This is a genomic window from Streptomyces prunicolor NBRC 13075 (assembly GCF_000367365.1).
In the GTDB taxonomy this organism is placed as follows: domain Bacteria; phylum Actinomycetota; class Actinomycetes; order Streptomycetales; family Streptomycetaceae; genus Streptomyces; species Streptomyces prunicolor.
In genome coordinates, this window is the sequence record NZ_BARF01000031.1 from 56784 (window position 1) to 254845 (window position 198062).

General features: G+C 67.9%; 186 protein-coding genes and 1 pseudogene. 89 read left to right on the forward strand and 98 right to left on the reverse strand.

The features are described 5' to 3' along the window. Window positions 1-2: 2 nt before the first annotated feature. Window positions 3-677, reverse strand: a complete 675-nt coding sequence (locus tag SPR02S_RS14245) for a TetR/AcrR family transcriptional regulator (protein ID WP_019057645.1) — start codon at window positions 675-677, stop codon at window positions 3-5. Window positions 678-805: 128 nt separating this feature from the next. Here SPR02S_RS14245 and SPR02S_RS14250 point away from each other — a divergent pair, with 128 nt between their 5' ends. The 3 genes from SPR02S_RS14250 (at window position 806) to SPR02S_RS14255 (ending at window position 3634) form a co-directional block, all read left to right on the forward strand. Then, complete coding sequence (locus SPR02S_RS14250) at window positions 806-1852, forward strand: LacI family DNA-binding transcriptional regulator (RefSeq protein ID WP_373283317.1); 1047 nt, start codon at window positions 806-808, stop codon at window positions 1850-1852. Between the two features lie 27 nt (window positions 1853-1879). Further along, window positions 1880-2032 carry a hypothetical protein gene (locus tag SPR02S_RS63025; RefSeq protein WP_158697812.1) on the forward strand — a complete coding sequence of 51 codons (153 nt, stop codon included), beginning with the start codon at window positions 1880-1882 and terminating at the stop codon, window positions 2030-2032. 165 nt (window positions 2033-2197) lie between these two features. Further along, window positions 2198-3634, forward strand: a complete 1437-nt coding sequence (locus SPR02S_RS14255; protein ID WP_019057647.1) for a benzaldehyde dehydrogenase — start codon at window positions 2198-2200, stop codon at window positions 3632-3634. A 40-nt stretch (window positions 3635-3674) separates the two neighbouring features. Here SPR02S_RS14255 and trxA read toward each other — a convergent pair whose 3' ends face one another. Next, window positions 3675-4061, reverse strand: a complete 387-nt coding sequence (gene trxA / locus SPR02S_RS14260; protein WP_019057648.1) for a thioredoxin — start codon at window positions 4059-4061, stop codon at window positions 3675-3677. Between the two features lie 122 nt (window positions 4062-4183). Here trxA and SPR02S_RS14265 point away from each other — a divergent pair, with 122 nt between their 5' ends. After that, complete coding sequence (locus SPR02S_RS14265) at window positions 4184-5614, forward strand: dihydrolipoyl dehydrogenase family protein (protein ID WP_019057649.1); 1431 nt, start codon at window positions 4184-4186, stop codon at window positions 5612-5614. 38 nt (window positions 5615-5652) lie between these two features. Here the strand turns inward: SPR02S_RS14265 and SPR02S_RS14270 are convergent, their stop codons facing one another. After that, on the reverse strand, window positions 5653-6297 hold the full coding sequence (locus SPR02S_RS14270) for a peptide deformylase (protein ID WP_019057650.1): 645 nt from the start codon (window positions 6295-6297) through the stop codon (window positions 5653-5655). 174 nt (window positions 6298-6471) lie between these two features. On the opposite strand from SPR02S_RS14270, the gene SPR02S_RS14275 reads away from it, so the two are divergent. After that, window positions 6472-7863: a PepSY-associated TM helix domain-containing protein gene (locus SPR02S_RS14275; RefSeq protein ID WP_019057651.1), complete on the forward strand. Its 1392-nt coding sequence runs from the start codon at window positions 6472-6474 to the stop codon at window positions 7861-7863. A gap of 67 nt (window positions 7864-7930) precedes the next feature. Here the strand turns inward: SPR02S_RS14275 and SPR02S_RS14280 are convergent, their stop codons facing one another. Genes SPR02S_RS14280 through SPR02S_RS14290 form a run of 3 tightly spaced genes read right to left on the reverse strand, consistent with a single transcriptional unit; the run spans window position 7931 to window position 9256 of the window. Beyond that, window positions 7931-8278, reverse strand: a complete 348-nt coding sequence (locus tag SPR02S_RS14280) for a tetratricopeptide repeat protein (protein WP_019057652.1) — start codon at window positions 8276-8278, stop codon at window positions 7931-7933. Between the two features lie 49 nt (window positions 8279-8327). Next, window positions 8328-8771, reverse strand: a complete 444-nt coding sequence (locus SPR02S_RS14285; protein WP_019057653.1) for a MarR family winged helix-turn-helix transcriptional regulator — start codon at window positions 8769-8771, stop codon at window positions 8328-8330. Further along, window positions 8768-9256, reverse strand: coding sequence for a MarR family winged helix-turn-helix transcriptional regulator (locus SPR02S_RS14290; RefSeq protein ID WP_019057654.1), 489 nt, complete (start codon window positions 9254-9256; stop codon window positions 8768-8770). Before SPR02S_RS14290 ends, SPR02S_RS14285 begins: the two co-directional genes overlap by 4 nt. 179 nt (window positions 9257-9435) lie before the next feature. On the opposite strand from SPR02S_RS14290, the gene SPR02S_RS14295 reads away from it, so the two are divergent. Continuing rightward, window positions 9436-10401, forward strand: a complete 966-nt coding sequence (locus tag SPR02S_RS14295; protein ID WP_019057655.1) for a pirin family protein — start codon at window positions 9436-9438, stop codon at window positions 10399-10401. A gap of 107 nt (window positions 10402-10508) precedes the next feature. Here the strand turns inward: SPR02S_RS14295 and SPR02S_RS14300 are convergent, their stop codons facing one another. Together SPR02S_RS14300 and SPR02S_RS14305 are read right to left on the reverse strand one after the other, a co-directional pair. Then, window positions 10509-11627 carry a fatty acid desaturase family protein gene (locus tag SPR02S_RS14300; RefSeq protein ID WP_019057656.1) on the reverse strand — a complete coding sequence of 373 codons (1119 nt, stop codon included), beginning with the start codon at window positions 11625-11627 and terminating at the stop codon, window positions 10509-10511. A gap of 7 nt (window positions 11628-11634) precedes the next feature. Further along, the gene (locus SPR02S_RS14305; RefSeq protein ID WP_019057657.1) at window positions 11635-12690 is read right to left on the reverse strand and encodes a ferredoxin reductase; all 1056 of its coding nucleotides are present in this window, start codon (window positions 12688-12690) and stop codon (window positions 11635-11637) included. Between the two features lie 87 nt (window positions 12691-12777). On the opposite strand from SPR02S_RS14305, the gene SPR02S_RS14310 reads away from it, so the two are divergent. The 9 genes from SPR02S_RS14310 (at window position 12778) to SPR02S_RS14350 (ending at window position 22819) form a co-directional block, all read left to right on the forward strand. Then, window positions 12778-13917: a PucR family transcriptional regulator gene (locus SPR02S_RS14310; protein WP_026150525.1), complete on the forward strand. Its 1140-nt coding sequence runs from the start codon at window positions 12778-12780 to the stop codon at window positions 13915-13917. 206 nt (window positions 13918-14123) lie between these two features. Next, window positions 14124-14462 (forward strand): thioredoxin family protein, encoded by a 339-nt coding sequence (locus tag SPR02S_RS14315; RefSeq protein ID WP_019057659.1) that lies wholly within the window; start codon window positions 14124-14126, stop codon window positions 14460-14462. Between the two features lie 533 nt (window positions 14463-14995). Beyond that, window positions 14996-16285 carry an ROK family transcriptional regulator gene (locus tag SPR02S_RS55730; protein WP_019057660.1) on the forward strand — a complete coding sequence of 430 codons (1290 nt, stop codon included), beginning with the start codon at window positions 14996-14998 and terminating at the stop codon, window positions 16283-16285. Window positions 16286-16440: 155 nt separating this feature from the next. Then, on the forward strand, window positions 16441-17877 hold the full coding sequence (locus tag SPR02S_RS14325; protein WP_019057661.1) for an aldehyde dehydrogenase family protein: 1437 nt from the start codon (window positions 16441-16443) through the stop codon (window positions 17875-17877). Further along, complete coding sequence (locus SPR02S_RS14330; RefSeq protein ID WP_019057662.1) at window positions 17850-18539, forward strand: ThuA domain-containing protein; 690 nt, start codon at window positions 17850-17852, stop codon at window positions 18537-18539. Before SPR02S_RS14325 ends, SPR02S_RS14330 begins: the two co-directional genes overlap by 28 nt. 281 nt (window positions 18540-18820) lie before the next feature. Continuing rightward, window positions 18821-19270: a Rossmann-fold NAD(P)-binding domain-containing protein gene (locus SPR02S_RS55735; RefSeq protein WP_158697813.1), complete on the forward strand. Its 450-nt coding sequence runs from the start codon at window positions 18821-18823 to the stop codon at window positions 19268-19270. Window positions 19271-19594: 324 nt separating this feature from the next. After that, window positions 19595-20902 (forward strand): ABC transporter substrate-binding protein, encoded by a 1308-nt coding sequence (locus SPR02S_RS14340; protein WP_019057663.1) that lies wholly within the window; start codon window positions 19595-19597, stop codon window positions 20900-20902. A gap of 88 nt (window positions 20903-20990) precedes the next feature. Next, on the forward strand, window positions 20991-21920 hold the full coding sequence (locus SPR02S_RS14345; RefSeq protein ID WP_019057664.1) for a carbohydrate ABC transporter permease: 930 nt from the start codon (window positions 20991-20993) through the stop codon (window positions 21918-21920). Continuing rightward, window positions 21917-22819, forward strand: coding sequence for a carbohydrate ABC transporter permease (locus SPR02S_RS14350; protein ID WP_019057665.1), 903 nt, complete (start codon window positions 21917-21919; stop codon window positions 22817-22819). The genes SPR02S_RS14345 and SPR02S_RS14350 overlap by 4 nt, the downstream gene beginning before the upstream one ends. Window positions 22820-22890: 71 nt before the next feature. Here SPR02S_RS14350 and SPR02S_RS14355 read toward each other — a convergent pair whose 3' ends face one another. The 7 genes from SPR02S_RS14355 to SPR02S_RS14385 are packed head-to-tail and all read right to left on the reverse strand — an operon-like array spanning window position 22891 to window position 30648. Then, window positions 22891-23751: a DUF3592 domain-containing protein gene (locus SPR02S_RS14355; RefSeq protein WP_019057666.1), complete on the reverse strand. Its 861-nt coding sequence runs from the start codon at window positions 23749-23751 to the stop codon at window positions 22891-22893. A gap of 26 nt (window positions 23752-23777) precedes the next feature. Further along, on the reverse strand, window positions 23778-24884 hold the full coding sequence (locus tag SPR02S_RS14360) for a hypothetical protein (RefSeq protein ID WP_019057667.1): 1107 nt from the start codon (window positions 24882-24884) through the stop codon (window positions 23778-23780). Further along, a complete protein-coding gene (locus SPR02S_RS14365; RefSeq protein ID WP_019057668.1) occupies window positions 24881-25723 on the reverse strand; it encodes a carbohydrate ABC transporter permease in 843 nt (280 codons plus the stop codon). The genes SPR02S_RS14360 and SPR02S_RS14365 overlap by 4 nt, the downstream gene beginning before the upstream one ends. 10 nt (window positions 25724-25733) lie before the next feature. After that, the gene (locus SPR02S_RS14370) at window positions 25734-26711 is read right to left on the reverse strand and encodes a carbohydrate ABC transporter permease (protein WP_019057669.1); all 978 of its coding nucleotides are present in this window, start codon (window positions 26709-26711) and stop codon (window positions 25734-25736) included. Then, a complete protein-coding gene (locus SPR02S_RS14375) occupies window positions 26708-27970 on the reverse strand; it encodes an ABC transporter substrate-binding protein (protein ID WP_019057670.1) in 1263 nt (420 codons plus the stop codon). Before SPR02S_RS14375 ends, SPR02S_RS14370 begins: the two co-directional genes overlap by 4 nt. Window positions 27971-28006: 36 nt before the next feature. Next, the gene (locus tag SPR02S_RS14380) at window positions 28007-29593 is read right to left on the reverse strand and encodes an FAD-dependent oxidoreductase (RefSeq protein WP_043258284.1); all 1587 of its coding nucleotides are present in this window, start codon (window positions 29591-29593) and stop codon (window positions 28007-28009) included. A gap of 5 nt (window positions 29594-29598) precedes the next feature. Next, window positions 29599-30648, reverse strand: a complete 1050-nt coding sequence (locus SPR02S_RS14385; protein ID WP_019057672.1) for a LacI family DNA-binding transcriptional regulator — start codon at window positions 30646-30648, stop codon at window positions 29599-29601. Window positions 30649-30817: 169 nt separating this feature from the next. Between SPR02S_RS14385 and SPR02S_RS14390 the strand changes: the two genes are divergently transcribed. The 5 genes from SPR02S_RS14390 (at window position 30818) to SPR02S_RS14410 (ending at window position 37166) form a co-directional block, all read left to right on the forward strand. Next, window positions 30818-33151, forward strand: a complete 2334-nt coding sequence (locus SPR02S_RS14390) for a glycosyltransferase family protein (protein WP_019057673.1) — start codon at window positions 30818-30820, stop codon at window positions 33149-33151. A gap of 80 nt (window positions 33152-33231) precedes the next feature. Then, the gene (locus tag SPR02S_RS14395; RefSeq protein WP_019057674.1) at window positions 33232-34878 is read left to right on the forward strand and encodes a glycoside hydrolase family 13 protein; all 1647 of its coding nucleotides are present in this window, start codon (window positions 33232-33234) and stop codon (window positions 34876-34878) included. Between the two features lie 84 nt (window positions 34879-34962). Continuing rightward, window positions 34963-35667, forward strand: coding sequence for a helix-turn-helix transcriptional regulator (locus SPR02S_RS14400; RefSeq protein ID WP_019057675.1), 705 nt, complete (start codon window positions 34963-34965; stop codon window positions 35665-35667). Beyond that, window positions 35664-36638 (forward strand): pyridoxal-phosphate dependent enzyme, encoded by a 975-nt coding sequence (locus SPR02S_RS14405; protein ID WP_019057676.1) that lies wholly within the window; start codon window positions 35664-35666, stop codon window positions 36636-36638. Before SPR02S_RS14400 ends, SPR02S_RS14405 begins: the two co-directional genes overlap by 4 nt. 168 nt (window positions 36639-36806) lie before the next feature. Beyond that, entirely contained in the window at window positions 36807-37166 is a 360-nt protein-coding gene (locus SPR02S_RS14410; protein WP_026150531.1) for a cupin domain-containing protein, read from the forward strand. Window positions 37167-37216: 50 nt separating this feature from the next. On the opposite strand, the gene SPR02S_RS14415 is transcribed toward SPR02S_RS14410, so the two are convergent. Further along, window positions 37217-38203, reverse strand: a complete 987-nt coding sequence (locus SPR02S_RS14415; RefSeq protein ID WP_019057678.1) for a D-cysteine desulfhydrase family protein — start codon at window positions 38201-38203, stop codon at window positions 37217-37219. A gap of 121 nt (window positions 38204-38324) precedes the next feature. Here SPR02S_RS14415 and SPR02S_RS14420 point away from each other — a divergent pair, with 121 nt between their 5' ends. Then, window positions 38325-39026: an SDR family oxidoreductase gene (locus SPR02S_RS14420; protein WP_019057679.1), complete on the forward strand. Its 702-nt coding sequence runs from the start codon at window positions 38325-38327 to the stop codon at window positions 39024-39026. Window positions 39027-39063: 37 nt separating this feature from the next. Here SPR02S_RS14420 and SPR02S_RS14425 read toward each other — a convergent pair whose 3' ends face one another. Further along, entirely contained in the window at window positions 39064-40422 is a 1359-nt protein-coding gene (locus SPR02S_RS14425) for a vWA domain-containing protein (RefSeq protein WP_019057680.1), read from the reverse strand. Next, on the reverse strand, window positions 40419-41276 hold the full coding sequence (locus SPR02S_RS14430) for an AAA family ATPase (RefSeq protein ID WP_019057681.1): 858 nt from the start codon (window positions 41274-41276) through the stop codon (window positions 40419-40421). The genes SPR02S_RS14425 and SPR02S_RS14430 overlap by 4 nt, the downstream gene beginning before the upstream one ends. A gap of 162 nt (window positions 41277-41438) precedes the next feature. On the opposite strand from SPR02S_RS14430, the gene SPR02S_RS14435 reads away from it, so the two are divergent. Further along, window positions 41439-42008: a TetR/AcrR family transcriptional regulator gene (locus SPR02S_RS14435; protein WP_019057682.1), complete on the forward strand. Its 570-nt coding sequence runs from the start codon at window positions 41439-41441 to the stop codon at window positions 42006-42008. A 137-nt stretch (window positions 42009-42145) separates the two neighbouring features. Here the strand turns inward: SPR02S_RS14435 and SPR02S_RS14440 are convergent, their stop codons facing one another. Then, on the reverse strand, window positions 42146-43456 hold the full coding sequence (locus SPR02S_RS14440; RefSeq protein WP_019057683.1) for an FtsX-like permease family protein: 1311 nt from the start codon (window positions 43454-43456) through the stop codon (window positions 42146-42148). A gap of 3 nt (window positions 43457-43459) precedes the next feature. Further along, window positions 43460-44242, reverse strand: a complete 783-nt coding sequence (locus SPR02S_RS14445; protein ID WP_019057684.1) for an ABC transporter ATP-binding protein — start codon at window positions 44240-44242, stop codon at window positions 43460-43462. 234 nt (window positions 44243-44476) lie between these two features. On the opposite strand from SPR02S_RS14445, the gene SPR02S_RS55740 reads away from it, so the two are divergent. From SPR02S_RS55740 to SPR02S_RS14475, 6 genes are all read left to right on the forward strand, one after another. After that, entirely contained in the window at window positions 44477-45073 is a 597-nt protein-coding gene (locus tag SPR02S_RS55740; protein WP_019057685.1) for a DUF4232 domain-containing protein, read from the forward strand. Next, window positions 45070-45438 (forward strand): hypothetical protein, encoded by a 369-nt coding sequence (locus tag SPR02S_RS14455; RefSeq protein WP_019057686.1) that lies wholly within the window; start codon window positions 45070-45072, stop codon window positions 45436-45438. The genes SPR02S_RS55740 and SPR02S_RS14455 overlap by 4 nt, the downstream gene beginning before the upstream one ends. Window positions 45439-45500: 62 nt before the next feature. Further along, on the forward strand, window positions 45501-46181 hold the full coding sequence (locus tag SPR02S_RS14460) for an ABC transporter permease (protein WP_019057687.1): 681 nt from the start codon (window positions 45501-45503) through the stop codon (window positions 46179-46181). Next, complete coding sequence (locus tag SPR02S_RS14465; RefSeq protein ID WP_019057688.1) at window positions 46178-46849, forward strand: ABC transporter permease; 672 nt, start codon at window positions 46178-46180, stop codon at window positions 46847-46849. Before SPR02S_RS14460 ends, SPR02S_RS14465 begins: the two co-directional genes overlap by 4 nt. A gap of 56 nt (window positions 46850-46905) precedes the next feature. Beyond that, a complete protein-coding gene (locus SPR02S_RS14470; protein ID WP_019057689.1) occupies window positions 46906-47829 on the forward strand; it encodes an ABC transporter substrate-binding protein in 924 nt (307 codons plus the stop codon). 40 nt (window positions 47830-47869) lie between these two features. After that, complete coding sequence (locus tag SPR02S_RS14475) at window positions 47870-48448, forward strand: hypothetical protein (RefSeq protein WP_026150533.1); 579 nt, start codon at window positions 47870-47872, stop codon at window positions 48446-48448. 15 nt (window positions 48449-48463) lie between these two features. On the opposite strand, the gene SPR02S_RS14480 is transcribed toward SPR02S_RS14475, so the two are convergent. Continuing rightward, window positions 48464-49618, reverse strand: a complete 1155-nt coding sequence (locus SPR02S_RS14480) for a betaine/proline/choline family ABC transporter ATP-binding protein (protein WP_019057691.1) — start codon at window positions 49616-49618, stop codon at window positions 48464-48466. 129 nt (window positions 49619-49747) lie between these two features. On the opposite strand from SPR02S_RS14480, the gene SPR02S_RS14485 reads away from it, so the two are divergent. Then, window positions 49748-52876 (forward strand): family 78 glycoside hydrolase catalytic domain, encoded by a 3129-nt coding sequence (locus SPR02S_RS14485; RefSeq protein WP_019057692.1) that lies wholly within the window; start codon window positions 49748-49750, stop codon window positions 52874-52876. Here SPR02S_RS14485 and SPR02S_RS14490 read toward each other — a convergent pair. The 6 genes from SPR02S_RS14490 to rhaI form a co-directional block, all read right to left on the reverse strand. Beyond that, window positions 52849-53517 carry a LutC/YkgG family protein gene (locus SPR02S_RS14490; RefSeq protein ID WP_019057693.1) on the reverse strand — a complete coding sequence of 223 codons (669 nt, stop codon included), beginning with the start codon at window positions 53515-53517 and terminating at the stop codon, window positions 52849-52851. The genes SPR02S_RS14485 and SPR02S_RS14490 overlap by 28 nt on opposite strands. Further along, a complete protein-coding gene (locus tag SPR02S_RS14495) occupies window positions 53514-55016 on the reverse strand; it encodes a LutB/LldF family L-lactate oxidation iron-sulfur protein (RefSeq protein ID WP_019057694.1) in 1503 nt (500 codons plus the stop codon). The genes SPR02S_RS14490 and SPR02S_RS14495 overlap by 4 nt, the downstream gene beginning before the upstream one ends. Beyond that, a complete protein-coding gene (locus SPR02S_RS14500; protein ID WP_019057695.1) occupies window positions 55013-55804 on the reverse strand; it encodes a (Fe-S)-binding protein in 792 nt (263 codons plus the stop codon). Before SPR02S_RS14500 ends, SPR02S_RS14495 begins: the two co-directional genes overlap by 4 nt. 117 nt (window positions 55805-55921) lie before the next feature. Next, entirely contained in the window at window positions 55922-57388 is a 1467-nt protein-coding gene (locus tag SPR02S_RS14505; protein WP_019057696.1) for a rhamnulokinase, read from the reverse strand. Beyond that, the gene (locus SPR02S_RS14510; RefSeq protein WP_026150535.1) at window positions 57385-59424 is read right to left on the reverse strand and encodes a bifunctional rhamnulose-1-phosphate aldolase/short-chain dehydrogenase; all 2040 of its coding nucleotides are present in this window, start codon (window positions 59422-59424) and stop codon (window positions 57385-57387) included. The genes SPR02S_RS14505 and SPR02S_RS14510 overlap by 4 nt, the downstream gene beginning before the upstream one ends. Before the next feature lie 139 nt (window positions 59425-59563). Next, complete coding sequence (gene rhaI, locus SPR02S_RS14515; RefSeq protein ID WP_019057698.1) at window positions 59564-60724, reverse strand: L-rhamnose isomerase; 1161 nt, start codon at window positions 60722-60724, stop codon at window positions 59564-59566. 262 nt (window positions 60725-60986) lie between these two features. On the opposite strand from rhaI, the gene SPR02S_RS14520 reads away from it, so the two are divergent. From SPR02S_RS14520 to SPR02S_RS14560, 9 genes are all read left to right on the forward strand, one after another. Next, window positions 60987-62504, forward strand: a complete 1518-nt coding sequence (locus SPR02S_RS14520; RefSeq protein WP_019057699.1) for a sugar ABC transporter ATP-binding protein — start codon at window positions 60987-60989, stop codon at window positions 62502-62504. A 43-nt stretch (window positions 62505-62547) separates the two neighbouring features. After that, window positions 62548-63588, forward strand: a complete 1041-nt coding sequence (locus SPR02S_RS14525) for an ABC transporter permease (protein ID WP_019057700.1) — start codon at window positions 62548-62550, stop codon at window positions 63586-63588. After that, window positions 63581-64555, forward strand: coding sequence for an ABC transporter permease (locus SPR02S_RS14530; RefSeq protein ID WP_019057701.1), 975 nt, complete (start codon window positions 63581-63583; stop codon window positions 64553-64555). The genes SPR02S_RS14525 and SPR02S_RS14530 overlap by 8 nt, the downstream gene beginning before the upstream one ends. Before the next feature lie 102 nt (window positions 64556-64657). Next, window positions 64658-65740, forward strand: coding sequence for a rhamnose ABC transporter substrate-binding protein (gene rhaS, locus SPR02S_RS14535; protein WP_019057702.1), 1083 nt, complete (start codon window positions 64658-64660; stop codon window positions 65738-65740). Window positions 65741-65790: 50 nt separating this feature from the next. Then, window positions 65791-66111 carry an L-rhamnose mutarotase gene (locus SPR02S_RS14540; RefSeq protein WP_026150536.1) on the forward strand — a complete coding sequence of 107 codons (321 nt, stop codon included), beginning with the start codon at window positions 65791-65793 and terminating at the stop codon, window positions 66109-66111. A gap of 19 nt (window positions 66112-66130) precedes the next feature. Further along, window positions 66131-67543, forward strand: a complete 1413-nt coding sequence (locus tag SPR02S_RS14545) for a BNR repeat-containing protein (RefSeq protein ID WP_026150537.1) — start codon at window positions 66131-66133, stop codon at window positions 67541-67543. Between the two features lie 88 nt (window positions 67544-67631). Further along, complete coding sequence (locus tag SPR02S_RS14550) at window positions 67632-68657, forward strand: LacI family DNA-binding transcriptional regulator (protein WP_019057705.1); 1026 nt, start codon at window positions 67632-67634, stop codon at window positions 68655-68657. A gap of 111 nt (window positions 68658-68768) precedes the next feature. Next, a complete protein-coding gene (locus SPR02S_RS14555; protein ID WP_019057706.1) occupies window positions 68769-70073 on the forward strand; it encodes an alpha/beta fold hydrolase in 1305 nt (434 codons plus the stop codon). 88 nt (window positions 70074-70161) lie between these two features. Then, on the forward strand, window positions 70162-70791 hold the full coding sequence (locus SPR02S_RS14560) for an FxLYD domain-containing protein (RefSeq protein ID WP_019057707.1): 630 nt from the start codon (window positions 70162-70164) through the stop codon (window positions 70789-70791). Between the two features lie 102 nt (window positions 70792-70893). Here the strand turns inward: SPR02S_RS14560 and SPR02S_RS14565 are convergent, their stop codons facing one another. The 3 genes from SPR02S_RS14565 to SPR02S_RS14575 all read right to left on the reverse strand — a co-directional run bounded on the left by SPR02S_RS14565 (window position 70894) and on the right by SPR02S_RS14575 (window position 74845). Beyond that, a complete protein-coding gene (locus SPR02S_RS14565; protein WP_019057708.1) occupies window positions 70894-72996 on the reverse strand; it encodes a phosphoinositide-specific phospholipase C-related protein in 2103 nt (700 codons plus the stop codon). Between the two features lie 110 nt (window positions 72997-73106). Beyond that, window positions 73107-74258 carry a serine hydrolase domain-containing protein gene (locus SPR02S_RS14570; RefSeq protein ID WP_019057709.1) on the reverse strand — a complete coding sequence of 384 codons (1152 nt, stop codon included), beginning with the start codon at window positions 74256-74258 and terminating at the stop codon, window positions 73107-73109. Beyond that, on the reverse strand, window positions 74258-74845 hold the full coding sequence (locus SPR02S_RS14575) for a TetR/AcrR family transcriptional regulator (protein WP_019057710.1): 588 nt from the start codon (window positions 74843-74845) through the stop codon (window positions 74258-74260). The genes SPR02S_RS14570 and SPR02S_RS14575 overlap by 1 nt, the downstream gene beginning before the upstream one ends. A gap of 69 nt (window positions 74846-74914) precedes the next feature. On the opposite strand from SPR02S_RS14575, the gene SPR02S_RS14580 reads away from it, so the two are divergent. Continuing rightward, window positions 74915-75745, forward strand: a complete 831-nt coding sequence (locus tag SPR02S_RS14580) for a pentapeptide repeat-containing protein (protein ID WP_019057711.1) — start codon at window positions 74915-74917, stop codon at window positions 75743-75745. On the opposite strand, the gene SPR02S_RS14585 is transcribed toward SPR02S_RS14580, so the two are convergent. Next, complete coding sequence (locus SPR02S_RS14585; RefSeq protein WP_019057712.1) at window positions 75707-77239, reverse strand: cytochrome P450; 1533 nt, start codon at window positions 77237-77239, stop codon at window positions 75707-75709. The genes SPR02S_RS14580 and SPR02S_RS14585 overlap by 39 nt on opposite strands. 108 nt (window positions 77240-77347) lie before the next feature. Between SPR02S_RS14585 and SPR02S_RS14590 the strand changes: the two genes are divergently transcribed. Further along, window positions 77348-77956 carry a TetR/AcrR family transcriptional regulator gene (locus SPR02S_RS14590; RefSeq protein WP_019057713.1) on the forward strand — a complete coding sequence of 203 codons (609 nt, stop codon included), beginning with the start codon at window positions 77348-77350 and terminating at the stop codon, window positions 77954-77956. Between the two features lie 112 nt (window positions 77957-78068). Then, window positions 78069-78794: a DUF2470 domain-containing protein gene (locus SPR02S_RS14595; protein ID WP_019057714.1), complete on the forward strand. Its 726-nt coding sequence runs from the start codon at window positions 78069-78071 to the stop codon at window positions 78792-78794. On the opposite strand, the gene SPR02S_RS14600 is transcribed toward SPR02S_RS14595, so the two are convergent. The 3 genes from SPR02S_RS14600 to SPR02S_RS14610 form a co-directional block, all read right to left on the reverse strand. Next, complete coding sequence (locus tag SPR02S_RS14600) at window positions 78762-79988, reverse strand: lactonase family protein (protein WP_019057715.1); 1227 nt, start codon at window positions 79986-79988, stop codon at window positions 78762-78764. The two genes, SPR02S_RS14595 and SPR02S_RS14600, sit on opposite strands and share 33 nt — an antisense overlap. Window positions 79989-80136: 148 nt before the next feature. Then, the gene (locus SPR02S_RS14605; RefSeq protein ID WP_019057716.1) at window positions 80137-81180 is read right to left on the reverse strand and encodes a hypothetical protein; all 1044 of its coding nucleotides are present in this window, start codon (window positions 81178-81180) and stop codon (window positions 80137-80139) included. A 43-nt stretch (window positions 81181-81223) separates the two neighbouring features. Continuing rightward, window positions 81224-82477, reverse strand: coding sequence for an FUSC family protein (locus tag SPR02S_RS14610; RefSeq protein ID WP_019057717.1), 1254 nt, complete (start codon window positions 82475-82477; stop codon window positions 81224-81226). A 110-nt stretch (window positions 82478-82587) separates the two neighbouring features. On the opposite strand from SPR02S_RS14610, the gene SPR02S_RS14615 reads away from it, so the two are divergent. Beyond that, window positions 82588-83181 carry a TIGR03086 family metal-binding protein gene (locus tag SPR02S_RS14615; protein ID WP_019057718.1) on the forward strand — a complete coding sequence of 198 codons (594 nt, stop codon included), beginning with the start codon at window positions 82588-82590 and terminating at the stop codon, window positions 83179-83181. A gap of 69 nt (window positions 83182-83250) precedes the next feature. After that, window positions 83251-84591 (forward strand): erythromycin esterase family protein, encoded by a 1341-nt coding sequence (locus tag SPR02S_RS14620; protein ID WP_043258287.1) that lies wholly within the window; start codon window positions 83251-83253, stop codon window positions 84589-84591. On the opposite strand, the gene SPR02S_RS14625 is transcribed toward SPR02S_RS14620, so the two are convergent. Then, window positions 84555-85121, reverse strand: coding sequence for a CGNR zinc finger domain-containing protein (locus SPR02S_RS14625; protein WP_019057720.1), 567 nt, complete (start codon window positions 85119-85121; stop codon window positions 84555-84557). The two genes, SPR02S_RS14620 and SPR02S_RS14625, sit on opposite strands and share 37 nt — an antisense overlap. A 182-nt stretch (window positions 85122-85303) precedes the next feature. Here SPR02S_RS14625 and SPR02S_RS14630 point away from each other — a divergent pair, with 182 nt between their 5' ends. Continuing rightward, entirely contained in the window at window positions 85304-86305 is a 1002-nt protein-coding gene (locus SPR02S_RS14630) for a quinone oxidoreductase family protein (RefSeq protein WP_019057721.1), read from the forward strand. Window positions 86306-86307: 2 nt separating this feature from the next. Here the strand turns inward: SPR02S_RS14630 and SPR02S_RS14635 are convergent, their stop codons facing one another. Continuing rightward, window positions 86308-86802, reverse strand: a complete 495-nt coding sequence (locus SPR02S_RS14635) for an FBP domain-containing protein (RefSeq protein WP_019057722.1) — start codon at window positions 86800-86802, stop codon at window positions 86308-86310. 119 nt (window positions 86803-86921) lie between these two features. Here SPR02S_RS14635 and SPR02S_RS14640 point away from each other — a divergent pair, with 119 nt between their 5' ends. Beyond that, a complete protein-coding gene (locus tag SPR02S_RS14640; RefSeq protein ID WP_019057723.1) occupies window positions 86922-87872 on the forward strand; it encodes a DUF3626 domain-containing protein in 951 nt (316 codons plus the stop codon). On the opposite strand, the gene SPR02S_RS14645 is transcribed toward SPR02S_RS14640, so the two are convergent. Beyond that, window positions 87803-88414 carry a PAS domain S-box protein gene (locus SPR02S_RS14645; RefSeq protein WP_174447541.1) on the reverse strand — a complete coding sequence of 204 codons (612 nt, stop codon included), beginning with the start codon at window positions 88412-88414 and terminating at the stop codon, window positions 87803-87805. The two genes, SPR02S_RS14640 and SPR02S_RS14645, sit on opposite strands and share 70 nt — an antisense overlap. 92 nt (window positions 88415-88506) lie before the next feature. Next, a complete protein-coding gene (locus SPR02S_RS14650) occupies window positions 88507-88938 on the reverse strand; it encodes a DUF6234 family protein (RefSeq protein ID WP_019057725.1) in 432 nt (143 codons plus the stop codon). Between the two features lie 207 nt (window positions 88939-89145). Here SPR02S_RS14650 and SPR02S_RS14655 point away from each other — a divergent pair, with 207 nt between their 5' ends. From SPR02S_RS14655 to SPR02S_RS14670, 4 genes are all read left to right on the forward strand, one after another. Continuing rightward, window positions 89146-92325, forward strand: coding sequence for a cytochrome P450 (locus tag SPR02S_RS14655; protein ID WP_019057726.1), 3180 nt, complete (start codon window positions 89146-89148; stop codon window positions 92323-92325). 24 nt (window positions 92326-92349) lie between these two features. Further along, a complete protein-coding gene (locus SPR02S_RS14660; protein ID WP_019057727.1) occupies window positions 92350-93315 on the forward strand; it encodes a phosphotransferase family protein in 966 nt (321 codons plus the stop codon). 113 nt (window positions 93316-93428) lie between these two features. Continuing rightward, window positions 93429-94718 carry an ROK family transcriptional regulator gene (locus tag SPR02S_RS14665; protein WP_019057728.1) on the forward strand — a complete coding sequence of 430 codons (1290 nt, stop codon included), beginning with the start codon at window positions 93429-93431 and terminating at the stop codon, window positions 94716-94718. Between the two features lie 30 nt (window positions 94719-94748). Continuing rightward, window positions 94749-95408: a M15 family metallopeptidase gene (locus SPR02S_RS14670; RefSeq protein ID WP_019057729.1), complete on the forward strand. Its 660-nt coding sequence runs from the start codon at window positions 94749-94751 to the stop codon at window positions 95406-95408. A gap of 14 nt (window positions 95409-95422) precedes the next feature. Here SPR02S_RS14670 and SPR02S_RS14675 read toward each other — a convergent pair whose 3' ends face one another. Both SPR02S_RS14675 and SPR02S_RS14680 read right to left on the reverse strand, forming a co-directional pair. Continuing rightward, window positions 95423-96388, reverse strand: a complete 966-nt coding sequence (locus SPR02S_RS14675; RefSeq protein ID WP_019057730.1) for an SDR family NAD(P)-dependent oxidoreductase — start codon at window positions 96386-96388, stop codon at window positions 95423-95425. Window positions 96389-96685: 297 nt separating this feature from the next. Then, on the reverse strand, window positions 96686-97708 hold the full coding sequence (locus SPR02S_RS14680) for a PHP domain-containing protein (RefSeq protein ID WP_019057731.1): 1023 nt from the start codon (window positions 97706-97708) through the stop codon (window positions 96686-96688). 80 nt (window positions 97709-97788) lie between these two features. On the opposite strand from SPR02S_RS14680, the gene SPR02S_RS14685 reads away from it, so the two are divergent. Continuing rightward, complete coding sequence (locus SPR02S_RS14685) at window positions 97789-98025, forward strand: hypothetical protein (protein WP_026150538.1); 237 nt, start codon at window positions 97789-97791, stop codon at window positions 98023-98025. 11 nt (window positions 98026-98036) lie between these two features. Here SPR02S_RS14685 and SPR02S_RS14690 read toward each other — a convergent pair whose 3' ends face one another. From SPR02S_RS14690 to SPR02S_RS14700, 3 genes are all read right to left on the reverse strand, one after another. Next, window positions 98037-99278 (reverse strand): glycoside hydrolase family 16 protein, encoded by a 1242-nt coding sequence (locus SPR02S_RS14690; RefSeq protein ID WP_019057733.1) that lies wholly within the window; start codon window positions 99276-99278, stop codon window positions 98037-98039. Window positions 99279-99431: 153 nt separating this feature from the next. Next, entirely contained in the window at window positions 99432-100073 is a 642-nt protein-coding gene (locus SPR02S_RS14695) for a VanZ family protein (RefSeq protein WP_019057734.1), read from the reverse strand. 88 nt (window positions 100074-100161) lie between these two features. Beyond that, a complete protein-coding gene (locus tag SPR02S_RS14700; protein ID WP_019057735.1) occupies window positions 100162-100824 on the reverse strand; it encodes a DUF4230 domain-containing protein in 663 nt (220 codons plus the stop codon). A gap of 144 nt (window positions 100825-100968) precedes the next feature. On the opposite strand from SPR02S_RS14700, the gene SPR02S_RS14705 reads away from it, so the two are divergent. Beyond that, the gene (locus SPR02S_RS14705; protein WP_019057736.1) at window positions 100969-102159 is read left to right on the forward strand and encodes a cytochrome P450; all 1191 of its coding nucleotides are present in this window, start codon (window positions 100969-100971) and stop codon (window positions 102157-102159) included. A 7-nt stretch (window positions 102160-102166) separates the two neighbouring features. Here the strand turns inward: SPR02S_RS14705 and otr(A) are convergent, their stop codons facing one another. Then, window positions 102167-104026, reverse strand: a complete 1860-nt coding sequence (gene otr(A) / locus SPR02S_RS14710; RefSeq protein ID WP_019057737.1) for a tetracycline resistance ribosomal protection protein Otr(A) — start codon at window positions 104024-104026, stop codon at window positions 102167-102169. Between the two features lie 200 nt (window positions 104027-104226). On the opposite strand from otr(A), the gene SPR02S_RS14715 reads away from it, so the two are divergent. Together SPR02S_RS14715 and tuf are read left to right on the forward strand one after the other, a co-directional pair. Then, entirely contained in the window at window positions 104227-105180 is a 954-nt protein-coding gene (locus tag SPR02S_RS14715; RefSeq protein ID WP_019057738.1) for a ribose-phosphate diphosphokinase, read from the forward strand. 56 nt (window positions 105181-105236) lie between these two features. Next, entirely contained in the window at window positions 105237-106430 is a 1194-nt protein-coding gene (tuf, locus tag SPR02S_RS14720) for an elongation factor Tu (protein ID WP_019057739.1), read from the forward strand. 15 nt (window positions 106431-106445) lie between these two features. Here the strand turns inward: tuf and SPR02S_RS14725 are convergent, their stop codons facing one another. Then, complete coding sequence (locus SPR02S_RS14725) at window positions 106446-106826, reverse strand: anti-sigma factor antagonist (RefSeq protein ID WP_026150539.1); 381 nt, start codon at window positions 106824-106826, stop codon at window positions 106446-106448. A 178-nt stretch (window positions 106827-107004) separates the two neighbouring features. Next, window positions 107005-107478, reverse strand: coding sequence for a MarR family winged helix-turn-helix transcriptional regulator (locus tag SPR02S_RS14730; RefSeq protein WP_019057741.1), 474 nt, complete (start codon window positions 107476-107478; stop codon window positions 107005-107007). A 130-nt stretch (window positions 107479-107608) separates the two neighbouring features. On the opposite strand from SPR02S_RS14730, the gene SPR02S_RS14735 reads away from it, so the two are divergent. Next, a complete protein-coding gene (locus SPR02S_RS14735; protein ID WP_019057742.1) occupies window positions 107609-109063 on the forward strand; it encodes an aldehyde dehydrogenase family protein in 1455 nt (484 codons plus the stop codon). Window positions 109064-109088: 25 nt separating this feature from the next. Further along, entirely contained in the window at window positions 109089-110195 is a 1107-nt protein-coding gene (locus SPR02S_RS14740) for an NAD(P)-dependent alcohol dehydrogenase (RefSeq protein WP_019057743.1), read from the forward strand. Between the two features lie 13 nt (window positions 110196-110208). Here SPR02S_RS14740 and SPR02S_RS14745 read toward each other — a convergent pair whose 3' ends face one another. After that, window positions 110209-111159, reverse strand: coding sequence for an NADP-dependent oxidoreductase (locus SPR02S_RS14745; RefSeq protein WP_174447540.1), 951 nt, complete (start codon window positions 111157-111159; stop codon window positions 110209-110211). Between the two features lie 71 nt (window positions 111160-111230). Here SPR02S_RS14745 and SPR02S_RS14750 point away from each other — a divergent pair, with 71 nt between their 5' ends. Together SPR02S_RS14750 and SPR02S_RS14755 are read left to right on the forward strand one after the other, a co-directional pair. Further along, window positions 111231-112178 (forward strand): GlxA family transcriptional regulator, encoded by a 948-nt coding sequence (locus tag SPR02S_RS14750; protein ID WP_019057745.1) that lies wholly within the window; start codon window positions 111231-111233, stop codon window positions 112176-112178. A gap of 60 nt (window positions 112179-112238) precedes the next feature. Beyond that, entirely contained in the window at window positions 112239-113066 is an 828-nt protein-coding gene (locus SPR02S_RS14755) for a hypothetical protein (RefSeq protein ID WP_019057746.1), read from the forward strand. Window positions 113067-113073: 7 nt separating this feature from the next. On the opposite strand, the gene SPR02S_RS14760 is transcribed toward SPR02S_RS14755, so the two are convergent. Both SPR02S_RS14760 and SPR02S_RS14765 read right to left on the reverse strand, forming a co-directional pair. After that, window positions 113074-113637, reverse strand: a complete 564-nt coding sequence (locus SPR02S_RS14760; RefSeq protein WP_019057747.1) for a TetR/AcrR family transcriptional regulator — start codon at window positions 113635-113637, stop codon at window positions 113074-113076. After that, window positions 113634-113996 (reverse strand): DUF1304 domain-containing protein, encoded by a 363-nt coding sequence (locus SPR02S_RS14765; protein WP_019057748.1) that lies wholly within the window; start codon window positions 113994-113996, stop codon window positions 113634-113636. Before SPR02S_RS14765 ends, SPR02S_RS14760 begins: the two co-directional genes overlap by 4 nt. Before the next feature lie 259 nt (window positions 113997-114255). Between SPR02S_RS14765 and SPR02S_RS14770 the strand changes: the two genes are divergently transcribed. From SPR02S_RS14770 to SPR02S_RS14790, 5 genes are read left to right on the forward strand one after another with little or no spacing between them, the layout of a single operon-like run. Next, complete coding sequence (locus SPR02S_RS14770) at window positions 114256-116001, forward strand: ATP-binding protein (protein ID WP_043258277.1); 1746 nt, start codon at window positions 114256-114258, stop codon at window positions 115999-116001. After that, on the forward strand, window positions 115998-116408 hold the full coding sequence (locus tag SPR02S_RS14775) for a roadblock/LC7 domain-containing protein (protein WP_019057749.1): 411 nt from the start codon (window positions 115998-116000) through the stop codon (window positions 116406-116408). The genes SPR02S_RS14770 and SPR02S_RS14775 overlap by 4 nt, the downstream gene beginning before the upstream one ends. Next, entirely contained in the window at window positions 116405-116776 is a 372-nt protein-coding gene (locus tag SPR02S_RS14780) for a DUF742 domain-containing protein (RefSeq protein WP_019057750.1), read from the forward strand. Before SPR02S_RS14775 ends, SPR02S_RS14780 begins: the two co-directional genes overlap by 4 nt. Continuing rightward, on the forward strand, window positions 116757-117383 hold the full coding sequence (locus SPR02S_RS14785; protein WP_019057751.1) for a GTP-binding protein: 627 nt from the start codon (window positions 116757-116759) through the stop codon (window positions 117381-117383). The genes SPR02S_RS14780 and SPR02S_RS14785 overlap by 20 nt, the downstream gene beginning before the upstream one ends. Then, window positions 117380-118633: a cytochrome P450 gene (locus SPR02S_RS14790; protein WP_019057752.1), complete on the forward strand. Its 1254-nt coding sequence runs from the start codon at window positions 117380-117382 to the stop codon at window positions 118631-118633. The genes SPR02S_RS14785 and SPR02S_RS14790 overlap by 4 nt, the downstream gene beginning before the upstream one ends. A gap of 102 nt (window positions 118634-118735) precedes the next feature. Here SPR02S_RS14790 and SPR02S_RS14795 read toward each other — a convergent pair whose 3' ends face one another. From SPR02S_RS14795 to SPR02S_RS55745, 3 genes are all read right to left on the reverse strand, one after another. Continuing rightward, a complete protein-coding gene (locus tag SPR02S_RS14795) occupies window positions 118736-119749 on the reverse strand; it encodes a 7-epi-alpha-eudesmol synthase (RefSeq protein ID WP_019057753.1) in 1014 nt (337 codons plus the stop codon). A 177-nt stretch (window positions 119750-119926) separates the two neighbouring features. Continuing rightward, the gene (locus SPR02S_RS14800) at window positions 119927-121558 is read right to left on the reverse strand and encodes an amidohydrolase (protein WP_019057754.1); all 1632 of its coding nucleotides are present in this window, start codon (window positions 121556-121558) and stop codon (window positions 119927-119929) included. Window positions 121559-121580: 22 nt separating this feature from the next. After that, window positions 121581-122999 carry an APC family permease gene (locus SPR02S_RS55745; RefSeq protein WP_506409600.1) on the reverse strand — a complete coding sequence of 473 codons (1419 nt, stop codon included), beginning with the start codon at window positions 122997-122999 and terminating at the stop codon, window positions 121581-121583. A gap of 85 nt (window positions 123000-123084) precedes the next feature. On the opposite strand from SPR02S_RS55745, the gene SPR02S_RS66130 reads away from it, so the two are divergent. The 5 genes from SPR02S_RS66130 to SPR02S_RS63035 all read left to right on the forward strand — a co-directional run bounded on the left by SPR02S_RS66130 (window position 123085) and on the right by SPR02S_RS63035 (window position 125014). Next, on the forward strand, window positions 123085-123219 hold the full coding sequence (locus SPR02S_RS66130; RefSeq protein ID WP_373283318.1) for a ribbon-helix-helix protein, CopG family: 135 nt from the start codon (window positions 123085-123087) through the stop codon (window positions 123217-123219). A gap of 135 nt (window positions 123220-123354) precedes the next feature. Next, a complete protein-coding gene (locus tag SPR02S_RS66440; RefSeq protein ID WP_444545437.1) occupies window positions 123355-124002 on the forward strand; it encodes a Mom family adenine methylcarbamoylation protein in 648 nt (215 codons plus the stop codon). An 11-nt stretch (window positions 124003-124013) separates the two neighbouring features. Then, on the forward strand, window positions 124014-124325 hold the full coding sequence (locus SPR02S_RS63030) for a hypothetical protein (RefSeq protein WP_158697814.1): 312 nt from the start codon (window positions 124014-124016) through the stop codon (window positions 124323-124325). Window positions 124326-124574: 249 nt separating this feature from the next. Beyond that, a complete protein-coding gene (locus tag SPR02S_RS66135; protein WP_373283319.1) occupies window positions 124575-124832 on the forward strand; it encodes a DUF732 domain-containing protein in 258 nt (85 codons plus the stop codon). A gap of 14 nt (window positions 124833-124846) precedes the next feature. Beyond that, on the forward strand, window positions 124847-125014 hold the full coding sequence (locus SPR02S_RS63035) for a hypothetical protein (RefSeq protein WP_158697816.1): 168 nt from the start codon (window positions 124847-124849) through the stop codon (window positions 125012-125014). Between the two features lie 30 nt (window positions 125015-125044). On the opposite strand, the gene SPR02S_RS63040 is transcribed toward SPR02S_RS63035, so the two are convergent. The 19 genes from SPR02S_RS63040 to SPR02S_RS58945 form a co-directional block, all read right to left on the reverse strand. Continuing rightward, window positions 125045-126526 carry a hypothetical protein gene (locus SPR02S_RS63040; RefSeq protein WP_158697817.1) on the reverse strand — a complete coding sequence of 494 codons (1482 nt, stop codon included), beginning with the start codon at window positions 126524-126526 and terminating at the stop codon, window positions 125045-125047. 11 nt (window positions 126527-126537) lie between these two features. Further along, window positions 126538-127371, reverse strand: a complete 834-nt coding sequence (locus SPR02S_RS63045) for a hypothetical protein (RefSeq protein WP_158697818.1) — start codon at window positions 127369-127371, stop codon at window positions 126538-126540. A 24-nt stretch (window positions 127372-127395) separates the two neighbouring features. Further along, a complete protein-coding gene (locus SPR02S_RS63050) occupies window positions 127396-127755 on the reverse strand; it encodes a hypothetical protein (protein WP_158697819.1) in 360 nt (119 codons plus the stop codon). Between the two features lie 11 nt (window positions 127756-127766). Beyond that, window positions 127767-130628, reverse strand: coding sequence for a phage tail protein (locus SPR02S_RS63055; RefSeq protein ID WP_158697821.1), 2862 nt, complete (start codon window positions 130626-130628; stop codon window positions 127767-127769). Between the two features lie 15 nt (window positions 130629-130643). Further along, on the reverse strand, window positions 130644-131858 hold the full coding sequence (locus SPR02S_RS14815; RefSeq protein WP_019057757.1) for a hypothetical protein: 1215 nt from the start codon (window positions 131856-131858) through the stop codon (window positions 130644-130646). A 3-nt stretch (window positions 131859-131861) separates the two neighbouring features. Then, on the reverse strand, window positions 131862-136637 hold the full coding sequence (locus tag SPR02S_RS63060; protein WP_158697822.1) for a hypothetical protein: 4776 nt from the start codon (window positions 136635-136637) through the stop codon (window positions 131862-131864). 314 nt (window positions 136638-136951) lie between these two features. Continuing rightward, window positions 136952-137272 (reverse strand): hypothetical protein, encoded by a 321-nt coding sequence (locus tag SPR02S_RS14820; RefSeq protein WP_019057758.1) that lies wholly within the window; start codon window positions 137270-137272, stop codon window positions 136952-136954. A gap of 23 nt (window positions 137273-137295) precedes the next feature. Next, complete coding sequence (locus SPR02S_RS60140) at window positions 137296-137856, reverse strand: phage tail tube protein (RefSeq protein ID WP_078622893.1); 561 nt, start codon at window positions 137854-137856, stop codon at window positions 137296-137298. 144 nt (window positions 137857-138000) lie between these two features. Further along, the gene (locus tag SPR02S_RS63065; protein WP_158697823.1) at window positions 138001-138462 is read right to left on the reverse strand and encodes a hypothetical protein; all 462 of its coding nucleotides are present in this window, start codon (window positions 138460-138462) and stop codon (window positions 138001-138003) included. 5 nt (window positions 138463-138467) lie between these two features. Further along, entirely contained in the window at window positions 138468-138821 is a 354-nt protein-coding gene (locus tag SPR02S_RS63070) for a hypothetical protein (RefSeq protein ID WP_158697824.1), read from the reverse strand. Window positions 138822-138970: 149 nt separating this feature from the next. Continuing rightward, a complete protein-coding gene (locus tag SPR02S_RS63075; RefSeq protein ID WP_158697825.1) occupies window positions 138971-139318 on the reverse strand; it encodes a hypothetical protein in 348 nt (115 codons plus the stop codon). Between the two features lie 13 nt (window positions 139319-139331). After that, the gene (locus SPR02S_RS63080; RefSeq protein WP_158697826.1) at window positions 139332-139757 is read right to left on the reverse strand and encodes a hypothetical protein; all 426 of its coding nucleotides are present in this window, start codon (window positions 139755-139757) and stop codon (window positions 139332-139334) included. Between the two features lie 132 nt (window positions 139758-139889). Next, window positions 139890-140807 (reverse strand): phage major capsid protein, encoded by a 918-nt coding sequence (locus SPR02S_RS60145; RefSeq protein ID WP_078622894.1) that lies wholly within the window; start codon window positions 140805-140807, stop codon window positions 139890-139892. A 99-nt stretch (window positions 140808-140906) separates the two neighbouring features. Beyond that, window positions 140907-141509 (reverse strand): phage scaffolding protein, encoded by a 603-nt coding sequence (locus SPR02S_RS63085; protein ID WP_158697827.1) that lies wholly within the window; start codon window positions 141507-141509, stop codon window positions 140907-140909. Continuing rightward, the gene (locus tag SPR02S_RS14835) at window positions 141493-142932 is read right to left on the reverse strand and encodes a phage portal protein (RefSeq protein ID WP_078622895.1); all 1440 of its coding nucleotides are present in this window, start codon (window positions 142930-142932) and stop codon (window positions 141493-141495) included. The genes SPR02S_RS63085 and SPR02S_RS14835 overlap by 17 nt, the downstream gene beginning before the upstream one ends. Window positions 142933-143334: 402 nt before the next feature. Next, window positions 143335-144753 (reverse strand): phage terminase large subunit family protein, encoded by a 1419-nt coding sequence (locus tag SPR02S_RS14840; RefSeq protein ID WP_019057761.1) that lies wholly within the window; start codon window positions 144751-144753, stop codon window positions 143335-143337. A 632-nt stretch (window positions 144754-145385) separates the two neighbouring features. Continuing rightward, window positions 145386-145895, reverse strand: a complete 510-nt coding sequence (locus SPR02S_RS63090; protein ID WP_158697828.1) for a hypothetical protein — start codon at window positions 145893-145895, stop codon at window positions 145386-145388. A 903-nt stretch (window positions 145896-146798) separates the two neighbouring features. After that, window positions 146799-146948 carry a hypothetical protein gene (locus tag SPR02S_RS63095; RefSeq protein WP_019057763.1) on the reverse strand — a complete coding sequence of 50 codons (150 nt, stop codon included), beginning with the start codon at window positions 146946-146948 and terminating at the stop codon, window positions 146799-146801. A gap of 87 nt (window positions 146949-147035) precedes the next feature. Beyond that, window positions 147036-147626 (reverse strand): Lsr2 family protein, encoded by a 591-nt coding sequence (locus SPR02S_RS58945; RefSeq protein ID WP_019057764.1) that lies wholly within the window; start codon window positions 147624-147626, stop codon window positions 147036-147038. 796 nt (window positions 147627-148422) lie between these two features. Between SPR02S_RS58945 and SPR02S_RS14865 the strand changes: the two genes are divergently transcribed. From SPR02S_RS14865 to SPR02S_RS66140, 4 genes are all read left to right on the forward strand, one after another. Then, window positions 148423-148602 (forward strand): hypothetical protein, encoded by a 180-nt coding sequence (locus SPR02S_RS14865; protein WP_019057765.1) that lies wholly within the window; start codon window positions 148423-148425, stop codon window positions 148600-148602. 46 nt (window positions 148603-148648) lie between these two features. Further along, window positions 148649-150970 (forward strand): bifunctional DNA primase/polymerase, encoded by a 2322-nt coding sequence (locus tag SPR02S_RS63100; RefSeq protein ID WP_158697829.1) that lies wholly within the window; start codon window positions 148649-148651, stop codon window positions 150968-150970. A gap of 16 nt (window positions 150971-150986) precedes the next feature. After that, window positions 150987-151280, forward strand: a complete 294-nt coding sequence (locus tag SPR02S_RS63105; protein WP_158697830.1) for a hypothetical protein — start codon at window positions 150987-150989, stop codon at window positions 151278-151280. A 62-nt stretch (window positions 151281-151342) separates the two neighbouring features. Next, a complete protein-coding gene (locus SPR02S_RS66140) occupies window positions 151343-151603 on the forward strand; it encodes a WhiB family transcriptional regulator (protein ID WP_218006579.1) in 261 nt (86 codons plus the stop codon). A 324-nt stretch (window positions 151604-151927) separates the two neighbouring features. Here the strand turns inward: SPR02S_RS66140 and SPR02S_RS60155 are convergent, their stop codons facing one another. Then, entirely contained in the window at window positions 151928-152119 is a 192-nt protein-coding gene (locus SPR02S_RS60155; RefSeq protein ID WP_078622896.1) for a DUF397 domain-containing protein, read from the reverse strand. A gap of 2 nt (window positions 152120-152121) precedes the next feature. After that, on the reverse strand, window positions 152122-152982 hold the full coding sequence (locus tag SPR02S_RS14880) for a helix-turn-helix domain-containing protein (protein ID WP_026150542.1): 861 nt from the start codon (window positions 152980-152982) through the stop codon (window positions 152122-152124). 201 nt (window positions 152983-153183) lie between these two features. Between SPR02S_RS14880 and SPR02S_RS55760 the strand changes: the two genes are divergently transcribed. Continuing rightward, on the forward strand, window positions 153184-153618 hold the full coding sequence (locus SPR02S_RS55760; protein WP_063746255.1) for an ATP-binding protein: 435 nt from the start codon (window positions 153184-153186) through the stop codon (window positions 153616-153618). Between the two features lie 446 nt (window positions 153619-154064). On the opposite strand, the gene SPR02S_RS14890 is transcribed toward SPR02S_RS55760, so the two are convergent. The 3 genes and pseudogenes from SPR02S_RS14890 to SPR02S_RS14900 form a co-directional block, all read right to left on the reverse strand. After that, a complete protein-coding gene (locus SPR02S_RS14890; protein ID WP_019057771.1) occupies window positions 154065-154406 on the reverse strand; it encodes a hypothetical protein in 342 nt (113 codons plus the stop codon). Window positions 154407-154469: 63 nt separating this feature from the next. Beyond that, window positions 154470-156041, reverse strand: a complete 1572-nt coding sequence (locus SPR02S_RS14895; protein WP_026150543.1) for a recombinase family protein — start codon at window positions 156039-156041, stop codon at window positions 154470-154472. A 127-nt stretch (window positions 156042-156168) separates the two neighbouring features. Beyond that, window positions 156169-156486 (reverse strand): annotated as a pseudogene (locus SPR02S_RS14900) (APC family permease); the annotation flags it as partial. A 129-nt stretch (window positions 156487-156615) separates the two neighbouring features. Between SPR02S_RS14900 and SPR02S_RS14905 the strand changes: the two are divergent. Next, entirely contained in the window at window positions 156616-157335 is a 720-nt protein-coding gene (locus SPR02S_RS14905; RefSeq protein WP_019057774.1) for a TetR/AcrR family transcriptional regulator, read from the forward strand. Window positions 157336-157389: 54 nt separating this feature from the next. Here SPR02S_RS14905 and SPR02S_RS14910 read toward each other — a convergent pair whose 3' ends face one another. Then, window positions 157390-158823 (reverse strand): FG-GAP repeat domain-containing protein, encoded by a 1434-nt coding sequence (locus tag SPR02S_RS14910; RefSeq protein WP_026150544.1) that lies wholly within the window; start codon window positions 158821-158823, stop codon window positions 157390-157392. 168 nt (window positions 158824-158991) lie between these two features. Between SPR02S_RS14910 and SPR02S_RS14915 the strand changes: the two genes are divergently transcribed. Beyond that, on the forward strand, window positions 158992-159384 hold the full coding sequence (locus SPR02S_RS14915; RefSeq protein ID WP_019057776.1) for a VOC family protein: 393 nt from the start codon (window positions 158992-158994) through the stop codon (window positions 159382-159384). Between the two features lie 34 nt (window positions 159385-159418). On the opposite strand, the gene SPR02S_RS14920 is transcribed toward SPR02S_RS14915, so the two are convergent. Continuing rightward, a complete protein-coding gene (locus SPR02S_RS14920; RefSeq protein ID WP_019057777.1) occupies window positions 159419-159721 on the reverse strand; it encodes a DUF4235 domain-containing protein in 303 nt (100 codons plus the stop codon). Between the two features lie 154 nt (window positions 159722-159875). On the opposite strand from SPR02S_RS14920, the gene SPR02S_RS14925 reads away from it, so the two are divergent. Then, window positions 159876-160916 carry a cation diffusion facilitator family transporter gene (locus tag SPR02S_RS14925; protein ID WP_019057778.1) on the forward strand — a complete coding sequence of 347 codons (1041 nt, stop codon included), beginning with the start codon at window positions 159876-159878 and terminating at the stop codon, window positions 160914-160916. A gap of 78 nt (window positions 160917-160994) precedes the next feature. Here the strand turns inward: SPR02S_RS14925 and SPR02S_RS14930 are convergent, their stop codons facing one another. After that, a complete protein-coding gene (locus SPR02S_RS14930; RefSeq protein WP_019057779.1) occupies window positions 160995-161444 on the reverse strand; it encodes a nitroreductase family deazaflavin-dependent oxidoreductase in 450 nt (149 codons plus the stop codon). Window positions 161445-161642: 198 nt separating this feature from the next. Here SPR02S_RS14930 and SPR02S_RS14935 point away from each other — a divergent pair, with 198 nt between their 5' ends. The 3 genes from SPR02S_RS14935 to SPR02S_RS14945 all read left to right on the forward strand — a co-directional run bounded on the left by SPR02S_RS14935 (window position 161643) and on the right by SPR02S_RS14945 (window position 163708). Then, window positions 161643-162101: a nuclear transport factor 2 family protein gene (locus SPR02S_RS14935; protein WP_019057780.1), complete on the forward strand. Its 459-nt coding sequence runs from the start codon at window positions 161643-161645 to the stop codon at window positions 162099-162101. A 163-nt stretch (window positions 162102-162264) separates the two neighbouring features. After that, window positions 162265-163488 (forward strand): cytochrome P450, encoded by a 1224-nt coding sequence (locus SPR02S_RS14940; RefSeq protein WP_019057781.1) that lies wholly within the window; start codon window positions 162265-162267, stop codon window positions 163486-163488. A gap of 13 nt (window positions 163489-163501) precedes the next feature. Next, window positions 163502-163708: a ferredoxin gene (locus tag SPR02S_RS14945; protein WP_019057782.1), complete on the forward strand. Its 207-nt coding sequence runs from the start codon at window positions 163502-163504 to the stop codon at window positions 163706-163708. Window positions 163709-163864: 156 nt separating this feature from the next. Here the strand turns inward: SPR02S_RS14945 and SPR02S_RS14950 are convergent, their stop codons facing one another. Next, complete coding sequence (locus SPR02S_RS14950; RefSeq protein WP_019057783.1) at window positions 163865-164743, reverse strand: sigma-70 family RNA polymerase sigma factor; 879 nt, start codon at window positions 164741-164743, stop codon at window positions 163865-163867. Between the two features lie 80 nt (window positions 164744-164823). Between SPR02S_RS14950 and SPR02S_RS14955 the strand changes: the two genes are divergently transcribed. After that, the gene (locus SPR02S_RS14955) at window positions 164824-165501 is read left to right on the forward strand and encodes an FMN-dependent NADH-azoreductase (protein ID WP_019057784.1); all 678 of its coding nucleotides are present in this window, start codon (window positions 164824-164826) and stop codon (window positions 165499-165501) included. 2 nt (window positions 165502-165503) lie between these two features. Here SPR02S_RS14955 and SPR02S_RS14960 read toward each other — a convergent pair whose 3' ends face one another. Next, entirely contained in the window at window positions 165504-166055 is a 552-nt protein-coding gene (locus tag SPR02S_RS14960; protein WP_019057785.1) for a TetR/AcrR family transcriptional regulator, read from the reverse strand. 128 nt (window positions 166056-166183) lie between these two features. On the opposite strand from SPR02S_RS14960, the gene SPR02S_RS14965 reads away from it, so the two are divergent. Then, a complete protein-coding gene (locus SPR02S_RS14965) occupies window positions 166184-166642 on the forward strand; it encodes a nuclear transport factor 2 family protein (RefSeq protein ID WP_019057786.1) in 459 nt (152 codons plus the stop codon). 30 nt (window positions 166643-166672) lie between these two features. After that, the gene (locus tag SPR02S_RS14970) at window positions 166673-167197 is read left to right on the forward strand and encodes a flavoprotein (RefSeq protein ID WP_019057787.1); all 525 of its coding nucleotides are present in this window, start codon (window positions 166673-166675) and stop codon (window positions 167195-167197) included. Here SPR02S_RS14970 and SPR02S_RS14975 read toward each other — a convergent pair. The 6 genes from SPR02S_RS14975 to SPR02S_RS15000 form a co-directional block, all read right to left on the reverse strand. After that, window positions 167194-168015, reverse strand: a complete 822-nt coding sequence (locus SPR02S_RS14975; RefSeq protein WP_019057788.1) for a hypothetical protein — start codon at window positions 168013-168015, stop codon at window positions 167194-167196. The two genes, SPR02S_RS14970 and SPR02S_RS14975, sit on opposite strands and share 4 nt — an antisense overlap. Before the next feature lie 163 nt (window positions 168016-168178). Beyond that, complete coding sequence (locus SPR02S_RS14980) at window positions 168179-169498, reverse strand: alpha-glucosidase/alpha-galactosidase (protein ID WP_019057789.1); 1320 nt, start codon at window positions 169496-169498, stop codon at window positions 168179-168181. A 38-nt stretch (window positions 169499-169536) separates the two neighbouring features. After that, window positions 169537-170340, reverse strand: coding sequence for a carbohydrate ABC transporter permease (locus SPR02S_RS14985; RefSeq protein WP_019057790.1), 804 nt, complete (start codon window positions 170338-170340; stop codon window positions 169537-169539). Between the two features lie 20 nt (window positions 170341-170360). Then, window positions 170361-171320, reverse strand: a complete 960-nt coding sequence (locus tag SPR02S_RS14990; RefSeq protein WP_019057791.1) for a carbohydrate ABC transporter permease — start codon at window positions 171318-171320, stop codon at window positions 170361-170363. 23 nt (window positions 171321-171343) lie between these two features. Continuing rightward, complete coding sequence (locus tag SPR02S_RS14995) at window positions 171344-172627, reverse strand: ABC transporter substrate-binding protein (RefSeq protein ID WP_019057792.1); 1284 nt, start codon at window positions 172625-172627, stop codon at window positions 171344-171346. A gap of 22 nt (window positions 172628-172649) precedes the next feature. Further along, window positions 172650-173594: an endo alpha-1,4 polygalactosaminidase gene (locus SPR02S_RS15000; RefSeq protein ID WP_019057793.1), complete on the reverse strand. Its 945-nt coding sequence runs from the start codon at window positions 173592-173594 to the stop codon at window positions 172650-172652. Window positions 173595-173852: 258 nt separating this feature from the next. On the opposite strand from SPR02S_RS15000, the gene SPR02S_RS15005 reads away from it, so the two are divergent. Next, window positions 173853-174824, forward strand: a complete 972-nt coding sequence (locus SPR02S_RS15005; protein ID WP_019057794.1) for an aldo/keto reductase — start codon at window positions 173853-173855, stop codon at window positions 174822-174824. A 77-nt stretch (window positions 174825-174901) separates the two neighbouring features. Here SPR02S_RS15005 and SPR02S_RS15010 read toward each other — a convergent pair whose 3' ends face one another. Further along, a complete protein-coding gene (locus SPR02S_RS15010; protein ID WP_019057795.1) occupies window positions 174902-175681 on the reverse strand; it encodes a phytanoyl-CoA dioxygenase family protein in 780 nt (259 codons plus the stop codon). A gap of 577 nt (window positions 175682-176258) precedes the next feature. Here SPR02S_RS15010 and SPR02S_RS15015 point away from each other — a divergent pair. Beyond that, a complete protein-coding gene (locus tag SPR02S_RS15015) occupies window positions 176259-178052 on the forward strand; it encodes a ricin-type beta-trefoil lectin domain protein (protein WP_019057796.1) in 1794 nt (597 codons plus the stop codon). A 3-nt stretch (window positions 178053-178055) separates the two neighbouring features. Here the strand turns inward: SPR02S_RS15015 and SPR02S_RS15020 are convergent, their stop codons facing one another. From SPR02S_RS15020 to SPR02S_RS15035, 4 genes are all read right to left on the reverse strand, one after another. Continuing rightward, window positions 178056-178547, reverse strand: coding sequence for a universal stress protein (locus SPR02S_RS15020; RefSeq protein WP_019057797.1), 492 nt, complete (start codon window positions 178545-178547; stop codon window positions 178056-178058). 16 nt (window positions 178548-178563) lie between these two features. Continuing rightward, complete coding sequence (locus SPR02S_RS15025; RefSeq protein ID WP_019057798.1) at window positions 178564-179877, reverse strand: arsenic transporter; 1314 nt, start codon at window positions 179875-179877, stop codon at window positions 178564-178566. 7 nt (window positions 179878-179884) lie between these two features. Beyond that, the gene (locus SPR02S_RS15030) at window positions 179885-180595 is read right to left on the reverse strand and encodes a DUF4232 domain-containing protein (RefSeq protein ID WP_019057799.1); all 711 of its coding nucleotides are present in this window, start codon (window positions 180593-180595) and stop codon (window positions 179885-179887) included. Between the two features lie 144 nt (window positions 180596-180739). Then, window positions 180740-182131 carry a serine/threonine-protein kinase gene (locus SPR02S_RS15035; protein ID WP_019057800.1) on the reverse strand — a complete coding sequence of 464 codons (1392 nt, stop codon included), beginning with the start codon at window positions 182129-182131 and terminating at the stop codon, window positions 180740-180742. Between the two features lie 46 nt (window positions 182132-182177). On the opposite strand from SPR02S_RS15035, the gene SPR02S_RS15040 reads away from it, so the two are divergent. Next, window positions 182178-182729: an RNA polymerase sigma factor gene (locus SPR02S_RS15040; protein ID WP_019057801.1), complete on the forward strand. Its 552-nt coding sequence runs from the start codon at window positions 182178-182180 to the stop codon at window positions 182727-182729. A 25-nt stretch (window positions 182730-182754) separates the two neighbouring features. Here SPR02S_RS15040 and SPR02S_RS15045 read toward each other — a convergent pair whose 3' ends face one another. Further along, a complete protein-coding gene (locus SPR02S_RS15045) occupies window positions 182755-185130 on the reverse strand; it encodes a SpoIIE family protein phosphatase (RefSeq protein WP_019057802.1) in 2376 nt (791 codons plus the stop codon). Between the two features lie 257 nt (window positions 185131-185387). On the opposite strand from SPR02S_RS15045, the gene SPR02S_RS15050 reads away from it, so the two are divergent. Both SPR02S_RS15050 and SPR02S_RS15055 read left to right on the forward strand, forming a co-directional pair. Continuing rightward, complete coding sequence (locus tag SPR02S_RS15050) at window positions 185388-188480, forward strand: glycoside hydrolase family 2 TIM barrel-domain containing protein (protein WP_026150548.1); 3093 nt, start codon at window positions 185388-185390, stop codon at window positions 188478-188480. Between the two features lie 129 nt (window positions 188481-188609). Beyond that, window positions 188610-190853 carry a glycoside hydrolase family 9 protein gene (locus SPR02S_RS15055; protein WP_019057804.1) on the forward strand — a complete coding sequence of 748 codons (2244 nt, stop codon included), beginning with the start codon at window positions 188610-188612 and terminating at the stop codon, window positions 190851-190853. Window positions 190854-190886: 33 nt separating this feature from the next. Here the strand turns inward: SPR02S_RS15055 and SPR02S_RS15060 are convergent, their stop codons facing one another. The 3 genes from SPR02S_RS15060 to sigJ form a co-directional block, all read right to left on the reverse strand. After that, window positions 190887-191402 (reverse strand): hypothetical protein, encoded by a 516-nt coding sequence (locus tag SPR02S_RS15060; RefSeq protein ID WP_019057805.1) that lies wholly within the window; start codon window positions 191400-191402, stop codon window positions 190887-190889. 94 nt (window positions 191403-191496) lie between these two features. Then, window positions 191497-192966, reverse strand: a complete 1470-nt coding sequence (qcrB, locus tag SPR02S_RS15065) for a cytochrome bc1 complex cytochrome b subunit (RefSeq protein ID WP_019057806.1) — start codon at window positions 192964-192966, stop codon at window positions 191497-191499. Continuing rightward, a complete protein-coding gene (gene sigJ, locus SPR02S_RS15070; protein ID WP_019057807.1) occupies window positions 192963-193919 on the reverse strand; it encodes an RNA polymerase sigma factor SigJ in 957 nt (318 codons plus the stop codon). Before sigJ ends, qcrB begins: the two co-directional genes overlap by 4 nt. Before the next feature lie 178 nt (window positions 193920-194097). On the opposite strand from sigJ, the gene SPR02S_RS15075 reads away from it, so the two are divergent. Further along, entirely contained in the window at window positions 194098-195711 is a 1614-nt protein-coding gene (locus SPR02S_RS15075) for a DHA2 family efflux MFS transporter permease subunit (protein ID WP_019057808.1), read from the forward strand. Between the two features lie 162 nt (window positions 195712-195873). Here the strand turns inward: SPR02S_RS15075 and SPR02S_RS15080 are convergent, their stop codons facing one another. Next, window positions 195874-196563, reverse strand: coding sequence for a 2OG-Fe(II) oxygenase (locus tag SPR02S_RS15080; protein WP_019057809.1), 690 nt, complete (start codon window positions 196561-196563; stop codon window positions 195874-195876). Between the two features lie 17 nt (window positions 196564-196580). Continuing rightward, window positions 196581-197078 (reverse strand): methylated-DNA--[protein]-cysteine S-methyltransferase, encoded by a 498-nt coding sequence (locus SPR02S_RS15085; protein WP_019057810.1) that lies wholly within the window; start codon window positions 197076-197078, stop codon window positions 196581-196583. A 137-nt stretch (window positions 197079-197215) separates the two neighbouring features. On the opposite strand from SPR02S_RS15085, the gene SPR02S_RS15090 reads away from it, so the two are divergent. Both SPR02S_RS15090 and SPR02S_RS15095 read left to right on the forward strand, forming a co-directional pair. Continuing rightward, window positions 197216-197461: a hypothetical protein gene (locus SPR02S_RS15090; RefSeq protein ID WP_019057811.1), complete on the forward strand. Its 246-nt coding sequence runs from the start codon at window positions 197216-197218 to the stop codon at window positions 197459-197461. A 3-nt stretch (window positions 197462-197464) separates the two neighbouring features. Then, complete coding sequence (locus tag SPR02S_RS15095; protein WP_019057812.1) at window positions 197465-197848, forward strand: hypothetical protein; 384 nt, start codon at window positions 197465-197467, stop codon at window positions 197846-197848. Window positions 197849-198062 lie beyond the last annotated feature (214 nt).

The window sequence follows — 198062 nt, forward strand, 5'->3', positions numbered from 1 at the left end:
GGTCAGTTGGGAACGTCCGTCCGCTCGATCCCGTTGATCAGGGCCTGGAACCGCCAGGACAGGCGGGCCTCGGGCGCCCCGGCGAGCAGGTCGCCGGAGCGGGCCGCGATGTGCGGGTGGGTCCGGTCGGACACATTGCGGAGGGCGTCGGTCAGGGTGTCCCAGTCGTCCTGGGTGGTGTCGTCGCCCGAGTGCTCGGCGGCCGTCGCGGTGGCCTGCTGGAGCAGCAGGTCCACGCCCCACGCGGCCTGCGCCGGTGGGACGCCGCCCTCGTCGAGCAGGGCCAGCAGGGTCTCGATCAGGTTCATGTAGTGCGGACCGCTGGGCCAGGCCGTGAGCGCCGAACGGGCGAGGCTCGGGTGCTCGAAGAGCACCGCGGTGTACGCCGTGAGCACCTGCTCGACCCGCTCGCGCCAGGAACCCTCGGTGGGTGCCGTCTCGATCGTGCCGAGCAGCTCGTCGAGCACTGCCGCGTGCAGCTCCGCGGTGTTGCGGACGTACACGTACAACGAGGCCGGGCCGGTGTCGAGCTCCTGGGCCAGGCGCCGCATGGTGACCTTCTTCAGGCCCTCGGCGCGAAGGATCGTCACGGCGGCGGCGACGATGCCCTCCCTGCTCAGGGCGGGTTTCGCCGGCCGGTCACGGCGGCTGCGCGGGGTGTCGAGGCGAGCTGTCATGTCTCCACGGTAACGAACATGTTCGCTCCGAACAAGTTCGTGACGAACATGTTCGTAAAATACCGGACCATACTGCTCTCGTGACGGCCGTTCCCCCGCCGCACTCTCCGGCCCCGGCTTCTGCCAAGATGCCGTACGTCATGGTGCAGATACCGAAAACGCCCGCAGCCCCGTCGCCCGCACCGCGCTCCGTGCCCACGAGCGCCGATGTGGCCCGCCTGGCCGGCGTCTCACGCGCGACCGTCTCCTACGTCCTCAACAACACCAGTGCCGTACGGATCAGCGAACCCACCCGCCGTCGCGTCCACGAGGCCGCGAAGGAACTCGGGTACGTCCCGCACGCGGCGGCCCGCAGTCTGCGCGCCGGACACAGCCGCATGGTGCTGATGCCGGCGCCGACCATGCCGGTGGGACTCCTCTACAGCCAGTTCATCAACGAACTCCAGTGGGCGCTCAGCCGCCTCGACTACACGGTCGTGCAGCACGGGTCCGTCGGTCTGCGCGGCGACGAGGCCGCCCGCGCCTGGGCCGAACTGCGCCCGGTCGCCGTCCTGGTGCCCGGCGCGGGGCTCGGCCCGGAGGGCGTCGAGGTCCTCAAGCGCTCCGGTGCGCGGGCCGTCCTCACCCTCGGCCCCGAGAAGGTCGAGGGCGCGCACGCCCTGCTCCTCGACCACGAAGGTGTCGGCCACTGCGCCGGAGCGCACCTGTACGGCCGCGGCCGGCGCCGGATCGGCGTGGTCGTGCCCGAGGAACCCGGCATGGGGGTCTTCTCCCGGCCCCGCCTCGAAGGCGTGCGCCGCGCCCTGCTCGGCACGGACGCCACGGTGACCGAACTCCCGCTCGCCTACTGCGAGGAGAGCGCTGCCGGGATCGCCGCCCGCTGGCGCGCTCTCGGTCTCGACGCGGTGTTCACGTACAACGACGAGTACGCGATGCTGCTGATGCGCGCCCTCCAGGACGAAGGCATCCGCATCCCCGAGGACACGGCCGTGATCGGCGCCGACGACCTGATGATCGGCCGACTGCTGCGCCCGCGCCTGAGCACCGTCCACATCCAACTACCCTCCGGCCACGAGCTGGCCGAACTGGTCGACAGCGCGGTACGCGAACCGGGCAGGGTACCGGGCACGCACGAACTGCTCGGCGCGTCGGTGGTACACCGCGACTCCAGCTGACCGGGGTGTGGTGGTGCGTGCGGCCGCATGGCGGAGGAGGGCGTCGACGCGATGGGGGTCCGTGGCTCGGGCGAAGCCGAGAGCGGGGGAGTCGGCGACCGTGCCCACTCCGCGCCCGGCGACCGCGCTCACCCCAGGCCCGGCGACCGCGCCCGGGGCGAATCGGCCGTACGCGACTAGGATGTTGCTTGCTCAACCAGACGGGGATGCGTTCGGACACCGGACGTGGCTCGCGAGGCTGCGTCGGATCACCGCATCCCGTCACGCGACCGCTCAACGGGCCGCGAAGACACGGGACTTGCGCCGCCCGGGTGGGTCCCGCCGGTGACGGATCGGAGAACCACCATGCCGCTGCTCGACCCGAAGACCTGGCAGTCCCGCCCCTTGTCGGGCCCCGAGTACCCGGTCACCGAGCCCGCCACCGGCGACACGCTCGGCACCGTCACGCTCGCCGCCGCCGAGGACATACGGCCGGCCGTCTCGGCTGCCCTCGCCGCGCAGGCCGAGTGGGCGCGCGTCCCGCACTTCGTCCGCGCCGGTGTGCTGCGCAAGGCCGGTGACCTGTTCGCCGCGCACGCCGAGGAGTTGCGCGAGTGGCTCGTGCGGGAGTCCGGCTCGATCCCCGGCAAGGCGGACTTCGAACTGCACGTCGCCGCCCAGGAGTGCTACGAGGCCGCCGCCCTCGCCTCCCGCCCCGCCGGGCAGGTCCTCCCCTCGGAGGCGCCCCGGCTGTCGTACACCCGGCGCATCCCGGTCGGCGTCGTCGGCGTGATCGCGCCCTTCAACGCCCCGCTGATCCTCTCCATCCGCTCGGTCGCCCCGGCGCTCGCGCTCGGCAACGGGGTCGTCCTGAAGCCGGATCCGCGCACGGCGGTCTGCGGGGGACTGTCGCTCGCGGCGGTCTTCGCGGAGGCGGGCCTGCCCGAGGAGCTGTTGCAAGTACTGCCCGGCGGCGCCGACGTGGGGGCCGCGCTCGTCGCCGATCCGCAGGTGCCCGTCATCTCCTTCACCGGCTCAACTGCCGCCGGGCGCGCGGTCGGTGAGGCTGCGGGGCGTCATCTCAAGCGCGCACACCTGGAGTTGGGCGGGAACTCGGCCCTGATCGTGCTGGCGGACGCGGACCTGGACGCGGTGATCTCGACGGCGGCCTGGGGTTCGTTCTTCCACCAGGGCCAGATCTGCATGACGACCGGCCGTCATCTCGTCCACGAGTCGCTCTACGAGGAGTACGTCGAACGCCTCGCAGCCAAGGCCGACTTGCTCGCGGTCGGCGACCCGCACCGCGCGCAGGTGCACCTCGGCCCGATCATCGACGCGGCCCAACTCGCCAAGATTCACGGCCTGGTGGAGGCCAGCACGGCAACTGGCGCCAGGCTGGCGGCCGGTGGAACCCACGAGGACCTCTTCTACCGGCCGACCGTCCTCGCCGGCGTCGACGACGACACCCCCGCCTACGCGGAGGAGGTCTTCGGCCCGGTCGCTCCGGTACGGTCCTTCGCCACCCCCGACGAAGCGGCGGCGCTGGCCGCGTCGGGACCGTACGGCCTGTCGCTCGGCATCGTCACGCGCGACAGCGCCCGCGGCCTGGACCTGGCGGAACGCATCCCCACCGGGATCGTCCACATCAACGACCAGACCGTGAACGACGAGGCCGTCGCGCCCTTCGGCGGGGTCGCCGCGTCCGGCACCGGCGCCCGCTTCGGCGGCGAGGCCAACCTGGAGGCCTTCACCGACGTGCGCTGGACGACGGTGCGCGGGGACGTGGCGTCGTACCCGTTCTGAAAAACGAGGGTCCGGAAACCCGGGAAAAAAATCCCTGGGCTTACTGACCGTTCTGCTCGGCCTGCGCCTGCTGCTCGGCGACCGACTTGCGGACCTCGTCCATGTCGAGCTTGCGGGCCTGGCCGATGACGTCCGTCAGGGCGGCCTCCGGCAGCGCGCCGGGCTGGGCGAACACGGCGACACGGTCGCGGACGATCATCAGCGTCGGGATCGACTGGATGCCGAAGGCCTGCGCCAGCTCGGGCTGGGCCTCGGTGTCGATCTTGCCGAAGACGAGGTCCGGGTTCTCGTCGGCCGCCTTCTCGTAGACCGGGGCGAACTGACGGCACGGCCCGCACCAGGACGCCCAGAAGTCGATCAGGACGAAATCGTTGTCCGTGACCGTCTGGTCGAAGTTCTCCTTGGTGAGCTCCACGGTGGTGGTCATGACGTAAATCCCTCTTCCTCGATGTGGGGGCGAAGCCGTCCCGGACAACACGGTCGTCCGGTGTCGTATTCCGCGCCCCTACCCGTGTGGCTTCGGCGCACACCACCCAGCAGACTGGCCCCATGACGGAAACGGAATCCATCGCGTACGACGTCGTGGTGCTCGGGGCCGGGCCCGTGGGGGAGAACGTCGCCGACCGCACCCGTGCGGCCGGTCTCTCCACCGCGATCGTGGAGAGCGAACTGGTCGGCGGCGAGTGCTCGTACTGGGCGTGCATGCCCAGCAAGGCCCTGCTGCGCCCGGTCATAGCCCGCGCCGACGCCCGCCGCGTACCCGGCCTCGGCCACCTCGTCCAAGGCCCACTCGACACCGCCGCGGTGCTCGCCCACCGCGACTACGAGGCCTCCGGCTGGAAGGACGACGGCCAGGTCCAATGGCTCGACGGCATCGCCGCCGACCTCTACCGCGGCCAGGGCCGCCTCGACGGCCCCCGCAAGGTGACGGTGACGGGCCCCGACGGCGTCCGGCACGTCCTCACCGCCCGGCACGCCGTCGCGGTCTGCACCGGCACCCGCGCCCTTCTGCCGGACATGCCCGGACTCGACGAGATCAAGCCGTGGACCAGCCGCGAGGCCACCAGCGCCAAGGCCGCGCCCGGCCGGCTCATCGTGGTCGGCGGCGGGGTCGTCGCCGTCGAGATGGCCACCGCCTGGCAGGCCCTCGGCTCCCGCGTCACCCTCCTCGTCCGCGGCAAGGGCCTGCTGCCCCGCATGGAGCCCTTCGCCGGCGAACTGGTCGCCGACGCGCTCACCGAGGTCGGCGTCGACCTGCGCACCGGCACGTCCGTCGCGGCGGTGACCCGCGAGAACGGCACCGTCGCGGCCCTCCTCGAAGGCGGCGACCGCATCGAGGCCGACGAGATCCTCTTCGCCACCGGACGCGCCCCGCAGACCGATGACATCGGCCTCGACACGATCGGCCTGGAACCGGGCTCCTGGCTGACGGTGGACGACACCCTGCGCGTCCCCGACAGCGAGTGGCTGTACGCGGTCGGCGACGTCAACCACCGCGCCCTCCTCACCCATCAGGGCAAGTACCAGGCCCGCATCGCGGGCGCCGCGATCGCCGCCCGCGCGTCCGGCGTCCCCCTGCTGGAGACCGACCCGTGGGGCGCCCACGCGGCCACCGCCGACCACGACGCCGTACCCCAGGTCGTCTTCACCGACCCGGAGGCCGCGTCCGTCGGCCTCTCCCTCGCCGAGGCGGAAGCGGCCGGCCACCGCGTCCGCGCGGTCGACGTCGAGTTCTCCTCGGTCGCCGGCGCCGGCCTCTACGCCGACGGCTACCGAGGCCGCGCCCGCATGATTGTCGACCTCGACGACGAGATCCTGCGCGGCGTCACCTTCGTGGGCCCCGGCGTCGGCGAACTGATCCACTCGGCCACCATCGCGGTAGCCGGCCAGGTCCCGATCAACCGCCTGTGGCACGCGGTCCCGTCGTACCCGACGATCAGCGAGGTATGGCTGCGCCTGCTGGAGGCCTACCGGGGCTGAACACGCCTGATTATCTCGGGTAGTTGACAGCCGATTCCCTACGGCAACTCGAAGCCCAGCGCAGCCGACGCCGCATCCGGTGTCGGCTGCGCCCAGCGCTCCGCCATCGCCTCGTTCGAGGACAGGGAGCGCAGTTCCGCGCGGTCGAGATAGAGCAGGCCGTCGAGGTGGTCCGTCTCGTGCTGGACGATCCGCGCGGGCCACCCGGTGAACACCTCGTCCACCGCCCTCCCGTGCTCGTCCTGCCCGGTCAGCCGCACCGAAGTGTGCCGTGCGACCACCGCCTGCCAGCCCGGCACGCTCAGGCACCCCTCGAAGAACGCGGCCCGGGCGTCGCCGACCGGCTCGTACGACGGATTGACCAGTACCCGGAACGGCTGCGGCACCCGCCCGCGCGCCACCCGCACCTCGTCCGGCACCGGCGCCGGATCCTCGATCACCGCGATCCGCAGCCCCACCCCGACCTGCGGGGCCGCGACACCCACCCCAGGCGCCGCGTGCATGGTCTCGCGCAGCGCCTCCACGAACCGGGCCAGCAGCGCGGGTTCCAACTGGCCGTCGAACGGCTCGATACCGCGCCGCAGCACCGGGTCGCCGGCCGCGACGATGGGCAACGGGCCGCCGGCGGCGAGGAGTTCCTCGACCCGCTCGGCCAGGGGCGCGTGATCACTGGGAAGTGCCATCGCGCCAGGATGCCATGGCCCCCGGCGCCACCCGATGTGACCCACGCCATACGCATCCACGGGAACTCGCGGCCTTCACGCCCCGACTACTGGACCACTACGGCAACGACACACCATCACCCGCCCGATTCCATGCCCCGTCCCCCTCCTCCTCGCCCCCGGAGAAGCCCGCCCATGTCCACCGCTCCCTCGACCACCACGGCCGAGGTCCCGCAAGAGCCCGCCCCGGCACCGTCCCCCAGCCGCTGGGCCCCGCTCCGCCCCCTGGTCCTGCGTCTGCACTTCTACGCCGGAGTGTTCGTCGCCCCGTTCCTGCTCGTCGCCGCGACCACCGGCTTCCTGTACGCCGGTGCCTTCCAGGCCGAACGGATCGTGTACGCCCATGAGTTGACCGTCTCCGTCGGCGACCGTGAACTGCCGATATCGCAGCAGGTGACCGCCGCCCGCAAGGCACACCCCGAGGGCACGGTCTCGGCGGTCCGCCCCTCCCCGGAGGCCGGCGCCACCACCCGCGTCATGCTCTCCGGCGTGAAGGGCATCGCCGCCGACCACACCCTCGCGGTCTTCGTCGACCCGTACACCGGGAAGGTCCGCGGCGCGCTCGAACAGTACGGCTCGACCGGTGCGCTTCCGCTGCGCACCTGGATCGACGAGCTCCACCGCGATCTCCAACTCGGCGAAACCGGCCGCCTGTACAGCGAGTTCGCCGCGAGCTGGCTGTGGGTCATCTCGGGCGGTGGCCTGGTGCTGTGGTTCTCCCGGCGCCGCGCCCTGCGCAAGGTGCGCGGCACGAGCGGCCGGCGCCGCACCCTCGGCCTGCACGGCACGGTGGGTGTCTGGACCGCCGTGGGCTTCATCTTCCTCTCGGCGACCGGACTGACCTGGTCGACCTACGCCGGCGCCAACATCGACGAACTCCGCACCTCCCTCGGCCAGTCCACCCCCTCGGTGTCGGCCGCGGCGAGCGGCGAGCACGCGGGCCACGGCGGCGCCACCGCGACCGGCGACGCCCAACACGGCGTAGGACTCGACAAGATCCTCGCCGCCGCCCGAGCCGAAGGGCTCGGCAACCCCGTCGAGATCGTGCCGCCCGCCGACGCGAACTCCGCGTACGTCGTCCGGCAGGTCCAACGCAGCTGGCCCGAGAAACAGGACGCCGTCGCCGTCGACCCCGCCACCGGCAAGGTCACCGACGAACTCCGGTTCGCGGACTACCCGTTGCTCGCCAAACTGACCCGCTGGGGCATCGACCTGCACACCGGCGTCCTCTTCGGTCTGGTCAACCAGATAGCCCTGATGCTGCTCGCGGGCTCGCTGATCCTGCTGATCGTGTGGGGCTACCGCATGTGGTGGCAGCGCGGCCGGGGTTCCTCCTTCGGCCGCCCGATACCGCGCGGCGCGTGGGCCCAGGTGCCCCCGCTGCTCCTCGTCCCGTGCCTGACGGTGATCGCCGTACTCGGTTACTTCGTACCGCTGTTGGGCATCCCGCTGGCCGCGTTCATCGCCGTGGACGTGGTGCTGGGCGAGGTCGCGCACAGGCGAGGGCAGCGGACGTACGCGAAGTAGCGACGCACGGGAAGGGGCCCGGTTCCGCACCGGAACCGGGCCCCTTCTGTGCTTGAACTGCCGTGTCTCAGACCCGCTCGAAGTCACCCGCGAGCGCCGAGGCGATCCGCAGATGCGAACCCGCCTCCTCGTGCCGACCCTGGCGCTCCAGCGTGCGGCCCAGCATCAGCCGCGCGTAGTGCTCCACCGGGTCACGCTCCACGAGGACACGCAACTCGCTCTCGGCGCGCCGCAGTTGGGCCGAGTGGTAGTAGGAGCGCGCCAGCAACAGGCGCGGCCCGGTCTGCTCGGGCACCTCCTCGACCAGCCCGCCCAACACCCGCGCCGCCGCGGCGTAGTCCTTGGCGTCGAAGAACATCTGCGCGCGCTCCCAGCGCTCCGCCGGTGTTCCGTGGTCGTAGTACGTCATGTCCACTTGACCTCCTTCGACATGCCACAACGGCCGGTGTTGGTTGAATATTCCACTACCTTCCGGTGGTGGCCAGCTCCGCGTTCGCCCGCTCGGCGACCAGGGTCAGCACGCGGCCGGTGGCCAGCAGGTCCTCCTCCGGGATGCCGCCCCAGATCCTGGCGCTCGCCGCGCTCGTCTCCTGCACGATCCGTTCGTACAGGGCGCGGCCCGCGTCCGTGATCCGCACGTCGGAGGCGTCCGTCGCGACGAGTCCGGCCGCGATCAGTTCGTCGATGCTGCCCTGTACGGAGTCCTCGTCGGTCTTCAGGGCCGCGACGGTGTCCGCGGCGAGCTGCCCGCGGTCGACGGGCCCGGCGGCGAGAGTGAGCGGTCGCAGGACGATCTGCTGCTGGAAGACGAGGCCGTGGCGGGTGAGGACGCGCTCCAGGACGGCGCGGGCGGCGTAGTGGGCCAGGCTGAGCGTGCGGGCGTCCGCGGGGGATGTGGTGGTGGTCATGTCTGCTCCTTCTCGTGCTCACGCGCAGGGACGGGTGCAAGGGGTGTGTCGAGCAGGGTCGCCAGGTCCCGGCTGAACTCCTGGGCCCGTGCGCTGTCGAGACCGCCGAGCGGCTCCAGCAACTGCTCCAGAAGTCCGTGTACGACCTTGATCGCCCGGCGGGTCACGTCACGACCCTCGTCCGTGAGGGCCAGTTGGACGGCGCGCGGGTCGCGGGGGTCCCGGGTGCGCTCGACGAGGCCGGCGGACTCCAGGGCGCGGGCCAGCTTCGAGACGTAGAGCGCTTCGAGGCCGGTGTGGTCGGCGAGGTGTCGCTGGCTGGGGCGCAGCCCGGAGCGATGCATGCCGTACAGCGAAGCCACCAGGGAGTACTGCGCATGGGTCAGTCCCAGGGGTGCCACCGCGCGGTCGACCGCCACGCGCCACTTCATCGACAGTCGCCAGACCAGGAAACCGGGCGTCGCGCCCGTGGATGCCGTGCTCATGGCCGATACAGTACATGGCTACTATATCCATGGCTACTATTTTTGAACGGGAGACCGGCGAGACGGCGGCAAGGGGACGGCGGGGGAGAGGCGGCATCGGCGCGAGGCTGAGGGGTGAGGGGTGAGGGGCGGCGGGTGACGGACTGACGGAACCGCCTCGGCGGGACTAGGTTGTCGCCATGAGCAATCTTGATCGCGAAGCGGTTCCGGCCCTGTGCGGCGGCCGCGGTTTCGTGGTGGCGGAGCCCGTCCGTGAACTCCTCAGCCCGCGCCGGGTCCAGCTCGGCGAGTCCACCGAAGTCCGCCGACTGCTGCCCAACCTGGGCCGCCGTATGGTCGGCGCCTGGTGCTTCGTAGATCACTACGGCCCCGACGACATCGCCGACGAGCCCGGGATGCAGGTGCCCCCGCACCCCCACATGGGCCTGCAGACGGTGAGCTGGCTGCACGAGGGCGAGGTGCTGCACCGCGACTCGACCGGCAGCGTCGCGACGATCCGCCCGCGCGAACTGGGCCTCATGACCTCCGGCCGCGCGATCAGCCACGCCGAACAGAGCCCCAAGACACACGCCCGCTTCCTGCACGGCGCGCAGCTCTGGGTCGCCCTCCCCGACGGTGACCGGCACGTCGAGCCGCACTTCGAACACCACGCCGAACTGCCGGTCGTCACGGCTCCGGGCCTGCGGGCCACGATCGTCCTCGGCGACGTCGACGGCGCGGCCTCGCCCGGCACGACGTACACCCCGATCGTCGGCGCGGACCTGGCCCTCGCGGCCGGCGCGGACGTACGCCTGCCGCTGGAACCGGACTTCGAGTACGCCGTCCTCGCCATGTCCGGCGAGGCCCACGTCGACGGCGTCCCGGTCCTCCCGGGCTCGATGCTCTACCTCGGCTGCGGCCGCACCGAACTCCCGCTGCGCGCCGTGTCGGACGCGGGCCTGATGCTGCTGGGGGGCGAGCCGTTCGACGAGGAGCTGATCATGTTCTGGAACTGGATCGGCCGCACCCAGGAGGAGATCCAGCAGGCCCGCACGGACTGGATGACCGGGTCACGCTTCGGTGAGGTGAAGGGGTACGACGGCGATCCGTTGCCGGCTCCTGAACTGCCTCCGGTGGCGTTGAAGCCGCGAGGGAGAGTGCGCTGACCTGCTGGGACATGCCACAGGGTTGCCTGACACGGGCGTGCCAGGGGTGGCGAGCATCGGTTGCGGCAGTGTCCACGTCACAGCCCATGCCCTCCACCCACCGGGAATCAGGCCGCGACGAGCTCCTGCTCGCGGTCCGGCGTCTTGATCTTGGGCTTCTTGTTCGGCAGTGAGAGCCGGAAGACCTTGTGCCACGCGGAGAACACCTGCTTGGGCAGCGGCCCGGTGACGTACTCCAGCTCGTACTTCTCGAACAGCGCGCGCACCTTCACCGCGACCTCGGCGTACCGGTTGCTCGGCAGGTCCGGGAACAGGTGGTGCTCGATCTGGTGCGACAGGTTGCCGGTCATGAAGTGCATGGCCTTGCTGCCGCTGATGTTCGCCGAGCCCATCATCTGGCGCAGGTACCACTGGCCGCGGGTCTCGCCCTTGATCGACCGGCGCTCGAAGACCTGCACGCCCTCGGGGAAGTGCCCGCACATGATCACCGAGTGGGTCCAGATGTTGCGGACCAGGTTCGCGGTGAACGTGGCGGCGAGCGTGGGGAGGAACGACGGGCCCGACAGCAGCGGGTGGATCACGTAGTCCTTGAGCACCTGCTTGCGGATCTTGCGGCCCACGGCCTTGGCCCGCGCGCGGAACTCCGGGTTCTTGCGGCGGCGCTTGTTCAGGTTCTTGCCGAGTTCCAGGTCGTACGCCGCGATGCCGTACTCGAAGAAGCAGGCGTTGAGGAAGTTCCACAGCGGCTGGCCGAGGTGGAACGGGTGCCACCGCTGGTCCTCGTCGACGCGCATGATGCCGTAGCCGAGGTCGTTGTCCTTGCCGATCACGTTGGTGTACGTGTGGTGCAGCTCGTTGTGCGAGTGCTTCCACTGCTCGGACGGTGAGACGTGGTCCCACTCCCAGGTGGTGGAGTGGATCTTCGGGTCCCGCATCCAGTCCCACTGGCCGTGCAGGATGTTGTGGCCGATCTCCATGTTGTCCATGATCTTCGCCACGGAAAGACCGGCGGTGCCGAGCAGCCACGCGGGCGGGAAGAGCGAGAACAACAGCACGCCCCTGCTGGCCAGTTCGAGCTTGCGCTGCGCCGAGATGACCTTGCGGATGTAGGCGGCGTCCTTCTCGCCGCGGCCGGCGATCACCTCGTCGCGGATCGCGTCCAGCTCGCGGCCGAGCTCCTCGATCTGCTCCGCGGTCAGGTGGGCGGTGGGGTCGGTGGCGGTCAAGGTGCTCCTACCGTTCGATGTCGCAGGGGCCCGCGGCGGCGGACACGCAGGTCTGGATGAGGACGCCCGGTTCGGCCTCGGTGATCTCGCCGGTGCGCAGGTCGCGGACGGCGCCCGCCTTGAGCGGCGTGACACAGCCGAAGCAGATGCCCATGCGGCACCCGGAGGGCATGAGCACGCCGGCCTCCTCGCCGACGTCCAGCAACGGCGTGGCGCCGTCCGCGCCGACGGTCTTGCCGGTGGCGCTGAACGTGACCTCGCCGCCGTCGCCGGTGACGACGATGTTGGGGCGGAAGCGTTCGGTGTGCAGGCGCTCTTGTACGCCGTGCTCGCTCCAGTGCGCTTCGGCGGCGTCGAGCAGGCCTGTGGGCCCGCAGGCCCAGGTCTCGCGCTCGGCCCAGTCGGGCACGAGTTCGTCGAGACGGGCGATGTCGAGCTTGCCGTCAGTGTCGGTGTGCACCTCGGTGAGCCGCAGCTTCTTCTCCGCGGCCAGGCCGTGCAGTTCGTCGCGGAAGATCACGTCCTGCGGCCGCGGCGCGCAGTGGACCATGACGACGTCGTCGAACTCGGTGTCGCGCAGCATGCCCATCACGGGCGTGATGCCGCTGCCGGCCGTCAGGTAGAGCACCTTGGCGGGCTTGGCCCGCGGCAGCACGAAGTCACCGGTCGCCTGGTCGAGCTGGATCAGCGTGCCCGGTTTCGCGCTGCGGACCAGGTGGTTGCTGACCTTGCCGTCCGGGATCGCCTTCACGGTGATCGTGACGCGGCCGTCCTGGCGGTTCGTCGGCGAGGTGACCGAGTAGGCACGCCACAGGCGCACTCCGTCGACGTCGACCCCGATCCGTACGTACTGACCGGCCGTGTGGCCGCGCCAGCCCCGTCCCGGTCTGATCACGATGGTCGCGGCGTCACCCGTCTCGGGGTGCACGGCCTCGATGCGCCCACGCAGGTCGGCGCCCGCACGGAGCGGGCTGACCAGGTCGAGGTAGTCCGACGGCAGCAGCGGCGTCGTGACCATCTCCAGCAGTTTCCACGCCCTGGTGCGGAGGGCTGTACTCGTCATGACTCCAGCCTGCTGCGCCTCAAGGCGTAAAGTCCTGACCGCAGGACGTAAATCTGGTCGGCTGAATTGTTCGCAGGGAATAGAAACGTGAGCCATGCAGTTCGGAGGGCCAGCGAACTGGCCCTGGATGAGACGACGGTCACGGCAATGCGGGCCGCGCTGAAGGCCACCGCCGACGAGGTCGTCGAGGCGATCATCGACGAGGTCCCGCCCTACGCCAATGCCCTTTCGGGCCGCATGGGCGCCACCATGCGCCGAGCCGTCCGCACCGCCCTGGGGCACTACCTGGACCTCGCGAGCGGGAACGCCACGGGCGGCGACGCCGGTGACGCGGCCTACGAGCTGGGCCGCGGCGAGGTGCGCGACGGCCGTTCGATGGACGCCCTGCTCAGCGCCTACCGCGTCGGCGCCCGCGTGGCCTGGCGATGCCTGGCGGCGGGTGCCGTACCCGCAGGTCTGCCCGCCGCCGAGGTCGCCAAGTTCGCCGAGCTGACCTTCGCCTACATCGACGAGCTCTCCGCCGCGAGCGCCGCGGGCCACGCCGACGAACTGACCGCCCGGGGCCGGGACCACGAGCGCCACCTGGAACACCTGGCCCGTGACCTCCTCGCCGGCGCGAGCCCGGACGTGCTGCTGGCCTCTGCTCAACGGGCCGGGTGGCAGCCTCCGGTTTCGCTGACCGCGGTCCTGCTGCCCGCCGCCCAGGCCCGGCCCGCCTACCGCGCGCTCGACCCGAGCACCCTCGTCCTCGACGATCTGCCGGACGCCTCCGGTGTGCTGCTCGTCCCCGATGCCGACCGGTCACATCTCCTGCGGCAGCTGACCGACCGCACCGCCGTGGTCGGCCCGGCCCGGCCATGGACCCGTGCGTCCGCCTCGTACGCGCGAGCCGTACGCGCGCGCTCCCTCTCCTCCGATATCCGCGACACCGAGGACCACCTGCCCGAGCTGGTGCTGAGCGCCGACGTGGACGCGTTCGCGGACCTGCGTGCCCGAGCCCTGGCACCGTTGCGGACCTTGCCTGTCGCGACCGCGCGGCGGCTGGAGGAGACGTTGCGGGAGTGGCTGCTGCACCAGGGCAGGCGGGACGAGGTGGCGGCGGCGTTGTTCGTCCATCCGCAGACGGTCCGGTACCGGATGTCGCAGCTGCGGGAGTTGTTTCCGGATCTCGCATCGCCACACCGGGTCCTTGAACTGACGCTGGCGGTCGGTCTTCGGGCCGGCTGACGCGTACGTCGACCGTCCACGACCGCGCCCGCGAGCGGTCCAGGAATCGAGCCGGCCTCGGGAAGCCCGTCGGGGACCACCGTGGTTCTACGACGGCCCCGCGCCTCCCTGCCCACAGGCCAACGGGACGACCGACCGGGCCGGCCCGGCACACCCCGCGAGGGATGATGGGGGCGGAATGACGGAACGTGAGGTCAGGAGCTTGCATGGCGAAGCGGGTTCACCGACCCCGTGAGGACGCGGAGTTCAATTTCATCCTCGGGATGAGCGGAGTCCCGGTCCTCGCCTACTTCACCGGGACATGGCCCAAGGCAGTCGAGCCCTGCCGGTTGATGGACCTCGTCGTGGGTGGCATCGCCGACGACTACGCGGGCCGCCTGACGGTCGTCCGCGCCGACATCACCCGCTGTCCGGCCGCAACCGAGCGATACGGGATCACCGGAGCCCCGTCCTACGTCCTGCTGAAGGAGGGAGAGGCGGTGGCGCACGGCACCGGGCCGATGACCACCGCCGAGGTGCGGGAGTTCCTGGACGGCCACCTCTGAGCGGCCGCTGCGGCACGAGGCCGCGACGCCCGTCACGTCTCGTCCATGGGAGCTGCGCTGCCTGAGACACCCCCAAAGGTCACATGACGCAGGTGCTCGGCGGTGTTCTCCAGCCGGCGCCCTGTGGCCAGGACATGCGTGGAATCGGTGTGTCGGCCACCGGGCCGCACCTGCGGCATCGACACGATCGCCAACTGGTGTCGTGGTCATGTGGGTTGACCACGCGACGGGAAAAGATCCACGAGGCCCTTGTCGGTGAAGAGCGGCCCGACCACTTCCTGGATCCGCATGCACAGACACCCCTTCGAGAACGCAGGCCGGGCCACCTCGGCGGTCTGGGCCGGAGCCCCACTCGGCAGACGCGGACGCAGCGGCACCTCGATCACCTCACGCTCGCGCCTCCGCACGGTTCCGGCCGGAACCGTGCGTTAATCGGGCCGGTCGCGAGGGGGTCGGTGCGCGGGCGGGGGTGGCCAGGTGGACGTGGCGGGACCGAGGAGCCGTGGGCTGGCAGACTTCGTTCTGTGAAATCCGTGGTGAAGCGAACGACGAGCGACTTGCGGCGGCACAACCGGTCCATCCTCCTCTCCGCTCTGTATGTGCAGGGACCCACCAGCCGGAACAAGCTGACCCGGGTCTCCGGCCTCAGCTCCGCGACGGTGAGCAACGTCGTCTCCCAACTCCTCGCCGAGGGCCTGATCGCGGAGGGCGGTTCGGAGGACTCCGACGGGGGCAGGCCGCGCTCGGTGCTGGAGATCCGCCCGGACTACGGCTCCGTGATCGGCGTGGACATCGGTGAGACGCACGTCCGGATCGGGCTGTTCGACTGGACCCTGTCGGTGATCACCTCCGAGGTCTACCCGATCGCCAGTACCCGGCTCGACGCCGAATCGGTGGCCGCACTGGTGCTCCAGGGCATCTCCGACGTGACCCGCGCCGCGGGCGTCGACCCCGCGGAGCTGCTCGGCGTCGGCGTCGGTGTGCCCGGCGCGGTCCAGCCCGACCCGCGGATTCCCGGACGCATGCTGGTGCACGCACCGACGCTCGGCTGGTCCGGTGTCGCACTCGGCGAGATGCTCGCCCCCGGCGTCGCCGCACCGCTCATGCTCGACAACTGCGCGCGGACCCTGGGCCAGGCGGAGATATGGCGCGGCGTGGGCCAGGGCGCCGACCGGGTGGTCACCGCGCTCATCGGGGTCGGGGTGGGCGCGGCCCTCGGGTCGGGCACGGAGGGCGGCACCACGGGCCTGGCCCCGGCCACGATCGAGTGGGGGCACACGGTGATCTACGCCGGCGGGCTGCCCTGTCGCTGCGGTTCACGGGGCTGCCTGGAGGCGTACGTCGGAGCCGATGCCATCCTCCACCGGTACCAGGCCACCCTGGGCAGTCAGCCGTTCCACGCCGCCGGGACCGAGGGCCGGCTCGCGGAACTGACGGCGCGGGCGGCCACCGACCCGGTGGCCATGGAGACCCTGGAGAAGATCGGGGAGTACATCGGCATCGGGATCGGCAACCTGATCAACCTGCTCCACCCGGACCTCGTGGTGCTCTCCGGATGGGCGGGCTCGGTGATGGGCGGGGTAGTGCTGCCCACCGTGCGGGAGACGGCCGAGCGGCACGCCCTGTCGTATCTGCGGGGGCGTACCCGGATCGAGGTCGGGCGGCTGGGCCAGGAGGCGGTCGCGATGGGAGCGGCCACCCTGCCGGTGGCGCACCTGCTGTCCTGGGGCGGCCGCCGCCCGGAGATCGCGCCCGGGGCCGGGGCGGGGTCCGTCTCCGGGACCGTGCCCGGGGCGGGGGCTGGCGCCGGTGCTTGGGCGTAGACCTGCCCGCCCGTAGACCCGCCCCCATAGACCCGCCCCCGTAGACCCGCCCGTAAATCTGCCGTTCGGTGGTGCGGTGGGACTGTTGACGTCCATGACGTTCGCCTCTTAGTTTAAGTCAAAGCCAAAGTCTCCCTGACCTCCGTGGAGTCTTCATGACGTCTCAGTTCCCCGTGGCACAGCTCTACATCGACGGAACGTTTCGCCCGGCATCGTCAGGGCGTACCGCCGACGTCGTGGAGAAGGCCACGGGTGCCGTGATCGGTACGTACGCCCTCGGCGGGGCCGTGGATGTCGGGCGGGCGGTGGCCGCGGCCCGGGCCGCGCAGCCGGGCTGGGCGGCACTCGGCGCTCCCGAGCGTGCGGCGGGCCTGCGGCGGATGGCCGAGTTCTTCGAGGCGCACCACGCGGAGCTGGTCGAACAGAGCATGCGCGAGACCGGCGGGGTGCGGGCCAAGGCCGAGGACGAGGTGTCCACCGGCATCCGGCAGTTGCAGATCTCCATGATCCAGGCGAGCGAGAACTCCGGCGACCTGCTCCCGCCGTACAAGGCGGGCAAGCTCTCGATGTCGCGGGCGGTACCGCTCGGGGTGATCGGTGTGATCACCCCCTGGAACTACCCGGTCAACCTGGCCATGCGAGCGGTGGCGCCGGCGCTGGCCTTCGGCAACACCGTCGTGCTCAAGCCTGCCGAGCTCACCCCGATCATCGGCGGCCAGGTACTCGCCGAGGCAGCCCGGGCCGCCGGACTGCCGCCGGGTGTGTTCAACGTGGTGACCGGCGACGGCCTCGACGCGGGGCACGCGCTCGCCGAGCACACCGGCCTGAACCTGCTGGACTTCACCGGCTCCCGTGAGGTCGGCCTCGCCATCGCGGCCTCCGCGGCTGCCACGCTGCGGCCGGTCCGGCTCGAACTCGGGGGCAGCAACGCCTTCGTGGTCCTCGACGACGCCGACATCGACCTCGCGGCCTCGTGCGCGATGGTCGCCTCCCTGGAGTTTCAGGGGCAGACCTGCATCAGCGCCGGCCGCCACATCGTCACCCGCGCGGTGGCGGACCAGTATCTGGACGCCCTCACCCGCCGCGCCGCCGCCCTGCGCGTCGGCGACCCGATGAGCGGTACGGCGGATCTGGGCCCCCTGATCAGCACCCGCCAGCGCGACCGGGTGCACGCCCTCGTGACGGCATCGGTGGAGATGGGCGCGGAGGTGCTCACCGGCGGCACGTTCGACGGTCCCGAGGGCCTGTTCTACCGGCCAACCGTGCTGGCCAAGGTCACGCCCGACATGCCCGCCTTCACCGAGGAGATCTTCGGCCCGGCCCTCCCGGTCACCGTGGTGGACGACGAAGAGGAGGCGGTGGCCGTGACCAATGGGCTCCCGATGCTGATGAACTCGGTGTTCTCCGCCGACCTCATACGGGGCCTGTCGGTGGCCGAGCGGCTCGACGCCGGCGAGGTGCACGTCAACGACGCCCACGCGCGGCACGGCGCGGACGACCAGATGGCGGGCTTCACGAAACGGCAGTGGATCGGTCTCCAACGCACACCGCTCGCCCTGCCGTCGTGGACCGCCGACCCCGCGACCCGTTGATGGCCGCAGAGCGTACGGCGTTGGTGGTCCGCGGCGGCTGGGAGGGCCACTCCCCACGGGAGTGCACCGAGCTGTTCCTGCCCGCACTGGCCGACGCCGGTTTCGCGGTCACGGTCCGGGAGGACCTGGACGCCTACGCCGACGCGGACCTCATGGCACGGACCGATCTCGTCGTGCAGTGCTGGACCGAGGGCCGGCTGACCGAGGAGCAGAGCGCGGGGCTCGTCTCGGCCGTCGAGGCGGGCACCGGCTTCGCGGGCTGGCACGGCGGTGTCGTAGCGACGTTCCAGGACTCTCCCGCGTACCTGCGCATGGTCGGCGGCCTGTTCCTGCACCACCCGGCGGAGTTCCTGGAGTACCGGGTCCGGATCGAGCCGGAACACCGGGAGCATCCGATCGTCGCCGGGCTGCCCGACACGACGGTGATGACCGAGCAGTACTGGATGCTGACCGACGCGTTCAGCACCGTACTGGCGTCCACCACCGTCGCTCCGGGCGCCGCCGGGCAGGGCGAGCGGCCGGTCGACATGCCCGTCGTATGGACCAGACAGTGGGGGCGGGGGCGCATCTTCTTCTCCGCCCTGGGCCACCGGCCGGACGACCTGCGCGAGCCCACCGTAAGAGCGCTCACCACGCGCGGACTGCTCTGGGCGGCGCGGTGAACCGGCCGGTGGGGTGAATCGGCCGGCGGGGGACGAGCGGCCGGCTGTGGTGCCCGCCATGGCGGGCACCTGCCCGACCGGTTCTTCCTTCGCTCCGTCCGCGCCCGCCTGGACGCGCGTTGCGAGGGCGAGCCGGGGCCGCCCCTGAGGGAGTTCCGCCGCGGCACGCGCGTGCCGCGCTCGCCAGGGCCGACATCCCGCTGACCAGCTGGAGCTGTCCACGGGGGGACGCCCACGACGTACGGGCCTTGGCGCCGTGACCGCGTGCCGTGGTGCATGCGGTGGGCCCGGTTGAAGAGCAGTTGGACGGTGCCGCCTTCGAGCGGGGCATCCAGGTCGGTTCGGCGGCCCGGGCCGCCGCGATCCCGGTCGCGGAGTGCACGCCGGCGATGATCCTGCCGGCCACCAAGGGCGTGCCTACGGCGGCCCGCGAGGACCAGCAGTGGCGCCGCGCCGCGCCGATCCGGACCCGGTCCGCCGGTACCCGGCCATCGGCGACCACCGTCGGCCCGGTCGGCCCGGTCGGCGTGTCGAGGACCGGGCGCCGGGTGCAGGACCCGCCGCGGCCGCTCGGCCTTGAGGTGCTGCTCGGCGATCCGTTCGTCACTGCCGACGAAACGACGGCGCCCGGCCGGCCGGTCTCGCGGAGCCGTGCACCGTCGGCGACCTGGTCTCGCCGTACGCCCGTCGCCGACCCGGTGGACTACGACGCGCTGTCCGCATCGGCCTGAGCTGCGATCTGCGGGGGCTCCCGGCCACGCGCCCCAGCGCGTACGGTGCAGGTGGTCAGGCGACGCTGCTGCGCGAGCCGGCCCCTGCGTCCGCCGCCCCACGCGGACTTCTTCTCATAGAGAAATCGATACGTTGTAAATCGGTACGTCGGTCATATTGACCCCACCTCAGCCGCGACTTAGCTTAAGTCGAAGTCAAAGTCGGAGCAGGTCGACTGCCGGTCGGCCATGGGTTCAGGTCCCCGGAGGGACCACCGGGCGACGGCCTCACAGGCGGGACGACCGCGGCAGGCCCTCTTCTGACACGAAAGTGAGCACTGGCCAATGAAGACCAGATTCGCCGCAGTCGCAGGCGCCACCCTGGCCGCAACACTGGTTCTCGCCGCCTGCGGGGGAGGCGGCGGGGGCTCCGGCAGCGGATCGGCGCCGTCCGGCGGCAAGGTCCGCCTGACCATGTGGGCCTGGGACCCGGGCATGGACAAGGTCGTCGCTCTGTGGAACTCGACGCACCCGAACATCCAGGTCGCCCTCAGCAACCCGGCCGGCGGTGATCAGCTCGTCAGCAAGATGATCACCGCGCACCAGGCGAAGACCGCCCCCGACATCGCGAAGGTCGAGTACCAGTCGCTGCCCGGCCTGGTGGCGAACGGCGTGGTCCGCGACATCACCGCCGAGACGAAGAAGGCGGTCACGGACTTCGACGCGGTGACGCTCGCCCAGACCCGCTTCCAGGGCAAGGTCTACGGCATACCCCAGGACTTCGCCCCGCTGATGATGTTCTACCGGGCCGACCTGTTCAAGAAGTACGGCCTGAAGGTGCCCACCACCTGGCAGGAGTACGAGCAGGTGGCCACGCAGCTCCATGCCAAGGCTCCCAGCGCCTCGATGACCAACTTCGACGCCGCCGACCCGGGCTGGTTCACCGGCCTCGCCCAGCAGGCGGGAGCGGACTGGTGGACCACGAAGGGCGACTCCTGGCACGTGGACATCAACGGCACGGCCAGTGACAAGGTCGCCGACTACTGGCAGGGCCTGGTCGACAAGGGGCTGGTGAAGAAGAACCCCTCCTTCTCCCCGCAGTGGAACAAGGAGATGAACAACGGCGCCCTCCTCACCTGGATCTCCGGAGCCTGGGCCCCGGCGCAGATCGGCGGCATCGCCCCGTCGACCAAGGGGAAGTGGACCGCCGCGCCGCTCCCGGCCTGGACGGCGGGCGACACCACCACCGGCATCTGGGGCGGCTCGGCCATCACGGTCACCACCGACTCCAAGCACCCCGCCGAGGCGGCGGAGTTCGCGAGCTGGCTCAACACCGACGACAAGGCGGTCACGGCCCAGGTCAAGAACATCAACATCTACCCGGCCTCGACCTCGGGGCGCGCCCTGCAGATCCTCGACCAGCCGCCGGCCTTCTTCCCGAACCAGCCGGACTTCTACGCCGAGGTGAAGAAGGTCGCCCCCGGCGCCCGCAGCTTCTCGATGTGGGGCCCGAATGTCACAGTGACCTTCTCCGCGTACCGGGACAGTTTCGGCGCGGCGCTGCAGTCCGGGAGCTCGTTCACCGGGGCGCTGGACACCATGCAGAACAACACCACCGCCGGCATGAAGAAGCTCGGGTTCACCCTGAACTAGGTCCTCCAGGCAGGGCCTGGCCGGTTCCACCGGCATCAACCACCGAAACAACCAGTCACTGGCACCAGCCATTCATCCGATGAGGACGATGTCGATGGCGACAAGCATTTCGCGGCGGGGCCGCCGGGCGGGCCACAGCCGGCTGCCCTATCTGCTGGTCCTGCCCGCGATCCTGCTCCTCCTGCTGTTCGTGGTCGCCCCCGGGGGCTACGCGCTGTTCCTCAGCTTCCAGCAGCGCAAGGTCGGCGGGGGCCTGCTGGGATCGGGCAGCAGAACGGTCTTCGCGGGTCTGGACAACTACTCCACCGTGATCCACGACACCGAGCTGTGGCACAGCCTGCTCCGGATGCTCCTGGTCGGCGCGATCACCGTACCGGCGACCGTGCTCCTCGCCCTGCTGTTCGCGCTCCTCCTGGACACGGCGCGAGCCCGGCTCACCCGGTTCGCACGGCTGGCCATCTTCCTGCCGTACGCGGTGCCCGGCGTCATCGCCACCCTCCTGTGGGGCTTCCTCTACCTGCCCGCGACCAGCCCCATCGGCGGACAGCACCTCGACTACTTCGGCAGCTCGATGGTCTACGTCTCGGTCGCCAACATCGCGGTGTGGGGCGCGGTGGGCTTCAACATGGTGGTGATGTACACGTCCCTGCGCGCGCTGCCGCCGGAGATCTACGAGGCAGCCAGGATCGACGGAGCCTCGGAGCTCCAGATAGCGCTGCGGGTGAAGGTGGCCCTGATCCGTCCCGCCATCGCCATGTGCACCCTGTTCACCGTCCTCGCCGCCCTGCAACTGTTCAACGAGCCCAACACACTGCAGCCGTTGTCGAACGCCATCTCCCTGACCTGGGTTCCCCTGATGAAGATCTACACCGACGCTTTCGTCGACTCCGACATCCATCTCGCGGCTGCCACCTCGGTCGTCTTCGCGGCGGGAATCCTCGCCGTCTCGGTGGTCGTCGGACGCCTCGCGCAGACCTGGTGGGGCGCCGCCGGAGCCGCCGGCAAGGAGGGACGATGACCATCGACACGCCCGCCCGTCCCATCGCATCCCCGGTGACCGTCGCCCGGACCGGACGCCCCCGCCGCAGCCGGACCGCCCTGCTGCCCACCGCGGTGCTGCTGCTCGGAGCCGTCTACTGCCTGGTGCCGACGCTGTGGATCCTGATCGCTTCCACCAAGTCGCGCAGCGAGCTGTTCTCCACCGCGACCTATCTCCCGTCGTTCGGCTCGGGGCTGGTGGACAACATCGCCGACCTCTCCTCGTACGACTCGGGCGTCTTCTGGCACTGGATGCTCAACAGCTTCCTGTACGCGGGGGTCGGCGGTTTCGTGGCCACCGCCGTCTCCGCCGCGACCGGCTACGCCATCGCCAAGTACCGCTTCCGGGGCCGGAGTCTGCTGTTCAACACCATCCTGGCGGGCGTCCTGCTGCCGCAGGTCGTGCTGGCCGTTCCGCAGTACCTGCTGCTGGCCCGGGTCGGCAGCACCGACAGCTACGCGGCGGTGATCCTGCCCCAGCTGTTCAACCCCTACGGCATCTACCTGTGCCGGATCTACGCGGCCGCCTCCGTACCCGACTCGCTGCTCGACGCCGGGCGGATGGACGGGGCGAGCGAGTGGCGGATGTTCTCCGCGATCGGGCTGCGGCTGATGGCACCCGGACTGATCACCGTCTTCCTGCTCCAGTTCATCGTCATCTGGAACAACTTCCTGCTGCCCTTCGTCATGGTGACGAGCGACGACAAGTTCCCGCTGACGGTCGGCCTGTACAGCCTGCTGCGCCACGGCGCCAACCAGGCGTCCCTGTACTCGCTGGTGATCACCGGCACCCTGCTGTCCGTCATCCCCGTCATCGCGCTCTTCCTGTCCTTGCAGCGGTACTGGCGCATCGACCTCGTGACCGGTGGCCTCAAGTAGGCCGAGGTACCGGCGTCGTGACGACGACCCGCGCTCCCGGAGGACACGGTCACCAGCACCTCTCCCGGGCCTCACAGCAGTGCCGCTCCCGTCACCGCCGTCGCGACGAGCACGACGCACATCAGGACGTGGAACGTCACGTCCCGTTTCTGTGAGCGGTGTTCGGCCGCGGGGTCCAGTGTGAAATCGGCCGGGTCGGTGGGCGTGTGGTGCACCGTGACGTCGCGGCCGTACGCGCCGGCGGGGTCAGGGAGGTTCGACGTGCAGTGGGCCGTGACGGCCGTGCCCTCGCGGGTGGTGAACGACACGACCGGAGTGATGGTGGTCCAGGTGTCGCCGTCCTCGTCGACGCCGACGTCCTTCAGGACCGCGACGACGTGTCCCGGCACGGTGTCCATCGCGGCCAGTCGCTCGATGCGGCGGTTCTTGGCGCGTACCGCCTCGGGCAGATGAACGGCCCCCATCAGCGCCCACGGTCCGCCGAACCCGATCAGTGCGCACGGCCAGCCCCAGTCCAACGCGGCGAGGACCACCAGGCCGACGTAGACCAGGAAGAGGGCGAAACTCGGCCGGCCAAGGCCGCGGCCGGGCTCCTGCGGGGTGTTGGAGAACCGGTAGGAGTGCGGTCTGCCCGGCGGGTGGCTGAGTCCGACTTCGCGGCCCTCCCAGGCGACGGTGATCATCTCGCCCCGTTCGCCGTCGTTCGTCACGGTGACCTGCTGACCCGAGGCCGGGTCGCGGTAGGTGACGACCACCGATATGCCGCCCGTCCGGGACCCGCCGTGCCGGGGCGGCCGTACCCGCTCGATCCGTCCGGTGAGCCGGACCGTCCGCTGCGCCTTGGTCACCCCGGCCAGCGACATGCCGTACCCGATCAGCGCCACAACGCCCCACCCCGCGCACCACAGCACCAGAAACCGGTCCCACCCCATGCGCCCCCACCTTCTGTTCTGTCCGGTCAACTGCCGCTACGGCGCAGCACGTTGCCTTGGCCGTCCGTCTGAACCGTGCCCGTGCCCCCGCCGCCGGTGACCACGATCGTGAGCCTGAGCGAGCCGGAGACACCGTCGGCGGTCAGCTGCCAGCTGCGCGGGGACCCGACGCCGAGGGTGGTGCCGGCCTCCTCGACCAGCTCGGGAACGCGATCGTAGGGCAGGGACCGCGGGTCGAACCCGGGGGTCCGCAGGTCGGTCGGGGAGAAGACGACCGTCAGCAGGCGGTTCTGTACGACGACGGTGAGCGCCCGGCGCCTGTCCGCGCCCTGCGTCAACGACTCGACGGCCTCGCGCAGTTCGCCCTTGTCGAGCATCGACCGGCCGGGACCGAGGGCGACCGTACCCGTCGCAGACGTCACGGTGATCGTTGATGAGGAAGAGGACGGCGAGGAGGTGACGGATGGCCTTGGGGCGCTGCCCTCGGCGTCGTGGGAGTCGAACAGGTCGGCGCGGAACAGCAGGAGCACGGCCGCCACGCCGAGCAGCAGCCCGAGGAGAGTGAGGAGCCCGCTGAGACAGCCTTCTGGGGTCTCGTCCTTCATGGCCGGACCGGGCACCGAGTCGATCTGGGCCAGGGCCGCCCGATCCTCCCACTCCGGGGTGGGCCGCTTCAGGATCCGCGTCTTCCACGGCCGGTCCGGCGGGTACTCGACCACCACGATGCCGCGCCGCCGGTAGTCGGGAAGCTCGACGAGGTTGACGTCCTGCCGTATCTCGACACGGAACGCGGGTGTGTCGTCCGGCGCGACGGACAGTTCGAAGCGCACCGGTACATCGCTGGCCTCGCCCCCGAAGGCCTCCAGACTCTCGATCGCCGCGAGCGCTGTGCGCGGTACGACGGCCGCCTCCCGGGCGCGGTGCGGCAGCGTGGCGAGGAGGAAGAGGAAGAGGAGGCCGTAGGCGGCGGGCAGGGCCAGGCCCGTGGCGATCAGGGGTGTTCTCTCGACCACGCAGCCACCGATGAAGGCGGTCAGTGATGCCCCGATCACGGCGCCCGTCAGGAATCCCAGGGAGAGGTTGGTGGCGGTCCGGGTTTCCGGGCGGTAGGCGGTCGGTGTGCTGCTGTTCATTTGAGGCCGGAGTGGGAGAGTCCTTCGATGAAGTGGCGCTGGGCCAGGACGAAGACGATCAGCATCGGCAGGACGGTCATCGTGGCGGCGGCGAGCTGGGTGTTCCACATCGGGCCGCCGTAGGAGTCGGCGAAGCGGGTCAGGGCCTGCGGCAGGGTGAACAGGTCCGGTGACGTGAGGTACACCGTGGGTTCCAGGTAGAGGTTCCAGGAGGCGAGGAAGGTCAGGATCGCCACCGCCGACAGGGCCGGTCGGGCCAGCGGGAGGCAGATCCGCCACCAGATCGCCGGGCGGCCGAGGCCGTCGAGGCGGCCGGCCTCCTCCAGTTCGACGGGGAGGGCGATGAAGAACTGCCGCATGATGAACGTGGCCAGCGCACACGGTCCGGCCAGGGCGGTCACCAGGATCAGCGGCCAGTGCGTGTTGATCAGGCCGGCCGATTTGAACAGCTGGAACAGCGGCACGATCGTCACTTCGCTCGGTACCAGCATCCCGGTCAGCACCACCAGGAACAGCGCGTTCGCGCCGGGGAACCGGATCCGGGCGAAGGCGTACCCGGCCAGGCTGGACACCAGCAGCGTGATCAGGGTGACCAGTACGGCGATGTAGACACTGTTGAAGTACTGCCGGGCGAAGGGCTGGAAGGTGAACGCCTCGCGGTACGCGGACAGGGTCGGTGAGTCGGTCCACAGCGACGGCGGGGCCTCGAAGATCTCCGCCAGCGGTTTGACCGACGCGGCGACCATCCAGACCGTCGGCACCACGAAGGGGATCGCCAGCACGCCGAGCGCGATCACCAGCAGTGCCGGCCGGAGTCTGCCGGTCCGCACTCCGCCCATCGTGTCTCGGTCAGTCCTCATAGAACACCCACTTACGGCGCAGCTGCCATTGCAGCAAGGTGAGCAGCATGACGAAGGACAGCAGCATCAGGGCCAGCGTCGAGCCGTAGCCGATGTCGTTGAACTTGAAGGCCTGTTGGAACACGTAGTAGACGAGGACCGTGGTGGACAGTCCTGGTCCGCCGCCGGTCAGGACGGCGATCTGGGCGAAGGACTGCAGCGCCCCGGCGACCGTGACGATCGCGGTCAGCAGCACCGTCGGGGAGATCATCGGCAAGGTGATCCGGGCGAAGACCGTGCGGCTGTTCGCGCCGTCGATGCGGGCCGCCTCGTACAGCTCCCGGGGCACGCCCTGGAGGGCCGCCAGGAACAGCACCATGTTGATGCCGACGCTGCGCACCACCTGGGTGAGGATCACCGACACCATCGCGGTGTCGCCCTGCTTGAGCCAGTTCGGTCCGTCGATGCCGACGCTGGCCAGCAGGCCGTTGATGCCGCCGTTGTCCTGGAGCAGGAAGCCCCAGACCAGGGTCCAGGCGACCACGGAGACCACCACGGGGGAGAAGAACAGCGTCCGGAACACCGTGACACCGCGGAACTTCCGGTTGAGCAGGACGGCGATCAGCAGCCCGAGCGAGATATTGACGATCACCACTCCGCCGGAGAAGAGCAGCGTCGCCAGCAGCACCTTCGGCAGCTGCGGATCGTCGGCCAGGGCCGCGTAGTGCTCGCCGCCGACGAAGGTCTGTTTGCCGGTGAAGACGTTCCAGTCGTGGAGGCTGTACCAGATCGCCATGCCGACCGGCAGCAGGACGAACACCGCCACCCCGACCAGCTGCGGCAGGACGAACAGGTAGCCGGTCAGTACGTCCCGGCGGCGGGAGGTCCAGAAGGCCGGACCGGCCGGCCCCGATGCGCGCCCGGTCCTGGCGGTGGACCGGGCCGGCGCCCGCTCGACGGCCGGTTCGGCGGCCCGTGTCCCGCTCACTTGGAAAGAAGGGGCTTGATCGCGGTGCAGACCGACTTCAGGACTGCCGGGACGTCGGCGTCGGCGCGCCACATCGCGTCGAGCGCCGTCTTGCCCTTCTGGGCGATCTCTGCCGGGCTGGTGTGGTTGGGCAGCGTGACCGCGTCCGGGAGCTGGTCGACCACCGCGTCCTGGAGCTGGGACGCGCTCAGCACCTTGTTGTTCGCGGCGAGTTCGGCCCCGGTCAGCAGCGACTTCCGGGGCGGCGGGAAGTACTGGGCCAGCTTGGCGGCGTTCTCCGGATCGGTCAGATAGGCGAGGAAGTCCGCCGCCTGCTTCGGGTGCTTGCTGGAGGCCAGCACGCCCATCCCGGCCTGGCCCAGCACGGAGTACGTGCCCTTGGGACCCGCCGGCAGCGGGTACAGCCCGAACTTGAACTTGCCGGTCAGCAGCGAGGCACGGGAGACCTGCGCGACGGTGAAGGCGGCGTCGCCGGCGAAGAAGTCGGCGGTGGTGCCGGGGCCGGGCATCGCCTTGGTCTTGAACGCCGCGTCGTGCAGGAAGGTGAAGGCCTGCTGCATCTCGGGGCTGTCGAAGGTGCAGGTCTTGCCGTCCGCGCTCCACGCCGAGGCTCCCCAGCCGGTCCACACGGTGGCCAGCGTGTTCCACGCCGTGTAGTCGAAGTCGCGGACGACGAAGCCGGCCTTGCCGGTCTTGGCGTGCACGGCCGCTCCGGCCGCCGCGACCTGGTCCCAGGTCAGGGAGGCCGGGTCGATCTTCTGTCCGGCCTTGGCCAACAGGTCGGTGTTCACGTAGAGCGCGTACGGCGAGTTGGAGAACGGATAGGCGTACAGCGTGCCGTCGCGGCTGAACTCCGCCGTCACGCTGCCGAGCAGGTCGTCGTACTTCCAGCCGGGGGTCGCCTTGAGCGTGTCCGTCAGCCCGAGCAGCGCGTCGGACGCGATCAGGTCCCGCGACAGGTCGCCCATCCAGGCGAGGTCGGGGGCGTTGCCGCCGGCGATCTGTGTGGTGAGCGTCGTGTTGTAGTCGGCGAACGGGAGGCTCTCGAAGGTGATCCTCGCGACGTCGGGATGGTCGGCCCGGTAGGCGGCGGCGATGCTGTCGAACAGCTTCAACTGGTCCTTGTCCGAGGTCCAGACCGTCATCCGCAGCTCAACTGCCCTGTCGGAGGTGCCGGTTGACGAACCGCCACAGGCCGCGGTCAGCGCGAGGACCGTCGTCAGGGCGACAGCGCTCAGCACCTTTCTGGTTCTGATCATGGGTGGGTTCCTTTCACGTGCGGGTGCCGGTCCGGCTCAGTAGCCGACGACCTCGGGCCAGTGGAGTTCGACGCCGGCCTCTACCAGGCGGCGCTGGAACTGCTCGACGAGTGCGGGTTCGGCGGCGACCTGCTGGGGGCTCAGTCCGCGGTCGAGGCAGAAGGCGGTGAGTTCCCCCGCGGACTCGCCGACGTTCCATTCGACCGGGTGGAGCCGGTAGGCGCCGTTGGTGATGTGGGTGGTGCCGATGTTCTTGGCGGCGGGGATCAGGTTCCGGGTCCTGACCGGGACCAGGGCGCCCAGCGGGATCTCGAACGGCGCGGACTCGACGTCGATGTAGTTGTCGCCGCCGGTCGAGGGGTGCAGATCGATCCGGTACATCCCGACCCCGACGGACGCGTCGAACCGGGCCGGCCCGTCGGACCCGCGGGCCTTGACGGAGATGTCCTGCTCGCGGACGGTGGTCAGCGCCTTGATCCGGCGGGACTCCCGGATGTACGGGGCCTGCGCGAAACCGTCGTCGGTGCCCACCAGGTCCCCGCGCAGCCTGAGCCCCGGCCAGCCCCGGCCGCCGTCGGGGCGGGGAGCCTCGGTCTGCAGCCAGTGGACGTAGGCCCGGGACTGCGCCTTCGCCGCGGCCAGGTGCCGCTCCCGTTCGTCGGTGTCGATGATCGAGCCGCCGACGTAGTCCAGTTGGGGCCAGTTGGCGAGCACGATGTCGCTGTCGTACAGGCCGTCGGTGAAGGTCTGGCGGGCGGCGATCCGCCGGAACTGCCACAGGTCCCGGTCCCCGGCGTCGAAGCGCGGATCGCCGGAGACGTCCTGCTCCGGGTTGACGATCATGGTGCGCTGCTCCGGCGCCAGAGTGCGCGGGTTGGGCGCGGTGAACGACAGCATCGGCGCGCCCCAGTAGGGCAGTTCGAAGGAGCGCCACTCGTCGTAGTCGTCGGGCCGGGCGATCGTGTGGTCCCCGGAGGCGTGGTCGAAGACGAAGCACCACGCGATCGACTGCACGTTTGCCGGGTCGGCGACGTCCGGAGCGCTCGGCTCGCCGGTGTCGGACCGCGCCTCGGCGCCGACGACGTACTCGGTGCCGGTCAGCGGCAGCAGGTCACCGGTCTCGGTGCCGTCCAGCACGAACTCCGCGGTGATCACGCTGTGTTGCCCGGTCCGCGGATCCTCGACCGTGACCGTGCGGACCACCCCGTCCACGGTGTCGGCCGCGACCGGGACCGCGGGCTGCAGGACGGTCAGCCGGCCGCTCGACCGGTACGGCGCGAGGAGGGCCTCGATCACCGCGAGTGCCACCCGCGGCTCGTGGCACAGCCGGCTCACCCGGCCGCGCCCCGGGTTGAGTTCACGGTCCGCGCGGGCCTTGTCCGAGAGCGGGTAGTGGTCCCGGTAGTAGCGGCGGATGTTCTCCCGCAGCGTCCGGTAGCGGGCGGTCACGCCGAACTGCTCCACCCAGATGTGCTCGTCCGGCGGCACCGCCTGCGAGGTCAACTGGCCGCCCAGCCAAGGGTGTTCCTCGGTCAGCACGACCCGGTGTCCGCGCTGGAGCAGCGCGAGAGCGGCTGCCACCGACCCGAGTCCGCCGCCTATGACCGCCACCTCTGTGTCGATCCTGTTCACGACTGCCCCGCCGGCCGGGCGGCGATGGTGTCGCCCGCTTCGACCTCGGCCACCAGGAGCCGCTGGATGTCCAGTTCGGCCCACTCCTGCGGGTCGGTGGTGATCAGCTGCTGGAGCAGGGCGAGTGCCTCGGCGGCGACCTGTTTGCGCGGCACGCGAAAGCCCGTCAGCGCCCGTCCGTCGGTGCGATGACCGCGGACCTCACCGAAGGCGGCGACCGAGATCTCGCCGGGCACGTCCACCCCCGCACCGACCAGCGAGAGGATGACGTCCTCGGTGAGGAAGGCGTCCTCGGCGATGATCAGCGTGGCCTCCGTGGCCCGGGCCAGCCGGGGCAGTTCGGCGACGCGTTCCTCGCCCACCAGCATGAACGCCATCCGGCCCGCCGCCGAAGCGGCCTCGACCGCGCCGCGGCGGTCCCGCGCGGTGGCGGTGTCCCGGCCGCGGTGCACATACAGGGCCTGGCGGTGTCCGCCGGCCGCCGCCAGGTCGATCACGGCGTTCGCCGGAGTGACGTAGTCGACGCCGACGTACGGCACGGCCGCGGCCGTCTCGTCCCGGCGGCCGACCGCGACGAACGGGAACTGCTCGGCGACCAGGCGTTCCAGCTCGGAGCCGACCATCTGCTGGCCGAGCAGGACACAGCCGTCGGTGAGCCGCAGCCGGGTCTTGCGGTGGAACAGGCTACGGGTGCCGTTCTCGACCGGCGAGGACGTGAAGAGCAGCAGGTCCCAGCCGATCTCCTCGGCCGCTCGCTCGATCCCGTTCAGCAGCGGGCCGTAGAAGTCGAGGCTCTCCGGCGACAGGGCCTCCTCGTAGGTGAAGACGCCGATGATCTGGTTGTCCAGACCGGCCAGTCGGCGGGCCGCCGGATCGGCGACGTACGTCGCCTGCTCGATCGCCGCCTTGACGCGCGCCCGGGTCTCCTCCGGGATGCGCACGTTCGTGCCGTCACGGTCGTTCAGCACCACCGAGACGGTGGTCTGACTGACCCCCGCGATCTCGGCGATCTCGCGCTGAGTGACCCGGCGCGGCTTCGTTGGCATCGATCCTCCGTTGATAATGCGTAACTTCAGCGGACGTCGGTGACGTTAAACCGCCCGAAACAAAAGCGCAATACCCCTTGACCGACGGCCTGTGTGGTTGAGACCGTCCGTGTCACGCCGGTGAAGATAGGCATTATCACAACAGTGCGTGGCCAGACAGGAGCAGACGATGACCACTCCCCATGCCGAAGGCGCCCACCTCAGCCGCCGCCGCCTTCTCGGCGCGGCGCTCGCGGCCGGTGTCGTACTGATCGCCGAGCCCACCGCCGTGACGGCCCACGCCGCGACCGGCGATGTAACCCTGACCGCGGGCGGGATCAGCCTGCTGGCGAGCATCGGCGGCCGGCTCGCCATCCGCGACGCCGCCGGTGTCACCCGCAGCGCCGGGTCGAAGTTCCAGATCAAGGACCAGGAAACCGGCATTCACCTGTCGACCGGCGGCACCCCCGTACTGGCCGCCCTGCCGGACGGGACACCGGCGATCCGGATGGATTACGCCTTCGACGCCGCCGTCGGGGCGACCACCGTCACCGGCTGGTTCAGCGTGAGCACTGGTCACGCCCGGCTGGAGTGGCGGATCACCGGCGCGGACACCCTGCTGCCGGACGGCTTCCTGTTCAGCCGGGCGATCCAGGCGCCGACCGCGCCCGACGACTACATCGCGATCACCGAATGGGTCCGCGACACCGGCGGCGGCATCCCCTACGAGGAGACCGCAGGCGTCGCCCACACCTCGACCTGGGGCAGCCTGCACGGGCTGTTCCTGCTGGACCGCTCACGCCAGGCCTGGACGAACGCGACCTGGATCCACGCCCCGGGAACGGCCGACCCGGCCGGCGGCTGGACCAGCGAGGCCGACTTCTTCTTCTCCGAGACCAGACCGTCGGCCACGGCCACCATCGGTCGGGGCGTCGAACTCGGCCTGGAACTGACCACCGACAGCGACTTCAACCTCTACGACACCCCCGGCGAGCCGATGCGGCTCACCGCCCTGGTGGCCAACGGCGGCGCCGCCCGCACAGCCGAACTGGAGCTGTCCGTAAGGGACTTCGACGGCACGCAGCTCGCCGCCACAACGGTGACCGGCAGCATCACCGCGGCGGGCACCTGGCAGCACACCTTCACCGTGCCCGCGCCGGCCGCCGGCGTCGTGTTCGCCAAGGTCGTCGTACGGTCCGGGACCGACGAGGCGTTCGCCCGGACCAACCTCGCGACCCTGCCGCCGTTCAGTTACCAGGCCGGCGCGGACAGCATGTTCGGGGTCGCCAACTACCCCTGGCTGCAACGGCCGAGCGCCGACGCCGTACTCGACCTCTGGCAGCGGGCCGGCATCTCGCTGGTCCGTATCGCCTACGAAGGCGGCCCGGGTCTGCCGCCCGCGGCGTTCGACGCGCGGGGCATGCGCCACAACGTCGAGCTGCAGCCGGAGCTCGACGTGAGCGACACCGCGGCGGAGGCCTGGGCGGCCGACAAACTCGCCGTCGCGCAAGGGGCCGGAGCCGGCTACTTCGAGGTCGGCAACGAACTGAACCGGCCGTTCAACGAGGGAACGGCCGCCGTGGCCTACCTGAACAAGGCGCTGCGCCCGGTCTTCGACCGGCGGGCCGTGACCGGCGACGCCGTCAAGCTGATGAACAACGGACTCGCCGGGATGGACAAGCCCTGGGTGGAGAACTTCATCGCCGCCGGCGGCTGGGACCTGATCGACGCGTTCGCCTACCACCCAGGCCGCGGCAACTTCACCCCGGACTACATACCGCCGGGCGACGACTGGAGCACCGGCTCCGCGGGCACGTACTGGAACTTCTACGGCGGACTGAAGCAGCTCAAGGCGCTGATGGCGCAGCACGGCGAGAAGGAGATCTGGCTGACCGAGGCCTACGCGCCGACCAAGCCGAACAGCTGGTGGCACGACACCTACCGGCACGCCGCCGAGAACGTCCTGCTCACCCTGGCACTGGCGAAGGCCGAGGGCGTCACCTGCGTGTGCTGGTACCAGTTCCACGACAGCGTGCTGGGCATGCCGCAGGTCGCCGATCCGGACAACGTCGAGTACCACTACGGCCTGATGAACCGCGACCTCAGCCCGAAGCCCTCGCTCCTGGCGTACGCGACCGCGGCCCGCGCACTCGACCAGGCCACGTTCCAGGGCCACTTGACCTTCCCCGACCCGCAGACCTTCGGCCTCTGGTTTGACACCCCCGACGGTCCGGCGGTCGTCCTGTGGAACCGGGCCGACGGCTACCTGCTGAACACCGCAGGCGAGCGCGCCGACTGGCACTTCCCCGCCCCCGAGGTCTGGGCCGACCCCTGGCCGACCAAGACCCACCTCACGGTCACCGCCGGAGGCGCCGTACGCGAGCTGGACGCCATCGGCCGCAGCCGCCAACTCCCCACGGCCCAGGGCAAGGTGACCCTCACGCTCGACGGCGCGCCCCGCGTCTTCTACGGCCTGACCCCGGTGGCCGGGCCGGATGGCGACACGCTGGCGGGCTGCTGCTGACGACAGTCCGCCGAGCCACCCCGCGCCCCCCGTCTTTTCCCGAACTCCCGCACTCCCGCGTCGAAGGAGCAATCAGCCGCATGTCCGTTCCCGGTACCTCGCCGTGGTGGCGCAGCGCCGTCATCTACCAGGTCTACATCCGCAGTTTCGCCGACGGTGACGGTGACGGCGTCGGTGACATCACCGGCCTCCGCTCGCGGCTGCCGTATCTGAAGGCGCTCGGGGTGGACGCCATCTGGATCAACCCCTGGTACAAGTCCCCGATGGCGGACGGCGGTTACGACGTCACCGACTTCCGCGCGATCGACGGGCTGTTCGGCACGGTGGCCGATGCCGAGCAGCTCATCGCGGAGGCACACGAGCACGGAATCCGTGTCGTCCCCGACCTCGTCCCGAACCACACCTCGGACCAACACGCCTGGTTCCAGGCGGCTTTGGCCGCAGGCCCCGGCAGCCCGGAACGGGAGCGATACGTCTTCCGGCCCGGCCGCGGCCCCGACGGCACGGCGCCGCCCAACAACTGGATCTCCCAATTCGGCGGCCCGGCCTGGACCCGGCTGCCCGACGGCGACTGGTATCTGCATCTCTTCGCCCCCGGGCAACCCGACCTCAACTGGCAACACCCCGACGTCCACGCCGAGTTCGAGGACATTCTGCGGTTCTGGTTCGCCCGGGGCGTGGACGGCTTCCGCATCGACGTCGCCCACGGCCTCGTCAAGCACCCCGAACTGCCCGATGTACCGGCCCGGTTGGACGCGGCGGAGCAGGAGCCCCGGCAGCACGTCGACCACCCGCACTGGGACCGCGACGAGGTGCACGACATCTACCGCGCCTGGCGCAAGGTCGCCGACGAGTTCGACGGCGACCGCTGCTTCGTCGCCGAAGCCTGGGCGGACACCCCCGAACGCCTCGCCGCCTACGTCCGCGAGGACACCCTGCACACCGCCTTCAACTTCGACTTCCTCATGGCCGACTGGGACCCGGAGGAGCTGCGCGGCGTCATCGACGACTCCCTCACCATGCTCGGCGCCGTCGGCGCACCCGCCACCTGGGTGCTCTCCAACCACGACGTCACGCGCCACCCCAGCCGCTACGGCCGAAGCGCCGCCAGGCGCTGGGTCGCCGGCGAACGCTACGCACCCGGCGGCCCCCTCGACCTGACCCTGGGCACCCGCCGCGCCCGCGCCGCCGCCCTCCTCACCCTCGCCCTGCCCGGCGGCACCTACATCTACCAGGGCGAGGAACTCGGCCTCCCCGAAGTCGAGGACCTGCCCGACGACCTCCGGCAGGACCCCATCTGGGAGCGCTCCGGACACACCGACCCCGGCCGCGACGGCTGCCGGGTGCCCCTCCCGTGGTCCGGGCAGCACCCGCCGTTCGGCTTCAGCCCCGACGACGCCACCGCCCCACCCTGGCTGCCCCAACCCGCCGGCTGGAACGGGCTCACCGCCGAGGCGCAGACCGGCGACCCGGCCTCCATGCTGGAGCTGTACCGCACCGCCCTGCGGCTGCGCCGAGCCCACCCCGCCCTCGGTGACGGCGCCCTGACCTGGCTGGACGTGCCCCCTGGCGTCCTCGCCTTCCGCCGAGACCCCGGCTTCGTCTGCGTGGTCAACCTCTCCGCCACGCCCTACCCGCTCCCCGACCACTCCTCCGTCCTTCTCGCCAGCGCCCCTGTCGAGGACGGTGTGCTGGCGACGGATCACGCGGTCTGGCTCGACGTCTAGCGGGCGCTCGACCGCCGAGAGCTTCGGAGCGTTTTGGACTGTTGGTATAGTTCCTGGACGTACAGTCTGAAGCGAGGGGTGGGAATGGCGGACGGCAATCCGGCCCTGGACGCCGAACGGGACGCGATCGTGGGCGCGTTGGTGCCCCTCGTCGGCGGGATCGCGGCGACGTTCGGGCCGGTGTGCGAGGTGGTGCTGCACGACTATCGGGACCCGGAGAAGTCGGTGGTCGCCGTCGCCGGAGCCCTGACCGGGCGGTCGGCGGGCGGGGCGATGAGCGAGATCGGGCTACGGATGCTCGCGCGCGGGGACGAGGCCGCCGACGAGCTGAACTACCTCACCCGCACCAAGGGCGGCCAACAGCTCAAGTCCTCCACGATGGTCCTCCGGGACTCCACGGGCGCGGTGTTCGGCGCGCTCTGCGTCAACGTCGACGTCACCGCCGTACAGCAGGCGCAGGCCCTGCTGGCCGGGATCGGCGGCGCGGGCGCGGCCGAGACACCGACCACCACCTTCGGCAACGACATCGACTCCGTCGTCGAGGCCATCGTCGACGCCCATCAGCTGCGGCGGGGCCGGACCTGGGTCCAACTCGACCGCGCGCAGCGGCTGGAGCTGTTCCGCGGCCTCGACGAGCACGGAGTGTTCGCCGTGCGCCGGGCCATCGAACAGGTCGCCGTCCGGCTGGGCATCTCCCGCGCCTCCGCCTACAGCTACCTCTCGCAGGCGCGGGCCGCGACCGGCACCCCCGCCACTTCCGAACCCGCTTCCGATGGAGGAGCCGCGTGACCACCACCCCGCCCATCACCCTCGACGACGTCCTCAGCGCCGCCGCGCAGATCAAGGGCGTCGCGCACCGCACCCCGGTACTGCGCTCGCGCACCCTCGATCAACTCGTCGGCGCCGAGGTGTACTTGAAGTGCGAGAACTTCCAGCGGATCGGCGCCTTCAAGTTCCGCGGCGCCTACAACGCGGCCTCCCGGCTGACGCCGGAAGAACTCGCGCGGGGCATCGCCGCCTACTCGTCCGGCAACCACGCCCAGGCCGTCGCCCTCGCCGCCCGCGAACTCGGCACCACCGCCGTGATCCTCATGCCCGAGGACGTCCCGGCCTCGAAGCGCGCCGCCACCGAGGGATACGGCGCCGAGGTCGTCACCTACGACCGCTACACCGGCGACCGGGTGGCCATCGGTGAGGCCCTCGCCGCCGAGCGCGGGCTCTCCCTCATCCCGCCCTACGAGCATCCGCACATCATGGCGGGACAGGGCACCGCGGCACTCGAACTCGTCGAGGAAGTGGGGGAGTTGGACGCCGTGCTGACACCCGTCGGTGGTGGCGGCCTGATCGCCGGGACGGCCACCGCCGTCAAGGGGCTGCACCCTCGCACCCGGGTGATCGGCGTCGAACCGGAGGCCGGCGACGACACCAAGCGGTCCCTGGAGGCGGGCCGGCGCGTCTCCATCCCGGTGCCGCGCACCATCGCCGACGGCCAAGCGGCCGACATTCCCGGTGAGTTGACCTTCTCGGTGAACCGGCGACTGGTCGACGAGATCGCGCTGGTCAGTGACGAGGAGATCAAGGACGCGATGCGGTTCGCCTTCGAGCGGCTGAAGATCGTCGTCGAGCCGAGCGGTGCCACCCCGCTGGCCGCGCTCCTCGCCGGGCGCGCGGGCCAGCTCTCGGGCCGGGTGGGGATGATCGTTTCCGGCGGAAACATCGACAGCGAGCGGTTCGCGTTGTTGTGCGCGAAGGGTTCGTGACGCCGGTGCCCACGTCGGTGTTCCCCCGAATGGCGCTCCCGGGTGGACAGGAAGACGATGGAGTGGTGGGGCACGGCCCCCGCCGGAGCGCCGGTGCCGTTCGAGGATGCCGGGAGACGGAGACCGGCCCCGGCCGCGCTGTGCGCGGCCGGAATGGAGGCAGCCGTCATGCTGGAAGTGAAGACGGTCGACAAGCCGGACGAGCGACGTGACTTCCCCCGCGGCCACCTCGAAGCCGTCCACCTCAGCGGACTCGACTTCGCCATCGGCACCTTCGAGCCGGGTTGGCGCTGGTCCGAGTCCGTGGCACCGATCGCGGGAACCGAGAGCTGCGAGGTCCACCACAACGGTTACGTGGTCCAGGGACGGATGCACCTTCTGATGGACGACGGCGGCGAGGGCGAAGTGGGTCCCGGCGACGTCTTCGTGTGCCCGCCCGGACACGACGCGTGGGTCGTCGGCGACGAACAGGTCATCGTGTACGACTTCGCGGGCGGCATGGCCACGGACTACGCGAAGGCTCCGTAGCCCCTCCGGATGTACGCGCCCCGCGGCACCGCACCCGCCGGGCGCGTATGTCATGCCCGATACTCGGCGACCTGCCCCTCGGCGTACGCGATGGCCTCCGCGTGCCCGAACAGGCCGGGCAGCCCGCCCGTGTGCACGAACACCGTCCGCTCACCCGGTCTGATGTCGCCGTCCCGGACGGCCGCGATCAGGCCGGCCATCGCGCGTCCCGTGTACGTCGGGTCGAGGACGAGCCCGGCGGTGCGCGCGGCGAGGGTGAGGGCGTCGGCGGTGGGTGCGGTGAGCGTGGCGTAGCCGCCGCCGATCTGGTCGCGCCGAAATCGTAGTCCCTCCGGTGCGGGCAGCCCCGCGAACTCGCTTACGGCGGCGGCCGGTTCAGGCAGTGCGCCCACGTCGACGCCGAGCACCGCGTCCGCGCCGAGCGAGATCACCAGCCCCGCCATCGTGCCGCCCGAGCCGAGCGCGACGACGGCGGTACGCAGATCGGGGAGCTGTTCGCGCAGCTCCTCGCCGCAGCGCACATAGCCGCGTGCGCCGAGCGCGCTGGAACCGCCGAACGGGATCAGCGCGGGCTTGGCGCCCGACGTGCGGAGCTGTTCGCACACCTCGGCCGCCGCCCGGTCCAGTCCCGCCCGGTCCACGTCGCCCGCCCAGGCGATCCGTGCGCCGAAGAGTCCGTCGAGGGCGAGGTTCCCGGAGCGCGACACACCCGGTGATCCGCGCAGGACCAGCACCACGTCCAGGCCCAGCCGCGCTCCGGCGGCGGCCGTCAGACGGGCGTGGTTGCTCTGCGGGGCGCCGGTGGTGACCAGGGTGTCCGCGCCCTCGGCGAGCGCCGCGCCCACAGTCCACTCCAGCTTGCGGATCTTGTTGCCGCCGCCTCCGAGGCCGGTCAGATCGTCGCGCTTGATCCACAGGTCGTCCGGGCCGAGCCCGATCGCGGTGGCCAGTCTCGGGGCCGGTTCGACGGGGGTGGGGAAGGCGGCCAGTTCCACGTGCGGTGCGCTGTGCGGGTCGTCGGTCATGGCGTACATCATCGCGTGTTTCGGCGGTCGATCCGCTGATGGGCTTGCCCATGGAAACCGATCGGTTTACTGTGGCTCGCATGAGGAAACCGATCGGTTTCCCTCTCTTTCGTCCCAGCTCAGGAGATCCCCCATGACGAACATCGAAGGCTCCGTCGTCCTCGTCACCGGCGGCAGCCGCGGCATCGGCCGGGCGCTGGTCGAGGCGCTGTACGAGCGCGGCGCCAAGAAGGTGTACGCCACCGCCCGCGACCCGAAGACCGTTACGCACCCGGACGCCGTCCCGCTGGCGCTGGAGGTCAGCGACCCCGCGTCCGTCGCGGCGGCGGCCGAGCAGGCGCAGGACGTCACGATCGTGATCAACAACGCGGGCGCGGCCGTGAACGCGAACTTCCTGGACTCGCCCGTGGAGGACGTCCGGCGCGAGTTCGAGACCAACTTCTACGGCCCGCTGCTCGTCACGCGCGCCTTCGTGCCGATCATCGAGCGCAACGGTGGTGGCCACATCCTGAACTTCCACTCGGTGCTGTCCTGGATCGGTCTCGCCGGCTCCTACAGCGCCTCCAAGGCCGCGTTCTGGTCGCAGACCAACTCCCTGCGCCTGGACCTGAAGCCGCGCGGGATCGACGTCACCGGCCTGCATGTCGGCTACGTCGACACGGACATGGCCGCGCATGTCGACGGGCCCAAGTCCACTCCCGAGAGCGTCGCGGCCCAGGCCCTCGACGGCATCGAGTCCGGCGCCTTCGAGGTACTGGCCGACGACCTGACCCGCCAGGTCAAGGCCGGGCTGTCCGCCGAAGGCGGCGCCCTGTACCCGCAGTTGGCCGCCTAGCCGGACCGGCGGCCATCGGCCATCACATTGTCAGTCATCAGATCGGCAGCAATCGGCCGACCAGCGCGCTGAGTTGCTGCGCGTTGCGGCACTCGTGCATCTCGACCAGCTCCGCGTAGTCGGGTGCGGCCGAGTCGCCGGTGCCCCACTGGGAGCGCTGCTCGGGGTTCAACCAGTAGACACGGCGGGCCCGTTGGGCGATCTGCCGGACGGCCGGGAGATTCGGGTCGCTCATGTTGGTGCGGGCGTCACCGAGCACGAACACGGTCGTACGCGGGCCGACCGCGTCGCCGTACCGCTCCGCGAACTCGCCCAGGGCGACGCCGTAGTCGCTGCTTCCGTGCCAACCGGTGAGGGTGGCCTCGTCGCGGATGCGGGTGCCGAGGCCCTCGGGGTCGGCCGTGCCGTGGACGAGCAGCGGGGTCACCTCGTCGAGGCGGTTGACGAAGGCGAACACGCGCACCTTGCTGAACTGGTCGTGCAGCGCCTGCACCAGCAGCATCGTGAAGTCGGAGAAGCCCGACACCGAGCCCGACACATCGCACAGCAGCACCAGTTCGGGCCGGACCGGCCGGCGCCGGCGCAGTACCGGCCGCATCGGCACCCCGCCCGTCGAGAGTGAGCCGCGCAGGGTGCGGCGGAGGTCGATCGTGCCCCGGGAGGCGCGGCGCCGGCGGGCGGCGAGGCGGGTGGCCAGCTTCCGGGCCAACGGCTGAACTGCCCTGCGCAGTTCGGCCAGTTGGGCCCGTCCGGCGAACAGGAAGTCGACGCGGTCGGCCGTCGGCGCGATGGCCCGCCGGGCGAGCTCGTCCCGGCCGCGCCGCTCGGCGACCCGGCGCCGCGCCTCCAGGGCGACCTGCCGCCGGAACCCCTCGATACGCTGCCGGATCTCGTCGTCGATCAGCCGGTCGGTGAACCCGGACCGGCCCCCGCCCTCCGCCCGGACGCTCGTCCGCACCCGGGCCAGCAGCGTCTGCGGACGCAGCCACTCCAGGGTCTGGTGCGACGACCAGCCGTCCGACGTCGGGGAGTTGCCGTAGCCGCCGAAACCGTCGACGGCCTCCGCCGCCAACTGACCCATCAGCGCTCGGTCGTTGGCGGCGAGCGCCGCCGCGAGCCGGTCGCGGAGATCCTCGCGGTTGGTGGGCTCGCCCTGCGGTGCTCCGACACCGCGCGGGAAGTAGAGGTCGAACACCGGGTCGAACACCGGGCGTTGGCCCGTGCCGTGCAGCAGCGTCGCGGCCAGTCCCTCGCGGAGCAGCTCACGGTCCGCGAACCCGAGTGCCTCCATGGCCTGCGCCGCGTCCACGGTCTCGCCGGTGCCGATGCGCAGACCGTGTGCGCGCAGCGCTCCGACGAGGCCGGTCAGTCGCTCGGTGACACCGGCGGCGGTCACACGGCGTCCAGGTCGAGCTTGGCCGCTGCCCTGAGGATGTCGTCCTGGTGCTTGAGGAGCACGCCGAGGGTGTCCCGTACGACCGTCTCGTCGAGGGTGTCGGCGCCGAGTGCCAGGAGAGTGCGGGCCCAGTCGATGGTCTCGGCCACCGACGGGACCTTGCGCAGTTCCATCTCGCGCAGCGCCCCGACCACCCGGACCACGGACTCGGCCAGCGCCTCGCCGAGCCCCGGCACCTTGAGTCGTACGATCCGACGCTCCAACTCCTCGTCGGGGAAGCCGATATGGAGGAACAGGCAGCGGCGGCGCAGGGCCTCGGAGAGTTCGCGGCTCGCGTTCGAGGTGAGGACCACGAAGGGGCGGCGGGTCGCGGTGATCGTGCCCAACTCCGGGACGGTGACCTGGAAGTCGCTGAGGATCTCCAGCAGCAGGCCCTCCACCTCGACGTCCGCCTTGTCGGTTTCGTCGATCAGCAGGACCTTCGGGTCGTCGCCGCGGATCGCCGTGAGCAGCGGGCGGGGGAGCAGGAACTCCTCGCTGAAGATGTCGGTGCGGGCCTCGTCCCAGCTCTCGTCGCGGCCCGCGCTGATGCGCAGCAGCTGCTTGGCGTGGTTCCACTCGTACAGCGCCCGGGACTCGTCGACGCCCTCGTAGCACTGGAGCCGGACCAGCCGCGCCCCCGCGACCTCGGCGACGGCCTTGGCCAGCTCCGTCTTGCCGACGCCGGCCGGGCCCTCGACGAGAAGCGGCTTGCCGAGGCGGTCGGCGAGGAAGACGGTCGTGGCGACCGCGGGCGAGGCCAGATAGCCGGTCTCGGCGAGGCGAGCGGCGACTTCGTCGACGGAACGGAACACGGGGCCTCCGGCGGATCGCGGGTGGTGCGTCGGGTGGTGTGTCGGTGTGCGGCAACATATCTAAGCGCTTGTTCACCTTCACTGTCACCCGGGATCAGGTGCCCGCGCAAGCTTGTACACCGATCGGTTTCCTCTTGGGCTCCGGCGCGGTAACCTCGGGGTATGGCCACGACAGACAAGGCGTCACCCCGGGACCGGCTGCTCGATGCGGCGGCCGAACTGTTCTATCGCGACGGTGTTTCCCTCGGGGTGGAGGCGTTGTGCAAGTCGGCCGGGGTTTCGAAGCGGTCGATGTATCAGCTCTTCGACAGCAAGGACGAGGTGCTCGCCGCGAGTCTGGAGCGGCGTGCTCCCGGGTACGCGGCGCGGCTCACGGCCGGTCCGGATGACGCCGATACGCCGCGCGAGCGCATCCTGTTTGTCTTCGAGCAGGTGGAGAAGTCGTCGACCGAGGACGGCTATCTGGGCTGTCCCTTCCTTGCCACGATGGTCGAACTGAAGGATCCCGAGCATCCGGCGAGCGTGGTGGCCCGGGCGGCCAAGGAGAAGCTGAAGGACGCGTTTCGGGAGCAGGCCGAGTTGGGGGGCGCGCGTGATCCGGGGTTGCTGGCACGGCAGTTGATGCTGGTCTTTGATGGGGCGAGTGCCCGCGCGGGTGCGAAGCTGGAGTCGCTGGACGGGTTGACTGTGGAGACTGTGAGGGTGTTGCTGGATGCGGCGGGGGTTGCCTGAGCGTTGGGGAGTGTCGTTCGTCGGCTGCGGGTCCGTTGTGGCTGGTCGCGCAGTTCCCCGCGCCCCTTAGGGGGTGGCCGAACCGTGAGTCGAGGGGCAGCCGGTGTAGCGGCTGCCCCTTTGCCGTCAGGCCGTGCTCATGCGGCCAGCGCCACCGCCTCCACCGCCGGTGTGCGCAGCACGCGCCGGGCCGTCAGCAGGCTCGTGCCCAGGGTTACCGTTGTCGCCACCGTGACGACCGTGAGCCAGATTCCCAGTCCCTGGTGCGGGAGGATCGAGTCCGTGCGGACCATGGTGAACGGGATGATCCCCGCCAATGCTGCGGCCGTGCCGGAGAGGATGCCGGTGATCGTGAGGATCGCCGTCTCGGTGGCGACCGTGCGGAGTACCTGACCCGGGGTCGCGCCTGCCAGGCGTTGGCCGCCGAACTCGCGGGCGCGGTAAGTCGTCGCCGCGTACAGGGAGTTGACCAGCATCACGCAGACGAAGACCACGATGATGCCGACGACCGTGAAGTTCAGGGTCTCCAGGTTCTTGGCGTCCACCGACTTCTTCAGGCCCGAAGCCTTCACCGCGTCGCTCTCCACCGCCTGCATGTACAGGGTCGCCGTGGACACTGCCGTGAACAGGATCAGCGACATCAGGATCCCGGCGAGCTGGTCGGCCCGCTCGCGGAGGTTGCGGACCGCCAACCAGCCGCTCGCGCCGGTCAGTTGGAGGCGGTCGAGCAGGCCCTTCAGCAGGCGTGGTGCGAGCAGGGCGAGTCCTACCGAGAGCAGGATCGCGCCGTACGCCGGTGCCGCCATCAGCGCCGCGTCCGTGGCGGAGAAGGCGAAGGTCGCCGTCACCGACACCATGCCGGCGACCAGCGCGGCGTACGTGAAGAACGTCCGTGCCCGGCCCTGTCGGCGCCGACCGTGCGTGGCCCGTCGTACGGCCAGGAACGCGGCGCCCGCCGACGCCAACAGCGTGATGCCCAGGCCCGATTGGAGGGCGAAGGGGCCGAAGGAGTAGTTGACGGAACGGGCGACCTGGCCGCTGTCCTTGAACGCCCCGAGCAGGGCGCGTCCGCCGAGTATCGCGGGACCGACGGCGAGGATCGCGCCCAGCAGGGCGACGGCCACCGCTTCACCGACGACCATCCGCTTGAGCTGTGCCGGGGTCGCACCCGAGCAGCGCAGGGTCTCCAACTCCCTCGACCGCTGACGGACGTTGACGGTCAGTGTCGACGTTACGGCGAAGAACACCAGCAGAGTTCCGTAGCCTCCGACGACACTCGCCGACGTCGAGAGCGTGTCGGTGCTGACCGAGTCGATGCCGTGCTGACTCGCCGTGTCCTGAAGGGAGTTGAACGTCATGATGATCGCCGCGCCCAGGAACGCGGCCAGCAGAGTTGCCAGGAAGCGGCCCGGCCGTTGCCGGATCGAACGTATCGCCAGTACGAACATCGCTCACACCCCCACCGTCACGTCGTCGCCCAGGTGCGCCAGCCGCTCGGCGACCGCGTCGACGGTCGGCGCGTGCATCCGGCCGGCGAGCCTGCCGTCCGCGAGGAACACCACCGAGTCGGCGTACGAGGCCGCGACCGGGTCGTGCGTCACCATCACCACGGTCCGGCCGTGCACCCGCACCGCCTCCCGCAACAGCAGCAGCACACCCCGCGCGCTCCGCGTGTCGAGGGCGCCCGTCGGCTCGTCCGCGAAGATCACCCGGGGTTCGGTGACCAGCGCGCGGGCGATCGCGACCCGCTGCCGCTGACCGCCGGACAGCTGGTCGGGGCGGTGCCCGAGCCGGTCGCCGAGGCCGACCGAGACCAGCACCTCCTGGGCCCGCCGCCGGTCGACGCGCCGCCCCGCGAGCTTCAGCGGCAGCACGGTGTTCTGCGCGACGGTGAGCGTGTCCAGGAGGTTGTACTGCTGGAACACGAACCCGATCCGACCGCGCCGGAACCGTGTCAGCTCCGCCTCGCTCCCACCCGTCATCTCCACGCCGTCGACCATCACGATCCCGCTGTCCGGCCGGTCGAGCCCCGCCGCGCACTGCAACAGCGTCGACTTGCCGGAACCCGAAGGCCCCATCACCGCGGTGAACGTTCCGCGCTCCAGGCTCAGCGTGACCCCGTCCAGAGCGGTCACGGCGCTGTCGTCACGGCCGTAGGTCCTGCTCACCTTGACCAGCCGCAGTGCCTCGGCGGCGGGTCCCTTGTCGTGCGTCCGTCGTACGGTGCGAAACATCGCCCTCACCCTCCGTGCGGCACGCCCTGTGCCTCGCCAACGACGTTACGGAGAGCGCCGGTTGCGCACATTGGGCGCAGGACCCGTATCCCGGGGTGTACTCAGCGACACCCTCGCGGTCGGGCCCCCAGGGGATGCTGTGACAGGGCTGTGGCCGGAGGTATGGCTTCCGCCACAGCGGTCCCGGGCCGTTCTTGATCGACTCTGCGGATGCCGCGAAGGATGCCGAGAAGCGTGTACGACACCGTGCTGGTCACGGTGGTGGGGCTCCTCGTCGGGGCCGCCATCTGGACGGTCGCGGACGTGGCGTACGACGATCCCGCCGCCGGACTGTCGAAGCCTGCGGGGCCGGTCTGTCCGCGCGAGGGCATCCGCGTCACGGCCGGACCGGTGAACCCCGCGATGGGCCTGCGCGCCATGACCCTCACCCTGGAGAACTGCGGTACCCGTGCCTACCGCGTCGAGGGCTACCCCGAGGTCCGGCTGCTCGACCGCGACCAGCAGCACGTGACCGGTGTGTCGGTGATCCACGGCAGCGGCGGTATCGCCACGGTGACCGGATTCGACGACCCGCCGGATGCGGTGACGCTGGCCCCCGGCGAGCGGGCCTTCGCCGGCCTGCTGTGGCGCAACACCGCCACCGGCTTCGGCGCCGCGGACTACATGCCGTATCTGACGGTCGCGGTCCGGACCGGGACGCTGCCCGTCCTCCTGTCACCGGACGGCGGCCTCGACCTCGGGACGACGGGACGACTCGGCGTCGGACCGTGGCGAGCCAGCGCCAGCAGTACCAGTACCAACACCACGGGCCCCGGCGGAGGCACCCGATGACCGACCAGGGCACCCCCGCAGCCGGCTTCCCGCAGCGCGTCCTGCACCGTTCGCGCCCACACCGACGGGTCGACGCCATCGCGCGCGGGCTGCTCGTCGGCGTGGACGCCCTCCTCGTCGCGCTGATCCTCGTGCTCGGCAGCGAAGGCGTCTTCACCGCGGACTGGATGGGCGACAGTGGAATGATGGACGCCACGGCCGCCTCCTACCAGCACGACTGTGTCGTCTTCCTCTGCCGGGTCGAGGCCGTGACCGTCGCCCTGGCGATCGCCTGCCGCCTCTGGACCACGGCCGTCACGCAACTCGTGGTCCTCACGTCCGCCGCGGTCTTCATCGCCTCCCTCTCCACCTACTGGAACCCCTGACCGACCGCCCGTACGGGTCACCAGAACGCGCCGCCACTGGGCCCGCCCGATGCAATGGACCTGTGACCGCGCCCCCGGACGACTGCCTCGCCCGTAACGAGTGGATCTGCGGCGAGTACCTGAGCACCCGCCGCCACATCCTCCTCGACGCGGTCGTCCAGCATCTGCAACTGACCGCGATCTCGGTGCTCATCGGCCTGGCCATCGCCCTCCCGCTCGCGGTGGTGGCCCGCCGCTGGGGCTGGGCGGCGGGACCGGTTCTCGCGGTGACGACGATCCTCTACACGATCCCGTCCCTGGCGATGTTCTCGCTGCTCCTGCCCGTCTACGGCCTCTCGGCCACCCTCGTCGTCGCCGGACTCGTCCTCTACTCACTCACCCTGCTCGTCCGGAACATCCTGGCCGGCTTGCGCGCCGTACCCGAGGAGACCCGACAGGCCGCACGCGGCATGGGTTACGGCCCGATCCGCCTCCTGCTCACCGTGGAACTGCCCCTTGCCCTGCCCGCCGCGATGGCCGGCCTGCGCATCGCCACCGTCTCGGCGGTCTCGCTGGTCACGGTCGGTGCGATCGTCGGCTTCGGGGGACTCGGCAACCTCATCTACGCGGGCATGAACACCTACTTCAAGGCCCAGGTGCTCACCGCGTCCGTGCTCTGCGTGGTGATCGCGATCCTGGCCGACCTGCTCCTCCTGCTCGTACAACGGCTCATCACCCCCTGGACCAGGGCGGTGCGCGGATGAACACCCTGACCGACGCCTGGCACTGGCTCACCGACTCCGCCCACTGGTCGGGCGACGACGGGATTTGGCACCGGCTCGCCCAGCACCTCGTGCTCACGGTCGTCTGCCTGGTCATCAGTTGCCTGATCGCGCTGCCGATCGCCCTCGTCCTGGGCCACCTCGGCAAGGGTGGCGCGCTCGCCGTCAACATCTCCAACATCGGCCGCGCGGTGCCCACTTTCGCCGTGCTGGTCCTGCTGCTCCTGACCCCGATCGGCAAGTGGGGCGAGGGGCCCACGGTCGTCGCCCTCGTCCTGTTCGCCGTACCGCCGCTGCTCACCAACGCGTACGTCGGCATGCGCGAGGTCGACCGCGATGTGGTGCGGGCCGCGCGCGGTATGGGGATGACGGGCCGTCAAATGTTGTTCCGCGTCGAACTGCCGCTCTCCCTCCCGCTGTTGATGAACGGCGTCCGGATCGCGGCCGTCCAACTCGTCGCGACCGCCACGATCGCCGCACTCGCGGGCGGCGGCGGACTCGGCCGCATCATCACCGCCGGCTTCAACCTCGCCAACACCGCACAGGTGGTGGCCGGGGCAGTGCTCGTCGCCGTGTTCGCACTGCTCGTCGAGGGCGTCTTCGAGGTCGCCGAACGGCTGGCACCCCGGTGGGCGGGGAGAGCACGATGATGCGACTGCGACTGCGACTGCGACTGCGACTGCGACTGCGACTACGACTTCGACGCATGGCGGTGGCCGCGCTGCTTCTGGTCACCGGCTGTTCGACCGGGCCGTCCCTGGAGAACCAGAGCGCCGTCACCGCATCGCCCGGCGACAGCCACCACCTGACCATCGGCTCGGCCGGATTCACCGAGAGCGACCTGCTCGCCCAGATGTACTCGCTCCTGCTGAAGCAGGCCGGCTACCAGACCTCCCTGCTCACCGTCGCCAACCGCGAACTCTACGAACCCGCCCTGGAAGCAGGGCAGATCGACGTCGTACCCGAGTACGCGGCCACCTTCGCCGACTGGCTCAACGCCAAGACCAACGGCGCCGACGCACCGGCCGTCGGCTCGCCCGACCTCGCCACCACGATGAAGGCACTGCGCGAACTGGCCACACCCCGGGGCCTCACGGTCCTCGACCCCGGCAAGGCCGTCGACCAGAACGCCTTCGCCGTGGCCCGCTCGTACGCCAACGAGCATCACCTCAAGACCCTCAGCGACCTGGGAGCCTCGGGACTGAAGGTGCGGCTCGCCGCGGGCGACGAGTGTGTGCAACGGCCGTACTGCGAACCGGGGTTGAAGAAGACCTACGGCATCGACATCACCGCCGTCGACCCGAAGGGCGTCGGCACGACACAGGCGAAGAGCGCGGTGCAGAACGGCCAGGACCAGATGGTGCTGACCACGACCACCGACGCCACGCTCGACCAGTTCGGCCTGGTCCTCCTCGCCGACGACAAGCACCTCCAGAACGCCGACTACGTCGTCCCGGTCGTCAACCGTTCCCGGGCGGGGAGTACGGGGGTGACCAAGGCGCTGGGGGAACTCAATGGCGTCCTTACTACGGCCGACCTCGCCTCCATGAACCAACAGGTCGACAGCTGGCGGAGGTTGGCGCAGGACGTGGCGCGGACGTATCTGAAGGAGAAGGGCCTGCTGAAGTGAGGCCAGGGGGATTGTCAGTGGCGGCTTGTACCGTTCGGGCATGGGTGTCTATCTGGTCGATGTCGGTGCGGGGGAGTGGCTGAGTGAGGACACGGGGGAAGGGGGAATGGGTGCGATCGCCAAGGGCCTCGACGCGGAGCTGGCCCGGCGCGGACTGCCGTCGTACGCGTCCGTGCCCGAGCGGGACTTCGGGTCGGCGTTCGAGGAGAAGCTGAGCCCGTCCATGCAGGGGTTCGACGCGTTGTGCCGTGCCGAACTGACGCCTGCCGAGCGGGAGTTGATCGGCGATTGGTCGGTGCTGGTGCCGATCTCGCTCGACGAGGAGATACGGCTGCCCATCGGCTCCGCCTACACGGACGAGACGGTGATCGCGGGCGCACCCCAGGTGCTCGCCGTGGCCGAGCGGCTGGCCGCGGCACTCGAACTGCCCGCCGGGATACCGGAGGTGTCCGGGAACCTCGCCCTGACGTTCTGGTTCCTGGAGGGCGAGGCGGAGGAGCTGGCCGCTGCCGAGCCCGGCCGCTGGAGCGAGGACCTGGACACGGCCTTCTACGTGGCCCTGTACCTGCGCGCCGCCCAGCACGCGCTCCGACAGGGCTGCCCCCTCACCTACTCCTGAGCCGCCGAGCGATCCTCACGCGTCCGCCACCGAGTCGAAGTCCACCTGCCCCCGGGGCACCCCGAGCGCGTCCGCGTCCACTGACCGCCGCAACGCCTCGTGCAGTTTCGCCGGAGTCAGCACACCGAGGAAGCGCGCCCCGTCCAGTACGGCGACCCACCCGGCGTCGTGCTGGAGCATCACGCCGAACGCCTGCTTCAAGGGGACGCCCACCGGTACCCACGCGTTCATCCGGTGGGCGAGTTCGCCGACCGTGCCGCCCGCGGTGAGTTCGTCGGCCTTGACCCAGCCCTGCAACTCACCCTGCTCGTCGAGGACCACGGCCCACCTCGCGCCCTCCACCCGCAGCCGGTCGGCAGCCCGCTGGGCCGACTCGTCCGCGCGGGCGACCGGCGGCTGTTCCAGGTCGTCGGGCTCGATCTCCGTCACCGACAACCGCTTCAGCCCCCGGTCCGCGCCCACGAACTCGGCGACATACGGCGTCGCCGGCGTGCCGAGCACCGCGCCGGGTGTGTCGTACTGCTCGATCCGCCCCTGTCCGTACACGGCGATCCGGTCGCCGAGCCGTACCGCCTCCTCGATGTCGTGCGTGACCAGGAGCACCGTCTTGCGCACGGCGGCCTGCATCCGCAGGAACTCGTCCTGCAACTGCTCCCGCACCACCGGGTCGACCGCGCCGAACGGTTCGTCCATCAGCAGCACCGGCGGATCGGCGGCCAGCGCCCGCGCCACACCGACGCGCTGCCGCTGTCCGCCCGAGAGCTGCTCCGGGTAGCGCGGTCCGTACGTCTTCGGGTCGAGGCCCACCAGATCGAGCAGCTCGGCGGCCCGGGCCCGCGCCTTCGCCCGCTTCCAGCCGACCAGGGACGGCACGGTCGCTGTGTTGTCGAGGATCGTGCGGTGCGGGAAGAGGCCCACCTGCTGGATGACGTATCCGATACGGCGGCGCAGTCGCACCGGGTCGACGGTGGCGATGTCCTCGCCGTTCACGAAGATCCGGCCGGAGGTGGGTTCGATGAGCCGGTTGACCATCATCATGGTCGTCGTCTTGCCGCAGCCGGACGGGCCCACCAGCGTGACGAGTTCGCCCTCGTTCACCTCGAAGGACAGGCCGTCCACGGCCGTCGTACCGTCCGGGTACCGCTTGCTGACCTGCTCGAACCGGATCATGTCCTCACGCTAACGGCGCCGGTCCGACGCCGCCCTTCAACAGCGTCCCACCGGCTGGTGACGCGGCCGTGCGGACCCTGGAATGATCCGAGGCACCCACATCTCCCGGCGGGCCGAAGGGACAGCGGCATGAATGACGGAGTCGATGCGACGGCCCGCAACGGAAGGCTGCGCCGCCGCACGTTGCTCACCACGGCGGCCCTGAGCGTCGTCCCCGCGGCGATGGCGGGAGGGAACGGCGCCGGGGGCAGCGCATCGGCCACCACCACTGTGTCGGGCCTGACCGTGGAACACCGCACCGACCCGCTCGGCATGGACGCGGCACACCCGAGGTTCGGTTGGCGCATGGCGTCCACCGCGCGGGGCCGGCACCAGACGGCGTACCGGATCAAGGTCGCCACCTCGCCCCGGCACTTGACCCACGGCAGCCCCGACGTCTGGGACAGCGGTCGCGTCGACGCGTCGGACTCGGTCGCCGTGCGCTACTCCGGCCCCGAACTGCGCGCCTCGACCCGCTACCACTGGACGGTGACGGTGTGGGACGAACACGGCCGCGCCGTCCACGCCGCCCCGACCGCCTCCTTCGAGACCGGCCTGCTGAGCACCGACGGAGTCACCGGGTGGGACGGCGCCCAGTGGATCGGCATGGCGGGCAAATGCCCGAACACCGCCGGCGCACCCCTCCTGCGCCGCCAGGCGGAACTGACCGGCGGGCGGGTGAGCGGGGCCCGGCTGTACGTGTCCGCGCTTGGTGTGTACGACGCCTACGTCAACGGCCGACGCGTCCCGGTGCCGCAGGGCGACGGCACGACCTACGAGTTGCTGACCCCCGGCTGGACCAACTACGACACCACCGTCAACTACTTCACCTACGACGTCACTGACCTGCTCGCGGACCCGTCACAGGTCACCCTCGCGGCCGTGCTCGGCAACGGCTGGTACAACGGCCGCATCTCCGAGAACAGCGTCTACTGGTCGGCCGACGGTAACTCCCTCGCCCTCAAGGCGAAACTCCTCATCCGGTACGCCGACGGCTCCACCCAGACGATCGTCACCGCCCCCGGCGACGACTGGCGAGCCACCGACACCGGCCCCTACCGCACCGACGACCTCTACGACGGCCAGCTCTACGACGCCCGCGAGGAACTCCCCGGCTGGACGGCGAACGGCTTCGACGCCTCGGTCTGGTCCGCCGTCGAGGCCCAAGGCCCTTTCTCGGACGCTCAGTTGGTCGCCTATCCCGGCGAGAGCGCGCGCCTGATGCCCGAGTGGGACCGCAAGCCGTATTCCGTCACCGTCTACACGGGAGTCACCGGCGTCACGGGAATGGCGGGCGAGGCGGGCAGCGCGAACGGCAAGGGCCGCATCGTCGTCGACCCCGCCCGCACGGTCACCGACCCCGTGCGGGCGTCGACCGTCTCCGTCACCCTGCACCCCGGCGACACCGCCGTCATCGACCTCGGCCAGAACCTCGTCGGCGTGCCCCGCTACACCCTGCGCGGCCCGGCGGGCGCCCAAGTCGCCTTCAAACCGGGGGAGATGCTCAACGACGACAGCGCGGGCGCCGACGGACCGGCCGGCTCGGTCTACCGCGCGAACCTGCGCACCGCGGAAGCCACCAGCACCTACATCCTCAAGGGCGACCCGGCCGGAGAGACCCACCAGGACTCGCTGACGTTCTACGGCTTCCGGTATGTCTCCGTCACCACGACCGAGACCGTGACTCTCGTCGAGCTCACCGGCAAGGTCGCCACCTCCGCCCTCCGCGACCTCGGCACCGTCACCACCGACGACATGGACGTCAACCAGCTGATCAGCAACGTCCGTTGGGGTCAGCGCGGCAACTACCTCTGGGTCCCCACCGACTGCCCGCAACGCGACGAGCGCCTCGGCTGGACCGGCGACACCCAACTCTTCGCCAACACGGGCCTGTTCAACACCGACGCCGTCCCCTTCCTCAGCCACTTCCAGGACACACTGATCGACTCACAGCACAACTACGGCGCGGGGAAAGGCCAGTTCCCCTGGGTCGCCCCCGGCCACCGCTACGGCCAGCCGCTGCCGGCGAGCGGTTGGGCGGACTGCGGGGTGGTCGTGCCGTGGACGGTGTGGCAGATGTCCGGCGACACCACGATCATCGACCGCAGCTGGACGGCGATGACCAAGTACCTCGACTGGATCCACCACCGCACCGGCGACACCCACGCCGGCCAGGGCGCGGTCTTCGGCGACTGGCTCGCCTTCCAGATCACCAGCACCCAGCTCATCAGCGACGTCTACTACGGCTACAGCGCCCGCCTCATGGCGGACATGGCCCGCGCCACCGGCCGCACCGCCGAAACGGCCACCTACGAGCGGCTGTTCACCCACATCAAACGAGCCTTCATCACCAAGTACCTCGCCACCGACGCCCTCACCGGACAGCTCACCGTCCGGTCGAGCCTCGGCGACCCACCGCCCCACACCCCCGGCAACAGCGCCGGCAAGACCGAGGACGACACCCAGACCGCCCTGCTCTGGATCCTCAAACTCGGCTTCTACGACTCCGAGTTGCAGCACCGCCAACTGGTCACCCTGCTCGCCGACAACATCGGCAACAGCCCGGCCTACAAGGCCGCCCACCCCGACAGCACCCGCGTGGAGTACCCGGAGAACACCCTCGCCGTGGGCTTCCTCGGCGTGAACGTCATCGCCCCCGTCCTCACCGCCGAGGGCCGCGTCGACCTGGCATACAGCCTCCTCCACCAGAACGCGATGCCGTCCTGGCTCTACTCGGTGACCAACGGCGCCACCACGGTCTGGGAGCGCTGGAACTCGTACTCGAAGCAGGACGGCTTCGGACCGGTCGACATGAACTCGTTCAACCACTATGCCTACGGCGCGATCATGGAGTGGATGTACGAGAGCATGGCCGGCATCGCCAAGGACCCCGAACACCCCGGCTTCAAGCACTTCCTCCTCCGACCACACCCCGACCCGACCGGCAGGATCACCCGGGTGAGCGGCTCATACGTCTCTCCCTACGGCGAGATCGTCAGCGAATGGACCGTACGGGAAGGGAAGTTGACGTACCGCGCGGTCGTCCCCGCGAACAGCACGGCGACCCTGCGCATCCCCACCACCGACCCGTCGACTGTCCACGAGAACAACAGGCCCCTGGCCGAGGCACTCGGCGTGGAGTTCCTCGGCTTCACGGACGGCACCGCCTCCTACCAACTGCCGTCCGGCACCTACGAGTTGACCTCGGCGCTCGCCTGACCGCTCACCAGCACCACCTCCAGGGTGCGCGGACCGTGCACCCCCTCGACCCGGTCCAGCTCGATGTCACTGGTCGCGGAGGGACCCGAGATCCAGGTCAACGGGCGTGTCGGGTCGAGGCGTTGGAGCGCCTGAGGGACCGAGGAGACCACCTGGTCCGGCACCCGTACGACACAGATGTGGTGGTCGGGGACGAGCGTGATCCGGCGGCGGCCCTGGTCCGGGCCGCCGTCCAGGACGATGGTGCCGGTCTCGGCGATGGCGATCGCGCAGCCCGTGACCACACTCTCGACCTTGTCGAGTTCGTGCGGCGTGCTCACAGCGCGGTCGTGGACGCGGGTGGGATCGGCGGCCGACATCCACTCCGGCGGCAGCCCCGGGGGCACCAGGACATATTGCGGTCCCCGTTGGGCGAGCAGCCGCATGATGAGGTAGGGCAGTTCCTCTGGGTCCGTACGGTGCACGATCGCCCGGTAGTCGGCCAGGTTCTCGGCGAGCAACTCCACCGTCTGCTCGACACTCCGGTCCCCGTGCTCGCGCAGATACCCACGCGCGAAGGCCTGGTCGTAGGGCGTGTCGTCCCGCGGCACGTCCGCGAGCGCGCGTTCCACGCGGCCCAAGATCCGTTCCCTGCTGCTCACTTGGCCTCGTCCTTTCCACCGTTCGTGCGCTGCCACCAGTCGCGGAACGGCTCCGCGGGCACGGCCGGCAGATCCCGGGTGCCGCTCCACGCCTTGCCGGGGCCGGGCAGGGTCCGTGGATGGAAGCGGCGGGTGCGGGACGCGAGCCGTTGCCCGGTGCGCAGGGCGCCCGGGTGGGTGAACGTCCAGCGGGCCGCCCGCATCGCCGCGCGCTCGGCGGCATGGCCCTTGGCGGGTTGCAGGACGACCTTGTTGCCCTCGCGGGTCACCGGCCCGCCCTCCACGACCCGCTCCCGCAGATGCACCAGCACCTCGGGAATGTCGATGGCGACCGGGCACACCTCGTAGCAGGCACCGCACAGCGACGAGGCGTACGGCAGCGAGGCGTCGATCTCGCTTGCCGTGCCCCGGAGTTGGGGGCTGAGGATCGCGCCGATCGGGCCCGGGTAGACAGAGCCGTAGGCGTGACCGCCGGCCCGCTCGTACACAGGGCAGACGTTCAGGCAGGCCGAGCAGCGGATGCAGCGCAGAGCCTGGCGGCCGACCTCGTCGGCGAGGGTGTCGGTGCGGCCGTTGTCGAGCAGCACCAGGTGGAAGGTGCGCGGCCCGTCCCCGTCCGTCGTACCCGTCCACGTGCTGGTGTACGGGTTCATGCGCTCGGCCGTCGAGGAGCGGGGGAGGGTCTGCAGGAACACCTCCAGGTCCTGCCAGGTGGGCACGATCTTCTCGATGCCGACGACCGAGATCAGCGTCTCGGGGAGGGTGAGGCACATCCGGCCGTTGCCCTCCGATTCGACGACGACGAGCGTGCCGGTGTCCGCGACCATGAAGTTGGCGCCGGAGATGCCGACTTTGGCCCGCAGGAACTTCTCGCGGAGGTGGAGGCGGGCGGCCTCGGCGAGTTCGGCGGGTGAGTCGGTCAGTCCTTCCGGTGCCGGGCGGCCCCACTCGCTCATCTCACGGACGAAGATCTCCCGGATCTCACCGCGGTTGCGGTGGATCGCGGGCACCAGGATGTGCGAGGGGCGGTCCTTGCCCAACTGCACGATGAGTTCGGCGAGATCGGTCTCGTAGGCGCGGATCCCCGCCGCCTCCAGAGCTTCATTCAGCCCGATCTCCTGCGTGGCCATCGACTTGACCTTGACGACCTCCGACTCGCCCGTCTCCTGGACGAGTTGAGTGACGATCCGGTTGGCCTCGTCCGCGTCGGCGGCCCAGTGCACGATGCCGCCCGCCGCTGTCACCGACTCCTCCAACTGGAGCAGATACCGGTCGAGATGACGGAGGGTGTGGTCCTTGATCTGCTTGCCGGCCTCGCGCAACGCGGCCCAGTCGGACAGCTCCGCCACGGCCTTGGCCCGTTTGGCGCGGATCGTGTGGGTGGCGTGGCGCAGATTCCCGCGCAGGGTCTGGTTGTTGACGGCCTCGTGGGCGGCGACAGGGAAGGCCGGATAGACGGGCGGGGGAAACGCGGGCATTCCGACGAACGTGCCGCTCATGCGCGAGGCTCCTCTTCCGTGACGGCTCGGGTGCCGACTTCCGTGGCGCCTTCGGTCGCGGCCAGAATCTCCGCGATGTGCACCGGCCGCATCTCGGTGTGAAGCCGCGCCATCGTGCCCCCGATGTGCATGAGGCAGGAGTTGTCCGCCGCGCACAGCACCCCGGCGCCCGTCGACTCGGCGTTGCGCACCTTGTCGGCGCCCATCGCCGCCGAGACATCGGCGTTCTTCACGGCGAACGTCCCGCCGAACCCGCAGCACTCGTCCGCACCGGGCAGCTCTACCAACTCCAGCCCCTTGACGGCCCGCAGGAGCTTCAGCGGCCGGTCACCGAGCCCGAGACTGCGCAGCCCGTGGCAGGTGGGGTGATAGGTCACCTTGTGCGGGTAGTAGGCCCCGACGTCCGTCACCCCGAGCACATCCACGAGGAACTCGGTCAGCTCGTACGTCTTCGGCACCACCGGCGCCAACGTGGCCGCGAGAGTGTCCCCGCGCCCCTCGGCCCGCGCCCTTTCCCCCATCCGCGGATACAGCTCCCGCACCATCGCCCCGCACGACCCGGACGGCGTGACGATCGCCTCGTACTCCCCGAATACATCGGAGAAATGCCGGGCGAGGGGCTCGGCCTCATGGCGGTAGCCGGTGTTGTAGTGCGCCTGCCCGCAGCAGGTCTGGGCCATCGGGAAGTCGACCTCGACGCCCAGCCTGGTCAGCAGTTTCACCACGGCGCGCCCGGTGTCGGGATAGAGCGTGTCGTTGACGCAAGTCAGGAACAGGGCGACACGCATCGCGGCTCCTTAGTGGTCGATCATCGGATGAGTGCAGCGTAGTCGGAGGTCACCGTCTCGGGGAGCCCCCGGTTCACCGCGCGGCGAGCCGGAGGTCATGGTGTTGGGGCGCCCGGCTCACCGCCCGCCGGCGAGCCGGGCCTCCGCCGCCCGCCACCGGGCGGTATCGCCCCGAGGTTCGTAACGGGTCGACGGCTGGGTACGGGCGAGCAGCCTCCGCATCCCGGCCAGGTCACCGACGAGCCCGTGGGCCCGGGCCTGGACGAGCACGTTACCCAGAGCGGCGGCCTCCGTGGGACCCGCCACCACCGGCAACCCACAGGCGTCGGCGGTCAGTTGGCACAACAGCGCGTTACGGGTACCGCCCCCGACGATGTGCACCACATCGACTCCGTGGCCGGCGAGTTCCTGGGCATCGCAGACCGCCCGCCGATGCGCGAGCGCCAGGGAGTCGAGAATGCACCGGGTGATCTCCGCCCGGGACTCCGGCACCGGCTGCCCGGAGCCGCGACAGGCGTCGGCGATCCGCTCGGGCATCCGCCCCGGCGCCAGAAACGCCGCGTCCCCCGCGTCCACGACCGACCGCAGCGCCGGAACCCGGGCGGCCCCGCGCAGCAACTCGCCCAACTCCGGTTCGCCCCAGGCCCGTACACACTCCTGAAGCAGCCACAGCCCCATGATGTTGCGCAGATAGCGCACCGTGCCGTCGAGCCCCAACTCATTGGTGAAGTTGGCGGCACGACTGGCATCGCTGAGCACCGGCGCGTCGAGCTCCAGCCCGGCCAACGACCAGGTACCGGTGCAGATATAGGCGAACCGCTCCTCAACTGCCGGAACAGCGGCCACGGCTGACGCGGTGTCATGCGACCCGACCACTGTCACCGGCACAGGCCCACTCAGCCCCGCCTCCTCCAGTGCCTCGGCCCGCAACACCCCCGCGGGATCCCCCGGTTGCCGCAGAGGCGCGAACAGCCCGAGGGCGACACCGAGGCGCGAGGCGATGTCGTACGCCCAGTCGCGCGTCCGGGGATCGATGAGTTGAGTGGTGGAGGCGTTGGTCAGCTCGGTGCCCTGCTCGCCGGTGAGCCAGTACGACAGCAGGTCGGGGATGAGCAACAGCCGCTCGGCGTGCGCCAGTTGGACGGAGTCGCGAGCGGCAGTCAGCTGATACAACGTGTTGAACGGCGCGTACTGCAACCCGGTCGACGCGTACAACTCACTCGCGGGCACGGTGGCCCACACCTTCTCGGCGACCCCCTCCGTGCGGGCGTCCCGATAGTGCACGGGATTGCCCAGCAACGCCCCGTCCGCGTCCAGCAGCCCGTAGTCCACGGCCCAACTGTCGATACCGACCGAGTCGAGCCGCCCACTGGTGACCGCACCCGCTGCCTGGAGCCCGTCGAGGACGCCGGCGTACAGCGAGAGGATGTCCCAGCGCAGCCCTTCAGAGGTACGAACAGGCCGGTTCGGAAACCGATGGGCCTCCGCCAACTCCAGGGAGTCGGGCCCGACACGGCCGACCATGACCCGTCCACTGGACGCGCCCAGGTCGACCGCGGCATACGCCTTCACGTCGTCGCTCACCGAAGGAAGGCGGCCGCAACGCCGGCGTCGACCGGGACGTGCAGCCCGGTGGTGTGCGTCAAGTCCCCACCGGTGAGGGCGAAGACGGCGTTGGCCACATGCTCCGGCAGCACCTCACGCTTGAGGATGGTCCGCTGGGCGTAGAACTCGCCGAGCTTCTCCTCCTCGATCCCATAGGTCGCCGCCCGCTGCGCACCCCAACCACCCGCGAAGATGCCCGAGCCACGCACGACACCGTCCGGGTTGATCCCGTTGACCCGGATACCGTGCTCACCCAACTCGGCGGCGAGCAGCCGTACTTGATGGGCCTGGTCGGCTTTGGTGGCCGAGTAGGCGATGTTGTTGGGCCCGGCGAACACGGCGTTCTTGGAAGCGATGTACAGAATGTCGCCCCCGAGCCCCTGCGCGATCATCGCCCGGGCGGCCTCACGCGAGACGAGGAACGATCCACGGGCCATGATGTCGTGCTGCAGATCCCAGTCCCGGGCCGAAGTTTCCAACAGGGGCTTGGAGATGGAGATCCCCGCATTGTTGACGACGAGATCGACCCCGCCGAAGGCAAGCAGGGCAGCCTTGAAGGCATCGGCGATCTGCCCCTCGTCCGTCACATCAACGGTGACGGCAACGGCCTTGTCGGGCCCACCCAGTTCCTCCGAAACGGCCTGCGCGCTATCGGAGTTGAGATCCGCAACGACAACACAGGCCCCTTCATCAACCAGCCGCCGGGCAATGGCTTTCCCGATCCCACTCCCCGCACCGGTGACGAGCGCGACCCGAGTGGCAAGCGGCTTGGGCTTGGGCATCCGCTGAAGCTTGGCCTCCTCCAACGCCCAGTACTCGATACGGAACTTCTCCGACTCCTCGATCGGCGCGTACGTAGAAACGGCCTCGGCCCCGCGCATCACATTGATGGCGTTGACGTAGAACTCACCGGCCACCCGCGCCGTCTGCTTGTCCTTGCCGAAGGAGAACATCCCCACACCCGGAATCAACACGATCGCCGGATCGGCACCACGCATCGCGGGGGAGTCGGGCAGAGCGTGCCGCTGGTAATAGGCGGCGTACTCCTCCCGATAGGCGGCATGCAGCTCCTTCAGCCGCGAGATCGCCTCGTCCAGCGGAGCGGTGGGCGGCAGATCGAGAACGAGCGGCCGAACCTTGGTCCGCAAGAAGTGGTCCGGGCACGAGGTACCGAGCGCGGCAAGCCGAGGATGCTCGGCCCGCGCGAGAAAATCAAGCACGACATCGGAATCGGTGAAGTGCCCAATCTGCGCCCGGTCTTGAGAGGCGACAGCACGAACATACGGCGCAAGCGCGGCGGCCCGTTCCCGCCGCTCACCGTCGCCGAGCGGACCGTACCCCTCAACAACGGGCCCGAAGGGCTCAGACCTCCCCCGCTCGACGAGGAACGCCTCGGCGGTACGAATGATGTGCAGCGAATTCCGCTCGCACTCCTCGGAGGTGTCACCCCAAGCGGTGATCCCATGCCCCCCAAGCACACACCCAACGGCCTGCGGATTGGCCGCCTTCACGGCAGCGATGTCCAGCCCCAACTGAAACCCGGGCCGCCGCCAGGGCACCCACACCACGCTGTCCCCGAAACACTCACCGGTCAGCTTCTCCCCATCGGCGGCACAGGCGAGCGCGATCCCGGAATCGGGGTGCAGATGATCGACATGAGCGGCGTCAACGAGCCCATGCATAGCGGTGTCGATCGAGGGCGCCGCACCCCCCTTCCCATGCAGGCAGTAGTCGAACGCGGCAACCATCTCGTCCTCGCGCTCAACTCCCGGATACACGTCGATCAACGCCCGCATCCGATCCAACCGCAACACGGCCAGCCCACCTTCGGTGAGCGTCCCGAGATCCCCTCCGGACCCCTTCACCCACATCAACTCGACGTCCCCGCCGGTGACGGGATCGGTGTCGGTGCCCTTCGCGGACGTATTACCGCCGGCGTAGTTGGTATTACGAGGATCGGCGCCGAGCCGATGAGAACGGGCGACGAGCGCGTCAGCTTCGCGGTGCGGTGCCATGAACTTCCAGTCCTTTTCGAGAGAGGGCGAGCGCATTACCTTCAGGGGCGCGGGGCTGTATCGATATGCGGCTCCGCCGCGTGGGACCGACCAGCCACATACGGCCCGCACCCCGCAACAAACAGAACCTGGCAGACGCTTACGCCCCCCACCCCGCCTGCCGCCCCCCAACCCGCTCAGCAACAATCCGCTCCTGCCACCCACTCGCCCGATACGCAGCAATCGGGTCAGGGGCAAGCCCCTGCTCCTCCCGCAACTCCCGCAGCAACGGCCGCACATCCGTGTTGTACGCGTCCATGAGCACGGCATTGGCCTCCAGCACATCCCCGGCACGCTGCGCAGCAGCCAACGCCACGGGGTCCACCAGCAACGCCTTAGCCGTAGCCTCCTGCACATTCATCACCGACCGAATGATCGCCGGAATCTTCGCCTCGATGTTGTGACACTGATCGAGCATGAAGGCGACATCAGCGGTGAACCCCCCACCCCGAATCACCTCATACATGATCCGGAACAGCTGAAACGGATCAGCCGCCCCCACCATCAGGTCATCGTCCGCATAGAACCGAGAGTTGAAGTCGAACGCTCCGAGCTTCCCCTCCCGCAACAACGTGGCGACGATGAACTCGATATTGGTACCGGGCGCATGATGCCCCGTGTCGACCACAACCTGAGCCTTGGGCCCGAGCTTCAAGCAATGCGCATACGCAGTACCCCAGTCCGGCACATCGGTCGCATAAAACGCCGGCTCGAAGAACTTGTACTCCAGCAACATCCGCTGCCCGTCCCCAAGCCGCTCGTACACCGCAGCGAGCGCCTCGCCCAACCGATCCTGCCGCGCGGAAAGATCATCCTGCCCCGGATAATTCGTCCCGTCGGCGAACCAGAGCTTCAGATCGGCGGAGCCCGTCGCGTCCATGATGTCGACGCACTCCAGCAGATGATCAAGGGCCTTGCGCCGCACCTCCGCATCGGGATGACACACACTCCCGAGCCGATAGTCGTCGTCCTGGAACGTGTTCGAGTTGATCGCCCCGAGCTTCAGCCCGTGCTCCTCCGCGAACTTCCCCAGCGCCCCGAAGTCGTCGACCCGGTCCCACGGGATGTGCAGGGCCACGGTCGGCGCCACGCCGGTGAACTCGTGGACCTTGGCCGCGTCCTCCAGCTTCTCCTGCGGAGTGCGAGGGACGCCCTCCTGGGCGAAGACCTTGAACCGGGTCCCCGAGTTCCCGTACGCCCACGACGGCGTCTCCACTGCCTGGGTCCTGAGAGCGGCCTTCACCGCGGCGAGATCGGTCACTTGACGGCTCCTGTGACGTGCGACGGAACGGCGTATGTATGAAACGATTCAGAGAGCGAAGTTATGAGCCTCCCGAAGGGGTGTCAAGCCCTACGGTGAACCCTGTGTGCCGTGACTCCAATGTGACCTTTGGCTATCGAAAGTTTTTCGACGCGGACCCATTGACGTGACAAGGCTGGCGCGCCTAACGTCCCGGCAACCAAGTTGAAACCTTTCACGACGCTGTGAGGGCCTACCCGCCGGCGTCGTCGAGGAGCCCCTCATGACCCACCCGTCAGAAGCGGGTCCGGCCCCGGTGCTCGCGCTCAAGGGCATCTCCAAGTCCTTCGGCGCGGTGCGCGCCCTGCGGGACGTGTCCCTCGATCTCTTCCCCGGTGAGGTGCACGCACTCGCCGGTGAGAACGGCGCGGGCAAGTCCACTCTCATCAAGACCCTCGCCGGTGTGCACCGGCCCGACGCCGGTCAGGTGCTGCTCGACGGCGCGCCCGTCCTCTTCCACGGCCCCGGTGACGCCCGCGACGCGGGTATCGCCGTGATCTACCAGGAACCGACCCTCTTCCCCGACCTGTCGATCGCCGAGAACATCTTCATGGGCCGCCAGCCCCGCCGCGCTCTTGGCCGTATCGACCACAAGGCCACGTACACGGCGACCGCCGAACTGATGAAGCGGCTCGGGGTCGAGCTCGACCCCGACCGCCCGGCGCGCGGACTGTCCATCGCCGATCAGCAGATCGTCGAAATCGCCAAGGCGCTCTCCTTCGACGCCCGCGTGCTGATCATGGACGAGCCGACGGCCGCCCTCACCGGCAGCGAGGTGGCCCGCCTCTTCGGCGTCGTCCGCACCCTGCGCGAACAGGGCGCCGCCGTCCTGTTCATCTCGCACCGCCTGGAGGAGATCTTCCAGATCTGCCAACGCGTCACCACCCTGCGCGACGGCGCCCTGATCTCCAGCGAGCCCATCGACGGGATGACCGAGGACGATCTCGTACGCCGCATGGTCGGCCGCGACCTTGACGAGCTGTACCCCAAGCAGGACGTCGAACCCGGTGAAGTCGCCCTGAGCGTCAAGCGGTTGACCCGCGAGGGCGTCTTCACCGACGTGTCCTTCGACGTACGGCGCGGAGAGATCGTCGGTCTCGCCGGGCTCGTCGGCGCGGGTCGTACCGAAGTCGCGCGGGCCGTCTTCGGCATCGACCGCTGGGACGCCGGCGGGGTCGAGGTCGACGGCAGGTCGCTGACGAACGGCGCCCCTTCGACCGCGATGGCCGCGGGCCTCGCCCTGGTCCCCGAGGACCGGCGCGCCCAGGGCCTGGTGATGGACATGTCCATCGAGCGGAACATCGGCCTGACCGGCCTGCGTACGACCGTGAAGGCCGGCCTCGTCGACCGGGGCGCCGAGCGCAGCCGTTCCCTCGACTGGGCGGTGAAGCTGCACGTCAAGTACGCGCGGATCGCCGACACCGTCAACACCCTGTCCGGCGGCAACCAGCAGAAGGTCGTCCTCGCCAAGTGGCTCGCCACCGGCCCGAAGGTGCTGATCGTCGACGAGCCGACCCGTGGCATCGATGTCGGGACCAAGGCCGAAGTGCACCGGCTGCTCAGCGAGTTGGCCGCCGACGGGGTCGCCGTCCTGATGATCTCCTCCGATCTGCCCGAGATCCTCGGCATGGCCGACCGCGTGCTGGTGATGCACGAGGGCCGCCTCACCGCCGAGATCCCCCGCTCCGAAGCCACCGAGGAAACCGTGATGGCCGCAGCCACCGGGAGGGCCGCCGCATGAACAGGTCCTTCATGTCGACCGCAGCTTCCGGGAGGGCCGCCGCATGACGGTTACGGCTCCCAATCCCGCGCCCGCCGCCGAAGTGCCCGAGTCGAGCAGCACGCGGCTGGTCGACCGGGTCTTCAAGATGCGTGAACTCGCCATCCTAGTCGTCTTCTTGGTGATGATCGGCATCACTCAGGCGGGCAACAGCGAGTTCCTGTCTGAGCAGGGCATCAAGGACCTGCTCCTCAACGCGACCATCCTGGTGCTGGTCGCCACCGGGCAGTCGCTGGTCGTCATCACCCGCAACGTCGACCTGTCCGTCGGCTCCACGCTCGGCATCACCGCGTTCGCCACCGGCAACTACCTCCAGGGCGGTGGCAACGCTGTCATCGCGATTCTGCTGGCGGTGCTGCTCGGCATCGGACTCGGCCTCGTCAACGGGCTGTTGGTCAGTCTGGGGCAGGTGCCCGCGCTGGTCGTCACCCTCGGCACGCTCTACATCATCCGGGGCGTCGACTCTATCTGGGTCGGCTCACGGCAGATCACCGCCGCCGATCTCCCGGGCGGATTCGTGGACTTCGGCTCCGGTGGCCTGTCGGCCGTGCCCTGGTTGGCGATGATCGCGCTCGCCGTACTGATCGCCACCGCCTACTACCTCAAACACTTCGGCAGCGGCCGGGAGTTGTACGCGCTCGGCTCGAACCCCGAGGCCGCCCGGCTCGCCGGTATCCCCGTCCGCAAGCGGATCCTCGCCGCGTACACCTTCTGCGGCGGCCTCGCCGGCCTCGCCGGCGCGATGTACCTCGCCCGCTTCGGCAACGTCGACTCCGGCACCGGCACCGGCTATGAACTCACCGTCGTCAGCGCGGTAGTTGTCGGTGGTGTGGTCTTCACCGGGGGCTCCGGCAGCGTCTACGGCGCGGCTCTCGGCGCACTCCTGCTGACCTCCATCAACAGTGTGCTGCCCGCCCTCGGCGTCAGTTCCGTCTGGGTGCTCGCCATCAACGGCATCCTGCTCATCCTCGCCATCGCCGTCGACCGGATCGTCGCCCTGCGTGTGGCCACCGCACTGAAGAAGAGGAACGCCCGCCATGCCTGAGTCGTTGACGCGTGCGATCCGCTGGGACACGGTCGTCGGCGCCCTGCTCATCGTCCTGCTGCTGTTCTCCTTCTCCTTCGTGGACGGCTTCGGCAACTCGCTGAACCTGTCGTTCCTGATCGGCAACACCCTTCCCATCGCGCTGATCGCCCTGCCGATGACCCTCCTTGTCGTCGCCGGCGAGATCGATCTGTCGGTCGCGTCCACGGCGGGGCTGTCGGGCGCGGTGATGGGCAAGCTGTGGAACGACGGCATGACCATCGAGACGATCATCCCGATCTGCCTGCTGCTGGGCGTGGTCTGCGGGTTGATCAATGGGCTGTTGGTGACCCGGCTGGGGCTGCCGTCGCTCGCCGTCACGATCGGCACGCTCGCCGCGTATCGGGGGATCGCGCAGATCGTGCTCGGCTCCGACGCGGTGACCGATTTCCCCACGCAGTACCTGGACTTCGCGTCCGGGCGGCTCGGGGGGACGTTCCTGCCGCAGGCTTTCCTGCCCTTCCTCGTGTTGCTTGCGATTGCTGTCGTCCTGCTGCACGCCACGCCGTTCGGGCGGTCGTTGTTCGCGATCGGGGCGAATGTGGAGGCTGCGCGGTTCGCCGGTATTCGGGTGCGGCGGCAGAAGCTGATCCTGTTCACGGTGACGGGGTTGATGGCCTCGCTGACCGGGGTCTTCTGGGCGCTGCACTACGCCAGTGCGCGCTATGACAATGCCACGGGGCTTGAACTGTCCGTCGTAGCTGCGGTGTTGCTCGGCGGTATCGACTTCGACGGCGGGAAGGGGACGTTGGGAGGTGCGGTCGCCGGTGTCTTTCTGCTCGGGGCTTTGCAGAACGTGATGAGCCTGGTGAATGTTTCCGCGCAGTCTCAGATCGTTGTCACCGGTGTTCTGCTCGTGGTCTCGGTACTTGGGCCTCGGGTTGCTCGGCAAGTCGCTGTCTCTCGGGCCGCGGCACGATCCACCTAATTGGTCGGTTGGCGGCTGCGGGCCTGATGTGGCTGGTCGCGCCGTTCCCCGCGCCCCTCTGGGGCGCGCTTCACTCAACCTCGTATCTAAGGAACCCCTGCCATGCGCAAAACATCCCTCCGTCGTGCCTGCGCGGCCCTCGTTGCCGTCACCTCTCTCACGCTCGTCGCTACCGCTTGCGGTGGTACCACCAAGAAGGACGTGAAGGACGAGAACACCGGGTCGGCCGTCACCGGAGGCAAGGCGGACCCGAATGCCGCCCTGAAGAAGGGGCTCACCGTCGCCTTCCTGCCCAAGGCGGTCAACAACCCGTACTTCACCACGTCCGACAAGGGCGGCGAGAAGGCGCTCACCGAACTGGGCGAGAAGTACAAGGAAGTTGGCACGACCAACGCCACCGACACCTCCGGTCAGGTGAGTTACGTCAACACGCTCACCCAGCAGCAGGTGAACGCGATCGCCGTGTCCGCGCAGGACCCGGGCGCCCTGTGCACCGCGCTCAAGCAGGCGATGAGCAACAAGATCAAGGTCGTCACCTACGACTCCGACACCAACCCCGACTGCCGCAACGCCTTCGTCTCGCAGGCCAGCGCCGAGGACCTCGGCCGTACCCAGGTGCAGTTGCTCGCCCAACAGATCGGCTACAAGGGCGAGATCGCGATCCTGTCCGCCGCGCAGACCGCGACGAACCAGAACACCTGGATCGGCTTCATGAAGGACGAGCTGAAGGACCCCAAGTACAAGAACATCAAGCTGGTCAAGGTCGCCTACGGCAACGACGACGCCCAGCAGTCCTTCCAGCAGACCCAGGGTCTCCTCCAGGAGCACCCGAACCTGAAGGGGATCATCTCCCCGACCACCGTCGGCATCAAGGCCGCCGCCCAGTACCTGTCCGGCTCCAAGTACAAGGGCAAGGTCAAGCTGACCGGCCTCGGCACCCCGAACGACATGCGCAAGTACGTCAAGAACGGCACCGTCGACGGCTTCGAGCTGTGGGACCCGGCGAAGCTCGGCGCCCTCGCCGCGCAGACGGCGGTGGCGCTCGTGTCGGGGCAGATCACCGGCAAGGAGGGCGAGACCTTCAAGGCCGGCGGGACGTCGTACACCATCGGCAAGGACGGCGTGATCAGCCTGGGCAAGCCGACCGTGTTCAACCTGAAGAACATCGACCAGTTCAACTTCTAGTCCCCGAAATTCAAGAAGGTCCCGAAGTCCCTTTTCCCTAAGGGGTGTTGATGCAACGCGTGTGTTTCCTGCTCAAGGTCCGGGCGGACCGCCTCGACGAGTACCGCGAGCGGCACGCCGCCGTGTGGCCCGAGATGCTCGACGCCCTCTCGGCCACCGGCTGGCAGAACTACTCGCTCTTCCTGCGTGAAGACGGCCTGCTGGTCGGCTACTTGGAGACCGAGGACTTCGCCGCCGCCCAGGCCGGCATGGAAGCCACCGACATCAACTCCCGCTGGCAGGCGGAGATGGCGCCGTTCTTCGAGTCCCTGGACGGCGCCCGTCCCGACGAAGCGATGAAACCCCTCACCGAGGTCTTCCACCTCGCGTGATCCCCCACAGGAGCCGCTCATGAGAAGACGCGCCGTGCTCACGACCGCCATACTTGCGGCCGTGGCAACGCCGGGCATCGCACGGGCGGCCGACCCCGGCCCGTCCGTCACCAAGAAGAGCACCACCCAACTCGACGCCCAGGCCGTCTACTTCGTCTCGTACGACGGCCTGGTCAACAACAACTCGTTCCAGAAGAACGGCCTGTTGACCTACAAGGGCTACCAGTACGCGGTCTGGTACACGTCCACCAAGCGCGCCGTCGTCGCCCGCCGCGTCCTGGGTGCGACCACCTGGTCCACGATCACCCTCTCCCACACCCTGAAGAGCGACGACTCCCACAACGTCATCTCCATGGGCGTTTCCCGTGTCGACGGCCGCCTTCACCTCAACATGGACTCCCACAGCGACGGCTTCTTCTACGTCAAGTCCGTCGCCGGCCTCCTCGACAACCCGGCGTCCACCGCCTGGACTTCGGCGGTCTTCGGCGCCGTACAGACCTCGCTGGACGGCGTCGCCCTCACCACCCAGTTCACCTACCCCCAGTTCCTCGCCACCCCCGAGGGCAAGCTCCAGCTCAGCTACCGCGTCGGGATCTCCGGCAACGGCCGCAACGCCCTTGCCGAGTACGACGGTTCGAGCTGGACCGCGCTGGGGGAGTGGAGCGCCTCGACCGGCACCTACACCAGCGCGCACGGCTCCAGCACCGCCCGCAACATGTACCTGCACGGCATCGACTACGACGTCAACGGCCGCCTGCATGCCTTCTTCACCTGGCGCGAGCAGTCCGCCGCCGTGATGTGCAACAGCGGCGGCATCACCAACCACGACACCGGATACGTCTACTCGACCGACCGGGGCCGCAGTTGGCGCAACGACGCGGGAACCGCCGTAGGAACAACGGGTAGTTCGAACACCGTGGCCGTCACGGACGCCGGACTGGTCGTCGACCCGCTCGACCCCGACCACTCTCTGATGAACCAGGAGAGCCAGTCCACCGACTCCACCGGCCTCCCGCACGCGATCATCAGCTACGTCCCCGGCCGCTTCGGCCAGTGCACCACCAACTACGTCACCGACCGCACCGCCAACGGCCGCGCCTTCCACGTCCGCAAGAACGCTGCCGGGACCTGGCAGAAGACCGAGATCCCGATCGCCCTCAACTCCAGCCAGCGCACCAAGCTGGTCCTGGACAAGTACGACAACGCCTACGCGGTGCTGCCCTACGGCCGTATCGCGGGCGCGTCGAAGGCCTCCGGGTACACCGACTGGGCGCTGCTGTACGACGGGAGCGACCTGAACGCGTTCGGCGAGGTCGTCATCGACGAGCTGCGGGTCAAGGCGGACAACGTGCTGTCGGTCATGTACCAGGAGAAGTCGAGCGGTACGACCCCCTCGGCACTCCACGTCGTCGACTTCGCCCTGCCCGCGTGAGCGGCACCGCCGCAGGAGTCGGCACAGGTCATGGCGGTAATGTGAAGACCTGCCCGCCGTCCCACGTCACCCTGGAGGTCTCCGCCTGATGGCCCAGCCGGTGGGTATCAAGGACGTCGCCCGCGCCGCCGGAGTCTCCGTCGGCACGGTCTCGAACGTCATCAACCGCCCGGACACCGTCGCCACGGAGACCCGGGCCCGGGTGCAGTCCGCGATCGACCGGCTCGGCTATGTCCGCAGCGAGTCGGCGCGTCAGCTGCGCGCCGGGCGCAGCCGGATCATGGGGCTGCTCGTCCTCGACATGGGCAACCCGTTCTTCGTGGACGTGGCCCGCGGCGCCGAGCGGGCCGCGCGGGAATCCGGGCTCGGCGTGATGGTCTGCAACAGCGCGCAGAGCCCCGTCGAGGAGGCCGACTACCTCTCGCTCTTCGCCGAACAGCGGGTGCGGGGCGTGCTGTTGACCCCGGCGGACGCGACCGGACGCAACATCGAGTCGTTCCGCCGGCACGGCATCCCCTTCGTGCTCGTCGACCGGGTCGCCGAGGGCACCACCGAGTGCTCGGTCTCCGTCGACGACGTCGCAGGCGGCGCGCTCGCCGTGCGGCACCTGATCGACGCCGGGCACCGCTCGATCGCGTACGTCAGTGGCCCGCCCGGCTTCAACCAGGTGCGGGACCGCCGTACCGGCGCGAAGAACGCGCTCGCGGAGGCCGGTCTCGACCCGGACGCGCTGCGCGAGCTGCCCACCGACCGGCTCGACGTGGCGTCGGGGCGTGATGCCGGCGCCCGGCTGCTCGGCCTCGCCGACCGTCCCACGGCGGTCTTCTGCGCGAACGACCTCCTCGCGCTTGGCGTCCTCCAGGCCATGTACGCGGCCGGGGTCGGTGTCCCCGACGACCTCGCGATCGTCGGCTACGACGACATCGAGTTCGCCGCGGCGGCGGCCGTCCCGCTCACCTCGGTCCGCCAACCGGCCGTCACCATGGGCGCGTTGGCCGCCGAGCTGCTCCTGGAGGAGACGGAGGCGGAGACCGCGGCCCGACCGCACGAGCACCGGCGGGTCGTGCTCCAGCCGGAACTGGTGGTGCGCCGCTCCAGCCTGGCCGCCCGCTGACCCGTCGGTCAGTAGCGATCGGCAGGATTTCATGATCCAGGGGGTCGGATATCGGACGCGCATGTGCTGAGATGTGACGCGGCCCGTAAATCGTCCGTCCCAGGAGCCCCGTTGTCCGACAGCTATCGCCAGCCCGGCGTCGTCCTCACCGACCGCCACTTCACCGTGCCCCTCGACCACGAGGACCCCACGGGCGAGACCATCGAGCTCTACGCCCGTGAGGCCGTCGCGAGCGACAAGGCGCACCGCGAGGACCTGCCGTGGCTGCTCTACCTCCAGGGCGGACCCGGATTCGGGGCGAATCGTTTCGTCGGAAGACAGGCCTGGCTCGGCCGCGCCCTCGACGAGTACCGCGTCCTCCTCCTGGACCAGCGCGGCACCGGCCACTCCACCCCGCTCACCCGGCAGACGCTCCCGCTGCGCGGCGGCCCCGCCGAGCAGGCCGAGCACCTCACGCACTTCCGCGCCGACTCGATCGTCCGGGACTGCGAGACGATCCGCCCGGCCCTCACCGGCGGCGCCCCCTGGACCGTCCTGGGCCAGAGCTTCGGCGGTTTCTGCACGGTGAACTACCTGTCCACCGCCCCCGAAGGCCTGCGCGCCGCCGTCCTCACCGGCGGCCTCCCGGCCCTCGACGCGCACGCCGACGACGTCTACCGCGCCGCCTACCCGCGCATCGAACGCAAGGTCGCCGCCCACTACGACCGCTACCCGCAGGACGTGGAACGCGCCCGCCGCATCGCCGAACACCTGATGCGGCACGAGCCGGTCCTCCCCAACGGCTACCGGCTCACCGTCGAGGCCTTCCAGTCCCTCGGCATCATGCTCGGCGGCAGCGACGGCAGCCACCGCCTCCACTTCCTCCTGGAGAACGCCTTCGTCCGCACCCCGAGCGGCCACGAACTCTCCGACGCGTTCCAGGAAGAGGTCCAGAACTCCCTGTCCTACGCCGGGCACCCCCTCTACGCCCTCGTCCACGAGGCGTGCTACGCCCAGGACACCCGCCCCACCGCCTGGTCGGCGGAGCGCGTCCGCGGCGAGTTCCCGCAGTTCGACGCCGCCAAGACCCTCGCGGGCGACAGCCCCCTCCTCTTCACCGGCGAGACCATCCACCCCTGGATGTTCGACTGCGACCCCGCCCTGCGCCCGCTCCGTGACACGGCCGAACTCCTCGCCGCCCACGCCGACTGGCAGCCCCTCTACGACCCCGCGCGCCTCGCCGCCAACGAGGTCCCGGTCGCCGCGGCCGTCTACCACGACGACATGTACGTCGACGCGACCCACTCCCTCCAGACCGCCCGCGCCATCCGCGGCCTGCGCACCTGGGTCACCGACGAGTTCGAGCACGACGGGGTACGGGCCGGCGGCCCACGCGTCCTGGACCGGCTGCTCGCTCTGACGCGGGACGAGGCGTAAGGCAGGGGCTCTGCGGCTGGGTGCGGGCTCCACCGGGTGGCCGTCGAGGACATGCACTGTCGAAATGTCCGGCATAAGGTTCATTTCGATGAATACCAAGCCACTGAACAGCAAGTCGCTCCGCCGGGGGCGCCCGGCGGCCCTGGTCCTCGCCGTCGTCGCGGCGAGCACGGTCGCGCTGGTGTCCTGCGGCGACGACAACGACAGCGGCGGCAGCAGCAACTCGCAGGCTGCGACGCCGCCCACCGCCTCTTTCTCGGGCATGACACCGTCGGCCCTGAAGTCGGCCGCGTCCTCGGCGGTCGAGTCGGCCCGCGCCGCAGCCTCGGCCGCCGCGTCCTCCGCATCGGCCGCGGCGTCCTCCTTCGAGGCATCGGTGTCGGCCGAGGTGGCCCGCGCGAGCAAGGACGCCCAGAACGAGCTCAAGGACGTCAAGGGCCAGGGCAACGCGATGTCGGACGTCGCCATGACCGGCAAACCGCGCGCCCAGACCAGCGGCCTGCTCGCCGTCCTCGTCACCATCACCAACAAGACCGACAAGAAGGCGTCCTACGCCGTCCAGGTCGACTTCCTCGACTCCGCGGGGAAGGTGGTGGAGACCCGCTACGTCGGCGCCGAGGACCTCGCCCCCGGCGCGAAGGCCCAGCCGGTCGCCATCAGCACCAAGCCACCGGAGCCGGTACTGACCCCGAAGCTGGCGAAGGCGCAACGCTATTGAGAAACTGCCGACCTGAGCGTTGCGCCCTTTAGGGGCGCGGGGAACTGCGCGGCGAGCCCCCCACCGGCCCGCGGATTCACGACTGAGCTTCCAGCGGAGCGTCTAGCGCTGGGAGTTGAGCTCGTCCACGGCTGCCCCCGCGTCTCCGATCGTCGTGTAGTCGGCGGCGACGAAGTTCACCGGCCGACCGCGTTCCCGCTCGCAGCGGTGGACGCGGTCGAGCACGTACTGGCGGGCGTTGACCTTGCCCGCGTCCAGGCGGCTGCCGCCGTCGATGGTGATGAAGTGGTTGAGCAGGAACAGGCGTTTGTCGCTGCCACCACGATGCGGTACGCAGCTCATCGCGTCCGGGGTGCGGAACGCGAACGGGGTCTCCATCCCGTAGTCGTAGAAGTTCCGGTACCAGGGCGCCGGGCCGTCGGCCCGCTCGGCGAAGACGACGAGTCGACGCCCGCTGTCGACCATGTCCCCCAGGGTCGGCCACGGCTTCGCGGGATCGGGGTCGGGGGTGTGGACCAGGTCGGTCAACCCGGCCTGCGCGAAGGCCTGTTCGGTGTCCTCGCCGCTGATCGCGTCCTGCACGATCAGGGTGACGACCTCGGTCGGATGGGCACGCATCCAGTCACCGATCTCGCGCAGCGCGGGCACCAGCGCGATCGCCCCCGCCCGGCACACGGAGTGGCACAACCACAGCCCCGCACGCGGCGGGTTGAACCTGTCCACGGCCGCGGCGATGAACTTCCGCTGTTCCGGGGTGAAGTCGGACTCGGCGAGCCGCTGGGTGATCTCGTCCGGCCGTTCCCACCGGTAGGTGTCGATCTGAAGGGCACGTACCCCGTCGTCCAACTGGGCCGAGATACCCGGGTCCTGGAGCGGGCCGATGAACCGGTCGACAGACGTCGACATCGCGTTGTGCGAGGTGAGGTAGGCGACCTCGTCGTAGGACCGGTCGCACAGTTCCGCACCGCCCTCGCAGGTGCGGGACGCGGCGGGTGCGACGGCGTACGGCACCAGCAGGATGCCGGTGACGGCGGCGCCGCCCGTGGCCAGGGCCAGCCACCGGAGGCGCGGGAGCGCGGGGACGCGCGGTCGAGCTTGGAGGGCCCAGCCCACGCCGGTCAGGAGGGCGCCGGCCAGCACGGGCACCAGGGCCGTCGTCAGGGCGGTGGCCGTGAGCCGGTCCAGGGCCGTGCGCTGCACATCGTCGACCAGCCGGGCCAGGCTCGGCGGCCAGGAACCCGGCGGATCGATCACTCGTCCGCCGCTGACCAGCCGGAACAGGAGGGCGACGAGCGCGGCCAGTACCCCACCGGCCGCGAGCGACCAGCCCAGGGGGAGAAGCCGGCGACCTGGAGGCGTCGAGCCTCCGCCGACCCACAGCACCACCAGCGCGACCACGAGAAGCGCCGAGGCGAGGGCCTCCGCGAGCCCGAGCCCGACGGCGGTGTAGGCGCGGGCACGGTGGAGGGGTGTCAGGTCGTTGCCGGACGCGGCGAGGGTGTCCGTGAGATTCCAGGTGCCGCCGCCGACGGTCGCCCGCAGCTGAGCGGCGGCCGTACGGGTCCGGTCCGACGCGAGTGCGGGGGCGACGGTCGCGAGCGCGGTCGCGACGTCCCCGTCCCGCAGCGCCGTCTCGACCGCCGGACGCAGGGCGTCCCGTTCCGCCACGGGCAGCCCGCCGGGTGCATGCCCCGCGACGACGGCACCCAGGGCGGCGGACAGGTCGGCCGAGAAGCGCTCGAAGTCGGGCTCGGGCCGGTCCTGGACGGAGGCGACGAGATCGCCGAAGTAGATCTGGGCCAGGTCGTCGAGGTGGGCCAGCACCGGCCGCAGATCGACCGTGAGGTCCAACGAGTCGCGCTTGCCGCCCAGGTAACCCACCACGGCGTCGATCTGCTGCTGGGTGAGATCCCGGACCGTCTCCGGCGGCAGCACCAGCTTGAGGTTGGAGGTGACCTGCGCCTCCGGCACGGGCAGCCGGGCCAGCAGCCCCCGGGTGACCGGTGCTGCCTTCGGATCGACCAGCACCTGGTTGTACAGCCGGTCGTAGGCCTTCTGCTCGTCCAGTACGGACCGGTAGAAACCCGGTGAGACCACGGTCGAGCGGGCCGTGGCCGCGAGGGTGAGCACCGCCGCGGCGAGGACAACCAGCACCAGGGCCGCGACATGCGGCAGCCTGCGGGACGGGACGCCGAGCGGGTCCATGACTCACCATCGTCGTCCCACCCCACCCGCCCCGCAAACGGACACGCGAGGCCCGCGTAGGGACCCGGACTCCGCAACGGGGACGGTACGAACGAGGAGCGTCTGGCGGATCACCTCGGGAAAGCGAGCGTGGCTTCGTGCAACGAGGCCAGCAGGTCCAACGGCCGTCGGTCCGGGAACTCCGCCCGGGTCAGGTTCATCGTGTACGAGAATCCGACCCGCTCGCCGGGCCAGGCACCGTGCCGTGAGCCTCCCGCGCCGGCATGGCCGAAGGCGTCGGGTGGCGGGCCGAACAGGCCCAGCTCCGTACGGAGTTCGAAACCGGCGCCGTACGCCATCGGGGTGCCCCACAACGGCGAGACACCCCGCCGCAGCTCCCGCCGCCCGAGCCGTACGGTCGCCTCGTCGAGCACCCGGACACCGTCCAACTCGCCGCCCCGGGCGAGGCAGGTGTAGAAGCGGGCCATCGAACGGGCCGTCACATGTGCGCCCACGGCGGGGAGTTGGGCGCGGCGGAAGGTGGCAGAGTTCCACAAGGCGGGTGCGTCGGGAGTCAGCAGGGGATTGCGGGTCAGGACCTGCAAGGCGTCCCTCTCCTCGTCCTCGTCCTTCGGCCGCAGCACACCCGGCCCCGCGATCGTCGTCGCGACCCGGTGGTGCTCCGTGTCCGGCAGCCCCAGCCAGATGTCCAGGCCGAGCGGGCCCGCGAACTCGTCGGCGAACAGGGCGCCCACGGTCCGTCCGTCCACCCGGCGTACCAGTTCCCCGGTCAGCCAGCCCCACGTCAGCGCGTGGTACACGAACGCGGCCCGCGGATCGGTCGTCGGGGCCTGTGCCGCGAGGAGTGCCGCCATGTGCTCCGGGTTCAGCAACTCCTCTGTGTCGACGGGCTGTTGCACGCCCGGCAGCCGCGCCTGATGGGACAGGATCTCGGCGACCGTGATCCGCTCCTTGCCGGCCGCGGCGAACTCCGGCCAGTAGCGGGCGGCCGGGGCATCCAGTTCCAGCAGGCCACGCTCGACCAGCAGCAACACGCACGCGCTCGTCAGGCCCTTGGCTCCGGAGAAGACGAGTTGGAGCGTGTCCGCCTGCCACGGTCGCCCTGTTCCGGGGTCGGTCACCCCGGCCCACAGGTCCACGACGGGTTCGCCGTCCCGGTACGCGGCGAAGGCGGCGCCAACTTCCCCGTACCGCGCGAAGTTTGCGGCGAAGACCTCCGCGACCTTCTCGAAGCCGGGCGCCGTGCGGCCCTGGACGTCCATCACGCCCCCTGCGCCGACAACAGGGCGAGAGCCGCCTGCTTGGCGTCCTCGGCGGCCCGGCCGTGCGGGTCGTGGTGGTCGGCCACGACGGTGGCGCCCTCCAACAGGATCAGCAACTGCCGTCCCAGGAGGGCCGGTTCGCGGGCGCCGGCGCGTTCGGCGATGCCGGTGAGCAGTTCGCCGTAGCGGGCCAGATGACGGTCCGCCAGTGTGCGGGCGGGCGGCGCGTGCCGCTGCGTCGCCGCGTTGACGATCGCGCAGCCCCGGAAACCGGGCTGTCGGTACCAGTCGCCCAACACATCGAAGAGTGCGGTGAGTTGGGCGTGCGGGTCGGGGCCCGCCGCCTCCACCGCCTCCGTCAGCCAGTGCACCACCCGGTCGCTTCTGGCCTCCAGGACCGCCTCGACCAGGCCGTCCTTCGAGCCGAAGTGGCGGTACAGCGTCTCCTTGGAGGCGCCGACCGCCCGGCACAGCTCGGCCACGCCGACGCCGTCCAGCCCCCGTTCGTAGAGGATCCCGGTCGCGGAGGCGAGGAGGGTGGCGCGGGTGCGGTCGGGGTCCAGGGCCGTTCCTTTGGGTACAGGCATGGAGGAGATGGTACCGATCGGTTCGATGTGAGTCCATGGTGGTGCGGGCAGGTCAGTAAGCTGATCACCATGGAAGATCACATAGCGACCCGCTCCGACCTCCGCGGCGACTGCGCGCGCTGCTTCGGGCTGTGCTGTGTGGCGTTGCCCTTCGCCGTCTCGGCCGACTTCGCGAGCGACAAGGCCGCCGGGACACCGTGCCCGAACCTCCAGGGCGATCACCGCTGCGGAATCCACGCGAAGCTCCGGCCGAAGGGCTTCGCCGGCTGCACCGTCTACGACTGTTTCGGCGCCGGGCAGCAGGTCTCGCAGGTCACCTTCGCCGGACAGGACTGGCGTACGGCTCCCCGGGAGCAGGCGCGCCGGATGTTCGAGGTCTTCCCCGTCGTACGGCAGCTCCACGAACTGCTCCGCCACCTGACCGAGGCGCTCACCCTGCCCGCCGCCGGGCCGATTCACCCCGACCTGCGCCGCGCCCTCGCCCGCACCGAGGACCTCACGCACGGCACGCCCGCGGAGCTCGGCGCGCTCGACGTGGGCGCGCACCGGCAGGAGGTCGACGACCTGCTGCTGCGGGCCAGCGAGTTGGTGCGGGCCGGAGTGCGCGGCAAGAAGAAGGAGCGACGCGGTGCCGACCTCATGGGTGCCCGGCTGAAGGGCGCCGATCTGAGCCGGGCCAACCTGCGCGGCGCCTGCCTCATCGCCGCCGATCTCACCGGCGCCGACCTGCGCGGTGCGGATCTGATCGGTGCCGACCTGCGGGACGCCGATCTCACGGACGCGGACCTCACCGGCGCGTTCTTCCTCACCCAGCCGCAGGTCAACGCGGCCCGGGGGAGCGCCGGGGCCAGGTTGCCGGAGTCAGTCGTCCGTCCTGTGCACTGGACAGCGGGGCTCTGACCTCACCTCGTCGGGGACCGTGACCGGTGCGGGGGTCGCTGTTGCCGTGCGGCGGTCGAGGTGCAGGCGCAGGCCCTCCGGCATCAGCGTCAGGCGTTCGGTCACGCGCAGCCGGTACGCCGGGTCGGGGCGCAACTCGTAGCGTCGCAGTAGCAGACCCAGGACCAACGTCGCCTCGTGCAGGGCGAATTGGCGGCCGATGCAGGCCCGCGCCCCGGTCCCGAACGGCTTGAAGGTGTGCGGGGCGCGGGAACGTACGGCCTTGGCCTCGAAGCGGTCCGGGTCGAACTCCTCGGCGTCCGCGCCCCACACCTCGGGGTCGCGGTGCAGCATCGGCGTCAGGATCAGCGCCCAGGCGCCCCGCCGCATCGGGTGGACCCCGGTCAGCTCGGTGTCCCGGGTGGCCTCGCGGGCGTACGCCGGGGCCGTCGGCCACAGCCGTAGCGACTCGTCGAGCACCCGGCGGACGTAGCGCAGCTTGGCGACCTGGTCGTAGCCGGGGGTCTCGGTGTCGCCCCAGACCTGGTCCACCTCGGCGCGGGCGCGGGCCGCGATCTCCGGGTGACGGGCGAGGTAGTGCAGGGCGAAGGAGAGGGAGCCCGAGGTCGTCTCGTGGCCGGCGACCAGGAAGGTGATGACCTGGCGGCGGACGTTCTCGGGGGAGAGGCGCTCGCCGGTCTCCGCGTGGGTGGTGTCGAGCATCCGGTCGAGCAGGTCGCCGTCGCCGCTCCCGCTCGCCTCGCGGCGGGTCCGCACCATCTCGTCGACCGTGCGGTTGAGATAGGCGATGTCCGCTTCGTTGCGGCGAGTTGCGGTGCGCAGCAGGAGCGGGGCCAGCGGCGACGGTACGGAGTTGAGGCGCTGTGCGTAGCTGAGCGTGCCCACCATCGCCGTCACGAAGGGGTGCGGGCGGTCGCGTTCGAAGGAGCCGAAGTCATGGCCGAAGCCGGTGCGCGAGATCGTCTCCAGGGTCAGCTTGGTCATGTCGCCGGGGACGTCCACCGACCGTCCGGCCGCCAGCTCGCGGTCCCAGCGGTCCGTGAGGCGCCCGGCCACGGACAGCATCATCGGGTGGTAGCCCGCCATCGCCTCGCGGCTGAAGCCGGGGGCCAGGACGTCGTGCGCCAACTGCCAGTTGGGCTCGTGGTTGTACGCCGTGAACAGTCCGTCCCCGGCGACCGGCCGCAGGTTCGCCACCCCCAGACCGACATGCTTGGCGAACCGTGACTCGTCCGCCATGTCGGCGACCAGATCGGTGCCCCACACGAACACGAACTCCTTGCCGAAGGCCCGCCGACGGAAGATCGGGCCCAGTTGGCGGGCGTAGCGGAGCGTGTCCTGGAGGGGAGTGCGGCGGTCGGCGCCCAGGACGTCACCGAGCAGCGGGACCCGGCGCGGGGGATGCGGGATGCGGTCGAGGTGGGGCCAGCCCTGCTCGGCGCCCCGGAATCCCTTCGGCAGCGCGGTCGGCGTCACCGTCGTCGTCTCCGCCATGACGCGATCTCCCTTGAGTCTGCGGCAGGTTGAGCCTGTTGTACGTGGGTTCAATAACGGGTTTCAGTGTGATCCCGCTGTTGAACCGACGTCAAGTAAAGTGCGGGAATGGCCGCGAACCAGGGTGAGCGCACGCGCCGCCGGCTCAGCACCGAGGAGCGCCGGGAGCAACTCCTCACGGTGGGCGCGCGGTTGTTCTCGGAGGATCCCTACGACGACGTGTGGATCGAGCAGGTCGCCGAGATCGCCGGAGTCTCCCGCGGGCTGCTCTACCACTACTTCCCGACCAAACGGGACTTCTTCGCGGCCGTCGTCGAGCGCGAGAGCGAGCGGATGCTGCAGCTGACGGCGGCCGTACCGGGTGTACCGGCCCGCGAGCAACTCGCCGTCGCCCTCGACACCTATCTGGAATACGTGCACACCCACGCGCACGGCTACCGCGCCTTCCACCGTGCCGACGCGGCGGGCGATCAGACCGTACGGCGGGTCTATCAGCGGGCGTTGGCGGCACAGGAGCGGCAGATCCTGGCCGCGCTCGCGGCGGATCCCGAGTTCGGGCCGGCCGTGGGGGAGCGGCCCGACACGAAGCTCGCGGTGCGCGGCTGGCTGGCCTTCACCACCGCCGTCTGTCTGGAGTGGCTGCGGGGGCCGGAGTTGAGCCGGGAACAGGTGCGCGATCTGTGCGCGCGGGCGCTGTTGGGCGTCTTGGCGCCCTGAACGACTCCCGTAGCGCTCGCCCCGAACGACTTCTGTAGAGATTGCGTGGCGTGGTTGGCGTGCGCCCCGATCTTCGATAGGTTAGGCAAGGCTTACCTAAGGAGGTTCAGGGATGGGTGACAGCCAGACGTGGACGGCCGTGCCTGCCGCGGCCGAGCGAGCCCGCTCGGTGCTCGCCGCCGCATGGTCCTGCGCGGTGACCGCGGAGGGCGGTCGCGAGGAGTTCGTCGGTGCGCACAGCGTGGACGACGACGGTCGGGTGCTCCTTCAAGTGCCCGAGGACAGCGCCCTGTTGGCGGCCGCGATCTGCGCGCCCCGCGGAGAGCCGTCCGCCGTCCTGGAGTTCGCGGACGTCGCACCCGTCCCCGTGCGCAACCGTATCCGGGCCCGGCTGTGGATGGCCGGCTGGTTCGTCCCCGAGGACGACCAACTCGCCTTCCGGGCAACGCGCGTGGTGCTGCGCCCGGCGACCGGCGCGGTCGTCATCGACCTCGACGAGTTCGCCGCCGCCGAACCCGACCCGCTGGCCCTGGCCGAGGCCCAACTGCTGACCCACCTCGCCGACTGCCACTCCGACGCGATCGAGCGGCTCACCCGGCTCGTCGAACCCGACAGCCTGCACGGCGCGGTCCGCGTCCAGCCCCTCGCCGTCGACCGGCACGGACTGACGCTGCGCATCGAGCGCGCCCGCGCCCACGGCGACGTACGACTGCCGTTTCACGCGCCCGCCGATTCGGTCACCCACCTCACCGAGCGCATGCATGTGCTGCTCACCCAGGCCAGCGCCGCGTCCTGCCCGCGCCCCCTACAGCGGCAGCGCACAGACGGCGACCGGTGACGCGAACGGCTCGCCCGCGAGCGTGAGTTGACCTGTGTTGTCGTCCACGTGGAACACGCTGACCGTGCTCGACTTCTGGTTCGCGGTGAACAGCAGCGTCCCGTCCGGCGAGAGCGCGATCTGCCGCGGGAAGTCACCGCTCACCGGCACCGTGCCGAGCAGCCTGAGCCGGGCGCCGTCCGCCTCGACGGCGTACCGGGCAAGGGAGTTGTCACCGCGGTTGGCGAGATAGGCGTACGCACCGTTCGACGTCACCAGGATCTGCGCCGGGTAGTTGGTGGTACTGCCCGTGCTGCCGCTGGACTGCGGGGCGCCGATCGAGAGGGCGCCCGTGGCCGGGTCGTAGGCGCAGACCGCGATCGTGTCGTCGACCTCGTTGGCCAGGTAGGCGTACCGGCCGCCGGGGTGGAACGTGAGGCTGCGCGGGCCCGCACCCGCGCGGGTGTGCGCCTGGGAGACCTCGGTGAGCGTGCCCTTCGTGGTGTCCAGGCGGTAGGTGTAGACCGTGTCGCTGCCCAGGTCGACGGCGAGGACATGGCCGCCGTCGGGACTGGTCACGAACTGGTGCGCGTGCGGGCCGTCCTGGCCGGGGCCCGGCTGCGGACTGGAGTGCTTGGCCAGCGCGGTGCGTGCGCCGAGCGCGCCCGAGGCGTCGATGGGGTGCACGGCCACGCTGCCCAACGTGTAGTTCGCGCTGAGCAGCCAGCGTCCGGTGGGGTGCACGGACAGATGGCAGGGGCCCGCGCCGCCGGTGCTCCGCGAACCGAGGATCTTGCGGTCCGCCAGGCGTACGGCGGTCACCGCGCCCGCCGTCTGCTCGTCGACCGCGTACAGCGTGCGGCCGTCGGGGTGCACGGCGAGGTACGACGGGTCGGCGACCCCGGTGAGGGTGCCCGCGCCGGTGATCTGCCCGGTCGACGCGTCGTAGGTGGCCAGGCCGATGCCCGTGCCGCCGCCGTCGACCGAGGTGTAGGTGCCGAGGTAGAGGGGGCGGGGGCCGGTGGCCTTTCCCTTGCCGTGTGCGCTGGGGGCCGGTGCCTTCGCGGGCGCCGAGTCCGCCGTAGGAGTGGATTCGGGGTCGGCCGGTGCTGAAGCCGGTGCCGGGACCGCGATCACCGCCGCGGTTCCTCCCAGGGCGCCGATGAAACGGCGCCTGCTCCAGCCCTCGCGTGACGCCTCCGCACCACTCGTCATGCCCACACCCTCAGGTCGTCGCTCGCCACGGTCGTCACGGCAACCTTGGCGTGCGGGGCCCGTTGAGCGCAAGACCGGCAACGTGCGTTGCGGAGGGTGCAATGGGTGGCGGGCGAGTGACGTACCGGTCGGCTGTCCGGTGAGCGGTCTACCAGTCGCCGTCCTCCACCGGCTTGCCCTTCGCGTCCTTGAGGGGTTGCACCTGGTCGGCGGTGGGCTCCTGCCAGGGTTCGTGGTCGTCGCCGAGCCAGTCGCCGACCGGCTGCACCGCGCCCAGGGTGTCGGTGGGGGCGAGATCCTCGGCGTCCTGGTCGTAGTAGTCGAACCAGGGGAGCCCCGCCCGGGTGTACGCGGCGCGGTCCACCGGCGACGGCGGCGGGGCCTCGCCGGTGATGCGGCGCCACTCCGGGGGTGTCACCAGGTGCACGAAGACCCGCCCGGCGGGCTCCTCGGCCCATGACTTCAGCGGGCGGTCGTCCTCGTAGACCTCCTGGTGCATCGAACCGCCGACGCCGAGCCCCATGGCGGTGGCGGCCCGGGGGCTCGGTGCCGGGGGAGCGCCGGGCGCGGACATCATCGGCATGGCGGGCATGCCGTAGCCGCCGGTCGGCAGGGCCGTCGTACGCGCGCGTGACTGCTGCGACCGGCGTCGCTCCGCCTCGCGCCACGTGGCCAACTCCCGTTCGCCGAGCGGGAAGGACTGCAGTTGTACGCCGCCCCACACCTCCTCGCCCGTGACCTGCCCCTCGACCGTGGCACCGAGGCCGAGCGGGACCGCCACGAACTGACGGACCGTCCCCCTGCCGGAGTTGATGCCGTCGAGCCACGGCTGGCGGGGCAGCACCACGTAGTTCTGCGGGCTCCGGGACAGCCGGTCGCTCCACGGCTTCCCCGAGACCGCGCACACCTTGCCCACCCCGATCTGAAGGGCGGCCGGTTCCCGCGTGCCCCCGAACCTCAGCCACATCGCCTCGCGCAGATACACCGGCAGCATCACCCCGCCCCGCGCCCGCCACGCCTCCGGCACCGTGTCCGGGAAGTCCGCGACCCGCCGGACCGGGAAGTCGCCGAGCCCCGGCGGCAACGGATGCGTACCCGTCTCGGGCAGGCGCAGGGTGCGGACGAACCGCACCGCCACCCCACCGGGCAGCCGCAAGGTGTTCCCGTCGATCCGTACGGTGCTGTCGGTCATGCGCCCGCCCCTTGTTCGGTCGCCGAGGGTCCCGGTGACTTCGTCACCTAGAACGATCGGTGCCCCCGCCCCGGTTCCTGCGCAGCCGTTCCGGCACGCCCACCCGCTCCCGCAGCCAGGCCAGCCACGGCAGGCGTTTGCGCTGTTCGCTGGTACACCGGTCCAGTTCCTCCAGCAGTCGGCGCGAGCGGTGCTCGGTGTCCAGCTCGTCCAGCATGCGGTTGACCTCGGTCAGCATGGCACCCAGCAGCTGCCACTGGGCGGCGTCGCGCTGCACCTCCTCCAGGAGTAGCTGGGCCAGCTTGTCGCGGGTCGCGGCGGCCGTGTGCAGTTCGGCGGTGAGCCGGGACTCCGCGGACTCGGCGCTTACCGTCACGTCGGTGGTCACCAGCACCGCGAAACTGACCACGGCGTCCCCGATCTCGGACAGCAGTTGTTCTACGGCCGCGCCGGTGGGCGGCGCGAACAACGGCTCGGGGTCGCGCTGTTTCGCCAGGTCGGTGAAGGTGCGCGCGAGAACGCGGAGCACGACCGTGCAGATCTCCAGCGTGTCCAGGCCGGTCCGCAGCACGATCCGGTGCAGCAGCCCCTCGCGCACGCGTGGATTGAGCCGCAGGCTGTCCTCGGCCTGCCGGAGGGCCGCGTCCACTTCGATGATGTCGTGGTCGAGCCGCCGTGCCTCGTGCAGCCGCGCGGTGGCGTGGTCGACGGGTGTGCGGCCCGCCGCCTCCTCGCCCATGCGCCGCATCAGCCGCCGCAGCCGACGGGCCAGGCCCTCGATCGACTCGCCGGCCTCGTCCACCCATACCGGGGGAGCGAGCAGCAGATTGCAGCCGAGTCCGACGACCGCGCCGATCAGTGTCTCCACCACCCGCGCCCAGGCGGTGTTCCCGACCGTGGTGACCCCGAGGACCAGCATCGCGCTGATGGCCACCTCGGGCACGTACTCATCAACTTTGACCAGCCGCCCGACGACGAGCGCGGCCACGATCAGCAGGGCCAGGCTCCACCAGGTCAGGCCGACCAGCAGGCTGAAGGCGATGGCGACGAGGACGCCGGCGACCACGGCGTTCACCCGGCGGATTCCGTTGGTGAGGGTGGCGTAGAGGGTGACCTGGACGACGAGGAGCGCGGTCAGGGGGGCGGTCAGCGGCGCGGGCTCGGGGCTCAGCCGCAGGGCGACGACGTACGCGACCGTCGCCGCGGTCGCCGACCGCAGCGTCTGGACGACCACCGGGTCCCGGTGCCGTCCCACGAACCGCACCAGTGGCGCGGCCCACTCACGGACATCTCGCATCCCTGGCCTATTCCCCCCTCACGGGTGCGCCGAACGTTGTCGTTGAGGACCGTAGCTGTCCGCAAGGCCTCCTAGATTGGCATCACCGTACGGAGCGAAGGGGAACATTCATGACGAACATCCAGGGCATCGAGGTACTGACCCGCTCGCACGACTATCTGCGTGAGGTGGTCGCCGCCGTGCCCGAGACGGCCTGGGCGGCGCCGACGCCGTGCACCGAGTGGACGGTACGGCAGGTCCTCAACCACGCGCGCATCGACCAGCAGGCCTACGGCCTCGTCCTCACCGGCGACCGGCCCGGCTCCGACCCCTTCCACCCCGCGGACACCCTGGACGGGGACCCGGTCGCCGAGCTCGACAAGGTGCTCCGCGCGGTGGCGGACGGCTACGCCCACCTGCCCGCCGACGCCGACCAGGTGCCGACACCGCTGGGCCCGCTGCCCCTCCCGATCGCCGCGGCCACGGCCGCCATGGACGCGGCCGTGCACGCCTGGGACATCGCGGCGGCCACCGGCCAGAACCGGCCGCTGGGAGTGGACCTGGCCGAGGGGATCTGGCCGGCCGCGGACCGGCTCGTCGATCAACTCCGGGACTCCTACCGGGTGTTCGCGCCCGCGCTGGAGGTGACGGACGAGTACGACCGGGCCGAGGCACTCCTCGCCTTCCTCGGCCGCGACCCGCACTGGACACCCGCCGACTCCTGAGGGAAACCCCACCCCGATACGGAGGACCACCGCATGGCCCCCGCCCCCGGGGCGCGCGACCCTCGCACCATGAAACGGCATCGGACCGGACTGATCCTGACCCTGCTCATCAGCCTCGGCACCGTCGCGGCCGGCACCCCGGCCGCGACGGCGGCACCAACTCTCGCGCCCTCGGCCGTGGTTGCGGCCCTAGGCCGCTCCGCCCACCCCCTGCGAACCGTCGAACCGGGCGGCCCCACCGACGACTTACTCCCCCTCGACCGCATGATCGGCGGCGCCCAGGTCGTCGGCCTCGGCGAGGCCACCCACAGCTCCCACGACTTCCTCGCCCTCAAGGACCGCGTCTTCCGCCACCTCGTCGAGAAGAAGGGCTTCCGCACCTTCGCCCTGGAGGGCGCCTGGAGCACCGGGCTGCGCCTCAACGACTATGTCCTGTACGGCAAAGGGGACCCGCGGCGCATCTTCCGCGAGGAGTTCCAGCGCGACTACCTGTGGTGGAACAACACCGACTATCTGAAGCTCGTCGAGTGGATGCGCGCGTACAACGTCCGGCATCCCGGCGACCCCGTGCGCTTCATGGGCGAAGACATCGGCTGGGCCGGACCGGAGCTGTACGACTCGGTCACGGCCTATGTGGCCGACCACTACCCCGAGTTGAGCTCCCGGCTCGCCGAGCTGTACCGAGGGCTGTGGCCCACCGTGCCGACCGGGACGTACATCGAGCAGTACCTGGACAAGCCGTACGCCGAACGGCAGGAGATGGCCGAACGCACCGGCCGCGCACTGGAGTTGCTCAAGGAGCAGTCGCCGGGGAAGGATCGCGAGGCGTATGACCGGGCCGTGCAGAACGCGGCCGTCGTCGACCAGGTGGCCCGGCAGTACGACTTCGACTTCGCCGACCCCGCGCAGGTTCCCGCGGCGATGCGCTACCGGGACGAGACGATGGCGGCCAACGTCGTCTGGTGGCAACGGCACACCGGCACCAAGGTGTTGCTGTCCGCGCACGATGCCCACATCGGCTATGTGCCGTCCGACCCGGCCAACTACCCCAAGATGCAAGGGGCGTTCCTGCGCGACAGCCTCGGCTCCCGGTATCGCAGCGTGGGCCTGACCTTCGACCGGGGCTCGTTCAACGCCACCGGTCCCGACGACGCGATCCACCGCTGGACGCTGGGACCGGCAGGCCCGGGCAGCAATGAACAGATCCTGGACCAGGTGCGGTTCGCCGACTACCTGGTCGATCTCCGCTCGGTCGGATCACCGGCCCGCGCATGGCTGGCGGAAGGGCGACCGACCCGCAGCATCGGCACCGACTACCCGGAGGACCTGCGGACCATCGCACTGGCCCGCAGCTACGACGTGCTGTTCCACCTTCACTCGGTCACGGCGGCCCGGCTGCGCGACCGATAGCCCGCGATCTTCGCGAGGTTGCCGCAGCGGTCCATCGAGCACCAACGGCGGCGGCGGGCCTGGGAGTCGTCGAGGAACAGCAGCGAACACTCCGGGTTCTCGCACTCCTTGACCCGCTCCAGCAGCGGACTGCCCACCAGCAGCACGCCGTCCCGGGCCACCGTCGCCAGCGCCGCGCGCGCCGGATGCGCCGACTTCCAGCGCTGTTCGCCCAGTTGGGGCGCGAGATCCGGCCGCGCCGCGGCCTCGTTGACCCGCTCGACATCGGCCGCCGCCGGTTCCCGGCCGGCCATCGCGTCCCGTACGACACGGTAGAGCGCCTCGCGCAGGGTGCGCGCGTCCGTCAGCTCCCGGGCCGTGACCCGCACCGGCTCGGTGCCCACCGCCAGCTCCGCCTCCGTGATCCAGCCGGCCAGGGCCGCCGGATCGGGGAGCCGCTCGACGGCAGTGCCGTGGCGTTTGCCGAGGGTCGCCACGAAGTTCAGGCACGGGCGTCCGCCGATGAACGGGAAGACGGGCGGGATGGTCATGGCAGCGAGCTTACCTCGCGTACACCGGTTCATGCGGTGTACGGCATGGCGGCCGACGATGGCTGACGGCGACCGATGGCACCCGGCGAGCCTTGACACCGGTTCGTCCGGTGTCGCATGGTGACACCAGTTCAACAGGTGTTGGCCGGATGGTGTGGCCTAACAGGGAGTGGGTGGGCGGTATGCGTGCGGTACGGATCGACGAGTTCGGCGGGCCCGAGGTGTTGGTGCCGGTCGAGGTGCCCGACCCGGTCGCGGGTCCCGGGCAGGTCCTGGTGCGGGTCGCGGCGGCGGGCGTGAACCGCGCGGACGCCCTGATCAGGTCCGGGAACTACCACCGGGCCGGGAAGCCGCCGCTGATCCCGGGAGTGGAGGGCGCCGGTACCGTCGCCGCGCTGGGGGAGGGCGTCACCGGATTCACGGTCGGGCAGCGGGTGGTGGCCCTCGACGGCGTGAACTCACCAGGTTTCTACGCCGAGTTGGCGGTGGTGCCCGCCACCCAGGTCACCGCCCTGCCCGACGGCATCGACCTCACGCACGCCGCCGCACTGCCCGTCGCCTGGCTGTCGGCCTGGTACTGCCTGCGGCACCTCGCCCGGGTCGCCAAGGAGGACACCGTCCTCGTGAAGGCCGCCGCGAGCGGGGTCGGCAGCGCGGCCGTCCAGATCGCCGCCGAGACCGGCGCCCGGGTCATCGCCCTCGCCGGTTCCCCCGAAAAGGCCGCCTGGGCAGGGGAGTTCGGCGCTCACGCCATCCTCGACACCTCGGCCCACCCGGACGACGCGGAGGTCGACGAGGTGCTACGACTCACCGAGGGACGGGGTGCGGACGTCGTCCTCGACACCGTCGGCGGCCGGGCCTTCGGGCGCAGCCTGCGCGAGATCGGACACGGCGGCCGGGTCGTCGCCCTCGCCAATGTCGCCCTGGAGCCCAGCACTGTCGACACCCGCGACTTCTACCCGAAGAACGCGTCGATCCTCGGCTTCCAGCTCACCAACCTCCAGATCCACGGCGGCTACGACCCCCGCCCGGACCTGCGCGAACTCGCCGAGCGGGTCGCCGCCGGCACGTACCGCGTACCGATCGAGACCGTCGTACCGCTCGCTGATGCCCGTGCCGCCCACGAGCGGCTGGAGCGACGCGACAACCGGGGCAAGATCGTGATCGCGGTGCCGGGGGACTGACCTCAGACGTACAGCTTGTCGAGGAAGGAGGTCAGATTGCCCACCGTCCGGTCGATCTGCTGCTCCATGGTCAGGCTCTCCTCGATGCGGATGCCCGACTCGGGGATCTTCCTGCCGCGCACATAGAGGGAGCAGGCGAGGTCGGTGCACATGTACAGGCCGACCGAGTTGCCCTCGCGGCCCGCCGGGCCCGCCTTGCGTGCGGTCATCAGAGAGACGCCACCGCCCGGGTGGGTCGTCACGCACAGCGAACACATGCTCCGGTGCAGGAAGCCGCGCTGCGAGGACGGGAAGCGGAGCGTGACGCCGATCAGACCGTCCGCCCGCTCGGTGACGAGGTAGCTGCGGTCCGGTGCCCCGGGATCTCGCCAGCCCAGGAAGTCCAGGTCGCCCCAGGGGCGGGTGTCGAGATCGCGGGGGACGGCCAGCCGCTTGGCCTCGCCCTTCGAGCAGTTGACGAACGAGTTGCGGATGTCCTGCTCGGTGAGTGATCTCATGGGGGAGTCTCCTGGGGCGGTGTTCGTGGGGGGCGATGTCTGTTGGGGTGGTGCCTGTTTCCGAAACCTAGGGGGTCTAGGTTTCGGGTCAGAGTAGTAAGCGAGCGGTGGAGGAGCCAATGGATTTCGGGGGCGTCGAGGGTGTTGGTGGCGTCGGGGCACGCCAGGCGCGGGCGCTGCGGCACGTGGCCGAGGGCTCTTCGGGCCCGGTTGTCGACCCGCGCCTGCGCATCACCCTCAACTTCCATCCCGACCGTACGGCGACGGCGACCGGCCGGCCGATCCTCGACGCGCTGGCCCAAGACGGCACGTACCACTCGCAGTTCGTCACCGGCATCAGCAACGGCGGCCTCACCGCCCGCCCCGGCGGCGACCGTTGGCGCTGGGAGAGCCGGATCTTCGCGGGTGCCTACGACGACGCGCCCGCACCCGAGCGACCGGTGTACGGCGCGTTGGACTTCCGGCGCCAAGTGGTGGGCGCGGCACCGCGGTTCGGCTCCTCGCACTTCCGGCTGACCGGCGCGGCCCTCGCCCGCGCGACCTTCTGCTACCCGGACAGCGCGGCCGAACCGACCGACTTCGGCGTCGCCACCGGCATGAACCTGATCGCGCTCGCCGAAGCCGACCAAGACGAACAGGACGCCCTCAACGACTACATCGAGGCGCAGGTGCACGGCGGTGTCGTTCTCGCCCGGGACATGGAGGCCCTCGTCCTGGACGTGAGCTACCGAGGCACCCCCGTCGAGACCGCCGCCCGCCGCCTGCCCTGCCCTGTCGAATGGCACCCCGGATACCGGCTCACCGTGCGGGAGTTGCAGCAGCACGCGGACTACCGGGGTCAGGAGTACGCCGACCTCGGCGCCCGTATCGCCGAGCGCGGTGTCGTCGACCCACGCGTCATCGGCGACGCGGCCCGCACCGGCCGTTACGAACTCCAGGACCTGAAGATGGTGTGGCACACCCTCGCCCGCTTCGGGGCACCGGAGGGGGCGGGTACGGCCTACCGCTCGTCGGCGTCCGTGACAGGGACCGGCGGCCACACTCCCGGCGTCAGCACCCCAAGTGCATAGGCGCGGGCGACCAGTTCGGTACGGTTCGCCGCGTCCCACCGGGCCGACAGTCGCCGTAGGTGATAGGTCACGCCGTCCGTCGTGAGGCCGGTCTCGCGGGCCGCGCGGGCGGTGGTGGCGCCGCCGGCGAGCAGGGCCAGGATGCGGGCCTCGATCGGGGTGACCTGCGCGGGGGAGTCCTCGCCCGGCCTGTCGTCACCGGGGTCGCCCTCGCCCCGCACGCGGAGCATGACCAGCAGCGCCGGTGTCTCCTCGACCGTGTCGCTGACCGGGTCGGCCGTCAACTCCCCATAGCGTTCGGTGCCGTTGGGGGCCCGCCACCGTACCGACACCTGGTAGCGCGACCGGTGCCGCAGCCGCAGCGCCTGCGCGATCCGCTCGACCTGTCCGGACTCCTGCGGCTGGAACAGGTCGAGTACGTCCCGGCCGCGCAGCCGCCCCGGCGTCGTACCGCACTCCGCCGCCATCGCGGGATTGGCGACCTGCACCGAGCCGTACACGTCACACACCGCGACCGGCACGGCCACCCGGTCGAAGAGCATCAGGGCACGGTTGCGCCACACCACGCCCTCCCTGCGGGTCCAGTCCACCGGCACCTCCTGTCACGGCCTGCCGCACTACACAATCATGCGGCTCACGAACATGTCCCGCTGCCGCTGTAGCAGGGCGAGTAGCCGGCGCTCGGTGTGGGCGCGGGGGCCGGATGAGCGCGGTTCCACTCGTGCTGCGCGCCCGTGAGCAGCGTGAACACGAGACAGGCGGTGAGGAGGTGCGACACCGCCGTCCAGGGTGCGCGGGAGAGCGCCGCGAGGCCCGCCAGGACGAGGACGACGTAGAGGAAGTGTTCCATCCAGGCGATGTTCGTGAGCGTCGCCGCGTCGATCCTGTCCTGGTCGTCCTGTGCGGCCCAGCTCTCCATGCCGTAGCCGAAAGTCGTCCAGGCGAAGTCGGCGGCCTCGCCGATGAGCAGGACGATGGCGGCGAGGATGTCCGGAGCGTGGGGCGTCCTGTTGGACCACGGCCATCGGCCGTGCCGAGGCGGATGTTCGGGCAGTACCTGCGTCATGCGCCCACCCTGCCGGGCCGGTCGCGGGACATGCATGAGTACGCGCACTCAGTTCGCGCGCCCGTCTAGCCGCCCCGTGCCGTCCGCGCAAGACGCCATCGGTGCTTTTCGCTACACGATCATGTAGTCGCGCGGCGCGGGTCGCCGAGGCGGGGCGAGCACGCTGGAACGCAGTACTTCCGTACCGCGAAAGGCAGTTGTCGCGCCATGCCCCCCACCGCGCCGCACCCCCAGCCCGTCGACACGCTCCCCGGCGTGCCCGTCGTCGACATCACCGCGACCGGCCCCGGTCGCACCCCGATGCAGCAGATCATGGAGCTGATGCGCCGTCACGGACCCGTGTTCGTACGGCGGTTGCACGGGCGGGACACGCTGTTCGTCAGCGATCTGGACCTGGTGACCGAGCTCGCCGACGAGCGGCGGTTCGCCAAGCACATCGGGCCCGCCCTGGAGAACGTCCGGGCCTTCGCCGCCGACGGACTCTTCACCGCGTACAACGACGAGCCCAACTGGGCCAGGGCGCACGACATCCTGATGCCCGCGTTCGCGCTCGGCTCGATGCGCACCTACCACCCCGTGATGCTGAAGGTGGCCCGCAGGCTCGTCGAGGCCTGGGACCGCGGCGCCCGGGACGGGCAGCCCGTCAACGTGCCCGACGACATGACCCGGATGACCCTCGACACCATCGGACTCGCCGGATTCGACTACGACTTCGGGTCGTTCGAGCGCGACGAGCCGCACCCCTTCGTCGAGTCCATGGTCCGCTGCCTGGAGTGGAGCATGACCCGGCTGGCGCGGGTCCCGGGCGAGGACCACTCGGCGGCCGACGCGGCGTTCCAGGCCGACGCCGACTACCTCGCGCAGGTCGTCGACGAGGTCATCGCCGCCCGCACCGGCACCGACCAGGGTGACGCCCAGGACCTCCTCGGGCTCATGCTCAGCGCCGAGCACCCGGTCGACGGCACGACCCTCGACACCGCCAACATCCGCAACCAGGTGATCACTTTCCTGATCGCGGGCCACGAGACGACGTCCGGCGCGATGTCTTTCGCGCTGTACTACCTGGCCAAGCACCCGGCCGTGCTCCAACTCGTGCAGCGCGAGGTGGACGCGCTGTGGGGCGACACGGCGGACCCGGAACCGACGTACGACGAGGTCGGCCGACTCACCTACACGCGCCAAGTCCTCAACGAGGCACTGCGGTTGTGGCCCACGGCCGCCGCGTTCAGCCGGCACGCGCTGGAGGACACCGTGCTCGGCGGGCGCATCCCGCTCGGCGCCGGGCAGGCCGTCACCGTGATCGCGCCGATGCTGCACCGGCAGCCCGGCTGGGGCGACAACCCCGAGCTGTTCGACCCCGCGCGCTTCACGCCCGAGGCGGAGGCGACCCGTTCCGTGCACGCCTTCAAGCCGTTCGGCACCGGTGAACGGGCCTGTATCGGGCGGCAGTTCGCGCTGCACGAGGCGACCATGCTGCTCGCGATGCTCGTCCACCGCTACCGGCTGCACGACCACGCGGACTACGACCTCACGGTGAAGGAAACCCTCACCCTCAAGCCCGACGGCTTCACCCTCACCCTCACCCCGCGCACCCCCGCCGACCGTGTACACACTCCGCTGCCGGGTGCCGTCGAGGCCTCCGAGGGCCCTTCGGTCGTCGACACGGCCACCCTGCCCGCCCGCGTCCGCCCCGGCACCGCGGCCCTCTTCCTGCACGGCAGCAACTACGGCACGTGCCGCGAGTTCGCCGCCCAACTCGCTGACGAGGCGGCCCTGTTGGGATGCTCCGTGGAAGTGGCACCGCTGGACGCGTACGCCGACGGACTGCCCACCGACCGGCCCGTCATCATCACCTCCGCCTCCTACAACGGCCGCCCCACCGACGACGCCTTCGCCTTCGCCGCCTGGCTGGAGGAGACCCACGACCTCACCGGCGTGACCTACGCAGTCCTCGGCGTCGGCGACCGCAACTGGGCCGCCACCTACCAGCACATGCCCACCCGCATCGACGCCCGCCTCGCCGAACTCGGCGCCACCCGCCTGACCGACCGCACCGCCGCCGACGCCTCCGGCGATCTCACCGGCGCTGTAAGGGAGTTCACGGCCCGGCTGCGCACCGCACTCCTGGAGACGTACGGCGATCCCGACGCCACGGACGTCCAACCCATGGAGGAGATCTCCGCCTATGAGGTCCGGACCCTCACCGGCGGCCACCTGGACGCCCTCGCCGCACGGCACGACCTCGTCCCGATGACCGTCACCGAGGCCCACGACCTCACCGCCCCCGGCCACCCGCGCCGCAAGCGCTTCGTCCGCGTGGCCCTGCCGGACGGGACCGCCTACCGCACCGCCGACCACCTCACCGTCCTGCCCGTGAACGCCCCGGCTCTCGTCGAACGCGCCGCCGCAGCCCTCGGCGTCGACCTCGACACCGTGCTCGACATCCGCCCGGCCCGCCCGCGCCGCGACGGCCTCGCGGTCGACCGACCCGTGACCGTACGCCAACTCCTCACCCACCACGTCGAGTTGCAGGACCGCCCGACCGCCGACCAACTGGTCGCGCTGGCCGCCGCCAACCCCTGCCCGCCCGAGCGGACTGCCCTGGCCGCGCTCACCGACGATCCGCGCACCTTCGTCGAACTCGTCGAGGACCACCCGGCGTTGGGCGGCACCCTGGACTGGCCCACACTCCTCGAACTCCTCACCCCGCTGCGCCCCCGGCACTACTCGATCTCGTCCTCACCCGCCGTCGACCCCGGCCACGCGGACCTGATGGTCTCCCTGCTGGAGGCACCGGCCCGCTCCGGCAAGGGCGTCTATCGGGGCACGGGCTCCGGCCACCTCAACACCGTCGCGCCGGGCGACACGATCTACGCCCGCGTCCAGCCGTGCCGCGAGGCCTTCCGGATCGACGACTCCACCCCGGTGGTGATGATCGCGGCGGGCACCGGCCTCGCCCCCTTCCGTGGAACCGTCGCCGACCGTACGGCCGCCCTCGCCGCCGGCGCCGAACTCGCCCCGGCCCTCTGCTACTTCGGCTGCGACGCCCCCGACGCCGACTACCTCCACGCCGACGAACTCCGTGCCGCCGAGCGCGCCGGAGCCGTCTCGCTCCGCCCCGCCTTCAGCGCGGCCCCGGAGGACGGAGCGACCTTCGTCCAGCACCGCGTCGCCGCCGAGGCCGACGAGGTGTGGGCCCTGCTGGACGCGGGCGCCCGGGTGTTCGTCTGTGGCGACGGCTCGCGCATGGCACCGGGCGTGCGGGAGGCGTTCCGTACCCTGTACCGGGACCGCACGCCCGGCGCCGACGACGCGGCGGCCGAGCGGTGGCTCAACGCACTGATGGCGGACGGGCGTTACGTCGAGGACGTGTACGCCGCCGACTGACCGAGAGGGAGAGGTGGGCGCACGGTGACGGACTCCTCGGAGCGAGCCCGAGAGGTACTGCGCGCGGCGGGCATCCCGCCCGGCGACCTCGCCCACCTCCGCCCCCTCGGCGGCGGCACCTACAACACCGTCGAGGAACTCACCCTCACCGACGGCACCCGCTACGTCCTCAAGACCGCACCGACCGCCCCTGGCCTCGCGCACGAGCGCCAACTCCTGATCTCCGAGGCCGACTTCTACGGCGCCGCCGCCAAGGCCGGGGTGGCGGCGCCGCGCGTCGTGGTCCTCGACGGCGACACCCTCCTGATGACGCTCTGCCCGGGCGAACCCTGGGGCGACCCCCTCACGGACGCCGAAGTGGCCGTACTTCGCACGGAGTTGGGCCGACAGCTTGCCCGTCTGCACGAGATCACCGGCCCCGGCTTCGGCTACCCCTCCCGCGCCCTCGGCCCGCTCGCCCCCGACTGGCGGACCGCGTTCACCACGATGTACGACGCGGTCCTCGACGACGCCCGCCGCTATGGGGCCTGGCTGCCGCTCCCCGCCGACGACATCGCCCGCACTGCCCGGTCGGCGTACGACGCCCTGGACGAGATCACCGTCCCCTGTGCCGTGCACTTCGACCTGTGGCAGGGCAACATCCTGGTCGACCGCACGACCGGAACGCCCCGTATCGGCGGCCTCATCGACGGCGAGCGCATGTTCTGGGGCGACCCGCTGGCCGACTTCGTCTCCCTGGCGCTGCTCGACGACATCCGGAAGGACGAGGCGTTCCTGGCGGGCTACTGGGAGGCGGGCGGGCGGGCCGGGTTCGACCGGTCGGCCCGCCTCCGCTACGCCCTCTACCGCAGCTATCTCTACCTGATCATGCTCGCCGAGGCGGTCCCCAGGGAGTTCGGCGCGGAAGAGAACCGCTGGCGCCGGGAGAAGGCCGGCCCCGAGCTGCTCGCCGCCCTGCGAGAGATCGACGAGACGGCTTCCACCCCGTAGTGTGCATTCCGCCGCCCCTTAGTTCAGGGCGTGAATTAAGAGGGCGGGGAAAGTCGCGCCCGGCGGGACCGCAGGAGTATCTTGCAGGTCGGGCAGGGTTCGGAGGGAGCCACATGGCGGGGCGGAACGGGCGCACGGTACGCGACCTCAGGCGGGCCAACCGCACGGCCGTACTGCAACGGCTGTACTTCGACGGACCCCTCAGCCGCTTCGAACTGGGCCCGGCGACCGGGCTCAGCTCCGGCTCGGTGAGCAACGTCGTCGCGGACCTCGTCGCCGACGGCCTGGTCGAGGAGGCCGGCAGCGTCGACTCCGACGGCGGCCGCCCCCGCACCCTGCTCCAAGTCGCCCCGCACAGCGGCCACATGATCGGCGTCGACGTCGGCGAGACCCGCGTCCGCGTCGAGCTCTTCGACCTCACCCTCACCGAACTCGCCCGCGCCGAACGCCCGTTGGAGCAGCAGCGCTACGAGGTCGAGGTCATCGTCGGCCACATCCGCGACGGCATAGCCGAGGTCCTCGCCACCGCCGACATCGCACCCGAGCAGCTCCTCGGCGTCGGCATCGGAGTCCCCGGCATAGTCGAGCACACCCCGGACCACGGCGCCGTCGTGCACGGCCAGACGATCGGCTGGGACGCGGTCCCGCTCGAAGAACTGCTCCGCTCCACCTCCCAACTCCCCGACGCCGTCCCGTACTTCATCGACAACGGCGCCAAGACCCTCGGCCAGGCCGAGATGTGGTTCGGCGGCGGGCGCGGCGCGCGCAACGCGATCGTCGTCCTCTTCGGCTCCGGCGTCGGCGCCTGCCTGGTCACCCCGGAAGTGGAGAACGGGCGGGCTGTCGAGTGGGGGCATCTGACCGTACGGGTCCGCGGCCGCCGTTGCCGCTGCGGCGCCCTCGGCTGCCTGGAGGCGTACGCGGGCGCCGAGTCGCTGCTCGACCGCTGGCGCGAGCAGGGCGGACGCCCGCCCGAGGGCACCGACGAGGAGACCGCGATGACCGCGCTGCTGGTCGCCGCCTACCCGCCCGAGGGCGTCGAGGCCGACCCCGTCGCGCTCGCCGTCCTGGAGGAGACCGCCGAGTACCTCGGCGCCGGCCTGTCCGACCTGATCAACCTCTTCCAGCCCGAGCGCATCCTCATCGGCGGTTGGGCCGGACTTCAGCTCGGCTCCCGCTTCCTGCCCGCCGTACGCCACCACGCCACCGCCTACGCGCTGCGTCACCCCGCCGGACGCGTGACCATCGAGCTGGGCCGCCTCGGCCCCGACGCGGTCACCGTCGGCGCCGCGATCCTCCCCCTCGCCGACTTCTTCGCCCGTGGCGGCCGCCGCGCCGAACCCGAACCCGAGGGCCCGCCGCCCGCCTGGCGCACGGCACTTGAGGAACGCGCCCCGCACTGAGCGGACGGGCGGCTGGGGGATGATCACTCCATGACCGAGATCATCCTGATGTCCGACGCCCGGGTCGCCGCCATCCCCGTCGAGGAGTGCGGAGAGCCCCTCGTCGACGTGAGCGACGTCCTGCTGGTCGACGACCGCAAGAACAAGGAGTCCGACAGCGGCGCGGAACTCCTGCTGCGCCGGGGCGTGTTGGACCGACTCCTCGAAGCGCAGGCCCTGCTGCCCGACGGCCTGCGCCTGCTGTTCGTCGAGGGCTACCGGCCGCCGGCCCTCCAGCGCCGCTACTTCGAGCGCTACGGCGACGAGTTGCGCGCCGCCCACCCGGACTGGCCCGCCGATCGCCTCCGGACCGCCGCCAGCCGCTATGTGTCGCCGCCCGAGATCGCCCCGCACTCCGCCGGCGCGGCCGTCGACCTGACCCTCGCCGACGCCCACGGCCGCGAACTCGACATGGGCACCCCGATGAACGCCAACCCTGAGCAGAGCGACGGGGCTTGCTACACCGGCGCCGAGAACATCACCGAGGAGGCCAGGGCCAACCGCGCCGTGCTGGGCAAGGCGTTCGGTGCGGTCGGCCTGGTCAACTACCCGACGGAGTGGTGGCATTGGTCGTACGGAGACCGCTACTGGGCGCTGATGAGCGGCGCGCCCGCCGCCCTCTACGGGCCGAAGGACCTCGACCCCTCGTGAGGCTGTGCCCGGAACTATCCGGCGAACGCGTCCACACCGGTTAGATCGGCGGACAGCTTCCACAGACGGGCCGCCTGCTCGGGGTCGGTCGCCCAGGACTTGACGCGGGTGCGGTCGTCGTCGCCGTCGGCGGCGGGCTCGGCGATGTCGCAGTCCACCAGATAGACACCGCCCATGCCGTCCAGCTGGGGCGAGGTCGCCGCCCACACCTCGGTGGCCGCGCCCTGCTCCGGGGTCTTGAAGCCCTCGGGGTTGAGCGCGTTGCCCTGCTCGTCCACCCAGCCGCGCTCGACCATCTCCGCCCGGGGGAGGTGGCGTTGCAGCGGCGTCAGGATCCCGCCCGGGTGGAGCCCGAAGGCGCGGACGCCCCGGTCGGCGGCGAGTTTGTCGAGGTGGACGGCGAACAGGACATTCGCGGTCTTGGCCTGGCCGTACGCCTCCCACTTGTCGTAGCCCCGGCTCCACTGGACGTCGTCCCAGCGCATCCCGGAGTTGTGGTGGGCGCTCGACGACACCGAGACCACCCGGGCGCCGCCCGACTCGATCGCGGGCCAGAGCCGGTTGACGAGGGCGAAGTGGCCGAGGTGGTTGGTGGCGAACTGCGCCTCCCAGCCGGGCCCGACCCGGGTCTCCGGGCAGGCCATGATCCCGGCGTTGTCGATCATGTGGTCGACGGTGCGGCCGGAGGCGAGGAACCGCTCGGCGAAGCCGCGCACGCTCTCCAGGTCGCCGAGGTCCAGCTCGTCCACCTCGACACCGGGCAGTCCGGCCACGGCCTCCCGGGCGACGTCGGGGCGGCGGGCCGGGACGATCACCTGGGCGCCCGCCTTGGTGAGCGCGCGGGTGGCCTCCAGGCCGAGGCCGGAGTAGCCACCGGTGACGATCGCGAGCTTTCCGCCGAGGTCGAGGCCCGCCAGGACGTCGTCGGCGGTGCTCTTCGCGTCGAATCCCGAACCGATCTTGTGCTGTGCAGTGGTCATGAAGGGAACGCTACGAATTGAAGTGCGCTCGAAGTCAAGCCGAGGAAAGCGGGCGCGCGAACCCGGACATGGGGAAGCCCCGACCGCGACGGGGGAATCACGGCCGGGGCGGCCAAGTGGTGGGCACGGAAGGCGGTCGCCTCGCGGCGAAAGGCTCCACAGGGCTTCAGCCGAACGATCTTCCCTGTGGGCGGAGGTTGAGGCCCGGGGACACTGTTCCCTCCGCACCCACGGTCTGTTCAACGGGGAACTACCGGCCCGTGTTCCTGTGTACGCCGCCGCGACCGGTGATGTGCATCACGCGCCATTGGTCCAGTCCAGTAGCGCGTCCGCCGACCAGGTCGTGATCACCCGTTCGGCGGCCACCCCGCACTCCTCCGCCCGCGCACAGCCGTTGAGCTGCCAGTCGAGCTGCCCGGGCGCGTGCGCGTCGGTGTCGATCGAGAACAGCACCCCGGCGTCGACGGCCTTCCGCAGCAGCCGCCTCGGCGGGTCGAGACGTTCCGGACGGCTGTTGATCTCCACGGCCGTGCCCGACTCGGCACACGCGGCGAACACCTCGTCCGCGTCGAACTCCGACTCCGGCCGCGCGGCACCCCCGTCCCGCCCGATCAGCAGCCGCCCGGTGCAGTGCCCGAGGACATCCGCGTGCGGATTCCGTACGGCGGCCACCATGCGGCGGGTCATGGCGCGGGCGTCCATGCGCAGCTTGGAGTGCACGGAGACCACGACCACGTCGAGCCGTTCCAGCAGCTCCGGTTCCTGGTCCAGCGAGCCGTCGTCGAGGATGTCGCACTCGATGCCGGTGAGCAGCCGGAACGGCGCCCAGGTCTCGTTCAGCGCGGCCACCACGTCCAGCTGCTCGCGCAGCCGCTCCGGGGACAGTCCGCGCGCCACGGTCAGCCGGGGCGAGTGGTCGGTCAGCACCGCCCACTCATGGCCCAGCCGCGCCGCCGTACGGCCCATCTCCTCGATCGGGCTGCCGCCGTCGGACCAGTCGGAGTGGAGGTGGCAGTCGCCGCGCAGCAGGGCGCGCAGTTTTTCGCCGCCGGGGCCGGCCGGGGCGGGGGCCTCGGCCTCCAGCTGCTCCAGATAGGCGGGAACCTGCCCGGACAGGGCCTCGCGGGCCACCTGCGCCGTCTTCGGGCCGATGCCCTTGAGGGACTCCAGCGTCCCGGCCGCCGCGCGTTCGGCGATCTCACCCTCGGGGAGCGCCGTCAGGACCCTGGCCGCCGTACGGAAGGCGCGTACGCGGTAGGTCGGGGCCAGGGAGCGTTCCAGCAGGAAGGCGATCCGGTCCAGTGCCTGCACGGGATCCATCGAGCCTCCTCCCGCGAGCGGTCCCCGGCCGGGAACCGTGGACCACTCGCGTCCGCGTGATGCGTTCTAGGCTCTATTGCATGACCGAAATGTCCAGCCCGCACATCTCCAGCCCGCGGATCATGGTGCTCAAGGTGCAGCCCGGTACCCCGCCGTTCCGCATCGTGGAGATCGACGGGGAGATGGTCGCCGAGGCCACGGGGATCACGGACGTGCTCCAGGTCGCGGCCGTGTGCGGCATCACGGTCCGCGACCTGGACGACCCGGACGTGGTCCGCTGGGTCGGTGGGGACAAGTTCACCTGGTTGCCGCACTAGGCCTTACGGAGTCAGCCGACCGTCCACTTCTGGTTGGCGCCGCCCGAGCAGGTCCAGATCTGGAGCGGGGTGCCGTTGGCGGAGGTGTTGCCGGTGACGTCCAGGCACTTGTTGGCCTGTGGGTTGACGATGTCGTTCGCCGAGCTGACGGCCCACTGCTGGGCCGCGGAACCGTTGCAGTCGTAGAGCTGCACCTTGGTGCCGTCCGCGGTGCCGCCGGCGTTCACGTCCAGGCACTTGCCGAGGGCGCGGATCGTGCCGTCGGAGCCCACCGTCCACTGCTGGGCGGCCGAGCCGTTGCAGTCGTAGAGCTGTACGGCGGTCCCGTTGGCGGAGCTCGCCCCGTTGACGTCGACGCACTTGCCGGCGAGGCCCTTGATGGCCACGCCGGTGGCCGTGTCACTCGTGGTCACCGAGACCGAGTCCACCAGCAGTTGGGCCGGGAAGGCCGTGGCACTGTTCGGGTCGCCGGGCCAGTCGCCGCCGACCGCGAGGTTGAGGATGAGGAAGAACGGCTTGTTGAACGCCCAGGTGTTGCCGCCGACGTCGGCGGGTGTGCGGGTCTGGTAGACGACCCCGTCGACCGACCACTTGATCGAGTTGGGCGCCCAGTCGACGGCGAAGGTGTGGTAGGCGTCGGCGAAGGCCGCGCCGTTCGCCAGCGTGTAGCCGGCGCCTATCCCGTTGGCGCCGGAGTAGCCGGGGCCGTGGATGGTGCCGTGGATCGTGGAGGGTTCGAAGCCGACGTTCTCCATGACGTCGATCTCACCCGAGTTGGGCCAGCCGACCGAGCCGATGTCGGTGCCGAGCATCCAGAACGCGGGCCACATGCCCTGCCCGCGCGGGATCTTCATCCGGGCCTCGACGTGCCCGTACTGCGCGCTGAACTTCCCGGAGGTGTTCATCCGGGCCGAGGTGTACTGACAAGTGCCGTACCAGCACTGGTAGTTGGCCGGGTTCTCCTTCTTGGCGGTGATCACCAGATGGCCCTGGCCGTCCAGGGACGCGTTGTTGGTGCCGGACGTGTAGTACTCACGCTCGTGGTTGTTGACGTTGTCGCCGGTCTCCTGGGTCCACTTCGAGGAGTTGACGGCACTGCCGGCGGCCCCGTCGAAGGTGTCGGAGAACGTGACGGCGTCGGCCTGGACGTCCGACGTGGAAGCCGCCTGCGCCGGACCGATCGCGGCGGACGCGACCAGTGCGGCGGACAGGGCGGCGAAGAGGCATCTGCGGAGTACGCGTGGGGAGGCCACGGCATTCCCTTCTGTACGGCGGACGTGGGGACCGACACGCCGACTGAGGTGGGGGGTGAAAGCGTCGCCTCTTGATTTAAGGGATGAGATAAGGGGAGCGTCAATACCTTGGTACGGACCAGTAGTTGAATGTTACGGACCGGTAGTCGAAGGTCATGAAGTGGCCTTCGGCGCTTTGGACGCCTTCGATGCCTTTGTTGTCCTTGCTGCCTTCACGGTCTTCGCCGGCTGCTCGGTCTTCGCCGGCTTCTCGGGCTTCGGGGTCTTCGCCGCGGGCTTCCGCGCGTGTACGGCCTTGCCGAGCCGCCGTCCCATCAGGACCCAACCGATCAGCGCGCCCGTGGTGTTGAGGATGACATCGTCGATGTCGAAGGCCCGCCCGGTGATCAACGCGCCCTGCGCGAACTCCACCAGCAGCATCACCGTCGCCGTCAGCAGCAGCACCCGCAGGATGCCGCGCGCCCGGGGCGCGAACACCGGGACCAGCACACCGAACGGGATGCCGAGCACCACGTTCCCGCCGATCTGCTTGATGGCGTCCCGCATGGCCGGCTGGTCGAGATAGGCCTTCAGGGAGCGGCCCGGGTGCAGATTGGTGTGCACCAGCGCCTTGGACGCGGGGGACGGCTCCAGGGTGAGCTTGGCCAGTACGACGGCGAACCCCACCATGAAGGCGAAGGCGAGCAGCATCGAGAACAGGCGCAGCACGAGCGGGAGTTGATGCCGCTCGGGGCGGGCGGGCTTCGGTTCGGGATCCGTCTTCCTGGTGCGCAGGCGTGCGGTGGTACGGGCCATGCGGTGGTCCTCCAGTTGTCAACGTTCCTGCGTCGTGAGGCGGATACCCGGGAACCGGCCGGCGATGCCCTCGCCGGCCGGCGTCCGGTCAGGCGCTGTACGAGATGTTCACGTTCTTGAAGCCGAGCGAGCCGAGCAGACCCTTGAGCATGTTGGTGGTGTTGGTCTCGGCACGGGTGGTCAGGCCGCTGGTCTTGGCCGCCTCGGCTATGTGCTTGGAGGCGAGTTTCTGCACCGCCTGCTCGCTGTTGGGGTTGTCGGAGAAGATGTCGCCCAGGCGGTCCAGCAGACCGCGCTGCTTGGAGACCGTGTAGGAGTGGTCCGGGTCGAGCGCCGGCTTGCCGAGCGTCGCCTTCGGCAGCTTGATACTGGCCGACGTGCGGTCGCTGTTGACCGTCACGTCCTGCTTGCCGAGCTTGCCCAGGTCGACATAGCCCTCCACGGTGCCCGCGCCGACGTACAGCGTGCGGGTGCCGCGGATCGCCTGGGGCAGGAACTTGGCGTCCTTCTCCAGGTCCACGACGACCTGGAAGTTGCCGGAGGCCGCGTCGTAACGGCTCATGTCCTGAATGGACTTGAGCAGAGCGGGACCCGAACGGTCATGGGTCTCGGTGCCGAAGATGTCCCGCAGTCCCGGGAGCACGGCCAGTCGGAGCCCCGCGAACAGCACGGCGATCACAACGACGACGGCGGTGAGCACCTTCGCCCAGCCCGGCATGCGCCGGGTAGTACGGCTGATGGAAGTCGTCATGGGGACGGCCCTCCCTTCCTCTGTATCCGCATGCCCCTCAAATCGCTTGTCAGACCGACCTGTTGGCCGAACGGACACCCTGACGGGAGCGTGGAGGGCGCACTAACGTGAAAAGTCACTGTTCCGGCCCGCCAGGAGTCCCGGATGACCGCAGACAGCATTTCCCCGCAGCTTCGCCCCATGCATCTCGTGACCTACCCGGAGCCCGCTCCGCCCCGTCTTGTGACACTGGCCACCGGTACCCCGGTATGGCTGGTCACCCGGTACGCCGATGTGCGCCGGGTGCTCATGGACCCACGCTTCGACCGGAGTTCGCTGCACGCGAAGGACGCGCCGCCGCTGCTCGTCGTACCGAACATCCTCGACAACCCGGACGGGCTGCTGAACCAGGACGGCGCCGGGCACCAACAGCTGCGCGGCACGGTGCAACGGGCGTTCACACCCCGCGCGATCGCCCGCTGGCGGCCCTGGGTGGCGGCGGTGGTCGACGCGCTCCTCGACGACCTCGCCCGGCAGCCCCAACCCGCCGACATCGTCGGGGAGTTCACCTGTCCGCTGCCCGTCGCGGTGATCTGCCGGCTCATGGGACTCGACCACCTGGAGCGGGCCCGCATCCGCGACTGGGCCGACCACGCCCTGTCCGGCGGCGCGCACACGGCGGACCAAGTCATCGCCGCCATGGCGGAGTTCGGCGCCTTCGCCGGCCGACTGATCGGCGAACGGCGCCGCGAGCCCGGCGACGACCTGGTGAGCGCGCTGGTGACGGCCGGCGACAGCCTCGGCATCGAGGACCGGCACCTGGTGGCGCTGGTCTGCGGATTGGTCGTCGCCGGACACGAGACCACCATGACCGCGCTCGGCAACATCGTCGTCTACCTCCTCACCGACGGGAACGCGGCCCGGACCGCCCTCGCCGAGAGCGAGGAGTCGGCCGCGACCGCCGCCGAGCAACTGCTGCGCCACGTACCGCTCAGCGAGGGGCGCGTGCTGCCCGGGCTGCTCCGCCGGGCCGCCGAGGACGCCGAGATCGGCGGGGTGACAATCCCGGCGGGCAGCGTGGTAGCCGTCCAGACCAACTCCGCCAGCCGGGACCCCGACGTCTATCCCGCGGGCCCGCCCGACGTGACCGCCCCGCTCCCGGTACCCGGCGTGATCTTCGGGGCGGGACCCCACCACTGTCTGGGCGCCTGGCTGGCCCGCCTGGAACTCGAACTGGGCCTGCACCGCCTGATGGTCCGCTTCCCGCTGCTGCGCGCCGAGTTCACCCCGGACACCATCGAGTGGCGGGAGGGACAGCTGACCCGCGGCCCGCTACGGCTGCCGGTGTCCTGGTGAACACCTCCTAGTGCGGCCGCAGTTCACGGTCACCGGACGGACGCGACCACCACACCCCCTCCCCGTGCGTGAGCCCGGGCAGGCTCAGCTCCACCTCGCGCACCCGCCGCGCCGGCAGCTCGCCGGTGATCAGCCAACCGCCGACACCGCCCGTCGTCCCCGCGAACTCGGCGCGACAGGACGCGAGTTGCGCGGTCACCGGCGCCAGCGCGTCCAACGGGACCTCCGTCTCGAACGTGACGTACGGCTCGTACAGCCGCGTCCGCGCCAGCCGCAGCGCCCGGCGCAGCACGATCGGGGTCAGACCGCGGAAGTGCGCCGCCGTGCTGAGCGGGGCCGAATACCCGGAGCGGGTCAGGGTGACCCGGTAGTCCGTCACGGGCGCGCCCTCCAGCCCCCTGAGCAGGGTCACGTGGACCGTGTCCTCGATGGCCTGGTGGAACGCCCTCGGGAGCGCGCCGAGTTCGGTCTCGTAGCCGAAGATCCCGCCGGAGCCGCGCTCCGCCGGTTCGACGCGCAGCCCGATCGTGGCCCAGTAACGGGTGCCGTCGTGCCACGGCCGTTCTTCGCAGGCCTCACCGGTCCCGGCCGGGCGTTCCAGGAACCGCACCCGGCTCGGCTCGAAGGCGGCCGCAATTCCGAAGTCCTGGAGGAGAGTTGCCGCGACGACCTCCTTCTGGACCTCTCCGTACAGGAGCAGCACGGTCGCCCCGGACGCGGTCGGCCGCGCGTGCAGCAACGGGTCCTGGTCGGCCAGCGACAGGAGTGCCGAGCGCAGCGCGGCCCCCTGCTCGGGGTGCCGTGCCTGTACGACGGTCTCCAGGGTCGGCGGCGCGAACTGCGGTGCCCGCGCGGTGAGTTCACCGAGCCGGTCGCCGACCCGGATGTCCTTCGGGCCGGTCAGCGCCCCGATGTTCCCGGCGGTGAGCGGGCCGGGGCGGCCGATGACATCGAGCCGCGTGACGCGTCCGGAGACCTCGACGGTCCGCCCGTCCGCCCCGTGGCGGCGGAACGTGAGCCGCTGCTGCGGGGCCACCTCACCGTCGTAGAGCCGCAGATACGCCGTCCGTTCGCGGCCCGGGCCGGGGCGTACCGCGAAGATCGTGCCCCTCGGGGTGTCTGAGCCGGTGGTCGCGGGTGGGATCAAGCGGATCAGGTGGTCTACCAGGTCGGTGACGCCCTGGCCGCCGAGGGCCGAGCCGTGGAGGAGGGGGTGGATCGAGCCGTCGGCGGTGTGGGTGGCCAGGGACTTGCGCAGGTCGTCCGGGGTGGGCGCCGGGCCGTCGACGACGGCCGCGAGGATCGCCGGGTCGACCTCGGCCAGTGCCTCGGCAAGGTCCGGGTCGGTGGGCGGGCGGGGCCGTACGCGTGCCGCGGGTGTGCCGAGGGCCGTCACGTCCGTGAGGGGTGCGACGTGCGGGGTCAGGCGGCGGCGGATGTCCGTGAGGAGGTCCTCGGCGCGGGCGCCCGCTCGGTCGATCTTGTTGACGAAGACGAGCGTCGGAAGCCGTAGGCGGCGCAGGGTCCGCAGCAGGACGCGGGTCTGTGCCTGGACGCCCTCCACGGCGGACAGGAGCAGGACCGCGCCGTCGAGCACCTCCAGGGCGCGCTCCACCTCCGCGATGAAGTCCGAGTGGCCCGGAGTGTCGATCAGGTTGATCTGGGTGTCACCGACCGTGAACGCGGCGACGGCCGAGCGGATGGTGATCCCGCGCTGCCGCTCGATCGCGCCGTCGTCCGTACGGGTGTCACCCGCGTCGACGCTGCCGAGCCGGTCGATCGCGCCGTGGTCGAACAGCAGCCGCTCGGTGAGGCTGGTCTTACCGGCGTCGACGTGGGCCAGAATTCCGATGTTCAGGGTGTGCATGCGTGATCGAGTCCTCGAGAACCGTCGTCCAGTGGGGAAGCTGGTGGATTCCGAGGAGTCGGCGCATCTGGGGCTCCTGACATGCGGGGGAGTACGGACGCGGCCATCATGGCGTGCGGGAGTGGGCGGCTCGCAACCCGTTTTCGCGGGTCAGTAGCATGAACCACGGCCGGGAATGATCATGCGAGGAGCAGCAGATCGTGCGAGACATCGCCGTGTTCAGCGGGAACGCCCATCCCGAGTTGGCCAGGGAGGTCTGCGCGCATCTCGGTGTTCCGCTCAGCCCCACCCGGGTCAGCCGGTTCGCCAACGACTGCCTGGAGGTACAGCTCCAGGCCAACTGCCGGGAACGGGACGTCTTTCTGATCCAGCCGCTCGTCAAGCCGGTTCAAGAGAACCTGGTGGAGCTGCTGTTGATGTGCGACGCGGCGCGCGGCGCCTCCGCCGGGCGGATCACCGTCGTCATGCCGCACTACTCGTACGCCCGCTCCGACAAGAAGGACGCCCCGCGCATCTCGCTCGGCGGGCGGCTCGTCGCAGACCTGATGGTGGCGGCGGGCGCGAGCCGCGTGCTGGCCATGACCCTGCACTCGCCCCAGGTGCACGGCTTCTTCTCGGTGCCGGTCGACCATCTGCACGCGCTGCGTGAACTCGCCGCGCATTTCCGGCAGTACGACCTCTCCCGCACCACCGTCGTCTCCCCGGACCTCGGCAACGCCAAGGAGGCCGCCGCGTTCGCCCGGCTGATCGGCGCCCAGGTGGCCGCCGGCGCCAAGCAGCGGTACGCGGACGACCGGGTCGTCATCAGCTCCGTCATCGGTGACATCGCCGACCGGGACGTCATCGTGCTGGACGACGAGATCGCCAAGGGCAGTACCGTGCTCGAACTCCTGGACCGGCTGCGGGAGTTGGGCCCGCGCTCGATCCGAGTGGCCTGTACGCACGGCCTGTTCGCGGCGGGCGCGCTCAAGCGGATCGGCGAGCAGCCCGACGTACTGGAGATCGTCTGCACCAACACGGTGCCGGTGCCCGAGGAGGAGCGCACCGAGAAGCTGCGCATCCTGTCCATCGCCCCCGCGCTCGCCGAGGCCGTACGCCGCATTCACAACGGCGAGTCCGTCAGCGCCCTGTTCGACGCGCCGCCGAACGAATAGACATGAGGGGACGGAGCAACGCTCGGCATCAACCGAGGTGATCAGGAGGACTCGCCGTGGCGAAGGCGAAGTTCGAGCGGACCAAACCCCATGTGAACGTCGGCACCATCGGTCACATCGACCACGGCAAGACCACCCTCACAGCGGCCATCACGAAGGTGCTGCACGACCGGTTCCCCGACCTCAACCCCTTCACGCCGTTCGACCAGATCGACAAGGCGCCCGAGGAACGGCAGCGCGGCATCACGATCTCGATCGCCCACGTCGAGTACCAGACCGAACACCGGCACTACGCGCACGTCGACTGCCCCGGGCACGCCGACTACATCAAGAACATGATCACCGGCGCCGCCCAGATGGACGGCGCGATCCTCGTCGTCGCGGCCACCGACGGACCCATGCCGCAGACCAAGGAACACGTCCTGCTGGCCCGGCAGGTCGGCGTGCCGTACATCGTCGTCGCCCTCAACAAGACGGACATGGTCGACGACGAGGAGATCCTGGAACTCGTCGAGCTGGAGGTGCGCGAACTGCTCACCGAGTACGAGTTCCCCGGCGACGACCTCCCGGTGGTCAAGGTGTCCGCGCTCAAGGCCCTCGAAGGGGACCCCGAGTGGACCGCCTCGGTGCTCGAACTCCTCGCCGCCGTCGACGAGTTCGTGCCCCAGCCGGTACGGGACGTGGACCGGCCGTTCCTGCTGCCGATCGAGGACGTCTTCACCATCACCGGGCGCGGCACGGTCGTCACCGGCCGGATCGAGCGCGGTGTGCTGAAGGTCAACCACGAGGTGGAGATCATCGGCATCCACCCGCAGAAGACCCGGACGACCGTCACCGGCATCGAGATGTTCCGCAAACTCCTCGACGAGGGCCGGGCCGGCGAGAACGTCGGACTGCTGCTGCGCGGGGTCAAGCGCGAGGACGTGGAGCGCGGCCAGGTCGTCATCAAGCCCGGATCGGTCACCCCGCACACGGAGTTCGAGGCCCGCGCGTACATCCTGTCCAAGGACGAGGGCGGCCGGCACACGCCCTTCTTCCACAACTACCGCCCGCAGTTCTACTTCCGCACGACGGACGTGACCGGAGTGGTGACCCTGCCGAAGGGCACCGAGATGGTCATGCCGGGCGACAACACGACCATGCACGTCGAGCTGATCCAACCCATCGCCATGGAGGAGGGGTTGAAGTTCGCGATCCGTGAGGGCGGCCGGACGGTCGGGGCCGGTCAGGTCACCAAAATCCTCAAGTAGCGGTCCCTGCAAGGCTCATAACGTGCCGGACGTGGCCTCGGGCTGCCCCAGGGCCGCGTCCAGCGTCGGCTGCGGCGGCAGCAGCCGACTGAGGCCGGTGACCCGCAGGATGCGCAGCGTCAGCGGATGGGCGCAGACGAGGCGCAGCCTGCCGTCGCGCTCCAACACCCGCTGCCGTGCCCGGTACAGCAGGCGCAGCCCCGAGCAGTCGAAGAACTCGACCTGGCTGAGGTCGATCACGATCCGCGCGCGGGGCCGCGCCGTCACCCGGTCCAGATACGGCAGGATCTCCGTCGCCGAGGCGATGTCGATCTCGCCGCGGAACTCCAGGACCGTGAACCCGCGGTCCCGGTGGATCCGCAGATGCCGGGTCAGCGGCGCGGGTTCCTGCTGCACGTCCACTTCGCCTCCAACCGGCCCTCGGTGAAGCGGGGTTGAGCGTAGAAGCGCTCCCCGCCCTGCAAGTTACCCTCGATGGAGTGAATTTGAGCATGTTCGATTGACATATGTCTTCGAATCTAGCCAGAGCTTTCTGAGATGTTCGGCGCAGTCACGCGCCGGCGCACGCCCGGGCCTACGACAGTGCGTGCCAGGCCTTGGAAAGTGCCTGTCGGAACTGCTCGCTCTGATGTGCCGTGAGCTGGGCGACCATCCGTTCCTCCAGCTCCCGCGCCGGCTCGGCGCAGCCCGTCAGCAGCTCCCGCCCCTCCTCGGTCAGCAGGATCAGCAGCTCGCGACGATTCCGTGGATTGCGCTCCCGGCGGATCAGCCCGCGCCCCTCCAGGGAGCGCACGAGATCGGCGATGGACTGCGCGGTGACGAAGGAGTCCCGGGCGAGCTGCGCCGCGGACAGGCCGTCGTGTCGCTGCAGGACCGTGAGCGCGGTGTACTGGAGTGCGGTGATCCCGTACGGCCTGACCAGCTCGTCCAGGTGGGAGCGGACGACCAGCTCCACCTGCTTGACCATGTACAGCAGGGAGGGGGGTGCCTTCGTCACGTGGGTGCCGACAAGGGGTTCGGTCAGGGGGCCAGCCAAGGGTTCAGCCATGGATTCACCCTAGAGCATTGACAGGAAACCTGTCTGTAACGAGACTGCGGACCAGACGAGAAACCAACAGGAATCCTGTTGGTTGAAATCTTGGCAACGATAGTCCTGGCAACGATGCTGAGGAGTGGCGATGACCGCCTTCGAGATCGAACCCGGCCGCCTGTTCGTCGGGGGCCGCTGGTGCGAGGCCGCCGACGGAGCGTGCACCGAGGTGGTCGACCCGTCCCGGGGCCGGGTCGTCACCACGGTCGCGGAGGCGGGCCCCGCCGATGTGGACGCCGCCGTCCGCGCCGCCCGCGAGGCCTTTGACAACGGCCACTGGTCCGGGCTCAGCGGCCGGGAACGCGGCCGGATCCTGCACCGCGTCGCCGAGCTGATCCGCGAGAACGCCGACGAACTCGCCCAGTTGGAGAGCCTCGACGTGGGCAAACCCATCACCCTCTGCCACGCCGTCGACGTGACCAACGCGGCCAACGACTACGAGCACTACGCGGCACTCGCCCACTCCCTGGACGGCGCCGTCCGCGACACCCCGCTCAACGCCCTCGCCTACACCAAGCGCGAGCCGCTCGGCGTGGTCGCCGCGATCACCCCCTTCAACTTCCCGCTGATTCTGGCCGGTTCGAAACTCGCCCCCGCCCTCGCGGCCGGCAACACCGTGGTCCACAAGCCCGCAGACGAGACCCCGCTCAGCGCCCTCTACATGGCCGGACTGCTCCAGCGGGCCGGCGTCCCGGACGGCGTCGTCAACGTCGTCACCGGTGCGGGCCCGGTCGCCGGCGAGGCCCTCCTGCGGCACACCGGCATCGACAAGATCGCCTTCACCGGCTCCACGGCCGTCGGCCGGCACGCCGCGAGCATCGCCGGCGAGAACCTCAAGTCCGTGACCATGGAACTCGGCGGCAACGCGGCCCACCTCGTCTTCGAGGACGCCGACCTGGAGAAGGCCGTCGGCGCGGTCATCAAGGGCTTCGTCTTCAACACCGGCCAGTTCTGCATGGGCGGCCCCCGTCTGCTGGTGGCCCGCCCCGTCTACAGCACCCTCCTCAACATCCTCGCCGACGCCGTCCCCGGCGTACCGCTCGGCGACCCCCGGCTGCCCGAGACCGTCGTCGGCCCGATGGCGGGGGAGAAGCACCTGCGGAAGGTCGAGGAGTACGTCGACCTCGCCCGCAAGGAGGGCGCCCGCATCGTCTGCGGCGGCGAACGCCTCGACCTGGACGGCGGCTACTACTACAAGCCCACGGTCATCGCCGACCTCGCCAACGACTCCCGGGTGATCCAGGAGGAGATCTTCGGCCCGGTCCTCACCGTGCAGCCCTTCGACACCGAGGGCGAGGCCGTCCAACTCGCCAACTCCACGCCCTACGGCCTGGCTTCGGGCATCCAGACCGGCAACCTCGCCCGCGCCCACCGCATCGCCGACCGGCTCCAGGCGGGCATCGTCTGGATCAACGACTGGGCGATGCTCGACCCCAACGTCCCCTTCGGCGGCGTCAAGGACTCCGGCTTCGGCCGCGAGTACGGCCCCGAGGGCCTCGCCGCCTACACCCGGACCAAGTCCGTCGTCGTCTCCCTCGACTGACCACGCCCACCTAGGAGTTCGTACGATGTCCACCACCACGCGCGCGGCCGTCGTCGAGTCGGGTGGCGCACCCTTCACCCTCACCGCCGTCGAACTGGCCGAGCCGGGTCCGCACGAGGCGCTGGTCCGGGTCGTCGCAACCGGCCTGTGCCACACCGACCTTGGAGCAGCCAGCGGCGGACTGCCGTTCCCGCTCCCCGGAGTTCTCGGTCACGAGGGCGCCGGTGTCGTCGAGGCGGTCGGCTCGGCCGTCACCGGTGTCGTACCCGGCGACCATGTCGTGCTGTCCTTCACGTCCTGCGGGGAGTGCCGCAACTGCCAGGGCGGACACCCCGCTTACTGCGCGACCTGGCTGCCGCTGAACCTCATCGGCGGTCGCCGTGCCGACGGCAGCAGCACCATCAGCCGCGACGGCGAACCGCTCGGCGGGCACTTCTTCGGTCAATCCTCGTTCGCCGAACGGGCGTTGGTCGACGAGCGCAGCCTGGTGAAGGTCGACCCGGACGTGCCACTGGAGTCGATCGCCCCGCTGGGCTGCGGAGTTCAGACCGGTGTCGGCGCCGTCTGGAACGTCCTCAAGCCCCGGCTCGGTGACACGATCGTGGTGCTCGGTGCCGGAGCGGTGGGTCTCTCCGCGGTGATGGCAGCCGCGCTCACCCCGGCCACCCGGATCATCGCCGTCGACCGCGTCGGTGAACGCCTGTCCCTGGCAAAGGAGTTGGGAGCCACCCACACCGTCAACGCGGGCGAGGCCGACCTCCGCGAGACCCTCGCGGTACTGACCGACGGCCAGGGAGCCGACGGCATCGTCGAGACGACCGGCAATGTCGGCGTCCTCCGCCAGGGCGCCGACGCGCTCGCCGCTCGGGGCACGCTGGTCGTCGTAGGGGCACCGCCGTTCGGCAGTGAAGTCGCCCTGGACGTCAACGGGTTGCTGCCCGGGAAGCGGATCGTGGGCCTCACGCTCGGCGACAGCGAGACGCAGAGTTTCATCCCCGCGCTCGTCCAACTGGTCAAGGAGGGGCGGCTGCCGCTGCACCGCCTGATCACCACATATCCGTTCGCGGACATCGACCAGGCGGTGCGGGACATGAGCGCGGGCAAGGCGATCAAGCCCGTGCTCACCTTCTGACCCGTTCGGTCGGTCAGTCGACCGTCAGCACCAGCTTGCCCGCGGTGCGGCCGGTGGCGCCGAGCGCGTGTGCCTCGGCGGCATCGGCCAGCGGGAATGTCGCGGCGATCGTCGCGCGCAGCTTGCCCGCCTCGACGAGTTCCGCGATCGACTCCATGTCGGCGCGGTCGGCGTCGACGAGCATCCGTACCGCCCGTACACCGAGCCGCTCGGCCTCCTCGTAGAAGTCCGGCTTGCCCATCGGCACGATGGAGACCACGATCCCGCCCGGACGCAGCACCCGCAGCGACTTGAGCGCGGTCTCGCCGCCGAGCATGTCCAGGACGACATCCACGTCCTTCACGGCCTCGCTGAAGTCGGTCTCCCGGTAGTCGATCGCCTCGTCGACACCGAGCTCGCGCAGGAAGTCGTGCTTGGCCGCGCTCGCCGTACCGATCACATACGCGCCGCGCGCCTTCGCGATCTGCACGGCCACATGCCCGACCCCGCCGGCCGCCGCGTGGATCAACACCCGCTGCCCGGGCTGGACTTGGGCGTTCTCCACCAGCGCCTGCCACGCGGTCAGCGAGACCAGGGGGAGCGCGCCCGCCTGGACGTGGTCGATACCGGCCGGCTTGTGGACGAAGGCGCGGGCGGGGGCGGCGACGTACTCGGCGTGCGAGCCGTGGCCCCACGGGTAGGACAGCATCCCGAAGACCTCGTCGCCGGGTGCGAGACGGGCGACACCGACACCGACGGCCTCGACGACGCCGGAGACGTCCCAGCCGAGGGTGAACGGCGGCTCGCCGAGGAAGCCGCCGGTGGCCCGGTGCTTCCAGTCGGTGGGGTTGAGCCCGGCGGCGTGGACCCGGATCAGGATCTCGTTGGCACGCGGCGCGGGCCGCTCGACCTCGGCGACTTCGAGAACCTCGGGACCGCCGAGGGCGTTCTGCGTGATGACTCGCATGGTGTTCACAGTGCTCATGGTCAGTCAGCCTGCCGGGTCCCGCACGACAAGGAAATGGCACGATGGCCAACCTTCGATAGAATCGTGCCATGCAGCATGTGGAACGGGTCGTGGTCCTGGCGCTCGACGGCGTCTACCCCTTCGAGCTGGGTATCCCCAGCCGTATCTTCGGCGCGGCCGACGGCCACTACGAGGTGCTGACCTGCACGGTCGACGGCCGTCCGGTGCGCACCAACGCCGACTTCTCGGTCGCGGTGGAGCACGGCCCGGAGATCCTCGAAACGGCGGACACGGTCGTGGTCGCCTCCATGGCGACCCCGCGCATCCCCGAGGGGCTGCCCGCCGAGATCGCCGCCGCCCTCGCCCGGATCCGCCCGGACGCGCGGATCGTCTCGATCTGTACGGCCGCCTTCGTGCTCGCCGCCGCCGGTCTCCTCGACGGCCGCCGGGCCACCACCCACTGGCAGGTCGTCGACCGTTTCCGGGCCCTGTATCCGCAGGTCGACCTGGACCCGGACGTGCTCTTCGTCCACGACGGCCGGATCCTCACCTCCGCGGGCGCGGCCTCCGGAGTCGACATCTGCCTGCACATCGTGCGCACGGACCACGGCAGCGAACTCGCCAACGCGGTCGCCCGCAGCTGTGTCGTTCCGCCGTTCCGCGACGGAGGCCAGGCCCAGTACATCCAGCAGCCGGTGCCGGACTGCGGGGTCACCAGCACGGCCGCCACCCGCGACTGGGCCCTCACCCGCCTCGACGAGCCCCTCGCCCTGACCGATCTCGCCCGGCACGCCGGCATGAGCCTGCGCACCTTCGCCCGCCGCTTCAACGACGAGGTGGGCCTCAGCCCCGGCCGCTGGCTGATCCAGCAGCGGGTCGCCCGCGCCCGCGACCTCCTGGAGGCCAGCGACTTGTCGGTCGACCAGATCGCCGGCCGCGTCGGCTTCGCCACGGGCGCGTCCCTGCGGCAGCACCTGCACGCGGCGATCGGGGTCTCCCCGCAGGCGTACCGGCGGACGTTCCAGGAAACCCGCTGAACAACCCCAACGTTTCGGCCCGCCCACGCGTCGTAGGAACGAGACGCGAGGGGGTAAGGCATGCGCAGAGGGCTCGCAGGGGTCGTAGTGCTGGTGGCCGTGACGGCGGTGGGATGCGGCACCGAGGACGGGATAGACGTCGTGGTCGCGGGCACACCGCCGGCCAAGCCCTACGCCGGACCGCTGTACGTACCGGCCACCGACTCCGACGAGTCGGGTGCCGCCGGCCGGGCGCTGGAGTGCGACGGCAAGATGTACGCGGGCGGCGACGCCGAGACCTGGAGCAAAGGCGACGGAGGCAAGAACCCCGAGGGCGGCCTGCGGGCGTACTTCGACATCGAGCAGCCGGACGTGCCGAGTACGGGCTACCGCGTCGAGCGCAGGGCGGACGGGCGCGTCCTGTTCTCCTACGACGTCGGCGGCCGTACGAAGGTCGCCGTCGTCGTCGCCAAGGACGGGAAGAACAGGCCGGGTTGGGGCCCCGAGACCAGCGCCTCCTGCAACCCTGCCGAATTCCCGGCGAGCTTCACCAAGGCGCACGGATACGAGATCTGGACGGACAGGGACGGACACCGCCTGCCGACCACGGTGGTGAGCAGTTCGCCCGGTGCCGCGCACTGCGACTGGCAGAAGGCGCACTTCCTGGAGACCGGCGACGGCAAGAACGGCAGACTGTACGCGCGCGATCCGGACGGGGTGCTCGAACCCGGCATGCTCACCGCCTCCTACGACGGTGACGTCCGCATGCCCGTGAGCGCCCGCGGCACCGGATACCGGTACCAGGACTGGCAGTTGTGGCTCACGTCCGACGCGTCGAAGGCCTACGTCCGCACGCCCGACGGCGTGGAGGCGTGGCCCTTGGTCAAGGACGGGATGCGCTGTATGTGAGCGTCCCTCACCGGCTCATGTGCAGCGCGACCAGCAACTGCCATACCTGGTCGGCGATTTCCTCCGCCGTGCCCTCCAACAGCCCGTGCAGCCAGTCGGCGAGAACCCCGCCGAAGGTCCCGGCGACGGCCGAGGCGACCAGCGGGGCGTCCGGCGCGCCCGCGAGTTCGCGCTCGCGGAGGCTGTAGGCGCGCAGGTCCCGGTGCAGCACCCGGCCGAGCGGGCCGCCGCCGCCCGGGCTCAACAGGGCGCGGTACAGGGCCGCGTGGGGGAGCAGCCCGGCGAAGAACTCCGGCAGCGCGGGCGGCGCGTGCACCGGATCGGGCCGCCCGCGCCACGCGTGGAGTGCCTCCACGGCCTCCCGTACGACGTCCGCGCAGGCGTCGACCGCAAGCGCTTCCAGCCCGTCGTAGTGGACGTAGAAGGTGGCCCGGCCGACCCCCGCGCGGCGCGCCAGGGCGGCGACGCCGACCTCCTCCAGGGGGTGTTCGGCGCACTCGTCGAGGAGGGCCTGGCGCAGCCGTGCCCGGGTGCGGGCGGCCCGCCGGTCCTCGGGCTCGGCGCGGCTCACCGGGCGATCAGGACGGCGGCCAGGGCCACCGCGCCGGGCAGCGCCTGGGCGAACAGGATGCGCCGGTTCGCCGTCACCGTGCCGTAGACGCCCGCGATCACGACGCAGCTCAGGAAGAACACCTGGGCGCGGAAGCCGGTCGGGTCGGCGGCGATCAGGCCCCAGATCAGACCCGCGGCGAGGAAGCCGTTGTACAGCCCCTGGTTCGCGGCCAACGGCGCGGTGGCTCTTGCCATGTCGGGGTCGAAGCCGTGCAGTCCGCGCCCGGGCTTCTTCTCCCACAGGAACATCTCCAGCACCAGGATGTACAGATGCAGCGCGGCCACCAGCCCCACCAGCACGTTCGCGAGCGTTTCCATGATCGATCGACTCCTCGTCAACTTGGACAGGTGTCTACTATAACTGGACACATGTCCATGTTCAGACTTTCCGGAGAGTGACGGAACCCTCACTTCCGCACCGCCTCGAGGTTGATCTTTTACGGTTCAAACCCGATAAGCTCCCGTGCGGCGCAGCGAGTTGACGTGGTCGAAACGGGTCGGCTCCTGGTGCGTCCTCCTGAGTGCGGTCTGTCCTCGCACACCCCCATGTTCGTTCGTGTCGCTTCGAAGGATGCAGATGGAACTCGCCACTCCGCCACCGGCGGCGCGGGCCCCTGTCGCCTGGTACAGCTGGTGGCTGATGCCGCTGGCCTTGGGGGGCGGGACGGTCGCCGCCACATTCATGAGCCCGGAGCGAATAACCGCGACCGTGGCCGGAGCGGCGGCCACGGCGGCCAGTGCCGTGTGTGTACGACTGCTCGTCCGCACCCGGGGTCAACTGCGGCGCGCCGAAAGCGGTTTCCGCACCTCGCAGGCCGAGCACTCCCAGCAGTGGCAGCAGCATGTGGCGGGCCTGGAGCGGAAGTTCAGCGCCGAGCGCGCCACACTGGAGGCGCAGCTGACCGAGCACTCCGGCGCCTACGAGACCCGGCTCGCCGATCGGTCCCATGCCTATGAAGGTCAACTCGCCGAGCAGGCGCGGGCGTTCGAGGAGCGGCTGACCCAGCAGGCCGCGTCCTACGAGGCGCAGCTCGCCGACCAGGCCGAGGTGTGGCAGGAACAGCTCGCCCACCAGCTCGGCGCCGTGGCCAGGCTCGCCGACGAACAACTCCCGGACGCGCTCCAGCAGTTGCGCGCGGGTGACGCCATCGACGACCTGCTGCCGGCCGCCAACCAGTGCGCGAAGGTCAGCGCCGAGCTCCAGGCCGAACTGCGCAAGGTGCTGCGGATCTCGCTCATCGGTGTCGAGGAGGAGTTCAACCGCTCCACCGCCGCCGAGCAGGCCGTCATCAGCATCGGCAACCGCATCCACGTACTGACCAGTAAGCTCCGCGGCCGACTCCACGAACTCCAGGGCGAGCACGGGCGGTTGCCCGCCGTCGCCAGCGGTCTGATGGAGCTGGACCAGGAGATCGGCCCCGCCGACTGTCTCGCCGCGAGCGTCGGTGTGCTCGGCGGCTCGGACCGGCCCGGCCGGCAGTGGCAGGAACCGCAGCGACTGCTCAGCGTGGTGCGCGGCGGCATCGGCCGGATCAAGGACTTCCACCGCGTCGACGTACGCCAGCTGCCCGAACTCGGCGTCGACGGCGGCCTGGTGGACCACCTCACGCTGATCTTCGCCCACCTCCTGGACAATGCGGCCCGCTACTCGCCGCCCACCGAGCCGGTCATCGTCTCCGGCAAGGAGGTGCCGAACGGCGTCGGCATCGAGATCCAGGACTCCGGCAAGGGCCTGAGCGAGGAGTCCAAGCGCGAGGCCGAACACGCCCTCGCCGGCACCGGTGCGGGCCCCGGACTCGGCGGTGTCTCCGAGGACGCCAGCATCGGCCTGCGGGTCGTCGGCACCCTCGCCCGCCGCTACGGCATCCGCGTCACCTTCGCGGACTCGCCCTGGCTCGGCACCTCGGTCGTCGTCGTGGTCCCGCACAAGTACTTCAGCCGGCTGCCCGCGGCGGCCGTCACCGGCACCCCCTCGTTCCAGGCCGCCGCGACGGCCGCGACCGACGAAGCGAGCCCTGGCACCGCCGTCGCGCGGAGCCCGGCCGAGACCGCCGAGGCGGCGGACACCACACCCGGCGGGCTGCCCAGGCGCCGTAGCAAACGCGGCGAGACGGCGCGGCCCCAAGCGGCCGAACGTGCCGAGCGCGCCGAACGTGCCGAGCGGACCGGGGAGATGGCCGTCTCCGTGGTTCCGCCCGACGCCTCCTTCACCGGCCTGGCGGCTTTCGCCAACGCCGGACGGGAGATTCCGGGGGAGGAACCGGCGTCCGCAGGCCGCGAGTTCACCGAGCACAGCACGGAAGAGAGCGACGAGTCCACATGACGCAACAGGGAACCGACGTGAGCTGGGCGCTCCGCGATCTGGTGGAGAGCATCCCGGAGATCCGCTTCGCCCTCGTGGCCTCCAGCGACGGCAAGGCGATCACCTCCTTCGGCGCGGAGGACCCCGACGACGTGGACCGCTTCGCCGCCGTGGTGGCCGGACTCCAGGCGCTGGCCCAGCCGGTCGCCGAGCAATTCCCCAAGTACGCGGGGCAGTTGCGGCTGGCGATGATCGAGGTCGACGGCGGCCATCTCTTCGTCGTCCGCGCTGGTGTGGAGACGTATCTCGGCGTGCTGGCCCGGGAGGGCCTCGACCAGGGCCTCCTCGGACACCAGATGCGGGACCTGGCCCGCAGGATGGGTGAACTCCTCGGCACCACCGCGCGCCTGGAGGAGCACTCTGGATGAGTGCTCCCCGCCGGCCAGTCGACCCCTCCGGTCTGGAGCGTTACTACGTCCTCACCGGAGGGCGCAGCGGACCGGGCGGTTCGGCGTCGAGCCTCGACGTGGCGACCCTCATCGTCTCCCGCGCCGCGCCCGTACCGGGCATGCAGCACGAGCACGAGGAGATCCTCCGGCTGTGCCGCGAGCCGCTGTCGGTGGCCGAGCTCGGCGCCTACCTCGGACTGCCCTTCAACATTCTCGCGGTGCTGCTGGCGGATCTGCTGGAGGCAGACCGCGTCGAAGCCCGTGACCCCATCCCGGCGCACGATGCCGGTCGCGGGCCCGACCTCGCGCTCCTTGAGGAGGTACTCAGTGGACTTGAAAGGCTTTGACCAGCCCGGCTTCGGCACCCTGGAGGCAAGCGTCGACAAGGGTGTCACCCGCTCGGTGAAGGTGATGATCGCCGGCGGTTTCGGCACCGGGAAGACCACGATGGTCCGCTCGGTCAGTGACATCAAGCCGCTCACCACCGAGGAGACCCTCACCCAGGCGAGCGCCGGCGTCGACCACCTCATCGGAGTCGCCGACAAGACGCAGACCACCGTCAGCCTCGACTTCGGCAAGATCCGCCTCAACGACGAGCTGGTCCTCTACCTGTTCGGGACGCCGGGCCAGGAGCGGTTCTGGTTCCTGTGGAACGGTCTGTTCAAGGGCGCGCTCGGCGCGGTGGTCCTCGTCGACACCCGCCGCCTCTCCTCCAGCTTCCGCGCGATCGAGGAGATGGAACGGCAGGACGTCCCGTTCGTCATCGCGCTGAACGTCTTCCCCGACTCACCGGAGCATCCGGTCGACGAGATCCGGGACGCCCTGGACCTCTCCCCGGACATCCCGGTCGTGGCCTTCGACGCCCGCGACCGCTCCTCCAGCCGTGACGTACTGGTCGCGCTGATACGGCACTTGAAGGAACGCTCGGCCGTCGTCGCACTGGAGTCCCGATGACCGACCAGACCTTAAACGGTCCCGATGCCCCGCGCGGCTGCCCCGTCGCCCACGGGTCGGCCGACGACCTCACGCGACTGTACGGGCCGGATGCGGCGACCGACCCACGCGGCATCTACGAGCGGCTGCGCGAGCAACACGGCTCTGTGGCACCGGTGTTGCTCGAAGGCGACGTGCCTGCCTGGCTGGTTCTCGGGTACCGCGACAACCGGCGGGTGCTGGACAGCCCCCGGCAGTTCACCCGGGACGCGCGGATCTGGCGGGACTGGCGCGAGGGGCGGGTGCCGGACACCTCGCCGATCATGCCGATGGTCGGGTGGCGGCCGGACTGCGTCTCCCAGGACGGCGAACCTCACCGTCGGCTGCGGGGCGCGGTGACCGACGGGTTGTTGGCGGCGGCCGGGCGGGGGGTTCGGCGGCACGCAACCTACTTCGCCAACAAGCAGATTGACGCGTTCGCGGGTGCCGGGCGCGCGGATCTGGTGGCTGACTATGCCGAGTATCTGCCGATGCTTGTGCTGACCCGGATCCTGGGGCTTCCCGCGGGGGACGGGAGTCGGCTTGTCGAGTCCAGTGCGCAGGTTCTCAAGGGTGGGGAGGACGCCCTGCTGCACAACGACCGCATCATCGAGATCCTCGGTGAACTCGCCGAGCGCAAGCGGGCCGAGCCGGGCTCTGACTTCACCACCGCGTTGATCGAACATCCGGCTGGGCTCGATGCGGAAGAGGTCGTCATGCATCTGCGGCTTGTGTTGATCGCCGCGCACACCACTACCAGCAATTTGTTGGCTCGGGTGTTGCAGCGGATCCTTACCGACACCTCGCGGCTTTCCGGGCTGGTCAGTGGGCAGTTGACTGTTTCGGCTGTTGTCGAGGAAGTCATGTGGGACACACCGCCGTTGGCCGTCATGCCGGGGCGGTTCGCTACGGCGGATCTTGAGCTCGGGGGGCATCGGATCGCGGAGGGGGATCTGCTCGTTCTGGGGCTCACCGCGGGGAATGTCGATCCGGAGGTTCGGCCTGATGCGGGGGTGTCCGTGCAGGGTAACCAGTCGCATCTGGCGTTCAGTTCGGGGCCGCACGAGTGCCCTGGGCAGAGTATTGGGCAGGCGATTCTTGAGGTCGGGGTGGATGTGTTGCTGCATCGGCTGCCGGGGTTGCGGTTGGGGGTGGCTGCGGAGGAGCTGACCTCTACGGCGTCTACGTGGGAGTCTCGATTGGATCGGCTGCCGGTTGAGTTCGCTGTGTGAGTCGGTTGTTTCTTTGTCTGCGGGCGCGTTGGGGCTGGTCGCGCAGTTCCCCGCGCCCCTAAGTGAGCTGCCCGGCCCCTTGGCCGGGCAGCTCACCCCATCTCACACTGCCAGCAGGTCGTCCACCGAACCCTTCACCGCTGGGCCCTCCTTCGCCGCCGTGTAGCGGCCCGATACCAGCGCCCATTCGTAGTTGCCGTTGATCCAGTGCTGGATGGCCTCTACGCCCTGCTGCACCCGGTGGCGTTCGTCCTCGTTGAGGGTCAACTCGTCGCACATCTGGGGGACTTGGGACTCCAGGTCGAGGTACTCGGTGAGGCAGGCGTTCGTCATGCGGTAGGCCTCTTCGGCTGCCGCTTCCCAGGACAGGGCACGGTCTCGGTGGAGTACGGCTATGAGGTTGTGGCCGTCGCCTCGGCGGCGTTCGCGTTCGAAGGAGTGGATGTCGTTCATGAAGCCGATGGTGTCGGCGGCCAGGTCACGCATGCGTTCCATCAGCGGGTGGGCCTGCACCTGAGCCGGAACCTCGAAGCCCCGGCTGCGTTCGCCGGCGTCGATGCTGTGGTGGATGCCGACCGTACGGCGCCGGAACTCCGTGTACTCGTCGAGGTCCAGCGTGCCCGCGATGCCCCGCGCCGCCAGGTCGACCTCCTCGCAGTGCGCCACCAGGAACCGGCCCCAGGATGCCGCGAACCGGGTCCGCCAGGTCAGTGACATGCCATCCGAGAGGTGGTCCCACACCTGCGCCCAGGCCACGGTGATCGGGCAGACCACCCGGGGCCTGCTGCCCGCCGGACGCAACGGCGTGACGATCAACTCCCGTGCCACGTCCAGTATTCGGTCGGCGCGGTCGGGCCGGCTCGCGTCGAACTGGTCGTCGAAGAGGAACGCCAGCGAGAACCAGTTCATCAGGACGACCATGTCCGCGGCCGACGCGTGCGGATAGGTGCGGGCCGCGGCCTGCGGGAGATCCCACGACCGGTACTCCTCGAACCCGGCCTGGCTGCGCACCAGGCCCATGTCCCAGATCCAGCGCAGATGGCGGGCCCGTGCGTACTCCAGATGGTCGCTGACGGGGGTGTCGAAGGGGAGGTCGAAGGTGACGTCCTGAGGCATGCGCTTCCTTTCGGGAGACGGAACACTGGTCCCCCCACTGCGAGCGGGCGGTCCGTTCGACCGCCCGCACCCTCGAACTGCGCTTCGTGGTACGAAAGTTGGTCCCACAAGCGCTTACGAAGCTGCCCAGAGCCTAGATGATCTACACCGCGCCCCGATCGTGATCCCCGTTACTGTTCACGCCTCCTGAGCTGCGTACACTCCCGTTCCTCCCACATAGGTAAGCGCTACCTGCGTCTCCGCGATCTCCTCCGGCGGAGCGGCGAACGGATCGCGGTCCAGGACCACCAGATCCGCCAACGCCCCCGCCGCGATGCGGCCCGTTTCGTCCAGGTGGTTCGCGTACGCCGAACCCGCGGTGTACGCCGTGATCGCCGCCGCGAGGTCGAGGCGCTCGCCCGGCAGGAACACTGGTCCCGCACCCCCGGGTTCGACCCGGTTGACCGCGACATGGATGCCCTGGATCGGGTCGGGACTGCTCACCGGCCAGTCGCTGCCCGCCGCGAGCGTGGCCCCGGACCGCAGCAGCGCCCCGAACGGGTACTGCCACAAGGCCCGTTGGGGTCCGAGGAACGGAATCGTCAGCTCGTCCATCTGCGGTTCGTGTGCGGCCCAGAGCGGTTGGATGTTCGCCACCGCGCCGAGGCGTGCGAAGCGCGCCACGTCGTCCGGGTGCACCACCTGAAGGTGCGCCAGGTGTGGTCGGGTGTCGCTCGTCCCGTTCGCGGCCCTTGCCGCCTCTACGGCGTCCAGCGCATCCCGCACCGCCCGGTCGCCCAGCGCGTGGAAGTGGCACTGGAAGCCGAGGGCGTCCAACTCGGTCACGTAGGCGGGGAGTTGCTTCGGGTCGATGAAGCTGGTGCCCCGATTGGCCGTGGCGCAGCCGCACTTGTCGAGGTAGGGGTCGAGCAGGGCGGCCGTGCCGGTCTCTGCGACTCCGTCCAGCATCAGTTTCACGCTGCTGGCGCGGAAGCGGCCGTGGCTCAACTCGGCCCGCCGCTTGACCAGTTCGGGGATCTGCTCGGCTCCTCGCTCCCGGTCCCACCACAGGGCGCCGACGACCCGCGCGGTGAGCGAGCCGTCCCGGGCGGCGGCGAGGTACGCGTCCGACGGGTTGTCCATCCCGAGGAACTCCCCGACCAGCGCGTCCTGCCAGGCCGTGATGCCGAGCGCGTGCAGATGCCGTTGGGCGTGCAGCAGTGCGGCGAGGCGGTCGGCCTGGGTGGCCGGTGGCGTGAGTCGGCCGACCAGTTGCATCGCTCCTTCCTGGAGCGTCCCGGCCGGTTCTCCCTTCGCGTCCCGCTCGATCCGCCCGTCCACCGGATCGGGCATGTCCCTTGTGATGCCCGCGAGTTGGAGGGCTCGACTGTTGACCCAGGCGCCGTGATGGTCGCGGTTGGGCAGATACACCGGCCGGTCCGGTACGACCGAGTCCAGCAGCTCCTTCGTCGGCGTACCCCCCTCGAACGCCTCCATCGACCACCCGCCCCCGGTGATCCACTCCCGCTCCGGATGCGCGTCGGCGTAGGCCCGTACAGCGGCGATGGTGTCCTCCGCCGTCTTGGCCCGCGTCAGATCGCACTGGGTCAGTTCCAGCCCCGCCGGCACCGGATGCACATGCGCGTCCTGGAACCCGGGCAAGAGCAACCGCCCTGCCAGATCGACGACTTGGGTGCGCGGCCCGGCGAGCTCGTGCACCTCGGCATGGCCCACGGCGGTGATCCGGTCGCCGGTGACGGCCACGGCGGTCGCGGTGCGGCCCTCGGGGGTGAGGACGGGGCCGTTGGTGAAGAGGAGGTCTGCGTGCATGGTTCGTATCCTTGCGGGGTTGTCAGGAGGTGGCGAGCAGCTGCGGGGCGTCGGCGTCCGTGCCTTCGCCCGAGTGGAAGTACGGCGATCTGCGCACCCACTTCGCCCACGCGGCGGCCAGGAAGCCGGACGCGATCATCGCCAGCGGGGTGAGCAGCAGGAACCAGCCGTTGTCCGCGCTGACTTCGAGGTGATCGGTGGACGTGTAGAAGGACCAGCAGAGGTAACCGCCCAGTGCCAGAAGGGAGATGGCGCTCAGTGTGGGCAGGACGACCGCGCGTACGCCCTGCCGCCAGTCCTCTCGGAGGAGCGAACGGAAACGGACGGCTGCGGCCAGGGCGGTCAGGGCGTAGGAGAGCGCTACGACGATTCCAACGGCGTTCACCGTGGCCATGATCATGTCGGCGAGGCGGGGTATCACCAGCGCGAGTGCCGCAACTGCCGTTGCCAGCGCGCCGATCAGCAGGGTGCCGAGGGCCGGAGTGCCGTAGCGGGCGCTGACCTTTCCCCAGACCGGGCCGAGGGTGCGGTCGCGGCTCATCGCGAACATGCCTCGGGCGGTGGGGATGACGCCGGCCTGGAGCGAGGCGACCGCCGAGAACATCAGGGCGACCAGGGGGAGCGCGGCCAGGGGCTGGGAGGCGAGGCGGTCGCCGAAGTACGCCAGGCCCTGGGCGCCGTGGCCCGCCAACTCGCCCTCGGACAGCACCCGTTGGAAGGCGATCGAGCCGAGCAGGAACAGGCCCAGCATGGTCACCAGGGTGATGAGCCCGGCCCGGGACGCGTCGCGTGGGTCGCGTACCTCCTCGTTCACGGTGAACGCGGCCTCGAAGCCCCAATAGCAGAACACCGACAGCAGCAGGCCCTGCGCGAGCGCCGACGCCGAGGGGATCGCGAACGGGTCGAACCAGCTCAGGCTGAAGGCGTGCGGGCCGGTGACGATGCCGTAGCCGCAGAAGCCGAGCAGGACGACGTACTCGAAGATCAGCAGTCCGGTCTGGAGGCGGGCGGCGGTGCGGACGCCGGTGATCGCGGTGAGCGTGACGGCGACCAGGATCACGATGCCCACGGCGGTTGTCTGTGCCGTCGAGCCCGGGTCGAGGGTGAGGCCGCCCGCCTCGTGCACTCCGGCCTCTCCGGCGAGCTGGATCATGGCCGAGCCGGTGACCGCCGTGGTGTACGCGAGGAACGCGATCGTCGCCACGGTTTTGAACTTTCCTGCGGATGATACCCCGCCAGTTGGCGCCATGAACCCCTCATAGCTCAACTCATACGGCAGGGGGTCTAACCCCAGCTCAGCACCCCTATCAAGAGCCTCATCAGAGTCCGGTACTCCGATGGGGCTCTCGCTATGTCTAGATCCTTTAGAACCTTGTTTGGCATCGAGACGGTTAGTTGTGCTAGCCCTTAAGAAGCGACTTGCGGAAAGCGGTACAGGCATTAGCCGATATAATATCTATTAGCGAATATAGATAGGAGGCGACATGCCTAAATCACGGGCCAAAGTGCCCAAGTTAAAGAGCTTCATGTTAGCCGAGGAAGATGTGAACAACCTCGACGAGTTAGCCCAGAAGCGAGACACATCACAAAGTGAAGTCATCCGGACTGCACTACGACAGCACTTCGTAAACAGCGGCCTAACCGTAACTGTCAGGGAGTAATCCCATGGGACTGATCTTCTTAGCCTTACTGATCCCGGGCATCATTCACGGACTAATCAAGGCATTCATCACGGTAGACAAGCTCAACGACTATGTGACAGCCGTAGGGAAACTAGATATGAAGCGGGAGTAATCATGGACGATGGCCCCTTACTGCCAAGCCTCGTCGACCGATTGGAGGTACGACCGATGCACTCCAAGGAAGCAAGAGAGTTAGCCGAGAAGCGACACTATATGCATCGCAAGCCGCAAGTCTCTTATGCGTTCGGCCTCTATCAAGACGGCTCGGTAGTTGGGGTCGTCGTCTACGGAACCCCGGCTAGCCGACACCTACAGATAGGCGCCTGCCCGTCCGACCCCTCACTAGTGACCGAACTGAACCGCGTATGGGTGGCCGACCACATGCCAGCCAATACAGAGTCCTGGTTCATCTCTCGCACACTCAAGTTGATACCGCCCCGGATCGTTGTCTCATACGCAGATACCGTTCAGGGGCACATGGGCTACATGTACCGAGCCCTCAACTTCAGGTATGCGGGATGGACCGACATGGAGAGGCGCACACCAAGATACGACTACATACCGGCTGACCCGTCGGCACATACCCGCGACGCTTTCCGTAACGGATACAAAGAGAAGGTTCGCCGTAGACCCAAGGTCAAGTACTGGACGGCTACTGGCAACAAGCGAGAGCGATTACAGCTCTATGACTTATGCGCTTGGCCGAGTCTTGATTGGCACAAGCTCCCACCACCTACCGAACACCTTCACCATAAGCTCTAAGGAGAATAAAAATGACATACATTACCAACTGGATTCCGATCACCTCCGACGGCATAGCAATAGAGGCCCTCGTATCCATGCCATATTTCGGAGCCCCTTTAGCGCATCACGAAAAAGATAAAGGACTAGCCTTCGAACCCGCCGTAATCAAGTTCCGCAAAATCAATATCGGGGTTAAGTATGGAGTGCGCTATCGAATCCCCGTCCAGTGCCTGGACAACGAAAAATCATTCCTGACCTACTTCACACACCAGGCAAAGCAATTCGCGGCGACATGGCAATCATTCGAATTGCCCGATGGCATCTATCCCGAGATCTCATGAATCCTCTAGAGATTTGGGCCGAACCGGATACCGACGAACCCGATAACGAAAGCTGGGTCCCGCTCGATAGCGAGACCCGTGACATTGAACTACATCTGATGTACCTAGCCGAGAAAGAAGACCGTGAACACTAAGCGTGCACTGGCTACAGTCCTGCTATGCCTGGTTGCTGTAGCCGGTTGCGGCAGGGGTAGCGAGAGCGCCCCTCAGAATTCGCATACGACCGCCTCTAGCCCCCGGGTGGCAGCAGTGGACACAGAGCCTAGCCCTACACCGACAACGTCTCAGAGAAGCGAAGAGGCTTTTCTCGTAGTAGCCCGAACCCAACCCATGGCATACGGAGTGCCGGACTCAAATCTCATTGCCCTGGGTGACTCGGTATGTGGGGCCCTCAATCGAGGGGTAACCGATACCGAGGTAATGGCCACGCTGGAACAGACCTACGACTATGAGACGTCAGGACACATACTCGCCGCATCCCGAGCATTCCTCTGCCCGGATAGCTAACCTAAAGGAGTCATATGAATATCGGTCACAAAGAAATCCTCACCGTATACCGCAAGAACAATGAAGAGCTTTCGTATCAGGTTATCTGCATGCGATTAGCCATCGAACAACTGGAAGCCGCCAACCAGGATCTAGAGCGGCAGCTAGCCGCAGCACAGACCACAACAGACGACAGCGAATAACAAAGGCGCCCCATGAGGGCGCCTTTGTCGTTATGCCACTCGGCGAAGTAACAGTCCCGAATCCGCTTGGAGAACCGTTGTGCCGGTACTGGCGTTCGTGGTGAACGTCAGGGTTCCGGCCGTGCTCGATGTTTTCAGGATTCCAGTGAAGAAGCACATACGCACCGATGCACTTGCAGCATATGTGTTGTTGGTGGCACCGAGAGTCGAACTGTAATCGGTTGATGTAGTGGTGTCGTTCCACTTCATTGTTGCCCCAGACGGTCCCGTCCATGACGGGGTCCAGGTTCCCGATGTGTTCTGAGCAATGATCTGCACGTCTATCCAATACTCTGCATTAGCCGCAACGGACAGGAGCAATTGAGTTGATGCCGTCTGAGCCGTTGCCGCAATGTTCTGATTGGAGGTGGACCGCACATAGCTGACAGAACCGATACCCGTGACCGACAGATTGCCGCCGACCGTCACGTTACCCGTAGCAGCAATATTACCCGTCGCCGCTATCGCAGCGGCATTCACTGTTCCCGTGAAGGTAGGTGATGCAATGTTGGCTTTTAGGTCGAGCGCTGTTTGCTGTGCCGTACTCACCGGCTTACCTGTATCAGCGGTGTTATCCACGTTACCCAAGCCGACCATCGACTTCGTAATGCCGCCCACAGTCCCGGTAAAGGTGGGCGAAGCGAGATTCGCTTTGAGGTCTAAGGCAGTCTGTTGAGCAGTGCTCACAGGCTTGCCGGTATCCGATGTGTTGTCGACGCTACCGAGCCCCACCATGGACTTGGTAACACCGCTCACGGTTCCCGTGAACGTAGGGCTTGCCTTAGGCGCCAAGAGTGCTTCCGCACCTGTAGCCCTCGCCGACTCGTTATCGACGTATGTCTTAGTAGCCGCATGCAGTCCAGTGGTCGGGGCGCCGGACAATGTGAGAGCCCCGGTAAGGGTTCCACCAGACAGGGGGAGATAGCCGCTCGAACCTCCGCCTCCGTTAGCTACGGCATCATCTACATATTTCTTGGTGGCAGCGTGCAGGTTATTGACCGGGGCCCCGGACAGGGTAAGGGCTCCAGTCATTGTGTCGCCGGATACGTTGACGTAGGTCGCCGACAGGTCTACCGCACCGTTTTGACCATCAACGGATGTAACGCCATAGGTCCTTTGCTCGGCACCACCAGGGCGGTTAGTAACCAAATCGCCTGCCCAGAAGGGACCGCCTGAGGCAGGAACAATGATGTAGTAGTTGTTACCTCCGATAAGCCTTGATGATTGACCTTCCGTGATACGCCATAGCGAGTCACCCCACTCGGTATCGATAGCCGAGTTCGGGTAAAGATCGATAGACCAGGTGTTGTCTCCGTTCACGCGAACGGAGACAAGCCCGACAATCTCTGTCTCATCTTCATCAACGAATCCGACACGTTGTGTGCCGTCGAGGTCAGTCAAGGTCGCGGTAATCACGAAGTCTGAAAGCCGGGCATCCCCTAGCCAGGTGCCATTGATAGTTTGCTTAGCCATGAGATACCCCCTTATAAGACGTACGTTGCAGTGACGGATACGTTTCCGCCACTGGCAAGGGACGCTGTGGGAGACATGGACTTGATAGTGATTGTGCCGTCCGAAGCGATAGTCGCCGCTCCGTCTGCCGTTCCACCCTTATCGAAGCAGCCCAATACTGTATCGGCGGGAATATAGCCTGAAGGCAGCGTGGCAATCAACGTGTCTGCAATGTTGCCGGTACTGTCCGCTGTGATCGTGCTACCGGTTCGAGTGACGATGACTTTGATAGAGCAGATACCGCACGATTTACGAGCGGCAAAGGCATTCGCACTGAAGCCTGTTGCGACGGTAAGGCCAGAGGTAGTTGTCTCGGTCAGAGCGGTGAATACGTCATCGGTCTTCAAAATGTTGGCAGCGGAGCGGTACAAGTTCACGTCACGTGTAGCCGAGCCGGAACCCCACTGCAACATACCGTCCGCACGAAGACGAAAGCGGTCGACGCTATCGCCGGATACAAAAGCGGCAAGCTTGTCGTTACCGCTAGCAGATGCCGAGAGGTTGACCATTCCAGTACCGGAGATAGTCAGATTACTGAGTGCTGTGCCGACGATGATTTGTGACCACGAACCGGATACCGGCGCCGAGCCATTAGAGACATAGCAGTTACCGGTATCTGTCTCACGGACGACAAGCCCCTCCCATACAGGAGAGATAGCATTACGTGCTGTGGCGTTAGCCACCACACGGAACCCAATATTCGTGTCAATCTTGTCGAGGTTGTTGTTCAACTGAGTGGCGACGTTAACGGACTCTCCTGTTGTAGCAGGCTTCAAGAGACCTAATCGCGTTGTGGTTGTGCTCATTTACTGGCCTCCTAAAGCCTGTCGTTACTTAGGTGTTCGGGTATCGGCGTTATTCTTTTTCTTGAAGTCTTCGACCTTCTGTCGCCAGAGCTTCGGTTTGCTCTTCAGCTCTTCGAGAATGTCCTGCCCGACAGGAGTGAGATCTCCGCGAAGATCTGCAATCTGCACTCCGCAACGGCCGCAGATACATTTCAGCGTGCCATCGGCTTGGACATAGAGAGTGTTCTGAAATCCGATACCCTCTACCGGGCATCCATCTGTACCGCAAACCGCAATAGCAGTAACCGAAGGCCACTCTCCCTTTTCAGGGTCCGGCCAGGTGCCATCGGCCTTCTCTGTGGGCTTACCCACCTTGGTCACCGCAGATTGCAGCGTCTTATCCATCCTCAATCCCATTAGTCTTGCTCCCTAATCATGTAATGAACTGTCGTGCTGACTGCCGCAGTACGTTTGAGCCAGATAGTGAGTCCATCGTTTGTGACACTCAGTACGGTGCATTCATTGATGGAACCGGGGTCGCCGGAGTTGACGGCAATGAACCCTGAATAGGTGCCCGCCTTCAATCCCAGACCGGAAATCGTGGCCGAGGTGTTGGTATTCGCGACCGTTGTGAACACAGCGGTGCTCGTATACCAGTTATCGCTATAGATGCCGCCGTTAACCTGAAGGTCTCCATCGACCGAAACAATACCCAGGTCGGTAACCGCGAAGCTGGTGAACGTCGATCCGTCTTCGCTTGTGGCTACGAACTGCATAAAGCCTGGACCGACATTGAAGTCTGAGGTAACCGAACCATCGTAGATGTTCTGGATGTTCACTCCGGCAGTCGGACCCGAAGCAAGCCAAAGGCGTGCCTCGTAATCGTGGATACCGTTCCCATCGTCTCCTGTCCAGACATTGGATGAGAGGATGACGGGGTTACTGATGAAATCCGTTTCCTCGTCAACGTCGTACACCTTCAAGTAGGCATAAGACGCTGACTCGTCTGGCCAAAAGCGAATCTCAGGCGAAACTGAATCAGTCGGGTTGATCTCGATACGTTGCCCGGTCGTGCCCGATGTGAGGTGACCAATCAGGGACACGCTTCCATCGTCGGATGAGATATCAACTGTCTGATCTCCCTCCGAGTTGAAAGCTTGCAAGCCCGATGAGTTCAACTCAACTCTTGCTCCACCTACACCCGTCTTGATAGACGCACCAAGAATCCAGTCAGACGAGATAGTTCCCGCCAACAGCTTGGTAACTGTCAGGTTCGAGATGTGTGAATCGTCGATGAGTTCAGCGGTAACCGTCGCTGTATCGGATGGACTTGAGCGGTTACCCGACAGGTCGACGGCTACAACCCTCACGTATACCTGGTCGGTTTCTGAGATGGGGAAGGTACCTACGGCTGGAACCTGGGAAATCATCATTCCTTGGTTGGCGCGGAGGATTCCCGCCTTAGTGGCATCAGTCGGTGTGAAGCCGTTGTCATAGCTGTAGTGGACTTCGAGTGCGGCTAGGTCGTTCTCCAGGTTGAAGGTTCCACCCGTCGCCTTGCCCAATTGGTGAGTCACTTGGATAGCGACAAGAGAGCCAGCCACCGTAGGGGCAGCGGGAGTGCTCGGCGGAATGTCATCCTGAGAAGTGGTAACAGTCTCCTGGCTAGACCAGTCACTTTGGTTACCACCGATATCCACGGCACGGATACGGAAGACGTAGTCGGTGCCGGTTGCCAAATCATGTACAACGGTTGAAGTCTCCCCCCAACCAACTACAACACTCTGCCATTGGACGTTATCCGCGAGGATAGGCTCATCCCAGGTGTTCAGTTGGTCCCAGTTAAGTGCCGCGAGATCAGCCCATGTCACATTCAAGAGGGCGCCCGCGTCTAATCGGAACTGGATCTCATAGAAAGAGCCGTCCGTGATAGCCGTTGCATCAGTATTGAGCGGCTCATCCCATACGAGTTTCTGGCGAGCCTTTGCATAGCCCTGCCCATCGAGATAGGTGGTTGTCTCAAATGAGGCAGTTACCCAATCAGGGGCGTCCGGGATTGTGTTGTTGGAGTCGGTTACGATTCCGGAGCGAACGGCGATAGTCGAGTCGCTGCTAGTGATGAGCTTACGGGTGGGGTCACCTACGACAACCTTGTTAGCCGTGACCTCTTCGAAGTGGATATTGTCCGTGAGATCAGACCAGTTGCCGTTTACGTCGCGGTAGGCAACGGTGAAGTCATCGGTAATCGACCAAGTTGATTCGGTAACTTGCACCTTCACTGGATTAAGAAGGTTTCCACGGAACTGCACTTCGTTATCAGTATCAATAAGCCCCAAGTCGGGGTCGTAGATATAGACGTAGTCCCCAACCTCGAAACTTCCGTGCACGTCATAGTCGTATGTCGAGAACTCGAAGTCCTTATTTGAGGATGAGTACTGATTCAGAGCGAGAGCCGCCCTGGTATCCGCATTATCCTCTAAGGTGTCCGACTCGCTTACGAGCCTGGTGAGCTTGAGAGGGTTGCCATGAATATCTTTGAACGGATTGAGAGACCCGTCGATATCCGCAGTGCCGGTAGCAAACGTATCGCCGGAGCCTTCGCCGAGCATGACGACGCGAGTATTGAAGTCCTCCATATCTTCCTCGTAGTCGACGCTTCCCTGTAGCGAGCGCATGAACATATCGTCGCCGGGACTTGAGCCCTTACGAATGATGATGCACTTCGGGTTAGTCACGAAGAGATCTGCATGAGGACCAGCATCTAATGTCGCGTTGCCGTTTACTCGCCATGTCACAGGAACCGAAGTCGTCGACATGGTGTCACAAATATACTGAATAGCAGACCGCGGATCTTCGTATTGATGCGTTCCGGTATAGGTACCGGCAACTGTGCCGAAGGTTCCAGGTGTTACGGCATCCGGCAGCAGGGTGGTAAGGACGGATGAGAATCCCTGAGCTGTAAAGTTCTGGGCCGTCTCATACACATCGCCCTTACCGTCCTCGTCACCTAACCAGAAAGCCATACCGACTCCGCCAATACGGATGTTGTCCTGTACGGCATTGGTACGGCCATCATCGCCAAGCATGCGGCGGCGAACCACACCGACATAGCGAGCAGCGGTTAGGAGACTGTCGCCATATTGCTTCGGGTCAACGCGACCCGGAATCAAAGCGATGTGTCCGAAGTATTGGATGGAGTCGAGTACGTCGCGAGGCACGGTAGTGCCTAGCTCGAACTCGAACTCTCCTAACTGGTTGAGTACTTCTGTTACTGACATGGTGTGTCACCTCCCTTAGCGACGGACGATGTAGGTTGATTCGGCCATAGAACCGATGTACTGCTTGAAGAGATCAGAGGCGGCATCCCCGGAAACGGGTGATCCTCCGCCCACAACGGCCCCTAGGAAAAAGTCGAGGAACGTAGTCGACGACTTGGTCATGGTTCCGTTGGTAGAGCCTGTAAAGGTGCGTGCAGAGCCGCAGGCAAAGCGGTTCCCGTCCGTGTCGTCTGAGGTCTTGGTCAGGTAGCCGGAAGCGGCTGTGTTGACGTTGGTCTCGGCGGTCACCAGGGCGACCACGTGGGTAGCGCTGGAGCTGCTTTGCAGGTAGCCCTCGACGACCCGTGAGCCTCGCCTGAGAGTCAGGTCCAGGGCGACCCTGCCGGGGCTCTGAGAAGCCACCAGGCGGAGCACGCACATCTCTGGGTCGTTGCGTAGGACAGTGGCCGCGTTCCACGTAGGGGGTGTGCCGGCCACTGTCACTCGCCAGAGCTTCGAGTGGTACGCCCCACCGGAGTACGACTGCACGTTGACCACTCCGGCCGAACTCGACGGAGAGACGTTCACCAGGGCATTGCCCAGGGACCACGAGAGGTTGCCCAACTCCATGTTGGTGCCCTCAACCTCTGCACCCATCGGTACGAGCTGGGTGTCAGTGATGCGTACCCGCCCGGTGTTGTAGTCGGCTACGTCGCACCCCCATCGAGGGGAGACGTTCGCTGGTACACCCCGGTACACGGTCATGGCGCCCTCAGCGCCGGTACGGGTCATCGAGGTGGGGTTAGTGCTGCCAGTCCAGTAGGCGTAGTGCCCGACGGCTGGACCGTGCCAACGCTCCCCCGATGAGGCGAAGTCGTTGACACGAACCGTGGCAGTCAGCCGACTCTGTAAGTCGACTTCCTTGTCTGAGCCAAGCCGGGTAAGGCTAGTTGTCCAGTTGGACGTAACCACCTCGCTTTGATAGTTGGTCATCTCAGCGGTAGTCGACTCAACTTGGTAATAGCCGTTGCGAGTCGCGTCATCCCGAAACTGGACGGCATAGATGTGGCCGGTCTGCAATCCCAAGACTTGTTCATGCAGAACCAAGCACTCTTCTACCGTGGCCGGAGGACTGGACTCCTGACCTTGCAGAGAAACCGTTCCGTCGCTCTGCTCGGATACCACACCGGTTTCCACGAGTTGGAAGCGGCCAAAGTTGATCTCGCCCCAATCAGGGCCATGAATTGCCATGTGTTAACTCCTTGCCCTGTCGTATCGGCGAGTTGCTTGAACAATCTCACCTGCGAGACTGTTGGCTATGTCTTTGCGCTGTTGCGCGTTGGTTAGATCGAAGGTTCCGGATACCTGAACAGTGATGCCGCCATTGATGACCATTCCGCTTGAACCACCTGAAGTCGTGGAACTTGCCACGGCTGTTGGAGCAAGGTTGGCCATTGACATACTTGCGGTCATTGGTCGGGTGTTCTTCTCAATACCGAGGGCGAACCCTTCGGATACATGAGCGCCAAGCCCCATCATGACCTTGGAAGGGGACTTGATACCCAAAGCCTTTTTAATCGCGGCTTCCATCGACTTAGCAATCGCCATCATTGTTGCTTCGATGGCTGCTTGCTGAGATGTGAGTCCGTCGACCAGACCTTGAGCGGCCTTAATGCCAGCTCCATACATGCTGTCGGCTACGGTCGTACCGGCCGAGTCGGCAGCAGCGGTTAGCTGGGCCTGTAGGTCATTAATCTTCTTGATATCGGCAGCACTGGCACCGAGCAATGTCTGAGCCGTTGCCATACCTCCACCGGCAATACCGGCTTCGGCGATATCACTAATAGCCTGACTGTTAAGACCCTTGGCCTTGAGCTGAGAAAGCATCGAGTTGAACTGTTGAGCTTGCCCTGTATCACTCTGCAACTGACTAATCAGAGTGTTGACGCTCGTACCGTACTTACCAGCTTTAGTGATGTTTCCGAATGACACGATGCTTGACGACACCGAGGTCTTCAGTTGGTCAAAGCTGCTCTTCAGGTTGTCGAGATTTGTTTTGGCTGTATCGAGAGCCTTGTTAACGGCTTCATACTTCTGCTCATTAGCCAGAAGGGCCTTACCCGAAGTGTTCAGCTTATTGAGAAGGTTCGTCTCGGTCTTACCGCTTGTCGAGGTGGCAATCAGGTTCTTGTATTGATTCAGACTGTCGACCAGATTACTGACCGAGCCTGAATTGCCGAGCGCGTTTTCGATCTCGTTGTTCTTGAATGAACCCTGAGCCTGCGCCATCTTTCCGAAGCTAGAGAAGGTGGTTAAACCCTCTAGCTGGGTGGCCGCACCGTGAGCCGTATCGTATTGATCCTTGGTTAACCACTGACCTTGATACAGGTACTCGGTGTGCTTAGCGCTTCCCTTACCAGCCGAGCGGGTCTTTGTGTATCCACCCACAGAGAAGCGAGGCAGCTTAGGGAACATGCCTGAGTTAATAAGGCGCATGAAATCGGGACCGTACTTATCGACGGCCGCCGCTCGCATGACGAACTCACCTGTTGATAAGCGGGCAAACAAGCTATCCGAGGTCTTCGTTCCCGGACCACTTAGTAAGCCGCTTACTCCACCACCCTTAGCGAAACGGCTAATACCGGAACGCGAGGCGAGACCACCATGAGCACCAACCACATCGTGAAGCGATCCGCTGGTGTGGTAAATCGTTTCGTTGATGTGTGTCGTACGGATAGTGATTGTCTTGTCGGATAGGCGGTCACGCTGAGCCTGAATACCTGCGATGTTATGTGAAGCGGCACCAGTAATAGCGGTAACGGTTACCTTGCCGTTAGGCAAGGTCTTCACCTTGTAACCAACAGCTTGAAGCGCCGCGATAGCAGCGGCATTCAAGGTAGATACCGTAATGCTCTTAGCTCCGGGTGTCGCCTTGATCTTTGCGATAACGGCATTCAACTGACCAATTGCCGTAGCGTTCTGTGCGGATACCTTGATGTCCTTATCGCCAACCTTGTAACCATCGATGGCCTTAAGCTGACTCTTGGCGCCGTCAGTCTTGGCGGTTACCTGGAAAGTGCCGTCCGGAAGCTGCGTGACTTGAAGTCCGAGCTTCTGGAGAATCGCGATGGCAGGCTTGTCGAGTACATCGACATTGATTGACTTCTTATCTGGAGCCGCACGGAATGCCGCCGCGATAGATGAAAGCTGTTGCTGAGCATCGGACTTGAGCTGAAGGTTAATGTCCTTCTGGCTCGGAATCTTTAGGATCTCTGCCGCATACTGCTGAGCCTGAGTCTTGGATAGACCCATAGTCGTCAGCACCTTTTCGAGTGTGCTACGGCCTTCCTTCCAAGCGGCTTGCGCCTGGTTCCAATCTCCGGTCTGCTTATAGATAGCCAAACCGTTAGCTTCAGATGCTGCCGCTAACTGGTCAGCCTTTTCCGAAGCATCACGCTGAGCCTGACTGTTCTGCACCAGTCGGCCGTTCTGCATATCCAGAACTCCGGCATACTGCTTAGCCGCAGCAACAGCATCGTCAGCCGCTTGCTCGTATTGGCGGGTCGCCTCGCTTGCATCACGGTTGACGTTGTTCATAGCGAATAGGGAATCGGTCAATCCCTTAACGCTGTCATCGAGTGCTTTGAGGTGTCCCTGTGTGGCTACGGCCCGATCACCAAATGTGCCCATCGAGATAGCGGCCAGCTTGTTAGCTGTCTCCTGGTCTAGAAGTGCTTTGTTGTAGTCCTTGAGCCACTTCTCACTATCCTTGCCGCTAATGCCTAGCTTCTGCACAGCCTCAGCCGCGACGTTTGCATAGCCGTCAGACACCATCGACGCCAATGACTTATCGAGGCCGTCGACTTTCTTGCCCCAGCTCTCAATAGACTTTCCGCCGTGCTCGGCATTGTCGATGACTTTGCGAGTCCAATCGGAAACGGCAGTGCCACCCATGAGGTGTTCCCAGCCGCCGATGTTCTCTTTGATTCCCTTGTTCAGGGTATTGAAGCCCTCGGTGATACCGCCGATATCTCCGAATGTCTTCTTCAGTTCTCCACCGAAATTGCCAGACTGAGCTAGTTGACCGAGTGAGGTCTTCAGCTTGTCGACGTTCGGGGCGGCAGATACCGCAGATGAAGAGAAGTGATCGATAAGAGCCTTGCCGGCCAGCAGTACACCAACCGCGATACCGAGCGCTCGAACCGCTACGGCCGTCTTACTGATGACACCAGCAGACGCACCGATCTTTGTCAGCGCAGGCCCAATAGCGGCAACCATTGCTTGCTGGGAAACCAATAGCTTAAGAGCCATGAAGAGCTTGCCGACTAACCCGGCTACAACACCAAGCACCTTTCCGGCAACGCCGATCAGTTTCATCCCTAGGGCGAGTGACATGAGAGTTGTCACGAAGCCATCAGGTAATGCCGACACCATGCGGGCAAAGCCCGCTGCACCCTGAATCAGAACTCCAGCAAGCGGACCAGCATCGTTCATTACCTTCAGCAGGGCTTCAGCGATATCTGTAAGAGCCTTCGCCATTGCTGGACCGGTGCTCTGCATACGACTGACGAATTGCTGCCACTCGGGGTTATTGGCAATGTTCTTGAACAGGTTGACAATGTCGTCACCCGCACCAGAAATCTTGGCCTGCAACTGGCCTGAATTGAACAGGCGAGTAATCTTCGCCGTGAGGTCATCCATACCGCGACCCATAGATTGGGTCATGCGGATAAAGAGCGGAGTAGCCGCAATAGTCAGCTTGGTTAAGTTGGCCAGGATCTGACCCGGCATAGGGACCAAGGGGTCCATGGCAATCTGGAGTCCGCCGAACATTGTCTTCAGCAGACCCATACGGGAAAGGTTGGTAATCGAGGTCATACTCAGCTTGGTCATGTCGTTTAGCTGCATAGCCATGCCGCCTAACCCAACAGTCAGGTCAGGGATAGTGTTGTGAGCCATTGCCCGGAATGAATCGTCCAGACCGTCAAAGAGCGTGTTCTGTACGGACTGCTGTAGCTCGTGAAAAGCACCCTTGCTGGTGATCACTGCCTTCACGAAGCTCTGAGCTGTAGGTGTTAAAGCCTTCATAGCCTGAGCGAACTGTTTAGCCCCTTTGGTGCTAGCAGTAATTGCGTTGATAACGCCGTTGCCACCAACAGCCACGGTGCCGAACACTAGAGCCAGCTCAGAGAACGCAGGGATAAGACCGAGAGATCCTGTACCTACAGCCTTGATAGCAGGCAATAAGGCAGCGATGGCCGGCGGGCCTAAGGCACCAATAGCCACAACAATCTTTGTCCAACGTCCGAGGTGTGTCCCGGATGAATCGAGATCCTTGTTCAGCAATGCAAGTTCGGCGCGTGCCTTCGCGGTATCTACATCGACCTTTGCTCGGAACGTGAGGTTGCGCCCCATAGCGTCGAGACGTGCCTTAGCCGCAGCAATCTGCGCGTCTAGCATTCCCTCTTTGAGGTCTGCATTGAATGTGATCGAGGCCCGAACCGCTGCGGCAGCCCTACCCGCCTCCGCGCGTAACTTGAGCTGATTGATGCGGGGGTTGAGGTCGATAGGGATATCAACGTCGCTTGCGGACACGGTCCTAGCCGCAGCCTGTAATTTCGCCGCAAACAGCGTGGTGTCAATGTCCGGAGTTACGGGCACGCTAAAGCGACCCTTAAGTGCGTCGACCTCAGCCTTGATTTTCGCGCGCATAAGAGTCGCATCAATATCGGGGTTGATATCAACGTCGGCATTGAGGTTGAGCCCCTTGATACCAGCCATCATTTTGGCTCGGGCTTCGGCTACGTTGAAATCGGTTTTGATTTGGATAGTGGCTGACTCGCCTGCCCCTGCCTTCTTTGCAGCGGCACGGACCTGAGCACGAAGCCCAGTTGAGTCAGCGTTAAGCCTGATCCTCGCGTCGATACCTGCGAGAGCGCGACGCACACCGTCTTGGGCATCGCGGCGTAAGCCGCTTGTGTCGGCGTTAATCTCGACCCAAGCGGAAGCAATTTTGAAGCCTTGTGGCATGGTGGTGTCTCCGCTCTACGCAGTTTCGAATTCGATCCACGGAGCACCAATAGCGCGGGCTTCAGCTTCGGACTTCTCACCGGCAATCGCGGTTACGTCATCAAATACTGGTGTGGTGGTGTTCTCGTGTTCCTCCGAGGTCATCTCGGCTTGGGCTCTTACTGCCCCTTGATAACAAGCAAGTTTGAATGCGAGCCTGAAGAACTTCAGGCAATCCATCTCTAGATAGTCGTCAACACGATGGAAGGCGGATAGATCCGATTCAATAGCGTCGAGGTATTCGAGGACTCCTTCAACTTCCCAGGCTCGCAGTACTAGTTTTTTGCGCTTTCCTTGACAGCCGGGAAAGCGCGGTCAATGCACTGCTCCATGATCTGGCCCATAAGCTCATCGGTAAGTCCGTCGAAGTCCAATAACTTGTCGTAAGCGTCCTTACCTAACATGTCCTCTAATAGCTGTAGAGCTGCGAACATGTCGTTGCCACTACGCTTGGATTCGTTCATGAACTTAAGAGCGACCTTGAACGGCGCTTTAGCCGGGATGGTGTACTCGACACCATCGAGCGAGAAGAGCGGAATACGCTCTCCCGCTTCAACATCGCTCTTAAGCTGAACCATCTTGATTTCCTTGCTCATTGGTTTACTCCCTTAGGTATTGATTAGTTAGCCTGGTCGATGACCTTGAATGAACCTGTTGAACTGTCCACGTAGTGCGCGGTGAAAGTGACACTGAATACGCTTTGATCATCTTTCTTATAAGAGAACACAACGGCGTCTGTTGATAGGACACGACGAGCAATTAGCTTGCGCTTCTTACCGGCCCCATTAGGTGCCCACCCATCAAGGAGAATGGCGCGGTATGTAGGCTGAGTAGCGCTTGACTGGAAGTTAGGCTCGTAGGTGTTATCAGAAGCACCGGTTGCATAAGTACCGTCGTTAAGGGCGTAGAAAAGGTTCTGTAGGGTTGGCTCAGCAAGCTGGGTCTTGATAGTGAAAGCACGGCTTACGAGACGGCTACCAGGAACATCAACAATCTGGTCGACCTCCATTGCCTTGTATTCCTGGGCAATAGAAACCTCAGCACCACCAAGGGTTCCGCCGAGGTCTGTCCATACGCCGGATGCTGGGGTGGCAGTAGCAGAAGTGGGCTCGGCAGCACCAAATGCGCCGATGTATAGGGTTGCTGGACCCTGGACTAAGTTGGAGACGTTTACGCTCATAGTTTTGAACCTCTGTTTCAGTAGTAAGCGCCATATAGGCTTTCTTCGTTGTGTGAATTCCTTGACTGACGCTTCGGCGTTCGTCGCCTCCACTACTGGGTCAAGGTCCATATCCCCGACCAATAGCCGGGGTAGGTTTAGTGATTAGTTGGCCGGTAGCTGGACCCAAGAAATCTGAAGGTCGAGCACGTAATGGGCCATGAATTGCTCGTCTGAAGGTGCACGCGTCGGGTCTTGGATAAGCCACGCGCTGAGCACCTTGACCGGGAGAGACCCGAGAGAAGCGGGGAGAGTAAGCCCGATATTGACGGACTTCGAGGAGTCATAGCAGGCGTCACTAATCAACTCTGCTATCTGGTTTGCCTGATTCCACGGGGGGTTCTGCGCATTACGGTCCTGCCGTGCTGCCCACACGTGGCAGGTAATGACGTTGCTGCGTAGCTTGAGAAACGGGTCGACTACCGCCCCGGTCTTCTCCACCTGCACGATTCCCGTTGTGTACCAAGTGGTGTGGTCCTCGGGCACAGTCGTCGCTACTTGAGTCAGCCCTAAGGACTTGAGCCAGGCAACGGCTACGGATTCGGTTCCCGCATATGAGTTGGCCATCAGGATCACCGGGCCTTATAGAGAGACTTACGCATAAAGTGCGAGCCCTCATATCCGGGATGCTCAACCATATTGACCGGGTGTCGTGCGCCGGCCCACCACAAGGCACCCTTACCGTTTGGCCTGATGGTGTGTGGTCGGGTGCCGACCTCTACGTAATAGGCATAGTCAACGGTCTTGGCTCCGATACGAGCGGATGTACCGTCGACTTCCCAAGCTAGGTCGGCCATCAGGCGACCGGTCTTCTTAGGGCACAGCACAACCATGTCGTTGTAGACCTGTTCGGCTAACTTGCCGATATAGGTCTCAATCTGGGGTTCTAACTTCTCTACCCAATCGGGTTCGAATTGGATGCGCATAGGGTCTCTCCTCAAATAAAAACGGCATGCGGGTAGGGGTGACCTACTAGCGCATACCGGCATAGTTCGAGGTAGACCCCTGACTCTCTACGAGTAGGTTTCTGGTTATTCGTTTAGTAACCCCTCCCCGGTTTTCCCAGGGAGAGGTTCTAAGAGCGCTTGAGGTCGATATGCATAGGCACATGCCCGATAGCGTTGTTAGGGAAATAGACGTCCATGACAATCCATGTCAGTCCGGTTCGCTCATCACGGATACGGTTGTTATCGGTGACGAGAGCCGCGTACTTGGTCGAGAGTCGGCAGACACCGTCTCGGATGACGCGAGGGTTTGTTGTCACCTCGCCATATGCGGCATTGATGGTCTCGGTAATCGAGGCCGGGATACCAGTAGCAGAACCGTTGTCGGCGACATTATCCGAGTCGACCGGGTCGCCCCATTGGTCGGTATCGGTAGTGCTTGCGAGAATGGTAATGGTGGTATTGGTCCTGATGATCATTTTACCACCGTCCTTAGTTCCCGTAGAGGTCATCTAAAGGTCGCCATCCGTCGCGCCTGTCATCAACTTCGACGCTTGTTGTATTGAGGGTTTGAGTCTCGTAAGAAGCGCGACCACCCATAGGGCGGATATAGACGCTACGGTTACGCATCCATGACAGTCGGGCGATAGCCATCTTTGCCAGCGGAGCTAATACCGCCGACTGGATATTGCCGATAACCCATGACATGCCGTCTTGGGTAGCCGACGTTACGTCGATAACCGAGAATACGTCGGGGTGGGTATCCATCCATGCGGCTTGATAAGCCACGGCTAGTTTGAGATGCCTCAGGTTGCGGCTGGCAATGAAAGTATCTGAACCCTCGGTAGTGCCAGCGAACATCTCGACGAGATATTGAGCTTGGCTTACCTGAGATTCAGTAACGGTTGTACCCGTCATGTTGAGTACGTCAGTAGTTGTTGCCCAACTCACTTCGCACCACCTTTCTTCAGTAGCAGAAGACCGATGGGGAAGGTTAGGGAGAGGGCTCAATGAGAAGCCTGAGAACCTTCCCCATCGGAGTACGAGGGATTAGGCAGTCTTCTCAAGAACGGAGAAACCGTTCGGGTGAGCTACACCGAATGCCTTACGGACCTTGAGCTTTAAGGCTGTCTGGTCTGTGCTGTCGTGAGCGCGCGCTGTATCGATAAGGGCACGAGGGCTTAGACGGTCACCGCGAACAAGAAGATCGGTGTTGCCACAGAAGATCAGGATTGGGTTACCGGCAGGCGCAGCACTAACGGTTGGAGAGGTCTTGGCTCCGAGACTCCATGCAACGGGAACTCCGAAGAGGGTGTCTGGGGTTCCAGCTAGACCCTGAACGAATACAGGCATGTTGTTATCGTCCTTAGTCTGACGGAACGATGCGCGGAACGTTGGGTGAGCAATCACAAGAGAATTAGACATATCCCAGAATTGGCCAGTCTCGACCAGGCCTAGGGTTCCTGAGAACTTGTCGTAAGCCGCTGATGCGGTGCCGTTCCACGCTAGGTAGTTGGCATCTGCTGAGTAAGCGGAAGTTACGCCAGAACCGTTGGTGCGGATTGTCTTGTAAACAGAGTTGAACGGAGTACCTGAGCTACCGTCTCCAGCACCTGTGACCGCTAAGCATGCGTTGTCGAAAACGTCCGCATAGTTGGCAGCCCAATCGGTTGCCTTGACGTTGATGGTGTTGATGACTGAGTCAGCATCGGCTAAGTCGTCCTCGGCAACGATGAACTGACCGGTGAAAGGCTGAGAGTCAAGCAAGATGTAGTCGTTAGATGAAGAGTCAGAAACGTAAGTTCCACCAACGCCAACGGTTAGTCCGCCAGAGCGAAGAACACGCATAGTGTCACTGCCCATGTTCTCGCCACGAGCGTAACCCTCTACGGCTGAACGGGACTGGACACGCTGAATAGCTGTTGAACTCCACTCGATGGGAATCCAGTTTGAAATTGATGCAGCCATAGTGAGGCTCCTTCGTAATTAGAGAATTCGATAGATCGCCTCCCTCGGCATGCTTGGGGCTTTTGAACACGGCCCACATCGTGTGGCTAACACGGGAAGTTAGATGAGGCCCTTACTGAAGCGCTCTCGAATCTTGTCTTCCCAGGACTGCGTATCAGCTGAGTTAGAAGTAGTCTTCTTACCGGCACCAACAACGCTGGCATCGGTGGTCTTCATGCGTTCACGCTTGAAGAACTCCGGATAGTCTTCCTTGAGATCTGCGATCTGTTCGGTAAGACCTTCTAGGCCGTCCTCGTCGAAGGTAATCTCGGAGGTGTCGAGGAACTTCAATACCGCGTTCACCCTCTTGGGGTTCACTCCGGCATTCACTAGTTCCGCGTAGATGGCGACGCCCTTAGATAGTCCCGTTTGCTCGGACTGCCTGAGATCCGCTGTGTAATCGCGGGTATCGTCGGCAGACGTAGATGTGCCTCCTGAAGCTGCGGTAATTTTCTCGCCCGTCTTGGGGTTGATACCGGCCTCGCGTAGCCAACGCTTACGAGATGCAGCTTCCGCGGAAGCCTTATTCTCTTTCGATACGAGTGCTTCCCACTCGTCTTTAGAGGGCGCCGACCACTCTTCGGTGGTTGTGTCGTCGTCGAAGTCGTTCTCGTCGTCATCGTTCTCGATAACGTCGGTATCGTCGTTAAGCGGCTTGCTCATTGTTTGTTACTCCCTGGGTTTGGTCCGCGCTCTGCGGTACTTGGTTGGGTTGTTCTGTATTGGCTTGCTCACCAGCGGCGGCTAGCCAAGCATCGATATCGGTTGCCAGGTATCCGGCTTCAGCGAAGGCAACGTCCTTAGGCACACCAAGAGAGATCTTGAGCGCGATGGTCTGCCAGCCTGCGAGGTCATCGACATGACGCGCTGGCATCCACGTCACGGTTACGTCCGCGTCCTCATCGAGGATCTGTAAGGCGAACTGATAGGCACGGCGGTGAGTCGACCCGAAGAGCTTCTGTAAGGACTCCACACGGGCATACAGGGGCTCGTTAGCTTCCCTGCGGCTCTCGCCTGAGATGGCATCCCCCGTGCTGTCAAACGCGTGCATGGGGATTCCCGTAACCTGCGCCATGGCCTTGATATAGCGGTCGAGAGGCTTCAGGAAGTTGTCCGGGTTAGCCGCGTCGAACTGTCCGACTTCCTTGTAACCCTGGAGATTCCAAAGGGCGTTGGGGGAAGCGTCTAGCTGGCTCTCTCCGGCCGTCTCCGGGTCCCACCCATCGGTGGGGTGTTCCTCGTCGAAGTCGTTGCCCTGAGGGCCGCTGAGGTCCGCCGACGGGTCCACCAGGGCGTAGCGCTGGGGGAAGCTCTGATACTCGACCGTGGCGAGATGGCTGGTGATCAACTTGTTGATCGCGAGCTGAGGACCGTACGCGTTGACGTGCAGCGGGACGCCGTACGGGCGGGCAGTCCTGTAGTGGAAGAACGGCACTTGGCCGAAGGGGTTCGGGATGAGTGCCGGCGAGCCGTCACCGCTGTACGGAACCCACTTGGCGCGCTTGGGGTCCTGGGGCACCTTGCCCTGGTGGACGTAGCGCTCTACCCGGTCGGGGTAGTAGAGGTTCGCGCGGACTACGAGAGTCTGTTTGGCGCCCTCTTCCCAGCTCTGAATGGCTCGGGCTTTGGCGTTGGGGTCTTCCTCCCCGTAGAACACGCGGACCGTCAGAGGGTCCTTACAGCGCATCGTGACGCCCGTGGGATCGCCACTCTCATCCGTGGCGGGCCACACCATGAGGTAGCTGTCTCCGTACTTGCACGCGTCCAGCAGCAGCACGGGAAACTCTTCACTGAGGTCGTTCAGGTCGCTCAGGTCATCGAGGACGACGTCAAGTGAGTTGTCCTCGGTGGTTACCGAGTTGAGGTGGAGTTTGTCTACGAGTGCATCAACAGCGATATGCGCAAAGTTGAAGCTCGGCAGGTTATGCAGATTGAAGCGGGCCAGTAAGCGGGCTACCGCAGTACTGGAGTATTCCTCTTCAACGCATCCGGCATAGAACGCGTCTGCGCGTTCATAGTCGGGCCGTGCTTTGATCAGCGCCATATAGTCGCCATGTAAGTCAGGATTAGCTGTTGCATCACTCATGGGGTTACCTCACGTTTTCTCGGTTACTCTGACCTCCTCGTTTGTGATTGCCGTACTTGGCTACCGGGGTCATATTGGTTTGGTTTAGTTTGGTTGCCGTACTCGGCATACAAGGGATGTGAAACCAGCCAAGTAGCAGCAGGTGAGGGCATACCTAAGGTCGACTCGGCTGGTCGATATGAGGTGGGGTGGGTGCTCCGCCTACGGGAATATCAAAGCGTCTTCGTATAGATTCACGCGGGAATATGTGGAAAGGATCATCCGCGTTACACCGGCTGAAAGGAGGAAGGACCGGCGCTCTGTACTAGCTGATTCGACCGTAGGCGGAGCGGGATATGGATATACCAATCCCCACAGTGAATATTATAGGTCACATATCCGAAGTCGTAGGGGGCAAGTCGATTAGCGAGGGTGCTTCATGTTCATAGCGGCCTTAATGCGTTGTTCCGGCTTGATCCAACGCAATACCGCGTTGCCCGTGGCGTCGACCTGGTCGTCAAACAAACCCTTAGGGAATTGCATCATCTCTTGCTCAAGGCTATGCAGCGGCTCGGCATGCACGACGCGAGGCGGAACCGACTGATAGAGCGCGAGCAAGCGGGATGCTCGCTCTTTCTTGTTCACGCTGTTGTGTACCGGCTTCACCCTTACCGGCATGTCGTGCAATACCTCTTCCCAGAGGTCCCCACCCTGGTTGGTCTCCACCAAAATGCAATTGACCTCCGGGAAAGCCTGCATAGTGGCCAAGACATAGTCGCGGAGTTCCGCACCCTTGAGCTTCACCTGACTGGAGAACTTCACCAGGGCTCGGCGGTACGGCTCGCTCGTTACCCCCACTACGGCAATTCCCGTATAGTCCGAGGTCTTCTTAGTCGTTACCGCGCCGTCGATAGACAGGTAGGTATTCGAGCACTGGAACGTGCCATACGTGAAATCGGATGCGGACCAGTATTCGGAGTCGACAGCCTTGGGGTCGTTCAACATGTTCTTTGCGAACTCGCGTGTATGGCGGCGAGCCTTCATGCCGTCGAGATCGAAGATAGGGTTTCCGGGCCAGATGGAACGGTCCGTACCATCGCCGTTGTCAAGGATGGGTAAGTGGTGGTGCACCTTGAAGGACTCTTCCTTCACCCAATCCATATCTTCACCCTTGGCGGCCCGCACCAAGTCATGCACGATACTGCCGAGCATGGTCACGGTCCCCGTGAGCACCACATTCGCGGTATAGCTCAGAGGCAAGATGGCGTCGGTAAGCGTGTTGAGCCGTCCAGCCTTCTGATAGAGGCTGTAGTTCGCCTCATCGGGCTCGATATCGTCCAAGAGAATAGTGTCCGGACGTCGCTGGTCCACCTTCATTCCAAGGCTTTGGGAATCGATACCGCGAGCCATGAACACGAAGCCGTTACCGCAGCGGCGATACCCCGTGGAATCCCCCTCCGGGGAGTTCTTCGAGAAGTTCTTGCGCTTACACAGATCTGGGAAGTCCTGCCGTAGCAGGTCGTTGTTGTTCAGCTCGTTACGGAAACTCTTCAGGTGTAGCTGAGCCTGCGTATCCGAGTTGGCGAACGCTGCCGTGAAGTGGCTGTATCCATATGCCGCCCACCAGAGAGGCAAGATGAGATACCACCACGTCGATTTGCCAAGGTTACGAGGGGCAATGAACGCATGCCTGTTCTCGGCCGTCCTCTTGGCTCCGGGACGGGCCCATTGGCGGGCCAGTTCTGCCCACTCCTCGTGAGCCTCAGCAAAGGTAATCTCGCCGGTATCCGGGTTGGATACATGGTGCGTGAGATAGATAACCGCGAAGAGAAGCGGGTCCATACGGCATAGGGCACGGCGATAGTCTGGGCTTGTCCTGAGGGCTTCGGGGTCTACCCCCTCTAGTAATCGGGCTAATGTCGGGTCCATCGGTATCCCTTTCTCGGGTGCTGTGTCGCCTCCCTTCGGTTTGGGTTAGGTCGGACATATGGGCGACTTTTATGTTTTTGAAAGTGGGTAAAAATTAGAGAGGCCTCAGTGCCGTAAATGATCATGAGGCCACTTCTATGTGTGTGCATATGAGCCAGCGCTTAGGCCTGCGGCCAGCCACGGCGGGCGGCATAAGCCCTGGTCAGGGGCCTGAAAGAAACTTTCAGCGCTGTCCGGGGAGGGAGGCTCAAAACCGTACCCACGGTCTTGCCCACGTGCCCGGCGAGGGTTTTGCATAGTTATTCATTGGTAGCCTAAGGCAACTACTTGAGCTTAACTAAAGTCGTCCTCGGGGTTATCTGTAATGGGTACGACGTGATACCCAAGCTCAGATAGGCGCATAAGCAATTCAAACGTGAAGTGTTGTGCACCAGACGAACGACTATGCAGCGGGTATCCATTACCAATCGGGTGGTTGGATACCGCGTCATATACGTCACAGATAACCGAATAGATATGAGGGTCGATATCGGTAGCGTGCATGACTAGCTCACCAACTCGGCTTGAAGCTTGGCGTTCTTGGCTTCCATCTGCTCTACCAGGCTGGCCAACGCAGTATCAGCCGGGGTTGTGTGGGTTACCTCGGTCTGTGTCTGGAAGGGCTTGTAAGCGCCAGTGAGGCGCGCTCGTGAGTCCAGTAGCTTACGCATCTCGGCAGTAGCTTCGAGCGTGCGCTTGGTGTCGACGGCTACCGTGCCGTTGCTGGCATAGACCAGCTTGCCGTATTGGTAGAGCGGTTCATCGTTCTCGATGATTGCCCATACCTTCTTAATCAGCATATCGAGTTGCTCTAATTGCTTACGCCTTTCCACGTCTGCTAACGGAGTAAGGCGGTTCTCTAATTCCTCGCGGACATAGTTAGTGATAGTCGGTGTGGTTACGCCTAATTCATCTGCGCAATCCTGTAAGGTATATCCCTTCATGCGCATCTCGAATGCACGCAATACTTTATCCGCACGCTTTAATTGCTGTGTTGAACGTGAGCGGTTATTCATTAATACTCCTTTGATTACCTAAGGCAACCATCCACATATGTAGCCACTAATATAGCTGAACTTAGTTGGGGGTAGATAGCGCTTTAAAAGATCTTGAAAGTTTTTACGAAATCCGCTTGACACTTTCAAAACAGCGGGGTACTGCCCATTATCCCACGCGAATACCAGTTGACAGTGGGCAACTCATATGACCTCGAATCCTCGATATGGAGGCTTCATAAGTGCGATAGGTATCCGCGCATGTGTGGTTAGGGATCACTACCAGGTGCGCACATGTAGGGGCTCTGTAGATCACTAGGCCCAATCACCACATGTAGGGCTAGCGTGGAGTCCATGACTGAAGATCGTGAGTACACCGCAGCAGAAATACCCACCTACGAGATACCGCCGTGCCAACGGTGCGGTAGCCAGCAATCCCTAGACAGTTGGGTCCGGTCGAATCCGGGAAGCTCAGCAGAGCCTGTGTACCTCCCTGGCCTGACCGTGTGCCCCAAGCCCACGTGCACCCGCAACACGGGCGGCTAGCCTCCCCCAGCTCGGTGCCGTCCGGCGCCTGGTGCTCTCCGACCCGTCCTTCAAAGGCTTGGTCCTGGTGCTCGTCGACGCCCTACGCGCGCGTGAGGGACGGGTCCTCGCCGGCCCGCCCCTCGTCCCACGTCAGAGCGGCAGACCGTAGCGCCAGCCGAGAGCGCGCGCCACACCGAGCACAAGTACCAGGACGACCGGGCCGAGCGTGCCCACAGGAAGCCGTAGGTGGGCCCCTGAGCCCCTCCCGCCGTCCGCCTGGCCCAACTCCCCACCCTCGCCCGGTAATCAATCCACAGAGCCCCCTGAGGGCATAGAGAAACCCCCTCAGGTCGCCAGTCTCGCGACGACCCTTGGGGGTTCTCGGTATTGCTACGGCTAGTTGTTCCTGGCCTTGAAGTATGCGTATACCTCTGACCAGTCGGCCTCTTCTAGCGTCTTGCTGGCCAGTTCGCTCTTATCCCCGAGCCACCTCTTGGCCGCTTGCGTGAAGTCCTCTATGTCATCCAGCGGGAGTCCGTCTCCCACTTGAGTCCATAGCGATCCTTCACGCTCCCTCTGCAAGTTCCGGAATACCGACCGGGTAGCCGGAGACTCGCGCTTGGGGGTACCGCTTCAGACCGGCTTGGGGTCCGTGGGGTTCTGCTGGACATACAGCGTCTCGTGCTCACCCTTGACCCGACCCCGGGTGTTGGCCAGCACGCCGTACTCAGGGCGGTTGGCTTCGAGCCAGGCCTTGACCCTGCGGTTCCACTCCGTGAGCTTCGGGTTAGGGCTACTGGCCGACGATGCAGCGGCCGGACGGCTGGCCGGTACGGACACCACGCGCTCACGGGACTTGGCAGCGAACGGCTTGAGAGCGGTCATGAGCTTCTTGAGCGAGGCAGGCGAGAGGTCGATCTCACGGGCTTCGTAGTCGGTGTAGCCAACGACCTTGAGCTTGTCTGAGCCATCCTCGTTCTTCTCAGGCTCGCCGTCCTCCCCGATGACGACCTCTTCGCGCTCGGCGTCAACCGGCACCAGGAGGTTGACCGTCACGGTTCCCTCAGCGGGCTTCTCGGTCAGGTCGTCGACATACTCCTTACGCCAGTACGTGACGTGAGTGCCGACACCAGGAACCTCTACCGGTACCCGGTCGATACCGTCCGGAGCCTTGTCGTAGGTCTCTTCGGTCATCTCGATGAGCTGTACTGCCTTGACTGCCATGGTCTCTCCCAAGTCCCTCGGCTGATCTTGCGTCCCCCGGTCCGGGGGGCCGGCACTGTACGCATACCCCGGGGCTGTGTCCACCCCGGATACCTACAGGGGCAACCTATCCCACGTAGGCCTACCCGGTAGGGCATACCCCGGTATCACAACCACATCGGGTGACCCTGTAGCTATGTCCGCCCTCACGGGTAGGTAGGGAATACCTAAGCCCGCATATCCGCTTGCCGGGTATCGGTATCCTGGATAACCGCAGAGGCGGATAGCATCGAAACTGTGGACCTAAAGGATATGTAAGTGTGGACCTACTGTGGACTGTGGACCTGTGGACCAGGTCCACACTTGGTCTGTGGCGCTCACCTACACAGCTCCCTTAGAGCATTTGATGTTTTAACATTCATTCTCTATATTATTGCAGGTCAGAGCGTTATAGGTAAGCAATAGATAAGCGTGGACTTTTTTCTCCCCGCTCGGGCGCCACAGCCCTAGGTGTGGACCTCGGTCCACAGAGGTCCACACTTTGAAGAGGTCCACACCCCCCGAAGTGTGGACCTCATAAGCCCCCACTAAGTTGCGGAAAGTCACTGCGGATACCCGTGCGACAATCAATAGCGGGCCATTGCGAGGATATGTAAGTGACTTCTAAGCACTGTCAACCACGGTTGACGAGTTGCCCACCGTCACTCAACCAATCCATGAGATAATGGATTCATACACAGAAACCGCCCAGCGTGGCGGGATTTATTTTCGCCATATCCCGTACACGCACCGTAGTACGTAAGGAGAACAACCGACCATGATGGTACCCAAGAGTTTCCGTATGCAGGACTGGCTAGCCCGAGCCTTCCATGATGCAGCTATCGAGCAAGGCTTACAGGATGGCGAGTTATTACGCCGTCTCGTGACCAAGCACTTGGAAGACCGTGGCTGCAAACTGTCCGACTACATGTTCAATATCAATGGCGCCCGCCACTAACACCCACCCACCAACGACCCGATGACGGGTCAGAAGGAGTCATCCAATGGCTATCAACATGATCCCTGCGTTAGACAACACCACCAATATTGATCCCCACCCAACACGCACCCCGTACCCCTTGGCCCGAAAGCTCTACCAGGGCATCGAGTGGGGTAGCCCTATCCCACTGCCCCATGGACGCAAGTTCTCTCCGCCTACAGGCGTTACCGGCAAGATGGGGACCGACGCATCCGAGGAACTACAGCAGCAGTTAGACGAGAAATACCCCAATGGTGAGATTGCCGTTCGTCTGGCTCCGCAGGTAGGCGCCCTCGATGTGGACACCTATGCAGACAAGACCGGATACGACGACCTCTTAGAGTTGCAACGGGTATTAGGCGCCCTCCCTCGCGGACCCATCTCCAGTAAGCGAGCCAACCCGGAGCACAATGGGAAGCGCCTGTTCGTTATTCCGGAAGACAAAGACTGGCATGACGTATCCGAGAGCATCGAGATTGTCCACCATGGGTGGCGTTACGTCGTCGCCCACCCGTCCGTCATCGACGGCCTACAAGAGCAGTGGTGGTATCCGAACCTCTATGACAGCGGATACCACATCGAGGGGCGCGTTCCCTCCCTTGCCGAGATTCCAATACTCCCCGATGCCTGGATAGAGCGCTTCTGCAAGGGCGAGTCTCAGTATCGTGACAACAGTGTCCCGCCTGAATATGCTGCGGCTTGGCTTGAGTCCCTGCACGAAGGGGCCGCATGTGCCCGCGTAATCAAGGCTATTGAGAGCACGGACTTCACTGTCAGCGGGCATGACAACATGCTTCGCACCCAAACCCATCTGTTGAGGTTAGGGCAGGAAGGGCATATGGGAATCCTCGCGGCTCTCGATACCGTGGAGTCTCTGTTCCTCGATCAGGTACGCGACCGTCGTAGGGATCAGGAGACGATCGTAAGGGAGTGGAATAGGGCCTATGACTCCGCTCTCGCCGTCGAAGCCAATACCCCCGTGCGCCGCAAATGCGCCTGCCACGTAAGCCTGAGGGCACTTACCAGTGACGACAAAGAGCCTGGCATCCTGCCAGAAGAGTTCTGGTCGGCGCGTCCCTCTCTGGCCCATGTACGGCAGGCAGCACATGCCCGCCGACGTTCCGGCGAAGCCGCATTAGCCGGGTTGTTCGCCCGTTTCGGAGCCATGGTCAACCCGGACGTGAAGATTGATACGGGTATCGGCGACCCGCTTTCATTGAATGCCTTCGCCGCTCTTATCGGTCCATCAGGCTCGGGTAAGTCCGCCTCCAAATCCATTCCCAAGCGTCTCGTACCAACCGGCACGTTCTCTACGTTCGGTGAGCGTGAGTATGTAGGGCTCGGTTCCGGTGAGGGAATGATTGAGGCCTACTTGGATTTTGTCCAGGTCGAAACCGGCGAAGTGAAGAAGAACGGTGACCCTGTAGTGGTCACCGCAAAGAGGCAGGTTCACAGTAACGTTCTGTTCTATCTCGACGAGGGTGAGTCTCTGACAACTCTCCTCGGCCGTAACGGCAGCACTTTGGGTGCCACTATCCGTTCCGCTTGGATGGGCGAGAAGCTAGGGCAGATGAATGCCCAGAAGGAGACTACCCGCACCCTTACTGAGGGCAAGTACTCAATGGGGTTCATCGTGGGACTTCAATATGAAGCGTGCACCAGGCTTATGGAGGATGCCGCCTATGGAACCCCACACCGATTCTACTTCTCTCGTGTGACTGACCCCAATCAGCCGGACGAACGAGCGGCAGAACCCGGAGTACTTCCGGTCAATCCGGTACAGGTGGCGAATAAAGGTAGCGGCTTCACTGTCGTATCCAGTATCACGGACAGGCTTGACGCAAACGACTTGGCCCGCCAACGCGGCCAACTCAAGGTGAACAAGCTCAATACCCATGAGCCTGCCATGCGGGCCAAGCTATCGGCATTCATTGCGGCATTGGACGGTCGCACCCTCGTTACCGAGGAGGATTGGGAGCTATCCGGCCACATGTGGAAAGTATCCTGCGAAGTCCGCGACGACGTCATGTCGTATCTCAAGGATAAGCAGGCGGCCGAGATCTCCGCAAAGACTCAGATCTATGTAGAGCGGGAGATGCGTATTGATGAAGCCAAGCAAGAGAAAGACGAGGAAGCAAACAAGGTCCTCATGCTGGCCAAGCGCATTGGCCGTTGGGTTCATGACGCTAAGGAGGGCATCTCTAAGCGTGATGTTGGCCAGAAGATCAAGGGTCCTGACCGTAAGTTGCGAGACCAGGCTATCGAGCTTGGCGAGAATCGCGGTTGGTTCTATTGCAAAGAGGATGGTCGAACATTATTGCCGGGCGATTCCCGCCCTTCGGAATAACCAGAGAGGATACGAGATGGAAAAGAGCCGGACATTCCGACAGTTCGTTATTAGTTTCCGAGGCGAGCCCAACCAATTGGGCGATCTGGCCGCCGACTACACCTTGGATTGGAAAGACGGGTTCCGTCCAGTGCGACTAACCCCACTTAACCTGTATCAGCGGTTAGAGAAACACGGCGCCTGTAGCGGCGCGTTTGAAGCCGTAACCAACGCTGCGGAGAGGTGGTGTGCCGAAACCGGCAACCGCAAACCTGAGAGGGAACTACGGGAATACATCACTGAGCCAGAAGTTTTCGACAACTTCGAGTAGAAAGATTGAAGGTATGAGATATGGAGGACGATTTAAGACCCGAACCCTTAACCAACCATTGGATGCACAGGGCCGCTTGTATCAGGTCCGACCCCGAGATTTGGTTTCCCGATGCGGAGGCAGGTAAGGATGCGGCGTATGCCGCAGCGTCTATCTGTTTCAATGAGTGCCCTGTACGTCTTGAGTGTTTACGGCGGGCCTGTCGACTCAAAGACGATTACGGCATATTCGCTGGCCTAGGTCCGGGCCTGCGTCGAGATTACGACTACGACTACGACCGGCTATCCAAGATGGGTAACCGATACCGGAAGTCTCTGAAGTAACCAAGGGCAATCAATATTGACCCTGCCTTAACACAGTCACGCTGCGGGATAAGCAGCACCAGTAACCACCGGGAAGAGGTGATACCTAATCAAGACTTTTGAAGGGAATACCTATCATGTTTGCTTGCCAGCGTTGTACCCAAGAGTTCGAGACCCCATGTGATGGCGACATGTGGGTTGATGTAATCGGAGATATCGTCATTAGCTTATGCGGTCACTGCGTCGAGGACATTGCCAAGACCCCAGTTCGCTAAGAGATAGCCGCATGAGAAAGCCCCGGTACCTAATCGGTATCCGGGGCTTCTCTACGTCTGGGGTTACCCGTTACATCGAGTCGACGAACGCTCCCCAGGCTTCCCGAGAGAAGACCAGGGCCGGACCCGTAGGCGCCTTGCTGTCTCGTACCGGCACGATTCCAGGAACGTTGGCGGATTCAACGCAGCTATTGTTGTCACCGCTATAGCTGGACTTGTACCAGTCGAAGCCAGTAGCGGAAGCGTTAGAGATGGCAGACATAGTCAGTCCGTTCCTGAGATGTGCTGTTTGATGATGGACAGGCTTTGCTCAACCGGCAGAGCTTCAGAGTTGAGACGCCGGAACAGAGCAGTATAAAACTCTACTTGACTCGGATCTTCATAGTAGACGATGGACATTAGGTCGTCTCTGTACACAATGTCGGTCTCAACTGGCTCCGGAAAGCTCATGATGCCGAACGGGCCATAGAGGGCGGTATTGATAGCCGCACTTGAGGGCAGAATCTGAATTTGGATATTGGTTTCCCTTGCGAGGGCTAGCAGCGACTCCAACTGATCCCCCATCACATCCTTACCCATGTCCGCCTTTAAAGCCGCTTCAGCGATAACAGCCCATAGCCTCAAAGGGGTTGAGCGGGCAAAGGTCTGCCGACGCTGACCGCGCACCTTTACCTGAGCCGCAACGTCGGCATCCGCCTTGCCCGGATTCTGGGTACGGACAACTGCCTCTGTATAGGCGGGAGTCTGTAGCAAGCCCGGGATGAGAGCAGTCTCGACTAGATACAGGTCTGAGGCATGCCACTCAAGGTCAATCAAGTCGCTGTAAGCGGAGTTCAAGGAACCCTCGTACTGCGACCACCAGCCGCGCTCACGGCCGTTCCGGGCGAGATCCTGATAGTGGGCACGGCGCGCCTGGTCAGTAACCCCATAGAAGTCCAGCAGTGCTCGAAGATCGAGCGACCTGATACCCGAGTGTGCCGCCTCTATGCGGCTGATCTTCGACTCCGCACAGTCCAGGGCTTCAGCGGCTTGGGCAAGGGTTTTGCCTGCCGCGCCTCTGGCTTCCTTGAGCATGCGGCTGAGCCGTCGTTGCCTGACGGTCGGATTCTTGCTGCTGACCGGCACGTTCGTGCCCCTCCTCGTTGGCGTCTGGTCTCAGTCTGCCGTGCGGCTCCACCGCGCACAATCACGTTGAGTCACCCCCAAGGTGGGGGACTTGCACCTTGGGGTGCCAAGCCCTCACTCTAGGGATTGTTCCGTGAATGAGAGACGGGCTTGACACGGCGTCAAGTGGTCTGAGTGGCCAGGCTGGTTGGAGAGGTGATCATGGACGCATTCGAATCGGATCGATCTAGGTACCCAACTCACAGTGCCTATGTGAAAGCGGCGCGTGATCACGTCCGCAGAGTCGCGACGAGTTGGGGCTTGGTCGACTCGGTCGTCTCGGATCTCGCCCTACTCGCCTCCGAGCTGGCCACGAACGTGGTGCTTCACGTCGGGCAGTCGAACGGGCAGGAATTCGGCGTGATGCTCCACCTGTCGCCGGACAACGTCCGGCTGGAAGTCCGGGATACCGGCCCCGGAATGGTGAGCGTCCAGGACCCGTCAGCCGATGAGACAACGGGGCGGGGGTTGCTCATGGTCGACGCGCTTGCCGACAGGTGGGGGATCGTCACCCAGGTGCTAGGCAAAATCGTGTTTGCGGAAATCTGTCTCGTGAAGCCAAGTCCCCCTAATCGCAAGGGGGTTAGCCGTGTCTGACGGCTCTGAACAGGACTGGCTCTCGGCGGAATGCAGCGTGGCCAGGCAACCCGGTTACACGTCCCTGCACCTGGAATGCCGACAGACGGCAGACATACCGCTCCCGAGTGGCGGGGGAATCCTCCTGGTCCGCCGTTGCCCCTGTACCTGCCACGTGATCGCTCCCAACCGCAAGCCACCAGCACCCCGGTACCTCCGCCCGGTCAAACCGCTCACTGAAGCCTGAGCCGTCTGCCCCACGAACGGGGCCGCATGGTGACCAACCCGCGTTAGGGTCACGCGAAGCTCTGAGAGCGCCCGAGAGGGCCCCACAGACGAGAGCCCCAAGGTTCCCCCGCCTTGGGGCTCTCTTGCGTCCTGGTGGCCGTACAGCCGCTCTCAGGACCGGACATGAGGAAAGCCCCGCCGGACCAACCGGCGGGGCTCTCAGGGCCGTACAGGGGCTGTCAGGACCCCAGGGTCTCGAACCAAGCTCGTGCGCTCATGCCGTCGATGATCGCGTCTGTGCCGTCCCATTCAATGTCTTCCGCAGTCAGGGTGAGTCCTGCCTTTACGGCTTTCTCAATGACCGCGTCCAGCAGGTCACGGTGCCCCTGGGGGTACAACAGCCGGACGCCATAGGCGCCTTCACTGATATCAAGCGTCTCGTCGATGTGCCGGTTACGACGTTCCCTCGCGTGCTGGAGACAGGCCACGTTGAATACCTCAGCAACAGACGCGTTGTCAGGTCCGTCGACCTCATAAACGTACGTGCTGCCCTTTGTGCCGTTGGCGATTACCTGCCACATGTCGCTTTGTCCCTTCTCGCGTTCGTCGACTCTAGCTCTTTGCTGCCTCTGATGTGTCCGCTTTCATGCCGTCAGCTCTACCGACAGTTTTGCCACGTCGTTGAGTTCAGGACCAAACACGATGGTTGACAGCGTCGAATTGGCATCCTTGCCCTTGATCTGGTCGCGCACTTCCCAACCGCAGCGCCAGTAAAGGACGTCTTGACCGCGACGCATCTTGATGCGCCATTTCAGCATCTCTTCCCGACGCTCCTGGGGCTTGCCCTCAGTCGACGCCCACCATTGGGCGAACGTCTGGCCCGTTTCGCGCCACTCCCATGTGGCTTTCTTCTGGGGTTCGTTGCTGAGTTTCTCGTGTGCCGTGGCCGTCTCAGTCATCATCGCAGCGAACTCTGCGGCAGTGTGGCGCCCTGCCTTGAACTCTGCGTTGAGTTGGTCCATACGTCCCTGCAACACAGCCAGTTCGACAGCCGACCGATCATCGGACAACTTCACCTTTTCCAAAATGGTGAACGTGCCCAGTTGCTTGAGGAACACGTGCTCCACCTCTCGCATGATTTGGTCAGCCGGATACGACTGTCCAACACACCGGGGAATGCCCAGGGGTTTGTTCCCCTGGCACCGGAACCGCGCTACTCGGGTCCCATGCTCTTTCATGTAGTAGAGCGGCTGCTCACAGCCTGCGCAGAACAGCACCCCTAGGAGGGCGCTGGTGCGCTTGGGTCCCTGAGTGAATTTGATTGTCTCGATCACGCTTTGGAGTTCATCGAATTTTTCCGAGGTGATGACCGGAACGGAGAGCAGGATCGGCGTCCCGTCGGGGTTGCGCTCGATAGTGCCGTCTGCCCGGACGTATTCCCCGAGAAGATTTCGGTTAGTCAGCATTTTCTGCACTGCGGTTGCGGACCACTTGGAGCCGCGCGGTTTGGCTTTATCTCCGCTGAGTCGGGTGTTCGACGTACCTGCCTTGCTCGCGCGGATTCGGGCAATGTCCTGAGACGTTGGTACGCCGTTTGCGTCTAGCCATTCAGCGACGACGTCGAACGATTTCACCTCTAGGAACTTGTCGATCATCTTGAGAAGCCATGGTCCGTAGGTGGGGCAGAGTTCCAGTGTGTACCCGTCACCATCCGAAGCCAGTACGGCAATTCGCCCGAACGGCACCAGGCCCCCGGGCCAACGCCCTTGAGCGCGCATCGTGGCGCGTGAGTTGCCGATGCGCTCTTTGATCATCTCTAGTTCTGCCTCTGCCAGAACGGCGAGAATTTTTGCGATGGTGCGGCCCCACGGTTTCGAGAGGTCGAAGCCCTCTTCCACAGATACGAGGGACTTTCCGTGTTCGTCGCACCAGTCGAGCAAGTTCGACAAGTCGCGTACGGACCGAACGATGCGGTCGAGTTTGTAGACGTAGAGAACGTCCCACAGATCGACGTTTTCCTTGAGCCACTTGCCGAGTTGGGGTCGGTCCCACGGACTGAGGGAGGCGGACACGTCGATATCAACTGCCCAATCGACAAACTCCAGCTCGTCCGCAATAACTCGGTTCTCGATCTTCCTGCGCTGGGTGTCTTCACCAGTCTGGTTCACGTTGCCGACGCTGAGTCGGACCACCCCGAGTGCTCGTTTGATGATCATGCTGCCCCTCCGACTGGTGGGGCTCTGAGGTCCCTCCCTCTAGTCGCGTGACCACCAGTAGGAGTAACCCCCCGAAGTGGGGCATTATTCCCGATCTTGCTGGTCAGGCGGTGCGAGGAAACTTCAAGAGCGTCGCGACGATGTTCACCCAGCCGACCAGGAAGCCGAGCCACGGAGTGAGTGAACGGCCCACCCACACATAGCCGTTGCCCGCGTTCGGCTCGACCTTGTTCAGCCGGGAGTAGGCGCCCGCGATGCCCAGGATCGGCAGGAACGCGATCAGCATGATGGCCGGCAGATGCAGCCCGACCACCCCGGCGGTCACGCCCAGACCGATGCCGATGCTGGTGGTCGCGGCCGTGCTGGAGGCGGCGATGGCGACGCCGTCCAGCAGACCGAGGGATTTGCGCAGTGCGGGCCCCGACGGGGGTGGCGTGTCGTTCATGGCGTGCTCTCCGCTCGCACCGGGGGGCCCGAACGGCCCCGGTGAACGCACATGAAACTGCCCGCGCCCTTAACAGGTCAACGGTGTTGTCATAAGGTGCGGGCACAGGAGCAGCGAGGAGGTCGTCGTATGAGTGAGCGTGTCGTCCCGGCCGCCGACCGGCGGCGCAGGCGCCCCACCAAACAGGGCGTCGTCCTGTCCGAGGAGCTGATCGTCGAGACCGCGCTGCGGCTGATCGAGGAGCACGGCACCGAGGCCCTGTCCGTGCGCCGCCTCGGCCGCGCCCTCGGCGCCGACCCCAGCTCCCTGTACCGCTACTTCCGGCATACCGACGACCTGATGCTGGCCGTCGCGGACGAACTGATCGGCCGGACGCTGCGCACCTGGCGGCCCAGCGGCGACTGGCTCGCCGACCTGCGGGATCTCGGCCTGCGCGTGCACGCCGGAGCGCTCGCGCATCCACGGGCGGCGGTGCTCAGCTCGTACCGGGTGACCGGGCGGGTGTACGAGATCCAGGCCGTGGAGGCGATCCTCGGGGTGCTGCGCGGGGCCGGGTTCCCGGACGTGGAGGCGGTGCGGATCTACCACGCCTATGTCGACCAGGCCCTCGCGTTCGGTGCCCTCGACTCCGCGAACACGGCGCTGCCGCAGCCGGCCCGCGAGGCGGAGGCGGCCGTATGGCAGGCGACGTACGCGCGGCTGCCCGCCGACACGCATCCGCACATCGCGGCCACGGCCCGCCATCTCGTGGCCACCATGCGGCACAGCTCCTACCCGGCCGCCCTGGATCTGCTGCTCAGCGCGGCGGCGGCGCGGCTCGCCGAGATCCGTGCGGCGGGGGAGGGCTGAGACTTCTCTCGGCGAGCGGCGCCAGGCTTCCTGTAGGCGGCGCGCGGCTTCCGACTAGGAGTGCGGGGCGAAGGCCGTCGTCGTGAAGGTCGCCCTGTTCGCGTTCGTCGTGCCGTCGGTGATCCACCAGCGGGTGGGGAGCTTGCCGTAGGTGCCGAACTTCGCGTCCGCGCCCCAGTTCAGGATCAGTTCGTCCTTGCCGTCGCCGTTGAAGTCGGCGGCCCCCGCGGGGCGGGCGTGCCGCCATGTCGCCGGGATCTTCTTGCCGTCCGCCGTGGCGGGTCCTTCGCGCAGGACGGTGGTCCGCCGGGTGCCGTCGATGAGGGTGGCGCCCTCGTACGTGGCGACGAGGACGCCGTCACTGCCGTCGCCGTCCGGGTCGGCGGACACGTAGCCACCGGGCCCGTACTGGGTGCGCGCGGACTTCGGCGCCTCGGGGAGCCGGTAGGTCACCGGTGCGCCGCCGCCGGGATACACGGCGAGCGAGCCGTCGACATCGGCCGGCTCGGTCTCGAAGCCGGGTTCGTCGTTACGGCTGCCGTCGTCGCCGACCGCCACATCGCGCTGCCCGTCGCCGTCGAAGTCGCCGAATGTGTGGGCGTTGCCGCTCCTCAACTGCCGCCCGGTGGATGAGAGTTGCGAACCTCGGCGGGCCGTGTAGAGCGTGTTGCCGGACTGTTCCCCGTCGCTCACCGCGTGCATCAGGAGCGAGGTCGCGCGGGGTGTGCCGGACGGGGCGATGGCGTCGGCGGTGAGATCGCCGTCCGCCCAGGGGAGGCTCGTGTCGGTGCGGGCGGGGGCGCCCGAGCGCGTGAAGGGGCCGTACATCACCACCAGGGACGAGTGGTTGTACGCGAACCCGGCGAGGTCGTGGTGCCCGTCGCCGTCGAAGTCGCCGCGCACCAGGGACTGGACGCCCAACTTCGTTGCGCTCTGCGGCAGTTGGATCTGGGTGGCGGAGGTCTTTCCCTTCGGTCCGCCGGGGCCGCCCCACGCGATGTACGGGACGGTGCGCGGGGCGACGACGTTGTTGTCCGACGTCATCGCGCCCTGGACGGTGGTGACGAAGTCCGGGAAACCGTCGCCGTCCAGATCGGCGGTGGTGAGGTCGGCGGCGGACAACGAGCCCTTCGGGGCGAGGAGTTGCCTGCCGGGTTCGGGCAGGCCCAGGTCGGCGCGGCCGTAGACCGTGCGTGTCGACGGGTCGAGGCCCTTGGCCGATCCGTAGACCACACCCACCCGTTCGTCGGCGGCGCCGTCATCGCCGCCGACGATGATCGGCACCACGAGGTCGCGGTGCCCGTCGCCGTTGATGTCGTCGGGGTCCTTGGAACCCTTGCCCGGAGCGGGAGTTCGGCTCGCGGCGGCCGTCGTCGGTTCTCCCGAGGAGGGCGACGACTCGTGGGCGGTGGTGCCGCTGCCGCATCCGCTGAGCGGAGCGAGCGCGGTGCAGACGGCGAGGGTCACTACGGCGATACGAGGCTTCACCCGTCTCACTCTTACATCCCGCGTCCCACCCGAACCAGGGGAGCCGTGCGGTTGTTGCGCGTTCGTTGACCGACGCCGGTCGTCGGCATCAACTGGCCGAACCGGGATATCCGTTGGGTGCGTGGCAACCGGAATCGCCCCTTGCGCGCCTGAATCCTCGGAGGACCCATGGCACTCGTGAACGCTGGCTTCGTGGTGCTCGACGCGCTGGAGCCGGAGAAACTCGCCGTGTTCTACACGGAGTTGCTCGACGGCGAGCAGACCGACATCACGCTCGACCAGGTGGAGATCAGGGGTGCCGACGGGACCCGGCTGGCGTTCCGCCGCGACCTCGGCGCCACCCCGCCGAGCTGGCCGCGCGCCGAGAACAACCAACAGGTCCACCTGGACTTCCTTGTGGAGGACCTGGACGAGGCGGAGCGCAGGATCGTCGGCCTCGGCGGACGGCCGCTGGAGACCAAGGACATGCCGGGCCCGTACGAGGAGCGCGTGTACGCGGACCCGGCGGGCCACTCCTTCACGCTGCGCCCGGTGCCGCCGACGGTCGCCGACCAGGGCTGAGGAAGCTCACCCCCGGACCCTGTTCCCAACTGCCCTACTCCCGGCCGCTCTTGTCCTTCGCCGGCCAGATCCCGGTGGAGCGTTCGATGGCCTTCGCGCCGGTGCGGTCCGCCGCGCTGCGCGCCACCGCGAAGAGGGCGCCCTGGAGCGCGGCGGCGAGCAGGATCTCGGCCCAGCCACGGTCTCGGTCCAGCGGGTCGGGGGCATTGTCCTCGTGCCGTACCGCCTTCCACGTGGCGCGGAAGGCACGGCCGGCGAGGGCGCCGCTCACCAGGCCCAGGACGAGGCCGACGGGCTGGTAGACGAGGGGGAGTTTCTTCTTCTTGGTCTTGGCCACGCGGATCTCCTTCTGCGGACGGGCGGGTCGGAACGGACGGCACGGGTCGGGTTGGGCCGGGAGGGGTCGGGATGGGTCGGATCCCCGACGGTGCCACCGAAACCGGTCCTTCGGTAGAGGGTGTGAGCAGCACCTTCCGGGGCAGTCGGCGAAGATGAGTGACAAAGCCGCCGACCCTGAGAAGGATCACCCGTCCGACCGTACGACGGACCAGGAATCCGATGGCGCGACGGACCGGAAGACCCGGGTCACCGTCTTCGTCGCACTCGCCGCCAACCTGGTGATCGCGGCCGCCAAGGCCGTCGGCGGTCTGGTCGCGGGGTCGCCCGCGCTGCTCTCGGAGGCCGCGCACTCGGTGGCCGACAGCCTCAACGAGGTCTTCCTTCTCGCGGCCCTGCGCCGCAGCCGCCGCCCCGCCGACCGGCGGCACCCGTTCGGCTACGGCAAGGAGCGGTTCTTCTGGTCGCTGCTCGCGGCCGTGGGGATCTTCGTGATGGGCGCCTGCTTCTCCGTGTTCCAGGGGATCGAGGCCTTGCGGAACGGAGCGGAGGAGACGTCCACCGGCTATGTGGTGGGTCTGATCGTGCTCGCCGTGGCCCTGGTCGCGGAGGGGACCTCGCTGTTGCGGGCCCTCCACCAGGTGCGTGCCCAGGGCGGCGGCACGGACGCGCTGCGTGACCCGGCGCTGCGGACCGTGGTCGCCGAGGACGGCACGGCCGTGCTCGGCGTGACCCTCGCCATCATCGGCATGGCGCTGCACATGATCACCGGACAGGTGGTGTGGGAGGCGTGCGCCTCGATCGCGATCGGAGTACTGCTCGGCTATGTCGCCTACCGCCTCGGCCGCGACGCCCGCGACCAGCTCATCGGCGAGGCCGTAGATCCCGAACTCGCTGACAGGATCCGCTCGTTGCTGGCGGCCGAGCCCGAGATCGACAGCGTGGAAGCGCTGTTCACGATGCGGATGGGGCTCGACTCGACGATGGTCGCCGCCCGCATCGACCTCGTGCCCGGCATGGACAGCGAGCGGGTCGAGGAGGTCTCCATGCGGATCAAGGAGTCCCTCGGCCGTGCGGTGTCCGAGACCGGCGAGATCTTCCTGGACATCACCGACCGGCCGGCGCAGGAGGAAGACCTCGTTGCGGAGGAGGCAGCGGAAAGCCCCGCCGCGACGGGGGAGCGCGGCGGGGCCTGAACGTCGGATGCCCGACGGTCACCGGTTCATGCCCCCCGGATACAAGAAATTCTCTCCGGGCCGGTCAGTCCCCGGGACTCAGCTTCCGGCGGCCGGTTCGAGGACGAACACGGGGATCTGCCGGTCCGTCTTGGTCTGGTACTCGGCGTACGGGGGATACGCGGCGACCGCCCGCTCCCACCACTCGGCCTTCTCGTCGCCGGTGACCTCGCGGGCCGTGAGGTCCCACTTCTGCGGTCCGTCCTGCAGCTCGACGTGCGGATCGGCCTGGACGTTGAAGTACCACACCGGATGCGTGGGCGCACCGCCCTGCGAGGCGACGACGGCGTAGACCCCGTCGTGCTCGACACGCATCAGCGGGGTCTTGCGGATCTTCCCGCTCTTGGCACCCACCGTCGTCAGCAGGATCACGGGCAGACCCGTGTCCATCAACGTCGTCCCCTTGGTGCCGCCAGAGCTCTCGTACAGCTCGACCTGGTCGCGCACCCACTGCGACGGGCTGGGTTCGTACTCGCCCTGAAGAGGCATGTCATTCGTCCCATCTCGCGTTCTACGGCTGTCCAGCACCGAGATTCAACACCAGCCGGTGCCGGATTCATCCACACCGCGACTCTCTTCGGCCACGCCCCCTCCACCGGGTGACTACCTCGGAGGTAATCGCACCGGAACGGCCTCTCGGGCACAGTCGGCACCCCGAACGACCACCGGCCGAGAGAGAGCACGCCCATGCCCACGACCCCGACCACCCGCACCGTCGTAGAAGACCTGCTCCACCGGATCGGCCACGCCGAGCCCGAGCGCGTCGCCGAGTTGTACGCCGAGCACGTCGACTGGAGGCTCGACTGGCCCGAGGGCGAGCACGGCCGTCCGGCCACCCCGTGGATCCGGCACCGTGCCACCCGCGCCGACGTCGCCGAGCACTTCCGTGAGCTTGCCGCGCATCATGCGCCGGGACAGGTGGGCACGGAGGTCGCGCGCATCCTGGTCGACGGCGAGGACGCGGTGGTGCTCGGCGAGATCCGGCTGGTCGCCAGGTCCACCGGACGGTCGTATCGCGCCAGGTTCGCCCTCCACCTCACCGTCCGGGACGGGGTGATCGTCCGCTATCACGTGTACGAGGACAGCCTCGCCGTGTCCCTGGCCTTCGCCCCGGCGGACGGCGGGACTCCGGTCGCGGGCGGGTGACGTTGGACCGGTCCCGCGACCGTGATCGTCGAGCCGGCCGGGGCCATCAGGTTCGGCCAGATTGTAGGTACCACCGATCTGGCCGAACTTCAGGTGGCCTCATAGGTGCCTCGGGCATCTAATGAAGATCGGCAAGACGCACTCTTCGTCTGCGAGGTCTTCCATGACGGATCTGACGGAACTGACGGCTCCGACCGACCTGCCCGAACCCGTCTCCTTCCCACAGGACCGCACCTGCCCCTACCACCCGCCCGCCGGCTACGACCCCCTCCGCGCCGCCCGCCCGCTGACCCGCGTCACGCTCTACGACGGCCGCACGGCCTGGCTCGTCACCGGGCACGCCGCCGCCCGCGCGCTGCTGGCCGACCAGCGGCTGTCCACCGACCGCAGCCGGCCCGATTTCCCCGTGACCAACGAACGGTTCGCGGCCGTCCGGAACCGCAAGGTCGCCCTGCTCGGCGAGAACGACCCCCAGCACCGCACCAAGCGGCGGATGATGATCCCCGCCTTCACCGTCAAACGCGCCACGGCGATGCGGCCCGACATCCAGCGGATCGTCGACGAACTGCTCGACGCGATGATCGCCCAGGGTCCGACCGCCGACCTGGTGTCCGCGTTCGCGCTGCCCGTTCCCTCGATGGTGATCTGTGCGCTGCTCGGCGTCCCGTACGCCGACCACGAGTTCTTCGAGGCCCAGTCCCGGCGCCTGCTGCGCGGTCCGAAGGCCGAGGACAGCCAGGACGCCCGCGATCAACTGGAGGCGTATCTGGACGAGTTGATCGACCGCAAGCAGCAGAGTCCGGGCGAGGGGGTGCTGGACGACCTCGTCCGGGAGCAGCTGAACGAAGGGGCGCTGGACCGCGAGGAGTTGATCTCCCTCACGATCATCCTCCTCGTCGCCGGCCACGAGACGACCGCCAACATGATCTCCCTGGGCACCTACACGCTGCTGCTCCACCCCGAGCGGCTCGCCGAACTCCGGGACGATCCAGGGCTGTTGCCCGACGCGGTCGAGGAACTGATGCGGTCGCTGTCCATCGTGGACGGGCTGATGCGGCAGGCCCTTGAGGACATCGACGTGGACGGCACGACGATCCGGGCCGGCGAGGGCGTGATCTTCTCGGCCGCGGTCATCAATCGCGACGAGGACGTCTACACCGCTCCGGACACCCTGGACTGGCACCGACCCACCCGCCACCACGTCTCGTTCGGATTCGGCATCCACCAGTGCCTCGGCCAGAACCTCGCCCGCGCCGAACTGGAGATCGCCCTGCACAGCCTCTTCGACCGGCTGCCCACGCTGAGCCTGGCCGTGCCGGCGGAGGAGATCCCCTTCAAACCCGGCGACACGATCCAGGGGATGCTGGAACTCCCCGTGACCTGGTAAGAGGCTGCGCTCCATGCACACGGAAATCCACATCGACAAGGACATCTGCATCGGGGCGGGCCAGTGCGCCCTCGCCGCCCCGAGCGTCTTCACCCAGGACGACGACGGCTACAGCGCGGTGCTGCCGGGCAAGGAGGACACCGACGACCCGATGCTCAGGGAGGCGGCACGGGCCTGCCCGGTGAGCGCGATCACGGTGTCGGACAGGGCGGTGGGCTGAGCGGGCTGCTCCGCAGGGGCGGGGCTGCTGGGTGACCGGTTCCTGAGTGCGGTGGCCGGCGGGCTGGGCTGAGCGGTTCCTGAGGAGGCGGTGGCCGGCCCGCCGGGCCGAGCCACTTCCTCCTGCCGCGAAGCCGATCCCTCCAGCCCGCCCACCTCAACCCACCATCCCAAGCACCCCCACCTCGACTCCCCGCAGCCCCTCCCGCCCCGCGACCACCTCGTACGCGGCAACCCGCCCACCCTCGACCCTCACCCGGAGAGCCAGCAGCAACCGTCCCCCCGGCGCGACCACGAGACCCACGTCCCCGTCGACAAGGGCTAGGGCCGCGAACCGCGTCCGGTGCCGCAGCAACACCGTCCCCTGCGCAACCGCCCGGGCGCCGCGCAGCTCGGCCGCCACGCCCGGTGGCAACACGGCGGGGTCGGCGTACCGGGCGACATCGGGGGCGAGTACGTCGAGGAGCGCGCCGAGGTCACCGCCCCGCGCGGCGGACAGGAACGCCTCGACGACCTCCCGGTGCCGGTCGAGTGCGGCGCCCGGCACCACCGGCGTGCCCCGCACCTTGTGCCGGGCCCGGCTGGCGAGCTTCTTCGCGGCGGGCCGGGACCGGTCCAGGACCGCCGCGACGCTGTCGAACGGCACCGCGAACAGATCGTGCAGCACGAACGCGACCCGCTCCGCCGGACCCAGCCTGTCCAGCACCACCAGCAGCGCGAGCCCCACCGAGTCGGCGAGTACGGCCTCGTCCTCGGGCAGCTCGTCGGCGCTCGGCTCCGGCAGCTCGTCGCCGTAGGGATCCTCGCGTCGGGACGCGCGTGAGCGGAGCATGTCCAGGCAGATGCGCGAGACGACCGTCGTCAGCCAGGCGGTCAGGTTGTCGATGCCGTCGCCGCCCGTACGGTCGAGCCGCAGCCAGGCCTCCTGCACCGCGTCGTCCGCCTCGCCGAGCGACCCCAGCATCCGGTACGCGACCGCCCGCAGCTGTCCCCGCCGCTCCTCGAACCGCTCCGCCAACTCCTCGTGCCCCCGCATGGGTCACCTTTCCTCGCCGTGCTCCGTCACCTGTCCGACGTACACGAAGACGTAGACGAACCGACCGAGGTGACCACACCATGCTGCTGCACATCGACTCCAGCGCCGACACGACCGCCGACTCCGTGACCAGGCAACTCACCGAGACCTTCGCGCGCACCTGGCGCACCGCGCACGGCAGCACGGGGGACCACCGTCACCGCGACCTCTCCGCCGAACCGGTGCCGCCGATCACCTCCGCCTACACCACCCTCGGCCGCCGCGTGGAACGCGAGGGATTCGTCCCGCCCGCCAAGGTCCCCGCACTGATCGAGAGCGCCGCCGAGCGGCACGAGTGGGAGCTGACCCTGCCGCTGGTCACCGAACTACTGGGCGCCGACACGGTGTTGCTCGGTGTCCCGATGTACAACTTCTCGGTGCCCGCGCCCCTGAAGGCATGGATCGACCGCGTCACCTTCCCCGGCGCGCTCACCGACCCGGACACCGGTGAGAGCCTCCTGCGCCACACCCGTGTGGTCGCGGTGATGGCGCGCGGCGGCGGATATGGACCCGGCACCCTGCGCGAACACCTCGACTTCCAAATGCCGTACCTGAAGGCCTACTTCGGCAACCTGGGCGTACCGCCGGAGCACCTCCACCTCGTCGCCGCCGAACTGACCCGGGTCGACGTCCTGCCCCAACTGGCCGGCCTGGAGGACCTGGCGGCGGCCTCCCTCACCCGGGCTCGTGCCACGCTCACGGAACTCGCCGCAGCCTGACGTCAGTTGGCCCGCGACAACGCCCGGGCCGCCTCCCGCGCCTCCGCCGCCGGCTCCGCGCTCCCGGTGATGCCCGCCGTGACCATAGCCCCCTCGGCCAGCAGGAACAACTGCCCGGCGAGTATGGCGGGCAGCCCCGCGTCCGCCACGAGACCGGCGAGACAATCGCGGAACGCCCGCTTGTGCGCCCGCACTTGGGTCACCACTCGCTCGGAGGTCGCGCCGAGCTCGCCGTACGAGTTGATCCACGCGCAGCCGCGGAAATCGGCCTCGCCGAACCACTGCTCCAGCCAGTCGAAGACGGCCGGAATCCGCTCCTGTGGATCATCGTGCCGCTCGACATGTTCGGCGAGGCGTCCGCGCCAGCGCAGGTCTCGCCGTTCGAGATACGCGACCACCAACTCCTCCTTCGCGGGGAAGAGTTGGTAGAGCCGCTTGAGGGAGAGCCCGGAGGCGGTGCGGACGGCGTCCATGCCGACGGCCTGGACCCCCCGCCCGTAGAACAGCTTCTCGGCGGCGTCCAGCGCCTGCTCCCGGGCGACTTCGCTGTCCATGGACCCGGCCCCTCCTTGACGTGAGAACGTGCGTTCTCTACGTTAGCAGCCACCTGGAGAACGAACGTTCTCCACCCCATTCCGTCCCACCCCACCTCATCCCATCCCGTTCCGTTTTGGAGACGACCATGGCCGACCGCCCTCCCCTCCCGCCCTTCACCCGAGAGACCGCGGCCCAGAAGGTCCAGGCAGCCGAGGACGCCTGGAACACCCGCGACCCGCAGCGCGTGGCGCTCGCCTACTCGGAGGACTCCGTCTGGCGCAACCGCGACACCTTCGTCACCGGCCGCGCCGAGATCGTCGAGTTCCTCGCCGCGAAGTGGACCCGCGAGCACGAGTACGCACTGCGCAAGGACCTGTGGGCCTTCGACGGCAACCGCATCGCCGTTCGCTTCCAGTACGAGTGCCGGGACGCCGACGGGCAGTGGTGGCGGTCGTACGGCAACGAGTTGTGGGAGTTCGACGAGCACGGCCTGATGACCCGGCGCGAGGCGAGCATCAACGACCTGACCATCGAGGAGAAGGACCGGCGCGTCTTCGGGACCCGGCCGGAGTCCGAGCGCGGCCGGTCATTTCCGCTCCAGTAGGCCCGGGAGGCTGGGCAGTAGGGTTCCCGGATGACCGAACCCGACGGAAAATCCTTCCTCTACGTCGTCGTCTGCGCCGCCGGGATCGCCGCCGACGTCGGCCAACTGATCGCTGCCGCACAGAAGTTGGGCTGGGAGGTCGGGGTGATCGCGACTCCGGTCGCCGCGTCCGGTTTCTTCGACATCGCCGCCGTCGAGGCACAGACCGGCCGCCCCATCCGGTCCGCCTGGCGCGTGCCGGGCGACCCGCGCCCCTTCCCGCCCCCGGACGCCGTGCTCGTCGCGCCCGCCACCTTCAACACGATCAACAAATGGGCGGCGGGTACGGCGGACACCCTCGCCCTCGGCACCCTCTGCGAGGCGTACGGCCTCGGTGTCCCGACCGTCGTACTCCCTTGTGTGGGCGAGGCGTTGGCCGCCCATCCCGCGTACCGGGCGAGCCTCGCGCGGCTGCGCGAGATGGGCGTGCGGTTCGGGGACCCGTACTCCGGTGAGGTCCAACCCGACGGCGGGCGGCCGGAGTTCGGCTGGGAACGGGCGCTGGACCTGCTCTAGCCGCAGGTCACGGTCGGTCCCGCCAGCATGCCCCCGGTGTACAGCGCCTGGCCCTGCGGCATCCAGTAGCCCAACTTCGAAACCACCGTGGAACAGCGGGACTTGAGGGCGACCTGGACCACCACCGTGTCCGGGTGCCCCGGCTGGAGATCGGTGAGCGCGCAGTCCAGGGCGTGCGGGAGCCGGGCCTGCGACGGGTGGCGGCCGACCAGCGGGTTGACGCAGCGCGGGTCGGACGTGGTCAGCTCCGCGCCCGTGCCCTCCTCCGCGATCAGCCCGAACCGTGCGCTGCCGTCGCCCTCGTCACTGTGCCGGTGGACCGTGTATGTCAGGGTCGTCACCGAGTCGGGCCGCAGCGTGTTCCGGTCCACCTCGATGCTGTGCGTGGCCTTTGGCCTGGGCGCGGTCAGGGTCAGCGTGGCGTGGAGGGTGCCCCGCAGGTCCACGCCCGCGGGTGCGGATTGGACGCGCACGGTGGCCGTGAAGTCGTACGTCCCCGGACCCGGATACTGGCCCGACCCGGGCATCGTGCCGGACGCGGCCGTCGCGCCGTCCCGCTCGGCGGTCCAGGTGCCCGAGGTGCGGCACGTGTACCGGACGGTCGACCTGAGCTGTCCGCAGGCCGCGGGAGCCGAGACCGCCATGGTCGGGGTGCCACTGCCCGCGCACAGGCTGACCACGGCGTGCTGGCCGCGTGCGCCGTGCAGGGTGCCCGCGGGCGCGCACAGGGTCGACGGCGGCTCGGGCGGGGACGGCGCCGGGTCCGTACCGCCCCACGCGGGCGACATCAGGGCCAGCGGCAGCACGGCCGCCCCCATCACAGTCCTCAATCTGGTCGAACGTCTCGGCACCGAGTTCCTCCCGTACGGCCACGACCGGCCGGGTGCCGGTCGCCTGCGCCGAGGATGCGGGACCCCGGTAGCCGCCCGGCCGCTCCCACGCCGGGCGGACGGGGGCGGTCACACCAACGCCGGACGGCCTTCAGTGCCCCAGCGGGACCCGCAGCTCCGGCTGCAACAGCTCTCCGTGCGCCGCTACGAGGTTGTCGCACAGGTCCCAGATCCGCTCGACCGGCAGCGCCGCAGCCGTCGCCGGGTCGGCCATCGCCGCGTGCCGGATGTGGCGCGGGTCGCCGTCCGTGGCCGCGCGGACCACCAGGTCGGTGACGGAGACGTACGCGCTGTTGAGGGCCGCGCACTGCGGGGGCAGGGCGCCGATCCGGGTCGGCTGGACGCCCAACGCGTCGATCAGGCAAGGGACTTCGACGACCGAGTCGGCGGGGAGGTTGTCGATGAGGCCACGGTTGGGGACGTTGCCGTAGATCGTGCGGGGTGTGCCGGTGACGATGCTGTGGATGATCTGCGGGGCGTACTCCAGGGTGCCCTCGACGGGGAGCGGGATGCCGGAGGCGAGGGCGTCGCGGGTGCGTTCGTAGCTCGCGGTGTTCTCCTCGATGATCTCCAGGTACGCGCCGACCGGTAGCCGTAGCCGCTCGATCTCGCTGTCGTGGTGGAGATACCAGGGCACGTACTCGGCGGAGTGCTCGCTGGTCTCGGTGGGGTAGTGGCCGAGTCTGCGGTACATGTCGACGCGGACTCGGCGCAGGAGTTCGGGGTCCTTCGCGATCGTCTCGTCGAGGAGGGGGTAGAGGCTCTGCCCGGCCTGCTCGAAACGCAGCACCCAGGCCTGGTGGTTGACGCCTGCGGCGAGGTAGGAGACCTCCTCGAAGGGGACGCCGATCAGCTGGGACAGGTCGTGCATCGTCCAGTACACCGAGTGGCACAGGCCCGTCGCCTTGAGGGCGGGGGCGATGCGGCTCAGGTAGAGGAGGTTCATCGCCATGGGGTTGGTGTAGTTCAACAGGTGGGCGTCCGGGCAGAGTTCGGCCATGTCCTCGGCGAGTGACTTGAGTACCGGGAAGGTGCGCAGCGCGCGGAAGATGCCGCCGATGCCGAGGGTGTCGGCGATCGTCTGGCGCAGGCCGTAGCGGGCCGGGATCGCGAAGTCGGTGCGGGTGGCCTCGTTCATACCGACCTGGACGATGTTGACGACGAAGTCGGCGTCCGCGAGGGCCGCCCGGCGGTCGAGGTGCGCGGTGATCTCCGGCTCGGCGTCCCGTACTTGGGCGATGTGCCGGGCCGCGCCCTCCGCCGTCGCGAGGCGTTCCGGGTCGATGTCGTGCAACGCGATCCGGGCGCGGGCGAGTTCGGGGAAGGCGAACAGGTCGGCGAGTAGCCCCTGGGTGAACACCACACTGCCGGCGCCGATGAAGGCCACCTTCACAGCGCTGCCGTCTGTCATCAAGTTCCTTTCAGGGAAGCGGTGTTGGGGTGTGCTGCTCATCCCTTGAGTCCGCTGGACGTCAGCGACTGGATGAACGTCCTCTGCGCCAGCAGGAACGCCACCAGCACCGGCACGACCGTGATGACGTTGCCCGCCATCACCGCCGACCACTTGGTGTGGTGCTGCCCCTGAAAGGTCGTCAGGCCCAATTGGAGGGTGTATTGGGTGTCGTGGTTGATCGCGATCAGCGGCCACGACAGGTCGTTCCAGGTGGACAGGAAGGTGAGGACGGCGACCGTGGCGAGCGCCGGGCGGGCCAGCGGCATCACGATCGAGAACAGCACCCGCAGCCGCGAACACCCGTCGATCCAGGCGGCCTCCTCCATCTCCCTCGGCAGCGCGAGGAAGAACTGCCGGAACAGGAACACCGCGAACGGCGTCACCAGCGACGGCAGGATCAGCGCGCCCAGCGTGTCGATCAGCCCGAACCACTTCATCACCAGGAACGTCGGGATCATCGTCAGCTGGAACGGCACGACCATCGTCGCCAGCATCAGCCCCAGCAGCAGCCGCGACCCGGCGAACCGCATCCGCGCGAACGCGTACCCGCCGAGCGACCCCAGCAGCAGATTCGACACCACCGCCACCGACGCCACGATCAGCGAGTTGGCGAACCAGCGCGGGAACATCGCGTTGCCCAGCACATACCGGTAGCCGCCCAGGTCAACTCCCTTGGGCCACAAGGCCGGTGGGAAGCGATTGATCTCCGCGTTCGTCATCACCGAGCTGAGCAGCAGCCACACGAACGGCAGCGCGAAGCACAACGCAAGCGGCGCCAGCACCAGATGCCACGCACTCATCCGCCGAGCACGCCGTGCCCTCATCGGACCCCTCCGTCCGTACGACCCTGCCGCCGCCGTACGACCCGCAACGCGCCGCCCGCCACCAGTAGCGCCACCGCGAGGACGTACGCCGACGCGGCGCCGTAGCCCGCGGTGAACATCTGGAAGGCCTGCTGCCAGACGAAGTACACGATCACCGTGGTCGAGCCCAACGGACCGCCCTTGGTCGTCACATAGATCAGGTCGAAGACCTGGAGCGAGGTGATGAACTGCCACAGCAGCAGGAAGACGGTGACCGGGGTGAGCGCGGGCAGCGTCACATGGCGCAGCACCTGCGCCCGGCCGGCGCCGTCGATGCGGGCCGCCTCGACGAGTTCGGGCGGTACGTCCTGGAGCGCGGCCAGGTACACCACGACGCAGAAGCCGACCCCGCTCCACAGTGAGATCAGCACCAGCAGGTACAGCGCCTGGTCCGGGTCGGCGAGGAACCCCTGGGCGGAGATGCCGAGTTGGTGCAGCAGCGCGTTGGCGACGCCGAACTCCGGGTCGAGGATGAACGAGAACAGCACGCCCTGCGCGGTCGCCGACACCACGAACGGGATGAACACCAGCGTGCGGTACAGGCCGATGAGCCGGATCCGGCGGTTGAGCGCCAACGCCAGCGCCAGGCCGCCGACCAGACTGAGCGGTACGTACAGGGCCGCGTACAGCAGCGTATTGCCCACCGCAGTACGGAAGTTGGGGTCCTGGGCGAGGGCGCGGTAGTTGTCGAGGCCGACCCAGCGGCCGGGCGTGACCAGGTCGTCCGCGCGGAACGACAGCAGCAGCGACCAGACGACGGGCACGACACTCAGCCCGAGGATCACCACCACCGACGGACCGATGAACGCCCAGGCGGTGGACCGCTCTTGACGGGCGCGACGGCGAGCGGCGCGGCGCGCGGCCCGGGCGGCGGCGGGCTGCGCGGGAAGGGTGAGGGCGCGGGGCAGTGTGGACATCGGGGTCTCCCGGAAGGGGGAAGTCACCTGGGGATCAGCAGGGCCGCGTCGGCCTTGTCGGCGCAGGAACGGAGCGCCTTCTCGGGGGAGTCCCGGCCGAGCAGCACGGAGACGATCGCCTCGCCCAGCGCCTGCGAGATCTGCGGATACGCGGCGTGGACGGGCCGGACGCGCGCCGAGCGCAGGCTGTCGGTGAAGACGTCGAGCCCGACCGTACGGGCGCTGTGCTCCCGCCACTCCGGCCGTGCCGCGGTGCCCGTGCTCAGCGGCAGCCCGCCCGCCGAGATGTCCCAACGGACGTCGTGGACGGGCGAGTTCATCCACTGCACGAACTCCACGGCCGCCCGGGAACGGGCCGAGCCGTTGTCGAAGACCGTCCAGGTGTCGGGGCCGGAGATGGTGACCGCGTGCCCGCTGTACGTCGGCAGCGGCACGACCCCGTAGTCGATCTTCGCGGTGATGATGTCGGGCAACTGCCAGGGACCGGTGGCGACCATGGCCATCCGGCTGTTGAGGAACACCTGGTAGAGCTGTTCGCTGCCGGGCTTGGTGTCGAGGTACGCGCTTTTGTCGTGGCCGAGTTGGGCGAGCGTCCGGAGTGCCCGTACGCCCTGGTCGGCGAAGCCGATGTGCTTGCCGTCCGGTGCGACGACCTCGCCGCCGAGATCCCACAGCATCGGCCACAGCCGCCACACCGTGTCCTCGTCGCCGACGGCCGGCCAGCCGGTGCCGAAGACGCCTCGGTCGTGGTCCGTCAACTGCCGTGCGGTGTCAGTGAATTGGTCCCAGTTCCAGCCGGGCTTCGGGTAGTCGAGCCCGGCCTGCCGGAACAGTTTCTTGTTGTAGACGACGGCCAGCGAGTCGAGCACCGCGGGCGCGGCCCGCACCCGGCCGTTGACGGTGACCGCGTCCCGTACCGGCTTCCAGAACGTGTTCCACGGTGTCGGCCCGTCGCGCATCGCGGACGTCAGGTCGACGACGCGTGGGCTGCGCGCCACGCTCGCCAGGTCGGAACCGAAGATGTAGGCGATGTCCGGGTAGGAGCCGGCGGCGAGCGCGGCGGTCACCTTCTGGAGCATCGCGTCGGCCAGCACCCCACCGCCGCCCGGGTCCACGCGGATGGTGGGGTGGGTCCGGTTGAACTCGGCGACCAGCGCCTCCACCGCCTTGCGGCCGGTGTCGACCTGCCCGTGCCACAGCTCCACGGTCACCCGGCCGTCCGCACCGACCCCGTCAGAGGCACCGCCCGCACAGCCACTCGCGGCACCGATGGCGGTGGCCCCGAGCAGCAGCCCACGGCGTGACATCCCGTTCCTCATCACGGCCTCCTCACCGCACCTTGCGGACGTAGTCGGAGCTGCCTGGCGTCGACACGTCCACGTCCCGGCGCACGATGCTGAGCCTCCCGGCGAAGCCCGAACGGGCCTTGCGCAGACCGGAGTCGGAGTACTCGATGACGATGACCCGGTCGGCGAAGGCCTGGGCGTACTCCCCGCACTCGTCGTACTCGGCGCACTCCTCCGCGATCGCGAAATCGAGCCCGGTCCGCTTTCTCAACCCGGCCAACTCCACCGTGTTCTTCTGGGCGATGGCGAGACGGCGGGCGTGCGCGTGCCGGGAGAGCAGGGTGATGAAGGCGGTCGCGTCGTTCGCCGTCAGGAGGTCGTCGGAGCGGGTATAGCTGTCGTAGTTGTCGGGCTCGACGGCGTCGAAGCCCTTGGTCGCGCAGCCGTCGATCCACCGGTTCACCCGTGCCGCCACCCGTGCCCGCTTCGCCGCCGTACCGATGTCGAGCAGCGCTTCGCCCCAGTCCTCGTCGACGACCACCTCGCCGTCCGCGTCCCGCAGCAGCAGGTCGGCGGGCCAGGAGGCGCGCTCGTCCGGCTGGGCCTGGAACGCGTTGACGTAGCAGATGTTGTAGAGGCCGGGCGCGGGCGCCGCCGTACGGTCGCGGCTGACGATCCTGACGCCGGTGGGTGGGGGATAGGCGCCGCCGATCTGGTAGTCGAAGTCGGCGTGCAGCGGCGGGAGTTGGACCGTGCCGGGCGTCGAACGCGAGGCGCTCGCCGACGGGGTGGGGCGTTTCGACGTCCTGGGGCTCTTCGACGGTGCCGCGCGGGACGGGCTCTCCGAAGGCGCCGCGCGTGACGGCTGCTCCGGCGCCGAGCTGTTCGTGGTTCCGCAGGAGGTCAGTACCGCCGCGGTCGCGACGGCGCCGCTCAGGACAGCGGCCGTCCCGAGACCTCCGACGCGGGAGACACCCTTGACGGGCATGTCCGCTCCATCAATCGCGGGTACGACCCCGCCTCGGACCGGATGGAGCCGCGGTCCTGGCGACTGTGGCCGGGCTTGGAACCTGTCCGCTACCGGCTGGGCGCACCTCTGCGTACCGCGCCGCACGCGCGGGCACGTCCAGGATCAAAGCGCCCGGCCGGGCCGGCCGTCAAGGGTGCGCGCATATCCGCGACTTCGAGTGCTCACGAAGTCGTACGCTCCGAAGCGGTACCGAACTCGAAGGCAGGAGCAGCAACGATGCAGTACGTGAAGCTCGGTTCGACCGGCCTGGACGTCTCGCGGATCTCTCTGGGCTGCATGACCTACGGCCTCCCGGACCGCGGCACCCACGAGTGGACCCTCGACGAGGAGGCGTCGCGCCCGCTGATCCGGCAGGCGCTGGAGGCCGGGATCAACTTCCTCGACACGGCGAACGTCTACTCCGACGGCACCAGCGAGGAGATCACCGGCCGGGCGCTGAAGGACTTCGCCCGCCGTGACGAGGTCGTCCTCGCGACGAAGGTGCACGGCCGGATGCATGACGGGCCGAACGGCAGCGGCCTGTCCCGCAAGGCGATCATGACGGAGATCGACCACAGTCTCGAACGGCTCGGCACCGACTACGTCGACCTCTACCAGATCCACCGCGCCGACCCGCACACCCCGGTCGAGGAGACGATGGAGGCGCTGCACGACCTGGTGAAGGCGGGCAAGGTCCGCTACATCGGGGCGAGTTCGATGTACGCGTGGCAGTTCGCCAAGCACCAGCACGTTGCCGAGCGGCACGGCTGGACCAAGTTCGTGTCCATGCAGAACCACTACAACCTCCTCTACCGCGAGGAGGAGCGCGAGATGCTGCCGCTCTGCGCGGACCAGGGCGTGGGCGTGCTGCCCTGGAGCCCGCTGGCGCGCGGCCGACTCACCCGGGACTGGGGCACCACCACCGAGCGCAGCAGCACCGACAACTTCGGCAACCGTCTCTACCAGGACGGTGACCGCGCCATCGTCGAGGCGGTCACCAGGATCGCCGGCGACCGGGGCGTCCCGCGTGCCCAGGTCGCCCTGGCCTGGCTGCTGCACCAGAGCACGGTGGCCGCACCGATCGTCGGCGCGGGCAAGCCGCAGCACATCGAGGATGCCGTGGCCGCCGTCGAACTGGAGCTGAGCGACAAGGAGTTGGAGGAGCTGGAGCAGCCCTACGCTCCGCACGCGATCAGCGGGCATTCCTGACGCATCACCAACAGGGCTTGCTCCAGGTCTGCTGACACAGCTCAATAGCGCCTGCTCCAGGCACTCTTGACGCTCCGTCAGTGCGGGCCGTGCGGTGCGAACTCCGTGCCGCACGGTCCCGCCCCGGCGCTCTGCGCCAGCGGCACCCGCTCGCCACTCATGGAGATCGTCCGGTAGAAACTCCCGATGTGATCCGCCGAGCGGCCCACGTAGTGCCCGATGAACGAACGGCGGAAGCGGTCCGCGCTGCGATTGGGCTGCGAGCCGTGCACCAGGCTGCCGTTGAAGAACAGGACGTCGCCGGGCGCCATGTCGACCGGTACGGGCGTGAGCCCCGGCGGCGGTGGCACGTACTCGCGCGCGAAGGACACCCCGGGATCCGCTTCCTCCGGGCAGAACACGTCCGTGCGATGGGTGCCGGGCACGACCTCCAGGCCGCCGTTGTCCCGGTCGATCTCGTCGCAGGCGATCCACGCGGCCACACAGGTGCCCGGCTCGGCCCGCAGATAGAAGTTGTCCTGGTGCAGGGCCTGGCCCCGCGCCCCCGGCGGCTTGAAGTAGAACATGCTCTGCGCGGCCAGTACTTCCTCGCCGAACAGGGTCTCCAGGACGCTCCGCAGGCGCGGGTCCAGGAGGAAACGCAGGGCGAGTTGGCTGATCTCGTGCGGGTGCATCACCCTCGGGTGGGTCCGGAGGGGATCGTCGGAGACGCGCGGTTCGAAGTGCCCGGGCACCGGACCGGCCGCGTGCAGCGCCGTGAACTCCGCGCAGAGCCGGTCGATTTCGTCGTACCCGAACAATCCGCGCGCGATCGTGTACCCGTCCTCCGCGAACGCGCCGAAGTCCGTGGCCGTCATACGGGACCTCCTCGGTGTGGTGTCACCACCACAGTGCCAGGCGGCCGGACGCCCGCCTATTGGTTCCGCGCGAACTCCCCGATCGGTGCTGGTGGGGAAGTCGTCAACTCCCGTGACGCCAGTGCCCCGTCCGGCAATGGGCCGGGCGGCCGGAACATGACCTGGGAAAACCGGAAGAAGGGCCGTCCCCAGAGGTGACACGTGAGGTGTGGCGAGCGCTCCCGGCCAATGGTTTCTGGATTTCCGGTGTGGATACCGTGGCAATCCCATAACGGACCCGATTGACGAATCGTCAAAATGCGGGGACCCGAACGCAATGCACAAAACGGAGGCAGACCTTGTTCCGCCTCGCTGACCTGTGCAAAGGTGTGCCTGTCGGCGCGCGGGCACATAGATGATTCCCCTCCGCGCGCTCGAGGCCGCTCCCGTACGTCACCCCCCTTGCTTCAAAAGAGCTGCCCCAGGCGGACGTTCGGGATGCCATCAATCGGACGGGTGGACTTTGTCGACCTGTCGACGGGGTCACATACCCGCCGGTATGGGCCGAATTCCGCGTTTCACCTGGAGGAATGCAGCCGTGAAGGACGCAGGTCCCTCGAATTCCCCGACTTCCGCTCACCACTTCGAAGTGACCGACGAGCAGCTCAGCGCCGAGCTGAAGAAGTGGACGGGGACGACGCCCGCGCTGCAACCCGTCGGCGAACTGCTGGACCGGCACTGGGAAGCGGCCTTCGCCTATGCGCGGCTGTGCACCGACGGATCGCACCACGCCGGAATGCTCACCACGGCCGCTTTCACCCGGCTCTTCGGGGAATCCCTGCGGCAGTCCGGACCGACCGCGGCCTGGCGTCCCCAGGTGCTGGTCACCGTCCGCCGTATCGCCACGGAATGGGTCGCCGACCACCGGCAGGAAATGCTCCACCCCGATCTGCGCTGGGAGAACGGCGAGATCGACCGCGTCGCGGCCCGGATGCTGCCCGTGCCCGAACGACGCCTGCTCTCCCGGTCGTTCCAGCGGCTGCCCCAGGCGGCCCGCACACTGCTCTGGCACATCGAGGTCGAGTCCGAGCCCTATGCGATACCCGCCGGACTGCTGGGCCTGGACGAAGAGGGCGCCGACGTCGAACTCGGGCGTGCCCGCGGCCGGTTGCGCGAGGAGTGCCTCCAGGTCCACCGCGAACTCGCCCAGGACGACGAGTGCATGCGGTACATCCGGCTGCTGGACGTCACCTTCCGGCGCGGCGGCGCGGAGGTCGACCCGGACCTCGCCATGCACCTCAGCGTCTGCAAGCACTGCCGGTACACCGCCGACCAGTTGAACCAGTTCAACGCCGGGCTCGGCATCGCGCTGGCCGAAGCGGTGCTCGGCTGGGGGGCGCGGGCCTATCTGGAGGTCAGGGCCGGCAGCCGCGCGCTGCCCGCCGAGGTGCCGTCCGCCTCGACCGAACTCGCGGTGCACCCCGGCCCGCGGCGCGGCGAACTGAGATCGGCCCACAAGGCGGCCCGCCGCGTCCGCCGCCGCAACCTCGCCGTCGCCGTACTGACCGTGAGCGGACTGGTCGTCCTCCCGCTCGTCCTGTGGTCGATCGGCGGCTCCGGCGGCGACAAGACCACGACCGAGAACCAGGCCGCCGGCGCCTCCGGCACGGGCAAGGAATCCGCCGACCCGTCCTGGGCCAGCAAGAACGACACCACCCAGGGCACGCTCAGCGGCCGGCTGCACAACGTCGAGTCCGGCCTGTGCATCGGCGTCGCCGGCAACAAGCCCCTCAAGGGCACCGAGGCCGAACTGCAGACCTGCTCCTCGGCGGCCGGCCAGCAGTGGTCGTACGAGACGGACGGCAAGCTGCGCAGCACCGCCGACCCCGGCCTGTGCCTCGACTCGCACCTCGCCTTCGAGGTACAACTCGCCCCCTGCACGGGCACGTCCTCGGCGACCGCGAAGAACATCCGCTACGACTTCACGCTCCAGGGCATCCTCGTCCCGCGCTGGAACCAGGACCTGGCCCTGGCCCCCGCCTCCACCGACGGCGGCGGCGCGCTCGTCCTGAAGACGCGGGCGGACGGCTCGACCCAGCGCTGGGTCTTCGACACCTCGAAGGCCGACCCGCAGATGCAGGTCGTCAACTGGGACACCGACTCCACCGACGCGCCGAGCGCGACACCGAAGAAGGCCGCCCCGACGCCCTCGAAGACCCCGACGGCCACGCCCACCCCGACCGCGTCGACCCCGCAGTCCACACCGACGACGTCGCCCCCGACCACGGACTACTGCGACGCCTACCCGTCGTACTGCGAGGGGAACGGTCAGAACGACGGAGGCTGGTCCGGCGGCGGATACGGCGGCGGTGGCGGGCACCGCGGCCACTGACCCTCAGTGGTGGTGCGGCGGTGGCGGCGGCAGGGTCGAGATGCCCGGCGCCGCCTCCGGCCACACCAGCAGCACCGGACAGGGCGCGTGATCGACGGCGAACCGTACGGCGGGCCCGAGACTGTGCGGGCCGAGCCGGGCCCGGTCGCCGTCGCGGGCCAGCACCAGCAGATCGGCGTCCCCGGCGGCGGCCACCACCTCGCGCTCGACCCGCCCGGCCCGCTCCGTCCGGACGCACGGCCGCCCCAGCCGCTCGGCCGCCGTCTCCAGCAGCTCCGCCGCGGACGTACTGCCGAGATCCTCCAGCCGGGTCCCGGGATCGCGCTTCGGACCACCCCGGCCGAGCAGCCCGGCGAACGCCCCGTGCGCGACCTCGGGCACATCCGGCCCGCTCACATGCAGCAGCACCACCTCGTCCGCCTCCGGCGCATGCGTCCGTACGGCGTCCACGCAGGCGGGCCAGGTGCCCTCGACCAGCCAGGCGATCACACGCATTCGGTCTCCCTCGGTGTCAGAGAACCTGGAGCGACACCCACAGTGCCAGCACCGCCGGGACGAGTGCGGACGGCACGGCGAGCAGCCCCAGCTTCGTGAACTCCTTGAGATCCACGCCGTGTTCGTGCTGATGCACGATCCGCCGCCACAGCAGCGTCGCGAGCGACCCGGCGTAGGTCAGGTTCGGCCCGATGTTCACCCCGAGCAGCACGGCGAGCACGGCCCCCGGCCCGGACTGCGCGGTGAGCGGCAGCAGGACCAGCACCGCCGGCAGGTTGTTGATGAGATTCGCCAGTACGGCGGCCAGGGCGGCGATCCCGAGCAGCGCCGCGATGCCGGTGCCGCCGGGCAGCAGGTGCCCGAGCGCGTCCGAGAGCCCGTTGTCCACCACCGCCCGCACCACGATCCCGAGCGCCAGCACGAACGCCAGGAAGGATGGCGCGGCGGCCCGTACGACCGTGAGCGGGGTCGCCTGCCGCCGGAGCAGCGCCCGGCCGGCGAGGACGAGGGCGCCCGCCAGCGCGGCCCACGCCGGATCGATGCCGATCGCCGAGGTCAGCACGAACCCGGCGAGGGTGCAGGCGACGGTCGCCAGCGCGAACACCGGCAGCTCGGGCTTGTCACCGGAAGTCGGGGAGGGTGCCGCCGCCGCGAGGTCGCGGGTGAAGAACTTCCGGAACACCAGATACTCGGCGCCGATCGCGACCAGCCAGGGCAGCACCATCAGCCCCGCGAAGCGGGTGAAGCTCAGGCCGCTCGCCGCGAACGCGAGGAGGTTCGTCAGGTTGGAGACCGGCAGGAGCAGCGAGGCGGTGTTCGAGAGGTGCGTGCACGCGTAGACGTGCGGCTTGGGACGCACGCCCATCCGGGACGCCGTCGCGAACACGACCGGCGTCAGCAGCACGATGGTCGCGTCCAGACTCAGCACGGCCGTGATCAGCGAGGCCAGCGCGAACACCGCGGTCAGCAGTCGGCTCGGACTGCCCTTCGCCCACTCCGCCATCCACGCCCCGCAGGCCCTGAACAGCCCCTCCACATCGCAGAAGTGGGCCAGCACGAGCACCGCGGCGAGGAACCCGACCACCGGCCCGAGCTGCTCGGCCTCCGCCCGCGCGTGGTCGAGCGAGATCGCCCCGGTGGCCACGGCGATCCCGGCGGCCGGGACCGCCAGCACCGCCTCCGGCCACCCGAAGGGACGGACGACGGCCCACACGAGGACGGCGACGAGCAGGACGACGGACAGGGTTTCGGCGAGCGGGGTGTTCAGCGGACGGTCCTCCGGGACGCGGGACGTGGTGCCCGCCCCATGTAACCAGGCCGCGGCGCGCAACCCGTGATCAGGAACCCGTACCCGCGCTGAGCACCGTCAGACGCACCGTGGACGAGTTGCCCGACAGGGGCACCGCGCCGGCCGTCCACTTCACGTGCAGCGAGTCCTGCTCGTCGGGCGGGGTCACCGCGAGCCAGCTCGCGGTCGCCGTCTTCGCGCCGCTGACCTCCGGGTTGGAGAAGGACAGGCCCGCCCAGGCGCTCTGCCCCGGCTTCAGCGTGACCGTGGTGGCGCTGCCGGACTCGCGCTGCGGGTCGTCGCCCAGCTGCGTGCCGGACGCGTTCAGGAACGCGGCGCCGGGATAGCCGCGGACCGTGCAGGTACGGCCGGACGAGTTGGTGAGGACGATCGGGAAGTTCTCCTGCCCGGCGCCCGGGTCGTTGGCGCCCACCTTCGCCTTCAGCTCGGAGGTGTGGCACCGGGTGCTGCTCGCGGTGCCGGTGTTGGTGCTCGTGCCGCCGGAGCCCGAGGACGTGGAGGAACCCGACGAGGTCGAGTTCGAGCCCGTGGCGGTGTCGGTGCCGCCCGACGTGGAGGCAGGCGTGCCGGACCCGTCGGCCGAGGCGTCGCCGCCCGCGGGCGCGGCCGTACCCGACTGGGTCTGCGGGCTGCTCACCGTGCCGCTGCCGTTGTCGCAGGCCGTCGTCGTCAGACCCAGGACGGCGATCGCGCTCACGAGCAGGGCCGCCCGGCGCAGGGACTGGGACGAGTTCGCCATCTTCAACACTCCTGGTGGTTCACCACACGCACTTCGGCGTGCCGACCGCGCCTCATGCGCCGTCACACTGATCCGATACGGACGGGCGCCGAAAAGTTCGCGACTCCGCCGGGATCTTTTCCTGGACTTGGGATTCGACAGTGATCAGGTGACCCGCAGCGAGCGGAGTATGCGCGAGGTCGCGTCCCCGCTGTGCTGCCGGATCTGGACGTACACCTGGGGCTGCGCGGCGCCGCCGACCATGCGCAGCGCGGTCTCGGAGAGGGTGCCCGTGCCGCCCGAGCAGTCGCTCCAGGTGCGGATCGTGCCGCGCCAGGTCGCGTTCGCGTAGGCGTGGCTGCCGTCGTAGTGGCAGCCGGAGTGGGCGATGTCGTCCACCTCGGTCGTCACGCTGCCGTGTTCGCTGAGGCCGATGAACACGCCGTTCACGTCCGCCGAGAGGTCCGGCCACTTCGCCAGGTCGTCGGCGACGGCCAGCCCCGGCTCGTGCCCGGACTGCAGACCGAGGGTCTGCGGATTCCAGCCCGAGTCGCGCAACTGACGGCCCCACGCGGCGGGCACCTCGGCCACGATCCGGCCGGTGCTGTCCTTGACCCGCAGGTCGGAACTCTTGGACGACGACGGCAGGTTCAGCACCACGGCGCCCGTGCCGGCCGCCACCACGACGAACAGACCCGCCATCAGCGCGACACTCCGGTGCCGGCTGTGCGGCCTGCGCTGCTTGCGCTGCCTGCGCGTGGGGGCCGCCTCGGCGGCCAGCCGCTCCAGCTCCTCCGCGAACTCCCGCGCCGTGGGCCAGCGCTTCTCCCGGTCCGGCTCCAGCGCGCGGAACAGGGCCCGCTGCACCTCGGGGGACACGTCCGGCCGCAGCCGGTCCGGCCGTACGACCTGTCCGGGCGCCCCCGGGACCGTGCCGGTGAGCAGCTCGTAGCCGACCGCGCCCAGGCTGTACACGTCGGCACGCTCGTCGATGCCGTACCCGGGCTGCGCCTGCTCCGGCGGCTGGTAGCCCGCGGAACCGGCGGCCAGGGTGAGGCCCGACCCCTGCGCCAGGCTCTTGGCCAGACCCAGGTCGGCGAGCAGGACGCGGTAGCTGCCGTCCGGGGCGCTGCGCAGCAGCACGTTCGTCGGTTTGATGTCCCGGTGCACGATCCCCGCCTTGTGCAGCGCGGCGGCGCCCCGGGCGGCCAGCGCGGTCAGCCGCAGCGCCTCGGAGACGGGCAGCGGACCCGACGTGAGCAGATCGGCGAGGGTGCCGGCGTCGGCGTACTCCATGACGAAGTACGGCCGCCCGTCGGGCAGCTCACCGATGTCGTAGACCTGCACCACCCGGTTCGAGTCGGCCCGGCGCAGCAGCCGGGCCTCGGAGAGGAAGCGGGCGACGATGTCGAGGCGGTGCGCCCAGTTGTCGGCGAGGACCTTCACGGCCACCGGGGCTTCGAGCACGTCGTCGTGCGCGAGCCAGACCGTGCCGAACGCGCCGGTGCCCAGGCGGCGTTCGAGTCTGTAGCGGCCGATCTGTTCGACGAAGTGCATGCGACTATCATGCCTGCTCGTAGACCGAGGCGGAGGAGTGGATCCAGTGCAGGACAAGGCGCGGACCGAGGAACTGGCGCGGCGGGCCGCGGCCGGTGACCCGGGTGCCCTGGACGAACTGCTGCGGACGATCGGACCCGAGGTCCTGCGGCGGTGCGGGCGCTTCCTGCCGTGCCGTGAGGACGCCGAGGAAGCGGCCCAGGACGTACTGATGCAGGTCGCCCGGAAGATCGGCACGTTCGAGGGCCGCAGCCTCTTCAGCACCTGGCTCTACACGGTGGTCGCCAACGGCGCCCGGCAGAAGTACCGCGAGCTGAAGCGGCGGGCCGCCGAGCAGCCCGCCGAGATCGACGTGTCACAGCACGTCGACCCGCGCACCACGAGCGTGATCGCCGGGTCGAAGATCGACCTCCTGGAGGCGCTGGAACGCCTGGAGCGGGAGCAGCCGCATCTCGTCGAGCCGCTGGTCTACCGGGACATCTGCAACCTGGAGTACGCCGACATCGCCGAGCGGATCGGCATCCCGCTCGGCACCCTCAAGTCCCGGCTGCACGAGGCCCGCCGCCAGGTCAGGCCCTGGCTGACCGAGCTCTCCTGAGCCTACCGACCTCTCCCGATACGGCTCAGACCTCGTCGAAGAGCGAAAGCTCCGCCCAGATCGTCTTGCCGTCCGCCGTGTGCCGGCTGCCCCAGCGCTGGGTGAGCTGTGCGACCAGCAGCAGCCCGCGCCCGCCCTCGTCCCAGGTCTTGGCGCGGCGCAGGTGCGGGGCCGTGTGATTGGTGTCGGAGACCTCGCAGATCAGCGTGGTCGCGTCATGGATCAGCCGGAGCCGGATGGGGTGCGCGCCGTAGCGGATCGCGTTGGTGACCAGCTCGCTCACCACCAGCTCGGCCGTGAAACCGGCCTCGCTCATGTTCCAGCTGTCGAGCTGCTCCACGACCTGCTTGCGGATCGGGGCGACGAGCGAGGGATCGGCCGGGATGTCCCAGGTCGAGACCTGCTCGGCGGGCAGCCCCTGGGTGCGCGCCAGCAGCAGCGCCACGTCGTCGGCCGCGCCGCCCGGCGGGAGTACGGCGTGCAGGATCCGGTCGCAGGTCTCGTCCAGCGAGTCCGAGGGGGCGTACAGGGCGTCGAACAGCAGCCGTTGACTGACGTCGAGGTCCCGGTCCCGGTTCTCGATCAGCCCGTCGGTGTACAGCGCGAGCACGGTGCCCTCGGGCAGCTCGAACTCGGCCGACTCGAAGGGCAGCCCGCCCAGACCCAGCGGCGGCCCCGCGGGCAGGTCGACGGGCTCGGGCGGCCCGCCGGGCCGGATCATGACCGGCGGCGGATGACCGGCACGCGCCAGCGTGCAGCGCCGGGACACCGGGTCGTACACCGCGTACAGGCAGGTCGCGCCGACCTCGCCCGGGCTGCCCTCGCCACCGGCCTCCGCGGACAGCCGTACGACGAGGTCGTCGAGGTGGGTCAGCAGTTCGTCGGGGGCCAGGTCGATGTCGGCGAGGGTGCGGACGGCCGTGCGCAGCCGGCCCATCGTGGCGGAGGCCTGGATGCCGTGGCCGACGACGTCCCCGACGACCATGGCGACCCGCATCCCGGACAGCGGGATCACGTCGAACCAGTCGCCGCCGACTCCGGCGCGCGCCGCCGGCAGATAGCGCGAGGAGGCCTCCAGGGCGGCTGTGCGCGGCAGTTTGCGGGGGAGCAGGCTGCGCTGGAGGGCCAGTGCGGTCTCGCGTTCGCGGGAGAAGCGCCGGGCGTTGTCGATGCAGACGGCGGCGCGGGCGGTGACCTCCTCGGCCAGCAGGACGTCGTCGTCGGCGAACGGATCGATGCGCCGGTACCGGGTGAGGACCGCCACGCCGAGGGTGACGCCGCGGGCCTGGATCGGTACGGCCATCGAGGAGTGGATGCCGTACTCCTCGACGCGCCTGGTGCGGGTGCGGTCCCAGGCGAGCCAGAGTTCCAGGTCCCGGCCCGAGGCGACCAGCGTGCGGCCCGCGACCAGCGCGTCGGCCTGCGGGGACTGCTCCGGGTACAGGTTCAGCTGGCCCGGTTTCGCGACCGCCTCGGGGCTGCCCTGCTGCACCGACTGGTGCGCGGCCCGGCGCAGCCTGATCGGCGCGGTGATCGCGGTCGGGAGCTCGCCGCCGTGCTCCTGCGGGTCCAGCAGGTCGATGCTGACGAAGTCGGCGAGGGCCGGCACGCAGACGTCCGCGAGCTCCTGGGCCGTACGGGTGACGTCGAGGGTGGTGCCGATGCGGACGCTCGCCTCGTTGACGAGTTGCAGCCGCTCCCGCGACAGGTAGTTCTCGGTGAAGTCGTGCGCGGCCAGACACACGCCCCGCACCCGCCCCTCGGCGTCGGTGATCGGCGCCATCCGGGCCAGCCACGCGTGCGCGGCGTCCTCGCCGCCGGTGCGCATGTAGATCTGGAAGTCCTCGGCGGTGCCCGAGGTGAGCACGCGCAGCATGTACTGCTCCAGCTCCGCGCTCTGCGTCTTCCCGCCGATCTCGGTGATCCGCAGCCCCTGGATGCGCTCCTCGGGAAGCCCGATCACATCGGCCATCGCGTCGTTGACCCGGCTCAGCCGCAGCCGCTCGTCGTAGACCGCGATGGCACACGGCGACTGGGTCAGCGCGGCGGTCGCGAGAGGGTCCTCGGCTGCGGGCGGGCCGCCCCCCTCCAACGGCGTCACGACGAGCCAGTCGCCAGGCCCGCCGTCCCGGGGCCGCCGGTGGTGGGCCAGCAGCCACACGGACACGGCGCGCCCGTCGCGATGGCGCAACGCCACCGTGCCGTCCCAGCGGGCACCCGTGATCGCGGGCAGCGCCTCGGCACCGTCGGCCAGCAGCCCCACGGCCGGGCGGCCCACGACCTCGTCCGCGGCGTGGCCGAGGAGCCGCCCGGCCCCGTCGTTCCACTCCACCAGAGTGCCCGCGTCGTCGATGACAACCCGCGCCGTCGCGGCATCGTCGAACGGGTAGACCGGTCTCATCGTCGCCACTCCATTGCGCGCACTCACAGTGAACAGTCACGCCACTTGCGTTCCAGCCTAGTGCGTCACAGTCTCGCGCGGACGAGAACCCCCAGGGCCGGGGGGTACCCGTGGTCAAGGGGGAAAACCGGTCGAAGTGCCCCACGGGACAGCTGTCTGCCTCCGCACTCTTGACGCCCCGGAGTGGCACCCCGTCAGAATCTGTTCGGTCACGATCAGTTGTGAGTACTTCTGGGCCCTGATGAGGGAGAGCCGCCATGACGGTCACTCGCAGATCGGTTTTGATCGCTTCCACGGCCGCGCCGACGGCCGCATCACTCCTGGCCGCCCCGGCCGCACGAGCCGCCGGATCGGGCGCGTCCGGCCGCCACACGGTCCCGCTGCGGGACGGCTGGCGCTTCGCGCTGGTCAACCCGGGCGGGACCACCGACCCGACCGGCGCCTACGCCGACGCCGCCGCACCCGACTACGACGACTCGGCCTGGCGCCAGGTCGCGGTCCCGCACGACTGGAGCATCGAGCAGACCCCGACCACGGCATACGGCACGACCAGCGGCACCGGGTTCTTCCCCGGCGGCCTCGGCTGGTACCGCATCGCGTTCACCCTGCCGCCGGCCTTCGCGGGCAAGCGGATCTCGGTCGAGTTCGACGGCGTCTACATGGACTCGTACGTCTATTGCAACGGCACGCGGGTCGGCCAACACCCCTACGGATACACGGGGTTCGCCCTCGACCTCACCGACCTGGCGCACACCGACGGCAGCACGGAGAACGTCGTCGCCGTGCAGGTGCGGAACCAACTCCCCAGCAGCCGCTGGTACTCGGGCAGCGGCATCTACCGCGAGGCCCGCCTCGTCGTCACCGAGCCGGTGCACGTCGAACGCTGGGGCACGTACGTCACGACCCCGGACATCACCGCCGAGCGGGCCGTTGTGAGGGTCCAGACGTCCGTGGTGAACGTGTCGGGTGCCGCGAGCGAGGTCGAGGTCAGATCGAGAGCCGTCGACCCCGGCGGCCGGACCGTGGCCCGCGCCGCCTCCACGGTCGCTGTCGCGGACCGCGCGACCGAACCCCATGAACTCACCGTCCCCAGGCCCAAGTTGTGGGACATCGAGACCCCGGACCACCGCTACACCCTGGAGACCGAACTGCGGGTGGCCGGCAAGACGGTCGACACGTACAGCACCCCCTTCGGCATCCGCACCTACCGCTTCGACCCGGACGAGGGCTTCTCCCTCAACGGCGTCCACACCAAGATCAAGGGCGTCGACCTCCACCACGACCAGGGCGCCCTCGGCTCCGCGATCAGCCTCGACGCGGTACGCAGGCAGTTGAGCATCATGAAGTCGATGGGCGTCAACGCCTTCCGCACCTCGCACAACCCGCCCTCGCCCCAAATCATCCAGGCCTGCGAGGAGTTGGGCATCGTGATGATGGTCGAGGCCTTCGACTGCTGGCACACCGGCAAGACGACCTACGACTACCACCGCTTCTTCGACGACTGGTGCGAGCGGGACGCCACCGAGATGGTCCTCGCCGCCCGCAACTCGCCCGCCGTGGTGCTGTGGTCCATCGGCAACGAGATCCCCGACTCCACCGCCACCGCCGGGCTGGCGATGGCCGACCGCATCATCGGCGCGATCAAGACGGCGGACGACACCCGGCCGGTCGTCATCGGCTCGAACAAGTACCACGGGGTGCCCGCCAAGGGCTCCGCCGCCGACCTCATGCTCGCCAAGCTCGACGGACTCGGCCTCAACTACAACACCGCCAAGTCGGTCGACGCCCTGCACGCCGCCTATCCGGACCTGTTCCTCTTCGAGTCCGAGTCCTCCTCGGAGACCTCGACACGCGGCGCCTACCAGGAGCCGGAGCACCTGAACACCGGCGAGAACCACACCCCCGGCAGACGCGACACCTCGTCGTACGACAACAATCTCGCCTCCTGGACGATGAGCGGCGAGTACGGCCACAAGAAGGACCGGGACCGGAAGTGGTTCGCGGGACAGTTCCTGTGGTCGGGCATCGACTACATCGGGGAGCCGACGCCGTACGACGTCTTCCCGGTCAAGGCGTCCTTCTTCGGCGCGGTCGACACGGCCGGCTTCCCGAAGGACATGTACCACCTCTTCCGCAGCCAGTGGGTCGGCGAGCCCATGGTCCATGTGGTGCCGATGAGCTGGAACCACGAACCGGGCGACACGGTCGAGGTCTGGGCGTACGCCAACGTCGACACCGTCGAGCTGTTCCTCAACGGAAAGTCCCTGGGGGCAAGGGAGTTCGACACCAAGAAGACCACCGACGGCCGCGCCTACCTGGAGACCACCGAGCCCACCGGCGACGACAAGACCTTCACCACCGGCCCCTACCCGGGCAGTTACACCAGCCCGAACGGCAGCGCGGGCAAACTCCACCTGACCTGGAAAGTCCTGTACGAGCCAGGTGAGTTGAAGGCGGTGGCGAGCAGCGGTGGGACGGTGGTCGCTTCCGACGTGCTGCGTACGGCCGGGGCCGCACACGCCGTCCGCCTCACGGCCGACCGCAAGTCCCTTGCCGCAGACGGTCGTTCGCTGGTCTTCGTGACCGCGGAGGTCGTCGACGCCCACGGTGTCGTCCTGCCCGACGCGGAGGACCTGGTCGCCTTCGAGGTGAGGGGTGGGTCCATTGCCGGTCTCGACAATGGGCGCGAGGAGAGCGCCGAGCGCTATCAGGCGAGCACCCGAACCGCCTTCCACGGCAAGGCACTTGCGATCGTGCGGTCCGGTACGGCGGCGGGCTCGCTGAAGGTGACGGCGCGGGCGGAGGGGCTGCGGACCGGCACGGTGACCGTACGGACGACACCCGTCCGGGGTGGTGCCCTGACTCCGGCGTCGCGCTTCAAGGCGGATTATCCTGCGCCGCTCAACTACCCGTACGCCGACGCGAGTTACTCGGGTCGGCCCGACACGCTCCCCGCCGCGATGCTCGACGGTGACCCGGCCACCGGCTGGTCCAACGCCTTCGCCAAGTCGGCCACGGCCCTGCTGCCGTCCTTCGGCGGAGCACGCGAGAAGGACTGGGTGTCGGTGGACTGGGGGAGGACGCGGTCCTTCGACCGGGTGGAGGTGTCGTTCACGGTGGACGCGACGCACAGTCTGCCCGCTGCGGTGACGGTCGCCGTGTGGGACGGTCGGGCGTGGGTGCCGGTGGAGGGCGCTGCCGTCGACTGGGCCACGGCCTCGGACAGCCCGACCGTCGTCACCTTCGATGCCGTGCGCGGCTCCCGGCTGCGGCTCGCGCTGACGAGCGCTCGTCCCGGGGTGGCCCAAGGGGCGGTGCGGATCAGCAAGTTGGAGGCACCGGCCGGGTAGTACCGCGTCCGCTGCGGTCCGGACGGGAATCTGGCCTGTCCGGACCGTTGACGGAGTGTCATGTCTCGAACAGCATGGCCTGCGTCCGCAGTGAATGGGAGCGCTCCCGCGTCCGTGAGGGGCTCAGACGTGAAACGACGCAGAACGACCCTGCTCGCCGCCACGGCCCTCCTCGCGGCGGCCCTCACCACGCTCCCGGCCGGCCCGGCCGGGGCCGACGAGGTCGAGCAGGTCAGGAACGGCACCTTCGACACCACCACCGAACCCTGGTGGACGACGAGCAATGTCACGGCGGGACTGTCGGGCGGACAGCTCTGCGCGGATGTCCCGGGCGGCACGGCGAACCGCTGGGACGCCGCCGTCGGCCAGAACGACATCACGCTGGTGAAGGGCGAGTCGTACAAGTTCGCCTTCACGGCGTCCGGTTCGCCCGAGGGGCAGGTGGCGCGGGCGATCGTCGGACTGTCGGTGGCGCCCTATGACACCTACTACGAGGTCAGTCCCGAGCTGAGCGGGTCGGGCAACTCCTATGCGTATACGTTCACTTCGCCTGTCGACACCACGCAGGGGCAGGTCGCTTTCCAGCTCGGTGGCGGTGCCGATGCCTGGCACTTCTGCATGGACGACGTGTCGTTGCTGGGCGGGGTGCCGCCGGAGGTGTACGAGCCGGACACCGGGCCGCGCGTGCGCGTCAACCAGGTCGCCTATCTGCCCGGTGGGCCGAAGAACGCGACCCTGGTGACCGCGTCCACGTCCGTGCTGCCCTGGGAGTTGAAGAACGCGGCGGGTGCGGTGGTCGCGCACGGGCGGACCGTGCCGCGTGGCACCGACGTGGCCTCCGGGCAGAACGTCCAGTCGATCGACTTCGGCTCCTACCGGGGGCGCGGTGAGGGCTTCACGCTGGTGGCGGACGGGGAGACGAGCCGCCCGTTCGACATCGGGACGGCCGCCTATGAGCAGTTGCGGCTCGACTCGCTGAAGTACTACTACACGCAGCGCAGCGGCATCGAGATACGGGACGAACTGCGCCCCGGGTACGCCCGCCCCGCCGGTCACCTGAACGTCGCCCCCAACCAGGGCGACGCCGACGTGCCCTGCCAACCCGGCCTGTGCGACTACACACTTGACGTGACCGGCGGCTGGTACGACGCGGGGGACCACGGCAAGTACGTCATCAACGGCGGTATCTCCACATGGGAGTTGCTCAGCACCTACGAGCGCTCACGCCTGGCCGGCACCGGGCAGCCGGCCAAGCTCCGCGACGGGATGCTCGCCATCCCGGAGAGCGGCAACAAGGTGCCGGACGTGCTCGACGAGGCCCGCTGGGAACTGGAGTTCCTGCTGAAGATGCAGGTACCGGACGGGCAGCCGCTGGCCGGTATGGCGCACGACAAGGTCCACGACGAACAGTGGACCGGGCTGCCGCTGCTGCCGAGCCAGGACCCCCAGAAGCGCGAACTGCACGCCCCGACCACCCAGGCGACGCTCAACCTCGCGGCGACGGCGGCCCAGGCGGCGCGTCTGTACCGGCCCTACGACCGGGAGTTCGCGGCGAAGGCGCTGAGCGCGGCGCGGAAGGCCTGGACGGCGGCGCTCGCCCACCCCACGGTCTACCCGGACCCGAACGACGGCACCGGCGGCGGCGCGTACCCCGACGACAACGCCACCGACGAGTTCTACTGGGCGGCGGCCGAGCTGTATCTGACCACGGGGGAGCGGCAGTTCGCCGACCACGTCGTCAACTCCCCGCTCAACACGGCCGACATCTTCGGCAGCCTCGGCTTCGACTGGGCCCGGACGGCTGCCCTGGGCCGACTCGACCTCGCGACCGTCCCCAGCCGACTGCCCGGCCGGGACGGGATCCGCCGCTCGGTGATCGAGGGCGCGAACACCTACCTGACCACGCTGCGCACCCAGCCCTACGGCATGCCGTACGCACCGCCCGGCAACCTCTACGACTGGGGCTCCAACAGCCAGATCCTCAACAACGCGCACGTCATCGCCACGGCGTACGACCTCACCGGCGCCACGAAGTACCGCGACGGCGCACTCCAGAGCATGGACTACATCCTCGGCCGCAACGCCCTCAACATGTCGTACGTCACCGGCTACGGCGAGGCCAACTCCCATAACGAGCACAGCCGTTGGTACGCCCACGAACTCGACCCGAACCTGCCGAACCCGCCGCGGGGAACTCTGGCGGGCGGCCCCAACTCGTCCATCCAGGACCCCTACGCACAGAGCAAACTCACGGGCTGCGTCGGTCAGTTCTGCTACATCGACGACATTCAGTCGTGGTCGACGAACGAGACGGCGGTGAACTGGAACGCGGCGTTGGCGTGGATGGCTTCGTTCGCGGCGGATCAGGGATGACCAGCGCGTGAGCAGGTGTGCCGAAGTCGCACATCAGGTGTCGTCGGGACTGCTCGCGAGAGCTCCGCCTATCCAGAAGGAGAGTGCCTTTTGGTCTCTGCTCAGTGAGCGTCGTATGGCGTTGACCAACCGCACCTGCGCTTGGGCGGGCGCCCTGCTGGCCTGGGAGAACTCCTCCGGGGTCAACGGGTCACGCGTCGGGTCGCGGGCCGGGTCGCGGGCCGCCCGGTCGAGGAACTGCCCGATGGCCTTGGCGAAGTTGTCGATCTCCACCGCGACAGCCGCGGGGGCGACCAGACTGGCACGGGTCAGGACCGCGCTCCACTCGCTCCAGTCGTAGTCCCAACCCTGTCGGCCGGCGTGGGCGCGGCTGATCACCATCGTGAACTTGGCGTAGTGGCTGATCAGTTCCTGGTAGGCGAGCAACTGCTTCTCCCGCAGCCACTGCCGGTCCTGGGCCCGGTGCGTGACGATGCCCCCGACCAGGACACCGATCGTGGCGGACAGCGCCCCGGCACCCGTCGTCACCAGTGTGTCCAGCAGAGCCACCTCAAGCCCCGTATTCCCCGTCGCTCGAACATCGGCGGCTCGAACCTACTGGTGACCGACTTCCGGTGACAACGTTCCGGCCCGGCAACTGACCCTAGGGCTCACGCTCCACGAGTTCCCTCGGGCGCTTGTGCGCGGTGAGTGTGTGGAGTTCCGCTTGGTCCAGCGGGCGGTGCACCTCCACGTACTCGCCGTGCGGCAGCCGCTTGATCACGCCCGTTTCGCGGCCGTGCAACACCAGCTCGGCGTCCCGGAGTTGGAGGCCCAGGCAGATGCGCCGGGTCACGACGAAGGCGAGTGCCGGTACGGCGAACACCGCCACCCGTACCGCCCACGTCACCGTGTTGATCGACAGGTGGAGGCGGGTCGCCACGATGTCGTTGCCGCCGCCGGCCAGGAGGACCAGGTAGAGGCTGATCCAGGCCACGCCGATGGCCGTGCGGGTGGGGCGGTTGCGAGGGCGGTCCAGGAGGTGGTGTTCGCGTCTGTCGCCGCCCGTCAACCGGGCCTCCAGGAACGGGTATACGCCGATGAACACCAGCAGGAGCGGGAAGACCACGATCGGGATCAGTACGCCCAGCACCAACGTGTGGCCCCACAACGTGACTTCCCAACCCGGCATGACCCGGACCAAGCCCTCCGCGAAACCCAGGTACCAGTCCGGCTGGGCGCCCGTCGAGACCTGGTCGGCGCGGTAAGGGCCGTAGGACCAGACCGGGTTGATCGAGGCCACCGCCGCGAGGAGGGTGAGGGCGCCGAAGACCAGGAAGAAGAAGCCGCCCGCCTTCGCCAGGTAGACCGGCATGAACGGGGTGCCCACCACGTTGCGTTCGGTGCGGCCGGGGCCCGCGAACTGGGTGTGCTTGTGGTAGACGACCAGGATGAGGTGCACGACCACAAGCGCCGCCATGATGCCGGGGATCAGCAGGACGTGGAGTGAGTAGAAGCGGGACACGATGTCGTGGCCGGGGTACTCGCCGCCGAACAGGAACATCGAGAGGTACGTCCCGACGATCGGGACCGACAGCAGCGCGCCGTCCACGAAGCGCATGCCCGTGCCGGACAGCAGGTCGTCCGGGAGCGAGTAGCCGAAGAGGCCCTCGAACAGGCCGAGGAACAACAGGGTCCAGCCGAACAGCCAGTTGAGCTCGCGCGGCTTGCGGAACGACCCCGTGAAGAAGTGCCGCATCATGTGCGTCAGCATCGCGGCGATGAACACCAGCGCCGCCCAGTGGTGCAACTGCCGGATCAGCAGCCCGCCCCGCACGTCGAAGCTGAGGTGCAGCGTCGAGGCGTAGGCGTCGGACATGCGGATGCCGTTCAGGGGGACGTAACTGCCGTGGTACGTCACCTCGTTCATCGACGGGTGGAAGAAGAGGGTGAGGTACACGCCGGTCAGGATCAGCACGACGAAGCTGTACAGGCAGATCTCGCCGAGCAGGAACGACCAGTGGTCCGGGAACACCTTCCGCAGATACTGCTTGCCGAGCGAGTAGATGCCGAGGCGGCCGTCGAACCAGTCGGCGACGCGTTCGCCCCGCGAGGGGTCGGGGGTGCCGGTCACCGGTCGTCCTCCTCGTCGTCCCTGTGCACGTGCGTGAGCTTCTCGGGGTTGGTCACGATGTAGACCCCGGACACCTGGTCGCCCTCGGGCGTGAGGTCCATGACCATCACCGCGTACGGCGAGTCGCCCTCGAACAGCACGGCCGCGTTGTCGCCGTTGACGCGCCGGTAGCGCAGCTCCAGGTCCTGGGGGCCACGGCGCCGGGTCGAGAACGAGTTGATGAGACGGACGGCCTTGTCCCGCCCGTGCACCGGGCGCAGTCCGGCCGGTTTCCGGTTGCCCCCGCTGTCGGTCCACACCGTGACGTCCGGCGCGAGGATCTCCATCAGCGCGGCGATGTCCCCGCCGATCGCGGCCCGCACGAACCGCTCGGTCGCCTCCCGCCGCACCCGGGGATGCGCCTCGTACAGCGGCCGCCGCGCGTGCACATGGGCCCGCGCCCGGTGCGCGAGCTGTCGTACGGCGGCCGGAGTGCGGTCGATGATGTCCGCGATCTCGGTGTGGGCGTACCCGAACACCTCGTTGAGGACGAAGACCGCGCGCTCCAGCGGGCTCAGCGACTCCAGGACGACCAGCATGGCCAGCGACACGGACTCGGCGCGCAGGGCGGGGTCCACGGGATCGTCGCCGGCGGGCTGGTCGACCAACGGCTCCGGCAGCCACGGGCCCACGTACGTCTCGCGTCGGCGGGTGATCGTGGCGCGGCGCTGGAGCGCGTGGTTGACGGCGATGCGGACGAGGTAGGCGCGCTGGTTGGTGATGGTGTCGAGCGGGGAGCGCCGGGAGCGCGCCGTCCAGGACAACCAGGTCTCCTGGAGGACGTCGTCGGTGTCCGCGACGCTGCCCAGCATGTTGTAGACGAGACCGAACAACAGCTCCCGATGGTCCATGAAGACAGTGGTCGCCTCAGTGGTCGCCTCATCGGTGACGGCGGACTCGGAGAACTCGGACATGTATGCGCCTCCCCAGTGGCGTGCTCACTACTGCGAGGGGCGGCGGGGGTCGGAATGTGACAGCCGACGGCCTGAATGTGACGTACGTCTCGGGAAATTCGCGCCGTGTCACACCTGTCGGCCGTGCGGCCCTCTTGAACGCGAGTCCGACGCAAGCCCTCTGCAAGGAGTCGACATCGTGTTCAAGAAGTGGCACGGCAACCCCTGGGCGATCCTCATCACGCTCTCGCTCGGGTTCTTCATGACCCTCCTCGACCTGACGATCGTGAACATCGCGATCCCCCAGCTCGGCGAGGATCTCGGCGCGTCCCTGGACGAGATCCTGTGGATCGTCAACGCCTACACGCTGGCGCTGGCCGTCCTGTTGATCACCGGCGGGCGCCTCGGCGACCTGCGCGGCAAACGCAATCTGTTCGCCGCTGGAGTCGCCCTGTTCACCCTGGCCAGCCTCGCCTGCGGGCTCGCCCAGGATCCCGCCCAGCTCATCGGGTTCCGCGCGGTGCAGGGGCTGGGCGCGGCGCTGCTCATGCCGCAGACCCTGTCGATCATCGCCGAGGTGTTCCCGGCCGACCGGCGCGGGGTCGCGATGGGCATCTGGGGCGCGGTGGCGGGGGTGTCCGGCGCGCTCGGTCCGATCCTCGGCGGGGTGCTGATCACCCATCTGTCCTGGCGGTGGATCTTCTTCGTCAACCTGCCGATCGGTGCGCTGGTGCTCGTGCTCACCATGGCGATCATCCCGGGCGCCCGGCGGACGGTACGGCGCCGCTTCGACACCCTGGGCGTCACCCTTGCCTCAACTGCCTTGTTCTGCCTGGCATTTGGGCTGACGGAGGGACAGCGGTACGACTGGAACGCCGGGATCTGGAGCCTGTTCGGCGCGGCCGTCGTGCTCTTCGGCGGCTTCCTGCTGCACGAGCGCGGGCAGCAGAGCGGTGAACCCCTGGTCCCCTTCTCGCTGTTCAAGGACCGCGACTTCAGCCTCATCAACTTCGTGGGCGTCACCGTGTCGTTCGGTGTCGTCGGGATGTTCCTGACGCTGACGATCTATTTGCAGTCCGTGCTCGGTTTCAGCGCGCAGAAGGCGGGGCTTGTGCTGCTGCCCGTCGCGCTCGGTTCGTTCGTCATGGCCGGGCCCGCGGGTGCGCTCGCGGACAAGGTCGGCGGCAAGTTCATCCTGATGGGCGGGTTGCTCGCCTGGGCGGGCGGGCTTGTGTGGGTCGTGGGGGTGGCGGGCGTCGGCACGGGGTGGTTGACCGTCGCGTTCCCGCTGTTCCTTACGGGGCTGGGGGTCGGCTGCACCTTCGCACCCATGGCCACCGAGGTCATGCGCAACGTCCCGCCCCGGCTCGCGGGCGCCGCGTCCGGTGTCACCAACGCGCTTCGGCAGGTCGGTTCGGTGCTTGCCGGTGCGGTGATCGGGGCGGTGCTCCAGGCGCAGCTCGCCTCTTCCCTGACCGAGCAGGCTCGGGCTCGGGCCGGTCAACTCCCCGCCGCCTACCGGGAGTCGTTCGTCGCCGCGTTCTCGAAGGCGGAGTCCGATGTCGGTGCCGGGCAGCAGGGGGGCGCGCCGGGCGGGGTTCCGCGTGGGGTTGCCGAGCGGATGCGGGTGCTTGGTGGGGAGGTGTTCGGGCATGGGTTCGTCCATGCGATGGGGCCCGCCGTTTATGTTGCCGTCGCCGTTCTGTTTGCCGGTGCGCTCGCTTGTCTTGCCGTGCGGCGACACCAGGGGGCTTCCGGTAATCCGCATGCCTTGCCCATGTCCGAGCCGGAGTTGGAGGAAGCGGCGCGATGACTATCGGTGGCGGGGGCTGGTCGCGCAGTTCCCCGCGCCCCTAAAAGACCTGGCTTCGCCGGTCTCCGAGGGGCGTGCCCGCGCGGCGGAGCCGCATATTGATACAGCCCCGCGCCCCTAAAAGACCGGGCGCTGTCCTGCAACGGAGTTCATCAGTCGACCTCAAGTCGCGTCGTGGAAGACCAACCCCAACGCGTGACGCCTGCCGGAACGTACCGTGCTCACCCCGTGTCGCATCGCCCCGGCCGACCAGCCGCGCTTCGTGGGCACTGGGCGGTCGCGGGTCGTGAAGACCAGGCCGTGGCCCTGCCGTAGCGGGGTCGCCGTGGCCCGGGACTGGGCGCGGGGGCGCTGTTCGACCATCAGGAACTCGCCGCCCGTGTAGTCGGTGCCGTACTCGTCGAGGCCGATCACCACCTGGAGCGGGAAGACCAACTCGCCGAACACATCGCGGTGCAGGGCGTTCCAGTCGCCCTCGCCGTAGCGCAGCAGGATCTGTGCCGAACGGTTCTGGCCGGCGGCGTGGCAGCGAGCCAGCCACTCGTCCAGGTCGTCCGGCCAGGGGGACGGGCGGTCCAGGCGGGCCGCCCAGTCCCGGGCGATCGGCAGCAGGCGTGGGTAGAGCGCGGCGCGCAGGGCGGCGACCGGTGCGGGCAGGTCGTGGGTGAAGTAGCGGTACTCGCCGGAGCCGAAGCGGTGCCGGGACATGTCGACGGTGGTTCGGAACAGCTCCGGCTTCTCGTACAGCGCGGCCAGGTCGCGGCACTCGGCGGGTGTCAGCAGCCGGGCCGTCGGCGCGCTGCCGTACAGGTCCAACTCCTCGGCCAGAGCTGACCAGTTGGTGCCATCCATGACGAACTTCCTCCGGGTCAGCCGAGCATCGGTTGCAGTGCGCCCTCGTGGGTCAGCAGGCGCACTTTGCGGTCGACGCCGGCGGCGTAACCGCGCATCGAGCCGTCCGCGCCGATCACACGGTGGCACGCGCGCACCAGCAGGAGCGGGTTGGCACCGAGTGCCGCGCCCAGGGCTCGGACCTCGGCGCGCGGTACGCCCAGGCGTTCCGCGAGGGCGCCGTAGGTCGTCGTCGTGCCGTAGGGGATCTCGTCCAGGGCTCGCCATACCCGCTGCTGGAACTCCGTTCCCTCGGCGGCGAGGGGGAGTTCGAAGCGGGTGAGGTGTCCGGCGAAGTACGCGGACAGTTGGCGGGTGGCTTCGGTGAAGGCCTGGTCGTCGCGCTGCCAGTCGGCGGGGATGGTCGGGTGGTCCGGCATGGTCAGGGAGGTGAGGGTGGTGCCGGTGGGCGACTTCTCGCCGGTCAGGAGCAGCTCGCCCACGGGGCTGTCGGTGAGGGTGTAGATCGTGGTCATGAGGATCAGTCTGCTCCGGAATCGGGGTCGGGACCGGCGGGATTCGGACAAGCAGCTGAGGCCCGCTCGGTACCGTCGGGCGTAGCTCTTGACCTGGGGGTATTTACGGGTAAGTACCCGAGCGGTACCGTGTTGGCATGCCAGCTCTCAACGTGGAGTTCAGCGACCGTGAGCTAGAGGACCTGCGGCAGATCGCCAAGGAGCGCGGTACGTCGATGAAGGCGCTGGTGCGGGAGGCGGCCGCGGCCGACATAGCTCGCCACCGGGCGCTGCAGGAGGGCGCCGAGGCCTTCCGCCGGTTCTTCGCCACGCACGCCGACGAGTTCGCCGCCGCGTTCCCCGACGACGAACCCTCGGCCAAGGGCGAGGGGCGGGTCGCCTGACGCATGCCCGTCACTCCGGTCATCCATATCGACGTGCCCTGGCTGCTCCAGCGTCATGAGGAAGTCCTGCCGGACCAGCCCACCATCAACGACTTCTCGGCGCTGGTCGCGGCCGTCGCCCGGCACCGCGTCGATCCGCCCCGCCTCGGCATCGACTCCGACCCGGCCTGGCGGGCCACCGCCCTGCTGCACACCCTCGCCCTGCTCAAGCCGCTGCCCTCGGCCAACGCCCGCTTCGCCTGCGCCACGGCCGTCGCCTACATGTTCGTCAGCGGCGTCGGCATCGATCCGCCCTACGACGCCCTCGTCGACCTCGCCCGCGATCTGATCTCCGGCAAGACGGATGTGTACGGCGCGGCGGACCGGCTGCGGTCCTGGCAGATCTGACGGGCAAGGCAGATCTGACGGGCAGGTCGGACGGTCAGGTCGGGCAGGTCGGACGGTCAGGTCGGTCGGACAGGTAGGTCTGTCTAGCGGTCCTCGTCGAGGCGGGCGATCTCGTCGCGCTCCAGCGGGGTTCCCTGCGAGGGCGCTTCGCCGGCCGCGGCCCGGGCGTCGCCGCGGGGTGCCTCGCCGGGCGCGGTGCGCCGGTCGTCTGGGC

What these genes read in the sequence shown, in the direction of transcription:
- SPR02S_RS14245 (WP_019057645.1), bottom strand. Translation starts at nt 677, where the DNA reads ATGACAGCTCGCCTCGACACCCCGCGCAGCCGCCGTGACCGGCCGGCG.
- SPR02S_RS14250 (WP_373283317.1), top strand. Translation starts at nt 806, where the DNA reads ATGCCGTACGTCATGGTGCAGATACCGAAAACGCCCGCAGCCCCGTCG.
- SPR02S_RS63025 (WP_158697812.1), top strand. Translation starts at nt 1,880, where the DNA reads ATGGCGGAGGAGGGCGTCGACGCGATGGGGGTCCGTGGCTCGGGCGAA.
- SPR02S_RS14255 (WP_019057647.1), top strand. Translation starts at nt 2,198, where the DNA reads ATGCCGCTGCTCGACCCGAAGACCTGGCAGTCCCGCCCCTTGTCGGGC.
- trxA (WP_019057648.1), bottom strand. Translation starts at nt 4,061, where the DNA reads ATGACCACCACCGTGGAGCTCACCAAGGAGAACTTCGACCAGACGGTC.
- SPR02S_RS14265 (WP_019057649.1), top strand. Translation starts at nt 4,184, where the DNA reads ATGACGGAAACGGAATCCATCGCGTACGACGTCGTGGTGCTCGGGGCC.
- SPR02S_RS14270 (WP_019057650.1), bottom strand. Translation starts at nt 6,297, where the DNA reads ATGGCACTTCCCAGTGATCACGCGCCCCTGGCCGAGCGGGTCGAGGAA.
- SPR02S_RS14275 (WP_019057651.1), top strand. Translation starts at nt 6,472, where the DNA reads ATGTCCACCGCTCCCTCGACCACCACGGCCGAGGTCCCGCAAGAGCCC.
- SPR02S_RS14285 (WP_019057653.1), bottom strand. Translation starts at nt 8,771, where the DNA reads ATGACCACCACCACATCCCCCGCGGACGCCCGCACGCTCAGCCTGGCC.
- SPR02S_RS14290 (WP_019057654.1), bottom strand. Translation starts at nt 9,256, where the DNA reads ATGAGCACGGCATCCACGGGCGCGACGCCCGGTTTCCTGGTCTGGCGA.
- SPR02S_RS14295 (WP_019057655.1), top strand. Translation starts at nt 9,436, where the DNA reads ATGAGCAATCTTGATCGCGAAGCGGTTCCGGCCCTGTGCGGCGGCCGC.
- SPR02S_RS14305 (WP_019057657.1), bottom strand. Translation starts at nt 12,690, where the DNA reads ATGACGAGTACAGCCCTCCGCACCAGGGCGTGGAAACTGCTGGAGATG.
- SPR02S_RS14315 (WP_019057659.1), top strand. Translation starts at nt 14,124, where the DNA reads ATGGCGAAGCGGGTTCACCGACCCCGTGAGGACGCGGAGTTCAATTTC.
- SPR02S_RS14325 (WP_019057661.1), top strand. Translation starts at nt 16,441, where the DNA reads ATGACGTCTCAGTTCCCCGTGGCACAGCTCTACATCGACGGAACGTTT.
- SPR02S_RS14340 (WP_019057663.1), top strand. Translation starts at nt 19,595, where the DNA reads ATGAAGACCAGATTCGCCGCAGTCGCAGGCGCCACCCTGGCCGCAACA.
- SPR02S_RS14345 (WP_019057664.1), top strand. Translation starts at nt 20,991, where the DNA reads ATGTCGATGGCGACAAGCATTTCGCGGCGGGGCCGCCGGGCGGGCCAC.
- SPR02S_RS14350 (WP_019057665.1), top strand. Translation starts at nt 21,917, where the DNA reads ATGACCATCGACACGCCCGCCCGTCCCATCGCATCCCCGGTGACCGTC.
- SPR02S_RS14355 (WP_019057666.1), bottom strand. Translation starts at nt 23,751, where the DNA reads ATGGGGTGGGACCGGTTTCTGGTGCTGTGGTGCGCGGGGTGGGGCGTT.
- SPR02S_RS14360 (WP_019057667.1), bottom strand. Translation starts at nt 24,884, where the DNA reads ATGAACAGCAGCACACCGACCGCCTACCGCCCGGAAACCCGGACCGCC.
- SPR02S_RS14365 (WP_019057668.1), bottom strand. Translation starts at nt 25,723, where the DNA reads ATGGGCGGAGTGCGGACCGGCAGACTCCGGCCGGCACTGCTGGTGATC.
- SPR02S_RS14375 (WP_019057670.1), bottom strand. Translation starts at nt 27,970, where the DNA reads ATGATCAGAACCAGAAAGGTGCTGAGCGCTGTCGCCCTGACGACGGTC.
- SPR02S_RS14385 (WP_019057672.1), bottom strand. Translation starts at nt 30,648, where the DNA reads ATGCCAACGAAGCCGCGCCGGGTCACTCAGCGCGAGATCGCCGAGATC.
- SPR02S_RS14390 (WP_019057673.1), top strand. Translation starts at nt 30,818, where the DNA reads ATGACCACTCCCCATGCCGAAGGCGCCCACCTCAGCCGCCGCCGCCTT.
- SPR02S_RS14395 (WP_019057674.1), top strand. Translation starts at nt 33,232, where the DNA reads ATGTCCGTTCCCGGTACCTCGCCGTGGTGGCGCAGCGCCGTCATCTAC.
- SPR02S_RS14400 (WP_019057675.1), top strand. Translation starts at nt 34,963, where the DNA reads ATGGCGGACGGCAATCCGGCCCTGGACGCCGAACGGGACGCGATCGTG.
- SPR02S_RS14410 (WP_026150531.1), top strand. Translation starts at nt 36,807, where the DNA reads ATGCTGGAAGTGAAGACGGTCGACAAGCCGGACGAGCGACGTGACTTC.
- SPR02S_RS14415 (WP_019057678.1), bottom strand. Translation starts at nt 38,203, where the DNA reads ATGATGTACGCCATGACCGACGACCCGCACAGCGCACCGCACGTGGAA.
- SPR02S_RS14420 (WP_019057679.1), top strand. Translation starts at nt 38,325, where the DNA reads ATGACGAACATCGAAGGCTCCGTCGTCCTCGTCACCGGCGGCAGCCGC.
- SPR02S_RS14435 (WP_019057682.1), top strand. Translation starts at nt 41,439, where the DNA reads ATGGCCACGACAGACAAGGCGTCACCCCGGGACCGGCTGCTCGATGCG.
- SPR02S_RS14440 (WP_019057683.1), bottom strand. Translation starts at nt 43,456, where the DNA reads ATGTTCGTACTGGCGATACGTTCGATCCGGCAACGGCCGGGCCGCTTC.
- SPR02S_RS14445 (WP_019057684.1), bottom strand. Translation starts at nt 44,242, where the DNA reads ATGTTTCGCACCGTACGACGGACGCACGACAAGGGACCCGCCGCCGAG.
- SPR02S_RS14455 (WP_019057686.1), top strand. Translation starts at nt 45,070, where the DNA reads ATGACCGACCAGGGCACCCCCGCAGCCGGCTTCCCGCAGCGCGTCCTG.
- SPR02S_RS14465 (WP_019057688.1), top strand. Translation starts at nt 46,178, where the DNA reads ATGAACACCCTGACCGACGCCTGGCACTGGCTCACCGACTCCGCCCAC.
- SPR02S_RS14470 (WP_019057689.1), top strand. Translation starts at nt 46,906, where the DNA reads ATGGCGGTGGCCGCGCTGCTTCTGGTCACCGGCTGTTCGACCGGGCCG.
- SPR02S_RS14475 (WP_026150533.1), top strand. Translation starts at nt 47,870, where the DNA reads ATGGGTGTCTATCTGGTCGATGTCGGTGCGGGGGAGTGGCTGAGTGAG.
- SPR02S_RS14480 (WP_019057691.1), bottom strand. Translation starts at nt 49,618, where the DNA reads ATGATCCGGTTCGAGCAGGTCAGCAAGCGGTACCCGGACGGTACGACG.
- SPR02S_RS14485 (WP_019057692.1), top strand. Translation starts at nt 49,748, where the DNA reads ATGAATGACGGAGTCGATGCGACGGCCCGCAACGGAAGGCTGCGCCGC.
- SPR02S_RS14495 (WP_019057694.1), bottom strand. Translation starts at nt 55,016, where the DNA reads ATGAGCGGCACGTTCGTCGGAATGCCCGCGTTTCCCCCGCCCGTCTAT.
- SPR02S_RS14500 (WP_019057695.1), bottom strand. Translation starts at nt 55,804, where the DNA reads ATGCGTGTCGCCCTGTTCCTGACTTGCGTCAACGACACGCTCTATCCC.
- SPR02S_RS14510 (WP_026150535.1), bottom strand. Translation starts at nt 59,424, where the DNA reads ATGGCACCGCACCGCGAAGCTGACGCGCTCGTCGCCCGTTCTCATCGG.
- SPR02S_RS14520 (WP_019057699.1), top strand. Translation starts at nt 60,987, where the DNA reads ATGACCCACCCGTCAGAAGCGGGTCCGGCCCCGGTGCTCGCGCTCAAG.
- SPR02S_RS14525 (WP_019057700.1), top strand. Translation starts at nt 62,548, where the DNA reads ATGACGGTTACGGCTCCCAATCCCGCGCCCGCCGCCGAAGTGCCCGAG.
- SPR02S_RS14530 (WP_019057701.1), top strand. Translation starts at nt 63,581, where the DNA reads ATGCCTGAGTCGTTGACGCGTGCGATCCGCTGGGACACGGTCGTCGGC.
- rhaS (WP_019057702.1), top strand. Translation starts at nt 64,658, where the DNA reads ATGCGCAAAACATCCCTCCGTCGTGCCTGCGCGGCCCTCGTTGCCGTC.
- SPR02S_RS14540 (WP_026150536.1), top strand. Translation starts at nt 65,791, where the DNA reads ATGCAACGCGTGTGTTTCCTGCTCAAGGTCCGGGCGGACCGCCTCGAC.
- SPR02S_RS14545 (WP_026150537.1), top strand. Translation starts at nt 66,131, where the DNA reads ATGAGAAGACGCGCCGTGCTCACGACCGCCATACTTGCGGCCGTGGCA.
- SPR02S_RS14550 (WP_019057705.1), top strand. Translation starts at nt 67,632, where the DNA reads ATGGCCCAGCCGGTGGGTATCAAGGACGTCGCCCGCGCCGCCGGAGTC.
- SPR02S_RS14560 (WP_019057707.1), top strand. Translation starts at nt 70,162, where the DNA reads ATGAATACCAAGCCACTGAACAGCAAGTCGCTCCGCCGGGGGCGCCCG.
- SPR02S_RS14565 (WP_019057708.1), bottom strand. Translation starts at nt 72,996, where the DNA reads ATGGACCCGCTCGGCGTCCCGTCCCGCAGGCTGCCGCATGTCGCGGCC.
- SPR02S_RS14570 (WP_019057709.1), bottom strand. Translation starts at nt 74,258, where the DNA reads ATGGACGTCCAGGGCCGCACGGCGCCCGGCTTCGAGAAGGTCGCGGAG.
- SPR02S_RS14575 (WP_019057710.1), bottom strand. Translation starts at nt 74,845, where the DNA reads ATGCCTGTACCCAAAGGAACGGCCCTGGACCCCGACCGCACCCGCGCC.
- SPR02S_RS14580 (WP_019057711.1), top strand. Translation starts at nt 74,915, where the DNA reads ATGGAAGATCACATAGCGACCCGCTCCGACCTCCGCGGCGACTGCGCG.
- SPR02S_RS14585 (WP_019057712.1), bottom strand. Translation starts at nt 77,239, where the DNA reads ATGGCGGAGACGACGACGGTGACGCCGACCGCGCTGCCGAAGGGATTC.
- SPR02S_RS14590 (WP_019057713.1), top strand. Translation starts at nt 77,348, where the DNA reads ATGGCCGCGAACCAGGGTGAGCGCACGCGCCGCCGGCTCAGCACCGAG.
- SPR02S_RS14595 (WP_019057714.1), top strand. Translation starts at nt 78,069, where the DNA reads ATGGGTGACAGCCAGACGTGGACGGCCGTGCCTGCCGCGGCCGAGCGA.
- SPR02S_RS14600 (WP_019057715.1), bottom strand. Translation starts at nt 79,988, where the DNA reads ATGACGAGTGGTGCGGAGGCGTCACGCGAGGGCTGGAGCAGGCGCCGT.
- SPR02S_RS14605 (WP_019057716.1), bottom strand. Translation starts at nt 81,180, where the DNA reads ATGACCGACAGCACCGTACGGATCGACGGGAACACCTTGCGGCTGCCC.
- SPR02S_RS14610 (WP_019057717.1), bottom strand. Translation starts at nt 82,477, where the DNA reads ATGCGAGATGTCCGTGAGTGGGCCGCGCCACTGGTGCGGTTCGTGGGA.
- SPR02S_RS14615 (WP_019057718.1), top strand. Translation starts at nt 82,588, where the DNA reads ATGACGAACATCCAGGGCATCGAGGTACTGACCCGCTCGCACGACTAT.
- SPR02S_RS14620 (WP_043258287.1), top strand. Translation starts at nt 83,251, where the DNA reads ATGAAACGGCATCGGACCGGACTGATCCTGACCCTGCTCATCAGCCTC.
- SPR02S_RS14625 (WP_019057720.1), bottom strand. Translation starts at nt 85,121, where the DNA reads ATGACCATCCCGCCCGTCTTCCCGTTCATCGGCGGACGCCCGTGCCTG.
- SPR02S_RS14630 (WP_019057721.1), top strand. Translation starts at nt 85,304, where the DNA reads ATGCGTGCGGTACGGATCGACGAGTTCGGCGGGCCCGAGGTGTTGGTG.
- SPR02S_RS14635 (WP_019057722.1), bottom strand. Translation starts at nt 86,802, where the DNA reads ATGAGATCACTCACCGAGCAGGACATCCGCAACTCGTTCGTCAACTGC.
- SPR02S_RS14640 (WP_019057723.1), top strand. Translation starts at nt 86,922, where the DNA reads ATGGATTTCGGGGGCGTCGAGGGTGTTGGTGGCGTCGGGGCACGCCAG.
- SPR02S_RS14645 (WP_174447541.1), bottom strand. Translation starts at nt 88,414, where the DNA reads ATGCTCTTCGACCGGGTGGCCGTGCCGGTCGCGGTGTGTGACGTGTAC.
- SPR02S_RS14650 (WP_019057725.1), bottom strand. Translation starts at nt 88,938, where the DNA reads ATGACGCAGGTACTGCCCGAACATCCGCCTCGGCACGGCCGATGGCCG.
- SPR02S_RS14655 (WP_019057726.1), top strand. Translation starts at nt 89,146, where the DNA reads ATGCCCCCCACCGCGCCGCACCCCCAGCCCGTCGACACGCTCCCCGGC.
- SPR02S_RS14665 (WP_019057728.1), top strand. Translation starts at nt 93,429, where the DNA reads ATGGCGGGGCGGAACGGGCGCACGGTACGCGACCTCAGGCGGGCCAAC.
- SPR02S_RS14670 (WP_019057729.1), top strand. Translation starts at nt 94,749, where the DNA reads ATGACCGAGATCATCCTGATGTCCGACGCCCGGGTCGCCGCCATCCCC.
- SPR02S_RS14675 (WP_019057730.1), bottom strand. Translation starts at nt 96,388, where the DNA reads ATGACCACTGCACAGCACAAGATCGGTTCGGGATTCGACGCGAAGAGC.
- SPR02S_RS14680 (WP_019057731.1), bottom strand. Translation starts at nt 97,708, where the DNA reads ATGGATCCCGTGCAGGCACTGGACCGGATCGCCTTCCTGCTGGAACGC.
- SPR02S_RS14685 (WP_026150538.1), top strand. Translation starts at nt 97,789, where the DNA reads ATGACCGAAATGTCCAGCCCGCACATCTCCAGCCCGCGGATCATGGTG.
- SPR02S_RS14695 (WP_019057734.1), bottom strand. Translation starts at nt 100,073, where the DNA reads ATGGCCCGTACCACCGCACGCCTGCGCACCAGGAAGACGGATCCCGAA.
- SPR02S_RS14700 (WP_019057735.1), bottom strand. Translation starts at nt 100,824, where the DNA reads ATGACGACTTCCATCAGCCGTACTACCCGGCGCATGCCGGGCTGGGCG.
- SPR02S_RS14705 (WP_019057736.1), top strand. Translation starts at nt 100,969, where the DNA reads ATGACCGCAGACAGCATTTCCCCGCAGCTTCGCCCCATGCATCTCGTG.
- SPR02S_RS14730 (WP_019057741.1), bottom strand. Translation starts at nt 107,478, where the DNA reads ATGGCTGAACCCTTGGCTGGCCCCCTGACCGAACCCCTTGTCGGCACC.
- SPR02S_RS14735 (WP_019057742.1), top strand. Translation starts at nt 107,609, where the DNA reads ATGACCGCCTTCGAGATCGAACCCGGCCGCCTGTTCGTCGGGGGCCGC.
- SPR02S_RS14740 (WP_019057743.1), top strand. Translation starts at nt 109,089, where the DNA reads ATGTCCACCACCACGCGCGCGGCCGTCGTCGAGTCGGGTGGCGCACCC.
- SPR02S_RS14745 (WP_174447540.1), bottom strand. Translation starts at nt 111,159, where the DNA reads ATGAGCACTGTGAACACCATGCGAGTCATCACGCAGAACGCCCTCGGC.
- SPR02S_RS14750 (WP_019057745.1), top strand. Translation starts at nt 111,231, where the DNA reads ATGCAGCATGTGGAACGGGTCGTGGTCCTGGCGCTCGACGGCGTCTAC.
- SPR02S_RS14755 (WP_019057746.1), top strand. Translation starts at nt 112,239, where the DNA reads ATGCGCAGAGGGCTCGCAGGGGTCGTAGTGCTGGTGGCCGTGACGGCG.
- SPR02S_RS14765 (WP_019057748.1), bottom strand. Translation starts at nt 113,996, where the DNA reads ATGGAAACGCTCGCGAACGTGCTGGTGGGGCTGGTGGCCGCGCTGCAT.
- SPR02S_RS14770 (WP_043258277.1), top strand. Translation starts at nt 114,256, where the DNA reads ATGGAACTCGCCACTCCGCCACCGGCGGCGCGGGCCCCTGTCGCCTGG.
- SPR02S_RS14775 (WP_019057749.1), top strand. Translation starts at nt 115,998, where the DNA reads ATGACGCAACAGGGAACCGACGTGAGCTGGGCGCTCCGCGATCTGGTG.
- SPR02S_RS14780 (WP_019057750.1), top strand. Translation starts at nt 116,405, where the DNA reads ATGAGTGCTCCCCGCCGGCCAGTCGACCCCTCCGGTCTGGAGCGTTAC.
- SPR02S_RS14790 (WP_019057752.1), top strand. Translation starts at nt 117,380, where the DNA reads ATGACCGACCAGACCTTAAACGGTCCCGATGCCCCGCGCGGCTGCCCC.
- SPR02S_RS14795 (WP_019057753.1), bottom strand. Translation starts at nt 119,749, where the DNA reads ATGCCTCAGGACGTCACCTTCGACCTCCCCTTCGACACCCCCGTCAGC.
- SPR02S_RS14800 (WP_019057754.1), bottom strand. Translation starts at nt 121,558, where the DNA reads ATGCACGCAGACCTCCTCTTCACCAACGGCCCCGTCCTCACCCCCGAG.
- SPR02S_RS55745 (WP_506409600.1), bottom strand. Translation starts at nt 122,999, where the DNA reads ATGCCTGTACCGCTTTCCGCAAGTCGCTTCTTAAGGGCTAGCACAACT.
- SPR02S_RS66130 (WP_373283318.1), top strand. Translation starts at nt 123,085, where the DNA reads ATGTTAGCCGAGGAAGATGTGAACAACCTCGACGAGTTAGCCCAGAAG.
- SPR02S_RS66440 (WP_444545437.1), top strand. Translation starts at nt 123,355, where the DNA reads ATGGACGATGGCCCCTTACTGCCAAGCCTCGTCGACCGATTGGAGGTA.
- SPR02S_RS63030 (WP_158697814.1), top strand. Translation starts at nt 124,014, where the DNA reads ATGACATACATTACCAACTGGATTCCGATCACCTCCGACGGCATAGCA.
- SPR02S_RS63035 (WP_158697816.1), top strand. Translation starts at nt 124,847, where the DNA reads ATGAATATCGGTCACAAAGAAATCCTCACCGTATACCGCAAGAACAAT.
- SPR02S_RS63040 (WP_158697817.1), bottom strand. Translation starts at nt 126,526, where the DNA reads ATGGCTAAGCAAACTATCAATGGCACCTGGCTAGGGGATGCCCGGCTT.
- SPR02S_RS63045 (WP_158697818.1), bottom strand. Translation starts at nt 127,371, where the DNA reads ATGAGCACAACCACAACGCGATTAGGTCTCTTGAAGCCTGCTACAACA.
- SPR02S_RS63050 (WP_158697819.1), bottom strand. Translation starts at nt 127,755, where the DNA reads ATGGATAAGACGCTGCAATCTGCGGTGACCAAGGTGGGTAAGCCCACA.
- SPR02S_RS63055 (WP_158697821.1), bottom strand. Translation starts at nt 130,628, where the DNA reads ATGTCAGTAACAGAAGTACTCAACCAGTTAGGAGAGTTCGAGTTCGAG.
- SPR02S_RS14815 (WP_019057757.1), bottom strand. Translation starts at nt 131,858, where the DNA reads ATGGCAATTCATGGCCCTGATTGGGGCGAGATCAACTTTGGCCGCTTC.
- SPR02S_RS63060 (WP_158697822.1), bottom strand. Translation starts at nt 136,637, where the DNA reads ATGCCACAAGGCTTCAAAATTGCTTCCGCTTGGGTCGAGATTAACGCC.
- SPR02S_RS14820 (WP_019057758.1), bottom strand. Translation starts at nt 137,272, where the DNA reads ATGAGCAAGGAAATCAAGATGGTTCAGCTTAAGAGCGATGTTGAAGCG.
- SPR02S_RS60140 (WP_078622893.1), bottom strand. Translation starts at nt 137,856, where the DNA reads ATGAGCGTAAACGTCTCCAACTTAGTCCAGGGTCCAGCAACCCTATAC.
- SPR02S_RS63065 (WP_158697823.1), bottom strand. Translation starts at nt 138,462, where the DNA reads ATGGCCAACTCATATGCGGGAACCGAATCCGTAGCCGTTGCCTGGCTC.
- SPR02S_RS63070 (WP_158697824.1), bottom strand. Translation starts at nt 138,821, where the DNA reads ATGCGCATCCAATTCGAACCCGATTGGGTAGAGAAGTTAGAACCCCAG.
- SPR02S_RS63075 (WP_158697825.1), bottom strand. Translation starts at nt 139,318, where the DNA reads ATGATCATCAGGACCAATACCACCATTACCATTCTCGCAAGCACTACC.
- SPR02S_RS63080 (WP_158697826.1), bottom strand. Translation starts at nt 139,757, where the DNA reads ATGACGGGTACAACCGTTACTGAATCTCAGGTAAGCCAAGCTCAATAT.
- SPR02S_RS60145 (WP_078622894.1), bottom strand. Translation starts at nt 140,807, where the DNA reads ATGGCTGCATCAATTTCAAACTGGATTCCCATCGAGTGGAGTTCAACA.
- SPR02S_RS63085 (WP_158697827.1), bottom strand. Translation starts at nt 141,509, where the DNA reads ATGAGCAAGCCGCTTAACGACGATACCGACGTTATCGAGAACGATGAC.
- SPR02S_RS14835 (WP_078622895.1), bottom strand. Translation starts at nt 142,932, where the DNA reads ATGAGTGATGCAACAGCTAATCCTGACTTACATGGCGACTATATGGCG.
- SPR02S_RS14840 (WP_019057761.1), bottom strand. Translation starts at nt 144,753, where the DNA reads ATGGACCCGCTTCTCTTCGCGGTTATCTATCTCACGCACCATGTATCC.
- SPR02S_RS63090 (WP_158697828.1), bottom strand. Translation starts at nt 145,895, where the DNA reads ATGAATAACCGCTCACGTTCAACACAGCAATTAAAGCGTGCGGATAAA.
- SPR02S_RS58945 (WP_019057764.1), bottom strand. Translation starts at nt 147,626, where the DNA reads ATGGCAGTCAAGGCAGTACAGCTCATCGAGATGACCGAAGAGACCTAC.
- SPR02S_RS14865 (WP_019057765.1), top strand. Translation starts at nt 148,423, where the DNA reads ATGATGGTACCCAAGAGTTTCCGTATGCAGGACTGGCTAGCCCGAGCC.
- SPR02S_RS63100 (WP_158697829.1), top strand. Translation starts at nt 148,649, where the DNA reads ATGGCTATCAACATGATCCCTGCGTTAGACAACACCACCAATATTGAT.
- SPR02S_RS63105 (WP_158697830.1), top strand. Translation starts at nt 150,987, where the DNA reads ATGGAAAAGAGCCGGACATTCCGACAGTTCGTTATTAGTTTCCGAGGC.
- SPR02S_RS66140 (WP_218006579.1), top strand. Translation starts at nt 151,343, where the DNA reads ATGCACAGGGCCGCTTGTATCAGGTCCGACCCCGAGATTTGGTTTCCC.
- SPR02S_RS60155 (WP_078622896.1), bottom strand. Translation starts at nt 152,119, where the DNA reads ATGTCTGCCATCTCTAACGCTTCCGCTACTGGCTTCGACTGGTACAAG.
- SPR02S_RS55760 (WP_063746255.1), top strand. Translation starts at nt 153,184, where the DNA reads ATGGACGCATTCGAATCGGATCGATCTAGGTACCCAACTCACAGTGCC.
- SPR02S_RS14890 (WP_019057771.1), bottom strand. Translation starts at nt 154,406, where the DNA reads ATGTGGCAGGTAATCGCCAACGGCACAAAGGGCAGCACGTACGTTTAT.
- SPR02S_RS14895 (WP_026150543.1), bottom strand. Translation starts at nt 156,041, where the DNA reads ATGATCATCAAACGAGCACTCGGGGTGGTCCGACTCAGCGTCGGCAAC.
- SPR02S_RS14905 (WP_019057774.1), top strand. Translation starts at nt 156,616, where the DNA reads ATGAGTGAGCGTGTCGTCCCGGCCGCCGACCGGCGGCGCAGGCGCCCC.
- SPR02S_RS14915 (WP_019057776.1), top strand. Translation starts at nt 158,992, where the DNA reads ATGGCACTCGTGAACGCTGGCTTCGTGGTGCTCGACGCGCTGGAGCCG.
- SPR02S_RS14925 (WP_019057778.1), top strand. Translation starts at nt 159,876, where the DNA reads ATGAGTGACAAAGCCGCCGACCCTGAGAAGGATCACCCGTCCGACCGT.
- SPR02S_RS14930 (WP_019057779.1), bottom strand. Translation starts at nt 161,444, where the DNA reads ATGCCTCTTCAGGGCGAGTACGAACCCAGCCCGTCGCAGTGGGTGCGC.
- SPR02S_RS14935 (WP_019057780.1), top strand. Translation starts at nt 161,643, where the DNA reads ATGCCCACGACCCCGACCACCCGCACCGTCGTAGAAGACCTGCTCCAC.
- SPR02S_RS14940 (WP_019057781.1), top strand. Translation starts at nt 162,265, where the DNA reads ATGACGGATCTGACGGAACTGACGGCTCCGACCGACCTGCCCGAACCC.
- SPR02S_RS14945 (WP_019057782.1), top strand. Translation starts at nt 163,502, where the DNA reads ATGCACACGGAAATCCACATCGACAAGGACATCTGCATCGGGGCGGGC.
- SPR02S_RS14950 (WP_019057783.1), bottom strand. Translation starts at nt 164,743, where the DNA reads ATGCGGGGGCACGAGGAGTTGGCGGAGCGGTTCGAGGAGCGGCGGGGA.
- SPR02S_RS14955 (WP_019057784.1), top strand. Translation starts at nt 164,824, where the DNA reads ATGCTGCTGCACATCGACTCCAGCGCCGACACGACCGCCGACTCCGTG.
- SPR02S_RS14960 (WP_019057785.1), bottom strand. Translation starts at nt 166,055, where the DNA reads ATGGACAGCGAAGTCGCCCGGGAGCAGGCGCTGGACGCCGCCGAGAAG.
- SPR02S_RS14965 (WP_019057786.1), top strand. Translation starts at nt 166,184, where the DNA reads ATGGCCGACCGCCCTCCCCTCCCGCCCTTCACCCGAGAGACCGCGGCC.
- SPR02S_RS14970 (WP_019057787.1), top strand. Translation starts at nt 166,673, where the DNA reads ATGACCGAACCCGACGGAAAATCCTTCCTCTACGTCGTCGTCTGCGCC.
- SPR02S_RS14975 (WP_019057788.1), bottom strand. Translation starts at nt 168,015, where the DNA reads ATGGGGGCGGCCGTGCTGCCGCTGGCCCTGATGTCGCCCGCGTGGGGC.
- SPR02S_RS14980 (WP_019057789.1), bottom strand. Translation starts at nt 169,498, where the DNA reads ATGACAGACGGCAGCGCTGTGAAGGTGGCCTTCATCGGCGCCGGCAGT.
- SPR02S_RS14985 (WP_019057790.1), bottom strand. Translation starts at nt 170,340, where the DNA reads ATGAGTGCGTGGCATCTGGTGCTGGCGCCGCTTGCGTTGTGCTTCGCG.
- SPR02S_RS14990 (WP_019057791.1), bottom strand. Translation starts at nt 171,320, where the DNA reads ATGTCCACACTGCCCCGCGCCCTCACCCTTCCCGCGCAGCCCGCCGCC.
- SPR02S_RS14995 (WP_019057792.1), bottom strand. Translation starts at nt 172,627, where the DNA reads ATGTCACGCCGTGGGCTGCTGCTCGGGGCCACCGCCATCGGTGCCGCG.
- SPR02S_RS15000 (WP_019057793.1), bottom strand. Translation starts at nt 173,594, where the DNA reads ATGCCCGTCAAGGGTGTCTCCCGCGTCGGAGGTCTCGGGACGGCCGCT.
- SPR02S_RS15005 (WP_019057794.1), top strand. Translation starts at nt 173,853, where the DNA reads ATGCAGTACGTGAAGCTCGGTTCGACCGGCCTGGACGTCTCGCGGATC.
- SPR02S_RS15010 (WP_019057795.1), bottom strand. Translation starts at nt 175,681, where the DNA reads ATGACGGCCACGGACTTCGGCGCGTTCGCGGAGGACGGGTACACGATC.
- SPR02S_RS15020 (WP_019057797.1), bottom strand. Translation starts at nt 178,547, where the DNA reads ATGCGTGTGATCGCCTGGCTGGTCGAGGGCACCTGGCCCGCCTGCGTG.
- SPR02S_RS15030 (WP_019057799.1), bottom strand. Translation starts at nt 180,595, where the DNA reads ATGGCGAACTCGTCCCAGTCCCTGCGCCGGGCGGCCCTGCTCGTGAGC.
- SPR02S_RS15035 (WP_019057800.1), bottom strand. Translation starts at nt 182,131, where the DNA reads ATGCACTTCGTCGAACAGATCGGCCGCTACAGACTCGAACGCCGCCTG.
- SPR02S_RS15045 (WP_019057802.1), bottom strand. Translation starts at nt 185,130, where the DNA reads ATGAGACCGGTCTACCCGTTCGACGATGCCGCGACGGCGCGGGTTGTC.
- SPR02S_RS15050 (WP_026150548.1), top strand. Translation starts at nt 185,388, where the DNA reads ATGACGGTCACTCGCAGATCGGTTTTGATCGCTTCCACGGCCGCGCCG.
- sigJ (WP_019057807.1), bottom strand. Translation starts at nt 193,919, where the DNA reads ATGTCCGAGTTCTCCGAGTCCGCCGTCACCGATGAGGCGACCACTGAG.
- SPR02S_RS15080 (WP_019057809.1), bottom strand. Translation starts at nt 196,563, where the DNA reads ATGGATGGCACCAACTGGTCAGCTCTGGCCGAGGAGTTGGACCTGTAC.
- SPR02S_RS15085 (WP_019057810.1), bottom strand. Translation starts at nt 197,078, where the DNA reads ATGACCACGATCTACACCCTCACCGACAGCCCCGTGGGCGAGCTGCTC.
- SPR02S_RS15090 (WP_019057811.1), top strand. Translation starts at nt 197,216, where the DNA reads ATGCCAGCTCTCAACGTGGAGTTCAGCGACCGTGAGCTAGAGGACCTG.
- SPR02S_RS15095 (WP_019057812.1), top strand. Translation starts at nt 197,465, where the DNA reads ATGCCCGTCACTCCGGTCATCCATATCGACGTGCCCTGGCTGCTCCAG.